Annotated in this window: 208 protein-coding genes, 2 tRNA genes and 1 other annotated feature (1 of these 211 cut by a window edge); of the genes, 105 read left to right on the forward strand and 105 right to left on the reverse strand. The window is 44.5% G+C overall.

The annotated features are described in order from the left end of the window. The coding region (locus R7Q46_RS30790; RefSeq protein ID WP_411978762.1) for a sigma factor-like helix-turn-helix DNA-binding protein at window positions 1-2114 on the forward strand (2114 nt) is incomplete at its 5' end. A gap of 184 nt (window positions 2115-2298) precedes the next feature. On the opposite strand, the gene R7Q46_RS04945 is transcribed toward R7Q46_RS30790, so the two are convergent. The 9 genes from R7Q46_RS04945 to R7Q46_RS04985 form a co-directional block, all read right to left on the reverse strand. Next, window positions 2299-2706, reverse strand: coding sequence for an antiterminator Q family protein (locus tag R7Q46_RS04945; RefSeq protein WP_065766466.1), 408 nt, complete (start codon window positions 2704-2706; stop codon window positions 2299-2301). A 36-nt stretch (window positions 2707-2742) separates the two neighbouring features. Then, window positions 2743-3144 (reverse strand): recombination protein NinG, encoded by a 402-nt coding sequence (locus R7Q46_RS04950; RefSeq protein WP_005495404.1) that lies wholly within the window; start codon window positions 3142-3144, stop codon window positions 2743-2745. Then, window positions 3134-3316 carry a hypothetical protein gene (locus tag R7Q46_RS04955; protein ID WP_031855938.1) on the reverse strand — a complete coding sequence of 61 codons (183 nt, stop codon included), beginning with the start codon at window positions 3314-3316 and terminating at the stop codon, window positions 3134-3136. The genes R7Q46_RS04950 and R7Q46_RS04955 overlap by 11 nt, the downstream gene beginning before the upstream one ends. Continuing rightward, window positions 3313-3963 carry a DUF1367 family protein gene (locus R7Q46_RS04960; protein ID WP_318077348.1) on the reverse strand — a complete coding sequence of 217 codons (651 nt, stop codon included), beginning with the start codon at window positions 3961-3963 and terminating at the stop codon, window positions 3313-3315. Before R7Q46_RS04960 ends, R7Q46_RS04955 begins: the two co-directional genes overlap by 4 nt. Then, window positions 3956-4336 (reverse strand): hypothetical protein, encoded by a 381-nt coding sequence (locus tag R7Q46_RS04965; RefSeq protein ID WP_065766470.1) that lies wholly within the window; start codon window positions 4334-4336, stop codon window positions 3956-3958. Before R7Q46_RS04965 ends, R7Q46_RS04960 begins: the two co-directional genes overlap by 8 nt. Further along, a complete protein-coding gene (locus R7Q46_RS04970) occupies window positions 4333-5286 on the reverse strand; it encodes a helix-turn-helix domain-containing protein (protein ID WP_203515863.1) in 954 nt (317 codons plus the stop codon). Before R7Q46_RS04970 ends, R7Q46_RS04965 begins: the two co-directional genes overlap by 4 nt. Window positions 5287-5351: 65 nt before the next feature. Further along, window positions 5352-5570 (reverse strand): hypothetical protein, encoded by a 219-nt coding sequence (locus tag R7Q46_RS04975; RefSeq protein WP_005495414.1) that lies wholly within the window; start codon window positions 5568-5570, stop codon window positions 5352-5354. Next, window positions 5567-6031, reverse strand: a complete 465-nt coding sequence (locus tag R7Q46_RS04980; RefSeq protein ID WP_025526421.1) for a YmfL family putative regulatory protein — start codon at window positions 6029-6031, stop codon at window positions 5567-5569. Before R7Q46_RS04980 ends, R7Q46_RS04975 begins: the two co-directional genes overlap by 4 nt. Window positions 6032-6050: 19 nt before the next feature. Further along, window positions 6051-6272 (reverse strand): helix-turn-helix transcriptional regulator, encoded by a 222-nt coding sequence (locus R7Q46_RS04985; protein ID WP_021486590.1) that lies wholly within the window; start codon window positions 6270-6272, stop codon window positions 6051-6053. A 144-nt stretch (window positions 6273-6416) separates the two neighbouring features. On the opposite strand from R7Q46_RS04985, the gene R7Q46_RS04990 reads away from it, so the two are divergent. The 6 genes from R7Q46_RS04990 (at window position 6417) to R7Q46_RS05015 (ending at window position 13594) form a co-directional block, all read left to right on the forward strand. Further along, window positions 6417-7049: a LexA family protein gene (locus tag R7Q46_RS04990; protein WP_140138929.1), complete on the forward strand. Its 633-nt coding sequence runs from the start codon at window positions 6417-6419 to the stop codon at window positions 7047-7049. Window positions 7050-7760: 711 nt separating this feature from the next. Further along, the gene (locus R7Q46_RS04995) at window positions 7761-7940 is read left to right on the forward strand and encodes a hypothetical protein (protein ID WP_127463331.1); all 180 of its coding nucleotides are present in this window, start codon (window positions 7761-7763) and stop codon (window positions 7938-7940) included. 12 nt (window positions 7941-7952) lie between these two features. After that, complete coding sequence (locus R7Q46_RS05000; RefSeq protein WP_318077350.1) at window positions 7953-11117, forward strand: hypothetical protein; 3165 nt, start codon at window positions 7953-7955, stop codon at window positions 11115-11117. Next, window positions 11110-11637, forward strand: a complete 528-nt coding sequence (locus R7Q46_RS05005) for a siphovirus Gp157 family protein (RefSeq protein WP_005495427.1) — start codon at window positions 11110-11112, stop codon at window positions 11635-11637. The genes R7Q46_RS05000 and R7Q46_RS05005 overlap by 8 nt, the downstream gene beginning before the upstream one ends. Window positions 11638-11961: 324 nt before the next feature. Beyond that, a complete protein-coding gene (locus tag R7Q46_RS05010; protein ID WP_318077351.1) occupies window positions 11962-12150 on the forward strand; it encodes a hypothetical protein in 189 nt (62 codons plus the stop codon). 238 nt (window positions 12151-12388) lie between these two features. Then, a complete protein-coding gene (locus R7Q46_RS05015) occupies window positions 12389-13594 on the forward strand; it encodes a tyrosine-type recombinase/integrase (protein ID WP_025542383.1) in 1206 nt (401 codons plus the stop codon). A gap of 197 nt (window positions 13595-13791) precedes the next feature. Here the strand turns inward: R7Q46_RS05015 and R7Q46_RS05020 are convergent. From R7Q46_RS05020 to hppD, 8 genes are all read right to left on the reverse strand, one after another. Further along, window positions 13792-13868 (reverse strand) — tRNA-Val (locus R7Q46_RS05020). A 33-nt stretch (window positions 13869-13901) separates the two neighbouring features. Next, window positions 13902-13978 (reverse strand) — tRNA-Val (locus tag R7Q46_RS05025). A gap of 179 nt (window positions 13979-14157) precedes the next feature. Continuing rightward, window positions 14158-14496: a hypothetical protein gene (locus R7Q46_RS05030; RefSeq protein ID WP_005377830.1), complete on the reverse strand. Its 339-nt coding sequence runs from the start codon at window positions 14494-14496 to the stop codon at window positions 14158-14160. 119 nt (window positions 14497-14615) lie between these two features. Beyond that, window positions 14616-15275, reverse strand: coding sequence for a DUF2726 domain-containing protein (locus R7Q46_RS05035; RefSeq protein WP_005377831.1), 660 nt, complete (start codon window positions 15273-15275; stop codon window positions 14616-14618). A gap of 195 nt (window positions 15276-15470) precedes the next feature. Further along, window positions 15471-16139, reverse strand: a complete 669-nt coding sequence (gene maiA, locus R7Q46_RS05040) for a maleylacetoacetate isomerase (protein ID WP_005377832.1) — start codon at window positions 16137-16139, stop codon at window positions 15471-15473. A 21-nt stretch (window positions 16140-16160) separates the two neighbouring features. Then, window positions 16161-17198 (reverse strand): fumarylacetoacetate hydrolase family protein, encoded by a 1038-nt coding sequence (locus R7Q46_RS05045; protein ID WP_025766743.1) that lies wholly within the window; start codon window positions 17196-17198, stop codon window positions 16161-16163. Between the two features lie 9 nt (window positions 17199-17207). Beyond that, the gene (locus R7Q46_RS05050) at window positions 17208-18338 is read right to left on the reverse strand and encodes a homogentisate 1,2-dioxygenase (protein WP_005388948.1); all 1131 of its coding nucleotides are present in this window, start codon (window positions 18336-18338) and stop codon (window positions 17208-17210) included. Continuing rightward, window positions 18331-19404 (reverse strand): 4-hydroxyphenylpyruvate dioxygenase, encoded by a 1074-nt coding sequence (gene hppD / locus R7Q46_RS05055; protein WP_262680518.1) that lies wholly within the window; start codon window positions 19402-19404, stop codon window positions 18331-18333. Before hppD ends, R7Q46_RS05050 begins: the two co-directional genes overlap by 8 nt. A gap of 60 nt (window positions 19405-19464) precedes the next feature. On the opposite strand from hppD, the gene R7Q46_RS05060 reads away from it, so the two are divergent. The 8 genes from R7Q46_RS05060 (at window position 19465) to R7Q46_RS05095 (ending at window position 28724) form a co-directional block, all read left to right on the forward strand. Continuing rightward, window positions 19465-19767 (forward strand): hypothetical protein, encoded by a 303-nt coding sequence (locus R7Q46_RS05060; protein ID WP_318077352.1) that lies wholly within the window; start codon window positions 19465-19467, stop codon window positions 19765-19767. Window positions 19768-19942: 175 nt separating this feature from the next. Next, a complete protein-coding gene (locus tag R7Q46_RS05065) occupies window positions 19943-21049 on the forward strand; it encodes a M20/M25/M40 family metallo-hydrolase (protein ID WP_206959176.1) in 1107 nt (368 codons plus the stop codon). 264 nt (window positions 21050-21313) lie between these two features. Then, window positions 21314-22924 (forward strand): peptide ABC transporter substrate-binding protein, encoded by a 1611-nt coding sequence (locus R7Q46_RS05070; protein WP_318077354.1) that lies wholly within the window; start codon window positions 21314-21316, stop codon window positions 22922-22924. A 145-nt stretch (window positions 22925-23069) separates the two neighbouring features. Beyond that, window positions 23070-23990: an oligopeptide ABC transporter permease OppB gene (oppB, locus tag R7Q46_RS05075; protein WP_005377838.1), complete on the forward strand. Its 921-nt coding sequence runs from the start codon at window positions 23070-23072 to the stop codon at window positions 23988-23990. Window positions 23991-23999: 9 nt separating this feature from the next. Beyond that, entirely contained in the window at window positions 24000-24932 is a 933-nt protein-coding gene (locus R7Q46_RS05080) for an ABC transporter permease subunit (protein WP_317396243.1), read from the forward strand. 10 nt (window positions 24933-24942) lie between these two features. Next, window positions 24943-25926 carry an ABC transporter ATP-binding protein gene (locus tag R7Q46_RS05085; RefSeq protein ID WP_017820901.1) on the forward strand — a complete coding sequence of 328 codons (984 nt, stop codon included), beginning with the start codon at window positions 24943-24945 and terminating at the stop codon, window positions 25924-25926. Window positions 25927-25935: 9 nt separating this feature from the next. Continuing rightward, window positions 25936-26928 (forward strand): ABC transporter ATP-binding protein, encoded by a 993-nt coding sequence (locus R7Q46_RS05090; protein WP_017633963.1) that lies wholly within the window; start codon window positions 25936-25938, stop codon window positions 26926-26928. Then, complete coding sequence (locus R7Q46_RS05095; RefSeq protein ID WP_318077356.1) at window positions 26928-28724, forward strand: aminopeptidase P family protein; 1797 nt, start codon at window positions 26928-26930, stop codon at window positions 28722-28724. Before R7Q46_RS05090 ends, R7Q46_RS05095 begins: the two co-directional genes overlap by 1 nt. Window positions 28725-28884: 160 nt before the next feature. Here R7Q46_RS05095 and R7Q46_RS05100 read toward each other — a convergent pair whose 3' ends face one another. Further along, window positions 28885-31329 carry a collagenase gene (locus tag R7Q46_RS05100; RefSeq protein ID WP_213871603.1) on the reverse strand — a complete coding sequence of 815 codons (2445 nt, stop codon included), beginning with the start codon at window positions 31327-31329 and terminating at the stop codon, window positions 28885-28887. Between the two features lie 302 nt (window positions 31330-31631). On the opposite strand from R7Q46_RS05100, the gene R7Q46_RS05105 reads away from it, so the two are divergent. Next, window positions 31632-32066: a hypothetical protein gene (locus tag R7Q46_RS05105; protein WP_213871602.1), complete on the forward strand. Its 435-nt coding sequence runs from the start codon at window positions 31632-31634 to the stop codon at window positions 32064-32066. Between the two features lie 120 nt (window positions 32067-32186). On the opposite strand, the gene R7Q46_RS05110 is transcribed toward R7Q46_RS05105, so the two are convergent. From R7Q46_RS05110 to R7Q46_RS05140, 7 genes are all read right to left on the reverse strand, one after another. Then, window positions 32187-33035 (reverse strand): ABC transporter permease, encoded by an 849-nt coding sequence (locus R7Q46_RS05110; RefSeq protein WP_213871601.1) that lies wholly within the window; start codon window positions 33033-33035, stop codon window positions 32187-32189. 2 nt (window positions 33036-33037) lie between these two features. After that, entirely contained in the window at window positions 33038-34318 is a 1281-nt protein-coding gene (locus R7Q46_RS05115; protein WP_047100695.1) for an ABC transporter permease, read from the reverse strand. After that, window positions 34315-35436: an ABC transporter ATP-binding protein gene (locus R7Q46_RS05120; RefSeq protein ID WP_005377849.1), complete on the reverse strand. Its 1122-nt coding sequence runs from the start codon at window positions 35434-35436 to the stop codon at window positions 34315-34317. Before R7Q46_RS05120 ends, R7Q46_RS05115 begins: the two co-directional genes overlap by 4 nt. A 73-nt stretch (window positions 35437-35509) precedes the next feature. Further along, entirely contained in the window at window positions 35510-36424 is a 915-nt protein-coding gene (locus R7Q46_RS05125) for a dihydrodipicolinate synthase family protein (protein WP_005377851.1), read from the reverse strand. A gap of 56 nt (window positions 36425-36480) precedes the next feature. After that, a complete protein-coding gene (locus R7Q46_RS05130) occupies window positions 36481-37455 on the reverse strand; it encodes an ornithine cyclodeaminase family protein (RefSeq protein ID WP_318077408.1) in 975 nt (324 codons plus the stop codon). An 85-nt stretch (window positions 37456-37540) separates the two neighbouring features. Continuing rightward, a complete protein-coding gene (locus R7Q46_RS05135) occupies window positions 37541-38614 on the reverse strand; it encodes a polyamine ABC transporter substrate-binding protein (protein WP_318077357.1) in 1074 nt (357 codons plus the stop codon). A gap of 125 nt (window positions 38615-38739) precedes the next feature. Beyond that, on the reverse strand, window positions 38740-39996 hold the full coding sequence (locus R7Q46_RS05140; RefSeq protein ID WP_213871600.1) for an NAD(P)/FAD-dependent oxidoreductase: 1257 nt from the start codon (window positions 39994-39996) through the stop codon (window positions 38740-38742). 109 nt (window positions 39997-40105) lie between these two features. Between R7Q46_RS05140 and R7Q46_RS05145 the strand changes: the two genes are divergently transcribed. From R7Q46_RS05145 to R7Q46_RS05170, 6 genes are all read left to right on the forward strand, one after another. Next, window positions 40106-41107: a 4-hydroxyproline epimerase gene (locus R7Q46_RS05145; RefSeq protein ID WP_318077358.1), complete on the forward strand. Its 1002-nt coding sequence runs from the start codon at window positions 40106-40108 to the stop codon at window positions 41105-41107. A 21-nt stretch (window positions 41108-41128) separates the two neighbouring features. Next, window positions 41129-42661: an aldehyde dehydrogenase (NADP(+)) gene (locus tag R7Q46_RS05150; RefSeq protein ID WP_213874526.1), complete on the forward strand. Its 1533-nt coding sequence runs from the start codon at window positions 41129-41131 to the stop codon at window positions 42659-42661. Between the two features lie 152 nt (window positions 42662-42813). Further along, complete coding sequence (locus R7Q46_RS05155) at window positions 42814-43488, forward strand: GntR family transcriptional regulator (protein WP_005377862.1); 675 nt, start codon at window positions 42814-42816, stop codon at window positions 43486-43488. Window positions 43489-43518: 30 nt separating this feature from the next. Beyond that, window positions 43519-44283, forward strand: coding sequence for a transcriptional regulator (locus R7Q46_RS05160; protein WP_167415160.1), 765 nt, complete (start codon window positions 43519-43521; stop codon window positions 44281-44283). A 364-nt stretch (window positions 44284-44647) separates the two neighbouring features. Further along, the gene (locus R7Q46_RS05165; protein WP_318077359.1) at window positions 44648-46243 is read left to right on the forward strand and encodes a S41 family peptidase; all 1596 of its coding nucleotides are present in this window, start codon (window positions 44648-44650) and stop codon (window positions 46241-46243) included. Between the two features lie 70 nt (window positions 46244-46313). Then, entirely contained in the window at window positions 46314-46634 is a 321-nt protein-coding gene (locus R7Q46_RS05170; protein ID WP_137281910.1) for a hypothetical protein, read from the forward strand. Window positions 46635-46705: 71 nt separating this feature from the next. Here the strand turns inward: R7Q46_RS05170 and rlmF are convergent, their stop codons facing one another. Both rlmF and R7Q46_RS05180 read right to left on the reverse strand, forming a co-directional pair. Continuing rightward, window positions 46706-47833, reverse strand: a complete 1128-nt coding sequence (rlmF, locus tag R7Q46_RS05175; RefSeq protein WP_115385898.1) for a 23S rRNA (adenine(1618)-N(6))-methyltransferase RlmF — start codon at window positions 47831-47833, stop codon at window positions 46706-46708. Further along, the gene (locus R7Q46_RS05180; RefSeq protein WP_005377870.1) at window positions 47820-48335 is read right to left on the reverse strand and encodes a M48 family metallopeptidase; all 516 of its coding nucleotides are present in this window, start codon (window positions 48333-48335) and stop codon (window positions 47820-47822) included. The genes rlmF and R7Q46_RS05180 overlap by 14 nt, the downstream gene beginning before the upstream one ends. Before the next feature lie 138 nt (window positions 48336-48473). Between R7Q46_RS05180 and R7Q46_RS05185 the strand changes: the two genes are divergently transcribed. Continuing rightward, entirely contained in the window at window positions 48474-48704 is a 231-nt protein-coding gene (locus R7Q46_RS05185; RefSeq protein WP_005377871.1) for a glutaredoxin family protein, read from the forward strand. A gap of 27 nt (window positions 48705-48731) precedes the next feature. Here the strand turns inward: R7Q46_RS05185 and R7Q46_RS05190 are convergent, their stop codons facing one another. After that, a complete protein-coding gene (locus tag R7Q46_RS05190; RefSeq protein ID WP_137281907.1) occupies window positions 48732-49601 on the reverse strand; it encodes a LysR family transcriptional regulator in 870 nt (289 codons plus the stop codon). A gap of 106 nt (window positions 49602-49707) precedes the next feature. On the opposite strand from R7Q46_RS05190, the gene R7Q46_RS05195 reads away from it, so the two are divergent. From R7Q46_RS05195 to R7Q46_RS05205, 3 genes are all read left to right on the forward strand, one after another. Continuing rightward, window positions 49708-50931 (forward strand): MFS transporter, encoded by a 1224-nt coding sequence (locus R7Q46_RS05195; protein ID WP_213866584.1) that lies wholly within the window; start codon window positions 49708-49710, stop codon window positions 50929-50931. 89 nt (window positions 50932-51020) lie between these two features. Further along, window positions 51021-51593: a DUF1415 domain-containing protein gene (locus R7Q46_RS05200; RefSeq protein ID WP_213866585.1), complete on the forward strand. Its 573-nt coding sequence runs from the start codon at window positions 51021-51023 to the stop codon at window positions 51591-51593. A 110-nt stretch (window positions 51594-51703) separates the two neighbouring features. Next, window positions 51704-52279, forward strand: a complete 576-nt coding sequence (locus R7Q46_RS05205; protein ID WP_005377875.1) for a nucleoside triphosphate pyrophosphohydrolase family protein — start codon at window positions 51704-51706, stop codon at window positions 52277-52279. Between the two features lie 70 nt (window positions 52280-52349). Here R7Q46_RS05205 and btuD read toward each other — a convergent pair whose 3' ends face one another. From btuD to cobT, 8 genes are all read right to left on the reverse strand, one after another. Then, the gene (gene btuD / locus R7Q46_RS05210) at window positions 52350-53117 is read right to left on the reverse strand and encodes a vitamin B12 ABC transporter ATP-binding protein BtuD (protein WP_080960060.1); all 768 of its coding nucleotides are present in this window, start codon (window positions 53115-53117) and stop codon (window positions 52350-52352) included. After that, the gene (btuC, locus tag R7Q46_RS05215; protein ID WP_005389797.1) at window positions 53104-54099 is read right to left on the reverse strand and encodes a vitamin B12 ABC transporter permease BtuC; all 996 of its coding nucleotides are present in this window, start codon (window positions 54097-54099) and stop codon (window positions 53104-53106) included. The genes btuD and btuC overlap by 14 nt, the downstream gene beginning before the upstream one ends. A gap of 82 nt (window positions 54100-54181) precedes the next feature. Then, window positions 54182-55210 (reverse strand): succinylglutamate desuccinylase, encoded by a 1029-nt coding sequence (locus R7Q46_RS05220; RefSeq protein ID WP_318077360.1) that lies wholly within the window; start codon window positions 55208-55210, stop codon window positions 54182-54184. A gap of 274 nt (window positions 55211-55484) precedes the next feature. Then, a complete protein-coding gene (locus R7Q46_RS05225) occupies window positions 55485-57281 on the reverse strand; it encodes a M3 family oligoendopeptidase (protein ID WP_213871596.1) in 1797 nt (598 codons plus the stop codon). A gap of 128 nt (window positions 57282-57409) precedes the next feature. After that, window positions 57410-58024 (reverse strand): alpha-ribazole phosphatase, encoded by a 615-nt coding sequence (cobC, locus tag R7Q46_RS05230; protein WP_053306936.1) that lies wholly within the window; start codon window positions 58022-58024, stop codon window positions 57410-57412. 11 nt (window positions 58025-58035) lie between these two features. Continuing rightward, window positions 58036-58569, reverse strand: coding sequence for a bifunctional adenosylcobinamide kinase/adenosylcobinamide-phosphate guanylyltransferase (cobU, locus tag R7Q46_RS05235; RefSeq protein WP_213871595.1), 534 nt, complete (start codon window positions 58567-58569; stop codon window positions 58036-58038). After that, the gene (locus R7Q46_RS05240; RefSeq protein ID WP_213871594.1) at window positions 58566-59372 is read right to left on the reverse strand and encodes an adenosylcobinamide-GDP ribazoletransferase; all 807 of its coding nucleotides are present in this window, start codon (window positions 59370-59372) and stop codon (window positions 58566-58568) included. Before R7Q46_RS05240 ends, cobU begins: the two co-directional genes overlap by 4 nt. Then, entirely contained in the window at window positions 59372-60415 is a 1044-nt protein-coding gene (gene cobT / locus R7Q46_RS05245) for a nicotinate-nucleotide--dimethylbenzimidazole phosphoribosyltransferase (RefSeq protein WP_213871593.1), read from the reverse strand. The genes R7Q46_RS05240 and cobT overlap by 1 nt, the downstream gene beginning before the upstream one ends. Window positions 60416-60663: 248 nt before the next feature. On the opposite strand from cobT, the gene R7Q46_RS05250 reads away from it, so the two are divergent. The 7 genes from R7Q46_RS05250 to purT all read left to right on the forward strand — a co-directional run bounded on the left by R7Q46_RS05250 (window position 60664) and on the right by purT (window position 68253). After that, window positions 60664-61353, forward strand: coding sequence for an NAD(P)H-binding protein (locus tag R7Q46_RS05250; protein WP_213871592.1), 690 nt, complete (start codon window positions 60664-60666; stop codon window positions 61351-61353). Between the two features lie 200 nt (window positions 61354-61553). After that, on the forward strand, window positions 61554-62927 hold the full coding sequence (locus R7Q46_RS05255; protein ID WP_169628426.1) for an L-cystine transporter: 1374 nt from the start codon (window positions 61554-61556) through the stop codon (window positions 62925-62927). Window positions 62928-63084: 157 nt separating this feature from the next. Next, complete coding sequence (gene sbcB / locus R7Q46_RS05260) at window positions 63085-64506, forward strand: exodeoxyribonuclease I (protein WP_167415153.1); 1422 nt, start codon at window positions 63085-63087, stop codon at window positions 64504-64506. A 55-nt stretch (window positions 64507-64561) separates the two neighbouring features. Beyond that, window positions 64562-64936 (forward strand): CidA/LrgA family protein, encoded by a 375-nt coding sequence (locus R7Q46_RS05265; protein ID WP_005377887.1) that lies wholly within the window; start codon window positions 64562-64564, stop codon window positions 64934-64936. A 1-nt stretch (window position 64937) separates the two neighbouring features. After that, window positions 64938-65615 carry an LrgB family protein gene (locus tag R7Q46_RS05270; protein WP_318077361.1) on the forward strand — a complete coding sequence of 226 codons (678 nt, stop codon included), beginning with the start codon at window positions 64938-64940 and terminating at the stop codon, window positions 65613-65615. Window positions 65616-66046: 431 nt separating this feature from the next. After that, window positions 66047-66934, forward strand: a complete 888-nt coding sequence (gene cdd, locus R7Q46_RS05275; protein ID WP_213871591.1) for a cytidine deaminase — start codon at window positions 66047-66049, stop codon at window positions 66932-66934. A 143-nt stretch (window positions 66935-67077) separates the two neighbouring features. Then, window positions 67078-68253, forward strand: a complete 1176-nt coding sequence (gene purT, locus R7Q46_RS05280; protein WP_017633939.1) for a formate-dependent phosphoribosylglycinamide formyltransferase — start codon at window positions 67078-67080, stop codon at window positions 68251-68253. A gap of 72 nt (window positions 68254-68325) precedes the next feature. Here purT and R7Q46_RS05285 read toward each other — a convergent pair whose 3' ends face one another. Then, window positions 68326-68976, reverse strand: a complete 651-nt coding sequence (locus R7Q46_RS05285; protein ID WP_021707633.1) for a thiopurine S-methyltransferase — start codon at window positions 68974-68976, stop codon at window positions 68326-68328. Window positions 68977-69291: 315 nt separating this feature from the next. Here R7Q46_RS05285 and R7Q46_RS05290 point away from each other — a divergent pair, with 315 nt between their 5' ends. Further along, window positions 69292-70071, forward strand: a complete 780-nt coding sequence (locus tag R7Q46_RS05290; protein ID WP_025766820.1) for a phosphoribosylglycinamide formyltransferase — start codon at window positions 69292-69294, stop codon at window positions 70069-70071. A gap of 121 nt (window positions 70072-70192) precedes the next feature. Here the strand turns inward: R7Q46_RS05290 and ihfA are convergent, their stop codons facing one another. Further along, on the reverse strand, window positions 70193-70489 hold the full coding sequence (gene ihfA, locus R7Q46_RS05295) for an integration host factor subunit alpha (RefSeq protein WP_005377899.1): 297 nt from the start codon (window positions 70487-70489) through the stop codon (window positions 70193-70195). A gap of 534 nt (window positions 70490-71023) precedes the next feature. On the opposite strand from ihfA, the gene R7Q46_RS05300 reads away from it, so the two are divergent. After that, window positions 71024-71905 (forward strand): AEC family transporter, encoded by an 882-nt coding sequence (locus R7Q46_RS05300; RefSeq protein ID WP_005377901.1) that lies wholly within the window; start codon window positions 71024-71026, stop codon window positions 71903-71905. 214 nt (window positions 71906-72119) lie between these two features. Here the strand turns inward: R7Q46_RS05300 and pheT are convergent, their stop codons facing one another. From pheT to R7Q46_RS05330, 6 genes are all read right to left on the reverse strand, one after another. Next, window positions 72120-74525, reverse strand: coding sequence for a phenylalanine--tRNA ligase subunit beta (pheT, locus tag R7Q46_RS05305; RefSeq protein ID WP_053303165.1), 2406 nt, complete (start codon window positions 74523-74525; stop codon window positions 72120-72122). A gap of 18 nt (window positions 74526-74543) precedes the next feature. Then, complete coding sequence (pheS, locus tag R7Q46_RS05310; RefSeq protein WP_005385470.1) at window positions 74544-75527, reverse strand: phenylalanine--tRNA ligase subunit alpha; 984 nt, start codon at window positions 75525-75527, stop codon at window positions 74544-74546. A 191-nt stretch (window positions 75528-75718) separates the two neighbouring features. After that, window positions 75719-76894 carry a hypothetical protein gene (locus tag R7Q46_RS05315; protein WP_213898280.1) on the reverse strand — a complete coding sequence of 392 codons (1176 nt, stop codon included), beginning with the start codon at window positions 76892-76894 and terminating at the stop codon, window positions 75719-75721. Between the two features lie 10 nt (window positions 76895-76904). Continuing rightward, window positions 76905-77696: an outer membrane lipoprotein-sorting protein gene (locus R7Q46_RS05320; RefSeq protein WP_064353838.1), complete on the reverse strand. Its 792-nt coding sequence runs from the start codon at window positions 77694-77696 to the stop codon at window positions 76905-76907. Between the two features lie 18 nt (window positions 77697-77714). Then, the gene (locus R7Q46_RS05325; RefSeq protein WP_318077363.1) at window positions 77715-80093 is read right to left on the reverse strand and encodes an efflux RND transporter permease subunit; all 2379 of its coding nucleotides are present in this window, start codon (window positions 80091-80093) and stop codon (window positions 77715-77717) included. A gap of 249 nt (window positions 80094-80342) precedes the next feature. Further along, the gene (locus tag R7Q46_RS05330; RefSeq protein ID WP_005377913.1) at window positions 80343-81131 is read right to left on the reverse strand and encodes a TetR/AcrR family transcriptional regulator; all 789 of its coding nucleotides are present in this window, start codon (window positions 81129-81131) and stop codon (window positions 80343-80345) included. A gap of 270 nt (window positions 81132-81401) precedes the next feature. Here R7Q46_RS05330 and R7Q46_RS05335 point away from each other — a divergent pair, with 270 nt between their 5' ends. Beyond that, a complete protein-coding gene (locus tag R7Q46_RS05335) occupies window positions 81402-81587 on the forward strand; it encodes a hypothetical protein (RefSeq protein WP_031780965.1) in 186 nt (61 codons plus the stop codon). Here R7Q46_RS05335 and R7Q46_RS05340 read toward each other — a convergent pair. The 6 genes from R7Q46_RS05340 to thrS form a co-directional block, all read right to left on the reverse strand. Further along, window positions 81580-82389 (reverse strand): helix-turn-helix domain-containing protein, encoded by an 810-nt coding sequence (locus R7Q46_RS05340; protein ID WP_005385480.1) that lies wholly within the window; start codon window positions 82387-82389, stop codon window positions 81580-81582. The two genes, R7Q46_RS05335 and R7Q46_RS05340, sit on opposite strands and share 8 nt — an antisense overlap. A 366-nt stretch (window positions 82390-82755) precedes the next feature. Next, window positions 82756-83073: a heavy metal-binding domain-containing protein gene (locus R7Q46_RS05345; protein WP_005377919.1), complete on the reverse strand. Its 318-nt coding sequence runs from the start codon at window positions 83071-83073 to the stop codon at window positions 82756-82758. 191 nt (window positions 83074-83264) lie between these two features. Then, the gene (gene rplT, locus R7Q46_RS05350) at window positions 83265-83618 is read right to left on the reverse strand and encodes a 50S ribosomal protein L20 (protein WP_004727974.1); all 354 of its coding nucleotides are present in this window, start codon (window positions 83616-83618) and stop codon (window positions 83265-83267) included. 40 nt (window positions 83619-83658) lie between these two features. Then, window positions 83659-83853 (reverse strand): 50S ribosomal protein L35, encoded by a 195-nt coding sequence (gene rpmI, locus R7Q46_RS05355; protein ID WP_005377932.1) that lies wholly within the window; start codon window positions 83851-83853, stop codon window positions 83659-83661. A gap of 120 nt (window positions 83854-83973) precedes the next feature. Then, entirely contained in the window at window positions 83974-84525 is a 552-nt protein-coding gene (gene infC, locus R7Q46_RS05360) for a translation initiation factor IF-3 (protein WP_080276913.1), read from the reverse strand. 3 nt (window positions 84526-84528) lie between these two features. Beyond that, window positions 84529-86457 carry a threonine--tRNA ligase gene (thrS, locus tag R7Q46_RS05365; RefSeq protein WP_005395892.1) on the reverse strand — a complete coding sequence of 643 codons (1929 nt, stop codon included), beginning with the start codon at window positions 86455-86457 and terminating at the stop codon, window positions 84529-84531. Window positions 86458-86859: 402 nt separating this feature from the next. On the opposite strand from thrS, the gene R7Q46_RS05370 reads away from it, so the two are divergent. Further along, window positions 86860-87837: a DUF3187 family protein gene (locus tag R7Q46_RS05370; protein WP_213874418.1), complete on the forward strand. Its 978-nt coding sequence runs from the start codon at window positions 86860-86862 to the stop codon at window positions 87835-87837. Window positions 87838-87843: 6 nt separating this feature from the next. On the opposite strand, the gene R7Q46_RS05375 is transcribed toward R7Q46_RS05370, so the two are convergent. After that, window positions 87844-88587, reverse strand: coding sequence for a sporulation protein (locus R7Q46_RS05375; protein WP_017821818.1), 744 nt, complete (start codon window positions 88585-88587; stop codon window positions 87844-87846). A 248-nt stretch (window positions 88588-88835) separates the two neighbouring features. Here R7Q46_RS05375 and hutC point away from each other — a divergent pair, with 248 nt between their 5' ends. The 6 genes from hutC (at window position 88836) to R7Q46_RS05405 (ending at window position 96314) form a co-directional block, all read left to right on the forward strand. Then, a complete protein-coding gene (gene hutC / locus R7Q46_RS05380; RefSeq protein ID WP_318077364.1) occupies window positions 88836-89543 on the forward strand; it encodes a histidine utilization repressor in 708 nt (235 codons plus the stop codon). Between the two features lie 129 nt (window positions 89544-89672). Beyond that, on the forward strand, window positions 89673-90923 hold the full coding sequence (gene hutI / locus R7Q46_RS05385; RefSeq protein ID WP_054576441.1) for an imidazolonepropionase: 1251 nt from the start codon (window positions 89673-89675) through the stop codon (window positions 90921-90923). A gap of 1 nt (window position 90924) precedes the next feature. Further along, window positions 90925-91935, forward strand: a complete 1011-nt coding sequence (hutG, locus tag R7Q46_RS05390) for a formimidoylglutamase (protein WP_005377946.1) — start codon at window positions 90925-90927, stop codon at window positions 91933-91935. Between the two features lie 73 nt (window positions 91936-92008). After that, window positions 92009-93706: a urocanate hydratase gene (gene hutU / locus R7Q46_RS05395; protein WP_318077365.1), complete on the forward strand. Its 1698-nt coding sequence runs from the start codon at window positions 92009-92011 to the stop codon at window positions 93704-93706. An 11-nt stretch (window positions 93707-93717) separates the two neighbouring features. Continuing rightward, window positions 93718-95253: a histidine ammonia-lyase gene (gene hutH / locus R7Q46_RS05400; protein WP_017821814.1), complete on the forward strand. Its 1536-nt coding sequence runs from the start codon at window positions 93718-93720 to the stop codon at window positions 95251-95253. 335 nt (window positions 95254-95588) lie between these two features. Then, window positions 95589-96314: a DUF3581 domain-containing protein gene (locus tag R7Q46_RS05405; protein WP_017821813.1), complete on the forward strand. Its 726-nt coding sequence runs from the start codon at window positions 95589-95591 to the stop codon at window positions 96312-96314. Between the two features lie 110 nt (window positions 96315-96424). Here R7Q46_RS05405 and R7Q46_RS05410 read toward each other — a convergent pair whose 3' ends face one another. Continuing rightward, a complete protein-coding gene (locus R7Q46_RS05410; protein WP_033905135.1) occupies window positions 96425-96886 on the reverse strand; it encodes a methyltransferase family protein in 462 nt (153 codons plus the stop codon). 73 nt (window positions 96887-96959) lie between these two features. Then, entirely contained in the window at window positions 96960-99995 is a 3036-nt protein-coding gene (locus tag R7Q46_RS05415) for an FAD-binding and (Fe-S)-binding domain-containing protein (protein WP_047100719.1), read from the reverse strand. 263 nt (window positions 99996-100258) lie between these two features. Here R7Q46_RS05415 and R7Q46_RS05420 point away from each other — a divergent pair, with 263 nt between their 5' ends. The 7 genes from R7Q46_RS05420 to R7Q46_RS05450 all read left to right on the forward strand — a co-directional run bounded on the left by R7Q46_RS05420 (window position 100259) and on the right by R7Q46_RS05450 (window position 106244). Continuing rightward, complete coding sequence (locus R7Q46_RS05420) at window positions 100259-100939, forward strand: DUF3334 family protein (RefSeq protein ID WP_005388843.1); 681 nt, start codon at window positions 100259-100261, stop codon at window positions 100937-100939. 208 nt (window positions 100940-101147) lie between these two features. Further along, complete coding sequence (locus R7Q46_RS05425) at window positions 101148-101843, forward strand: DUF2786 domain-containing protein (RefSeq protein WP_005377954.1); 696 nt, start codon at window positions 101148-101150, stop codon at window positions 101841-101843. A 217-nt stretch (window positions 101844-102060) separates the two neighbouring features. Further along, entirely contained in the window at window positions 102061-102720 is a 660-nt protein-coding gene (locus R7Q46_RS05430; RefSeq protein ID WP_005377956.1) for an OmpA family protein, read from the forward strand. A gap of 76 nt (window positions 102721-102796) precedes the next feature. Next, complete coding sequence (locus R7Q46_RS05435) at window positions 102797-103771, forward strand: J domain-containing protein (RefSeq protein ID WP_213871587.1); 975 nt, start codon at window positions 102797-102799, stop codon at window positions 103769-103771. 177 nt (window positions 103772-103948) lie between these two features. Beyond that, the gene (locus tag R7Q46_RS05440) at window positions 103949-104131 is read left to right on the forward strand and encodes a hypothetical protein (RefSeq protein WP_005377960.1); all 183 of its coding nucleotides are present in this window, start codon (window positions 103949-103951) and stop codon (window positions 104129-104131) included. 412 nt (window positions 104132-104543) lie between these two features. Next, window positions 104544-104936 (forward strand): SulA-like leucine-rich domain-containing protein, encoded by a 393-nt coding sequence (locus tag R7Q46_RS05445; RefSeq protein WP_005377962.1) that lies wholly within the window; start codon window positions 104544-104546, stop codon window positions 104934-104936. Window positions 104937-105140: 204 nt separating this feature from the next. Further along, window positions 105141-106244, forward strand: a complete 1104-nt coding sequence (locus R7Q46_RS05450; protein ID WP_064376418.1) for a phosphoribosylaminoimidazolesuccinocarboxamide synthase — start codon at window positions 105141-105143, stop codon at window positions 106242-106244. Window positions 106245-106322: 78 nt separating this feature from the next. Here R7Q46_RS05450 and R7Q46_RS05455 read toward each other — a convergent pair whose 3' ends face one another. From R7Q46_RS05455 to R7Q46_RS05465, 3 genes are all read right to left on the reverse strand, one after another. Further along, a complete protein-coding gene (locus R7Q46_RS05455; protein ID WP_158173811.1) occupies window positions 106323-107996 on the reverse strand; it encodes an alkaline phosphatase D family protein in 1674 nt (557 codons plus the stop codon). A 330-nt stretch (window positions 107997-108326) separates the two neighbouring features. Continuing rightward, complete coding sequence (locus tag R7Q46_RS05460) at window positions 108327-108704, reverse strand: hypothetical protein (protein WP_005388859.1); 378 nt, start codon at window positions 108702-108704, stop codon at window positions 108327-108329. Between the two features lie 287 nt (window positions 108705-108991). After that, window positions 108992-111346, reverse strand: coding sequence for a helicase-related protein (locus R7Q46_RS05465; protein WP_213871586.1), 2355 nt, complete (start codon window positions 111344-111346; stop codon window positions 108992-108994). A gap of 213 nt (window positions 111347-111559) precedes the next feature. On the opposite strand from R7Q46_RS05465, the gene R7Q46_RS05470 reads away from it, so the two are divergent. From R7Q46_RS05470 to R7Q46_RS05480, 3 genes are all read left to right on the forward strand, one after another. Next, window positions 111560-113248: an NAD-dependent malic enzyme gene (locus R7Q46_RS05470; RefSeq protein ID WP_005377977.1), complete on the forward strand. Its 1689-nt coding sequence runs from the start codon at window positions 111560-111562 to the stop codon at window positions 113246-113248. Between the two features lie 154 nt (window positions 113249-113402). After that, window positions 113403-114137: a vancomycin high temperature exclusion protein gene (locus R7Q46_RS05475; protein ID WP_005388862.1), complete on the forward strand. Its 735-nt coding sequence runs from the start codon at window positions 113403-113405 to the stop codon at window positions 114135-114137. Window positions 114138-114356: 219 nt separating this feature from the next. After that, window positions 114357-115727: an SLC13 family permease gene (locus R7Q46_RS05480; RefSeq protein ID WP_017634863.1), complete on the forward strand. Its 1371-nt coding sequence runs from the start codon at window positions 114357-114359 to the stop codon at window positions 115725-115727. 141 nt (window positions 115728-115868) lie between these two features. Here the strand turns inward: R7Q46_RS05480 and R7Q46_RS05485 are convergent, their stop codons facing one another. After that, entirely contained in the window at window positions 115869-117206 is a 1338-nt protein-coding gene (locus R7Q46_RS05485; RefSeq protein WP_213871585.1) for a GGDEF domain-containing protein, read from the reverse strand. 334 nt (window positions 117207-117540) lie between these two features. On the opposite strand from R7Q46_RS05485, the gene R7Q46_RS05490 reads away from it, so the two are divergent. After that, entirely contained in the window at window positions 117541-118365 is an 825-nt protein-coding gene (locus tag R7Q46_RS05490) for a DUF2797 domain-containing protein (protein ID WP_149191896.1), read from the forward strand. A gap of 90 nt (window positions 118366-118455) precedes the next feature. On the opposite strand, the gene R7Q46_RS05495 is transcribed toward R7Q46_RS05490, so the two are convergent. Together R7Q46_RS05495 and R7Q46_RS05500 are read right to left on the reverse strand one after the other, a co-directional pair. Continuing rightward, window positions 118456-119691, reverse strand: coding sequence for a cysteine desulfurase-like protein (locus R7Q46_RS05495; protein ID WP_213871584.1), 1236 nt, complete (start codon window positions 119689-119691; stop codon window positions 118456-118458). Further along, a complete protein-coding gene (locus R7Q46_RS05500) occupies window positions 119675-120331 on the reverse strand; it encodes a 2OG-Fe dioxygenase family protein (RefSeq protein WP_005377989.1) in 657 nt (218 codons plus the stop codon). Before R7Q46_RS05500 ends, R7Q46_RS05495 begins: the two co-directional genes overlap by 17 nt. 359 nt (window positions 120332-120690) lie before the next feature. Here R7Q46_RS05500 and trxB point away from each other — a divergent pair, with 359 nt between their 5' ends. The 3 genes from trxB to cydC all read left to right on the forward strand — a co-directional run bounded on the left by trxB (window position 120691) and on the right by cydC (window position 125255). Continuing rightward, complete coding sequence (gene trxB, locus R7Q46_RS05505; protein WP_005377991.1) at window positions 120691-121650, forward strand: thioredoxin-disulfide reductase; 960 nt, start codon at window positions 120691-120693, stop codon at window positions 121648-121650. Between the two features lie 103 nt (window positions 121651-121753). After that, window positions 121754-123541 (forward strand): heme ABC transporter permease/ATP-binding protein CydD, encoded by a 1788-nt coding sequence (cydD, locus tag R7Q46_RS05510; RefSeq protein ID WP_005388878.1) that lies wholly within the window; start codon window positions 121754-121756, stop codon window positions 123539-123541. After that, window positions 123534-125255: a heme ABC transporter ATP-binding protein/permease CydC gene (cydC, locus tag R7Q46_RS05515; protein ID WP_213871583.1), complete on the forward strand. Its 1722-nt coding sequence runs from the start codon at window positions 123534-123536 to the stop codon at window positions 125253-125255. The genes cydD and cydC overlap by 8 nt, the downstream gene beginning before the upstream one ends. Window positions 125256-125352: 97 nt before the next feature. Here the strand turns inward: cydC and R7Q46_RS05520 are convergent, their stop codons facing one another. The 3 genes from R7Q46_RS05520 to R7Q46_RS05530 all read right to left on the reverse strand — a co-directional run bounded on the left by R7Q46_RS05520 (window position 125353) and on the right by R7Q46_RS05530 (window position 129268). Continuing rightward, on the reverse strand, window positions 125353-126684 hold the full coding sequence (locus tag R7Q46_RS05520) for a D-serine ammonia-lyase (protein WP_318077367.1): 1332 nt from the start codon (window positions 126682-126684) through the stop codon (window positions 125353-125355). Window positions 126685-126767: 83 nt separating this feature from the next. Beyond that, entirely contained in the window at window positions 126768-127862 is a 1095-nt protein-coding gene (gene serC, locus R7Q46_RS05525; protein ID WP_213871581.1) for a 3-phosphoserine/phosphohydroxythreonine transaminase, read from the reverse strand. Window positions 127863-127999: 137 nt separating this feature from the next. After that, entirely contained in the window at window positions 128000-129268 is a 1269-nt protein-coding gene (locus R7Q46_RS05530; RefSeq protein WP_318077368.1) for a DUF945 family protein, read from the reverse strand. A gap of 186 nt (window positions 129269-129454) precedes the next feature. Here R7Q46_RS05530 and R7Q46_RS05535 point away from each other — a divergent pair, with 186 nt between their 5' ends. From R7Q46_RS05535 to R7Q46_RS05545, 3 genes are all read left to right on the forward strand, one after another. Further along, on the forward strand, window positions 129455-131395 hold the full coding sequence (locus tag R7Q46_RS05535) for an ATP-binding protein (RefSeq protein ID WP_171344756.1): 1941 nt from the start codon (window positions 129455-129457) through the stop codon (window positions 131393-131395). Further along, window positions 131392-131889 carry a response regulator gene (locus R7Q46_RS05540; protein ID WP_017820839.1) on the forward strand — a complete coding sequence of 166 codons (498 nt, stop codon included), beginning with the start codon at window positions 131392-131394 and terminating at the stop codon, window positions 131887-131889. Before R7Q46_RS05535 ends, R7Q46_RS05540 begins: the two co-directional genes overlap by 4 nt. 291 nt (window positions 131890-132180) lie before the next feature. Then, window positions 132181-132729, forward strand: coding sequence for a hypothetical protein (locus R7Q46_RS05545; RefSeq protein WP_005378006.1), 549 nt, complete (start codon window positions 132181-132183; stop codon window positions 132727-132729). A 192-nt stretch (window positions 132730-132921) separates the two neighbouring features. Here R7Q46_RS05545 and R7Q46_RS05550 read toward each other — a convergent pair whose 3' ends face one another. Continuing rightward, entirely contained in the window at window positions 132922-133509 is a 588-nt protein-coding gene (locus R7Q46_RS05550) for a TfoX/Sxy family DNA transformation protein (protein WP_005378007.1), read from the reverse strand. A gap of 369 nt (window positions 133510-133878) precedes the next feature. On the opposite strand from R7Q46_RS05550, the gene R7Q46_RS05555 reads away from it, so the two are divergent. The 5 genes from R7Q46_RS05555 to R7Q46_RS05575 all read left to right on the forward strand — a co-directional run bounded on the left by R7Q46_RS05555 (window position 133879) and on the right by R7Q46_RS05575 (window position 139596). After that, on the forward strand, window positions 133879-134799 hold the full coding sequence (locus tag R7Q46_RS05555; RefSeq protein WP_213966543.1) for an HDOD domain-containing protein: 921 nt from the start codon (window positions 133879-133881) through the stop codon (window positions 134797-134799). 146 nt (window positions 134800-134945) lie between these two features. Beyond that, window positions 134946-135851, forward strand: a complete 906-nt coding sequence (locus R7Q46_RS05560; RefSeq protein WP_005378011.1) for a lysine exporter LysO family protein — start codon at window positions 134946-134948, stop codon at window positions 135849-135851. 208 nt (window positions 135852-136059) lie between these two features. Further along, the gene (locus tag R7Q46_RS05565) at window positions 136060-136572 is read left to right on the forward strand and encodes a hypothetical protein (protein ID WP_017634875.1); all 513 of its coding nucleotides are present in this window, start codon (window positions 136060-136062) and stop codon (window positions 136570-136572) included. A gap of 211 nt (window positions 136573-136783) precedes the next feature. Further along, window positions 136784-138430, forward strand: coding sequence for a pyridoxal-dependent aspartate 1-decarboxylase PanP (gene panP / locus R7Q46_RS05570; protein WP_025766849.1), 1647 nt, complete (start codon window positions 136784-136786; stop codon window positions 138428-138430). A 311-nt stretch (window positions 138431-138741) separates the two neighbouring features. Continuing rightward, window positions 138742-139596 (forward strand): MurR/RpiR family transcriptional regulator, encoded by an 855-nt coding sequence (locus R7Q46_RS05575; RefSeq protein WP_005378021.1) that lies wholly within the window; start codon window positions 138742-138744, stop codon window positions 139594-139596. Window positions 139597-139672: 76 nt separating this feature from the next. Here R7Q46_RS05575 and R7Q46_RS05580 read toward each other — a convergent pair whose 3' ends face one another. After that, window positions 139673-140917, reverse strand: a complete 1245-nt coding sequence (locus R7Q46_RS05580) for an iron-containing alcohol dehydrogenase (protein ID WP_017820842.1) — start codon at window positions 140915-140917, stop codon at window positions 139673-139675. Window positions 140918-141294: 377 nt separating this feature from the next. On the opposite strand from R7Q46_RS05580, the gene R7Q46_RS05585 reads away from it, so the two are divergent. Together R7Q46_RS05585 and R7Q46_RS05590 are read left to right on the forward strand one after the other, a co-directional pair. Beyond that, a complete protein-coding gene (locus tag R7Q46_RS05585; RefSeq protein WP_005378026.1) occupies window positions 141295-141561 on the forward strand; it encodes a GrxA family glutaredoxin in 267 nt (88 codons plus the stop codon). 175 nt (window positions 141562-141736) lie between these two features. Next, window positions 141737-143419, forward strand: a complete 1683-nt coding sequence (locus R7Q46_RS05590; protein ID WP_005378028.1) for an aspartate:alanine antiporter — start codon at window positions 141737-141739, stop codon at window positions 143417-143419. A 78-nt stretch (window positions 143420-143497) separates the two neighbouring features. Here the strand turns inward: R7Q46_RS05590 and fabV are convergent, their stop codons facing one another. From fabV to R7Q46_RS05630, 8 genes are all read right to left on the reverse strand, one after another. Next, complete coding sequence (gene fabV, locus R7Q46_RS05595) at window positions 143498-144700, reverse strand: enoyl-ACP reductase FabV (RefSeq protein WP_005388648.1); 1203 nt, start codon at window positions 144698-144700, stop codon at window positions 143498-143500. Between the two features lie 174 nt (window positions 144701-144874). Next, a complete protein-coding gene (locus R7Q46_RS05600) occupies window positions 144875-147157 on the reverse strand; it encodes an acyl-CoA dehydrogenase (RefSeq protein WP_017634878.1) in 2283 nt (760 codons plus the stop codon). A gap of 71 nt (window positions 147158-147228) precedes the next feature. Then, window positions 147229-147864: a TetR/AcrR family transcriptional regulator gene (locus R7Q46_RS05605; RefSeq protein ID WP_005378033.1), complete on the reverse strand. Its 636-nt coding sequence runs from the start codon at window positions 147862-147864 to the stop codon at window positions 147229-147231. A gap of 717 nt (window positions 147865-148581) precedes the next feature. Further along, window positions 148582-149733: a Na+/H+ antiporter NhaA gene (nhaA, locus tag R7Q46_RS05610; RefSeq protein ID WP_005378034.1), complete on the reverse strand. Its 1152-nt coding sequence runs from the start codon at window positions 149731-149733 to the stop codon at window positions 148582-148584. 330 nt (window positions 149734-150063) lie between these two features. Beyond that, entirely contained in the window at window positions 150064-151188 is a 1125-nt protein-coding gene (locus R7Q46_RS05615; RefSeq protein WP_042521997.1) for a lipocalin-like domain-containing protein, read from the reverse strand. Continuing rightward, on the reverse strand, window positions 151188-153641 hold the full coding sequence (locus tag R7Q46_RS05620; protein ID WP_005378038.1) for an ABC transporter permease: 2454 nt from the start codon (window positions 153639-153641) through the stop codon (window positions 151188-151190). The genes R7Q46_RS05615 and R7Q46_RS05620 overlap by 1 nt, the downstream gene beginning before the upstream one ends. Then, a complete protein-coding gene (locus R7Q46_RS05625; RefSeq protein ID WP_005378040.1) occupies window positions 153622-154293 on the reverse strand; it encodes an ABC transporter ATP-binding protein in 672 nt (223 codons plus the stop codon). Before R7Q46_RS05625 ends, R7Q46_RS05620 begins: the two co-directional genes overlap by 20 nt. Before the next feature lie 187 nt (window positions 154294-154480). Further along, entirely contained in the window at window positions 154481-155857 is a 1377-nt protein-coding gene (locus tag R7Q46_RS05630) for an MATE family efflux transporter (protein ID WP_262592458.1), read from the reverse strand. 94 nt (window positions 155858-155951) lie between these two features. Between R7Q46_RS05630 and R7Q46_RS05635 the strand changes: the two genes are divergently transcribed. Further along, window positions 155952-157403 (forward strand): DUF2867 domain-containing protein, encoded by a 1452-nt coding sequence (locus R7Q46_RS05635; protein ID WP_213876563.1) that lies wholly within the window; start codon window positions 155952-155954, stop codon window positions 157401-157403. 30 nt (window positions 157404-157433) lie between these two features. On the opposite strand, the gene R7Q46_RS05640 is transcribed toward R7Q46_RS05635, so the two are convergent. The 3 genes from R7Q46_RS05640 to rsuA all read right to left on the reverse strand — a co-directional run bounded on the left by R7Q46_RS05640 (window position 157434) and on the right by rsuA (window position 160436). Beyond that, window positions 157434-158096 carry a DUF2913 family protein gene (locus R7Q46_RS05640; protein WP_005378053.1) on the reverse strand — a complete coding sequence of 221 codons (663 nt, stop codon included), beginning with the start codon at window positions 158094-158096 and terminating at the stop codon, window positions 157434-157436. Beyond that, window positions 158096-159298 (reverse strand): Bcr/CflA family multidrug efflux MFS transporter, encoded by a 1203-nt coding sequence (locus R7Q46_RS05645; RefSeq protein WP_017820848.1) that lies wholly within the window; start codon window positions 159296-159298, stop codon window positions 158096-158098. Before R7Q46_RS05645 ends, R7Q46_RS05640 begins: the two co-directional genes overlap by 1 nt. Window positions 159299-159734: 436 nt before the next feature. Then, entirely contained in the window at window positions 159735-160436 is a 702-nt protein-coding gene (gene rsuA / locus R7Q46_RS05650; protein WP_005388670.1) for a 16S rRNA pseudouridine(516) synthase RsuA, read from the reverse strand. A gap of 121 nt (window positions 160437-160557) precedes the next feature. Between rsuA and R7Q46_RS05655 the strand changes: the two genes are divergently transcribed. The 5 genes from R7Q46_RS05655 (at window position 160558) to rplY (ending at window position 165468) form a co-directional block, all read left to right on the forward strand. Further along, entirely contained in the window at window positions 160558-162309 is a 1752-nt protein-coding gene (locus tag R7Q46_RS05655; RefSeq protein WP_065274390.1) for a DEAD/DEAH box helicase, read from the forward strand. A 155-nt stretch (window positions 162310-162464) separates the two neighbouring features. Further along, the gene (locus tag R7Q46_RS05660) at window positions 162465-162830 is read left to right on the forward strand and encodes a PepSY domain-containing protein (protein WP_372036143.1); all 366 of its coding nucleotides are present in this window, start codon (window positions 162465-162467) and stop codon (window positions 162828-162830) included. A 76-nt stretch (window positions 162831-162906) separates the two neighbouring features. Next, window positions 162907-163566, forward strand: coding sequence for a response regulator transcription factor (locus tag R7Q46_RS05665; protein ID WP_005378073.1), 660 nt, complete (start codon window positions 162907-162909; stop codon window positions 163564-163566). Continuing rightward, on the forward strand, window positions 163556-164905 hold the full coding sequence (locus R7Q46_RS05670; protein WP_005378071.1) for an ATP-binding protein: 1350 nt from the start codon (window positions 163556-163558) through the stop codon (window positions 164903-164905). The genes R7Q46_RS05665 and R7Q46_RS05670 overlap by 11 nt, the downstream gene beginning before the upstream one ends. Before the next feature lie 284 nt (window positions 164906-165189). Next, window positions 165190-165468: a 50S ribosomal protein L25 gene (rplY, locus tag R7Q46_RS05675; RefSeq protein ID WP_005378066.1), complete on the forward strand. Its 279-nt coding sequence runs from the start codon at window positions 165190-165192 to the stop codon at window positions 165466-165468. 147 nt (window positions 165469-165615) lie between these two features. On the opposite strand, the gene R7Q46_RS05680 is transcribed toward rplY, so the two are convergent. Next, complete coding sequence (locus R7Q46_RS05680; protein ID WP_213871579.1) at window positions 165616-166038, reverse strand: GNAT family N-acetyltransferase; 423 nt, start codon at window positions 166036-166038, stop codon at window positions 165616-165618. Window positions 166039-166875: 837 nt separating this feature from the next. Between R7Q46_RS05680 and ushA the strand changes: the two genes are divergently transcribed. Continuing rightward, window positions 166876-168564 (forward strand): bifunctional UDP-sugar hydrolase/5'-nucleotidase UshA, encoded by a 1689-nt coding sequence (ushA, locus tag R7Q46_RS05685; RefSeq protein WP_017634888.1) that lies wholly within the window; start codon window positions 166876-166878, stop codon window positions 168562-168564. 415 nt (window positions 168565-168979) lie between these two features. Then, a complete protein-coding gene (locus R7Q46_RS05690) occupies window positions 168980-169201 on the forward strand; it encodes a hypothetical protein (protein ID WP_005386686.1) in 222 nt (73 codons plus the stop codon). A 135-nt stretch (window positions 169202-169336) separates the two neighbouring features. On the opposite strand, the gene R7Q46_RS05695 is transcribed toward R7Q46_RS05690, so the two are convergent. Next, window positions 169337-169585, reverse strand: a complete 249-nt coding sequence (locus tag R7Q46_RS05695) for a DUF1289 domain-containing protein (protein WP_005378062.1) — start codon at window positions 169583-169585, stop codon at window positions 169337-169339. A 184-nt stretch (window positions 169586-169769) separates the two neighbouring features. Here R7Q46_RS05695 and R7Q46_RS05700 point away from each other — a divergent pair, with 184 nt between their 5' ends. From R7Q46_RS05700 to R7Q46_RS05740, 9 genes are all read left to right on the forward strand, one after another. Further along, window positions 169770-170216, forward strand: a complete 447-nt coding sequence (locus R7Q46_RS05700; RefSeq protein ID WP_017634889.1) for an META domain-containing protein — start codon at window positions 169770-169772, stop codon at window positions 170214-170216. Window positions 170217-170651: 435 nt separating this feature from the next. After that, window positions 170652-171812: an ABC transporter substrate-binding protein gene (locus tag R7Q46_RS05705; protein ID WP_213871578.1), complete on the forward strand. Its 1161-nt coding sequence runs from the start codon at window positions 170652-170654 to the stop codon at window positions 171810-171812. A gap of 9 nt (window positions 171813-171821) precedes the next feature. Further along, complete coding sequence (locus R7Q46_RS05710; protein WP_318077369.1) at window positions 171822-173531, forward strand: thiamine ABC transporter permease; 1710 nt, start codon at window positions 171822-171824, stop codon at window positions 173529-173531. Further along, window positions 173497-174144: an ATP-binding cassette domain-containing protein gene (locus R7Q46_RS05715; protein WP_149191908.1), complete on the forward strand. Its 648-nt coding sequence runs from the start codon at window positions 173497-173499 to the stop codon at window positions 174142-174144. The genes R7Q46_RS05710 and R7Q46_RS05715 overlap by 35 nt, the downstream gene beginning before the upstream one ends. Then, a complete protein-coding gene (locus R7Q46_RS05720) occupies window positions 174137-174748 on the forward strand; it encodes a CDP-alcohol phosphatidyltransferase family protein (protein ID WP_005386693.1) in 612 nt (203 codons plus the stop codon). The genes R7Q46_RS05715 and R7Q46_RS05720 overlap by 8 nt, the downstream gene beginning before the upstream one ends. A 123-nt stretch (window positions 174749-174871) precedes the next feature. Continuing rightward, window positions 174872-175351, forward strand: a complete 480-nt coding sequence (locus R7Q46_RS05725) for a glycine zipper 2TM domain-containing protein (RefSeq protein WP_005386695.1) — start codon at window positions 174872-174874, stop codon at window positions 175349-175351. A gap of 202 nt (window positions 175352-175553) precedes the next feature. After that, window positions 175554-177083, forward strand: a complete 1530-nt coding sequence (gene norR / locus R7Q46_RS05730) for a nitric oxide reductase transcriptional regulator NorR (protein ID WP_213915070.1) — start codon at window positions 175554-175556, stop codon at window positions 177081-177083. A 174-nt stretch (window positions 177084-177257) separates the two neighbouring features. Beyond that, window positions 177258-178919, forward strand: coding sequence for a hydroxylamine reductase (gene hcp, locus R7Q46_RS05735; protein WP_262652498.1), 1662 nt, complete (start codon window positions 177258-177260; stop codon window positions 178917-178919). Between the two features lie 81 nt (window positions 178920-179000). After that, the gene (locus R7Q46_RS05740) at window positions 179001-180056 is read left to right on the forward strand and encodes a hybrid-cluster NAD(P)-dependent oxidoreductase (RefSeq protein ID WP_005386701.1); all 1056 of its coding nucleotides are present in this window, start codon (window positions 179001-179003) and stop codon (window positions 180054-180056) included. A gap of 93 nt (window positions 180057-180149) precedes the next feature. Here R7Q46_RS05740 and R7Q46_RS05745 read toward each other — a convergent pair whose 3' ends face one another. The 3 genes from R7Q46_RS05745 to R7Q46_RS05755 all read right to left on the reverse strand — a co-directional run bounded on the left by R7Q46_RS05745 (window position 180150) and on the right by R7Q46_RS05755 (window position 183259). After that, window positions 180150-181082, reverse strand: a complete 933-nt coding sequence (locus tag R7Q46_RS05745) for a class I SAM-dependent methyltransferase (protein ID WP_005386703.1) — start codon at window positions 181080-181082, stop codon at window positions 180150-180152. 31 nt (window positions 181083-181113) lie between these two features. Continuing rightward, on the reverse strand, window positions 181114-181806 hold the full coding sequence (locus tag R7Q46_RS05750; protein ID WP_213871572.1) for a TIGR01621 family pseudouridine synthase: 693 nt from the start codon (window positions 181804-181806) through the stop codon (window positions 181114-181116). 82 nt (window positions 181807-181888) lie between these two features. After that, on the reverse strand, window positions 181889-183259 hold the full coding sequence (locus R7Q46_RS05755) for a sodium-dependent transporter (protein ID WP_042522154.1): 1371 nt from the start codon (window positions 183257-183259) through the stop codon (window positions 181889-181891). A gap of 430 nt (window positions 183260-183689) precedes the next feature. On the opposite strand from R7Q46_RS05755, the gene cls reads away from it, so the two are divergent. From cls to R7Q46_RS05775, 4 genes are all read left to right on the forward strand, one after another. After that, a complete protein-coding gene (gene cls / locus R7Q46_RS05760) occupies window positions 183690-185144 on the forward strand; it encodes a cardiolipin synthase (protein WP_005378105.1) in 1455 nt (484 codons plus the stop codon). 211 nt (window positions 185145-185355) lie between these two features. Then, window positions 185356-186561 carry a cystathionine beta-lyase gene (locus R7Q46_RS05765; RefSeq protein ID WP_042522027.1) on the forward strand — a complete coding sequence of 402 codons (1206 nt, stop codon included), beginning with the start codon at window positions 185356-185358 and terminating at the stop codon, window positions 186559-186561. Between the two features lie 248 nt (window positions 186562-186809). After that, on the forward strand, window positions 186810-187715 hold the full coding sequence (locus R7Q46_RS05770) for an esterase/lipase family protein (protein WP_017820863.1): 906 nt from the start codon (window positions 186810-186812) through the stop codon (window positions 187713-187715). A 12-nt stretch (window positions 187716-187727) separates the two neighbouring features. Continuing rightward, window positions 187728-188588 carry a lipase secretion chaperone gene (locus R7Q46_RS05775; RefSeq protein ID WP_225495554.1) on the forward strand — a complete coding sequence of 287 codons (861 nt, stop codon included), beginning with the start codon at window positions 187728-187730 and terminating at the stop codon, window positions 188586-188588. Between the two features lie 24 nt (window positions 188589-188612). On the opposite strand, the gene R7Q46_RS05780 is transcribed toward R7Q46_RS05775, so the two are convergent. The 7 genes from R7Q46_RS05780 to pspA all read right to left on the reverse strand — a co-directional run bounded on the left by R7Q46_RS05780 (window position 188613) and on the right by pspA (window position 195952). Further along, window positions 188613-189179, reverse strand: coding sequence for a DNA-3-methyladenine glycosylase I (locus R7Q46_RS05780; protein WP_213871570.1), 567 nt, complete (start codon window positions 189177-189179; stop codon window positions 188613-188615). A gap of 72 nt (window positions 189180-189251) precedes the next feature. Continuing rightward, window positions 189252-192362, reverse strand: coding sequence for an efflux RND transporter permease subunit VmeI (gene vmeI / locus R7Q46_RS05785; protein WP_005387638.1), 3111 nt, complete (start codon window positions 192360-192362; stop codon window positions 189252-189254). Beyond that, window positions 192359-193456: an efflux RND transporter periplasmic adaptor subunit gene (locus tag R7Q46_RS05790; RefSeq protein ID WP_205460897.1), complete on the reverse strand. Its 1098-nt coding sequence runs from the start codon at window positions 193454-193456 to the stop codon at window positions 192359-192361. The genes vmeI and R7Q46_RS05790 overlap by 4 nt, the downstream gene beginning before the upstream one ends. 1 nt (window position 193457) lies before the next feature. Next, a complete protein-coding gene (locus tag R7Q46_RS05795; protein ID WP_054577943.1) occupies window positions 193458-194489 on the reverse strand; it encodes an efflux RND transporter periplasmic adaptor subunit in 1032 nt (343 codons plus the stop codon). A gap of 161 nt (window positions 194490-194650) precedes the next feature. Further along, window positions 194651-195040 (reverse strand): envelope stress response membrane protein PspC, encoded by a 390-nt coding sequence (gene pspC, locus R7Q46_RS05800; RefSeq protein WP_025766867.1) that lies wholly within the window; start codon window positions 195038-195040, stop codon window positions 194651-194653. Next, a complete protein-coding gene (pspB, locus tag R7Q46_RS05805; protein ID WP_005378117.1) occupies window positions 195033-195266 on the reverse strand; it encodes an envelope stress response membrane protein PspB in 234 nt (77 codons plus the stop codon). Before pspB ends, pspC begins: the two co-directional genes overlap by 8 nt. A gap of 14 nt (window positions 195267-195280) precedes the next feature. Beyond that, the gene (pspA, locus tag R7Q46_RS05810) at window positions 195281-195952 is read right to left on the reverse strand and encodes a phage shock protein PspA (RefSeq protein ID WP_005378119.1); all 672 of its coding nucleotides are present in this window, start codon (window positions 195950-195952) and stop codon (window positions 195281-195283) included. Window positions 195953-196184: 232 nt separating this feature from the next. Between pspA and pspF the strand changes: the two genes are divergently transcribed. From pspF to R7Q46_RS05840, 6 genes are all read left to right on the forward strand, one after another. Continuing rightward, window positions 196185-197189 (forward strand): phage shock protein operon transcriptional activator, encoded by a 1005-nt coding sequence (pspF, locus tag R7Q46_RS05815; protein WP_005378120.1) that lies wholly within the window; start codon window positions 196185-196187, stop codon window positions 197187-197189. Between the two features lie 205 nt (window positions 197190-197394). Next, window positions 197395-199014 (forward strand): ABC transporter substrate-binding protein SapA, encoded by a 1620-nt coding sequence (sapA, locus tag R7Q46_RS05820; protein WP_005378121.1) that lies wholly within the window; start codon window positions 197395-197397, stop codon window positions 199012-199014. Beyond that, window positions 199014-199976 carry an ABC transporter permease gene (locus R7Q46_RS05825; protein WP_005378122.1) on the forward strand — a complete coding sequence of 321 codons (963 nt, stop codon included), beginning with the start codon at window positions 199014-199016 and terminating at the stop codon, window positions 199974-199976. Before sapA ends, R7Q46_RS05825 begins: the two co-directional genes overlap by 1 nt. Beyond that, window positions 199963-200850 (forward strand): ABC transporter permease subunit, encoded by an 888-nt coding sequence (locus R7Q46_RS05830; protein WP_167415128.1) that lies wholly within the window; start codon window positions 199963-199965, stop codon window positions 200848-200850. Before R7Q46_RS05825 ends, R7Q46_RS05830 begins: the two co-directional genes overlap by 14 nt. Beyond that, window positions 200850-201845, forward strand: coding sequence for an oligopeptide/dipeptide ABC transporter ATP-binding protein (locus R7Q46_RS05835; protein ID WP_005378126.1), 996 nt, complete (start codon window positions 200850-200852; stop codon window positions 201843-201845). The genes R7Q46_RS05830 and R7Q46_RS05835 overlap by 1 nt, the downstream gene beginning before the upstream one ends. Then, complete coding sequence (locus R7Q46_RS05840) at window positions 201842-202633, forward strand: ATP-binding cassette domain-containing protein (protein ID WP_005393308.1); 792 nt, start codon at window positions 201842-201844, stop codon at window positions 202631-202633. The genes R7Q46_RS05835 and R7Q46_RS05840 overlap by 4 nt, the downstream gene beginning before the upstream one ends. Window positions 202634-202715: 82 nt before the next feature. Here the strand turns inward: R7Q46_RS05840 and R7Q46_RS05845 are convergent, their stop codons facing one another. Together R7Q46_RS05845 and R7Q46_RS05850 are read right to left on the reverse strand one after the other, a co-directional pair. Further along, window positions 202716-203105, reverse strand: coding sequence for a DUF2750 domain-containing protein (locus tag R7Q46_RS05845; RefSeq protein WP_005378129.1), 390 nt, complete (start codon window positions 203103-203105; stop codon window positions 202716-202718). 68 nt (window positions 203106-203173) lie between these two features. After that, complete coding sequence (locus R7Q46_RS05850) at window positions 203174-204079, reverse strand: manganese-dependent inorganic pyrophosphatase (protein WP_005378131.1); 906 nt, start codon at window positions 204077-204079, stop codon at window positions 203174-203176. Between the two features lie 186 nt (window positions 204080-204265). Between R7Q46_RS05850 and R7Q46_RS05855 the strand changes: the two genes are divergently transcribed. Next, window positions 204266-205480 (forward strand): putative manganese transporter, encoded by a 1215-nt coding sequence (locus tag R7Q46_RS05855; protein ID WP_005378133.1) that lies wholly within the window; start codon window positions 204266-204268, stop codon window positions 205478-205480. Between the two features lie 76 nt (window positions 205481-205556). On the opposite strand, the gene R7Q46_RS05860 is transcribed toward R7Q46_RS05855, so the two are convergent. From R7Q46_RS05860 to torE, 4 genes are all read right to left on the reverse strand, one after another. After that, window positions 205557-207296 (reverse strand): glycoside hydrolase family 36 protein, encoded by a 1740-nt coding sequence (locus tag R7Q46_RS05860; RefSeq protein ID WP_213899661.1) that lies wholly within the window; start codon window positions 207294-207296, stop codon window positions 205557-205559. A 198-nt stretch (window positions 207297-207494) separates the two neighbouring features. After that, entirely contained in the window at window positions 207495-209957 is a 2463-nt protein-coding gene (gene torA, locus R7Q46_RS05865; RefSeq protein ID WP_005378138.1) for a trimethylamine-N-oxide reductase TorA, read from the reverse strand. A gap of 26 nt (window positions 209958-209983) precedes the next feature. Continuing rightward, window positions 209984-211168: a pentaheme c-type cytochrome TorC gene (gene torC, locus R7Q46_RS05870; RefSeq protein ID WP_005378139.1), complete on the reverse strand. Its 1185-nt coding sequence runs from the start codon at window positions 211166-211168 to the stop codon at window positions 209984-209986. A gap of 50 nt (window positions 211169-211218) precedes the next feature. Next, window positions 211219-211398, reverse strand: a complete 180-nt coding sequence (gene torE, locus R7Q46_RS05875; RefSeq protein ID WP_005378141.1) for a trimethylamine N-oxide reductase system protein TorE — start codon at window positions 211396-211398, stop codon at window positions 211219-211221. A gap of 462 nt (window positions 211399-211860) precedes the next feature. On the opposite strand from torE, the gene R7Q46_RS05880 reads away from it, so the two are divergent. After that, complete coding sequence (locus R7Q46_RS05880; protein WP_318077371.1) at window positions 211861-212673, forward strand: ABC transporter permease; 813 nt, start codon at window positions 211861-211863, stop codon at window positions 212671-212673. A gap of 354 nt (window positions 212674-213027) precedes the next feature. After that, window positions 213028-213165: a hypothetical protein gene (locus R7Q46_RS05885; protein ID WP_005378145.1), complete on the forward strand. Its 138-nt coding sequence runs from the start codon at window positions 213028-213030 to the stop codon at window positions 213163-213165. An 85-nt stretch (window positions 213166-213250) separates the two neighbouring features. On the opposite strand, the gene focA is transcribed toward R7Q46_RS05885, so the two are convergent. Beyond that, window positions 213251-214111: a formate transporter FocA gene (focA, locus tag R7Q46_RS05890; protein WP_005378146.1), complete on the reverse strand. Its 861-nt coding sequence runs from the start codon at window positions 214109-214111 to the stop codon at window positions 213251-213253. A 299-nt stretch (window positions 214112-214410) separates the two neighbouring features. On the opposite strand from focA, the gene R7Q46_RS05895 reads away from it, so the two are divergent. Continuing rightward, the gene (locus R7Q46_RS05895; protein WP_005387662.1) at window positions 214411-214644 is read left to right on the forward strand and encodes a TIGR02647 family protein; all 234 of its coding nucleotides are present in this window, start codon (window positions 214411-214413) and stop codon (window positions 214642-214644) included. Window positions 214645-214687: 43 nt separating this feature from the next. Here R7Q46_RS05895 and R7Q46_RS05900 read toward each other — a convergent pair whose 3' ends face one another. Next, entirely contained in the window at window positions 214688-215134 is a 447-nt protein-coding gene (locus R7Q46_RS05900) for a PACE efflux transporter (protein ID WP_154204695.1), read from the reverse strand. 89 nt (window positions 215135-215223) lie between these two features. Between R7Q46_RS05900 and R7Q46_RS05905 the strand changes: the two genes are divergently transcribed. The 3 genes from R7Q46_RS05905 to R7Q46_RS05915 are packed head-to-tail and all read left to right on the forward strand — an operon-like array spanning window position 215224 to window position 217583. Then, the gene (locus R7Q46_RS05905) at window positions 215224-216102 is read left to right on the forward strand and encodes a LysR family transcriptional regulator (protein ID WP_318077374.1); all 879 of its coding nucleotides are present in this window, start codon (window positions 215224-215226) and stop codon (window positions 216100-216102) included. An 18-nt stretch (window positions 216103-216120) separates the two neighbouring features. Further along, window positions 216121-216948 (forward strand): NAD-dependent epimerase/dehydratase family protein, encoded by an 828-nt coding sequence (locus tag R7Q46_RS05910; protein WP_005389813.1) that lies wholly within the window; start codon window positions 216121-216123, stop codon window positions 216946-216948. Continuing rightward, window positions 216945-217583 (forward strand): YdcF family protein, encoded by a 639-nt coding sequence (locus R7Q46_RS05915; RefSeq protein WP_005389814.1) that lies wholly within the window; start codon window positions 216945-216947, stop codon window positions 217581-217583. Before R7Q46_RS05910 ends, R7Q46_RS05915 begins: the two co-directional genes overlap by 4 nt. Before the next feature lie 60 nt (window positions 217584-217643). On the opposite strand, the gene R7Q46_RS05920 is transcribed toward R7Q46_RS05915, so the two are convergent. Both R7Q46_RS05920 and cysS read right to left on the reverse strand, forming a co-directional pair. Continuing rightward, a complete protein-coding gene (locus R7Q46_RS05920; RefSeq protein ID WP_005378154.1) occupies window positions 217644-218222 on the reverse strand; it encodes a thymidine kinase in 579 nt (192 codons plus the stop codon). A gap of 87 nt (window positions 218223-218309) precedes the next feature. Beyond that, window positions 218310-219692, reverse strand: a complete 1383-nt coding sequence (gene cysS, locus R7Q46_RS05925) for a cysteine--tRNA ligase (RefSeq protein ID WP_005378155.1) — start codon at window positions 219690-219692, stop codon at window positions 218310-218312. A 202-nt stretch (window positions 219693-219894) separates the two neighbouring features. On the opposite strand from cysS, the gene R7Q46_RS05930 reads away from it, so the two are divergent. The 4 genes from R7Q46_RS05930 (at window position 219895) to R7Q46_RS05945 (ending at window position 223096) form a co-directional block, all read left to right on the forward strand. Continuing rightward, window positions 219895-220389: a peptidylprolyl isomerase gene (locus R7Q46_RS05930; RefSeq protein ID WP_005378156.1), complete on the forward strand. Its 495-nt coding sequence runs from the start codon at window positions 219895-219897 to the stop codon at window positions 220387-220389. Window positions 220390-220449: 60 nt separating this feature from the next. Beyond that, window positions 220450-221187: a UDP-2,3-diacylglucosamine diphosphatase gene (lpxH, locus tag R7Q46_RS05935; RefSeq protein WP_005389817.1), complete on the forward strand. Its 738-nt coding sequence runs from the start codon at window positions 220450-220452 to the stop codon at window positions 221185-221187. Between the two features lie 98 nt (window positions 221188-221285). Then, window positions 221286-222500 (forward strand): EAL and HDOD domain-containing protein, encoded by a 1215-nt coding sequence (locus R7Q46_RS05940; RefSeq protein WP_005378158.1) that lies wholly within the window; start codon window positions 221286-221288, stop codon window positions 222498-222500. Between the two features lie 80 nt (window positions 222501-222580). Further along, window positions 222581-223096, forward strand: a complete 516-nt coding sequence (locus R7Q46_RS05945) for a YchJ family protein (protein ID WP_262647240.1) — start codon at window positions 222581-222583, stop codon at window positions 223094-223096. A gap of 280 nt (window positions 223097-223376) precedes the next feature. Here the strand turns inward: R7Q46_RS05945 and hisIE are convergent, their stop codons facing one another. From hisIE to hisG, 8 genes are all read right to left on the reverse strand, one after another. Next, on the reverse strand, window positions 223377-224012 hold the full coding sequence (gene hisIE, locus R7Q46_RS05950) for a bifunctional phosphoribosyl-AMP cyclohydrolase/phosphoribosyl-ATP diphosphatase HisIE (protein ID WP_262647241.1): 636 nt from the start codon (window positions 224010-224012) through the stop codon (window positions 223377-223379). Continuing rightward, a complete protein-coding gene (hisF, locus tag R7Q46_RS05955) occupies window positions 224009-224782 on the reverse strand; it encodes an imidazole glycerol phosphate synthase subunit HisF (RefSeq protein WP_213962617.1) in 774 nt (257 codons plus the stop codon). The genes hisIE and hisF overlap by 4 nt, the downstream gene beginning before the upstream one ends. Further along, window positions 224764-225501, reverse strand: coding sequence for a 1-(5-phosphoribosyl)-5-[(5-phosphoribosylamino)methylideneamino]imidazole-4-carboxamide isomerase (hisA, locus tag R7Q46_RS05960; RefSeq protein WP_025766876.1), 738 nt, complete (start codon window positions 225499-225501; stop codon window positions 224764-224766). Before hisA ends, hisF begins: the two co-directional genes overlap by 19 nt. A gap of 12 nt (window positions 225502-225513) precedes the next feature. Beyond that, the gene (gene hisH, locus R7Q46_RS05965; protein ID WP_213896740.1) at window positions 225514-226128 is read right to left on the reverse strand and encodes an imidazole glycerol phosphate synthase subunit HisH; all 615 of its coding nucleotides are present in this window, start codon (window positions 226126-226128) and stop codon (window positions 225514-225516) included. A 26-nt stretch (window positions 226129-226154) separates the two neighbouring features. Continuing rightward, complete coding sequence (gene hisB / locus R7Q46_RS05970; RefSeq protein ID WP_318077385.1) at window positions 226155-227228, reverse strand: bifunctional histidinol-phosphatase/imidazoleglycerol-phosphate dehydratase HisB; 1074 nt, start codon at window positions 227226-227228, stop codon at window positions 226155-226157. A gap of 69 nt (window positions 227229-227297) precedes the next feature. After that, window positions 227298-228338, reverse strand: a complete 1041-nt coding sequence (gene hisC / locus R7Q46_RS05975; RefSeq protein WP_042522058.1) for a histidinol-phosphate transaminase — start codon at window positions 228336-228338, stop codon at window positions 227298-227300. Window positions 228339-228356: 18 nt separating this feature from the next. After that, window positions 228357-229649 (reverse strand): histidinol dehydrogenase, encoded by a 1293-nt coding sequence (gene hisD / locus R7Q46_RS05980; protein WP_033905089.1) that lies wholly within the window; start codon window positions 229647-229649, stop codon window positions 228357-228359. A 5-nt stretch (window positions 229650-229654) separates the two neighbouring features. After that, a complete protein-coding gene (hisG, locus tag R7Q46_RS05985; protein WP_005378180.1) occupies window positions 229655-230551 on the reverse strand; it encodes an ATP phosphoribosyltransferase in 897 nt (298 codons plus the stop codon). Between the two features lie 53 nt (window positions 230552-230604). Further along, window positions 230605-230686 (reverse strand) — a sequence feature (His leader region); it runs 56 nt beyond the window's last position.

A 230686-nucleotide genomic window follows, 5' to 3' on the forward strand; every position in this document is an offset into this window, starting at 1 on the left:
CAGAACCAGAACCAGAACCAGAACCAGAACCAGAACCAGAACCAGAACCAGAACCAGAACCAGAACCAGAACCAGAAATTATATCTGTTCAGGATAAAGTACTGTCAAGTACTCCATCCGAAAAAACTGGAGTAAAACAAAAGTCACTAACTGATTTTGTAACAATCCGTCCAGCGGATAAAATAATAGTCCCTGAAAAAAGCATCTGGCCTAGTAAAGAAATATTGGCAGATATCTATCTCAACTTTTCTTTGTTGTCTGAGGGCGAAAGAAAACTTATGAATCGGGCGGCAAAAGAACTAGCAATAAAAAAGCTTGACCAACTATCACTAGCTAATGTTGTTTATGATTGGAAGCCGGCCAGACCTAATGCCGTAATACTTGGTCGCAAATTATTCGAAGTTTATGAAGAATTCAAAGATAAAGTGTATCCATACTTAGAAACAGTTGTAGATAAATCTGACGAAGAACTATCCGAGTCATTAACTGAGCCATCATTGCTACGTGTAGATCGATTATTCGTTTTACCGTCAATTGTTGTAGATAAAATACTAAGTAACGACCTTACATCATTCGTTGATAGTTGTGATGATAGAACAAAAGAAATCGTTCTATCTCGCTTTGGTATAGATGGCAATCCAGCAGTTACTCTTGAAGAAATCGGTCAACGGTTTGGGATAACTAGAGAACGAATTCGTCAACTAGAAGCAAAAGCTATTGCTTTGTTAAAGCTGTCATTAAGCTTAACTTCTACTGTTATTCGCCAAAACGTTAAACAGAACCTTACACATGAGTTTCAAGAGCTTTACCCAAGCTTAGCTGGTCGTTTTGAGCGAGAGAAAGATCTTTTCCTCTTCATGGAACACATTACTGACGCTAACAAAAATGAACTGAGAGATGTCGTATACCCTAACTTCAAAGTAGATGTTATAGAAGAGTGGTTTGCGTATAATCTAGCTCCTATGAGCACTGAAACAGCAGTAGAGCTATTGATGGAGCAATACGGCTGCAACGCTAGACAGGCTCTAAACGCTATCTATCAATTATCTAATGAAGAAAAAATTAATTTTCAATCGGGAAATATTACACCGAAGGGCTTAGGGAAGATTGCCGCAGCGGCACAAGCTGCGTTAGCTTTCCCTGACGGGGTTAACTTTAGAGACATCCACAAATTAGCAAATGAACAAGGTTTTTGTAATACACAATTTCCTCTTGACCGCCAAGAACATGGTATTCAAGGCGGTGTAGAACAAGGCTTATTGTACTTATCTGGTCATGGTTCATACCGCCATACGAACTTCTTCCCACTCGACGAAAAACAAGTAGAACACATAGTAAAACAAGTGAAAGAGATACTTGCAGTTCAAACACAAGGTACTGATTCATTGCATCTAAAGATGAATGTCTATGAGCAATCACCTGCATTAAGAGAATTTGATTACTTTGATGTTCGACACGTAGCGCGTGAGTTTGGTGAGCAGTTTGGTGTTTACTTCGCAGGGAAAAGTGGTGCAGACACCGTGAGTCTGAAGAGTGACGTTACACCTACAGGTCAACAACAAGCTATTCTAAAGTGGTTTACCACAGACAAAACTCCGCGAACTCGTGATGAAGTTGCAAAAATCATCCGTAGCGGATCGGTTAACCACGCGTCTTTCTACATCAATGAGCTAGTGACTGAAGGCAAACTTGTTCGTATCGACTTAACGCATTACACAACACCAGAATATGCATTTGAGGGAGCTCCTATTAAAGAAATAATGGATATTAGTGTTAGATACATCAAATACTCTGATCGCCCGATTGAAATAGGCATGATTGCTAATAAATGTAACGCCCTACTCCACTTAGAGAAGCCAAAAGTTTGGTACTTATCGATGTTACGTCAGTTTGCTAAGAACTTTGGTTTAGAGCTGTATACATACCACAACCTGATTTCTAACAAACCTCTAGATGGGTTGTCGATCCACAGCATATTAAAACCTGCAATGCAGATAACCGATGAACGCTCTGAACTCGTTGATATCGTGAAGAAGAAGATTGATGTAGAAGAGTCTGCAATACACGCAGCTATCCATCACTTGCGCACTACGCAACGTACACATAGCTATTAATTTCGTACATGGACTAAGTAAATATGGATGAACGTTACTATCCAATATCATTCTAACATTCGTCTGACATTAGAAAACGTATGGAAACCTGTGACGCCATCTCTATCTATCAGTTTCAGATTGAGCCAACTCATAAAGCCTCTTAAGTTAAAGAGGCTTTCTACTTTGCCGTAATACGACAGCGCTATTTATCATACGCTAGCCTAAATCCCATTTGTTCACGCTGAATGAGCATTCCACAAACCATTGATTCCATTAAAAGTAACAGTGAGCGAACCTTGCCTTCCGTGCATTGCTTTTTGTCTTCTCTTGTCGCCCTTCTCGCAATCTCACTTTTATTGAGTCCATAGACATAGTGAAGAATAAAAAATGTCATTGGCCTTGGATTTTCCTCATCCATCATACAAGCAACCAACTTATCAATGACTAGAGCATCATCATCACATAGCTTATATCTTAAGTCTGGAGTCACAGGCAGGACATTCGATAACCCACACATCTGTGTATACCAATGACAACCAGTATTGTTGTGTGACCAGTTCCCCCACCCTCTTAACAGTACTCGTGTACGTTCTAAATCTTGATCTTTCATATTGATACCATTACTTCAATTACATGTTGGTGTGAACTAAGCTGACTCGTAGAAATACTCAAAATTAGTACTCATCACGTCAGCCTTGGCCTTGTAGACTTTCTCAATGTCGTATAGGTCATACACCGTCCAGTTCTGCGGAGAGTGATAACTTTCTAACGTTTCTAAGCGAGATAGTCCGATACGTTCGATAAGTCCACGTCGGTACTCTTTCGAATTCCCCGATTTGTTCCCGTTGCATTCGTAGCACTGGCCATGGGCATTGTCTTCATTGAATCTAAGTTCAGGGGCTGCGCCTACAGAACGAAAGTGGCCGCAACACAGAGGCAAGTAGCGTCCACAGCTAGCACACGGTTTTCCGCTATCGCGTAACACGATAAAACGGTTAAATTGTTCTTGAGCTTTTTGAACTCGATACCCGTATTTCTTAATTTTCATTTGTCAGCCACAGCCCCATAAATCCAGTAAAAAGAGCCGTTAGGTAGATGAGAAACACACTATCGAAATGGAAGCCACGCCCAGCGAAGAGAAAGCAGAATTGCAAGAATGCTGACGATACCACTGCTATCGCACTAACCACCGTAAATAAGGCAAATAACAGACGTATCATGCGAACTCCATAAAGCGATATACGGCGTTTTGCATCTCTTGCTCGTCGTTAAATACTTGAAAAAGTGATTGGTTCCATATGACGTTAAAACAACCTTTGTAAATTTTTTCGAATTGTTCTTGGTCTGCGTTCTCAAAAGCGATAGACCAAGGCCGCTTTACTGTTCCACCATTGGGGAGCATTTCTAAATCAAAATAACCAGCTTCGATCATCACTTGGTATCGGTAGTGCTCAATACACTTGTAAGCCTCTGGGTCGCAGTGACTTTCTCGCTGTTTTTTTATTTTCGATAAGACGATGTTGGCAATCTCAATACCATGTGTTTCATACATGTCTTCTCGTCCAGCCAACTGACAGAATTGCTTCGCAGTTTCATGTGCTATGTAATACTCTGGTTCGCTGATTAGGCTTACGTCGGGAGACCAATACTCGAATCCTAGGTGTATCAACGCAAAAAACTTACGGTGGTGATCCAAAACACGGGCTTTCGCTTTAGACTTAGGCTTAATAGCCACAACGCGTCCACGCATCGTAGCAGCCTTTTCGCGCATTTCAGGTGTTGCGTACTGAATATAACCACCAGTACCAATTGCACCGATGATCTCTGTCGTTTCTTTTTTCGCCTTCACAGTTAAACAACTACGCACGTTTCAACTCCTTAAAGTGAATTCTTGGTTTCGCCAACTTTTGAGCTTTTTTGGCTTTCTCTATCATCAAGTCGACACGAAACTGAGTGTTTTCAGAGTCATCATCGTTAGCCGCGGTCATCTGCTCATAATCTTTGAGAGTAATGCCATAATCATTCGCTATGTCGTTTAACATCTGATTCGCTAACTCACGCGCTTTGCGCCACTCTCCACAATTGTGAAAGTGCTTGTAGATATCCTCATATTGTTCACTAGCAACTTTTTGATTTGCCATATTCAGGCGTTGCAACTTACCCTCGATAAACGGCAGATCAGATGGAATGCCCCACTTTTTAGAACCGGCATACCAAAACTTCGGTAGGTAGTAGATCATCTCTCCCCCTGCAATCGCTCTCGGATTTGTCGTTGTTGCTGGATGAATTTCTTTAACTTTTCAATATCCGCTTGGAAACTGACAATAGCTTTATCGCCACCAGGAATGTTCCATTGTTGATGCTGCATAATGTTCTGCTGCAAACCTGCTACTTTAGATTCAGCTAGACGTATCTCGTTCTCAATTTGGGCTGTACAGTCAAGCTGAACTGGTGACTCTAGGTTTTTATTGCATCGTCCCTTGTTCTGCTCTTTGGCTAACCAAGAATTGATAAATCTAGGGATTCCACTTTTGGTCTTGCGTCTGGTGGGATTAGATTTCAACCAACCAAGCATGTTTCGAAATTCCTGATAAACATCTACAGACGGATACAGCTTTCTGAACTCGAATATGTCCTCCATGTACACGGAATAAATCTCACCACGACGATTCGTTGGAAATTCAAATTCAGATTCAGGTTTTCTGGTTTCAAGCAATTCATCATTGCTTGGAATAAGATCTTTTAAAGGATCAATGGTTGGTTCTATGACTGGTTCTGTTACCCAATTTTGGGTACCTTTCAAATCCGTTTTTGGGTACCTTTCAAGTCCAATTTTGGGTACCTTCGGAAGGTGTCCATTTTCGGGTACCTTCTTTTCAGGGCTCGTGGTTCTTGATGATTTTGGGACTTGATGCTTCACATCGTCTTCTATGCCTAACAATTCCCATACAACAACCTGATTCGTTGACCCCTTTCTTTTCCCAGAATCTCGAATGATCCCAAGCTCTTGCATTACCTTTAGGTTCGAACGAATTGTTTTGATGTTTAAGCGAGTATCGAGCTCTATACGCTCCGCACTCGGATATGCTCTATGATACTCATCAGCTCGATCGGCAAGAGATAGAAGAATTAACTTCATCGTGGCCTTGATATCTTGTCGCCACGCCCAATCTGTAGCTCGTCTACTCATATTCTTGACTTCCAGCGCTACGCTGCGCTTTTCTTATACGCCTAGAGGTAAAACCAACAACCCTCTCACCAATCGTTAAGCGTTTGACTTTTATGGCGGTCAAACTCGCGCTGCTTTTCCAGCAATATATTCGTAAGCCCCTGATAACAATCAACGGTCTTTCCTGCCACGACTAACTCTTTAACCGTAAACTCTCCATCTCTGATGACGACTTGAACTGGAGCAGTGATTGTTACGATTTCAGAAACGGGAATTAATGATTTATCAATTACGCCTTTTTTCATTTGTCCATCCCATAAACTCGAATCGCAGCTAACTTGCTCGCGATAACTCGTGCAGCTGCTTCAATAGCAGCTGACTTAATAGCTTTCGCTTCTTTGTTGTCGATCATTTGGTCATCTGCGAGTGCTCGGCAAATCTCGACATTCGCTTCACCAAGTGCAGCCATCTCTTTGATCTGGATTTCGCTAAGCTCTTCCGCGTCAAGTTCGAGTTCCGCCATAGGAACAAACAAACCACCGCGTTGGCCTGCGCGATATTGAGCCAGAAAGTAGGTACCAGCGTGGATTTCCATTGCTTCTAGATCTTCATCATCGAAAAAACGGCAACCGTTTCGTTCATAGAGCTTGTTGTTGAAGGTGGTTTCAGACATACCAATTGCGCCAGCTAAAGCACCTCGACCGCCCTTGGTCTTCTTGATAATTTCTTTGACCACTTCTTTTTTCGAGTCAAATTTCACTAACATAATCAATAACTCCTTGTAGTTATGCAGTTTTCTTTGGTGCTGTATTATCTGGAAATACATCTTGGAACTTGCATTTAGCACCCAAAGAGCAGAGAGCATTAATTATCTGCCAGCATGTTTTTAGATTCGGGCTACGCCCTTTTTCATATCGATTAACTGTTGCTTGATAAACACCTAGCTCATCAGCAAGTTGCTGCTGAGTTATTCCTAAATTGGTACGGTAATCTTTAATTCGGTTCATATGTCCTCCGTCACATGAGGACATTTATACCAATTTGGAATTCTACATGCAATCGATATATTCCATAACGGTTGTTTTTAAAAAATACCGCAGTGGCATAATTAGCGAATGAAAACAAATTGGAATGAACTGGTTAAATCCAGGATGAAGACCTCAGGCATAACCCAATCAGATCTTGCTGAATTAATGGGAGTGGCTCAGGGAACTATTGCTCGCTACTTAAACGAGAAGCGAGAACCAAGCCTTGATACGATTGCCGAAATGATGAAGCACGTCGGACTTAGTCAAATGACTTTGCTTTCTGACGGCTCTGTTACACCTGATGGTTTTGCTAATGTAAAATCAATAGATGACCAACCTGAAACCAAAGGGCTATTCCCTTTAATCAGTTCGGTGCAAGCGGGACAATGGAGAGAAGCTTGCGAACCGTATAACGTTAAAGACGCACAAATGCTGGCAACAACTGAGAAAGCGAGTTCAAGTTCATTTTGGCTAACAGTTGAAGGCGATTCGATGACAGCACCGCCCGGTTCACCACTTAGTTTCCCTACGGGTGTTCGCGTTCTAGTCGATCCTGAGGTTGAAGCGGTTAATAAGTCACTGGTTGTTGCCAAGCTTGATGATGTTAACGAAGCCACATTCAAACAACTCATCATTGACGCTGGACAGAAGTTTCTCAGTCCGTTAAACCCATCATTCCCCAAACTGCCAATTAATGGTAACTGTAAGATTGTAGGTGTAGTGGTTGATGCTAAGATTAACGTCAAACTTACCTGAGCATAGAATCTACACAGAGTAATCCCCCCACCAATTTGATGATAACCGCCCTAGTGGCGGTTTTTTATTGTCTAAAATCTGCCCCCCCATATTTCAGAATTCATCCTACCATAAAAAATAATTCCATTTTGGCATTTACATTCAAATGCCATTATGGAATATTAATTATACCAAGGCGATGCCTTGAGGCTCTTTAAAACTGTTGGAAACCCAAAATAAACTGATACGCCCCGCTTTCGATGGCGTGAAACACTTAAACGGATGAGCGAGACCACTAGGTGGTACAAAACGTTTGAGAGCACCTATCAGCAAAGGGCTGATAGATGAGTAACGAAAGTAAATCTACGGTCACCCGACATAGTGAGGTGACTAGACCTATCCCATAGGTACTCTAGTAGTAACGGGCTTTGGCTTTCTTATGAGAGCCATTTTGAAATGCTCTTAACGGTCGGTCGATTTTGATAGTGACAACCGACTGAGCCTTGATAAATCGCGTTAGGGGCATTTCAAAATTGCGGTATCGGACCGGTCTTTAAGATCTGTGTATTAATTTTTATCCGGTACCGCAATTTACCCTAGTACACACACGTCCCAACAAGCACAAGACTTTCTTTAGAGGTATTAAAGAGCGCACCCATTGCAACCTCTCTCCCACCTAGCCAGCTCTGGCTTATGCGTGCTCTGTTTAATGTCTCTACTGAGGAATTGACTGTGGACAGACCTTCCCAAGAATCCGTTGAGCAGTTCTGGCTCTCGGTAAAAAAACTACCGCACGATCGAAAAATTATGACCGATTACTGCCGGAAGCATGGTTTCCGTAGTCCTGACTCGGTTGAAGAAAATTTTGAAACTGCATCTTCCCTCAAAATTCAAGGCAGCTTAGCTGTATAAGGACACCTTAAAATGGCTGATAAGTATTTCAAATTAACCTGTAATAAAAAGGTATCGCACAAAGCGGTAAAAGAATCTGGCGATTTGGAACCTGTAATTCACTACATTAAAGCCGCAACCCAAGAACTAGCCAAATCGGAAGCTGTTTGCAAGGTTGAAGCAACTCATCCACTATGCACCGAAAATGAAAATTCCGGATACAGTGATTTCTTCAAAGGCGTTAAGGCCGAAAAAATATCAGAAGAAGACTACAACGCAGCAATTATAGAATTAGAAGCCAAGGGGGTTGACGAAGGCGAGTTCATTCACTCAGATGAACAACAAATAAATGTTCCGGATACCCCGTACCCTACCCTAGGCCAAGATGGATACTACGACACAAAAGATCCTCAAGTTGAAGATTCCTCTTTCATTTACAGTAGCGAAACCGACAGTATGAAAGCTGCTAAGGTCTTCATTCTGAGAGTTGGCCATAGCCAATATGCTTACGGCTTCCGATTTAAGTTTGGTGACTTCGATAAGCACGAAAAAATGAACTTAGATCGAACCGAAGAAAAACGTTGCGACGCGATTGATAAAGCGGTGGAACGCCTTGAAAAATTCCTAGATTACCAAGATGAGTTTGGCCCCGAAGACCAAAAAACCTTTATCTCCGCAACGATGAAACATGATTTTTATCATGCATTCCTAGAACCTAGTGAACTGTTTATAACAGCACTATCACAGCACCCAGACGCAAAGAACGCATTAGAAGCCCACAGCGATTATTTAGAAGTTGTTGAAGGTCATTTTGCGGACATCTGGCCTTTAGATAAATCCCCAAATCAAGCAATTGAGCATGTGAACTCAATGGTAACGATTGGTGTTCTATACGATTTAGAAGCTTTCACCGAGAGCTTGAAACCTTACCTTCCTGCCGTACTAACCGAGAAAACGAAAGAGTCGATGAAACATATTGAAGATGTTATCGACAAGCCAGCAGCCAATGAATACATCATTGAACCTAACTGCTGGAAAGCCGCTCTCCCTGTAACCGATGAATTACACGTCGTTATTGCAATCCGAGATTGTGGTGACGAGGGGTGGCAATATGCTGTCGGAGGCAATCAGAAAGCAGAACGCGCATTCGGTGACGCTAACGACTTTGGCTGTGAGTTTGCCACCACCCGAAAAGAAGCGATCAAGATGGCTGGTCAGGCAATTATTGACGCTCTGTACAAGTACGATAGCTCATTAAGTCTAGCTAAGATTTTTATGAAATCTCCATACATTCAGGAGTTCGAAGAAAATTGCATTGAGGTGATGGATAGCGAAGACTTACCACCTAACGAATGTTCACCAATAGAAAATGCAGTACGTGAACGCCTAGCTCGTCGCCCTACAGCAAGAATGACAGAGGGCGAAGTAAAACTCGCTATGGATGCACTACAACCTCACATCACAGCTCAAACCGACATCGAAGAACTAGTGGAGACTATTAACGGCTTGGAAAGATGTGGGGTTTTATTTAATGAAAGTGAGGCTGAGTATCTAGTGGCCAGATGTACGGTTACTAAAAATAACATTCAACACAAACCAGCACATAATTTAGAAAATGAGTATGAATGCTTTATTGCTGAAATATTTTCTCGCATTAGTGATGGTAGCCCATATCTAACAACAGAGCAGTATGAAGAGGCAGGAGAGAAGCTTGCTGCCGTAGTAGATGAACTCACTAATTGGCACAACGGAGAACGGGAACACAACGGTAAATACTTAACTTTCGTTAAAGACAAAACACTAGAAAACATACGCAACATTGATTTTGATGATGCAAGCGAGGTGTCAAAATCATTTCTAAACATCCGAACTCTTCGCGCTGTCTTTCGAGAAAATATCGAACTTATTGAAAGTATGGAGCCAGCATCCAACACTCTGATATCAGAAGTAGAGCATCCATCTCTCTTGCTCGCCATAGCTGAACGCTTGGCACATGAAAATCACGCAGTAACACCTGAGCGTGCCTATACCCACTTATTAAAAATCATTACCAAAGACACCGACATTAACGCTTTAGCTGATTACATCAAACAGCTTAAAAATCCGGTGATCATTTGGCATTCAACTGAGTCGGTTAACCTAGTAATGAAGTTTACCGGCCAACCCAAAGCCGATGGTAATAATGAGCTTTCAAGTGGCAATAATGAACAAAAAGAAGCCCAAAAGTTACCAGAACAAGGCAAAAAAGAACCAACCGATGGTAATGGAAAGCCTAAGGTTACCAAAAACGCACCTTTACCCGAATCTGCTAATGATGAGCATCTTGCCGATTCTGATAACAACATTAGCGGCACTGACGTTCCTCAAAATATTGTAGAGCAAGAGCCAGCTAACGATCCTGAAATTCCAGATGTCGATTTAGACGAAAGCAATTCAAATATGGGTATTTGGAATCAGTCATTTAAAACCGATTTGAATTTCACTAAGCAAGACCCATCGACAGGTCGATTATCCATCAATGCTCAATACCGCCAAATGAAAGCAACCGAAATATTTGGTCCTCGTGGCAAAGGTTGGGGTGTCGATGTTAAGCGGGAGTGGATTGAGGACGGTTTGCCAATTTTCGCTAACGGTACGTATACCGGAGTGAATGAGTCCGTCCACAACATGGAAGTTGAGCTTTGGTACATCCACCCTAACAGTGGCGAACGATGCACATTAACAGCTTTTGGTGAGACTGAGCGTTTCTATTGGTCACACAATTACAGTCGCATGATCAAAAACGGAGAGTGCCGTAAAAAGTCACTTACCGACGCGACAGGTAAAGCGCTTTCAATGTTAGGCATTTGTGGTGACGTATACATGGGTGAATACGACGATGAAAACATCATCAACCGTTCGCAAATGACGAAGACAACCGACAATGCGCTTAAACAGCTTGAGTTTGATGCGAAAGCAACACAACAGGCGCTAGATAAGGCTAAGTCATACACTGACAAGTTCTCTACTGCTCCTTCTCTGGCAGAAATCAAGCGACTTCAAAAGCTAGCTGAAACAGCTCTGGATGCAATCCCTACCGACGACAAGGCAAGCAAAGCCAAGAAAGACAAAGCGCTTTCTCGAATCGCGGAGCAAGCAGAATCGGCAATAAAAGACTTCAACGCTGACATTAAAGATAAGGATCAGGCAAATGGCTGATAAGACAGAAAGCATGAACAATATTAACCAGCAGGTCTTTGACCTGTTGGAGCTGGCCAAACAAGAAGAATGGGACGAGCAAACCATTGCGGATAATTTGGCAGGTATCGAGTGTTCTATTGATGACAAACTCATGGCCTACCGTCGATACATGGATAAGTTAGAAACAGCAGCGAAGCTGGCAGATGCGGAGAAAAAAGTATATGCCGAGCAAGCAAAACCATACGGTGACCGCGCCAAGTCTTTAAAAGACGAACGCAGTCGAATGACCTACCCGCTTCTGAATTTATTCCAAATGTTAAATGTCGAAAAAATGAAAGGTGCATACGGTACTTTTTACATCAAAAACAATCCAGCCAAACTTCGATACGAGGAAGCCCACCTTCCTGAGAAATATCTAATACGCGAAGTTCGTTTTGTCCCTGATGAGGACGCAATAAGAAAAGCGCTAGATGATGGTGAAGAGCTAGATTTTGCTTGGTATGAGTCTCAGCCTCAACAAGTCGTACTGAGAAAATAAAAATGAGTATATTCACCCTACAAATTGAGCCTCACTTAGCTGAGGCATTTTTTCACTACTTAAAACAACGGGGCTATTCAATCTACCCACCAGTGAGCCCTTCTTCACCACAAGTAGCGAGGCGTGGCTCGAGCCGACACACTCTATCGACTAAGCCTACGGGTACACTCGTTGTCTCTATAGGGCTGCATCTTGAAGCAATGAAATTTCTCACTACTATAAAATAAGAAACCTATTGCATTGCATGAGCTAAATATAAACAACCAGTCTCATCGAGACGCTATTACCGTCGCTCGTCAATCTGCAAAAAACAGAGGTAATGCTATGAGTAACTCATACAAAGAAGAACTAAATGAACGTTTGATAAATGTCGTGAACACTAAATGCAACATTTTAGGGTGTGATAACTGTGACCTAAAATGGGATGGTGGTTGTAGCACTACAAACTTGGAAGCAAAAATCATCGAAATTGAAATCAAAGAAATGAACTCTGACACAAGTTCAAATGATTAGGTAATCGGAGACTTCTAAAATGCGTGAAATGACCATTCCCCAATACAAACGCAATTATTATCCTGCTCTTTGCAGCCAAACTATTCGAAATTGGATCAGACAAGGAATCCTTCAGGCTCGTAAAACACCTACCGGCCGCTGGCTCATTTACATACCTGACGCAGCGAATGACCCAGAGTTAACTACTACACCCAAAGCAGCACAGCTTCTAAAGTTGATGAACGGAGGCAGTTAACCTATGAATGCTCGCAAGCGAACTACTGGTCGTGAGCGCATTCCCAAACACTTGTATGTAGAAAAACGAAAAGGCCAAACAAGGTATCGCTTTACTCTTATCGATGGTACCAAAATGCTAATGCCAGCTGAGTTTTCTTTAGATGACATTATTGCAGCAGCTAACGCATACAATGACGAGCACAGACCAGCACAACACTTCCAAATTTCCCCTAGATCTAGAAAAGACAAATTCAACCGCCCGATGAATGAGTGGCTTGAGCATGTAATGGTTAGAATTAAAAACGAAGAAGAACTGTCAGCAGAAATCCTTAGACAAGTATCGAGTGATATAGCTCGACTTAATGAGTTTTTAGGAGACAAGTTTTCCAAGTCAATTAACTTAGAAACCATGAACGACTTTCTAAATACATATTATGGTGATAAATCCAAAGAGGTTTATAACAAGAAACTTTCTCGATTAAAGAAGATCTTTAGCTATCTAGCAGATGAATCCGCAATTGGTGAAAACTTCATGTTGAACAAAAAACCGAAACGGCTAAATGCTTCGGATAATAAGAAAGAACGCTTGGATTTAGATATAGAGGCATTCAAAGCAATTGAAAAAGAGGCCCCACTATTTTTAAAAGTAGCTATGGGGTTATCGATTCAATCGACTCACGCAGTAGCTGAACTACATAGAATAAAATACCGTATACCAAAACCAAAACCGGATACATGTGGAATTGTCTGGTTTGATACTCCAAAACCAGAGAACGGAGAAATGGTATTTGGTACCTTGTACATACACCGAGCAAAGGTTAAGAATGCTAAAACGTCTTATGTTGCTATTCCGGTGACAAGCGCTATCAAAGAAGTTGTAGAGCTATCTAAAACAGATAAGCTACATTGCCCTTACGTAGTGCATCGTAGACCTGCAAGAAACAATAATATCGCTAAGCAGTGTGACCACCGTTACCAAGTAACCAGTCGCATGATCAGCGAAACATTTTCCAAAGTACGCGACGAACTCGGTTTGTACTCTAACGTAGAAAAAGCTAAGCGCCCTACTTTCCATGAAATCCGGAGACTATCGGCAAAACTCATCGATGAAATGGGTGTAAACCCTCGCCAACGCATGGCACATGCCAGTGATAGAACCACTCAGATTTACACTGATAGTCACGACGTAGAATGGCATGAAGTACCAGCCATAAGCGTCGCAATATAGCCCATTTCAAGCGCTGTACAAACTACTGTATTTTACCACCTTTTTACCACCCTTTTACCACCCCCTCGAACTTTACTCAGTACTAACGCAGAGTAATAACAAGGGGAGAAAAAAGGACAAAAGAAGGAATTTCACTTGAATATCAATAAGTTACAGATACAAAAAAGCCCACCGTTTGGTGGGCTTTTTCTAAAATTTGGTGGGTCCGGGCGAACTCGAATCGCCGACCCCTACCATGTCAAGGTAGTACTCTAACCAACTGAGCTACGGACCCAAATTTTTATGTTCCTAACCATTCAATTCAGAATGGTGCGTCCGAGTGGACTCGAACCACCGACCCCCGCCATGTCAAGGCGATACTCTAACCAGCTGAGCTACGGACGCATTTCTCTGGAACGACGAGGATATTAGCTATAAGCGAACGACGGTGCAAGCACAAATTTACCAACTTTGAACCGTTTGGCGAAAATGTAAACTCAACACGCGTTTTCAGATGATTTTATCGACAAGGACTGAGCCTGCAGGGTTTAAAAGTGTGATCTATATAACTTTTATTATCTCACTTAATTGTCGTAAGGCACTTCACTGAGCATCCAAATCTGTAAGGTTTGCGATACCTTAGGGCAAGTGCCGAACAAAATCTGATATTTAGGTTTAAATGGTTCGCCGATATAGGTTGTACGAATCAACTCTCCTGTTTTGACGTCCACTTGAGTGCTCACCCTGCCTTTGAAGTTTTGAAATATGACAAACTGCTCACTGTGGTAAACCATTTGCTCTCGGTAAAACAAGAAATGATCTTGGGGTGTCTCTGTCAATTCACACTCCAGTGGTTTCAAATTAGGTATCGCACTAACATTAGATGCGATGAACAATGCTGACAAAATCCATCCGTATCGCATATGGCTGCCCTATTCTGCACTCTTTTTCAAAGTATAGGTCTTGCCTTGAGGACAGATACAAAAAAGGCTTTGATCATCTCTAATCAAAGCCCCTTATTTCTGCAGGTTAATTGTCGTGTTTAGTCGTCCGCCTCAAACACAACGTTATAATTTTCGGTGTATGTACAATTCGGCTGACGGCTACAAGTAAAGAAACGTCTCCCTTTGAACTCACCTTGGCTTGCGGTTTTAATGATCATCGGACTGCCGCATTTTTTGCAAAAGCGCACTTCTTTATCGGGCTCAATCAAATCAATGTGTGCCGCAAGCAAACGACGTAATCGCCCAACTTGATAACTGTGCTTTATCGAAGCGCCGATTAAAGGCAGGTTGGCCGTCTTACAAACATGAATCAATAACTTTTGTCTTTCTATCTTACCCTTGTTTAGCTCCTGCCCATTATCCAATTCAACGATAACGCGCGGCTCTAGTGTCCTTGGGTCACAAATAACGTAATCAAAATAGCTTCGAGATATACGATTGTTCGCGACAAAAAACTGCTTCTTATTTTTGATTTCTTTTGGCGTAACCAAACTGGACATGTTTACTTTCGCGAATACTACGGCATGCTCCCCGACCGCCGCTCTTAACGCATTATAGAACGCACCCTCTTGACCTCTGAGCAGAGGGCCTTTCGAGCGATAAGGATAATCACGCGTGTCATCGTGCTTAATCACGTACTTTTGAATAACAAAGAAGAATAAAACCAGAAGAACAACAATGATAAAAATGTTGGTCATAAATAAAGTGCATCCAAAACAACTCGTTGCTCAAAGCGTAAATGGAAATGTTATGCAGAGCAACAAAACCTCGCAATTTTGAGGCGCCACGACGATAGCGAGAAACAGAAAATTTTGCTCACCAATAAAAACAAGCCAATCACACACTTGGATTGGCTCGTTTAAATTTTGTTAATACATTATGTATGCTAAGAATCAACTATTAGCGTCTGGCTGATTCTCTGGCATCGCATCAATAAAAGCTGGCAGTTGATTGCATGACTGCACAACAGCGTTAATGGTTGGATAAAGAGAAGTATCTACACCAAAGCGTTGTGCGTTATAAAATTGTGGTACCAGACAAATATCGACAATAGATGGCGAGCTTGTCAGGCTAAACTTGCAATCACCATTTAGTTTACGATGCTTCTGAAGTTTCTCTTCTAATGCTGTAAAACCTTTGTGGATCCAGTGATGAATCCAAGCGACTTTGCGCTCTGGTTCGCAAGCTAACTCCCCCTCTAAATACTGTAGAACTCTTAAGTTATTCAGGGGATGAATCTCCATTGCAATATCCTGAGCCAAAGCTAGCGCTTGGTATCGAAGCGGCGTTTGCTCGGGGATCACAGTGACATCCGGGTAGTGTTCTTCTAAGTATTGAATGATCGCCAGTGACTGGGTTAACTGAACCTCCCCATCCACCAGCAAAGGAACCAGTTCAGAAGCGTTTAACTCATGGTACTCGTCACTGTGTTGTTCGCCACCATTGCGCACTAAGTGTACCGATTTTGAATCATACGATAACTCTTTAAGATTCAAGCAAATACGCACACGATACGCCGCCGATGATCGCCAGTATCCGTATAAAATCATGCTATCGCTCATATCGTCTCCCAACCAGCATTGTTAGTGCTTGAGATATTGGCTAACTTGTTGGTCAATCGAGCCGAATATGTTGTTGCCATCCGCATCGAACATTTCCAATCTGATTGAATCTCCAAACGACATGAAGTTAGTCGACGGCTTACCATCACGAATGGTTTCAATCATGCGAACTTCCGCGATACATGAATAGCCAACGCCACCTTCTTCAATAGAAGTGCCATGTTCCGTTCCCTGCTTGTTGGATACCGTACCTGAGCCTATAATCGCCCCAGCAGATAGCGGGCGCGTTTTAGTCGCGTGAACAATTAAGTCTGCGAAATCAAACGTCATATCGATACCTGCATTCGGGCGACCAAACGGCTTGTGGTTGTAGGTCGAGACCAATGGTAAATGCACTTTGTTTTCGTACCACGCATCGCCTAGTTCGTCAGGTGTTACTGCCACAGGAGAAAACGCAGAAGAAGGTTTAGATTGGAAAAAACCAAACCCTTTAGCTAATTCTGCGGGAATTAGCCCACGCAGTGAGACATCATTCACCAGCATGATCAAACGAATCGACTCCTGAGCCTCTGCAACACTCGCGCCCATTGGTACGTCACCAGTTACCACAGCCACTTCACCTTCGAAATCAATACCCCATTCATCACTCGCAAACTCGATGTTGTCACAAGGACCAATAAAGGCATCAGAGCCTCCTTGGTACATCAACGGATCCGTCCAAAAACTCTCTGGCATTTCAGCGCCGCGAGCTTTTCGAACCAACTCAACGTGGTTTACGTAAGCACTGCCATCAGCCCACTGATAAGCGCGAGGAAGCGGCGACTCGCAGTAGTGCGCTTCAAACTCTTCATACCCTGCAACCGTGCCATTGTTCAGTGCAACGTATAGCTCTTCCAGTTGCGGTGCTAGCGTATCCCAGTTATCAAGTGCCACCTGCATCGTCGGTGCTAAGTTCATGGGGTGGAAAATTTCTGTCGCTGGTACGCAGCGCGTTAAGTCTTTGCTCACGACCATCAACAAACCGTCACGAGTGCCATTTTTCTTGGTTGCTAATTTCATCCTTGCCTCTTACTTCTCTTGCCAGCTATAGACGTATTCTTTGTTTTCTACTTTTTCCAGCTCATCCGAAAACTGAAGTGCGTGACGCGTATCAATCATGACCGCAACTTCGTCGGTGAAAGTCTTCTTATGCTCTCGCCCTGCTTTGAATGCTTTCGGGTGAGGACCATGTGTAAATCCTGCTGGATGGAATGTCACCATGCCTGCTTCAATGTTGTCACGGCTGAAAAAATCACCTGCATGGTAGAACAAGACTTCGTCATAATCGTCATTGTTGTGGTAGAACGGTACTTTGAGCGCTCCAGGATCACTTTCAATTGGACGAGGAACGAAGGTACACACCACAAATCCTGCTCCTACAAATGTAGTATGTGCAGAAGGCGGTAAATGGTAACGATGTGACATAAGTGGACGAATATCACGCCAGTTCACTTTTACTACCGCCAAATCACCATGCCACCCAATCGCATCCAACGGGTTGAATGGGTAAGTGATAACACTGACTTTATCGTGGCGTTTCACCTGAACCTGTGTTTGATTCTCAGAATATTGAGCACGGAACTGATCGTTGATCGACGGCGTTTCTAGAACCGCCGGATCAAACACCGCGTGGTTTCCAACCATGCCTTTTTCGGGCAATGTATAAGCCGCATCGGTGTTTTCGATCATCAGAATGAACATCGGTTCGCTTGGCTCTAAACGCCAGCTCGTTGAGCGCGGGATCATGACATAATCCCCTTCGCTCACTTTCAAATGACCATAATCACAGTAGAGATCTGCCGTACCTTGGTGGATGAATAGCAGTTCGTCTCCATCTGCATTTCTCACCAAGAAGTCCATTTTTTCATCCATACGCCAAACACGAACTTTACAATTCGCGTTGTGTAATAGATGCGGGACTGCCCACGGGGTAATATGGCTGGCTTTCTCAACTAGATTAAAATCGAACGCTCGTGGACGTAGCTCGCCCTCCCACTCAGACCACCCCGTTGGGGCATGTTGATGATGAAAATGTGTTGCGGGGCCGAAGAAGCCACTTCGACCTGCCTCACGTTCATAAATTGCCTCTTCCGGGAAGTCAGCATGCGCTTGTTTAGAGCACACTCCCTCCCGGTGAGGGAATGTGATCCATTTATGCATCGCTCAATACTCCTCGGCGAATTTGGTCTTCTTCTATCGATTCAAACAACGCTTTGAAGTTACCCTCGCCAAAGCCTTCATTGCCTTTACGTTGGATGATTTCGAAGAACACAGGGCCGATAACGGTTTGAGTAAAGATTTGTAGCAAGATGCCATCTTTCGTTGGCGCACCATCAATAAGAATCTGCAAATCACGAAGCTTGCTTACATCTTCACCATGGCCTTCAACACGCTGATCGACTTTCTCGTAGTAAGTATCTGGCGTTGGCATAAAGTCCATGCCGCGCTCACGCAAGGTTTTGACCGTTTCGTAGATGTCGTCTGTGGTCAATGCGATGTGTTGAATACCTTCGCCATTGTATTCACGGATAAACTCTTCAATCTGCGATTTATCATCTGACGACTCATTGATAGGAATTCGGATTTTGCCGCAAGGTGCGGTCATCGCACGGCTGACAAGACCAGTCAGCTTACCTTCGATATCGAAATAACGAATTTCGCGGAAGTTACCAATGCGCTCATAGAAACCTGACCAGACATCCATGTTGCCCTGCTTAACGTTGTGCGTTAAGTGGTCGATTTCGTAAAGACCAACATTCGCTTTTGATAAACGCTCATCAGCATCATCATAAAAACGAAAATCGACATCATAAATACTCTGCTTTCCATAACGGTCGACAAAATAAAGCAAGCTTTCACCGATGCCATAAATAGCAGGAATGCTAAGCTCCATCGGCCCAATTTCCGTTTTATATTCTTTACCGCCATTCTCTAACGCATGCGCCAGAGCAACGGTGGCGTCTTTCACCCGAAATGCCATGCCACAAACCGACGGACCGTGAACTTTGGCGAATCCCTCAGCTTGGCTATGCGGCTGCGCATTCACAATAAAGCTAATGTCACCTTGTCGATATAACCACGCTTCTTTTGAGCGATGCTTTGCGATTTCCGCAAAACCTAACGATATAAACAGATCTTTAAGCTGTTGAATGCCTTTGCTGTCTGCAGCGGTATATTCAACAAACTCAAATCCGTCTGTTCCTAGTGGGTTATATGCATCAACCATGACTTTCTCCTTGTCTCAATAGCTTTTGTTTGGACTTATTTTTCTAACTTGGCGCAGGTCTTGAGAAATTGGAATAGGTGGGGAGAAATCTTTATCTTGGCGATTTTTACGCATGATTGTAAAATATATGTTACACAAAGGGGGCGCGTCGAATCCACTTTCGCAAAAATCAAACAAACTGCTTATTTTCAATATATTAGATTGATATTTTCGGCTTTACGCCAACACATAAAATGTAAAAAAGTTGTTACTTTGGCATTTTATCTTGGCAACGTAGGTCAAAAAGCAAAAGGGGATGGAAAGTCTATTGCACCCTATCTCTATCCGATTTATTCATTTGATCCTGCAAAACATCAAAAGTAATGTTTCGTGACGCTTCATACAGTGCGAAAGGCTCATCGGTCAGAATCGTGTCATGGATACCCCTTTATTGATTCACCTCAGTTTTATTCAAAAGTAACTGTGCCATAAGTGGTGCTCTGTTCCCTATCGAGCCGAGCCACAAGGCTTCACGCTCGATCAGAAAAAGAGACATCTAATGACACACATCAATCAAGAACGCTTAGTTGAACACTTTTGCCAACTAGTACGTATCGACAGCGAATCAAAAAACGAAAAACAAATTGCAGAAACACTGGCAGAACAGCTAGGCGAGCTAGGCTTTACCGTACGCAAACTTCCAGTACCTGAGCACATTTCTAACGGTTTTAACGTGTACGCCCGTTTAGACGGCAAAAAAGACGGCTCTATTCTAATGAGCTGTCATATGGATACGGTCACTCCAGGTATTGGCATTGAGCCACTCATCGAAGACGGCGTTATCCGTTCAAAAGGCAATACGATTCTTGGTGGCGATGATAAATCTGGTATTGCTGCCATCATGGAAGCCGTTCGTTGTATTCAAGCGGAAAACCGTGAGCACAAAACGTTAGAACTTGCTTTCACCGTGTATGAAGAAGGCGGTTTATTCGGTTCACAATACTTCGATATGTCACACGTCACTTCAACGGAAGCAATCGTGTTAGATACGGGTGGCCCTATTGGCACCATTGTGACCGCAGCCCCAGGCCAGCAAAAGATCATGGCAAAAATCAAAGGTCGACCAGCACACGCAGGGCTTGCGCCAGAAGAAGGCATCAGTGCGATCATGGTGGCGGCTGATGCTATCAACCAAATGAAGCTACTTCGCATCGACGAAGAAACGACAGCCAACATCGGTATGGTTAACGGCGGTCAGGCCACAAACATTGTTATGCCTGAATTAAAAATCGTGGCAGAAGCACGCTCCCTGAATGGCGATAAACTAGATGCTCAGGTCAATCATATGATCTCAACATTAGAGTCTGTCTGTAAAAAACACGGTGCAGAAGTCGAAATTGAATCTAGCCGAGCCTACGACGCTTTTGTTATTGAAGAAAACCACCCACACGTAAACGCTATAAAAACAGCGTTTTCAGAGTTGGGAATTGACGCCTTCACAAAAGGCACTGGCGGCGGTAGCGATGCCAATAACTTTAACAAGAAAGGTCTCACAACGGTCAACCTTTCAACTGGCATGGCAAAAGTACACACGACAGAAGAGTTTATCGCGGTAAGTGATATGGTCAAAATCACTGAGTTCGTGAAACATTTCCTAGTCAGTTAACGTCGTGCCTTTTGAAGAGCAGACTGACTATCTTCCCCTTCTAGCCTGTGCTTGAAGGGGATTTTAATTTGTATCGAAGCAAAATTACTTCCCATCATGCCAACTTGATATCAGATCTTCAAAGAAATTCCCCTAGCTCACTTTTTGAGACCAGACAGCTCAACACCTGACACCCTGTTACAGTAATGTTAAAACTCGATTGTGTAGACAATTTATACAATATACATTTTTGGCATCTTTCAGGATGAAAAGAGTGAGACAAGGATGAAATTACCTAAGTTGCTTTTATTAGCGTCGATGATGAGTCCAATACTGGCAACAACAAGCTATGCCGCGCCGTATCCCGTAGGTGTGACCCTCGATGAGACACAAGAAATTACGCTAAACAATGGGGCTGAAGTTACTTCTATTGACCCAGCCAAGCAAGCCGCAGAGCCCGCTTTCAATCTCGGTCGAGACCTGTTTGAAGGTCTGGTCATTCAAGATAAGCAAGGTAAAACCATTCCTGGTGTTGCTGAATCTTGGTCAGTCAATGACAACAATACGGTTTATACCTTCCACTTACGTGATGCAAAATGGTCAAATGGCGAAACGGTCACTGCACAAGATTTTGTCTACAGCTGGCAACGCTTACTGAATCCAAGCACTGCTTCACCGTACGCTTGGTTTGCGGCCATTCCAAATATCGAAAACTCGCAAGCGATTATGAAGGGCGACGCCGCACCCGAGTCTTTGGGCGTGAAGGCACTGGATGAAAAAACGTTCCAGGTAACACTAGAAGAGCCTATTCCCTTCTTTACGAAACTATTAAGTCATCCAGTGCTTGCCCCCGTTCATAAAGCGACCATTGAAAAACATGGCAACCGTTGGACCCAGCCAGAACATATAGTTACAAATGGTGCGTTTACTGTCTCTGAATGGAAAGTTAACGAAAAACTGGTGATGGTTAAAAATCCACATTATTGGGACGCAAGCAATGTAGTGCTGGAAAAAGTCACCTGGCTACCAATTGGTGATGCAAACGTAGTGCTAAACCGCTACCTAGCTGGTGAGATAGACCAAGCGGTTTCCATTCCTGCCGCTCAGAAGAAAAAGTTAATTCAACAACGCCCACAAGAAGTGGCAAGCACCAGTGCGTCTCTTGGCTCCACATTCTATTACCTCAACACTCAACAAGGGCCAACAAAAGACGTGCGGGTTCGTAAAGCCCTCTCATATGCCATTGACCGTCAACTGTTAACAAGTGCTATTTTGAGAAACGGTGGGGTTCCAATGTATACCCTTGTGCCACCTCAAACAGATGGTTTTAAATCTCACACTCCTGAGTTCGCAACTTGGAACCGCCATAAACGTATCGAAAAAGCGCAGCAATTACTGTCAGAAGCTGGATACGATAAAAGCAATCCGCTTAAGTTAACGTTTACCGTACCAACTTTCTCGATGGACGTAAAAATGGCAACCACCATGGCAGGCATGTGGAAAAGCCGATTGGGTGCGCAAGTCACGATAAAACAGCTAGAACCGAAAGTGTTCTACGCACTTAAAGAGCCGACCGACATTACTCGCGGCGGCTGGACGGCCGACTACAATGAAGCCTCTACATGGTTGGATATCTTCGTTTCTAGTGGCGAGTACAACGATTCTCGTTATAACAACCCGCAATACGACGAGTTAATGGCTCGCTCAAAGACCATGAGCAACCCATCAGAACTGTATTTACAAGCAGAAAGCATGCTGATTGAAGACATGGCCATTATTCCTATTTATCGTCCGGGTAACGATCAATACCTCATCAAGCCTTATGTGGGCGGCTACGAACTGACAAACCCTGAGTCGTCGTACTACCGCAAGAATGTCTATGTGAAAGCCCACTAAAAGCATGTTTTCGGTCTGAGTCGGCAAGTTCAATGTTTACTTGTCGTTCCTCATATCTCTCGGTGGAGAAGGCAACCTGAGCTCAGGCCATTTTTTTATTCATAACCGTTCGAAGTGATTTCGGACGACCAAAGGATGATGGATCATGATTTGGTACATTGTTAAGCGATTAGCTATCGCTATCCCCACGCTTCTATTCATCGCACTCGTATCATTTTGGCTGATGCACATTGCACCAGGGGGGCCATTTGATATGGAACGGCCTATGCCAGAGGTGGTACGTGCGAATATCGAAGCAAAATTCCATTTGGACCAGCCCTTCCTTACTCAGTTTTGGATTTACATTGGTAATTTCATACAAGGAGATCTAGGTCCGAGCTTCGTTTATCAAGACTTCAGTGTTACACAGCTCGTCGCACAATCATGGCCAGTTTCAGCAGTATTAGGCGTACTCTCCTTTTGTATTTCCGTTCCACTTGGCATGTTGCTTGGCACCATTGCGGCATTGAACCGAAATAGCCGCCTAGATTACGGCCTGATGACACTTTCGATGACTGGAGTTGTGGTTCCGGCTTTCGTGCTTGCTCCAGTTTTAGTCATGATCTTCGCCATTCAGCTCGGCTGGTTCCCTGCTGGTGGTTGGGAAGGAGGAAAGCTGGCTTTTCTTGTTCTTCCCGTGCTCAGCCTGGCGATTGGCTCCATTGCGAGTATTGCACGCGTCATGCGTGGCGCAATGATTGAAACGCTCAACCAACCATACATTCGAACGGCAAAAGCCAAAGGTTTGTCCACAACCTACATTTTATTCCATCACGCTTTGCGACCATCCCTGATTCCCGTCGTTGCGATGCTCGGCCCTGCGTTTGTGTCTGTCGTGACAGGCTCGGTGATTATCGACATTTTCTTTGGTACAGGTGGCATGGGACAACACTTTGTGTCTGGGGCTCTCAACCGCGACTACGGCCTAGTAATGGGCATTACTCTGATTGTCGCTTCACTCACTATCTTCTTTAACCTTGTGGTCGACTTGCTATATACGATTATCGACCCTCGTATACGCGTTTAGGAGTCCGGCATGTTAACGATCAAAAAACTGGATACACAAGCTCTTCAAGATCAAGTCGTCGACAATATTGAAGCCGTCGAAGGTCGCAGTCTTTGGCAGGATGCATGGACTCGATTTCGTAAAAACAGAGCCGCGATGACATCAGTGTATGTTTTGGCTTTCATTACCTTATGCATCACCTTCGGCCCCTCTCTTGCCGCTTTTGGCCATGATGAAATTGACTGGGAAGTGCTAATCGAACCATACGAGCTAGGGAAACCTTCACTGAGCAGTGGCCATTACTTTGGTACCGATGATCTCGGGCAAGATGTCTTTGCTCGCACGATGCAAGGCGGCAGGCTCTCTATTTTGGTAGGTTTTGTTGGCGCCTTAGTCGCCGTTGTTATTGGTACGATTTGGGGAAGTATTTCCGGCTATCTTGGCGGCGTTGTCGATAGCGTAATGATGCGCATTATTGAGGTGCTCGATTCGGTGCCATTTATGTTTATGGTTATCCTGTTTGTTACCCTTTTTGGCAACAACATCTACCTGATTTTTATCGTGATCGGAATGGTATCTTGGCTGGGCATTGCCCGTGTTGTACGTGGTGTCACCTTCGGTCTAAAAAAGCGAGAGTTCATCGAAGCCGCACACTCTATTGGGGTTTCTAAATTGACAATTGTCCGACGCCATGTTCTGCCTAATGTGCTTGGGATCGTGATGGTTTATTCCTCCTTAATGGTACCAGGATTCATTATGTTCGAATCGTTTTTGAGCTTCTTAGGGCTTGGTGTTCAACCACCAGACACGAGCTGGGGAATCCTAATTTCCGAAGGCGCAAAAACGATTGACGTTGCATTGTGGATGCTGCTTTTTCCCTCTCTGTTTTTAGTTGCCACCCTCTTTTGTTTTAACTTCATCGGCGATGGCTTGCGTGATGCTCTTGACCCGAAAGACCGATAAGGACAAACCCATGCTATCTATTGAAAACATGAACGTGCGCTTCGATACGCCAGATGGGCAAGTGCAAGCGGTCAGTAATCTCTCCTACTCGATTAAAGCGGGCGAAACTCTTGGGATTGTTGGGGAATCAGGTTCGGGAAAAAGCCAGTCTGTTTTCGCATTAATGGGGTTAACCGCGGATAACGGCGCCGTGTCTGGAAGCGCAATGTTCCACGGTGATGATTTACTCGCGATGTCTAAAAAGCAGCTCAACCGCATCCGTGCAGAGAAAATCGGAATGATCTTTCAAGATCCGATGACGTCACTCAACCCATTTATGAAAATTGGCAAACAGCTTTGTGAAGTTCTCATGATTCATAAAGGAATGACCCGAAAACAAGCAAAAATTGAATCGATTCACATGTTGGATGCGGTGCGTATTCCCTCTCCCGAAACTAGGATGAATCAATACCCTCACGAATTATCTGGCGGAATGCGTCAGCGAATCATGATAGCGATGGCCTTGTTGTGTAAGCCCGAGTTGTTAATTGCAGACGAACCAACCACCGCGTTAGATGTAACCGTTCAAGCTCAAATTTTGACGCTATTACGAGACTTACAACAAGAGTTCAATACGGCTATTTTACTGATCACTCACGATATGGGCGTCGTCGCCGAGATGTGTGATCGCGTATTGGTCATGTATGGTGGTCAAAAAATGGAGCAATCAGATACCGAGACATTGTTCGCTCAACCTGCGCACCCCTACACTCAAGGCCTGCTAAAGGCGATTCCTTCCATCACTGAAGATATGCCGCGTTTACCAACCATCCCAGGTAACCCACCAAGTGCGTTGATTAACCATCAAGGGTGTCCGTTTAAAGAGCGGTGCGAGCATCGAGAGACGCGTTGCCAATACGAAACCCCACGGTTTTCTCCATTAAACACGAGCCAGTCCATTGCCTGTCACGTTAAAGCACCCAGTGTTATCACTCCCATTCAAATAAAAGCTTAAGGAGGCGTTATGAATAAAAAAGAAGTCCTCATGTCTGCTCGTGATTTAAACGTCCACTTTCCTGTTTCACGTCATCTTATTCCAAGTCGACGTAAAATCGTGAAAGCGGTCAATGGTATCGACTTAGATGTTTACCGAGGTGAGACACTTGGCATTGTGGGGGAATCAGGCTGCGGAAAATCAACACTTGCTCGCGCCTTACTTCGCTTAATTGAACCTACACATGGCGAGTTGACTTGGAAAGGTCAAGACATGCTCGGGTTTAGTAAAAAAGAGCTTTCCTCTCGACGCAGAGAATTTCAGATGGTGTTTCAAGACCCATCCGCTTGTTTGAATCCGAGGTTAACCATCTCAGAATGCATCGCCGAACCACTGCTCACCCACGAGCCAAAGCTTAAACGGGCAGAGGTAGAAAAGCGTGTCATCGCTATGATGGATAAAGTGGGTCTCTTGGCGAGCCAGCGAAACCGCTATCCACATGAATTTTCCGGAGGTCAATGCCAGCGTGTGGGCATTGCCAGAGCATTAATTCTCAATCCAGATTTGGTCGTGTGTGATGAACCCGTTAGTGCACTAGATGTCTCCATACAAGCTCAGGTCATCAATCTTCTAGATGATCTTAAACAAGAAATGGGGTTAACACTGGTGATGATTGCGCATGACTTAAGCGTGGTGCGCCATATCAGCGACCGCGTTATGGTGATGTATCTTGGTAAACCTATGGAAGTAGGACGTTACGATCAAGTATTTGATGATGCTCAACACCCCTACACCAAAGCACTGTTATCTGCTGTCCCGATAGCTAATCCGCAATTAGCACGTGACCGTGAAATACAACTATTGCCCGGCGATCTTCCTTCTCCACTTAACCCACCGAGCGGTTGCGTTTTTCGTACTCGATGCCCAGAAGCAACAGAAGTATGCGGGCAACAGAACCCAATAAAAACAGGCTCGGAGCAGCATCATATCTATTGCTCAAATATGACTTTAGGAACCATTTAATGAACAATACTAACTCAGTAAACCAACGCCTTACGTTATTGCGTGAGGCAATGTCCTTTCACAACGTGTCTGCATATATCGTGACCAACAATGACCCACATAACAGTGAATACTCAGCGGATCATTGGTTAGCGCGAAGCTGGATTTCAGGTTTTACCGGCTCAGCAGGCGATGTCGTCATTACCCAACAAGGTGGTGGCCTGTGGACTGATGGTCGTTACTATATTCAAGCTGAAGAACAGTTACACGGCACAGGACTTGAATTGTTTAAAGCCAAACAACCAGAAACGCCGACAGTTGCCAAATGGCTGGCTACCACGCTACCAGAAAACAGTATTATAGCGGTTGACGGGCGCGCCATCAGTTACGCTTTTTATCAAGGCCTCAAACAAGCCTTTGAAGCGAAAAACATTAAGATCATTCTCGACCTGGATTTACTCACACCGATTTGGCTTGAAAGACCACCTCGCCCAAGTGCACCCGTATTCGAGCACCCCATCGCTTTTGCTGGCGTTGACACTGAAAATAAGTTAGCGAGAATCCGTTCTTGGTTAACCGAGAACCAAGTAGATAGCTTATTAGTGTCAACGCTAGATGATGTCATGTGGACAATGAATATTCGAGGTGGTGATACGAATTACTGCCCAGTTTCTGAAGCCTATCTAGTCGTAGAGCAATCACTTGCGACACTGTTTATTGATAAAGCCAAACTGCCTCAAGACGTTGAAAGAGCGCTGACCGAGCAGAGTGTACACATTCGCCATTACAACTACGTAAGTCAGTATTTGAATCAGCAATGTGAGGGATTATCGCTCGCTTTTAACCCGACCCACACAGACAGCTTATTGGTGAGTTCGATTGAAGGGAATGTGAATCTAAAGCCAATGGCTTGCCCTGTAACGGCAATGAAGGCCATAAAAAATGCGACCGAGCTAACTAGCCTAGAACAGGCATTAACAGATGATGGTGTGGCAATCGTAAAGTTTATGAACTGGCTCGAAGAGCAAGTTCCAAGCGGACTCGTTACAGAATTGTCTGCTGAGGCACAACTGAATCACTATCGCCGTCAAACCCGACATTATGTGAGTGACAGTTTCCGCACTATCGCAGGCTTCGCGGCTCACGGGGCAAAAATGCATTATGCCGCCGATGAAGAAAGCAATGCGGCAGTCAATGAAAGCAACTTCTTTCTCGTCGATTCTGGTGGCCAATACCTTGGCGGGACAACAGACATCACCCGTACTTTCCACTTCGGGTCACCGACCATTAAGCAGCGCAAAGATTATACCTTGGTGCTCAAAGCGGTCATCCGACTGACTCAGACTCGATTCATGAAAGGCTCTACGGGTGCCAATCTTGATATCATGGCGCGTGGCGTCTTATGGCAACATGGTATTGATTACAAGTGCGGCACTGGACACGGCGTGGGCATTTGCTTGAATGTTCACGAAGGCCCACAAAATTTCTCGCAAAGCCACCACGAGGTTGAACTAAAACCGGGTATGGTCATTACTAATGAACCAGGCGTTTATCGCGAAGGTGAGTACGGGGTAAGAATAGAGAACATTCTTAAAGTTGTAGAAGTAGAACAAAATGAGTTCGGCACGTTTTACGGTTTTGAGACCATCACTCTTGCTCCAATTGCGACCAACGCCCTTGATTTATCAATGCTAGATCAAGCAGAGCTAGACTGGCTCAATCATTACCATTCACGAGTCTATCAAGCGCTTAGCCCTTTTCTTGATGCGCAAGATAAAAACTGGCTTCAACGCACAACCCAACTTATTGAGAAATAGGGTATCAGCAAGTTTTATAACGTTTTCATTTTCATCTCAAACTCCTTGTTTGCCAGCCTTCGGGCTGGTTTTTTTATAGAGATAACGGCGTAAAAAACAAAAACGCCCCGCAATGTTAGCGAGGCGATCAATTAAATTAAAATGATGCAGTTAAAATGCCCTACTGACGACACTTCTGAGCATCAAAATCAACGACGATGGCGGCATTCTCAAAGTCACCAGAGACTTTAACGTAGCCCCAGTAGTTACTCTGATTTGACAACGTAATACACTCTCCATTACCAATATTATCTGACCACCCGTGAAGATTAGCACCATCCGGCCAACCAGAGTTACTGTATTCAAGCTTTAGGTTGCCCGTACCATTCCCCGTCGTTATCGCCAGATTTGAGCTCTCATTCACCGCTGGCACGCTTAGCCAAATGGTTTGTTGATTTGCCAAGCAAACGGGCTCTCCTGCTGTTAGGCGCCCACCGCTTACTTTACTTTGCACCGCGCAGTCTTGTGGCAATGTGTCATTACCGCCCAACGTTGAGATAACAACACTATGAGTGGCGGTTGCCGTCAAGCCTTCACTGTCTGTCACACTTAGACTGACCGAATACTCCCCTTCACTCCCATATTGGTGCGTCGGCTTGGTTTGTGTACTTGTCGAGCCATCACCGAAGTCCCATAAGACGCTGACGATCTTCCCGTTTGGGTCTGTACTGTTTTCACTGCTAAATGTAATGCTTTCACCGACTTTCCCCTTGTTGTTTGCGGTTATGACTGCATTAGGTGCACCATTTGAGACAAGGGCTTGCTGCCACTGCTCAAACTCACTTTGATACAAATTCGCCCATTGGGTGATCGTTGCTTTGTAATTGCTCCAATTCCCCTGGCGTGTTTCCACCAGCATTTGGTTTACGTCATCTTTATGATTTTCAAACATAAAACGTACAGCTAAGTACCCCCAACGATAAATTCGATCGACATCAAACCCATCATAAGTAGTCTCGAAAATCTCACTTAAGGTATATGTCGAGCCGTCTAGAATCGTCTCAAGTGCTGCTTGGTTGTCATTTTCTTGAGCGACATACTCTGCAATGCCTTCACTCCACCACACTATTTTTTCAGTTGGATGACTAAACCCTCCATAGAGATCAAATCGACCATCTAAGTAATGCACGTATTCGTGCTCTAAGTTCCAGACAAAGTGATCCGCGTTCGCATAAGAGGCTTCATAAGCAATAAAGTTGGGAATATTCCCCGGCTGGGAAGGATCGCCCTCCAAGTACATACCGCCATTGTCAGTACTAATATCGAAAATTGGCCCTGCGTACTTACCATAATCGGTGCTTGAATCGAAGATATTGACTTGGAGCTGAGTATTGTGGTCATTTTTTACTGGCTGTTCACCAGTTTCTAAAGACTGATGAAAGTAACCCTCTTCGTAACCCATTTTAGAACATGCGGCCGCGTGTTGCTCTTGCGTCATATTCTGGGACAATATTCGAATTGTCGGACTACAGGTATAAGTTTGCGATAGCACCAAGCCTTTTAGCTCAGTTTCGAAATTACAAATTCCGAACTCACTACAATCTGCGTAATATGAGGCGGTGTCCGCCGCCGCAAGCCAAACCGAGTCACCCCGACCATACATTTCATACTGTTCAAAGATTCGACTCAGCTGACTCTTCACCACAGAACTCGCGTTACCCGCATACTTGGTCAAACGCCCGAGCTCTCGCCCCGCATTCGCGGCCATAAACTCATCTTCAGCACCGATTGATGACGCCCTTAGAGCGAAATCGCCTAAAGCTTTGGCAAGGTCCGTTTGGTTGCCAATTATTTGCACAAATTGCTCGTTCCACTGCCCACCAAACAAAATAGTAAAAACACCGTTAACCGCATTGCGCATATACCAGTGCTGGGCGTATTGATCATTCCAACGAGTAAGCCACTGGGTCACTTGTGGTAAGTACGCGTGCTGCAAGCCCGCACTATCCATAGTGATGATGACTTCACTAAGCACTTTGCCGTGACGATCGCTGTTCTCGTAGAAGTTTGCGTTGTTCACAAACGCATCCACTGATTCTTTCACCGCTGGGGTAACCCATTCAATAAATGAGATGTTGTCATTGTAAAACTCGGCGTAATAACCCGCGCGCAAGTATAAGAACAACGTTTCGAGTTCATCGCTCCCGCCACCCGTATACCCCTTCGCCAACGTCGTAGTGTGCTTAGCGATGTTGTACATATGATCGGAGCTAAATACCGAGTCCTGAACCCGACTTTCAGCAGAGAATAACTGGTTCACGCACGTCGCGCCCTGACTTAAAATTTCGCCGATCAATTGGTTACTGCTTTCGGTAACCAATGCTTCCAAATCACAAGCAGTGCTCGACTCATCAAGGCTTTCAAGTGACTGTACTCGAGTTGCCTTGGAGGGCTGAACAGGGAGAGTTGCGGTTGGTTGGTATTCAACTCGATTGGATTCAACACCGTGTGTATGAGCCGAATGTGCATGTTGCTCTGTAACTTGAGAAACTGGCTCGCTTAACGCAAATACGCCAGTGCTGGTTAATGTTGTCGCAATCGCGACACTCAAAGTCTTCAGTTCCATCTAATTTCTTCTATATTGAGTTTTCCTTAAATGCATTACGTCTTTTGCATCGCCACTGCCCTTATTACTGCAAGAGCATCTCCATATAATCTACTCGCAAGACAAGATGAAACATTTTGTTAACAACTGAACGTGACGGTGTCAGTTTTTGGTACTCGAGTTGCCGTTGCACGAGCTTGCCAGAAATCGATTTGCTTTAGTAATATTGATCAACTAGTTGTTTATCTTTCCATTCAAATATCTTTTATTGCTCCTCACAAAAGCGATAAAATGGTTTCTTTTCTTTTTGCTAAACAACTCCTATGACCGACGCTGATATTGAGCTACAACATCTTTGGTTAGAAGTCCAAGCCGAACGCTGGCAAAACCTGCCACGCTTTTTATTCAGTTACTACTGCTACAAGCACAACCTTGTCAGTAAAACCAACAAAGTTTGTTGGGAGACGGCACGTGCAAGACTGCCCGCTTCAACCTCAATAAAAGAGCGAAAAAAGGCGGTGGTTGAACCGTTAGTCTCTGAGGAAACCGTCGTTGGGTTATTGAAATCCATCAGCAAAGATGGGGAAATGACGTTTAACGTGATGGTAACCACACTTAATGCGTTTTTGCATTATGTTGTGATTAGCAAGGAAGAAAAAGCGCGACTTAAATCAAACATGCCAGCTAGTTGGTATCAGCGATCAAACAAGTCGCCTTTGGCACGTTTCGAGCAAGCTGGCATTAAGCTACCAGAGTGATATGTCAGTCATCGCTGATGATAAACACAAAAGACAAGCGCCTACAATGAGGCGCAGTTGGTCAAAAATTGAGGTGCCCCTAAACAAAAGTGCATAGTGAGCAACAAAGAAAAAGTTTGGCTATTCTTGAATGCCTCGAATGCGTACATTACGCCTACGTAGAACTTCTAAAGTCACGAGCAAACACACCGACATAAAAATCAGCAACGTAGCGACCGCCAATATAGTCGGACTGATTTGCTCTCGAATTCCTGACCACATCTGCCTAGGAACGGTTTTTTGTTCTGCCCCAGTCAGGAATAACGCCACCACAACCTCGTCGAACGAAGTGCCAAAAGCAAACAAGCCGCCAGAAATCATCCCCGGACGAATCAGAGGAAAGATAATGTGTCTGAAAGTATAAACAGGGTTTGCTCCTAAGCTAGCCGCCGCTTTTACCAAGCTATGGTCAAAGCCGCTTAACGTCGCAGTAACGGTAATGACGACAAAAGGCGTACCTAACGCAGCGTGTGCCAAAATGACGCCTAAATAAGTTTGTGATAAGCCAAGGCGTGTGTAGAAAAAGTACATCGCAGCAGCAGAGATAATGACTGGTACGATCATGGGTGAGATCAACAGCGCCATAATCGTATTGCGAAAAGGCAAATTACTACTTGCTAAACCCAACGCCGCCAGAGTTCCTAGCCCTGTTGCAACGAGTGTCGCCATAAAAGCAATAAACGTGCTGTTTTTCAGCGCCAACAGCCACTGATCACTAGTAAACATTTCTTGATACCAGCGAGTAGAATACGCTGCCGAGTCAAGGTTTAACATCCCCTCGGTAAAAGTAAAGTAAGGCGTTGCATTAAACGATAACGGGATGATGGTCAGAATTGGAGCGATTAAAAAGAACAGCACCACCCCACAAAAAGCTAAGTAACCTGCGTAAGCAACTCGCTCTACTTTTGATGCATAGTTTGGTAATGCCATGGTTATCCCCCTACCTTAAGGTTGTTAATGCCAACCACACGGTTGAACATATAAAACAGAACCAGTACAACGAACAAAAGCAGTCCACCCAATGCGCCAGCCATCCCCCAGTTCAGTGATGTCTGCATATGATAGGCAATCATATTGGAGATCATCTGTCCGCTTCTTCCACCAACCAAAGCGGGTGTAATGTAGAAACCAATAGAAAGAATGAAAGTAAGCAAAGCCCCCGCACCTATCCCCGGTAACGTAAGCGGCATATAAACTTTGATGAACGCAATGAAAGGCGTCGCGCCTAGAGAACGAGCGGCACGGAAATAAGTTGGGCTAATTCCTTTCATTACGCTATACAGAGGCAGGATCATAAAAGGCAACAGAATGTGCACCATAGACACCACCGTTCCGAAGGTATTGTGAATCATCTGAATTCGCTCAGAAGTAAAACCCGACCAAATAAGGAGATCATTAATGACCCCTTGGTTTTGCAGCAGAACAATCCAAGACGTGGTTCTGACTAACAATGATGTCCAAAATGGCAGCAGCACAATAATTAAAAGTAAGTTCGCGCGCTTATCAGGTAAATTGGCAAGCAGGTAAGCAACGGGGTACGCCATCACCAAACAAATTAAGGTGATTGAAATAGACATCCAAAAAGTTTTAAAGAAAAGGTCGACGTATATTTGGCGTTTTTCTGGTTGGGGCTCAATGTCTCCAAACTCATTCACTTGCAAGTCTAGCGCTGCAAGATAGTGACTGAATGTTAATGCGCCACTAAGATTCTTAAACGCCGCCCAATATTTAGGATTAGTCCATCGCTTATCCAGCTTAGCCAACTGTGTCACCGAGCTCGGCAGCGACGTCAAACGAGACAACTTTCTGCCGGTTTTCATGAGTAAACTGCGCATACCAGACTCTTCAATATTCATCCGGTTGGCTATTTTCGGCAGCTCTTTGCTTTGATAAAGCGCAAGTACTTCAACAGAGAATGCCTCAATGACTTCTTGATGAGGCTGACCTTGATAATCCCAACTTTCTAAGGCTTGAATAGTTTGTGGTAGTGACAGGGATATTTCTCGGTTATCCACGCTTCGATAAAGCATGTCGAGGATAGGAAAAGCAAACGTAAGCAGAATAAAACACACCAATGGCGTTGTGAGCATAATGGAGCGAAGCTTTTTTCGGCGCTCGGCCTTTTGCAACTGCGCTTTCAAATTGGTTTCTTGCTCATGAACTTGGCGTTCGATTTCCAATACAGAATCTAATGCGGTTAGCTCTCGACTCATGCTGCTACCTCGCTACTTTGAGTTTGTGTCCCATCAAGAGCATGGCAATCGTCACTTTGCCAACCAATACGACAAATTGAGCCAGGCGTTAACTGCAAGTGTTTACGATTATCGTTAGGTACTTTAACGATGAAGTGACCAACGCTCTCTACTTCGACGACCAGACGATAATGATCACCGTGATAAATCAATTCTCGTAGGACGCCCGAGACTTGGTTCTCACAAGACGCTTTCTCTGGTTGAATAACAATCTTTTCTGGTCGAATGGAAAGTGTTGTTCTCTGCCCTTGCTCAGAGACTCTGACAGGTTTCGCAGTAAATAACTCTTTCCCAACGAGCACTTGGCAATACTTTCCGTTCCACTCTTTGACTAAACCTGAGAGTTGGTTGTTTTCTCCGATAAACTGCGCAACAAACGTATTACTCGGAGATTCATAAAGCTCGGTTGGTGTCGCGAGTTGTTGCACTTCGCCGTGATTAAAAACCGCAATACGGTCGGACATAGTGAGAGCTTCGTCTTGATCGTGCGTCACATACAAAATGGTAATGCCAAGCTTTTCATGCAAATGTTTAATTTCCATCTGCATTTGCTCACGCAGCTGCTTATCTAACGCGCCTAGTGGTTCATCCATCAATACGAGTTTAGGCTCAAACACTAATGCTCGCGCTAACGCAACACGCTGTTGTTGACCACCTGATAACTGCTTCGGGTATCGAGTCGCAACATGCTCAAGCTCGACCATTTCTAATACACTCTGAACTTTGCTTTGAATCGTGTCACTGTCGAGTTTTCGCACCTTTAAAGGAAACGCAAGATTCTCAGCAATGGTCATATGTGGAAACAACGCATAGTTTTGAAACACCATACCAATATCGCGCTTGTGCGGCGCGAGATGATTGACAGGAACGCCATCGATATAAATGTCTCCACCGGTCGCAGTTTCAAAGCCTGCTAGCATCATCAAGCAAGTAGTCTTGCCCGATCCTGACGGCCCCAACATAGTAACGAACTCTCCAGGAGTAATATCTAAGTTGAAGTCTTTCACCACCAAATTCGTGCCATCGTAGGTTTTCTTAACGTGTTGAAAGCTGACATAGTCCTTGTTTTCCGTGCTCATGACTTCCCTCTTCTCATTTTTTGAATATTACGAATGAGTAGAGCGTCAGTTAACGCTCTACTAAACAGCACAATTACAGATTGTATTTGGATAGGTCTAAGCGGGTTTCTAACGCATGTTCAACCATTTGAATGACTTGTTGACGCTCTTCACCTTGTAAGAGTTGGCGTGGCGCACGAACTTGTTCAGAGCCACGTCCGCAGACTTGCTCGGCCAATTTTATGCACTGAACCAGCGTAGGAATGGTGTCTAAACGCAGTAGGGGTAAGAACCAACGGTAGATCTCTAACGCTTCAGCATAACGACCTTGGCTTGCCAGTTTATAAATCGCAACGGACTCTTCTGGGAATGCGTTGGTTAAACCAGAAATCCAGCCGGTCGCACCTAGCATCAATGATTCAAGAGCGATGTCATCAACACCACTGAACACGGTAAAGCGGTCATCAAATTTATTGTAAAGCTCGGTGATACGACGAGTATCAGTGGTCGACTCTTTGATAGCTACAATACTTTCAAACTCAGCCAGTTTCGCCATGATATCGAGGTTTACATCGACACCATAAGCAACCGGGTTGTTGTAAATCATGATTGGCATTTCTGGCGTTGCTTCTGCTAGCGTGCGGTAATATTCGAACGTTTCGCTCTCAGACGTGCGGTAAACCATGGCAGGCATCACCATACAACCATCGATACCAATTTTGTACGCATCCTGCATGTAATCAACAGCTGCTGTGGTAATAGACTCTGCTGTACCAGCAATCAAAGGCACACGGCCATTTACGACTTCTTTTGCCGCTTGCAAAACCTGGCGTTTCTCCTCCGGGTACAACGCGCAGTTCTCACCGACAGTACCCAAGCAGATAATGCCATTCACACCATCTTTAATCTGGTTGTCTATAACGGTTTGCGTTGCGTCTAAGTCAATTGACTGATCTTGACGAAATTGCGTACTGACCGCCGGATAAACACCTTTCCAATCAATTTTCATGAACTACTTTCCTTATATGTATATTGTATGCAATTTAAATGAACGAGCGAAAATGCTCAGACATGGCTATCTATGCCATTTTCTAACAACACCGCCTTTACAGCGGCCAAATCAGCCAAAGCACTGCCAACTGATTTGTATAAAGTAATGACCTCATCGTTTTGACGTCCTGAGATTTGTTGGGCGCAAAGCTGTGGTAATTCCCCTTTGATATCGTCTGACGTGAATACGCCCTCTTGAATTGGAATGAGAAGATCGCCCGCTTCGGCTAATACATTAATACGGCTATCAACATACACCTGTGCTCGTTGCACTGCTTCGGAGTCGCATTCACGCTTGTCCAAGTCATGATTACCGACCAAATCAATATGGGTGCCCGGCTGCACGTCTGCGCCATTAAACAAAGGCTCTGCTGATGCAGTAATACAGCTGATGATGTCAACGTGTTTGATAACGTGGTCCACTTTTTCTAAGACTGAAACGCGAAACCGACGCTCATCAGGAAGCGACTGATACTCTGAAGATGACACAATGGCATCTACCGTCGCCTCGGCTTTATCTGAGTTACGCCCCCAAATATAAACCTGCTTAAGTGGGCGAACCGCAGCGTATGCCCACGCAAAATAAGGCGCAAGATTGCCCGTTCCGCAGATCAACAGACGATCAGCATCGGGACGCGCCAAATAGTCCGCTGCCAACGCAGAAGCTGCGGCGGTGCGCCAAAACGTTAAAACTTTACCGTCCACGAGTGCGAGCGGCTCACCATCGTTTCGTCTAAAAACAAGCAGCTTAGATGCAAGCGTATCTTTGCCTTGCTCAGGGTTATGCGGGAAATACGTAAAGGCTTTCACCGCAATCAACTCCTGGTTCCAAGCTGGAAGTAGCGCAAACGCCTCGTATTCTCCCTCTTCTAAGGGCATGACTCGGCGTTGAGGTATTGTTGCTGGCCGCGAGTACATTTCACGCATCGTTTCAATAAGAGACTTCATTGTTAAACATTGCGCGACTTGCTGTGCTTCGATGACTTTCATCATTTCTCCGAAAACATAAATACAGTTGAGGAAAGTACGGAACCTCGCTTATGGATGAAACTCGACCCCATACACAAATTAACGCCTAGTTAAGCAGCCAGGTATTGAACTCTTCATTTAGTTCATCCGCGTAGTCTGACCACCATTCATCGTTAATCAGGAAGGCGGTTTGGAAGTTTTGAGGTGCGGTAGGAAGGTTCGCTAAAATGTCTGGGTTCACCTCCGCCGAAGACGACTTACGCGTAGGCCCATAGGCAACGTACTTAGCTTGATCAGCTAATGGTTTTGTTCCTGAAGAAAAAGCAATGAAGTCCAATGCAAGCTTTGTGTTCTCACTCCCTTTAGGTATCGCCCATCCATTCATGTAACCCATTTGACGGTCCCATATAATCCGAAATGGTTGACCTTCATCCTTACGGGCATTGTGGATTCGGCCGTTAAACGCCGAGGCGATCACCACTTCTTTGTCTGCAAGCATTTGAGGTGGCTGGGCACCTGTTGTCCACCACAGCACTTCTGATTTGATCGTATCCAACTTAGCAAAAGCACGCTCACGCCCCGCTTCGGTTTCGAGCAGGCTGTAGACCTCTTCTGGCTTTACACCATCAGCCAATAGTGCCCACTCAAGATTACCCTGAGGCTGTTTTTGCAATGCACGTCGACCTGGAAAAGTTTTTAGGTCAAAGAGATCGGTCAACTTGCTAGGCAAAGCCTTACCTTTAAACGCGTCTTCGTTCACCGCTAATACAGTGGACACTACGATGGTATTGATTGCGCACTCGTGAATCGCACCATCAATAAAATCCTCTTGTGCTGGTGTTCCATCTGCGCCCGGAGGCAAAATACTTGGGCTCACTGGTTCTAGTAACCCTTCGGCGCAACCACGAACAATGTCTGGCTTGTCGAGAGAAACCAAATCCCAGCGCACATTGTTCGCTTCCACCTGCGCTTTAATTTCAGCTAATCCGCCGCTGAAATCCTCGGATACGATCTCGACACCTGTTTTTTTAATGAAAGGCTTGTGATATGCCTCCACTTGGCTCTTGGTGAATGCACCACCCCAAGATACGACCGTCAATTTGTCTTCAGCATAAGCAGAGGTCCCCAACAGCATTCCTGAAATCAACAGCGCCAATGGTGATTTGGTCATTCGTGACATGTTTTACTCCTTTTGGTTGTTTTTCTGGAGGCATCCGAGTACGGCTGTTGGATACCAGTTTTTGTTAAAATTAAGTTAACATTAGTATTTAATATATTTTATACAATATTTAATATTAAATTTTTTCAGGCGAATCGTTGTAATGAAAAAGGTGAAAGATCAATCGATGTCGGCTTTCCTTCGATAAGCTCTAAAAGGAGATCTGCCGTAATCGCCGCTTGAGTTAATCCAAGGTGTTGGTGGCCAAATGCCAGTAATACATTTCCATCCCAAATGCTATCAATAACCGGTAACGAGTCGACTGTTGAAGGCCGATTCCCCATCCACTTTTCTCCTTGCCTGAGTGGATGTAACCCCGATTCAAACATCTCATCACCTAACTGAAAAAGCATTTCTGAACGTTTCATATTGGGTGGTGATTCTACATCGGCATACTCAACAGTGCCTGCCAAGCGTAGCCCACCAGACATCGGAGTCATGATGAATTTTCTATCGGCAGAGCTAATAGGAAATGGCAGTACATCACGCTTGTCATCCACCATTAGGTGATAACCTCGCTCGGCTTGAATAGGCACTTTGACTCCGGTTAGTTGCCGTATCAAAGGCTTAGAATGTACACCAGCGGCAACAATGATTCGGTCAAATGAATACGTTTGAGACTCAACCAGCACCTCGCCATTTTTCGCCAACGCAGATACACCGTTTTGTAAAACCTTACCGCCAAGAACTTCAAAAGCTTCACTTAGCTCAACACAGAGCTGATAAGGGTCTAGCGTATGACCTGTATCGGGAAAAAAGACGCCGACACGAACCTTATGACTGAGATCAGGTATCCGCTCTCGAATCGCCTCTTGTGTCCAAACTTGATACGCCACACCGTTTTTAGCCAGTGAGTTAAGCGTGCTTTGATAATTCTGAAACAGTTTCTCGTTTTCAAAAGTGAGCAATGAACCATTCATTTTTATTAGATGTGCTTTTCCGATTGAATCAAGCACGCCACGCCAACTTGCCACTGACCGCTCGTTAAGACTCTTAATCGCGTTTTTTGCCCGCTCCGCGGCTGATGGCTTTGTTTGTAATAGAAAACGAATCATCCACCCGATTGTGTTTGGAATATCTTGCCAACGGATCGAAACCGGACTTTTGGAATCTAGCAGCATTTTAGGTAATTGTGGAAGCAGCGCTGGCGTTGCAAGAGGGAAGATTTGCTCAGTCGCGATATGACCTGCGTTTCCCTTAGAGCATCCATTCCCCACGCCATTGGGATCAAAAATCGTGACTTGATAACCTTGTTGCTGCAACTTCAATCCAATTGATAAGCCAATAATCCCCGCACCTATCACGGCGATCCTTTCCTTTTTGGTTTCATCCTTGACCAACATAAATATGCTCCGAGTCACACTTGAAAACGTAGATTGTATACAATATATTTTACATTACGTTAACATCACTATTGTTTAATTCAACCATTTTTTCAGCAAGGAGCGAAAAATGAGACAAGGAACTTTTTTCTGTATTGATGCCCACACCTGCGGCAACCCAGTTAGGCTGGTAGCAGGCGGTGTGCCTCCACTCGAAGGCAATACCATGAGCGAAAAGCGCCAATACTTTCTTGAGCATTATGATTGGATTCGTCAGGCACTCATGTTTGAGCCTCGCGGACACTCAATGATGTCGGGGTCCGTTGTCTTGCCTCCTTGCAGCGATAACGCAGACGCTTCAATTCTGTTTATTGAAACCAGTGGCTGCTTACCAATGTGTGGCCACGGCACCATTGGAACCGTCACTACCGCTATCGAGAATCGCCTTATCACTCCCAAAAAAGAAGGCCGTTTGATACTTGATGTCCCAGCAGGACAAATCGAAGTGCACTACCAAACAAAAGGTGACAAGGTCACGTCGGTGAAGATATTTAACGTACCAGCTTACCTTGCCCACCAAGACGTAACCGTGGACATAGAGGGCTTAGGTGAGCTCACTGTCGATGTTGCTTATGGCGGAAACTATTACGTAATCGTCGATCCTCAAGAAAACTACGCCGGACTTGAACACTACTCTCCAGATGAAATTTTGATGCTTTCACCAAAAGTTCGCGAAGCGGTATCTCGAGCGGTTGAGTGCGTACATCCAGAAGATCCAACAGTGTGCGGTGTTTCTCACGTGCTATGGACCGGAGAGTCCACTCAAGAAAACGCCACCGCTCGAAATGCTGTGTTTTACGGCGACAAAGCGTTGGATCGTTCGCCATGTGGTACGGGAACAAGTGCACGTATGGCGCAATGGCATGCAAGAGGCAAGCTCAATCAAGGGGAAAACTTTGTTCACGAAAGTATCATCGGCAGCCTATTTCAAGGACGTATAGAAGGCATTACCGAAGTGAATGGCAAAGCCGCTATTTTGCCAAGCATTGAAGGATGGGCACAAGTATACGGTCACAACACGATATGGGTAGACGATGAAGACCCATATGCGTACGGATTTGAAGTGAAGTAATAAGGATAGTAAGGAAGAATGATGAACCCACAAGAACCAACCACTTTTTACGCAGTCAACGCCTTTACTGGTGAGCCTCTACCTATAGCGTTTCCGGTACATGGAGAGCAAGAAGTTAATCAAGCCGCCTCAGCCGCCCAAAGCGTTGCGCGTGAGTTTCGCCAACTAAGCAATGCAAAGCGAGCGAGCTTACTTTGCTCTATCGCCTCTGAATTGGAAGTGAAGAGTGAAGAAATCGTTGCTCGTGCTCATTTGGAAACTGCCCTTCCCGAAGCACGTTTAAGCGGTGAAATAGGACGTACAGCGAGCCAATTAAGACTATTTGCCGAGGTTGTGAGATCGGGTAATCACCATCAAGCAATTTTCGATACGCCAAACCCAAACCGTCAACCACTGCCAAAACCAGATATTCGCCGTCAACAAATCGCAATTGGCCCTGTCGCCGTGTTTGGTGCGTCTAATTTTCCGCTCGCATTTTCTACGGCAGGTGGTGATACGGCTTCGGCACTGGCAGCTGGCTGTCCTGTGATTGTAAAAGGCCATACCGCCCACCCTGGCACCAGTCAACTTGTTGCAGAGTGTATTGAGGCTGCACTGGAGAAAGAGTGCTTACCGCAAGCCATCTTCACGCTATTGCAAGGTAACAAACGTGCACTTGGCCAAGCACTCGTTACCCATCCAAAAATTAAAGGGGTTGGGTTTACAGGTTCAGTCGGTGGTGGCCGTGCGCTGTTCAATCTAGCCCAGCAAAGACCAGAGCCAATCCCCTTCTATGGCGAACTAGGGGCGATTAATCCAACATTTATTCTCCCTTCAGCCATACGGGCAAACGCATCATTGGCTGAAGAATTTGTGGCTTCTATGACTTTGGGCTGTGGACAATTTTGTACAAAACCAGGCGTTGTATTTGTCTTGAATAGCCCAGAAACGCAAGCCTTTATCGAAATCGCTCAAGGGTTAATTCGACAACAATCAACGGCCACTTTGCTAACGCAAGGAATCCGAGAAACGTATGAATCCGAAGTGGATAAGCGAGCTTCCGAAACAGGCATTAACGTCACTCGTTCTGAACAAGCAGAAGCGACCAATGTCTCACCAGCACTGTTCGTGACGGACAGTAAAAACTGGCGTGAAAACCCGCAATGGGAGGAAGAAATATTTGGTCCTCAATCGTTAATCGTAATCTGTGAAGATTTCGATGACATGTTGAAACTGAGTGATTCACTGACTGGATCGCTCACCGCAACCCTTCACGCTACCGCTGAAGACGAAGAACAAGCCAAGCAACTGCTTCCAAGTTTGGAAGAAATCGCCGGACGCCTTGTATTCAACGGTTGGCCAACTGGCGTCGAGGTTGGTTACGCTATGGTTCATGGTGGACCATATCCGGCTTCAACCAATTCTGCCTCAACATCTGTCGGTGCGGAGGCTATTCATCGTTGGTTGCGTCCGGTCTCTTATCAAGCTTTGCCAGAATCTTTATTGCCGGATTCATTAAAAGCGTCGAACCCACTGGGTATCCAACGCGCCATAGATGGCAGTGTGTCCCAATAAGCCCACCAAATGGCTCAAAAAGGCATCAACTGATGCCTTTTATTTCACTCTACTTCTCAAAACCTTCTTTCCTAGTTGGTTTGTGCCAGAAAAACAATAAACTACTAAAGTAAAATGGATTGGATACAATATTAATTTCACGGGAGACTTCAATGTCACAGAAACCTGTTTTTAAAACGCGCACTCAGCTCGTTGAGGAAGCAATTCGAACTCAGATCTTGAAGGGCGAGTTAAAAACTGGTCAACCTTTACGTCAAGATGCGTTAGCAAAAGAGTTTAATGTTAGCCGAATTCCTGTGCGTGAAGCGTTAGTTCAATTGGAAGCACAAGGACTCGTTAGCTTTGAACCTCACAAAGGTGCGACGGTCACTGAGCTATCTCCAGAGAAAATCAATGAGCTATTTGAACTGCGCGCTGTCGTGGAATGCCACATTTTAGAGCGCGCGATTCAAAATATGACAGACGCTGACCTTGAACGCGCGCGCGAAGTTCGCGAACGTTTCGAGTCAGTAGTGAACAGTGGCGACGAAGTAGAAGAATGGAGCAACTACAACTACGAGTTCCACAAAGCCCTATATGCGCCAGCCAACATGCCTGAAACTATGGACGTCATTTACAACCTGAACACAAAGTGTGACCGATACATACGCATGCAGCTATTGTTTACTACAGGCATTAAAAAGGCAGAAGAAGAGCACTTAAGCTTGTTTGAAATGTGCCAAAATCGCGATATCGAAGGCGCCAAGTACCTACTGAAAAAGCACATTCTAGAAGCAGGCACAGCGATTCGAAACCTGCTGCTTGAAAGGCAAAATATCAGCCAGTAAACGGAATAACGAATAAGGTGATATTCAAGGATGAATGTTGGACCAAAGTTTTTACTTGCAGCGCTACGACAAAAGATTAAAGAAGAAGGGCTTTGCTACAATTCCTTGTCAGAGAAAAGTGGCATCCCTTTATCTAGTATTAAACGCCACCTACATAATCCAGCTTTAGGTTTGGATAAAGTACTTATTTATCTGAACTACCTGAATACCGATCTCATCGAACTCGCAACCTTAGCCAACGAGCTTCAGCACCAAAACGAGCAAATGCTAACAGATGAAGAGAGCGCCCTTTTCGTTGAGCATCCTTATTTACTTGATTTTATTTATATGCTGACTTCTCGTGATATTAAACCGCAAGAGATAGCCCAAACTTACGGACTTTCTGATACAAGCTTACGATTCTATTTGCGTATCGCGGAAATTCTAGGATATGTCGAAAACTTCGGAGACGGCTTGTTTTACCGTTCTGGTCGTCGATTTATTATGGAAGAAGGTACGGCATTAGACACCTTATTCAAAGAGCGATTTCAACAAGATTCGCTTTCTCATGATATCAACCCAGGCGTATGTATAGGTCGTATTAGGCTCACCGAAGAGCAGAAAGTGCAAATAGAGAACGAGCTTTGTAATAAATTAGCGAAACTTAACGCAGTTAACACTTCCAACAATGAAGGTGAACTAACAAATATATTAATGCGCTGCACTCCCGGTGCTCAGATATTTTTCGCTGATGATTTACCTAACATTGACGGAAGCCTATTAAAGCACGTCGCTCAACTCACTAAATTAAGTTAAAGCATCAGACAAATAAATCAAACAAATCCCAGATAACATCATATACTCCTACCAAACTATTGATTCAAAGCGTTTCCTGAATCTAATTCTGATTTTTATTTAGCAAGCATCGCTTAGTCAACTAAGAACTTGTCTTAATTTCACACTTATTAATTGTCTTGTTAGCTCTTTTGAAATAGACAGAAAACTTAAGTAATGACTAATTTAGCTTAAGTATAAAAGACAACTTTTTTACGTTATTTACCTCACACTATTTAACTATAAATTTGCAGACGAACAAATTAAATTAATACATTCACCTAGCTAATAAAAACAAAAGCAAAACACATAATTATAATTCTATTATTTATAAGGACATAGAAAAGTGAAATTTAAGTATTCTTTAGCAACGGCAGTCACTCTCGTATTATTACAAGGCTGTGGCGGTGGCGGCGGTGATGGTTCATCACCTACTCAGTCCACTAGCAGTGCAAACGGTCCAACATGGAAAGCCGGTGATTTTAGCCAACCGTCGAAAACGTTTATCAACCAATGTGAAACGCCCCGCGTCGGACTGGACCCATATGACAACTATGCCGCCTATCCAGATAAATTGGGCTCTGCATTACACGAAAAACTCTTTTTAAGAGCTTTTACTAACGAAACGTATCTATGGTATGACGAGGTTCCTGATAATAATCCAGCAAACTACAAAACTGTTACTGATTACTTCAATACGCTGGTCACCTCTGCTACTACCGCGACGGGTAAACCAAAAGATCGCTTCCATTTTACCGTCCCTTATGAAGATGATATGAAATCATCGCAATCCGGTTTAGTTGCTGGATTTGGTTTTAACTGGGCATTCCTACGTGGCGTACAACCTCGAGACGTTCGTATTTCCTACACTGAAGAAGCCTCGCCAGCTGATAGAAGCGGCATTGCTCGTGGTGATAAGCTTCTGAAAATCAATAATATTGATGTGGTTAACACCGGTAGTCAGTCCGACATTGATTTTATTAACAAAACGCTCTTTAACCCTGACATCAATCAAGATTACACCTTCACATTTGAGAGTGTTGACGGTCTAGAGAAAACCGTGACGCTTACCGCCTCTGATGTCATGACCTCTCCAGTTAAAAATGCCAAAGTGATTACACACAATGGTATGCGGATCGGCTATCTGCAATACAACTCCTTTGAACCAAGCGCTCAAGCCCCGCTTATTGAGGCGTTCAGTACGCTCTCAGCAGAGAATGTTGACGAGATCGTCGTTGATTTACGTTACAACGGCGGTGGCTTAGTCCTTCAGTCCTCGCAAGTAGGCTACATGCTAAGCGGTGCTGGTCAGAACCGAGTCTTCAGTGAGTTGATTCACAATGACAAAGTGATGCGTACCATTAAAGATGGGGATAACATCTATCGCTTTACAAATCTAGCAATAGACTGGGCAGCACAGAAATATTCGGATCAAGTGCTTCCGACACTGAACAAAAAGCGCGTATATGTGCTGACTTCAGGAGGCACGGCTTCCTCAAGTGAACTGTTAATCAACGCTTTGCGCGGCATTGATGTGGAGGTTATCCAAATAGGTTCAACAACCACAGGTAAACCGTATGGGTTCTCACCAGAACAAAACTGCGGCACTATGTACTACACTATTCAGTTCAAGTCGGCGAACGAGAAAAAATTTGGCGACTTCGCTGATGGTTTTATTCCTACTCCAAAGAGCCAAATCAATACCGAGCTAGGCTTAAACAATAGAGTGGAAGGTTGCTGGGTCAATGACGACCTAACAAAACCATTGGGCGATCCGTCTGAAGGTATGCTTTCTGCGGCACTAAACTACATGGAAACTGGAACCTGTCCGCCAGTATCCCCTTCAAGTTTCAACGCCATGCCGCGTAACATTTCATCTCCGGAGTTAAGCGATCTTCGCTCTCCGCTACGAACAGAGGCAATTCATGTTGAGATCAACTAACTTTTTACGAATGCTGATTCGGGTTGCGCTTTTCTTAGGCACTTCGATTTCTTTGATAGGATGCCAAGCTATGTCACAAGAACCCGTTGAAGCATTGAGTAAAAAGAACTCTCCGGAAACAGTCATAGAGATTCAAAACGCGATCGCAGAAATCCAAGGGACACCAGCACCTAGAGTCGCAAATAACGTATTTGAATCCTCACCGCATTTGTTGATTGAAAAAGGACGAGTAAAAGGGAACAACAATCAACTGTTGGATGGCAGCTATACGGATCTTCCAGACCAATATACGTTGCAGATAAGAGGTGAAACCTGTGGCTTGTACTATGCCAAAACAGATACTTTTGTCTCTCTCAGTTCACTAGATTGTGAGCCCATCATTAAGTTTTAGATCTCCCAAAATAGAAGCCCGCTGATATCAGCGGGCTTCCTACTTTATTGTTCAGTGTGAAACGGTCAACGTTACTTTAGTTCAATCCATGCTTTGCGCTGTTGCTTATCCATGTATGACCAAGCTACAAAGCGGCTCACTTTCTGCCCTTGACTCATTTCAACCACACGAATGGCTTTCACACCCAATTTTTCAAGCTGCTTGCGCATCGGGCGAACGTTGTCTTTTTTGGATATAAGTGTTGTAAACCACAAGACCTGTGCGGCAAAAGCTTGGCTTTCATTCGCCATTTTTCGGATAAACGCCGCTTCTCCGCCTTCACACCACAATTCAGCGTTTTGACCGCCAAAATTCAACGCAGGCTTACTTGTCTTTACTGGTGCGGTTTGAGGTTTTAGCCCTTTCTTGCGCTGGTTTGCTTTTAGATTATCGATTTTACGCTGGCTGCCCATAGCGGCATCTTCCGCCGAACGGTGGAATGGCGGATTACATGTCGTCACATCATAACGATCATTCGGTTGAATGATACCTCGATAAATATTGGCATCATTGTATTGCTGTACCAGTGCAATTTTTCCCTTCAAAACACGATTGTGCTCTACGATCGTTTGAGCCGATTGGATGGATTTTGGATCGACATCGCTGCCCGTATAGTGCCAACCGTATTTTGTTACACCAACAATCGGATAAATACAGTTTGCTCCCACGCCAATGTCCAACGCTTTCACTTTTTGGTGCGCGTACTGACCTTTTACTTCACCATCAAGAAGTTCTGCCACTCGGTGAATGTAATCAGCGCGGCCCGGAATCGGTGGGCAAAGGTAGGTGTCGGGAATGCCCCAGAACTCGATACCATAATACGCAGCAAGCAATGCTTTATTGAGAATTTTAACAGCGTTAGGATCAGAGAAGTTTATGGAGTCTTCCCCTTTCGGATTTTTGATAACGAATGGCTTTAACTGTGGTTCACTTTCCACGAGTTTTTTAAAATCGTAACGACCTCGATGAACATTACGCTCATGCAAACCATTCTTCGCTATTTTTATGAACTCGACTTCGCTCTTTCCTGCAGGCTGCGAGGATTTGCGCGCAACTTTGTCTTTAACACGCTTCGGCTTGGCTTTATTCGCGTCTTTATTCTGAGCCGCCTTTGAAGTCTTTGGCTTTGCTTGCTTCGCGTTGTGATTATTGTTCTTCATTCAAATTCGCTTTTAAATCGAGGTAAATCATAAACAAACGAGCATCAAATTCGAGTTGGTGATACTCAGGCTCCATATAGCAACATAGCTGATAGAACGCCTTGTCGTGGTTTTTCTCACGAGTATGCGCCAACTCATGTACCACCAGCATTCTTAATAGTGGCTCGGGCGCATCCTTAAATACATTGGCAATGCGAATCTCGTTTTTCGACTTCAGCTTACCGCCATGGTTTCTACTGATTACACTGTGCAAACCAAGCGCGTTGTTTACCGCGTGAATTTTCTTATCGTAGACGACTTTACTGATTGGCGCGGCTTTCTTCATGTAGCGGTTTTTGATTGCCATGGCGTACTCATAGAGTGCCCTTTCGCTTTTGATTTGGTGCCTGTCGGGATAACGCTTCTCGAACCAAGGAACAAACTTGCCACTCGCTATCAACGAGCTCACCTGCTCTACGATGTTTTGTGGGTAGCCTTGAATGTATCGAAGTGACGGATGCATAGAATTAACGTCTGTTATGACAAAATAAAGGCGCTCAATATACCTGAGATAAAGGACAGTTTCACCTTAGCTTTCGCCTTTCATTTATTGTGAAAGGCCGTTAAACTTCGCCTCCCAATGATAATGGAGAGAAACTCAATGAAACGTGTCGTCCTTTACGTCAAAGACAAATGCCCTCACTGCAAAGATGCTCAACGTTATCTGGATTCGAAAAATATTAACTATCGTTTGTGCAATGCTAAGATGCAACGCGGTCGCAAAGAACTTGATGCGCTTGGTGCTCGTTCAGTGCCAGTTTTAAAAATTGGTGATCGGGTAATGATTGGCTGGAACCCAAAGAACTTCGAGAAGATGTACAAAGGCGACTAGTGCTCGGACGATGAATCTGCGCTGCGTTTAAACGTAGCGCTTGATAAAGTCGATAAACGTTCGATCTGCTATTGATAAATACCCCTGCTTGCGCCAAGCAAGTGCCAGATCCAGCGTCACTGGTGGTTCAAACGGCACGCCAACAACGCCTGACTCATGTTGAGTCACCAATTCCAGTAACGCGGTAATCGCAAACTCTTGTTTTACAATACTCAAAATCAAAGGCAGTAAGTTGGTCTCGAATGATGACTTCATGGTAAACCCATGCTCCTCACTCACCTGATCCAAAAATTCGCGGTGAAAATAGCCATGCTGAAACATAACCAAATCGTGTTCAAAGAACTCATCAAAAGTAAGAGCGTGTCGCTGGGCTAACTCATGCTCAGGTGAAACAACTGCTACCATTTGGCTAGTAAACAAATGGTCAGTTTCTAGGTCATCAGGCACGTTATCACAACTGATCACACCGATATCGAGTTGACCATTGAGCAGCATACGACGAATCGATTGAGTCCCAGCTTCGACCAAGGTCAATTTTAACTCCGGGAACTGGCTTTTAAACGCCATCACAATTCGTGGAAAGAAATAACTGCCCATCATTGATGGCGTTCCGAGCCTTACTTCGCCTTTCGCTAAACCTTTCAACTCATCAATCGCGAGCTGCGCGTCGTGCAACTGTTGAATCACCCGCTTGGCATGTACAAGTAGCGTTTCGCCCTCTTTCGTTAAGCTGATTTTTTTATCATCACGGCGAAATAGGGTAACACCCAAAGACTGCTCAAACTTTTTGATAGAAATGCTTAATGCGGGCTGGGCAATATGCAGGGCTTTCGCCGCATGGGTAATATTTCCATGTTCAGCGACCGCCAGAAAATGTTTAAGTTGTTTCGATTCCATTAGATCAAAAATATATGGTGTCCATATTTTTAATATATTTTTTTAATTTATAACGAACTGATAGATTGATCACAGTCTCTCCATTTGCTCACATTAGGCAGGATTCATGGTCAGTTTTGGCACACCGGAATACAAACGCATTACGCTCTCGCTAGCGCTTGGTTCCTTCTTGGTTTTTTCAAATTTATACCTACTACAGCCAATGCTGCCCACTTTTGCTCAAATTTTCACGATCTCAGAAACGCAAGTGAACTGGTTATTTGCGGCCTCAACACTCGCTCTCTCTTTTAGCCTCGTCCCGATGGCTGTGTTGTCAGAATCAGTGGGACGAAAGCCAGTCATGATGGCTGGTCTGTTTTCGATTCCTACCCTTTCCGCTTTGATGCTGTTTGGTGACTCATTTCTGTTTTTGGTGGTATGTCGAGCACTGATCGGTGTCGCGCTCGCCGCTTTTGCTGCGGTCGCCGTGGCTTACATGGCAGAAGAGCTCGACAAGCACGCCTTCTCGATGGCAATTGGAACGTACATTGCGGCTAACTCATTAGGCGGCATTGCAGGGCGTATTAGCGGCGGCTTATTGGCGGACAATTTCAGTGTTGATGTCGCCATTGAAGTTATGATGGTGTTCACTCTTCTTGGTGTCATTGGCGTTCACTATTTATTGCCAACACAGCGCAACTTCACCCCGTCATCAAGCAGCTTACGCCATCAAAATCGTGCGCTTATTGGTCATTTTAAAAACCAACGCGTGTGGTTTGCGATGCTGATAGGAGGACTCAACTTTGCTTTGTTCGTCAACCTTTATTCCGTAATGGGTTTCCGTCTGGTGAGTGAACCTCACAATGTGCCCGTCGGGTTGGCCTCACTGATCTTTATTTGTTACTTGGGAGGGACTTTCTCCTCTCGTTGCGCAGGCCACTGGAGTAAACGTTATTCATCAATCCGCGGTATGTTCTTAGGCGCGATAGTGAGCATGACGGGGATGTGGATTGCGGCGGTTGAAAGCTTGACTGCAATGCTATTTGGGTTGTTGCTGATAAGTTTTGGTGCCTTCTTTACTCATACCCTCGCCTACGGTTGGGTCGGTCAGAACGCCACTCGCGCCAAAGCCACCGCGACAGCGCTCTACTTAGTACACTACTACGTAGGCGGTAGCTTAGGAGGATTCTTACTTCTTTATTGTTGGCAACATGGTGGTTGGTCGAGTGTTCTTATGGGAGGAAGCGCAGTCTACCTAGCGATGTTTGCTGCAATTGCGTATTTGAAACACATTGCCGAAAGAAAGCATACTGACCAAACACCTGACGCTGCGAGTTTAAAGAGTAGCTAAGGTACGCTCATTTGCGTAATACCTCTCTGGTTACTTGGATAACCAACTCTGCTATGCTTGCGCTACTTTAATAAAAACCAGAAAGTCGTATGTCAACGCGTTCAACACAAAACACAGATATCGAAGCGATCACTCAACAGGTCGATCAATGGCTCAACGATGTAGTAATCGGTCTCAACCTTTGTCCGTTTGCTGCCAAGCCGCAACGTAATAAACAAATCAAAATCTTTGTTAGTGAAGCGACTCAAGAAGAAGCGCTTCTAGAAGATATTTTATTGCAGCTGATTGAGCTGAGTAACACAGAACCCGAACAACTTGAGACCACGTTGGTTGTGGTTCCCGCCATGCTACAAGATTTCTGGGACTACAACTTTTGCATAGATTGGGTTGAAGGATTAATTAAGCAGCAAAACTGGGAAGGTGTTTTCCAAGTAGCGACTTTCCATCCTGATTACTGTTTTGGCGGCGCAAGGCCTGAAGACGACGAAAACCTAACCAATCGTTCTCCTTACCCGATCTTCCATTTGATTCGCGAAGAGAGTATGGAAAAGGTACTAAAACACTATCCTGATCCTGAATCCATTCCCGATACGAACATCGCTCGTGTTTCCGCCCTTTCAGAGGAAGAACGTAAAAAGCTGTTCCCTTACCTATTTCGTTAAGCCCCACCATTCCCCAAAGGCAGATTTATCACCAGTTAGATGCAATGCCCTTGGGGTTCAAAGTGCGGTTTGGTATCATTGCCGCTTCAATCGATTCAATGGAAATTAGAATGCAACTGTCAAAGCTAACCCAAGAGATTTTTGATCACTTATACCGTGATATCACCGAGTTCCGTAGTACGTTCGACTTACCAGTCGCAGACGCTGCAAGCCTTGATACGCAAGCAGACACACTACACACCTCTTTGGCGATCGAAGAGCTAACAGAGCTAGCAGAAGCAGATTGTAAAACTGAGCAAGCAGATGCCATCGTAGACAGCGTGTATGTATTAATGGGCCGTCTCGTTCATCTTGGCCACAGCAAAGTAGAAGACAATCTGGCGATCAGCTACTTAATTGATCTTCTATTAAACGTTGCGGTAAACCGTGGTATCGAGTTTATTCCTTGCTGGGATGAAGTACATTCAAGCAACATGAGCAAAGTATGCCGTAACGAGCAAGAGTACTCAGAAACAGAAGCATTCTACGCAGAACAAGGCATCAAGTTGATGGCGGTGCAGAAAGGTGAATACATCATCGCGAAATGCGCCGAAGATTTCGTATCGGAAGGTAAAACCATTCGTAAAGGCAAAGTACTCAAATCTGTTTACTACCGCCCAGCAGATCTAAAACCGTTAACTCAATAAGCGTTGAGTTTGGCTATCTCGATTAAAAAAAACGACCTCAAGTAGGTCGTTTTTTTATTGTCCCTAAATACTAATCAAAGATTAAATAAGGTTGCTCATCTACGATGACCTTTTTGACTTGAGTATTGAACACTTCCCCGAGAGCTTCTTCCGTTAGCACAGTATCGGCATTTCCTGATGAGTGCAGCACACCGTTGTTAAGCAGCAATACTTTATCTGCGTGCTTTAATGTGCGATTGAGATCGTGATTAGCAACTAATACTCCAATTCCCTGCGCCGCCATAGCGTTAATCAATTGATAGAGCAGACCCTCTTGCGCAATATCTAACGGTGCTGCTGGCTCATCCAAAATTAAAAACTGCGAAAAAGGATTAATGGTACGCCACACCTGCAAACATACACCTGCTAATCGGACACGCTGCCACTCACCACCGGATAATGTTTGAATACTGCGATGAAGCTTATCTTGCAGTTGTACCAGCTCCACCACCATATTGACGGCATCACGCACTTTGATATCCGCAATCTCAGCACCACTTGGCAGAGATAAAGCGAGATACTGAAACACATCAACATTAAACGCTGGGCGCGATTGCTGACACAAATAACCTCGAACATGAGCTTGCTCTGACAACGGTAAAGTAAGCAAGTTTTTGTTGCCAACGTACACTTCACCACTCATACCGTCTCGGTGACTTAACGTACCAGATATCGCAGCCAATAAAGTACTCTTACCGGAACCATTAGGCCCAACGATATGTACGATTTCGCCAGCTTTGCATTCAAAAGAAAGAGGCAATAATCGACTACCAACCGACATATGTTTAACGTGCATCATGACTCTTCACCAGCATCCAGATGAAAATAGGTGCGCCAATCGATGTTGTCATGACACCTAGAGGTAACTCTGCGGAGTCCAATAACAGTCTTGCGCCGATGTCAGCAAATACAAGCAACGCAGCACCAGATATTGCAGAAAGTGGCAATAAATAACGGTTTTCCGTACCAAAAGCCAAACGCAACAAGTGCGGCACCACCAAACCAACAAAACTGATGATGCCACCCAAAGCGACTGAGCTACCCACCAAAACAGAAATGGCGAGGATCAATTTCCAACGCATTTGATGCACATCGACACCCAATTGGGTCGCATGAATCTCACCTAGCATCAATTTATCAAGCGACTTGCCTTTACAACATAACCAGATAAGCACCGGTAACATCACTAAAGTAACGGTATGTTGATACCAACTTGCACCGCCAATACTGCCCATTAACCAATACATCAGTTGGCGTAAACTTAGATCATCACTAAAGTAAAATGCCCACGTCACAATCGCGCTCGATAAAATACCCAATGCAACCCCAACCAAAAGCAATCGAGCGGTCGTCAGGTGCATTGCCCTTGCTATCGCCACCAAAACAAACGTGAATACCATCGAGCCGGCAATCGCTGCCAACATAAAAACAATCGGGGTAGGAAGAACAGGTGACGCGAACATGATTAAGACCATTGCTAAGCTTGCACCACCAGATATACCAAGCACGCCAGGTTCAGCCAACACGTTCCCAAGCAACACTTGTAACGTCGCGCCAGATACCGCTAACGCAGCACCAATAATTGCCGCAGACACTAACCTCGGTAAACGCAAGTCCAGCAATAACTTCTGTTCAAATGCAGATAAGGATTGAAAAGGAGAAAAGAAAATTTCTCCGACCATCAAGTGAATGGCAGAGAGTACAGCGAGCACGATCGACATAACCATCAGGTTACGTTGCCAGCGTCGTTCCTTGTTCAGGATAAGTTGTTGAAAATCCATAGCGGCCGATAAAAACAAACGAGGCTTAACCTTACAGTTAAGCCTCGGTAAATTGCAATTAACTTCTCAAAGCAATGTTGGATTAATCGTAAACCAACTCACCCTCTTCAAAACGGGTTTTCACTTCACAAACCATCAGAGCTGCACGTTGACCTATTGCGACGTGGCGGTTCGGGAAGACAATCGCTTCGTTTTCATTCTTCGCCATTAATGGTTTGTCGCCATCATGACCAAACACTTCGCCGTGAACAAATGAGGTGAAGTTTTCAACATTGTCGTCGAACATAAAGTCAAAGTCTTCGTTCAAACGAACGATTGTGCGACTTACGCGATACTTAATGCATGGTTTTGGTAAGTGTTCTGGCTTCGTTTCCGCAATCAAATTACGTAAAGACAAATCAAACGCGGTCAGTTTATCGAGGTCATTTTCACCGATACGAGCCACACGGCCAAGCTCCATTGTGAGAGCCTGCGCACCAAAATTCTCGGCACTGTACCAGCTAAACGTGCTCGATGGTGAGTTTGACAGGAGCACTGCTTCAATGTGTGCACTGTCCAAGAAATCGATCAATGCCTTGCTGCGCACAGGATGACGAGTCTTAGGACTTACTGCAAACGTATAGTGCTTCGAGCCTCTAATCGCGCAGTGTAAATCAAGGTGCCAGCGTGTTGTCGGGTCGGTATCCTGATAAAAATCTCGAACAAGCAGCTTAAGCGTATCGGCGATAACAAGCTCTTTTGTCTGTTTGTGTTCTTTTTCGTCAAACAGACGGTTGAGATTTTCTTCGAGGAATCGCGTGTGCGCCAGAGTGGATTCTGGGTGAGCGATAATGAACAGACAACGGGTATCGACCGTCTGGAACCCAGATTCTATGTCTTGAATAATGGAATCCACCAGCTCCATAGGTGCGGTTTCATTTCCGTGAACCCCACAAGAGATGATGATGTTCTTCGTATCCTGAGTATAATTCGCAGGGATTACTTCTAATACACCACGCTGATAGAGTTTAAGTTTTACACCGTTAGAAAGCACCTGCTCCGCTGGTGCAACATCAATATGAACATCTAACGTGTCAGTTAAAAACGATTGGCGAAAGAGAGACTTCGTCATGCGTTACTCCTTAATAGCACGGCGGATATGTTAATAAATTGTACAAAGGATTTTTGTTGCTGCGATCTCACTTATGAGTAGAAATCACTATTTCCCTCGAAAATCCGATGCCTTTTCGCGCCAGGCACTCAAATCAAGCATTGAGGCGTTTAATTTTCAAACAATTACAAAGTGTTAGGGCTGTGAACTTTACCACAGCCCTGATTAAGATCATTATGATTTGATCAAATTTTTGTAGCTATAAAGCAGATTACGCATCAACACTGCGAAAAACTTAGCCGCGCTGTGCGAGCAAACGCTCAAACTCATCGACTTTTTCACGCACTAGCTCAACACTCTGCTGCCAAAACGTTGGCTGGGTTAAATCCATCGACAGATGCTTTTCGACGACATCTTCCGCCATCATGCAGCCTGTATCGCGCAGCAAATTGATGTAATCGGTGTAAAACGCTTCGCCTTTGGTTTCTCGCTGTGCATAGATACCCTTGCTAAACAAGAAACCAAATAGGTATGGGTAGTTATAAAAGCTCACGCTATCAATAGAAAAGTGCAGCTTGCTTGCCCAGAAGTACGGATCCGGTTCGCTCATTACGTCGCCATACCATTCTTTCCAAGTTTCTGACATCAACTCACAGAATTCATCTGCGGTTAACTCTCCATCCTGGCGGCGTTCATAGAACGATTTTTCAAACTCGTAGCGAACCGGAATGTTGATCATTAAAGCTAGCGCAGATGACAACTCTTCCCACAACATTTCGAGCTTTTCATCAACGCTCTCCGCTTTCGAAATCAAATGATCACGAACGATGTTTTCTGCAAAGATAGAGGCGGTTTCTGCTAACGTCATTGGGTAGTAAGTTTGGCAAAGTGGCAAATCACGAATAACCCAGTTATGGAACGCATGGCCAAGTTCATGTGCCAGAGTCATAAGGTCTGAACGGCTGCCACTCCAAGTCATAAACACAAGTGGTGTTCGCGTTGCTGGCAGTTTGGTGCAGTATGCGCCAAGACGCTTGTTAGCATTTGGCGCGGCATCAATCCAACCATTTTGTACCATCAAACGGACAAACTCCGACATCTCAGGGTTTACTGTTTCAAATGCTTCACAAATAACATCAATCGCTTCATCAAAGTCGTAAACCTTCGCTTCACCGCTCAAAGCAGGCATAGCCGCCAGATGATTCCAAGGCTTCATCTCATCCAGACCATGTACTTGCGCCATCAATAAACCTGCTTTCTGACCAATAGTTCGACTGTCTTTGGCTACTGTCATCATCGCATTTAAAGTTTCAGCTTGGATTCGGCTACCATGCAAACTCGGCTCTAGGAAGTGAACTTCACGCTTCGTAGAACGCTTTTTGTTTTCAGTTAAGCGCCATCCTGCTAACGCATTCAAAATCGCAGCGAATGATTCTTGGTGCGTTTGCATTGCATCTTGTACGCCACGCCACGCGGCTTCTTGACGCTCGAATTCAGAACCATAAAGAATGCTTGCCGCTTGAGAAAATCCAAGCTCTTCACTATTACCATCTGTGTACTCAAGCTTCACTTTCAATGAGCCAGTCAGGTTATCGTATAGGTTACCCCAAGCCGATTTGCCATCCACACTCATCGCAGCCAGTAACTGTTCTTCTGCGTTGCTAAGACGAGTATCCGCCAACTTTCTAGAATTCAAGATAGAAAAAGCTTGCCCACTGATATCAGGATTTTCATGGTCTAACACGCGCAAGATAAACTCTTCGTCGGCATGAGTTAATGTCAAATCAAAGGGACTGAACGCTTGGGAAAGCTCCGAAAAGATGCGGGTCATTTTACCAAGTAACGATTTCGCTTCGGCGTTTGTTGCATCAACAGAAGCATAACAACTCGCAAAATTTGCAACTGTACCCGCTAAACGACTCGCAGCTTCATTGGTCAAAATCGCATTTTGCATGATCTCTACGTTGCCACAATCTACTGATTGTTTATTCAAAAGATCAATACATTGTTCCACAAGAGCAATATCGTCTTGAATTCGTGGGTCAGAAAGGTCGTTATAAACGATGGACAAATCCCAACTCGGCGTTGTCATTTCTATATTTCCTTTTTATGTAACTGAGTCAATTTTCGCTTCCTGCACCTAGCAGATGGGCTTCCACTGACATCTTCCGTGACTATGCCCGTAAGCAATATCGTTCTGGGCATTTTAATATTTATAAATTAACGAGTTAAAAGAGGTACGCCAATCGAACGCACCGAGGCGTAAATTTGCTCATCTATAGTAATTGTTATATGCGTGACAGAAGCGTTTCCTATCGACAACGTCGAATACCACTTTGGGTTACGCCAATCTAACTCCAATACATGAGCAAGAATCATACGAATGACGCCACCATGCGTGACGATAAGTAGATTGTCATTGATATCGTTGATGATTTGAGACCAAACGCGACATATGCGCTCAGAAAATGTGCTTAAGCTCTCAGCATTCGGCAACGTATGTTGTGCTGGCGATTGCCAAAAAGCATCTAGCTTTTTCCACTGCTCAGTGAGCATATCAAAAGGCATACCATCAAAATCACCAAATGCCATCTCTTGTAAAGACTCATCCGTCATTACTGGTAATAATTGCTGTTCAGCAATGATGTTTGCCAGTTCTTGACAGCGTGAAAGCGGAGAAGAAATTATTCCACCCACACCTCGTCCACTCTCGGCCCAAGCCCTAGCAATACTCTCTTGATCAGCAGGCGTAACTTTTACATCTGTTTGGCCATGGAGTCCTGGTGGAGCGTCTACTTTTCCATGACGCACAAGATAGATATTGAGTGTTTTCATTTTGTTCCATCCTACTCTTTAAGAACCAACGGCAAACCAGCAGCAACAAAGGTAACGCGATGGCAAACACTGGCTAGTTTTTGATTCATCCGTCCTGCATTATCCACAAAATAACGACTAACCGCCCCCAAAGGTACAATGCCCATTCCAACCTCGTTAGAGACGAATATTAACGTCGCATCTGAGCCACGCACCACCTGTATAAGCTTTTCAATTTCTGCTTCTAGCTTCTCATTGGAACATTCATCACCTAACTCAAATATCCAATTGTTGAGCCACAAGGTTAAACAATCGACCAATACAACATCGGTGGTAGCGAAATTTGTCAGTAACTCAGATAAATGAAGGTGGCATTCATGCTCTTGCCACTCGCCCCCGCGTTGCTTTTGATGATGCGCTATTCGCTCTCGCATTTCTTGGTCAAATGGCAGCGCGGTTGCAACATAGTGTAATGATCGATGAGAAGCGACCGATAATTGCTTAGCTGTTTTTTCTGCCAAATGCGACTTCCCAGAGCGCGCGCCACCGATTATCAATTGCTTCATGAGGAGTGATACAACCCAATCATAGTGAGATAAATAAGCAGTTCCGACAACTGTTGCGCTGCGCCAAGGCAATCCCCCGAAAAGCCGCCAATTCTCTTGGTTAACCAACGTTTGAACATCAAACGAAATACCACGAGAACAAGCGATATCAAGATCGCATCCGCGATACCAAGCACAAGCAATGTTACGCCACCAGTAAACAACAAAATGGAGACTTCTAGAGAAGACTGGCGACTTGCTAGCGGTTTACTTTTCGACGTATCACTGTCACTGACATAAGGCATGTCATAAATAAGCGTCGCTGCTAGTGCTCGGCTTGCGGTGTAAGCGACGACAATGACCAACCAAAAGTGCGGCAAGTTAGCCAGTTCACTCCAAAAAACATACTTAGCCAATAACGCCATAATGAGAGTGGCGGCACCATAAGTGCCAATACGACTGTCTTTCATAATAGAGAGGCGTCGCTCTACGGTCATGCCACCGCCAATGCCATCCGCCATATCGGTCAAGCCGTCTTCGTGAAAAGCCCCAGTTAACAATAAGCTAAACACCATCGTTAATACTATGGCAACCGACTCTGGGAAAAAAATTGAGGTGAGCGAGAATACCAAAGCGCAAAGTGCTCCAAGCACGAGACCAACTAACGCAAAGTAACGGCCTGCCTGATTCATGCGTCCTTCACTGTAAGGCAACGCTTGGGGCACGGGTAAGCGGCTAAAAAAACTGGTAGCTAATAGAAATAACTCCCACTGGTATCTTAACGATGACGGCGTGACTTTCTCAGAATTATCAGGGACTGACACTATACTGTAACTCCTGCACTCTCGAAGCTCGCCATTTTGTTGTAAAACTGAGCGGCAGCTTTTAACAAGGGTAAGGCAAGAGCGGCTCCTGTTCCCTCCCCTAGCCGTAAACCAAGGTCGAGCAGAGGTTCTGCTTTAAGATGTTCCAATACAAATTTATGTCCATTTTCTTCAGAGCGATGGGCAAACAACATGTATTCACGCGTTTCTTCATCTAGCAACGTCGCAATATAAGCCGCTACCGATACGATAAACCCATCCACTAAAACTGGAGTTTTAAGCCGCTTGGCTTCTAAAAAAGCGCCCACCATTTGTACGATTTCAAAACCTCCAACCTGTGCAAGAATCGCTTTAGTATCAAGACCTCGACATCGGTTTACCCCCTGTGCTACCAGTTTATATTTGCGGCTCAACTGCTGTTGATTGATTCCAGTGCCAACGCCAACACAATAATCAATATCTAATGAGCTCAGCGCCGATAACAGTGCTGAGGCCGAACTGGTATTACCGATGCCCATCTCACCGAACATCAAGAGGTTTGAACCATGCAAAATGGTTTGCTCAGCAATCTTCGCACCATATTCTAAACCTAGCGCCACTTGTTCTGGGGACATCGCGGATTGTTTAGAAAAATTAGCCGTACCGTTACCCAACCGTTGTTCAACCAAGTTGGGATGGGATTTAAATTCTGGAACAAGCACATCAATAGGAGCCAACATGCCGCAATCTATTACTTTGAGTTGAATGCCATTAATATCGCAAAAACAGTTGATGGCTGCGCCGCCAGCGAGAAAGTTAGCCACCATTTGCTGAGTGACTTCGCTTGGCGCAATGCTCACGCCCTCCTCTGCAACGCCGTGATCTCCAGCAAATACCAGCATGCTTGGTTTGCAGATAGCGATGGAATCAACTGGCTGAGGTTTATTCTGACTTTGAATAAGAGCTAACTGCAGTGCAACCTTTTCCAATAAGCCTAAAGAACCGACGGGTTTGGTTTTGTTATCTATGCGTGCTTGTATCTCCGCAGCAAAAGAGCCATCCATTTTTTACGTTCCTTTGATGTTGTCTGGGTGAGAGGTGTTCTGTTGTTCAAGAGGTCTTGTTCAGCGACAGTTTTTGCGCGCCCACTATTGTATACACTTGCATCCAATTGGGGCAGCGCTAATCAATTTTATCTCAGGATAGTCTGCCGAGTTCGCAGAGCGTCTCACCTTTCTTGCACGAGATTATAAGTAACTCGTTGAAATCCGCTACAATAGCTTAGACTATGTTCCCATATAGGAGAAAAGATATGGATAACAACACCTGCGCAATCATCGCCGGTGCAACTGGCTTAGTAGGCTCAAAAGTCATTGCAAACCTCATAAATCAATCAGGTGTTGGAACCCTATATTATCTTTCTCGCCGCCCACTCGATGGCGTCCTAGATGTGGAAAACAAGCTTATTCCTCTCATTGATGCAGACCTTTCTATCCACCAATGGGATGAGAACCAACCAACACCAACCATCGGCTTTATCTGTTTAGGCACGACCCTTAAGCAAGCAGGCAGTAAGGATAATTTGCGTAGAGTAGATGTTGATCTGGTGTGTAAAGTCGCCCAGCAGATGAAAACAATCGGAGTTAAACGCCTTGCGGTTGTTTCTAGCCTCGGTGCAAATAGTAAATCGCCATCCCATTACTTAGCTTGTAAAGGACAAATGGAACAACGAATCGAAGCTATGGATTTTGAGGAAATCGTATTTGTTCGCCCAGGCCCGCTTGTTGGTCAACGTCAAAGCCCAAGAATGGACGAGAAGTTAGTACAAACTCTGTTTAAGGTAATTCGCCCATTCATGCTTGGCAAACTGTCCAACTTTTTACCGATTCGAGCAGAAGATGTCGCCAAAGCGATGATTTATCAACTTTTCAGTTATCAAGAAGACTCGGTGGTTTACTTACAAAGGAAAGAAATGCGTAACTTACTGCATCACTACGAATAACCATTTTGTACAATTAACGTGCTAATTCACGCTCTCACGCGACTTAGATCTCGTTTTTATATTCATTTTAGATCTAGCTAATACCCGTTTGTCATTTTTAAAGTTATATCACGAGCGTTATCTTACGCTCCATAAATACATCCGTATAAAACCCCGTATAAAAAACAACCGCCACTTCGGTTGGTTGATAAGGTCAAATTATGAATTTTGCAGTGATAGCCTCTCTAGCCGTCTTTGTTGGCATATTGTTCTTTCTATTTAATCAGCAACAAAAGAAACATACTCTTTCACGTCTCGTTTTGATCGGTCTTGTTACCGGTTCTCTTTTTGGTCTTGCTTTGCAACTCATTCACGGTGAAGGCAACAGCGCAATTGCTCAAACACTTGAATGGGTAGGCATTGTAGGCAGTGGCTACGTTGGTCTACTGAAAATGGTCATCATGCCACTGGTGTTGGTATCGATGATCTCTGCAGTTGTTAAGTTGGAGAAAGGTGGATCTTTAGGTAAAATTTCTGGCCTGACCATCTCTGTTCTTCTTGTAACGACTGCAATTGCTGCACTTATCGGTATTTTGGTGACAACGACATTTGGCCTGTCAGCAGAAGGGTTAACTGAAGGTGCGCGTGAAACCGCTCGTATCGCCGTTTTAGAAAGCCGTGCCGGTACAGTAAGTGACTTAACTATTCCTCAAATGCTAGTTAGCTTCATTCCAACCAACCCATTTGCTGATCTAACAGGTGCTCGCTCGACATCAATTATCGCTGTTGTGATTTTCGGCGTGTTAACTGGTATCGCCGCTCGTAAAGTGATGATGGAAAAAGCAGAGTTGGAATCACCGATTCGTACTTTCGTAGAAGCTGCTCAATCTATCGTTATGCGACTAGTGAAGATGATCATGGCCCTAACGCCATACGGCATCGCAGCACTGATGGCAAAAGTGGTAGCGACATCAAGCGCAGGCGACATCCTAAACCTACTTGGCTTTATTGTGGCGTCTTATGTTGCTATCGCACTGATGTTTGTTGTTCATGGCGTATTGGTCTCTTTTGTTGGCGTTAGCCCTGCGGAATACTTTAAGAAAATCTGGCCTGTACTGACCTTCGCGTTTACATCTCGTAGCTCAGCAGCAACAATTCCACTAAACGTAGAAGCGCAAATCACGAAGCTTAACGTACCACCAGCGATTGCAAACCTATCAGCATCGTTTGGTGCCACTATCGGCCAAAACGGCTGTGCGGGTATCTATCCTGCAATGCTTGCAGTGATGGTAGCTCCGACAATGGGCATCAACCCACTTGATCTACACTTTATCCTGTCATTGATTGCGATTATCACCATCAGCTCATTTGGTATTGCAGGTGTCGGCGGCGGTGCGACGTTTGCAGCCTTGATTGTTCTTCCTGCAATGGGCTTGCCTGTAACCATCGCGGCACTGCTTATCTCTATTGAACCACTGATTGACATGGCACGTACCGCACTAAACGTTTCAGGTTCAATGACTGCGGGTACAATTGCTAGCCGAGTGCTGAAGTCACCAGGAAGTGAAGCAACATTGGAAGAAACACGAGCATAGAACTCAAATTCCTTCCAAAGCGATAAAACGTAAAATATCAAGCCGATGGTTCGCCATCGGCTTTTTTCATTTTCAAAAATTCAACTTGCATCTTTCGTTGCTAGTCAAGGCGTTGAATGGTCTAATACTGTCATCGGTTTTGTAAACGGTAAGCAGAATGCACCAAGATAATCAGCCCACTTTTTTCTTCTTTGATTATGAGACATGGGGAACCAACCCCGCGAAAGATCGCCCAAGCCAGTTTGCTGGTGTTCGTACAGATGAAAACTTTAATATCATCGGCGAGCCTTTAGTCATGTACTGTCAACCACCGGCTGATTATCTTCCGTCTCCTGAAGCTGCACTTATTACTGGTATTACTCCGCAAAAAACGGTTCAAGAAGGCCTTTCTGAGCCAGAGTTTATCGCTAAGATTCACGCTGAACTCGCGAGACCAAATACCACCAGTTTAGGCTACAACAGCATTCGCTTTGATGACGAAGTGACCCGTTATACTTGTTATCGCAACTTTATCGATCCATACGCATGGAGTTGGCAAAACGGTAACTCACGTTGGGATTTACTCGATGTACTACGCGCGTGCCATGCCCTTCGCCCAGAAGGCGTAGAATGGCCAGAAAACGAAGATGGCTTCACTAGCTTTAAATTAGAACATTTGTCCGTGGCTAACGGCATAGAACATAGTAACGCGCACGATGCCATGGCAGATGTGGTTGCGACTATCGAAATGGCAAAGAAAGTAAAAGCAGCGCAACCAAAATTGTTTGATTACTTTTTTTCTATGCGCCAAAAGCGCAAGCTCAATGATTTAGTCGACATCGTCAACATGACACCGTTGATGCACGTTTCAGGCATGCTAGGGCGCGAATGCCAGTACACTAGCTGGATTGTGCCTGTTGCTTGGCATCCAACCAATAATAACGCCGTTATCACCATCGATTTAGCGAAAGACCCTCAACCTATTCTTGAGCTATCCGCAGAAGAGCTGCACGAAAGACTCTACACGAAGCGCGAAGATCTTGGTGAATTGCTACCAGTGCCAGTTAAACTAGTTCATTTGAACAAATGCCCTATTCTCGCCCCTGCAAAAACGTTAACGGCTGAAAATGCAGAGTCTATTGGCATTGATCGCCAACAATGTCTCGCCAATCTCGCTTTGTTGCGCCAACATCCTGAAATTAGAGAAAAGCTGATTAGCCTCTTTTCAGTCGAGCGCAAATTCGATAAAAGTGATGACGTCGATACACAACTTTACGACGGGTTCTTTTCTCCAGCCGATCGCGCAGCTATGGATATCATTCGCGAAACCGATCCGAATAATCTTGCTGCATTAGACATTGAATTTGATGACAAGCGCATTAAACCTCTATTGTTCCGCTATCGTGCGCGTAACTTCCCAGGCACATTAGACGAGCAAGAACAAAGACGCTGGGCACTACACTGTCGAGAAGTGTTTGAAAGCCAAATTGAAGAGTACATGCTGAATTTAGAAAACTTAGTTCACGAACATGAAAGTGACGAAAAGAAGATTGCGATATTAAAATCCGTGTACCGTTATGTAGAGAGCTTAGCTTCCTAACTCCTCCTAATACAAGCGCACCTTATGGTGTGCTTGTTGTTTATATACTGTCAAAATGATTAAAGAACGATTCTTACAACTGATCCAACTGCTCATTTCAATCTTCCTCATCATGGGAGCACTTGGCATCGGAATTACCATTCAAAAGTTCACTGGCGTTTCCGTTCCAGGAAGTGTCATCGGTATGCTCGTACTGTTTTTCTCCATGACTCTTGGGCTTGTAAAAGTCGACTGGGTCAAACCGGGCGCCACGCTATTTATACGCTATATGATCTTATTGTTCGTTCCTATCAGCGTCGGATTAATGCAGCATTTCGATTTACTACTCGCCAATGCGCTCCCTATCATCGCTAGCGCGGTTGGCGGTTCACTCATTGTATTGGTCAGCCTCGCTTGGCTGCTGGATTACTTGCTACAGGAGAAACACTGATATGTGGTTAGTTGTTACCATTGCGGTTTTTCTTATCGCTCGCCAAATCGCAATCAAAGTGAACAATCCTCTAGCAAACCCTTTGCTGATCAGTATCGCAGTGCTCATTCCTTTGCTTACTTACTTAAATGTGCCATTTGAAAAGTATTATGCGGATAACGAAGGAATTAGCTTTTTGCTTCAACCTGCTGTAGTTGCTCTGGCTTATCCACTATATGAACAACTACCGCAAATTAAAGCAAACTGGCGAATCATCACTTTCGCTTGCACAGTAGGCAGTGTGATGTCGATGATGACAACCACCTTGATCGCAGTCGCTTTCAAAGCGGATATCAGTTTAATCGCGAGTCTAGTGGGTAAATCCGTCACGACACCAATAGCGATGGAAATATCGAGTCACCTTGGTGGTGAAGCCGCCGTTGCAGCGCTCTTGGTTCTGATTGTCGGTTTATTGGGCGCAATTTTGGCATACCCAATTTACAATTTGATTGGAATTAAACACCCGATTGCACGTGGTCTGACAATGGGTACAGTCTCTCATGCCTTAGGCACCGCTACTTGTGCAGAGAAACAGCCCATAGATGCCGCGTTCTCATCACTCGCATTGGTTTTATGTGGGATCATAACTTCTATTTTGGCTCCAAGTTTTTTTGCTTTGGCGGTCTGGCTATATCAATAGTTAAGCGCTCTCGGTCTGCCCTCCTTCCGGCAGGCCGTAGCCTTTCCGTTTCTTACTTATCCCTTTTCAAAACCCTATCTTATCTATCAAACTCACCCAGTAATATCGTGAAGGGACTTGACTGAGATATACATTCATAGCATTAGCATTCTAGCTGCTACCACTCGCTCTAGATTACGTAAGTATAAAGTAGCATAGCGGTAAAAGTCGCGTTGGTAACATACTCCTGCTCCTTGGTCATATGAATATATACTGATATGGTTAATTGTGAGACGGAGATAACGCTTCACACCTGTGCAATCGAATACATGTGTGAGCTCACTCTAATTATGTAACAGAATTATCAATTGCATTATTTATCGTGATCTAACGCACGGAACATTTCTATCTTTCACATAGAATAACTGTCCATGCAATAACAAGGATTCAACATGAAAAGTCGCATTGAACAGGCGCTAGCAGGCGCTCCAGAAGCACTTTCCAAACAACTTGCTCCTATCATCCAAGCTGATGATTTTGATGCTACGCTTTCAGTTCAACAATTTGAGCAGTTGCTTTCAGCTACCGGTCTATCAGACAAAGAGCTTCGTGTTGCGCTACTTCCTTTTGCCGCAGCGTACTCCTATGCTCCCCTTTCTGGCTTTTATGTCGGCGCTATCGTTCGTGGTCTTTCAGGTCGCCTTTACTTCGGTGCCAACATGGAATTCTTTGGTGTACAGTTGGGTCAAACGGTTCACGCAGAGCAGTCTGCGATTAGCCATGCTTGGATGAAAGGCGAACGTGGTGTTAAGGATATCACTATCAACTTCAGCCCATGTGGTCACTGCCGCCAGTTCATGAATGAGTTATCTACCGCAAACGAGCTTAAAATCCAGCTCCCAGAACGTGAAGAAAAGTCACTTCATGAATACCTGCCTGAAGCCTTTGGACCAAACGATCTCGGTATCGAGTCCGGCTTAATGGCAGAAGTTAAACACCAATTCTCATGTGATGATGAAGACGCACTCATCCAAAGTGCAGTTGAAGCGATGAACATGAGCCACTCTCCATACACCAACAACTTGAGTGGTTTAGCATTAGAGATGACTAGCGGCCGTGTATTCCAAGGCGCTTATGCAGAAAATGCAGCGTTTAATCCTAGCTTGCCACCGCTACAAGTTGCGCTAATCCAAGTTTTACTTGCGGGTGAAACCTTTGACAGCATCAAAGCCGCTGCATTGGTAGAAAACTCTGAAGGTAAGATCAGTCACTTAGCCGATACGCAATCAACGTTGGAAGCGTTGAATCCAGATATTCCGCTTAGTTTTGTCAACGTATAAACGACAAATTCAACAAAAAGCTCTACAACATGTAGAGCTTTTTTATTACCTAAAAACCAAAAGCAAACGTTTGCTTTGTCATAAAACTTCAGTATGATCTCCTGCAATTTCTGTCTCATCACTCTATTTTGTAAGGGAACACTATGTTTGGCACTGCAACTAGCGCAAATGCTACCCGTGTATTACTTTTAGGCTCTGGCGAACTCGGTAAAGAAGTCGCCATTGAATGCCAGAGACTTGGTTTAGAAGTGATTGCTTGTGATCGCTATGCCAATGCTCCAGCGATGCAAGTCGCTCACCGTAGTTATGTTATCGACATGTTAGATGGGAACGCCTTAGAAGAAGTTATTACGAAGGAACAACCTACTTACGTCGTACCAGAAATTGAAGCCATCGCAACCGGCAAACTGGTAGAGCTTGAAGAAAAAGGACTGAATGTTGTTCCAACCGCTAAGGCAACCAGGCTAACAATGAATCGTGAAGGTATCCGACGTTTGGCAGCAGAAGAACTGGAATTGACGACTTCACCTTATCGTTTTGCAGATAACTTTGAAGACTTCAAAGCCGCGGTTGAGCATGTGGGTATTCCGTGCGTGGTGAAGCCTGTGATGAGCTCTTCAGGTAAAGGGCAAAGTGTTATCAAGACCGAAGACGACGTTACAAAAGCATGGGATTACGCTCAGGAAGGCGGGCGTACGGGTGCAGGTCGCGTTATCGTGGAAGGTTTTATCGACTTCGATTACGAAATCACTTTATTGACCATCAGAGCCGTTGACGGTGTGCATTTCTGTGCTCCAATTGGTCATCGTCAGGAAGATGGCGACTACCGCGAATCATGGCAACCGCAAACTATGTCAGAAAACGCAGTAAAAGCAGCTGAATACACGGCTGAGAAAGTGGTAAACGCGCTCGGTGGCTACGGCATCTTTGGTGTAGAGCTGTTTGTTAAAGGCGATAAAGTCATTTTCAATGAGGTCTCTCCTCGCCCTCACGATACGGGTATGGTTACAATGATTTCGCAGGAAATGTCTGAGTTTGCTCTCCACGTGCGCGCGTTTACCGGAATGCCAATTAATAATATTGTGCAATATGGCCCATCTGCGTCTGCTGTTATTCTTGGACAAGGGACTTCCACAAACATTCGCTTTGAAAACCTAAGCAAAGCTTTAGCTCAACCTCAAACACAAGTTCGTCTATTCGGTAAGCCAGAAATCGATGGTCGCCGCCGTTTAGGTGTTGTCCTTACGCGACGAAAAACCACCGAAGAAGCCGTTCAAGATGCTGTTGAAAGTGCTTCAAAAGTGAATATCATTTATTAAATACGAACCACTCATACAAAAATAGCGCAGCTCAAATTGCTGCGCTATTTCGTGTTCCAAACCGAAGAGAGCCTATTCACTCTCGATTAAGTACACTTCTTCAGAGAAGCGACTTAAGCCTTTTTTCGCAATTTTAGGATGATTCTCGTCAGCTTCATCTACGTTCAAACAAGTAACTTTGTAACCTGAAAATAACTGCTCTATCTCTTCGACCGGCACGCTAAATGGAGGCCCCGCCATCTCTTCTTGAGGATAGTTGAGTGTGACAAGCAAAATACGACCGCCTGGGTTCAGCAGTTGCTTGAGACGCTCTACATACTCCTCTCGCATATCTTGCGGTAAAGCAACCAACGCGGCGCGATCATAAATGATATCGGCTTGAGATACTGGTGCAGTGAAAAAGTCCCCAGTATAAATAGAGAGCTCATCAAATTGATAAAGCTCGTGCATGCCATTAAGAGGCGTTACCGTTGGCGTGTAAAAATGTTCAGCAAAAAAGGCACGCACAGCAATATGGCTTAGCTCAACACCTTCAACCGAATCATGCTTCATCGCTAGCCAAATCAAGTCTTCTGACTTTCCACATAAAGGAACTAACACTTTATCTTCACGCTTTGGATTAGTGTGTTTCCAATATACTGGTAATAGCGGGTTTACATCTTCCAAGTGAAATCCGATTTGATTGCTGGCCCATTTGTTATGCCAAAATTCTTGGTCTCTCATTTTACTTTCTACTTGTCGGCTGTCTTCATTTTGAGAGGTAAGACTAACGTTTTTTTTCAATTTGTCTATGCCGTTCATCTTTGGTTAATACTGCGGTGATAGGATGTAATCGGTCTCATAGGAGACGCGCCTTTATCTGATAATCAGAATAAAGAAAAGAGAAATGGTGATCTAACGCACGATTCTACTTCAAGATAAAACTGAAACCTTGGAATCTTTCGTAATGGCCCCATTTATAAGTTAGTACCTGATTTGCCGAACTTAGCGACCTTTATGTTCCCTATTTTCTAAGTACAAGCAAGTTAAGGAGAGTGAATGAGCTTATTTCTTCGTACTACAGCATTGATGCTTTTGGTACTTAGCCGTGCACCGGCATTTGCCGCACTTCCAATTACCCCTGCACCTAGTGGCGAACAAAATCGTTCAACCAGCCAAAACGAAGTTTGTTCGAAACTTTTTAAACACAGCCTTAGCGGTTTATATGGCATTCAGTCAATCGACACCACACCAACTCAGCCATATTCTGACTTCGACATCCTTTACAGCAAAGCTCACCAAGCACAATTTGAACTTGAAACTATCTGTAAGAGTACCGCACTTCTTAATGACGCTCAGCCATACTTCGCAGGCGTGAAATCCAAACAACGAGCAGAAGAAAAGATAGCTTTAGAGTTAGATGGGAAAGTTGAACGTATTACTGACCTAGCACGTGCAACGATTGTAGCTGAAGACGTCGCGAGCTTAGTCTCCATTTATGAAACGTTAGAGCGTGAAACAACTATTGTGAAAGTAAAAAATCGATTCAAAAAACCTGGCCCTTCAGGATATAGAGACTTGAACTTGCTCGTTCGTTTACCAAAAACAAACCTAGTAGCCGAAGTTCAACTGCACTTGAAAGCAATCGCAGATGTAAAAAGCGGTCCCGAACACGACCTATACGAAAAAATCCAGAAACTAGAACGTCAAGCGATGTTGGAAAAACGTGAGCTAAGCGAAATAGAGCTTGCCTCTATTCGCAACATGCGTACACAGTCTAAGAACTTGTACCAACAAGCATGGCAACCATACTTAACAACGCATCTAGAAGCGGCGTAACCGATATCATTAAGCGTCTCTCATAAACAGAAAAACCACCGCATTGCGGTGGTTTTCATTTGTATGCACACGAATTTTACGCAAAAAAAGACCACGCCTTAGCGTGATCCATTTATTCGGCTTACTGTACTTTCTTCAGGTTTTCTACACGAGCTTTTAACTTCTGACCCGGGCGAAAAGTCACTACACGTCGAGCAGTAATTGGAATATCTTCACCAGTTTTCGGGTTACGACCAGGTCGTTCATTCTTGTCACGAAGATCAAAGTTACCAAAACCTGACAGTTTTACCTGTTCGCCACTTTCCAGTGCCTTACGAATCTCTTCAAAGAACACTTCCACCGTTTCCTTGGCGTCCCGCTTACTAAATCCTAATTTATCAAACAGGTTTTCTGCCAGTTCGGCTTTTGTGAGCGCCATAAAACTTTCCTCAAAGCTATGTTAAACAATGCTACGTTAGTGTAGCGCCAGAGCAGTTTTACCCTACCAATTCAACAACATATCGGGGTTACATCAGGAAGTGTATGACAAGCTTATGATTTTCGCCAACTTTTTTCTTGGCGAACAAAAGGAATAGCACTACGTAAATTATTGTTAAACGCCAGAAATTTGATATTTTTGTTTTTGTTTCATCTTTATCAGGAAAAACATCCAGATTATAAAACTAAAAGTAGTTTAAATATCAACATTAAACACTATTTAATAAAAATATCAGATATTGGTTATTTAACAGACACTTGACATAGAACTTGTCGTAAATTCAGTGATTTGTATGTAACTCGATACGTAACAATTAGATTAAAAGGTATGACCACCTGTACTTTGCAACTGTGCTTTGAAAGCTTGATTAAACCCACGCTTCTCGCTGTTTAACGATGACGCCATATATAAAGATTGATAATGTGGAAGTTCGTGTATTTCCTCATTAGCTTCTTACACTGCTTCTAGGCGACCATGATTAATCAAATCATAAATATTCTTTTCCCTGTTTTTGCTCTTGTCGGAGTTGGCTATTTGGTCGGTCGTTACATCAAGCCTGACTTTCGCCCAATAAACCGCATTAATATTGAGGTTTTTACGCCAGCACTGGTATTTTCGTCACTCGTTAGCATGCCGCTCGATTCAAATCAGGGGCCGCTTCTTTTGGCGGCAATTGTTGCGGTTTTAATTCCCGCACTACTCATGATCCCGGTATGTCGATGGACGTCACTCTCGTTTAAAACCTGGGCGCCACCACATATGTTTCGGAATAGCGGAAATCTAGCTATTCCTTTGTTTACCTATACGTTTGGAGAAATTGCGCTGTCGTCAGCAGTGCTTTTATTTGTCGTGTCAGCATGCTTGCATATCAGCTTAGGCGTAATGCTGCTTAGTCATGGCAACCCTTTTAAGCAAATAGTCAAGATGCCAATCTTTTTAGCAGCGTCGTTGGCTCTGTTTCTCAACGTGTCAAATGTGGGTGCATGGGCGCCTTTATACGAAGCCACTGCTCTACTTGGGCAAGCGGCCGTACCCGTGATGCTTTTATCTCTGGGGGCACAAATGTGTCATTTACGGTTGGACGGTTTAAAGATTGGTGTGTTGTGTACCGTGCAGTCACTGGCAACTGGTGCTGTCGCTTTTGCACTTATTTATTGGTTAATTCCCCTTCCAACGATGCAATTGCAAATGATGGTGCTCTTCACAATGCTGCCGCCAGCCGTCATGAATTACCTATTTGCGGAAAGACTGAATATAGAACCCATGAAGGTGGCGTCAATGGTACTATTTGGCAACTTTTTCAGCATTCTTACGCTGCCTCTTCTGCTTAGCTATACCCTCTCACTCGCTGCCTAACCGCCAATAAGCTATCGTTAGCGTGTATTAGCTGAAAAACAATACGTTCCTAATCTCGGGTAAGGGCCATCCCTAGTTTGGTCTAGTATTTTAAAATAATGAGGGGTGGTGCGAGCAGTAAGGAACTTGAACAACGATAAGGTAATCCTAAAAATAAAAAAACCCTGCCAAACTGGCAGGGTTTTCATTTCTTAAGAAGATACGTTACGCGAGATTAGTCACGTAGAGACGCACCAAACTTCTCAGAAACGTGAGCAACGATAGCGTCAACCGCACCAGCGATATCTGCATCTTCAAGCGTACGCTCAAGTGACTGTAGAGTCAGAGCGATTGCTAGGCTCTTCTTACCTTCTTCAACGCCTTTACCTACGTAAACGTCGAACAGTTTTGCATCTTTAAGGAACTCGCCACCTTGCTCTAGACAAGCGTTAACAATGTCACCAGATGCAACAGCTTCATCCACTACTACCGCGATATCACGACGGTTTGAAGGGAATTTAGAAAGTGCTACCGCTTCTGGGATCACTTTGCTGTTAATTGCAGACCATTCGATTTCGAATACGATAGTACGACCATTTAGACCGAACTTACGCTCAAGCTCAGGGTGAACGGTACCGATCACGCCCACTTCTTTGCCATCTACGATGATTGCCGCAGATTGACCTGGGTGAAGTGCTGGGTTAGCTTTTTTGCTTTCAGGTGACAGTGCAGCGAAAGAGTACGCTTTTTCGTTCGCAGATAGCTCTAGAATCGCTTCTAGATCGCCTTTAAGGTCGAAGAAATCAACCGTGTTAGTTTCGATATCCCAATGTTCTTCACCGCGAGTACCAGCGATAACACCCGCTAGCATAGGCTCTTGGCGCATGCCGTTTTCTGCAGATTCACATGGGATGAAACGTAGGCCGTATTCGAATAGACGAACGCGTGGCTGTTGACGCTTCTGGTTGTGAACAACCGTGTTCAGCAGACCTTGGATAAGACCAAGACGCATTGCTGACATGTCTGCAGAAATTGGGTTTGGAAGTACTAGAGGCTCAACACCAGGTACAACTAGCTTTTGCTGCTCAGGCTCAACGAAGCTGTATGTGATTGCTTCGTGGTAACCACGGTCAACAAGAAGATCACGAACGCGTTTCAGTGGAAGATCCGCTTCAACGTGGTTGTGCATCTTAAGTGCTGCTGCTGGGTTTTGGTTAGGAATGTTGTCGTAACCGTAGATACGGCCAACTTCTTCAATCAGATCTTGCTCGATAGCGATATCGAAACGCCATGTTGGCGCTACTGCCACCCAACCTTCTTCTGAAGCTTCAACAGTCAAACCTAGGCGCTCTAGGATTTCTACTACATCAGCATCAGCGATATGGTGACCTAGTAGGTTGTCTAGTTTCGTGCGACGTAGTGCAACTTTGTTTGGCTTAGGTAGGTCTGCTTCAGATTCTACAGCTACAACAGGTGCTACTTCACCACCACAAATTTCAACAAGAAGCTGTGTTGCACGCTCCATTGCGCTCACTTGTAGTGCGTAATCCACACCACGCTCGAAACGCATTGAAGAATCAGTGTGAAGACCGTAGCTACGTGCGCGGCCACGGATGTGGTCAGGTGCAAAGAATGCACACTCTAGTAGAACGTCTTTAGTCTCAGTTGTTACACCAGACTCTTCACCACCAAAGATACCTGCGATTGCAAGTGCTTTGTTGTGGTCAGCAACTACTAGTGTATCTGCGTTTAGTTCTGCTTCGTTGCCGTCAAGAAGCGTTAGCTTCTCACCTTGCTCAGCCATACGAACTACGATGCCACCTTCGATCTTCGCTAGATCGAATGCGTGCATTGGTTGGCCTTGCTCTAGAAGAACGTAGTTAGTGATGTCTACTACAGGGTCGATAGAGCGAATACCACAACGACGCAGTTTCTCTTGCATCCATAGTGGTGTTTCAGCTTGAACGTTTACGTTCTTAATAACACGACCTAGGTAACGAGGACACGCAGCAGGAGCTTTCACTTCGATAGACACTTTATCGTCGATTGAAGGGGCAACTGCTTCTACTAATGGCTCTGTCACGTCAGCACGGTTTAGTACGCCAACTTCACGAGCTAGACCACGAATGCTGAAACAGTCAGCGCGGTTTGCCGTTAGGTCTACGTCTACTGTTACGTCGTCTAGACCTAGGAATTCACGGAAATCGGTACCGACTACTGCGTCTTCTGCTAGTTCCATGATACCGTCTGACTCAACGTCGATACCTAGTTCAGTGAATGAACAAAGCATGCCGTGAGATGGCTGGCCACGTAGTTTCGCTTTTTTGATTTTGAAATCACCTGGAAGAACAGCACCAACTGTTGCTACTGCTACTTTCAGACCTTGGCGACAGTTAGGTGCGCCACAAACAATGTCTAGAAGCTCTTCTTCACCCACGTCAACTTTAGTTACGCGCAGTTTGTCTGCATCTGGGTGTTGACCACATTCAACAACGTGACCGACTTTAACGCCAGTAAAAGAACCTGCAACAGGAAGAACGTCGTCTACCTCTAGACCGGCCATTGTAATTTGGTGAGTTAGCTCGTCAGTAGTAACCGCAGGGTTTACCCACTCACGAAGCCATGATTCGCTGAATTTCATGTTGATGAACCCTCTGGATTACTTGAACTGTTTTAGGAAACGAAGATCGTTCTCGAAGAACGCACGTAGGTCGTTCACGCCGTAACGAAGCATTGTTAGACGCTCAACACCCATACCGAATGCGAAACCAGAGTATTTTTCAGGATCGATACCTACGCTACGTAGCACGTTCGGGTGAACCATACCGCAGCCTAGTACTTCTAACCATTTACCGTTTTTGCCTTTCACGTCTACTTCAGCTGAAGGCTCAGTGAATGGGAAGTAAGATGGACGGAAACGTACTTCTACTTCTTCTTCGAAGAAGTTACATAGGAAATCGTGCAGGATGCCTTTCAGCTGAGCAAAGTTTACGTTCTCATCAACCAGCATGCCTTCCACTTGGTGGAACATTGGCGTGTGCGTTTGGTCGTAGTCGTTACGGTATACACGGCCTGGTGCGATGAAACGGAATGGTGGTTTACCATTTTCCATCGTACGGATCTGTACTCCTGACGTATGAGTACGAAGCATCAAGTCTGGGTTGAAGAAGAAAGTATCGTGGTCAGTACGCGCTGGGTGATCAGCTGCGATGTTTAGCGCATCGAAGTTGTGGAATGCATCTTCGATCTCTGGGCCTGCCTCGGTGTTAAAACCGAGTTCGCCAAAGAACTTCTCAATACGCTCTACAGTACGAGTTACTGGGTGTAAACCACCGTTTTCAATACGACGACCTGGTAGTGTTACGTCGATTGTTTCTGCTGCTAGTTTCGCTTCAAGCTCAGCACGTTGTAGTGCATCTTTACGAGCTGCGATAGCTTGCTGAACTACGCCTTTCGCTTTGTTGATCTCTTGACCAGCTTCACGGCGTTCTTCTGGTGGTAGTTTGCCTAGGCTTTGAAGTTGAGCAGTTAGCTCACCTTTTTTACCCAGATACTGAACACGCACTTCATCAAGTGCGACTAGCGATTCGGCAGCTTCAATTGCAGTGCTCGCGCTAGCAATGATCTCTTCTAGATGTTGCATCGTTTCCTCATCTACCTGTAGGTAGTGTCCATAAGGGAGTGATTGGTTTTTTGATAGCTGTACATAGTAGCCAAACCGGGCACCAATGCCAAATTGAATTACGAAAAGAAGAGGTTATTGAATAAAAAGAGCACAAAAACGTCAAAAATGTCATCTTTAGTTAATCTGCCGTTTAGTTGTGCCCTTTTGTTTTAGAAATAGTATTGAATAGATAGCTCGATAAAATCGTCATCTCTAGCAAAGTAGAGCAAATCATTTGGTGTTTCATTTTTAAACAACCAAGCATCAATTTGCCACTTAACGTGATTCGATATTCGGCTCGACGCCTCTAACTTAGCATTGTAAACATCAGCGTTATCTAAATCCTTCGTGATTCCCGTCAATACTTCCGTTCCGTCCTCATCATTGAGCGCCCAACGAATACCTGCAAACACATCATTTTGACCGATAGTTTGTGCGTTGTTCCCTCGACTGTCATAGAGGTACTCACCAATAACTCCCACATCCCAAACCGTGTCAAATGCACCGACGAAGGTATACTCAAAACCCGTCACAAGACCGACATGATTATCAGCGCTATCTCGATAAACACTTTCTAGTTTCCATAACCAATCGCCAACAATTCCTTGCACATCGAGACCGACATGACTCATCAGAGCGTAGTAAGGCTTTAATTCTCCGTACTCAAAACGAAAGTAGGGATCCCGGTTTGTTCCATATAAATAGCTTAGGCCTACGTCCCAATCGCCAAGCATTTTCGAATATCGAAAAGCCACATCTACGTGCTTCTCTTCTCTGCTTGATTCATAGATAGCATCATCAGAGACAACGGGTTCGGTTCGCAAGCGGCCATCTGTACCCGCAAACGTTCGTTCCCTAAAGTAAGGTAACAACATTGCGTGGACGGTGCCCCAGTCTTTGAAAGAGGTAAAATGTAACATCGGCTGACCGAGTTTATCTTCACCATCGACAGCTTCAATGGCATCTGTTTGGTTTACTACATCAACTAAATGGGCTGATTCAGTCACTCCCCAAAAGACCTTACTAATCCCAACTCGAAGCTCATAATCATCCCAATAAGTCAGATAAAGTGCCTCTCGTATGTCACCATGACTTCGCTCATCGTCTAGACCATCCAGACGATAGAAAGGTGTGAAAGTAAAGTTTGCATCACCATTTTGCATCTCCCAGTAAAATTCTGGCTGCAAAACCAATGACGTTTGCGCTTTGCTCTGACCCTGAGAGCCCGTTTTAAAAAACTGACGATGCTCAATATTGACTTGTCCTGCGAGCTCGACGGCAGTCAGAGGCATCGAGTAAAAAAAGGCTGCTGCACTAAGCAACAACCCAGCATTTAATCGCTTCATTTTTCCTCCACTACCTCACTCGCTTCAACACATTCTTATGAAAGTCATTGTCTTGTAATCCAGTGTTAAAACGCATTTCGCTAGTCGTTAGCTCAGTACTTTTTCCTGTTTGATGGTTTGTCATCGCCATAGTGTGCGCTCGCCAATATTGGTTGAGATATTGCTTGTAATCGGAAAAAGAAAGCGTTTTTAACAAAGAGCCTTTGCGGTCGTAAAACTCAACTTTAAGTGGACGATAATGCGCTTTATCTAACCACACCGTTTGCTTGGTATAACCTGAGTTCTTATCGGTCGGAATTTGCTCTACGACGAAAACATCTTGCCCGTTTATGCTGTCATCTTTTAGGTAGTTGAAACGGTATTTTTCAATCTCAAAGGAACTGAGATCCTCATACGCGAATTCACTGCCCATAAAAGGACCTGATTTGTTACGCGAGGAAATACGTTTCACACGTTTCAGTGCAGGAAGGTAAAGCCATTGGTCATCGGCACCCACCGTATGAGAATGGTTGAGAAACGCCGTGCCTTTTACATCTCTCGGTTCATCAAATATCGTGAGCCCTTTGTCACCATCGCCATCAACTTCAAGTGATTGTAAGCGCATTAAACGTGTGCTGCTTTCTCCTTGCGCGTTTCGCAGAATCATTTGCATCGTAGCAACAGAATCCCCCCACCCTCCATCACGGGCTTTGCGCTCTTGGGCAATTTCTAGTCCTTTGGCTTCATCCGCCAACACCGCATGACTCATAATAAGCGAGACAGAAAGTACTGATACTTTTAAGGCATTTTTTACTAAATTCATGTTCAATCCTTTAATTCGTTATGACTGAGTAACAGTCTTGGTTTGAGAGTCAGTTGATTTAAGCTTATTTCGGCGCTCTACCTCGTCGTAAACGCCTTTGTCAAACAACATCAGTAGAGTCGGTAGAAAGATGAAATCCACAACAAGAGCAATGAAGATAACAATGGCACTCAACTGTCCCATATCGGCATTTAAGCGGAAGCTCGACATCGCCAGAACAGAGAAACCAGCAACAAGCACGACCGTCGTAATCCAAAGCGCGCGCCCCACGGTGCGAAAGGCGTAGCGAACCGCTTGCTCCGCACTGTGGCCATCTTTACGAGCGTGTTGATATTTAGAAAGAAAGTGAACGGCGTCATCGACAACAACACCAAGCGTTAATGTCACAACGACAGACAATCCCAAGTTAATCTCGCCAGAAACCAGCGCCCAAATACCAAAACCAATAAGCGCAGGAGCAATATTCGGGACAAGACTAATTAAGCCAAGCTTGAACGAACGCAAGGCAAAGATCAGTAATGCAGAGATTAAGACAAGAGTAATGGGCAAGGTTGACAGCATGCTGGCCATATTCGTTTCACCAATATGCGCAAACATCAATGAAGGACTAGACGCAACAACATCATATTGAGGCGCGTTTTCGTTAAACCATTGGTAAATGCGATTTTCCAAATCAACAAGCTCGACGCTGCCCAAGTTCTCCACGGTGAGAACCATCTTGATCGACGACTTATCTACATTGATTTGGTTGTTCAAATCTAAACCATACGGTAGTGACATTTCATAAAGCAGCAGATATTGAGCCGCTAATTCTCTGTCTTGAGGGAGCGAGTAATAAGCCTGATCATCTCCATGCATGTTCTTGTTTAGGCGCTTATAAACATCGCTCAAGGTCGCAACATGGTCCGTTTCTGGCTGCAACCTTAGCCAGTCAGTAAATTTACCCACGGAATTGAGAAAATTAGGATCGGCAATGCCCTGCGATTCGTTAGTTTTTATCGCGATACTGATGTTCGCCATGCCACTGATTCGCTCTTCCATAAAATCAGCCGCTCGGCGAAATTCATTGCTATGGCCAAAGTACTCGACGGATTCATCATTGACTTTGTTCAGCGGAATCAAGCTCGCACTCGCGACAATAACAAGCACCGACAACGGCAATAACGCATGTCGCTTTGACACCACGAAATCTCCTAAATGATCCATAAAGTGCTTTCTTTCATCAGAAGTATCCGACTTCACCGTAACCGGAAGGATATTAAGCAAGGCGGGAAGTAACGTGATGGAAAGGAAACAAGCAACCATGACGCCAAGGGCTGATAGGTTGCCGAAATCTCTCAGGATTGGAGAATCCGACATATTCATCATTAAAAAGCCGATCGCGGTGGTAATGGAGGTAATCAAGATAGGTATGAAATTGAGCGCAATACTTCGCTCAATAGAGTGGGCTTTACTAAAGCCGTTTTGCATAGACTGACGCATTGTCGCGATGATGTGTACACAGTCTGCGACGGCAAGCGTCATCACCAAGGTAGGCACATTAACGGTCGCCGTGCTTAAGAACATACCAGCCCATCCTGACAAGCCCATTGTCACCATAACCGAGCCGATAATAACGATGAGCGTCGCGATGACGCTAAGCAATGAGCGCAACATGATGGTCAGAAACACCAATATCACTAGTAACATAGTAGGCACTAATGTTGCGCTATCATCTTGGGCTGCGGTCATAAATGCGTAGTTCATTGCAATAATACCAGCCTTGTGGAATTCCGTGTCTGGGTACACTTGCTGATAACGTTCAATCATTCCGTTTATGTAAGCAACCACCTCTTGTACTTCAGCAGTTTTATCTATTTCAGGGAGTTGGACCGTAACGTTTACGACCGTGACATCTCCTTTTTCAGAAATCAGTGAACTTTTCAAAACCGGCTCACTCAACGCAATACTTTTGACTTTCTCTATTCGTTGAGGTGTCAATTCATATTCGCTATACAGTAAGTCTTCGACAAGAAGATCATCTTCAAACGCTTCGGTATGCTGGTAGTTGGCGAGGGAATCAACGCGGGTGGAGTATGGAACTTGCCACGCCTCGTCAGTGATCTGCTGAATAAGAGATAATGTACTAGGAGTAAAAACAGTGCCGCTCTTTGGCGCTATAACCAAAGCAAGACTGTCAGATTTTGCAAAGGTGGTTTGAATTTCATCAAACGCAAGTAACTGCTCATTTGTTCCATCAAAGAAGATGTCGTAATCTCCTCTAAAGTAAAGATTTTTTCCTCCAATAGTTGCTATGACAATCAATAAAACGGTAGCAAGCATCACCAATACACTGTAATTCGTTGGTAGCTTACCACACCCTGAACGGGCGTATTGTTGAACGTTGTGATGTGGCATCACACTCTCCTTTTGTGACGTTTCGTCAAATTTAAAAACTAAAAAAACAGCAAATGCTGTAAATAACCAGACAAACTCGACATGCAAACTTTAGATCGAATGAATTTGGCTACATAAGTTAGTTTTTAGTAACTTCCTATGCTTCTCGTGATCATTGGCTGAACGCCAACCTTCGAGATTTAATGACGATTCGTCACAATAGTGCGATAAAAAAGCCAACCATAACGTCAGATTGACCTTTCCAGTTTATTAGCGATTCACTGACTCTAAATAAGCAAGCTCTTCACTAAATAACTCCTGCTCCACTCGACGCCAGGTTTTACGGTAGTCCCATTCTGTAGATAAAGGCGACCAACCTAAACCATCAAGTAACATATTCGCGTTGTGCAGCACTGAGAATGGGTCTTGAATTCGCTGAATACATCGACTGTTCGATGCATTTTGCGCCAAAGCGTTTGAACCGAAGGCAATAGACCAGTTGGCGAATACAATAGCATCAGAACCAATTGCGGGAGAAAACTTAAGATCACCACATTCTACCGCATTGTTCACCAGCGCATCAGCACCATCTATTACTTGTTCTTCCAAGTTATTCAGTTCATTCACACGTTTAGGTGAAGCCTTCTCTAGAACCCAAGGCGTCTTTGCAACAATCGCACAGGTTGATAGTACTGGCTCCATACGAGCGTAAATACGATAACCTACATGCATCGCAATAATTTTTTCTCTGGTATTGCCATTAAATTTGGCGGTACGTTCGAAAAATATTGCTTCGCTTTTCAGCGAATGAATACAAAGCGCAAGAATCACATCTTCTTTGCTGCAAAAATGATTGTAGATCGTCCCTTTAGAATAAGGGCTTGACGCTGTAAGCTTGTCCATCGTTAAGTTGGCAAAGCCTTGCTCTTGAACTAAAGACTTAGCCAATTGAATAAGCTCTATCTCACGATCAGCAATCGCCTGTTGCTTTTTTGTTAGCCCTGAAGACACACGACATCCGTCTTGCTTGCTATATTTTTTACAGCGAAAGTTAAACATAATCCTTTGATCCGTATACCAACACACTCCCAATAATTGTAACACGATTCTTTAATACAGGAACGCAACTAAAGTTGACGAGCCGTCATAAATGACACTTCGTCATAATAGATCAAAAAACAAACATTTCAAGTATGAATTTATAATTAGAAGATAAATAGCTACCAATTATGCATACCCAAGTAGCTACAGGATGCTTGGTTCAACGAGAATGGTTTCTTTGTAGAGGAAGCGAGAGAGGCTTTGGGAGGAACAACGAAGGAAATCAGCATGTTAAAAATAACGAAAGTAGATGCTGAACAGGTATTATTCGAAATAAGCCCAACACACTTTAAGTCTGAATTAAGAGCAAACACCGCTGAATGCCCTACTTACAAAGTATTTGCTGTCTTAGGCTTTTTCTTTTGCAACGCCCTTTCAGAAACTCTCTTCAAAAAAGGCTCAAAATCTATATAGATAGGCTTGGCTTATCACCTGCAGCTGCGATGGCATAACGAATATCATCAATAAATCGCCCCTCTGTCTCAATAATGCCGTCAGAGAATGTGACTGGCTGATGTGGCCCAGCAAGTAGAACAATATTAGTAAAATCAGAGACATTAAAGTTCTCTGCTACAACATTTTTGGAATGAAAATCGATGACGGTCTTTGCGACTTGATCTTCCAGTAACAAAAGCTGTTCTTCGGTAATTTTCATACGCGCCAAAGCAACGCGAACACACTTATCGTGGGTAGTCGTCTGCTCTTTTATGATTTCGGTATATTTGTCGTTGAGCTTGGAGTTCTCTGCATAGCTATAATATAAAGGTCCGTGCAGCGTTATATTTTTATCTTCATCAACGTAAACGAGATCCAACAACTCTAATGCTTTTAAGTAATCGGACATGCTCTGCTCAGACAAGTCATACTTTTTCTTTAAAATAGAATAGCCGTCTTTACCTCGTAACATTCTCAATTCACGATAAAAGTCGTAAAGGTGAGGGAATTGAAAGAATACCTCATCCTGCGTACGACTAAAGTAATCCTCGTCTTCACCTTGCAATTGATTTGCGAGCTTTTGTAGTTCATCTAACGTGCAATCAACCGCTCTACAATATTCCAGCAACTTATCTAAAGCGAGATTCGTGCTTGTAAGATGTCTCTTAAAGGTAGACAGTGGCATACCCATTTTCTCAGATAGCTCTCGATATGTTAGCCCTTTTGTTTTAATCGCTTGGCGTAATGCGGCTAGCAAGTATTCGGGAGTCAGATCTCTCATCTACAATTCCTTTTGGCAATGTTACAGCTGTATAGTATTTGTAACAATTTAGAACCGCTTGGCAAGGTATAAGTTCATATTTTTATAAGAAAAACATGAATTAATATACTGAAAGGAGAATTCACACAACAAATAAAAAATTCAATATGAATTCAATTTCATTATAGATATAAAATAATATGCAAAATAAAGGTAAAGCAATCACTCTAAATTGTCGTGATTAATTTTAATAGTAACGTAAAGTTGAGAATATAAATCCATTCGCTCTACAAAAATCTAGAATAATTAACCTAAAAGGAACAGAACGGTAAATGCATAATAATTCACCGCTCTCTATTGGCATTTTTGCAATGTTATTCAAGTAGACTAGTCCGCTAATTTCACCGCAGTACCAAATGCCAAAATTTCCGAAGAACCATCTACGATTGAGCTTGTGGTAAATCGAATCCCTACAATTGCATCGGCACCTTTAGACTCAGCGTCCGCCACCATGCGCTGTATAGCAATATCACGCGCGTCGGTCATCATTTCCGTGTAACCACGAATTTCGCCGCCAACAATGCTCTTGATACCCGCCATGAGGTCACGGCCAATATGTTTTGATTGAACAACATTACCAGTTACAACCCCTCTGATTTCAGAGATCTGCTTGCCAGGAATGCTTTCGGTCGTTGTGTAGATCATTTTTAATCCCTTATAAACGTAAAAATTTATACCCAAGCTACCTTATAACTAACATAAGATGCTAACCAATAAATTTTGAGGAGACTGATAAACAATACTCTAAATAGCCAAGCTAAAAGTCATTTGGGTATAAATTTTAGCAATAAAAAAGGAGAGCTAATGCTCTCCTTCTCTTAATCCTAAACTGCTAATTAAAGAGCAGCTTTCGCTTTTTCAACTAGAACTGCAAATGCAGCTTTGTCGAATACTGCGATGTCCGCAAGGATCTTACGGTCGATCTCGATAGATGCTTTCTTAAGACCGTTGATGAAACGGCTGTAAGATAGACCATTTTGACGAGATGCCGCATTGATACGTGCAATCCATAGTTGACGGAATTGACGTTTCTTAGCGCGACGGTCACGGTAAGCGTATTGACCAGCTTTAGTAACTGCTTGGAAAGCTACGCGGTAAACACGTGAACGCGCACCGTAGTAACCTTTAGCTTGTTTTAGAACTTTCTTATGACGTGCACGAGCTTGTACACCACGTTTTACGCGAGGCATTATGCTTCTCCTAAACTAAACGATTGATAACTAAAAAGAATTAAGCGTATGGCAACATACGGATTACTGCAGCCACTTCACATTTTGGAAGGATTGCATTCGGACGTAGTTGACGCTTGTTCTTAGTAGTACGCTTAGTCAGGATGTGACGTTTTGTAGCGTGCTTGTACTTAATACCACCAGCAGTTTTCTTAAAACGCTTAGCAGCACCTTTGTTGGTTTTCATCTTAGGCATGATGAATAACTCCGCATTGAGTAGGTTTAATAAACAACGTAATTAGGGCGAACAAAACCCAGCCATATGCCTTTATATAAAGGAAAGCGGCTAGGTTTTAATTACTTGATGAGCCGTTAATTACTTCTTTTTAGGGGCTAGCACCATGATCATCTGGCGACCTTCAATCTTCTTAGGGAAAGATTCAACTACAGCGATTTCTGCAGTATCTTCCTTAAGACGATTTAGAACGTCAACACCGATGTCTTGGTGTGCCATCTCTCGGCCACGGAAGCGAATTGTTACTTTCACTTTGTTGCCTTCTTCAAGGAAACGCGTCAGGTTGCGTAGTTTTACCTGATAGTCTCCAATATCAGTTCCAGGACGGAATTTTACTTCCTTGATCTGGACCTGCTTTTGCTTCTTCTTCTGCTCTTTAGCAGTTTTGCTCTTCTCGAAGAGGAACTTACCATAGTCCATCACACGACAAACAGGTGGCTCGGCGTTAGGACTGATCTCAACGAGATCCATACCAGCTTCTTCAGCAGCTGCAATGGCTTCTTGAATCGATACAACACCAACTGATTCACCGTCAGCGCCTGTTAGTCGAACTTCACGAATACCACGAATTTCACCGTTGATACGGTGCGGGTTTTGTTTTACCGGCTGTTGGCCACGTCTTCCGCCTTTAATAGCTTATTCCTCCAGATTGAGCTTACGGCTAGAGATCTCGTCTTGGATGTATGCAATAAAATCATCCACTTTAAATTTACCAAGATCTTTACCTTTACGAGTACGCACTGCAATTTCGCCAGCTTCCATTTCTTGGTCACCAACAACAAGCATATACGGTACACGCTTCAAAGTATGTTCGCGGATTTTAAAGCCAATCTTCTCATTTCTCAAGTCCGCTTTAGCTCTAATTCCACTTTTTTGTAGTTTTTGTACTATTTCTTGAACATAACCTGACTGTTTATCAGTAATGTTCATAAGAACTGCTTGTTCTGGCGCCAACCAAGTTGGGAAGAAACCAGCATATTCTTCGATAAGGATACCGATGAAGCGCTCTAGTGAACCTAGAATCGCACGGTGAATCATTACCGGTACAAGACGTTCATTGTTTTCACCTACATAAGTTGCACCTAAGCGACCTGGTAGGTTGAAGTCTAGCTGGACAGTACCACACTGCCACGCACGGTCTAGACAATCGTATAGTGTGAATTCAATCTTAGGACCGTAGAACGCACCCTCGCCTTCTTGAATTTCGTATGGGATATCCATCGATTCAAGAGACTGCTTCAATGCTTCTTCAGATTGATCCCAGATTTCATCTGAACCTACACGTTTCTCTGGACGAGTAGACAGTTTCACTACGATGTTGTCGAAACCAAATGTTTGGTACGTATCGTACACCATCTTGATACAGTTTGTTACTTCTTCTTGAATTTGGCTCTCAGTACAGAAAATGTGAGCGTCATCCTGAGTAAAGCCACGTACACGCATAATACCGTGTAGTGCACCAGATGGTTCGTTACGGTGACATGAGCCAAACTCAGCCATACGTAGCGGTAGGTCGCGGTACGATTTTAGACCTTGGTTGAAGATCTGTACGTGACCTGGACAGTTCATTGGCTTAATCGCGTATTCACGGTTCTCAGAAGAAGTTGTGAACATTGCATCAGCGTATTTGTCCCAGTGCCCAGAGCGTTCCCAAAGAACACGGTCCATCATAAGTGGACCTTTCACTTCTTGGTAACCGTACTCATCTAGCTTAGCGCGGATGAATACTTCTAGATCACGGAAGATAGACCAACCATTGTGATGCCAGAACACCATACCCGGTGCTTCTTGCTGCATGTGGAATAGGTCTAGTTGCTTACCAATCTTACGGTGATCACGCTTCGCCGCTTCTTCTAGGCGAGTTAGGTGCGCTTTCAGTGCTTTCTTGTCGTGGAAAGCCGTACCGTAGATACGTTGAAGCATTTTGTTGTCGCTGTTACCACGCCAGTAAGCACCTGCAACATTCAGCAAAGTGAAGTGTTGACAGAAGCTCATGTTAGGAACGTGAGGACCACGACACATGTCGATGTATTCTTCATGGTGGTAAAGGCCTGGACGATCATCACGAGATACGTTTTCGTCTAGGATTTCCACTTTGTATGGTTCGCCACGTGATTCAAACGTATCACGCGCTTCCTGCCAGCTTACTTTTTTCTTAACCACTTCGTACTTGGTTTTCGCTAGCTCTTTCATACGCTTTTCAATCTTTTCAAGATCTTCTTGCGTTAGAGATTCGTCTAGGTCGATATCGTAGTAGAAGCCATTGTCGATGGTTGGACCGATCGCCATTTTAGCTTGAGGGTAAAGCTGCTTAAGAGCGTGACCAAGAAGGTGAGCACAAGAGTGACGAACGATTTCTAGACCGTCTACTTCATCTTTAACTGTGATGATTTCAAGGCTTGCGTCTTCTTCAATTAGATCACACGCATCAACGCGGTTACCGTTTACACGACCAGCGATAGTTGCTTTTGCAAGACCAGGACCGATCGATTGCGCAACTTCCATAGTAGAAACTGGGTTGTCAAATTGACGCTGACTGCCGTCAGGAAGAGTAATAATAGGCATGCTATGTCCTTTACAGTGGTGTTGCACACCAAGCAACACATGTTATTCAAATTAGAAGCTATTTGTTGAAAATAGTTGAGAGTCAATAAAGGCCTCTCGGTAACACGAATACCGGACCGTTATCGAAAATGGGATTGTACCTAGCTCACATTTAGAATGCAAAGCGCGATTTTGTTTTGTCATAAGAACTTAACCGCAGACCCATCACGACAATCTGATCATGCTTTTTAAGAGACCGCATAACTTGTAAACGGAATTGCCCCTCAATGAACTTACACAACAAATTACAATATCGCCTATTACGTGTGAACCGATACAAAGCCTAACACGCTGGGCGAGAGCTCAACGTGCGATTTAGGTATATAGTTGTTTTATAGAGTAGTTTGTATGTAGGTATTCATCATGGTCTATTTCAAATCGCGCTTTATGGTGCTTCTAAGCACCTCGATATGTTCTTTACAAGCCTTCGCATCAAATGACTTATATGGCCCGCTGCGTTCTTACGCACAATCCCCAATGCAAGTGGTTAGTCACACTAACATACTGCGCTCAGGACATAGTCTGCCCTCTGGTTTTGTCGAAGCCTATGGTTCAGGAACCGTGGCAAGTGTTTGGGCTCATACTGATGAATACGCACTGGATTATTACCACAATCAAATCGAATTAGGCAACAAATGGCAAGTCAGCGATCGTTGGCAGTGGGAGCTCAACTATCGATGGGTCTTTGCCGCTGACAACCATTTAGATGGACTGACGAAAAGCTTCCATAAACTTTTCGGTATCGGACAAAATGGGCGGGATAAAGTAGACAGAGATCGTTTTTACATTTCAATGCCGCAATATGATGTGCTTGAAGATGATTTCGAAGGACAAACACTGGCCAATAACCTATCTACTTACTTACAGTATCAAGTGTTCCAAAATGAACATCACGGCCTATCGATTGGCGGCAGTTTGTATTTTAACGATGTGGCTCACGGCACTTTTCAAGGTAGCAGTTTCGAGCAAGGCTTCCAATTAAACTACAGCTACTTAAGTGATGCTCATGCATTTTATTCGATGATTGGCATGACTTTTCGATCGGATGACCGTGCCTTGCTCGATCTGCCCTATCGACATAATACGATTGCCATTGCGGGTGGGTACCGTTATGCCTTAGAAGATAACCATCACCTGATGTTGGAATATCATTGGTATCAAGGCTCAACAGAAGGGCCCACAGAGTTTGCTGATGCCTCTAATGAACTGGTGTTAGGCTATCGATATCTAATGGAAAATTCAGCGCTTGAGTTTTTAGCCGTAGAGAACGCAAGAAACATGGATAACAGTACCGATATCGCTTTCACAATAGGATATCGGTACATATTTTCATCAAGTTGATGAGAGCTATAGATTTAGCGTTGGTGCAACTGCGGCAGCGACTTGAGCATCGGTTGCATTGATCGGCAACGTAAACGAGCGATATTGGTCACCAGCCAAGCTGAGCGAACGGTCAATCTCTGCCAAACAATGCATGACCTGCCCTTCCAGAATAAAAGAGAGCTCAATTTCTTTTGATGAGATAAAGCCGCTGTTACGGAACTCTAGCTCTTGATAAATACCAGAGCGAGAGGCAAACGAGCCACCGCGCAAAAAGCCTTTTTCAACATCGGCTTTAACCATAGTGAAGCCAGCTTGCTCGATCGCTTGAATAACCCGAGATGCTACTGGTAGTGGTTTCACTTCAATATAGTCACGGTCACGCGGGTCAATCGCAAAATCAATATCTAACGTCGTCTCGACCCAAACATGACATTGATTCTTAAGTGCGCTAACCGCAGTAATTGGCGTTTCATCATGCAGTTTTAGCTCAAACGGAACCTGCTTTTCTTCATTAGGTTGAATCACAAAAGGGTCAACTGCTTTCAATTGATCAATAGTGAAGGTTTGGTAACTTACGCTATCATCCACTTCGACTTTCATTTCCGTGTTCAATTTAATCGTAATAGCATCAATTTGTTGTTCGACGTCTCCGCCTTTGATATGAACATGCCCTTTCAGCGTCGCTCCTTGAAACACGCTCATTTCGTCCAAAATGGTATCTACTTTTGCAGAGCCGATCCCCAGTGATGCTTTCAATTTTTTAAACATACTTTTCCTTTTTTAGCGATTTTTCTTCTAATAATCGTTTGTTTACACAATTGTTTTCTGCTGTGCAAGCAATAGACCACAAGAAAATGTTTGAATTCAATCATCAATCCAAATAATGCTCAGCAGCAAGAGTCATTCGGCCCTTCAATAGGATTGCTCGGTCACTAAGCGGTACATTCGTCGAGAAATGTTTGCAATTTGTACCTAAATTAAGCAGTATTTGTATAGTCAAATAAAGGGAGATCATTATGTCTGCACCACTCTACATTCAAATTAAACAATTTATCCTGGATAAAATTGATGCTGGAGAGTGGGTAGTTGGTCATCGCATCGCCACCGAGCTTGAGCTTACCGAGCAATTTGGTGTCAGTAGAATGACAGTGAACAAAGCAATTCGGGATTTAGTAAATGAGGGCCGATTACAACGTCGCCCACGCTTAGGCACGTTCGTGTGTGATCCTGGTGAAAAGTCAGAATCTCCCCTGCTAGACATTCGAAACATTGCCGAAGAAGTCAGCGATAGAGGGCGAAAGTATGGCAGTAAAGTGCTCAAACAGATTGCCATAAAAGCAGATGACAACATTGCGACAAAACTCGGCGTTATGCTAGGTACGACAGTGTTTTACAGTGAAATTATTCACTATGAAGACCAAACGCCGATTCAATTGGAGCTCCGCTGGGTGAATAGCCAATATGCCCCGAGTTATTTAAATCAAGACTTCACACAAATCACTCCAAATCAATACCTGTCAGATAATTGCCCACTCAGCGCAATAGAACATACTGTAGAGGCAATTGTGCCTGAAAGCCGTATTAAGCAAGACTTAAAAATGCAAGCCAATGAACCTTGCCTTCTCTTGAATCGCAGAACGTGGAGCCAAGATAAGTTAGTCAGTACCGCCCTACTTTATCACCCTGGTAACAAATATAAGCTGAGCTCAAAAGTGCTCATTTAAGGACAAGATTTATCCTCTATATCTACGTTTTGATCACATTTTAGCAACATCAATCTTGTCAGTGTTCTTATTTTGCTCTATTTATTTGTATATACATTTAATGATACAAATAAACACAGGGACACAAACATGGATTTGCTGATTGAAAACGCACGTCTAGTTACCATGCAATCGGGAGAGTGCGGATACCTTCCAACGCCTCCAGCGCGCATTGGTATTAAATCTGGAAAAATCGTTGCGATCAGTACTTGTGCCATTGGTGAAGACGCACCGCAAACCGAGTCTCTGCTGTCTGCCCAACATTACGCTCAGAGTATCGACCTTCAAGGCAAGTTAGTTCTGCCAGGTTTGATCGACTGCCACACTCATCTTATTTACGCGGGCAATCGTGCCAACGAATTTGAAATGCGCTTAAACGGCGTGCCATATCAAGAAATTTCCAAACAAGGCGGTGGGATACTTTCAACGGTGCATGCGACGCGTTCAGCAACCGAAGCGCAATTAGTTGAGTTAGCGTTGCCACGTTTAGACGGGCTACTCGCGAGCGGTGTCACTTCTGTCGAAGTGAAATCAGGCTACGGATTGACACTGAATGATGAAATAAAAATGCTACGTGCAGCCAAAATGCTTGAACAAGAGCGCAAAGTTAAAATCACCACTACACTTCTCGCCGCTCACGCCATTCCGCCAGAGTTCCAAGGTCGTGCAGATGATTATATTGAGCACATTTGTCAGGACATAATCCCTGTTGTCGCAAAGGAAGAATTAGCTACGAGTGTCGATGTTTTTTGTGAATCGATTGGTTTCAATCTTGAACAAACAGAAAAAGTGTTTGTAGCTGCAAAACGCCACGGCTTAAAGGTTAAAGGGCATACTGAGCAACTTTCTAATCTCGGTGGTACAGCCCTCACTGCGCAATACAACGGTCTGTCAGCGGATCACATCGAGTTTTTAGATGAGCAAGGTGTTAAAGCACTTGCTCGATCAAACACCGTCGCCACTCTATTGCCTGGCGCTTTTTATTTTCTAAGAGAAACTCAGTTACCACCGATTGAGTTGTTGAGAGAGCATAACGTGCCGATGGCAATTGCTACGGACGTCAACCCAGGTACATCACCATTTTCTGATCTCACACTCATGCTGAATATGGCGTGCACGCTATTTCGCCTTACACCGCAAGAAGCACTGCGTGGTGTAACGCAACATGCAGCCAAAGCTCTGGGTTATCAAAACTCACGTGGCGAAATCAAAGTAGGGTTTGATGCGGACTTCTCTATCTGGGATATCGAAAGCCCTGCGGATTTAAGCTATCAAGTCGGAGCAAAACGTCTGGTAGGTCGTATAGTAAATGGTGAATACATTTCACACGGAGGCCAATAATATGTCTCAATTCGACCTACACTCTCCCCTATTTCATTGGCAAGGCCGTCATGATGCCGAGGACGGCAAGCTTGGTCAGCGAATTCATCACGTTGTTCAACGCCAAAAAGCAGATGAGTTGAGTGCCGTTGCGCATGGCGTATCATTACTCGGTTTTGCTACCGACGCTGGCGTTGCGAGAAACAAAGGACGCATTGGCGCGAAAAAAGCGCCAGACTTAATCCGACGAGCACTCGCTAATTTAGCATGGCACCAAGACGCCCCACTATATGACTTAGGTACTGTGGTGTGTGAAGACGACTTACTGGAAGAGAGCCAAGCTCTATGTGCAGCAACCATTTCAAGCGCACTGCCCCACACGCCAGTCATCGTGCTGGGTGGTGGGCATGAGATTGCGTGGGCCTCCTTTTCCGGCTTAGCGGGGTATTTTAAAGAGCACTATCCAGAGAAGAAACCTAAAATCGGCATTATCAATTTCGATGCGCATTTCGATTTGCGCGCATTTGAGAGTAACCTCGCCGACATAAGACCAAGCTCTGGTACACCCTTCAACCAAATTCATCATTTTTGTCAACGTAACGATTGGGACTTTCATTACGCTTGTATTGGTGTAAGCCGTAGTAGCAACACTAAAGCACTATTTGAAAAAGCAGATGCGTTAAATGTTTGGTATGTAGAGGACAATCAGCTCTGCTACTTAAACCACAGTTATCACTTAACTCAGCTTCAGCATTTTATTGACGACTGTGACTACCTCTATTTGACCATTGATCTAGATGTATTTCCTGCCGCAACCGCACCTGGAGTCAGCGCACCAGCAGCTCGGGGAGTGAGTTACGACACTATTGCACCCTTTTTAGAGCGAATTCTTCATTACAAAAATAAGCTAATGCTGGCTGATATCGCCGAATACAACCCAAATTATGACGTCGATAGTCAAACAGCACGATTAGCTGCCCGTTTGTGTTGGGATATCGCCAACGCAATGGCGGAAAAACAGCACAAACCATAATGCATCCCAGATGCCACTGATTATTACGACCAAGCAAGTACTTGGTCATCACGAGAAACTAAAGGAGTCTGAAATGACACAGCGCCAGGGACAAGATCCACGACTTGATACAAGCAGAACAATTCGTGCACCTCACGGAGATAAACTGCGCGCAAAATCTTGGCTAACCGAAGCCCCTCTTCGTATGCTGATGAACAACCTTGATCCTGATGTTGCAGAACATCCACATTCACTGGTTGTATATGGCGGCATTGGCCGAGCAGCGCGAAACTGGGAATGTTACGACAAGATTGTTGAAGTACTTGAAAGGCTCGAAGATGACCAAACGCTTTTAGTTCAATCAGGCAAGCCTGTTGGTGTTTTCCCTACTCATAAAAATGCCCCACGCGTGCTTATCGCAAACTCAAACCTTGTTCCGCATTGGGCAAACTGGGAACACTTCAACGAGCTAGATAAACAAGGCTTGATGATGTACGGCCAAATGACCGCTGGCAGCTGGATATACATTGGCTCGCAAGGTATCGTACAAGGCACATACGAAACGTTCGTATCTGTTGCAAAAAAACACTTTGACGGTGACGCAAATGGCCGTTGGATTCTAACGGGTGGTCTTGGTGGCATGGGTGGTGCTCAACCTCTCGCTGGTACAATGGCGGGCTTCTCCATGATTGCAGTAGAGTGTGATGAATCACGTATCGATTACCGCCTACGTACAGGCTATGTCGATAAGAAAGCGACTTCTTTAGATGAAGCGCTAGCTATCATTAAAGAGTCAGACACACCAGTATCGGTTGGTCTACTAGGTAATGCAGCAGACGTTTTCTCTGAGCTGGTAGAACGTAATATCACGCCTGATGTCGTAACAGACCAAACGTCTGCACACGACCCGCTCAATGGCTATTTACCACAAGGCTGGAGCATGTCTCACGCAGCAGAAATGCGTTTGCAAGATGAAGCAATGGTCGTAAAAGCAGCGAAAAAATCCATGGCTGTGCAAGTTCAAGCGATGTTAGAGCTGCAAAATCGCGGCGCCGCAACACTCGACTACGGTAACAACATCCGCCAGATGGCCTTGGAAGAAGGCGTAGAAAACGCATTTAATTTCCCTGGCTTCGTTCCAGCCTACATTCGTCCTCTATTCTGTGAAGGTATCGGTCCTTTCCGTTGGGCTGCTCTCTCTGGCGATCCTGAGGACATTTATAAAACCGACCAAAAAGTAAAAGAGCTAATTCCAGATAATCCGCACTTACATAACTGGCTAGATATGGCTCGCGAACGCATCCAGTTCCAAGGTTTACCTGCGCGTATTTGCTGGGTTGGTCTTAAAGATCGTGAGCGTCTTGGTCAAGCATTCAACGAAATGGTGAAAAATGGCGAACTTAAAGCGCCCGTTGTCATTGGTCGAGATCACTTAGACTCTGGCTCTGTAGCAAGCCCGAACCGTGAAACCGAAGGTATGATGGACGGTTCTGACGCCGTATCAGACTGGCCATTATTAAACGCGCTACTCAACACGGCGGGCGGCGCAACTTGGGTTTCACTGCACCACGGTGGTGGCGTAGGTATGGGCTTCTCGCAACACTCAGGTATGGTTATCTGCTGTGACGGCAGCGAAGATACCTCACAACGTATTGCCCGCGTGCTGCATAACGACCCAGCAACAGGCGTGATGCGTCATGCTGATGCGGGATACGATATCGCTAAACAATGTGCAGCAGAGCAAGGGCTAGATTTGCCAATGCTCAACGAAGAACTGAAGAAGCTCAAGTAAGGATGAAAGAGATGTTAAATTTAACGCTAAAGCCAGGTCATATTAGCTTAAACGAACTACGCCAAGTGAGCCGTTCACCAGTCAACCTTACTTTGGATCCTGAAGCCATTCCGGCCATTGAAGAAAGCACACAGGTCGTAGACCGAGTCATCGCGGAAGATAGAACGGTTTACGGAATTAACACTGGTTTTGGGCTATTGGCTAACACACGAATAGCACCAGAAGATTTAGAAACACTGCAACGCAGTATCGTTCTTTCTCATGCGGCAGGTATCGGTGAGTTTATGTCAGATGAAACGGTTCGTCTGATGATGGTATTAAAAATCAATAGTCTGTCTCGTGGCTTTTCTGGGATTCGCCTAAAAGTCATTAATATGCTGACCGACCTAGTCAACGCACAAGTTTACCCTTGTGTACCTAAAAAGGGCTCTGTTGGCGCATCAGGTGACTTAGCTCCTCTAGCCCATATGAGCACTGTATTACTGGGAGAAGGACAAGCTCGCCACAACGGTAAAATCATTTCCGGGCAAGAAGCATTAAAAATCGCAGGTCTAGAGCCTATCACTCTGGCGCCAAAAGAAGGCTTAGCGCTACTAAATGGGACTCAGGCATCCACAGCGTTCGCATTGGAAGGCCTGTTTATCGCGGAAGACCTTTTCGCGTCAGCAACCGTTTGTGGTGCAATGTCTGTTGAAGCCGCTCTCGGCAGCCGACGTCCATTCGATCCGCGCATTCACCGTGTACGTGGTCATCGCAGCCAAATGGACGCAGCACTCGCATACCGTCATTTGTTGGACACATCGAGTGAAATAGGTGATTCGCACACTAACTGTGAAAAAGTACAAGACCCGTATTCTTTGCGCTGTCAGCCTCAAGTGATGGGTGCGTGTTTACAGCAAATCCGCAATGCGGCGGAAGTATTGCAAGTAGAAGCGAACTCCGTATCAGATAATCCGTTGGTGTTTGCTGAAGATGGTGACATCATCTCTGGCGGTAACTTCCACGCGGAGCCTGTTGCAATGGCAGCCGACAACCTAGCACTTGCGATTGCCGAGATCGGCAGCTTGTCTGAGCGTCGTATGGCATTACTTATCGATAGCGCGCTATCAAAACTACCACCGTTCTTAGTCGACAATGGTGGTGTGAACTCTGGTTTCATGATTGCTCAGGTGACCTCTGCTGCGTTAGCAAGTGAAAACAAAACACTCGCTCACCCAGCGTCAGTAGACAGCTTGCCAACATCTGCAAACCAAGAAGATCACGTGTCAATGGCAACATTCGCGGCTCGCAGATTGAAAGAAATGGGCGAAAACACTCGCGGTATTCTGGCGGTAGAATACCTCTCAGCAGCACAAGGCCTAGACTTTAGAGCACCAAACAAGTCCTCTGAGCGTATTGAGATTGCGAAACAAATGTTGCGTGAAAAAGTATCGTTCTACGATAAAGATCGCTACTTTGCTCCAGACATTGAACAGGCAAATACTCTGCTTAAGCTGGCTATCCACAACACGCTCATGCCAGAGAGCTTGTTACCAAGTGTTCAATAACCAAGCATAACTGGCATTTCATCGAATAAACAGATAATGACTTGAAGGCTCTACGTTCAGCGTGGAGCCTTTTTACATACGATTAAACATGTTGATGGCACTATTTATGAACGCCAGTCTACTTTGATGGCTATACTTTAAAAGATAGGCGAGCGAAAAGGTCGTTGTTTATTGTTTTCACAAATAAAAGCGTTGCTAAAGTATGCGTTTTTAACGGTTTATCCGCCGAAATAGTGTCTTATTGTTAGGATACGGTGAAGTTTTCACTGGATGGACCATTGCTACGCAGATATTCGCATATAATCCCACACAGTTTTGGTTACTACGTAAAAATTATGTTTCTAACACCTTATTTTTCAAACACTAATCACCAGTTTCAGTTCACTCGCGAACAAGCAAGCCACTTTGCAAAACGTGTCGCAGGTGACTACAACCCAATTCATGATGAAGACAACAAACGCTTTTGTGTCCCTGGGGATTTACTTTTCGCAGTGCTCCTTAGTAAAGAAGGCGTTAGCCAAAAGATGCGTTTTAACTTCTCTGGCATGGTAAACGATGGTGTAGCACTTCATATTGAAAATAAGTGTGACAAAGAAAGCGCTGTTGTTGACGAGGCAGGTAAAGAATACTTACACATGTCCCGTGAAGGTGAAACTAACCACGATCCGGCATTTATTGAGCATGTAGTGACAAATTACGTGCAATTTTCTGGTATGAACTTCCCTCACATCATGGTTCCTCTTATGGAAGAGAAGCAAATGATGATCAACTGCCAGCGTCCATTAGTTATTTATGAAAGTATGGAAGTCGAATTTTCACGCTTAGACCTTACGCATCCAGAGGTGGATTTCACTGGCGCAACATTCGACGTAGAAGGAAAACGAGGTGTAGTCACCTTAAACTTTGCGTTCAAAGAAGACGGTGAAGTCGTTGGCAAAGGTATTAAGCGCATGGTTGCAAGTGGCTTGAAGCCATATGACCAAGAAGCGGTTGACGACCTTGTACGCCGCTTTAATGAACGTAAGGATGCATTCCTAGCAAAGTTCGTTAAGGCAGCCTAGTCGACTACCCTATCAGAAGCGCACAAAAAACGTGTTTACTAAAAGAAAGCCCAACGTCGACCGTTGGGCTTTCTTTTTATGTCTCATCCAAACAAAACTAAACGCAATGCTTAGAGCCAACGACGAACATGGTTTTTATAATCCACATACTCTTCACCAAACAATCGCTCTAAAACGCGTTCCTCAGGCTTGATTTGAAACCGATTCATATAACTGACAAATATCACGCCACAAAGCACCACACTCAAGTGCTGCCACCACAAACCAGTTGCTATGATTAGAAGCAATAATGCCGTGTACATAGGGTTGCGTGAAAAGGCAAACACACCAGTTCTTACAACAGAAGATGCCGCTTCAGGTTTTACTGGGTTCACTGTGGTTTTTACTTTGCGAAATTCATACACGCCAGCAATGCCCATGTAGCCAGACAACAAAGTTAATACACCTACTACAAATTCAACAAAGGGTACTCGAATGTTCATGCTCGGCGTCAAAACTTTAAGTCCGTACATCAAAAGTATGACTAACAAAAACACCGCAACAGGTGGGACTTTGAGTTCAAGTTTTCTCAAGATTCATATCCTTTGAAAGGGTCTAAGTACGGTTTCTAAAAAGCCCAGTAAAACTGGGCTTGATTTAGTCCGATTACAACAAAGTTAACAATGCCTGAACGGGATGCTTGGGCTTCGTTCCTTCAAAGCGTTTCACTTGGCTGCGGCAAGAATAGCCTGTAATCAAACATCTCTCGCTATCCAACTTATCTAAGCTTGGCTTCCAGCTTAAATTGTAAATATCTTTCGACATCGACAACTTATCAACCTCATGACCAAACGTACCCGCCATACCACAACAGCCAACAGGTACCGTATTCAAAACTGCACCAAAGTGAGCAAAAATAGCGCCCCACTCTTTTTCCGCATTTGGCATTTTGGTTTTTTCAGTACAGTGCGCAAACAGATACCAAGGTTCCTGCGCCTTATGCTCTCCGCTTTCAAACGCTTCTAGTCTTGGGTAAAGCCATTCGTGGGCTGTTAGTACATCGAAATTACCTCGCTTACTGCCAAGTACTTCAGCGTATTCATCTCGATAACACAGCACCAAAGCAGGATCGACGCCAACTAATGGGATATCCAAATCCGCGACCATCGCCAAGAACTTCGCTGTGTCGGCTGCTGTGTCCTTAAACTGACGTAAAAACCCTTTAATGTGTTGTGCTTTACCATTCGGCTTAAACGGCAGAAGCACCGGATTCATGCCCAGCTTTTTCAATAACTTAACGAAGTCTTCAACGACATCAGCGTCGTAGTAGCTAGTGAATGGGTCTTGAACAATTAAAACATGCTTGCTCTTTTCAGACGAAGACAAACCACTGAGCGCTTGCAGATCATAAGGCGTTGTCAGCGACTCTACTCGTTGTTTCAAGGTGGGTACTGATAACAACGGCGCATCGACATACCCGACCGTAGATGCCGTTAAACTTTTCACCCACGACTGCTTCAAAACACCATTTACGACACCTGGCGCTTTTGCCATCATCGGCAGCATAGTCTCAATGTTCGCAACCAGATAGTCTTTTGCAGGACGTTGATAACGAGAGTGATAGATGTTTAAAAAACGTGAGCGAAAGCTCGGAACATCGACTTTAATCGGACACTGACTCGCACACGCTTTACACGCCAAACAACCATTCATCGCTTCATACACTTCGTGAGAGAAGTCATACTCGTGACGACGATTGATAGAATGACGTACGCGGTCAATCATGGTTTTGATTGATGTTTTGTTTTCTAGTGTTTGCTTTTCTAAGTCAAGAATATCAATGCCTTGCTCAGTAAGCTGACGCAACCACTCGCGAACCAAACCCGCACGACCTTTCGGTGAATGACGACGATCGGCTGTTACTTTCATCGATGGACACATTGGCGAGCTGGTATCATAGTTAAAACACAAACCGTTACCGTTACATTCCATCGCTTGTTTAAAGCTGTCACGTACTTGAACGTCAATCTGACGGTCATAGTAACCACGTTTGGTATCGGTAACTTTGACAAGCTCTGCATCACTATCCAGCGGTGTACAGATTTTGCCCGGGTTCATTTTGTTGTGTGGATCGAATGCCGCTTTCACACGTCTCAGTTCAGTAAACAACTCGTCGCCGAAAAACTCAGGGCCATATTCTGAACGGAAACCTTTGCCGTGTTCACCCCACATCAAACCGCCGTATTTCGCCACCAGCTTGACCACTTCATCAGAAACTTCGTGCATCAATGCTTCTTGGTGCGGGTCACACAAATCCAACGCAGGACGTACGTGAAGCACCCCAGCATCGACGTGACCAAACATGCCGTAATTCAGAGACTTGCTGTCTAACAGTTCTCGAAACTCTACAATGAAGTCCGCCAGGTTTTCTGGTGGCACACAGGTATCTTCAGCGAATGCGACCGGTTTAGCACGACCTTTTGCTGCGCCTAACAAACCCACCGCTTTTTTACGCATGTTGTAAATACGCCCAATGCTCGCTACATCGTTACAAACTTGGTAGCCGATAATGCCCGCTTCTTCTGTTTCCAACATGGTATCGAGCTTGGCGGTCAATGCTGCAACCTGAGCAGCAACTTCCTCTTCGTCCTGACCTGCGTATTCCACCATATTGATGCCAAGCATCTCTTTATTTGGAACATCGGTAAGTAAATCGCTCACGGTGTGCCAAACGATATCTTGCTTCGCGAGATTAAGCACTTTCGAGTCAACGGTTTCTACAGATAGCGCTTTCGCTTCGACCATCAACGGTGCATTACGCAGCGCAGAGTCAAAGCTGTTGTATTTAACGTTAACCAAAGTACGTGCTTTCGGAATTGGCGTTAGATTTAGCTTCGCTTCGGTAATAAATGCCAATGAACCTTCCGCGCCGCAAAGTACTCGTGTGATATCGAAACGGTCACCGTCTTCATTCAAGGCATTTTTTAAATCGTAGCCCGTTAAAAATCGGTTAAGAGGAGGAAACTTATCTACGATCTGCTGGCGTTTTTCACGACATACGGATTCCGTTACACGTAGCGCCTTGGCAGCAAACTCGCCTTCTTTTGGGTAACCGTGAGACAAGTCCGACTCTAAAATTGAACCATCAGCAAACACCGCTTGTAGCGACAAAACATGATCGGATGTTTTTCCGTATTTCAGAGAACCTTGACCAGAAGCATCGGTGTTGACCATGCCGCCAATCGTTGCACGGTTACTGGTAGATAAGTCTGGAGAGAAGAAGTAGCCATAAGGACGAACAGCGTCATTTAACTGGTCTTTCACTACACCAGTTTGTACACGAACCCAGCCTTCTTTCTCATTAATCTCAAGCACTTTGTTCATGTGACGAGACATATCCACCACAATACCTTTGGTTAGCGACTGACCATTGGTCCCTGTGCCACCACCACGAGGTGAAAAGGTAATTCGTTCGTACTTTTCTTTATTGCTCAGTTTCCCGAGGAGAGAAACATCTTCTGTCGTTTTGGGATGAACGACAGACTGAGGAAGTTGCTGGTAAACACTGTTGTCAGTGGCAACCGCTAGTCGGCTTGAATATTGGCTTTCGATATCACCAGTGAATCCGGCGTGCTCAAGCTCTTTCAGAAAACTAAGAACAAGAGGATCGACATCAGTTTGCGAGTGTAATCTTGGTAACATTTGCTTCCTGCCCCTACGACGCTGATCCGATCAGCTGCGGGTTGTGTAATTATTTGCTCACTTCTCATACAAATTGGCGCTAAGCGAAAAAAAACACCACAAAAGAGTTAGTGAAGTAATATTCTTTGAATTTCGTCACTTTACAACATTTAAAAAGACGAGCAAATCAGAATCTCGATACAATAATTAAACTTATGCTTTATTTTTTCACGCTTGATGCCTTACATTGGGGAACGAATCGCGTTTCTAGATGAGTTTTCAGAATGAAAAAAAATAAAATTGTGACCACTGAAGATATCCTTCTCAAACTTTGCCAGTCTGTTTCTGGCGTACTTACTTCGGCGACATCTTCTCAAGTAAATTATTCAGCAATGGTGCAAAAAATCCACAAGACTAGCCTCAAACCAGATTTTGGCTGTTTTGTTCTGTTTGATGGCGGATTTACCGGGCTAGTTGTGATTAATTTTACGGCAAAAGCCGCACTGGAGATCTACACCAACTACATGCGTAATATGGGCATGCCAGAAGAAGAACTGGCAATATCTCATACTTCTGACGAGGTAGGCGATGTTCTGGGTGAACTCATGAATCAACTGGTCGGAGACTTCACTAATAAAATTCGTAAAGACCTGCAAACGAACATCACACAAAACCAACCAAAAATGCTGGCGCTGAATAAGCAAGTTATCTTACAAGTTGATACCAACCTTGACCGCCCTCAAGCGCGCAGAGTGACGTTCTCCACCGAAAACAACAATATTTTCTATCTCGAACTAGCAATGGATAAAACTGAGTTCATCCAACTGGAAGAGTTTGAAGTTGCTGAAGACGAAAACCCAGACGACATTTTAGAGGCCACACGTAAACAGTTGGCTGAGAAAGAATCTAAATCGTCGGGATCAAACGATGATGCCGATGACTTGCTCAACCAGCTCGGGTTGTAATTCTAACGAATCTTAATGAAGAATGGCTTCTTAGACACAAGTACGACTTCATACTGATTACGACGAACTAAAACGCCAGCCTCGCTTAATGCGAGGCTTCTTTTTATGTGCTGAAATTATCTTCAGTCCCACCTTGTATTTCGTTTTTATGTCAAAAAAGGTAATATGTCTGACTTCATAAATTTTCTGCTTTCGTTATTGGTTGTCGATGGATAAACAAAAAGCTCTGAAAAAAATCGCCAAGTGCTTAGAACTGGGCAATTCCGCTAATGTTAATGAGGCTGCCAATGCTATCAAAATGGCACATCGCCTCATGCTTAAATATGGTCTCGATAAAGACGATATTGAGTTCATCAGAATGGGAAAAACACAATCTTCTCATCTGCTACCAGCGAACATCAGTTCTACCATATTGCGAGTGATTCGCGGCATTAACACAAAATTCGGTGTCGAAGCAGTATTGTTGAATCACAAAGGGCTCAAACGTGTCGAATTTATCGGTGAAGCAGATCGCGCTATTTTTGCTGCATTTGCTTTCGATATTGTTTATCGCGAGATGAACGAAAGTACCGGACAATTCCGAAACAGCTTTGCTGGCACCGGCACCTCTTCTCAGGAAGTGACTCGCCGTGTGAACTCATTTGTATCTGGCTGGGTGGAAGGCGCGATTGAAAAATTGCCAATTATTTCTCCAGATGAAGAGTCGGCCAATAAAATTAATGACTATATTGATAAAGAATTCCAAAACATTGACCGCGAAACGTTCAAGAAGCAATTGAAAGAAGCAATGAAAAACCTAACTGAAGACTACGAAGTGGGCTTAAAGAAAGGTAGAAAGGTTTCAGTTAACCGTGGAGTGGGCGGCGAACAAGCACGCAAAATGTTGGGCGATTCATCGAAATAGCCAGAATAGTAAAGGATTCACATAAGCAGCAATGACTTCGATGTCGATGGGGCTTACTTTGAGAGCTTTGGCAGTATTGGTAGGAATTTTCTTACAGAAACTCTTATCAATCTTACTTTCTCATAACAAATATTAATGCTTGTTTATTCATAATTCGCATCCCATTATGAGGCATGGTTTCGCCTCAGTTTTATACGGAGATTTTCCCTTGAAAAAGATGCCTATTGCACTAGCTCTAGTGCTAGCTCTTACTGGCTGTCAAGCCACTCAACGCCAAAATGCAACAACGGGTGAATACGAAACTAACTCCACCACGCAAGGCGCGCTTATTGGTGCGATCGCTGGCGCAGCAATCGGCCTAGCAACGGGTGATGATGCTAAAGAACGTCGTCAGCATGCACTCATTGGTGCAGCCGCAGGCGGAGCGACTGGCGCTGGCGTTGGTTACTACTTTGACCAACAAGAAGCGGAATTACGTCGCGCTTTGCTAAACTCTGGCGTACAAGTTCAGCGTGTTGGTGAAAATCAGCTTTTACTGCGTATGGAAAACGGTATCGGCTTCTCTTCAAGCTCTTACCAACTTGATGCTAGTATCCATAACACTCTACGCGGTGTTGCTCGCATCCTAGTTGAGTACCCAGATACCAGTCTCGTTATTGATGGTTACACGGATAGCACAGGCAGTGAGTCATACAACCAAACGTTGTCAGAGCGCCGTGCAGAGTCCGTACGTCAATTCCTAGTATCTCAAAACGTTGCACCTGGTCGTGCAATTGCACGCGGCTACGGCGAACGTAACCCAATTTGCTCAAACCAAACTTCTGAAGGTCGTGCGTGCAACCGTCGTGTTGAAATCCAGATCTTGCCACTGAAGTAATTTGGTTGCACCATAACGGTAATAATAAAAAATTACCGGAGCAGGCCTAACCATTATCGTTAGGCCTGACATATTAATGTCTGTCAAAACGTCTGCCCTACTCTGCTTATTTAGCCTTAGCTTTTCTGGCTACTCACTTGCCTCTCAAGCTCCAAATGACCCCATCGAACAATACGAGTACGCACAACAATTATTGGCATCAAACGAAGCTGAAGCCTCACCAGAAACGCGCTACTGGCTAGAGCAATCCGCCAACCAAGGTTACCTCCCTGCACAAAAACAGCTCGCGAACGACTTTGCTAAAGGGATAAATGGCGAAAAAAATGAAACACAAGCGTTATATTGGCTAACCTCTATCGCACTCAATGACCCAACCGATCGTGGCTTTCTTCTCGCCGATTTTATTCAGCGCAATCCAGATAAGGTCACAACTTCTCAATTGACTGAAGCCTTGTATCAAATGGCTTCTCAGCATAATCCAGCAGCAGAACAAGCTTATAATCAACTGTTAGAGCTGCGCTTCAACCAACTGCGAGCTAAACAAGTCTCGCAAATAAAGTCGCTCGATAAAAAGGCGGAGCAAACACAAGAAGAGAAAAGCACAGTTGCAACCCCCAAAGTAGAACACTCGCAGTTTCTATGGCTGATTTGGCTAGCGGCGATACTCATCATCAGCGGCTTAAGTTTCCTCGTGATCAAAAAACTCAAGCAGAATAGAAAAGCGCGTGAAGCCAAAGGGGAAAGCCAAAATCAACGAATGGCGGAAAAAATAAAAGAGCTAGAGTTTACGAACAAGCAACTGAAGCGTCAGTTAGAGAAAGTATTCAGAGAATTTAAGAAATCCAAAACTCAGGCAGAAAACCATAAGCTAAGCGTCGCGTGTGCTATGTTTGGCTACACACCACAAACCATCCCTGATTTACAGGCAATCAAGCTACGCTATAGACAGTTATCAAAGCTTTATCATCCTGACACAAGGGGCAGTGAAGAAGAAATGAAGCGACTCAATCATGCCTTTAAGCTCGTCTCACAAAATGTTACAAAACAGTAAAAATAGGTCAGGATACTTTGGCTACCATGCTTTTATTCCCATATAATCAAACACCGCAATCGATCTCCCTCTCAAAGAAATTAACAGACATTTAACTTAAGTCGCGCTTTTATGCCATAATGCCCGGCGCAAAATAACACCTAACGACTCAAATTAATCTAGGTGGGGAGAAAATCAATGTTCACTGAAGAAGGCACCTGTGATTGGTGTAAAAAACCTAGTCTTGTAACTCGTCACGATTATTTAGATGGCAAGCACCACTACTCATGTAAAGCTTGTTACGATATGGCAAAAATCGACGTGCGCCTATTTAACCAAGGCGAATTGCAAATGCGCGAACGTTTGCAACGAGCGAGCTAAGCAAGACGGAATCAATGGAACTGATTTTCAAAAGCGCCTTTTATAAGGCGCTTTTTTGATCTCCCAAGCCTATTTCCAATCTCTATCTCGTATTCCCTCCTATCCTACATAGCATGTCGCATCGGTTATCAGCCCTCTTCCACTGTATACAAACCACTGTCCGTGAAAAACACCTGTATATACAGTAGTAAACCCCTGTATGTCTCTCGTCCAACTTTCTACTCACCTCACATTTTTAAATTGATGTTAGACATATCAGAAATAAAAAATAAACAAATAAATTCAATTACTTAAAGTAAAATTCTTTTATTTCCTTTTCAAAAAACCGCAAATAACTTTTGAGAAACTTGTTGATCAGGTCGCCAAAACAAACTACTGTATAGGCATACAGCATGTATAAAGGAACAGTAAGATGCAGTTACAAAGTCAATCTCATACATACTCTCGTTACAACGTATTGGCACAAGCAACTAAGCCCATGGCCGTTTCGGATCAGCTTCTATCTAAGCTGGCTGTTTTATCGCAGCAGAAACAATGGATTTTGTTTACAGCAGACTGCCCTCGTCCAGACTTTGAACAACTCACTGCTTCTAATATTTGCTGTAAAAACGTTATTCAAATGAAGCCCTCTCAACAGCTTTCAGAAGTCGAGATCGTGATAAAAGCCATCCGATCAGGCAATGCCAGTGCTGTTGTCGCATCCAATAAAATTGCACTTATGAATCAATCTATGTTGCGCGACATGGCGCAGCGCTATCAGTGTGAAGTCTTTTTCGTCGAAGGCAGAGTTAATAAGTACCACTAATAAGTTCGACGTTATCCATCCTGCATCTCGCCTCCTTTTTAAGGGGGCTTTTTTTTGTATTAAAGAAAATAGGCAAACGTTTGCTTTTTCTCTGGCGAGTTAAAATAGTTCTGGTATGATGCCCACATTCGATTTATTCAGCGCCCACATTTTGCTGAATATCTTCTCTTTCTGACGTTTGATTAAGATGATAGGAATGTCGCAATGAGCCTTGCTAATCAAGTACTTGCCGTCAATGACGACCTGCCAATTCGCACCCATAAACCCGTTCATAGTGGAAAAGTTCGTTCAGTTTACTGGTTAACTGATGAAGACAGCGCCCGACTGATCAAAGAAAAAGGATACAATGTCGCGCCAGATGCGCCTTTGGCTATCATGGTGATTAGCGACCGAATCTCTGCGTTCGATTGTATTTGGCATGCTGAAGGTGGTCTTAATGGTGTCCCGGGTAAAGGGGCTGCGCTTAATGCGATTTCTAATCACTGGTTCAAACTGTTCAAAGAAAATGGCTTAGCAGATAGCCATATTCTAGACATTCCTCACCCTTTTGTTTGGATTGTACAAAAAGCCAAACCGGTAAAAATCGAAGCCATCTGCCGCAAATACATCACGGGTTCGATGTGGCGCGCTTACGCAAATGGCGAGCGCGAGTTTTGTGGAATCCAACTTCCTGAAGGGTTAGAAAAAGACAAAGCACTGCCAGAGTTGCTAATGACCCCATCCACAAAAGGCATTCTAAAAGGCATTCCCGGTGTGCCAGAAGCGGATGACGTTAATATTACTCGTCAAAATATCGTAGACAACTACGAAGCATTTAACTTCTCAAGTGCGGACGATATCGCACTCTACGAAAAACTGCTGAAAGAAGGCTTTAACGTTATCAGCCAAGCATTAGAAGCAATTGACCAAATCTTTGTCGATACCAAATTCGAATTTGGTTATGTTCATGATGCTGCTGGCAATGAAAAGCTGATTTACATGGATGAAGTGGGTACACCAGACTCGTCTCGTATATGGGATGCTAAAGAGTACCAAGCAGGTCACATCGTAGAGAACTCAAAAGAAGGTTTCCGCCAGTTCCTACTTAACCACTTCCCTGACCCAGATATCTTGCTAAATAAAGAACGTATGCCAGAGCGTGAAGCACTCGCTCGTGATAATGCTTTACCCGTCGAATCTTTGATGGCGATTTCGAGCACCTACATTGGTATTGCCGAGAAGATTACAGGCAAGCCGATTCATTTGAGTGAGAATCCGAAAGCGGAAATCATCGAAGTTCTGAGCAAAGAATACGGATTGATTGACTAGCACTGTCGCTAGATTGCTAAATGCTTTCCAATAAAAAGTCCGCACTAGCTTGCGGACTTTTTTCGTATTAGGCTCAGTTTAGCCGATATTTAACGTAGTGCCATCTGTTGTAGAGGCTGACTTGGTCGTCACCTGATATGTTTTGTCTTTAATCGTTGATACGAAATACCAGGTCGACTCTGCCTTGTCGGGCGTAAAAGTAACGCGCATAAAGCCACGCTGTTTGATGTCTGCCCACTGTAATTCTGACACTAAGTGCGGCAGCGTGTATTCCATTTGAGCGATCGCAACAGGGTCTAACGCGAGGTAGGCCTCTAACCCAGGGGAACTCACAGAGCTAGTCGCAAACTCTACCCCGATAGGATGCTTAGATACGTCTTTAAGCTCACTTGCCCATGCGTTGTGCGTATCTCCTGCCAAACAGACAAAGTTACCACTGCTGGCTTTGGCCAGTTGATAAACGTTCTCTCGCTCAACGTAGTAACCATCCCATGCATCTAGGTTATATGGCAAAGCAATGGTATCTAAACTTGGGTCAGAGAGATAACCCGTAATCGCAGAGTTTACCGCTAATAACGCCTCTGTTTTTTGTTCTTCAGTGGCAGTAAACAATTGAAACATCGCGGTCATAACCGAACTTGGCAACTCCATACGAGACATTAACACTTGTTGCCCTAGCACATTCCAAGTTGCGTCGTGCGTACTGAACGCATCCATCAGCCAAGCGAGTTGGTCAGCGCCTAACAGCTCTCGGTCTTGACTGCGCGACTGGGCAACTAAACCGCCAATAGCTTCCATCGTTGGTGAGCTGAGCGAGAAATAATCCAACGGTTTATCACGCCCCACAAGTCGCGTGTCGAGCATCATCAAATTGACTAAACTTCCAAACGAAAACTGACGGTAAATCAGCATGTTTGAGAAAGTGTTTTCACGAACGGGCAACCATTCTGTCCACGCGGCAGCCGCAGATGCACGACGATCATTAAAACTGCCTTCCTCTTCTTGATGGTTTTCCGCACCATTTTTCCAAGTATCATTTGCAAGCTCATGGTCATCCCAGACAGCAATCATTGGTAGGCTCGCATGTAACGCTTGCAGATCAGCATCTTGGCGATATTGCGCATACCGTTTTCGGTAATCATCTAAGGTAATACATTCAGTGCCTTTGCTTGGCTCTCGCCCTAGTGCCTCAGCATCTTCACTAGCGTAGCCACCAGCACCATACTCATAAATGTAATCACCGAGATGAAGCACCACATCAAACGGGTCTTGCTCATGTTGATTTAAAATCTCTCGATACACATGGAAATAGCCAGCAGGATAGTTTGCACAAGAAACAACCGCCATGGATGCCTTTTCTACACCATCCTCTGGTAATGTTTGAGTTTGCCCGACTTCGCTAGTGACATCTCCAACCATGAATCGATAGTAGTAGCGAGAATTTGCGTTGAGATTTTGAACATCGACTTTTACCGTGAAATCTCGGCTCGTGTCTGTGGCAAAAGTGCCACTTTGCACGATATCAGTAAAATTTTCGTTAGATGAAACTTGCCAGCTTACATCTGCGTAGCTTGCTGAGGTCGTAACACGAGTCCAAATGATTACTTGTGTTTGAGTAGGATCTCCACTCGCCACTCCGTGCTCAAAGGTAACCGCAACAGATTCACTAGCATCGCTACCACAGCCCACCAGCCCGGTAACAATCGCCGTTGAAGAGGCAGCTTTCATAAAGTCTCGACGAGACAAAGACATATTGACTTCCTTTCTTATTGTGTTTGTTTTTATGCCCAAATGACGTGGTGACTCAATCATCCTTGTATGCCAATAAGGGACGTTAATTCGAACTTACAGTACCAACCACTTAGTCGGTAATTTGTCCTAAAAACACAAAGTTAGAAGCTAGTTATGACAATTGCATTTCCAAACGTTACATTTTTGTTAATTTAAGTGCAAATACTCTATATTCATCACACTTCCTAAGACCTGTGACAAAAACCTCAAAATAAAAAAGCGACCTACTTTGAGGTCGCTTTTCATTGCACTATTGTTAAGTAGTACATCGATGAAGTGGAAATACTCAGCCTAAAACTTGATGTTAAGAACATCTTGTTCTGACGTGTCCACCTTCAACTGACTGCGAGATTCTATGTACTCGATTTGCTGAACATCGAGCGAATATGGCATAACGACTCGCAATTCATTGATCCCTTCATGTTTAGCTAGCTGGGTTAAGCGGACCAAATTGGATTCATCACTTTTACGAGAAGACATCGATTTTAATGCGGCATCCCACAACCGATCTTCAGGCTTGCGCAATTCCGCAATGTTCTGTTTCCACATCAAACCGAAAATAGGCGCGATGGTGGCAAATGCCTCTAAAAAGGTCCATTTTTTACTACCTGTCGCTCCTAAAAAGCTAGTGTAGTCGAATTCAATGCACGTCTTTCCTTGTTGATCCATTCTATGCCCCCGACACTCGAAAATGAGATATACCAAATATCGTTCAACTGTTTTGATATAGCAATGGGATATAAAACATTCGTCTTTTATGCCCTAATTTACATACAAAAGGAAATATTAAAACCAGCTTTGTAACAACTGATGTACAGCTTCGCCATATATAAGCATTCAATTGATTAATATTTCAATAAGAAACTAAAAACAACACGCAAGTAACGCTATCAATATGAAATCATTATAGATTCACCAAGAAAATATCAATTCTTGTCACAACGTCATCCGCCGACCTACTTTACATCAATCACTCGACTGGCCTTTTTATACTGTATCTTCCAACCAGCCCAACGTGGCAGCTCCCAACGCTTCGGGTCTCCCTTACGGTTTCCCTCTCGATAAACGACCTGTACTAGCTTGCGAGACGCGTAATACTCAACATCCAGTTGGAGTTCTGGCAGCGAAAGTTCTAAAGGGTACTGCTCCGTGAAATCGTCGTATTCCCATTCTGGAACACCGTTAAATGTTAAGTCTTCCGGTTCAAACAACGCCATATCATCGACATTTTCAACGCCTAATGTTTCCAACTGATCCTTTAACCAGCTAGAAAATGTCAAGGAGGCCAAGTCGTTAACCTCTTCTCCTTCGACATTAAGGCCCAATGCGTTGTAGAGTTTCCAGTGTTGGATTTGTTGTTTTCTTTGAGAAGCAAATCCTGGTAACAGTGTCTCGTCTTCTATCATTTCGACAATAGACTGAACAGCAACATCACCTTTTAACGCTTGATGTTCAGTACAGATTGTTCGTCCGGCGTAGACCAAATGCATCGTTGCTCTTGGGGTCTCCTCTTCATAATTCGTCTCACCTTGTTGCCACTCCCCTAGCTCAAGTTCGCGTAATAATGTCAGCGGGATAGGCATCATAACCGATGCGAGGTTCAGTGTTTGCTTAACGCCTCGTCCTGGCACGCTATGGCTATCTAGCACGATGGCCGCTTCTTCTTTATCAGGAAAGCGGCTGTTACGCCCAACCAGCATCTCGACTACGCCATTTCCTAGAGCATCCCTTCGACGAGCTCGTCGGACAAACACAAGCTCAGGGTGCAATGAGGCGATGGAGAAAAAGAGCGCTTCACGTTTATATCGAGAGGCAACGTCAAGTTCCGGTAATTCAAATACTTCTCGCATTTGTTTCGCTAAACCTTGTGCCTCTTCGAGTGCGCTGGCATCAATGACAATGCCCGGAAGTCGCTCCCCCCGAACCAAACGGATCAACAAAGAGACATCACATCCGTATGGCTCCTCTTGAGATAGAAGCTCAGCAACTTCACCACTTTGTCGCTGATAGAGCTGCGCAGGCACAGATAAGGCGGCAGCCAAATCAATCATTGCTTCCTTCTCTGGCTTCGCTTGAATTCTGGTAACGAGATCGGCAAACAGTGCATCAATGGGTAGTGGATATACTTTTCTCCCATGCTGCGTGACATTGCCATCCTCATCAATCGCTTCCATAGATAACAACGTCGAATGAGATGCCTCTAGCGACTTTGGAGGAATTGAGTCGAGAAAATCGAGTGTTGAAAGACGGTATCCACAACAAGCCGCTGCCAGCATGGGTTCGACGAGCTCTTCTCTGTCTAATTCTGGAGGTGTCACCAACTCTAAAGGCGCGTGCTCACCATATAGACGAATACAAGCCCCTTCGGTAACGCGACCTGCTCGCCCCATTCGCTGCGCGGCACTGGCCTTAGAAATGTTGGTTAATGTCAGTGCTGTACGTCCATTTCGTTGTACAGTTCTGCGCTCTAAACCACTATCGATTACCACACGGATATTAGGAATGGTCAGAGAGGTTTCCGCGACGTTGGTTGCCAATACGACTTTCCGTTGCTTTTGTACCGTCAGCGCACGATGTCGTTCTTCATCACTGACCGAGGCATGAAGTTTAACCACCATGACATCACTGCTGCTTTGTAGCATCTGCGCGCATTGGGCGATCTCTTTACGTCCTGGGAGAAAAACAAGAATATCGCCATCTTCATCTTCCAGTGCTTCTTTTACCGCTCCGACAACCTCCTGTTCACATCCCTTTTTGTTCGGTAAATAGCGGCTGTCTGTAGAACGATGTGTCACCGTGACTGGAAAGCAACGTCCCTCCGAACTCAGGCGCTTAGCATTCAGGTAACGAGCAAGCTTTTCGCCTTCTAAGGTAGCGGAAGTGACGATCAATCGATGTTGATTTCCTTGCTTCAAAATGGCGGTTAATAGATCAATATCCCAGCGTCGCTCGTGAAATTCGTCCACTATCACGACATCAAAGTCTGCTAGCTTGTTTTCCGAAAACCAACGCAGTGCAACCCCCGGAGTCACAAATACAACTTCGGTTTTTTCATCAAAGTAGGCATGAAGCTTGACCGCGTAACCGACTTTGCGACCTATTGGCTCTCCAGATTGCTCCGCAAGAAATTCAGCCAGCGAGGTACAAGCAATTCGACGTGGTTCAATAACCAGAACGCGTCCGTGTTTTGCCGCCCACATGGGCAAGCGGGTAGATTTACCCGACCCGGTTTCGGCTTCCACCACAAGATGGTTAAGGTTTACATGATGGTCAAACTCGGCTTGCAGGCTGTCGATAGGTAGTTGAAACATAGAAATTGGATTTGATTTGATGATGCAAAACATTATACCCAAGTAAAAAAATCCTGCTTTAGGTATCTCTAAACAACCAATATTGCCGATATTTTCGTCGGTATCTGAATTTTTTTGCGACATTACATTGATGTGCATCAACGCATGTTTACAACTAAATAGTGAACCCGTTAAAATTTGGTGCGCATCCTTCAACCCTACATAAGGCACCCAATGAACAACGATAAACGCCCACTATATATTCCATATGCGGGTCCGGCTCTTTTAGCAACCCCTCTTTTGAACAAAGGCAGTGCATTCTCTGCTGAAGAACGTAGTTCATTCAACTTAGAAGGTCTGCTTCCAGAGTCGACCGAAACTATCCAAGAGCAGGTGGAACGTGCCTACCAGCAATACAAAAGTTTCGAAAGCGATATGGATAAGCACATTTATCTGCGTAACATCCAAGACACCAACGAAACATTGTATTACCGCCTAGTGCAAAATCACATTTCTGAGATGATGCCTATCATCTACACGCCGACTGTTGGCGCAGCATGTGAAAACTTCTCTAACATTTACCGTCGTGGTCGTGGTCTGTTCATTTCATACCCGAACCGTGACCGTATTGACGACTTGCTGAACAACGCAGCAAACCACAACGTTAAAGTGATTGTTGTGACAGATGGCGAACGTATCCTTGGCTTGGGTGACCAAGGTATCGGCGGCATGGGTATTCCTATCGGTAAACTGTCACTATATACCGCGTGTGGTGGTATCAGCCCTGCTTACACGCTACCAATCGTGCTTGATGTGGGTACCAATAACCCGCAACGCTTAGCTGATCCGATGTACATGGGTTGGCGTCATCCTCGTATTACGGGTGCAGAATACGATGCATTTGTAGAAGAGTTTATCCAAGCGGTGCAGCGCCGTTGGCCTGATGCTTTGATCCAGTTCGAAGACTTTGCTCAGAAAAATGCGATGCCTCTTCTTGAGCGTTACAAAGACCGCGTGTGTTGCTTCAATGATGATATTCAGGGTACTGCTGCTGTTACTGTTGGCTCTCTACTTGCAGCTTGTAAAGCAGCAGGAACTCAGCTTTCTAAACAACGTATTACCTTCCTAGGCGCAGGGTCTGCTGGTTGTGGTATCGCAGAAGCGATCATCGCACAAATGGTATCGGAAGGAATTTCTGACGAGCAAGCTCGCTCGCAAGTTTACATGGTTGACCGTTGGGGTCTGTTACAAGAAGGCATGCCTAACCTTCTTGATTTCCAACAACGCTTGGTGCAAAAGCATACCAATACGAAAGAGTGGGAAAATGAAGGAAATGGCTTCTCACTACTCGATGTAATGCGTAACGCGAAGCCAACGGTACTAATTGGTGTTTCTGGTGCTCCTGGCCTATTTAGCCAAGAAGTCATCGAAGAAATGCATAAACACTGTAAGCGTCCGATTGTCTTCCCACTGTCGAACCCAACAAGCCGCGTGGAAGCGACACCGAACGACATCATTCGTTGGACAAATGGTGAAGCACTGGTTGCAACAGGTAGCCCATTTGAGCCAGTGGTTCATGAAGGTCGCACTTACCCTATTGCACAATGTAACAACAGCTACATCTTCCCAGGCATTGGCCTTGGTGTACTTGCTGTCAATGCAAAACGTGTCACTGACGAGATGCTAATGGAATCAAGTCGCGCGCTAGCAACATGTTCTCCTCTAGCAATCAATGGTCGTGGTGCTCTACTTCCACCACTAGAAGAGATCCACTTAGTATCGAAAAAAATCGCATTTGCCGTTGGTAAAAAGGCAATTGAACAAGGTGTCGCATTAGAAATTACTGATGAAGCATTGAACGTGGCGATTGAACAGTCGTTCTGGCAACCTGTTTACCGCCGCTACAAACGCACTGCGTTCTAAGCTTGAGACAATTCGTTTAATAATTAGCCCCTACCATGTAGGGGCTTTTATTTTTTTATCATCCTAACCAGATTTTGGCATAAATGGGCTTCTCTCTTTTTGTTTCTATCAGATATGATGAGAACTACATTTTTAGTTAAGGATATAAAACGTTTTGTTGTTTTCTCGCATAAGATCAAAGTGGAAGCTGAAATTTTCCTGGAAGCGATTTGCTTTGATTTTGTCGATCTCTGCACTTAGTCTGCTTGTTTCTGTTATTGCCATCGACCGGTGGGTGGTTTTACAAGCCAAAGAGAGCATTTTCACTGAATACGAGCAAATCCCTCAACATGAGGTTGCCGTAGTTCTTGGTACCAGTAAATACATCGGAAAGATCCTCAACACTTACTACACTCATCGCATTAATGCGGCGATTGAGCTTTACAACCAAGGCAAAGTAAAACAGTTTTTATTGAGTGGTGATAACGCCCACCGTTCATACAACGAACCGTGGACAATGAAACGCGACTTACTTAAAGCAGGCGTGCCTGAAGAAGTGATTCACCTTGATTATGCTGGCTTTCGTACCTTAGATTCGATTGTACGAGCAAAAAAAATTTTTGCTTCGGAGCGATTTCTGATTGTGACTCAACGCTTTCACTGCGAACGCGCACTGTTCATCGCTGATGCTTACAGCATTGATGCACAGTGTCTCGCGGTAGCAGGGCCGACGGCCAACAAGCAAAAAACATCGATGCGTGTTCGAGAACTGCTAGCCCGTGTGAAAGCGTTTTTAGACCTGTATATTATCAATACGCAGCCTAAGTTTCTTGGCCCTCAAGAACCTATCGTCGCAGTAAAAGAGCCAAATAAAGCAGCTAACGAGCCTCTTCAAGTCCCCGTCGAATAGAGGAATAACGTGGCTCACAAGCCTAGTAACATTTCTATAAAACAAATGGGTAGTTTTCTACCCATTTCCAATTCTCAACATCACACTTTCTAATTTGCTCTACGATTCAGGCAAAACTCTTTTTCGCATTCAAAGTAACATTTCATCAATAAATAACTACAAGTCAGTTACTTTGCCATAAAAAAACCGACAAAAGGCAATGCAAAAGGAGCACTACCCATGACCGCACTCGCTGTGACATTGAAGAATTGGTTCTTCACTCGCAACAGCATGATTTTGAACGCGAATATCCTATTGTTCATTATCTTGTTTAATACCTTACCCTTTGAACCACAAGTAGTAACCGGCCTGAGCATCTTAGTTTTTGTTGCTATTTTGTGGCTAACCGAAGCGATTCACGTCAGCATTACTGCGCTGCTCATACCACTACTTGCGGTATTTTTGGGTGTGTTCAACACTCAAGCCGCACTGAATAACTTTTCCAACTCCATCATTTTTCTATTTTTGGGTGGTTTTGCACTAGCTGCGGCTCTACATAAACAAAAGTTAGATCAAGCTATTGCAGATAAAGTACTATTGCTGGCAAGAGGAAAAATGTCTGTCGCTGTATTCATGCTATTTGGTGTGAGTGCTGGCCTGTCAATGTGGATTTCAAACACCGCCACCGCCGCGATGATGTTACCGCTTGTGCTGGGTGTGATGACAAAGCTAGACGCCAAGAAAAACCACAACACCTTTTTGTTTGTTCTACTCGGTATAGCTTACAGTGCTTCAATTGGTGGTATTGCAACACTGGTTGGTAGCCCACCAAACGCAATTGCAGCAGCTGAAGTTGGCCTTAGCTTCACTGAATGGATGAAGTTTGGTGTACCTATTTCCCTAGTATTAATGCCAATCGCTATCCTCGTATTGTACACGATGACTAAGCCTGACCTTAGCCACAAGTTTGACCTTGACCATCAACCAGTCGAATGGACAAACGGCAAAATGATTACGTTGGCGATTTTCTTACTGACCGTGACGTTGTGGATATTCAGTAAGCCTATTAACGCTATGCTGGGTGGCTTCGCGAAGTTCGATACTCTTGTAGCTATTGGCGCCATCCTTCTACTTGGTGCTTCTCGCGCCGTCGAGTGGAAAGATATTGAGAAAACAACCGACTGGGGTGTGTTAATCCTATTTGGTGGTGGTATCTGTCTGAGTAACGTCCTAAAAGCAACCGGAACAAGCGTATTTTTAGCTCATAGCTTGTCAGGCTTCCTTGAGCAAGCCGGTATTCTCTTAACGATTCTTGCAGTGGTTGCTTTTGTTGTCTTCTTAACTGAGTTTGCGAGTAACACCGCCAGTGCTGCGCTACTTGTCCCTGTATTTGCGACCATTGCAGAAGCCTTGGGCATGTCTCCGGTTATTCTTTCTGCACTGATTGCCGTCGCTGCATCTTGTGCATTTATGTTACCAGTTGCAACACCTCCAAACGCGATTGTGTTCGGTACGGGTCATATCAAGCAAAAAGAAATGATGCGAATTGGTTTCGTATTAAACATTGCCTGTATTGCTGCACTAACGCTTTTCGCTTGGTTGTTCTGGTAAAAATAGCAAGTTCGATTAGCACTACACTGCTGCTCACGGTAATCGTATCGATAACCCAAACTTCCCCCCTAAGTGGTGTTCAGCAGTTTCCCTCTTGGTGGCCAGTTGGCCACCTTTTTTTTTCCTTTCAGTGAACGGCTATCAGGCTTGCTTCTTTTCGCAAGCAAGTAAACCATAATGAGCTTCCACTCGGTTGCGACCATTGCGCTTCGCCTGATACAACACTTCGTCAGCTCTCGCCATGGTTTCTGAGACGCGTTCATTCTGCATTTGGGCAATGCCAATACTGCAAGTTAATGATTCACCGTGCACCCACAAATGATCCTCCACATTTTTGCGAATCATTTCTGCCTTCTCTAACGCTTGTTCAATATTGGTATCAGGGCAAAATACGACAAACTCTTCGCCGCCCCAACGAACGAGTCGATCGTCTGAGTAAATAGAAGTCGCTACCACCATGACAAATTCGCGCAATATGTCATCCCCCATTTGGTGCCCAAATTTGTCGTTCACCTTTTTAAACTTATCCAAGTCCAAATAGAGAATACTGAAGGTGTTATGCCCCCAGCGAACCTGACGAGATTGTTGTTCCAGCCAGTGTTGCACAGCATATCGGTTCATCGCGCCCGTCAAAGCATCTCGATGCGCTAACTCTGCAAACTCATAGTTTTGAGCTCGCAAAGTATCATTCACCTTCTCCAAATGACGGTGACGCTTTTGTGCTTTTTCATAAGCCACTCTATTTTTTCGTAACTCATTCAGTGAAAACGCCAGTCCAAGCGCCATCCAAGAGAGTAATAATGCATACAACAATGTTTCTTGCGCAAGGTAAGCGCCTTCAAACTCAATTTTATCAATCACAATTCTATGTTTACCAAGTGCCGCACCAGACCCAGTTGCAATATCAATACGTGTGATGTTTGAAAATTCAGGTGCAGAGTGTTCAATCGCGACTCCGTTATCTACTAACCACCAGGTCATCACCTGAAGATTTTTAATCGGAATTTCGACAATATCGCTCGAACCCGATGGAGAAAACTGCATGCCATTATATTTAATGGTGTACTCGTCGTCCGGCTTGGAATACTCAGAATTATAATTGCGAAGATACAAACGTAGGTCGTGGCTAGGGTTAGCCCCTATTCCTGCCTCTTCATATCGCACCTTCAATCGAATCGTATGGTAGTTGGAAAGGTCAATACCCTGTGTTGGCGTTGCTGAATCGGTATAAACCGAGATTCCGCAATAAGGCCAAGCATACGAGCTCTGCTTTAGTTCACAGCTAAGAACTAGGCTTTGCCGATCGTATGTGATATCTGCCTCACTCACACCTCCTTCACTGGCATCTTTAGTTGCATAGATATTGAAATGCTCAGGTGTAATGGTCAGCTTTCGCGTATCGCCAAGCACACTATAAAGGGCAACCAAACTGATAGTGCAAATAGAAAGAGCAAAGATAAAGTTATGGATCCACTTCATGGGCAAGTGACCTGCTGAGATTATACAATACGTGGGGTTCAATAATTTCAAAAAATGAAATCAAGGTGATTTATCAAGAAATAAAATCGCTTTTTCATTCAATTCTTATTTTCGACACATAGTAACGGATTTTGAACCGTCATCACGTTTTAAAATTTCTAAAAAGTGCAGCCCAACTTCTATTTGCGAAGCATTTCACAGCCATAATTTTTAGAAAATAAAACACGATGCATAATAATTTAGTGCAAGACATTTACTTTAAAGCTCCTGTCAACCCTGCATCTCTTCTCCACTTCAGTATATACTGTGCAAAAACACAATAATGAGTAATGTCATGTCATTAATTGCAACTGGCACGCTAAACAAAATGCGTGCTTCTCTGGACGGTGCCGTCAACTACCGTCTTCCTGTCGGTGAGGAAGAGATCGACTTAACTCCGTTTCTGGGTAAAACGCTCACACTGACTCACACTGGCAATATTTTTTGTTGCTCATGTGGAAAGAAAACGAAAAAGAGTTATTCGCAAGGCCACTGTTTTGTATGCATGAAAAAGCTAGCAAGCTGCGACATGTGTATCATGAAGCCAGAGACCTGCCACTACGATCAAGGGACTTGTCGCGAACCACAATGGGGTGAAGAGAATTGCATGGTGGATCACTTTGTCTACCTGTCCAACACATCCAGCTTAAAAGTTGGTATTACTCGTCATACTCAAATCCCGACTCGTTGGATTGACCAAGGCGCGACTCAGGGCTTGCCAATTTTTAAAGTAAAAACTCGCCATATCTCCGGTTTAATTGAAGTTGAACTGGCGAAACATATCGCAGACAAGACCAATTGGCGCGCACTGCTTAAAGGTGACGGTGAACCTATGGCATTGCAGGACCGTTTTGCTGAGCTATTGCCTTTAGTCGAAGAGAAAATTGCCGAGATAAAACAGCAATTCGGCGAAGATGCCATTGAAGTATTAAACGAAAGCATTACCGACCTTAGCTACCCGGTACAACAGCACCCAACGAAGATCACTTCGCATAACTTCGATAAAAACCCGGTTGTTACTGGCACTTTGCAAGGCATTAAAGGTCAATACCTCATCTTTGATACTGGCGTTATTAATGTAAGAAAATTCACTTCCTATGAAGTTGAAGTTAGTGAGTAATCGCTTGCAGAACGCGTTGATTCAAATAAAAATGAAAAAAGCTCGAGTTTGACTCGAGCTTTTGTTTTTCTATTAGGAAGAAATCGTTAGTTATGCGTCAAGGATGCTTTCTAGCACATCGAATAACATATCGACTTCTTCTATTGTGTTGTAATGCATACAACCAATTCGCACTACACCACCCGATTCTTCTAAACCAAGTTGACGAACTAAGCCCAACGCATAAAAGTGACCATTCCATACACAAATGTTATGTTCACCCAGTGTTTTCGCGATGAACTCTGGAGAATATCGGTCAAACGTTAGCGCAAAAGTTGGCGTGCGGAGTTGGCTATCTTCCTTTGCGATACCGAATAGATTGACACCATCTAATGCATTCAAACGCTGTAAGAAACGCTCACTCAAGCGCTGCTCATGTTGTTCATACAGTTGGTAGCTTTGCTCCAACCGTTGGCGAAGAGGTAAACCGACTTCACCAAATTGAGCCAGATACTCAACCGCAGAAACGACACCAGCAAGACCTTCAAAACTTTGCGTTCCTGTTTCAAATCGACCAGGGCCTATATTAGTGGCAGGCTCGACTTTGTATGGGCGAATACTGTGGAGCCACTGATCGGCTATGTAAGCAATACCAACGTGCGGTCCGAAAAACTTGTAAGCTGAGCAAGCTAAAAAGTCACAACCTAACGCTTGAACATCAACCAAATGATGAGGCGCATAATGGACGGCATCCACATAAACTTGTGCCCCAACATTGTGCGCCATGCTGACTACATGCTGTACATCCACAATAGAGCCCGTCGTGTTCGATGCATAAGTCACAGCGACAAGGCGCGTTTTATCAGAAAGAAGGCGGCTTAAATGCTCCATATCCAGCGTACAATCTTCTTCGTTGATACGAACTTGATGAACCGTAACGCCTTTATCTTCTGCCGCTTGCTGCCAGCTGGATACATTTGAATAGTGATCCAAAGCGGAAACAATGATCTCATCTCCTGCTTGCCAATCTCGACTAATCGCGCGACTAAGCTGAAAGGTTAGTGAGGTCATATTGGCACCGAAGACAATATTGCCAGATGAAGGGGCATTAAGTAGAGCCTGAGCCGACTCACGCGCATTTTGCATTACGTCAACGGTCACTTGGCTAGAAAAATAATGCCCGCCTAAGTTAGCGTTGAAACGACCTAAATACCCTACCATGCTGTCTAGTACTAATTGAGGCACTTGTGAGCCACCTGGACCATCAAAAAACGTCACGGGCTTGTCGTTGTGGTATTGAGCCAACGCCGGAAATTGCTCTCTGATCTGATTAAGATTGAAGTTCATTACGCTTATCCGTAGCCGTGAGTACAAATACATCCATATGGCCCGCTTCGTCATCAATAACAGAGCGGATTGGGCACGCGTTATGCCACAGCTTGCTATCAGCCAAGATTGCGACCTCTCCGGTTTCTAGCACTTTACGGAAAAATGGTGCTTGGTTATGGCTGCTGTACAGCATGATGTCGCCACCGATGATGTTATGGCGTCCCACACCAACCATTGCAATGTGATCAAAACCGTCTTGGTGCACACCTTCAGGTGCTACTTGGGTTTCTTCTTCCAGTGCCCTGATACGGATTTGGTGAATTTCTATTTCTTGACCGTTTGGCAGATGATTCGCATTGACAAACAATTCACACATTTCTCGAAATCCATCGCTGGTAAGAATATCCTTCTCAATTGGCTCGAATTGTCTTACAACATCACCTTGAAATCGGTTGATATCAGAGGATTGAACAAAGCTATTTTTATTTAAGTCGATGACTTTGCCGTTATCAAAACCAACCACAGAATAACGTCGTAGTCGATACTGACCATCTGCATGCTCGGTACGAGGCAGTTCTTCAAACGATGGGGAAAGCTGCTCAATTGCTGCCATGCTGAGCTGTGTTAAATGTAGAGTATTCTCACGTGAATGTAACATCATTTGCTCCTTTAATGAGGCACATTAATTAACATTTAATTTACACACTAGGTTACGCAAATATTCTGCAATTACCAGCTTTTAACGTCGATAGCTTCAACAAAACGACGAAAACAACATAACAAACCAAATCAAACCACAAAAACAGAGCCATGTTTCAGTTTTACGCTTTGACAATATTTGAAACTAGACTTCTCTACTACGAATAGAATTTTATGCTAGAAGTCAACGTTCTCTATCAATATTTAGTGGGTTCTAATCTATAACCAATTATTCGATCACAATCGTTGTTTATGCTTTTAAAGCACTAAGAATTTCCATACAATCGAGGGAAATGTTACGCCCTTTTTGGAGCCATAATGAGCGACGTAAAACACTGTAAATTATTAATTCTTGGTTCTGGTCCTGCAGGATACACAGCTGCCGTCTACGCAGCGCGTGCAAACTTAAACCCTGTGCTTGTGACGGGAATGCAACAAGGTGGTCAGCTAACCACCACAACTGAAGTTGAAAACTGGCCAGGCGATGCTGAGGGACTGACAGGTCCAGCATTGATGGATCGCATGAAAGAACACGCCGAGCGTTTTGAAACTGAAATCGTATTTGATCACATCAATGAAGTAGAGCTATCACAACGCCCATTTCGTTTAAAAGGCGACTCAGGTGAGTACACTTGTGATGCCTTAATCATATCTACCGGCGCTTCAGCAAAATACCTTGGCCTTGAGTCTGAAGAAGCATTTAAAGGTCGCGGCGTTTCTGCTTGTGCAACCTGTGACGGTTTCTTCTACCGTAATCAGAAAGTTGCAGTTGTGGGCGGTGGTAACACGGCTGTTGAAGAAGCGCTATACCTATCTAACATTGCGTCAGAAGTTCACCTGATCCACCGCCGCGATTCATTCCGCGCAGAGAAGATCCTTGTGAAACGTCTGATGGATAAAGTTGAAAGCGGTAATATCGTTCTTCATACCGATCGCACTCTCGATGAAGTACTGGGTGACGATATGGGCGTAACGGGCGTCCGCATTAAAGACGTGAACAGCGGTGCGACAGAAGATATCGATGTAATGGGTGCATTCATCGCAATTGGTCACCAGCCAAACACACAAATCTTTGAAGGCCAAGTAGACATGAAAGATGGCTACATCATCGTTCAATCAGGTCTTGAAGGCAACGCAACACAAACTAGTATCGAAGGTGTATTTGCAGCTGGCGACGTAATGGACCACAACTACCGTCAAGCGATCACCTCTGCAGGTACAGGTTGTATGGCTGCATTAGATGCTGAACGTTTCTTAGACTCACTTGGTGACAAATAACTTTTCACATTTGTGTCATATCCTTAAAGCCCAGCGGTATTCCCGCTGGGTTTTCTTTTGTATACTACCGCCTCATTAAAACAATTATCATTAAGCCTTCACGATGGATAAGAAAAAGCAAAGCAGCTTGAATAAGTGGCTGAAGCAACAAAGTAAGTTAGCCAAGCGCTGGCTTATGATTGCGATAGGCCTAGGCGTACTTTCAAGCGTGTTTTTATTGGCTCAAGCAGCCCTGCTCGCCTCCATTCTGCACCAGTTAATCATTGACCAAGTCGACAAAGCCGAGCTCATTTGGCATTTTGTTGGGCTCGGTGGCACGGTTATCGGTCGAGCTGCTTGTACCTGGGGTCGAGAGCTTGCCGGTTACCGTTGCGGGGAGCAAATTCGAGTTTATATTCGCCAACTCATTTTAGATAAAGTTCATAAGCTTGGGCCAGCTTACATCAAAGGCAAACCTGCTGGCAGTTGGGCAACGCTCATCTTAGAGCAGGTAGAAGATATGCAAGATTTCTTCTCACGCTACTTGCCTCAAATGTCATTATCGGTACTAGTGCCTTTCATCATTTTGGTTGTCGTATTCCCAGTAAACTGGGCAGCAGGCTTGATCTTCCTGGTCACTGCACCACTAGTGCCTATTTTCATGGCACTGGTTGGGATGAAAGCCGCAGAAGCAAACCGTAAAAACTTTAAAGCGATGCAGCGTTTGTCGGGTCACTTTTATGACCGCTTGCAAGCAATGACAACCATTCGCTTATTCGATAGAACAAAATCTGAAACTGAGACGCTAAAGGGTGCTTCAGAAGTCTTTCGTACTCGTACCATGGACGTTCTGAAAATCGCGTTTCTGTCTTCTGCGGTGTTAGAGTTTTTCACTTCCATTTCTATCGCAATTACCGCTGTCTACTTTGGCTTTAGTTATATCGGGGAGCTGGACTTCGGCTACTACGGCACAGGTGTTACGCTCTTTGCTGGTTTGTTCATTCTGATTCTTGCTCCAGAGTTTTATCAGCCATTACGTGATTTGGGCACGTTCTATCATGCGAAACAGCAAGCGGTTGGGGCAGCAGAAAGCATTGTCGAGTTTCTGGATTTGGAAGTCGATCAAATCAAAGATGGTACCCAAGCGTTAGATAAAAACAGCCCTATCCATATTGAAGCGAACCAGTTAACCATTTTTAGTCCGGAAGGTAAGCAGCTCGCAGGTCCCCTATCCTTCTCTCTTGAAGCCAACAAAAGTACGGCTTTAGTTGGACCAAGTGGCGCAGGTAAAACAAGCTTGGTAAACACCATCCTCGGTTTCATGCCTTATCAAGGTAGCTTGAAGATTAATGGTTGTGAATTGTCGCAACTGGATCTAGCCACATGGCGAGAGGCAGTAAGCTGGATTGGTCAAAACCCGATGCTATTACACGGTAGCATTCGAGATAACATCACACTAGGTAAGCACAATATTCAGGATGCAGACGTACATTCTGTGTTGAATGACTCTCACGCTGCTGAATTTGTTGAAATGCATGGGTTGGATTATCCGATATCTGATCGTTCTGGTGGTTTATCTGTCGGCCAAGCGCAGCGTTTAGCACTGGCTCGCGCCATGCTACAAAATGGTCGTTTTTGGTTATTAGATGAACCAACCGCAAGCTTAGATGCTCGCAGTGAAAAACTCGTGATGGAAGGCATTAACAAGTATGCGCATGCCACAACAAATTTGATGATTACTCACCAACTTGCGCCTTTACAAAACGTATCGCAAATTCTTGTTATGCAGGACGGCCAGATTGTTCAACGTGGTGATTACGCCACACTGTCGACAGAAGATGGCTTATTTAAAGACATGTTGGAAGCGAACCTCGCACAACGTGAAACAGACAAGGGGAACTTAGATGCGTGATTTACTCCCTTATCTAAAACTCTATAAGAAACACTGGTTTGGTCTTTCGCTAGGTATGCTACTGGCATTTCTGACCTTAGCGGCATCTATTGGCTTATTAACGCTATCAGGTTGGTTTATTTCAGCTGCAGCGGTGGCAGGCTTGACGGTTGCTCGTGAGACCTTCAACTACATGTTACCAGGTGCCGGGGTACGCGGCGCTGCAATGGCTCGAACCGCAGGTCGATGGGGAGAACGTGTCGTTAGCCACAATGCAACGTTCAAGCTGCTTACCGATCTACGTATCTTCTTCTTTAAGAAACTTGCACCACTGATTCCGGGTCGTGTTTCTACGATGCGTGATGCCGATCTGCTCAACCGCCTAGTAGCGGACGTAGATGCGATGGATCACGTTTACCTTCGACTTATCAGCCCTGTCGTGATTGGTATTTTTGGCATATTGAGTTTAACGGCTGTCCTGGCTTTCTTTGATTGGCATCTCGCCCTGCTGCTTGGCTCGATTCTTACCGTCATGTTGTTTGTATGGCCAGTGCTGTTCTATAAACTGGGTAAAAACAATGGCGAGAATCTCACTCATCATAAAGCGCAATTGCGAGTGGCGACACTGGACTGGCTTCAAGGCTACAGCGAACTGAGTATCTTTGGAGCAGAAGAACGTTATCGTAATCTCATTCTAGAGAAGCAGAAGCAGCTGCTGTCTAACCAATTTGTGAACGCGAATTTAACGGGCATGGCTTCAGGCCTGCTTATGCTGGTGAACGGCATTACACTGGTTGTGATGCTTTGGTTTGCTGCAGACGGCGTAGGAGGTCGTACTCCTGATCCTTGGATTGCGTTGTTTGCATTTGCAACGATGGCAAGTTTTGAAATTTTGATGCCTATTGCGAGCGCGTTCCAGTACCTGGGTCAAACGTTGACTTCTGCTCGTCGTTTAAATGAAGTAATTTTGGCTGAACCTGACGTTGTCTTCCCTGAGCAATCGAAACATAAAGGCACAACGTTAGACATTGAATTCGACAACATTGACTTCACTTACCCTGACGGTCAGCAAAAGGTGCTGAAAGACTTGTCACTCTCACTACCGTTGGGCACTAAAACAGCGATTGTAGGTCAAACAGGTTCAGGTAAATCAACACTGATTCAGCTTCTTTGTCGCTACTGGGATGTAAACCAAGGTGAAGTTCGAATCGGTGGTGCAAAACTGCAAGATTGGAGCGAGTCTGACCTGCGAACAGCAATGACTGTGGTCAGTCAACGCGTAGATGTACTAAACGGGACACTACGTGACAACTTACTCATGGCCGCTCCGGATGCAAGTGATGAGCAACTGTCTACTATTTTACAAAAAGTCGAGCTTGGCGGACTTCTTGAAGAGCCGGGTTTAGACGCTTGGTTAGGCGACGGCGGTCGTCAGTTATCTGGTGGTGAGAAACGTCGAATCGGTATTGCTCGAGCATTGCTACGTGATGCCCCAATCCTACTCTTAGATGAACCGACTGAAGGCCTCGATAAGCGTACGGAACAAAAAGTGATGGCGCTTTTCAATGAACACTTTGCTAATAAGACAGTAGTATTCATTACACACCGACTGATAGAGCTAGAAAGTATGGATAGCATCTGTTTGATGGAACAAGGTGAGATCATCGAACAAGGCGACCATCCAACGCTACTCGCTCAAAAAGGTCGTTACTACCAGCTATTACAATCTCTATAATTCGATTTTCAGTGACGAGAAGGGCTCATCAAACGATGAGCCCTTTTGTTATTCTTGTATTATTAGTTACCTAATTAAGCACGTATACAGTGCTGATTTACCGACCAGATTTTTTGAGATAAGCCGCCATTTCATCTTCCGGAACCATGCCCCCACCTGTTGCCCAAACAAGATGTGTTGCGTTTTTGAGTTTTTCTTCGTCAAATTTCATTCGAGACTGATAAGCATGGTTATTCGAGACGTGCACTGCCCCAATCATACCGGCTAATGCAGAAGGCTCTAGATTAATACCTTCCAGTTCACTTAACTCACCCAAGTGGTGATACATACGAGCGTCATCAATGGTGTAAAAACCATCAAGTAGCCTTTCCATCGCTCTTCCGACAAATCCCGAGGCACGCCCGACTGCCAAACCATCAGCGGCGGTGATGTTATCGATACCCAGATCTTGCACCGAAATATCGTCATGCAAGCCTGTATGTACGCCCAACAGCATGCACGGTGAGTGCGTTGGCTCTGCGAAAATACAGTGGACATGCTCGCCAAATGCTACCTTCAAGCCAAATGCCACGCCACCAGGCCCGCCGCCAACACCACAAGGAAGATAAACAAACAATGGATGATGCTCATCAACCACGATTCCCAAGTCATCAAATTGCTGCTTAAGACGCTCACCCGCAACAGAGTAACCTAGAAACAGCGTCCGTGAGTTTTCATCATCGATAAAGAAACAGTTGGGATCTTTTTCTGCCTCTTTACGACCTTGCTCGACAGCAATACCATAATCTTCTTGGTGCTCTACGACATTAACACCATGCGGCCGGAGCTTATTTTTCTTCCATTCCCGCGCATCCGCAGACATGTGGACTGAAACTGAAAAACCCAGCTTCGCACTCATGATGCCGATGGACATACCAAGATTGCCGGTTGAGCCAACCGCAATACTGTACTGCTTAAAAAACTGCCGAAACTCATTGCTGAACAATTTTCTGTAATCATCGTTTTCACAGAGCAAGCCGGCTTCAAACGCCAACTTTTCTGCATGAGTGAGCACTTCATAAATACCACCTCTCGCTTTGATCGAACCAGAAATTGGCAAATGACTGTCTTTTTTGAGCATTAAATGGCCCAATATTGGTGTGTCGTATTGCTGCTCCAAACGCACTTTCATATTGGGAATATCCACCACTGGGGACTCAATAATGCCACGCGACGTTTCCGTTTCGGGAAACGCCTTCATCAAATAAGGCGCAAATCGTGTTAGCCGTTCACTCGCAACTTGAATATCTTGTTCACCTAACCCGACATGAGGTAAGCCTTCCTCCAAGGAAGTGATATGGGGGTTAAACCAACAAACCTCTTCAAGATCAATAAGTGCTGCCAAGAGTGGGAACTGCTTAGTCAGCGCTTCAATATTTGCCTTGGTCATTTTACCTTCCTGGAATGATGTGAGTTGAGATAAACAAAAGCGCCGCAATAGCGACGCTTTGGAGAACAACTATCAGTTTGAGCTTACGCGTAGTTTTTCTCAAACTCTTGCATGAAGTCTACTAACGCTTGAACACCTTCTAGCGGCATTGCGTTATAAATGGATGCTCGCATACCACCAACTGCTCGGTGACCTTTTAGCGCTTTCAGCCCTTTAGAGTCTGCTAGCTCAAGGAAGGTTGCATCTAGTTCAGGCTTAGCAAGTTGAAATGGCACGTTCATCAAAGAACGGTTTGCTGAGTGCACGCCATTACGGTAGAAATCAGACTGATCGATGTAATCATACAGTAGCGCGGCTTTAGCGCGGTTCACTTGCTCAATTGCTTTTACTCCACCCTGTGCCTTCAGCCATTTGAAAACAAGACCAGACAAGTACCATGCAAAGGTTGGTGGCGTGTTGAACATTGATTCTTTTTCTGCCAAAACAGTGTAATCCAAAATACTTGGTAGTACCTGCTTCGCCATACCTAATAAATCATCGCGCACGATAGCAATAGCAATGCCGGAAGGACCAATATTTTTCTGAGCGCCCGCGTAAATCACACCGTATTTCGACACATCAATTTCACGAGAAAGAATTGTCGAAGACATGTCAGCAACAATCGGTTTGTCGGTGATAGGAAGATCGTTAATCTCAATACCATCAATGGTCTCATTTGGACAGAAGTGAACGTAAGCCGCTTCTGGAGCAATTTTCCATTCACTTGCAGGTAGAACCGCGACTTTCCCGTTGATTTCTGTTCTTGCATCAAACACGTCTGGTTCGCAGTATTTTTTCGCTTCAGCTACCGCGCTTTCAGCCCAATAACCACCATCGATGTAAGTTGCCGTATCGGCATCACCAAGTAAGTTTAGAGGAACAGCAGCAAACTGAGCACGAGCACCACCTTGGCAGAACAGCACTTTATAGTTGTCCGGAATATTCAGAAGATCACGTAAATCCTGCTCGGCTTCTTCTGCAACTTTGATGAACTCTTTGCTTCGGTGGCTGATTTCCATGACCGAAGTACCAAGGCCTTGCCAATCGATTAGTTCCTGTTGTGCTTGCTGCATAACTGCTTTAGGCAGACCTGCTGGCCCTGCACTGAAGTTAAATACGTTGTCCGTATTTTGTTCCATGATGCTCATTGCTCCTGCTATGTAAATATTACGAAATTAATATCACGTTTTCGCAGTGATAAAAACAAGAAAAGAGGTCTTACGACCTCTTTTTAAAGACTAAGCGTTGAATTGGAACAAATTCGCAACAACACGAATTACTGTTGTTGCATCAAAGCAGGCATAAGTAGAGCCACCAATGGGAACTCATGCCCATTTTCGAACTTCAATTTGCCTTCACCAATTTCTGCTTTTAATTGATAACCGCCCTCTACTTTTTCGATCAACTCCATAATAAGGAGCTCATCAATCCCTTCTTGAATAAATGGGTAATGCGTTACTAATTCATCAGAGAAGTAAGTGCTAAGTTCACCAGTAGTGGCCGTCACCAACTTCATTGGATCTTGAGTAATATGCTCAGTACCTTCAGGGATGGATAGTTGCCACTCATTGTGGAACTTGCCGTCACCGAACGCGAGTGAAAGCTCGTTCACGGATAAATCAAAACCTTTGCTAAACAGCGTATCGACATGCGGCAATAAATTCGCAATTTCCTGCTCATCTAGCATAGGAGAGCTTTGATAGATAGACATAATTTGATCAAAAGACTGGCTATCCACATCTGCAATTGAGAAATCCAACTTAAAGTTATCGACATCCGTCCCATCAGTTAAACGCAGTTTCTTAGCATCTAGGTTTAATTGACTGTTCAGCTTATCACCAGACTCACTCATCGTAGTGTTACCACGGTAGCTCGCATTTTCAATCAAAAAGACAGGCGTTAAGTTCGCATCAACCACATCTAGCTTCTCTAGAGAGAAAGATTGCTCGCCTAACCAGTAGCCTTTTGCTTGCTTTCCTTTACCTTGCCCTGTCAATGCATTCAGATGAAGCTCTTCACCGTTTTCAAAATCCACTTGAACAGAAGGAACGGAAACTTGGTAATTGAGATCACCCAATACCGTCACATCACCTGTTACTTTTGCAGGGCTTGTAGAAACAGAAACACCTTGCGCTTCGTTACGATAATGCCAACTGTCTAGGTCGAGGATAAATGCTGTATTGCCATTTAGTTGAGTCTGGCTATGCATCGTGAGAGGCAAAAAGTCATTGTCCACCAATTTTGAATCTGCTGTTAGGCTTGTTAGACCGTGGCTAACATCACTGGTTACGTCAAACGTCGTTGGCATACCATCACGCTCTAGCTGAGTTTTAAGCTCAGGATCAACAACTGAATAACGAGTCAGCACGACTGAAGACAAGTAGCCACGCTGATACTCGACCACTTCACCTTTAATCATTTTATCATTCATATTGGTAATACCATCTTCAATGATGGACTGACCAATTTGTCCGACAGCCAATGGCCAACACAGTGCTAATGAGATAGCACCACCAATGGCGCCGATTTTTTTAAGATTTTGCATAACGTCACTTATTAGATATTTTCGGTCAGTCTACCCCAAACCACCTGCGGAGAAAACATTGAGACAAATCAGACTATTGATGCTTATTCTAGTCCATTAATCAGGAATCATACTTGGCTCCCACTCATCATGTCCTTTTATTGTTAAAGTTTGCGTGGCGAAGTTTTAACCGGAGCTAAAACATCTGTGAATCGTTATGCTGTGTTGTGTCTCGACAACAACCCAATCAGTGCTGAACAGTTTCGATTGGAGCTGTCTGCCTTCTCAAGTAAGTTTGATATTTTTTCTGTCGAATCGATAGAAGAGGCTCAAAGCGCTTTAGAGTATCTAGAAGAAAGAGAACAGACTGTTGCTTTAGTTATAGCGAGCCATCACGCTCATTTTAACGGCGTGGATTTTCTTATTGGTTTAGACCGGATGCCACATACCGAGCAAGCAAGAAAAATTCTTATTAGCTGCTCGTCTGATATAGAGGCAATTCTCACTGCCGTTAATGAGGGCAGGCTCGACCACTGCCTCACTAAACCTTTGCCAGATCACGTCTTATTTAACACAGTGCAAAAAGAGCTGACCCAATTTATCTTGCGAAATGGCAAAGAAGACCTGCTAAGTTACAGTCAGATATTGGATCATCACAGCTTGTTGCGAGCGCACATCAATAACCAGATGAGCCATTATCAAGCCGGATTCTTACACGACTACCACTCGATGTCTGATGCCGAGTTAGCCGAGCAAGTGATCTCCGCTCTCCAGCAATTTTTCAAAGATAATGACGAAACAAGAGCGTGCCGTACATACTCACCTGAACACTTATTAACCGTGGAAGGCGAGCCAAATTGCTTTTTGTGGTTTATCACCGAAGGTGAAGTGGCTCTGTACAAGCGCGATGAGCAAGGCATGCAGCGAGAGGTTGTACGCCATAACAAAGGGAATATTGTCGGAGGCATGTCGTTTGTTACTGGGGAATGTTCTTTCTCGACAGCTCTAACACTAACCAAAACAGAAGTTATCAAACTCGATCGCAACGTATTCAATAAAGTGATGCAAAGCGACTCAAACTTACTGCCTCTTTTTACAAACTTGCTTTTACGCCACTTCAACCGCCGATTGCAAAGAAGCATCAACACCAAACTGCAACTTCAAAAAACGCTCGAATCTTTAGAATCAGCCCACCAGCAGCTCATTGAAAGAGAAAAAATGGCGATGCTTGGTCAATTGGTTGCGGGAGTGGCCCACGAACTAAACAATCCAGTAGCCGCGATATTGAGGGGCGTAGAGAATTTAACGCATACGCTAGAACGATTACTTAACGATGCGCCAAGTTCCGATATACAAACCAAAGGCATTGAATTACTGAGCAAAGCGCAAACCTCAAAACCCGCTTCAACCGCCGAGCTCAGATCACGCGTAAAAGCGCTTAGCCATACTCTTCCAGACCGAGCATTGGCAAAAAAAGTGGTGAGCCTTGGATTAGAGTCCGATCAAGAGCTACTTACCCAACTAACGAGAAAGCAGCAAGCGTCTTATCATGCTCTCAATACACTAGAGCAATACCACAAAGCAGGTTCTACACTTCGCTCAATTAATGTCTGTGCAGCACGAATTGCTGATATGGTAAAAAGCCTGAAAGGATATGCTCGGTCAGATGATGAGACCCTGCACTATGCCGATATTCATGAGGGCATTGAAGACACCTTGGTGATTTTCGAGAACAAATTAAAAATGCACCAAATTTCAACCGACTATGCAAACTTGCCTTCTATCCTTTGTCAACCGATCGCACTCCAACAGGTGTGGACGAATTTGGTCTCTAACGCCATTGACGCATTTCCAGAAAAAGGGGTGTTAAACATACAAACACGCCTTGTAGAAAAAGAGCACACAAATTATGCCGTTATCTCATTTGAAGATAATGGATGTGGCATTCCTGAGTCGCAAAGAGACGCCATTTTCGAGCTAAACTTCACCACAAAAAAAGAAGGTAATTTTGGCTTAGGCATCGGGCTGTCCATCTGCCAGCAAATCGTAACAGCACACAGAGGGTGGATTGACGTCGAATCAGAGATCGGCCAGTTCACACGAATGACCGTCTGGTTACCAGTCATCGAAGAAGGAGATGAAACATGACCAAGTATCTAATTTTATGTGTCGATGACGAACGAGAAGTCTTGGATAGCGTGCTCCAAGATCTTGCTCCCTTCGAGGAGAACTTTGTTGTCGAAGGAGCGGAATCAGTGACTGAAGCACGACAAGTGATTGAGGAGATGGCGGAAGAAGAAGTTCAGCTTGCTCTCATTTTATGTGACCACATTATGCCGGAACAAACTGGGATCAGCTTCTTAATCGAACTCAGTCAAAATGGTGACACAAAAGCAGCGCGGAAAGTTTTACTCACAGGACAAGCTGGTTTGGAAGACACCGTAGAAGCCGTAAATAACGCGAGTCTCGATTATTACATTGCCAAACCTTGGAAAGGCGAAGCATTGAGAAAAGCAATCGTGTCTCAGCTTACCGCGTTTGTGATTGAGAATGATGATAACCTGCTATCCTGGACTCAAATCCTTGATTCTGAGGCAATCCTCAACGCCATGGCAGATAGAAGAGCAAGCTTTGGCGAGTAATAAAGTGTTTGGTTCTAACTTGAACTCAACGATGCTCATTGCACCACCTAACCTCGCATAGTCGAATGAGGTTAGAAAAACATCGTTACTTGTCCGAGTGAAATTCTCGGACACTACGTATATGGCGTAGTTTTTGCTTAAACCAAGGAACTATTAAGTTAATTGACAAAACATCGACACATTTTTGTTGGTCGTGGACCTTCCTTTTTATTATGATGTCGGACAAATCAGATTACGGTTCAAGTGGTTGCTTGAATCCATGGAAATAATGAACAAGGTTTATCGTTAGTTATGCGTAAAACACTATTAGCCGCTGCCTTACTAGTGGCATCAAGCCATGCCCTAGCTGCAAACGATCGCAATGCGCCAGCAACTATGAGCAACTTTAGCTACGACTATTTCGAAGCACGTATTGGCGCAAGTCCTGTGACATTTGGTGCTGGATTCAGCAAATCAATTCACCCGAACGCGCATGTTATTGCTCGTATTGACTCTGAGTTTGAAAGTGATTTTGATTCAGCTGCAGGCTTTGGCTTCCATTCTCCGCTAAACAACTGGGCAGATCTTACTGGTGAAATGCTAATGCGCGTTGTGCAACCTTCGAATGAGAGCAGCACAGATGTTGGTATGGAGCTTAACTTAGGTGTTCGCCAATGGTTGGGCCCTCAATTAGAAGTAGGCGGCAAAGTCGGCTACGTTTCTATCGATAACGATGACGATTGGACTGGCTCTGCCTACGCTCGATTCCACTCAACAGAGCTTTTCTCTTTGGGTGCTGAAGCACGTATCAACGATTTTTACGGTGATCAGGTAATGTTCACTACGCGTTTTAAGTTTTAAGATTTGTGCTGTAAGAAAAGAGCAAATTAAAAAAACAAAAACCGAGGTCTCTGCCTCGGTTTTTTGTCTAATTTAATGACTAACTCAATGAAGTGGTAAAAAACTTCAACGTCCTTTTTCCGCTTTTCACACTTGCCTTTACGACCCGCTAACTCCATCGAAACGAGTCAATCATTGTGCGATCAGCTTCGCTTAGTCACACAGTGCCAATAACTGTTTTTTACGCGGCTCTTGGATCAGTTTCCAATGTACGCCATCAGTTGCACCAGCAAATTTCCACAGTAGCTTTACATCAACGTCATTACCGTAAGCCGTTTTAACTTTGTTGAAGACTTTTACAGGTCCAAGTTCTAAAAAAGTTTCTACGTCATCAACACCGGCTTTCTTGACCATACGTTCAAGGGTTAGTTGCATGTTGGGTAAGTCTCTTAAGCGTCTACTGGCAGAGGACTTTTGATATTTCCGTTCCTTAATTGAGTATTCAATTGATTTCTGTACCAGTTCATCAAGCCCTACATATCCGGATTCGAATAAATCGGTTACATCATAATAATTTACGGTTGCCGTCGTCTGTTTTTTGACGTGCTTATACTTCTCACAGCTCAGTTGAGTAAACACTTCATCTAGTCCATTACCACCACGTAAGTAGCAGCAATCATTGCTGACAAGCGCAAACATAGCATCATCGGTGAATAAACCAATACCACCGAACATAGAACGTTTTTGGTACTCACTGAAGGTGCGTACATATTTAAAAAAAGCTTGGTCTGTCATGTCCATTGACCTCTTTAATCTGAATAAATTACCCCGATTAGCGATGTCACCAGATAAACAGCAGCTTATAGCGAATTATAAATGTCGATTTGTTGGCGATATTTTTGTGAGTTGTGCTCACCAACTTGCTTAATCATACTTAACGTTGAAAAATAAGTTAGGACATAGGTCACATATAAAAAAGTATAAATTCTGCATACGTGATTAGTTTCACACTTATTGTTTGTGTGGTGATATTTTTTTGACGCATAGCATGCCTAAAACGCGCCATCATTATGATCTCGCTGGCAATTACGGGCACATAATACGCATTTAATTGATAAAGAATACGCTGTAAGGGTACACTGTACGAAAGATCTCAAGTACAGCGTCACAATGGAACATTTATCATTTTTTTGGCTGCCAAATAATAAAGATAAGCTTATAAACGCACTGGAATCCGAGTTTGCTCAGCTGGTAGAACAGTCCATCGCCACGGGTAAGATTTCGTTACCTCCTATTCCTGATGTCGTGCTTAAAATTCAGCAGTTATGTGTCGAAGAACACACCACGATTGCCGATGTTGCTACCTGTTTATTGGAAGATCCCGGATTAGCAGCGGTCGTTTTACGAGTCGCTAACTCGGTGATTTTCAATCGCAGAAATATCACCTGCAACGACTTAACTACAGCGGTATCTCGTCTCGGAATACTTCGTGTACGTGATATTGTTACCGCACAAGCGATCGAGCAACTTAAACACTCAGTTAATCTCACTAAAGAATGCAATGCCATCTTGGTGAAGAGTGCAGCGATATCTCGTGAGCTCGGTGCCGTCATGGTGATGTTGGTTCAATCGTTTCGTAGCCACGAGCCAGGCACTTATGGTCATCTAGAGCAAGAAAAGGCGTTATTGGTCGGTCTATTAGCCGATATAGGGTTATTTTGCCTAATTAATGAGTACCACTTGTACTTAGATAGGGGCAATTACTTAGACCCAGATATTGCATTGCAGATCTTCCAAACACGTTGTTCTGCCACAAGTAAACTGGTACTTGAGCGTTGGGGGTTTGACAACGACTTCAGAGAAGTATCCTCAAATGAAAAATACGAGTTAACGCGACCAGAAGTGAGTTATCTCGACATCGCTAGAATTGCGCATCATTTATTGATGTTCCGCAATCACGATGAACGCATTGACGAACATGAAGTTGAATTCAACGTAACTGGTGCAGAAGTCTTGTATGAACTTAGTAACATGAGTGATACTGACTTCAATGATCAAATCCGTGCTGTACTCAATGCTAGCGGTTTGTAATTTATCGCTTTCTGATAATACTTTATCCGCGATAAAACGATTCGCTCAAGGCTGAGCTGTGGGTGGTGAAATGTCTTTAATTTCAACCGATAGATAATTTGATTTATGCGTGTTGATGTTATCTCAAAAAGGAATCATTGAGCTTTATGTTTTCAGGGATGCTATTTATTTTCGCTCCGCTTGTGGTGGGGTATCTAATTCCTATATCTCGATCTTCGTTATTGGAGAAGATCAATCAGTCAACGTCCTACCTTATTTACGTCATTTTGTCGTTGATGGGTCTTAGCTTAGCGGCGCTCGATAATTTAAGCAGCAACTTACAAAGTATTCTCCTCTATGCGAGTACGTTTTTTTTGTGTCTAAGTGCCTGCAACCTGTTGGCTCTGCCTATTATTGATAAAATTATCCCACTCCAGACCAATCAAAATCAAAAGAAGCTACCGTTATCTTCGATGGCTTTAGAGTCTGTTAAGCTTATCGTGGTCGTTGGCGGCGGGTTAGTGGTTGGCCTGCTGTTACCCATTGATTTGAGTTGGGTAGATACAGCAAGCGAATGGATACTCTTTCTACTTCTATTTTTTATTGGTATTCAGCTGCGCAATAGTGGACTTACTCTGCGTCAAATCCTATTAAATAAACAAGGAATGGCCATTGCGGCTGTTGTCATCGCAACATGTATGCTTGGTGGCGTTCTTGCAGCGGTGCTTTTGGATCTTCCTCTTTATCAAGCACTCGCAATGGCTTCAGGTTTTGGCTGGTATTCACTCGCAGGTATTTTAATGGGTGACGCTTTTGGTCCGGTATTTGGTGGCGCGTCGTTCTTGATTGAATTGATGAGAGAGCTAGTCGCACTGGTTGCCATTCCTCTCTTTATTCGTAGCTATCCGTGCACCGCAATTGGTTATGCCGGTGCAACAGCAATGGACTTCACCCTACCCGTTATTCAAACCACCGGTGGTGTGCGTTGTGTTCCTGTTGCTATCGTTAGCGGCTTTATTTTGAGTTTATTGGTACCAGTTATGATGCTTTTCTTTGTATCACTTGCTAGCTAGATCTCAGGTTTTCGCTTTAACATCCATTACAATACGGCAAAAATTTAAATACCCAGTTAACGTCAAAGTGGTCAATATTTTTTGGCAAGACCCCTCTTTCTTTTCGTCATTCAGCCCAACGATTTGTCACGACCAAATAGAAAGAAGGGAGAAACATCAACTGATGTGCATTGCGTTAATAAAGGGATAACAACCAGAAGGAAGAAGAATGAAACGCTTTGTCGTTGCAGCGCTCCTCGCTACAAGCTCAACTTTTACGCTTGCCGCAGATCAACAATGTCTTGCTAGCAAATATGATGGCTACGTCGATGCCTCACTACAGTGGTATCAAGATCTTGTTGATTTGACGGTTACCCAATATCCAGATCTGAAAGAAGTTAGCCAATGGTTCTTGGATGGACGTAAACATCACTTTGAATTAAACCGCGAAGCGGTTCACTACTTTCTAGAGAACGACCCTAGCCGCGTTGCGACGGAACAGCCAATCGAAGCATGGTTAAAACTAGAGCAACATGACGTTAAGCAGTTAGCGACCCGAAGCGATAAGTTAGGTGAAGTTGCAAAACAGACATTTAGCGACCGTCAATCAACTAACCATCCAAAAAACTACGAGCTTCGTTCAGCATTCGCTGATCTGCTTAGTCATCCCCAACAAATTGATACCGCACTTAATAAGTACAATCAGTCAATAGAAAAGATTGAAAAGCAGAAATGTGACTAAGATTGCTCGCATTAGTCGTTGATTAGCATTCGATAACATCAGAGTGTTTTAACGTACTCAATCTAGAATTTTTTAATGTGAATATCGTAACCTTCACCTAAAATTTTCATTTCTACAACTTGGGTTTCAACAATTAAAACGGGACTTTGCGCCCGTTTTAGTTTAGATTGTGCCGCTCGCATTACCAAAATAACTACAAAGATTCTTTGCTATGGTTAAGGAACAAAAAACCGCTGATGTTAGCTTTGAGAGCTTGCTAAAGATCTTCACTGTCCCAGAAGGTCCGGACTCAACGTTAACTAAAATTGACGAGAGCCTCTCGCGAAATCTAAATCAATTTCTTCGTGAACACATCGTGGCAGAAGAAAAGCCTTTACGCGAAATCGAAAAAGACTTTTCTTCTGCTCAGATTCCTGAGCAGCCAGAGTTCGTGTCAGATCATACAGAGCACTTACTCGACACTTTGGTGTCGCACTCAGTTCACACATCTTCACCAAGCTTCATTGGTCATATGACATCGGCACTGCCTTATTTCTTGATGCCACTGTCAAAGATCATGATCGCCTTAAACCAAAACCTGGTAAAAATAGAGACTTCCAAAGCCTTTACGCCACTTGAGCGTCAAGTTTTGGGTATGCTGCATCGCTTGATATATGGTCAGAATGATACGTTTTACAATCAGTGGATGCACAGTGCAAACCACTCATTAGGCGCATTTTGTTCCGGCGGCACCATTGCCAATATCACTGCGCTTTGGGTAGCACGTAACAAAGCGTTAAGAGCCAATGGCTCATTTAAAGGCGTTGAAAAGGAAGGCCTTTTTAAAGCCATGAAGCACTATGGCTATGATGGCTTAGCGGTGCTAGTGTCTGAGCGTGGTCACTACTCCCTTAAGAAAGCAGCCGATGTATTAGGGCTAGGCCAAGAGGGCTTGGTTGCGGTTAAAACCGATGCCAACAACCGTATTATTGTCAACGACCTGAAAGCGAAAATTGTTGAGCTCGAAAAACAAAATATCAAGCCTATTGCTGTTATTGGTGTGGCTGGGACAACAGAGACAGGTAATGTTGATCCATTGCCTGAAATCGCTGAAGTCTGCCAAGCTCACAGCTGTCACTTCCATGTGGATGCCGCATGGGGTGGCGCAACACTTATGTCTAACCATCACCGTCACCTTCTTAAAGGTGTGGAAATGGCAGACTCAGTAACTATTGATGCGCACAAGCAGCTCTACATCCCGATGGGCGCTGGTATGGTTCTGTTCAAAGACCCTGACGCAATGAAATCCATAGAGCATCACGCTCAATATATATTGCGCAAAGGTTCAAAAGACCTAGGCAGCCATACATTAGAAGGTTCACGTTCGGGGATGGCGATGTTGGTCTACGCCGCAATGCACATCATAAGTCGCCCAGGTTACGAGCTTCTGATTGACCAAAGCATTGAAAAAGCTCGATACTTTGCGGATTTAATCAAACAGCAAGATGATTTCGAGTTAGTTTCTGAACCAGAGCTTTGTCTGCTCACATACCGTTATTTGCCGCCATTCATCCGTGAAGCATTAGCACAAGCAGAAGGCTCACAAAAAGAACAACTGAATGAACTGATCAATGAGTTAACACAGTTTATTCAAAAGCGTCAGCGCGAAACGGGCAAATCGTTCGTTTCACGTACAAGACTGAACCCAGACCAATGGCAACGCATGAATACGATAGTGTTTCGAGTGGTTTTGGCAAATCCACTGACCACAAAAGAAATTTTGAGCTCAGTGCTTGATGAACAACGCGAAATCGCCAAGCAAGCACCAAATTTGATGAAAAGAATTCAACAGCTGGTTGTTGATATTCAATCGTCTTAACAGCAAGATCGAGTTACATCAATTTGAAATTTTTTTTCGTTTTGATGTAACTCAAACATCATTATCGCGCGACTAGCGCAACAAAACTTCGTTTACACATCCAATTCTGTAGTTTTTACAACATTTTGTTTGAGGCCTGTCAAATTCTCACTAAATAGTACCCGTTATTGGTTTAGACTGATTGAAGATCAGGTTTATACTGATTCTATGGCGCTGGTTGTTTTCGTTAACGCCCCACTCTACTCCGGAATCTTCGTGTTTCCTTTCGTTAGCAGAGCCAGCGAGTTGTTCTCTATACCCTCGTGAACACTATGAATACATTAGAAAAAATTCAAAAAAACCTGGAGAATTTCAGTAAGTCAGAGCGCAAAGTTGCGGAAGTAATTATGGCGTCTCCACAAACTGCAATTCATTCAAGCATTGCAACGCTGGCTAAAATGGCCGACGTTAGTGAGCCCACTGTAAACCGCTTCTGTCGTCGTCTGGACACCAAGGGCTTTCCAGATTTTAAGCTTCACTTGGCACAGAGCCTAGCCAACGGCACCCCTTACGTTAACCGTAATGTGGAAGAAGACGATGGCCCAGACGCGTACACCCATAAGATTTTCGAATCGACGATGGCGTGTTTAGATGTCGCGAAAAATAGCCTAGATCCAATGCAAGTGAACCGTGCGGTCGATTTGCTAACGCAAGCGAAGCGCATTTCATTCTTTGGCCTTGGTGCATCATCTTCTGTTGCCCGAGACGCACAAAACAAGTTTATTCGCTTTAATATTCCAATTACTTGTTTTGAAGATATTGTTATGCAGCGCATGAGTTGTATCAACTGCAGTGATAATGATGTTGTGGTTCTTATTTCTCATACCGGTCGAACAAAGAGTCAGGTAGAAATAGCGAACCTTGCTCGTGAAAATGGCGCAACGGTTATTGCGATTACAGCGAAGGATTCTCCTCTAGAAAAGGCAAGCTCGCTGGCCATCACGCTCGATATTCCAGAAGATACCGACGTTTACATGCCAATGGCAAGCCGAGTTGTACAAATGACAGTGATTGATGTGCTAGCAACTGGCTTCACTCTTCGCCGTGGTACAGGTTTCCGTGAGAACCTAAAACGCGTAAAAGATGCGTTGAAAGACAGTCGCTATGACAAACTAAGCCAGTACTAAGCACTAAAGCTTAGTCAATACTTTATCTAGGGGAGCTCAAGGCTCCCCTTTTGTTTTAATGCTGCTAAGGGAGCAATCACCCTAAGTCGTTGACACTCGATAAGTCCGTTCTTGATTCCAGTACTTCAACAGAACTGACATGTTGTGCACTCTCAGCTGCGCACTCTCCGCTACAATCACAGACTTGCTGCAATATGTGTATCAAACGTTCCTGATTAAGAGGTAAAGGATTCCCTTTGATTGCCATTGATTTAAGCGCATCATTCGCCACTTGCTCAAAAGAGGTTTGGCATACTCCAAATTGAGCCAGTAGCGGTAACGCTAACTTATCTAGCACCATATTTACCCAAAGAATTCCATCGTGTTCGTTAGCATTTACTCGCTCAGTAACTAATTGGGCCAGCTTGCGATAACGACTTATCACATCATTCCTACCCGCGAGTTTAGCGGCGTTAATGTTCTCCTGCATCACGTGCGGAGCTAGGCGAGCCGTAATAACGCTATGGGGGGCGTCTAACTTGCCTCCTAACGCCGATGCTAACCCATGAGCGGCACCTAATTTGGCATTAGTAATCGCCATACCACCAAGCAATGCAGCGAACGATAAATCAGAGCGCGCCTTATGATTATCTTGCTTACAAGCGGCAATCACTGAACGGCTTAAACGGCGTAGCCCCTCTTCGCAGACCATATCAGTAAGAGGGTTTGGCTCACCACACACATACGCTTCCATTAAATGAGTGAACGCATCCATTGCGCCACGTCCAGATGTGTATTGGTCGGTCCCGTAAGTAAGTGTCGGGTCTACAATGGCAACGTCTGCGAGCATATCAGGGCTTCGAAGACTCACTTTCACTTTATCTTGTCCAGATTTCAGCACAGCATTTCTGGTCACTTCTGAACCGGTGCTTGCTGTCGTAGGAATTGCAATAAAATGAAGAGGCTTTGCTTTTAAAGGGACGCTTCTTCCTACCACTTCTACGTAATCGTAAACATTGCCTTGATTGGGAATAATGGCAGCTAAGGCTTTGCCCATATCGATGACGCTGCCACCACCTATCGCAACCACCATATCAGGTTGGAATTTTCTACCGAGCACTGCGGTCTCTTCTACCATCGTGATGTATGGTTCACCAACGATAGCTACGTGCTGGTAACGCATATTTTGAGCTTTAAGATATTGGATAATGGGGGCGGCTCGTTGGGTATCCTGCCCAGTGACCAGCAAAACACTGTAGCCAAATTGGTTAATAACGGATAATGAAGATTGAAGTGCACCTTCACCAAATATAATCCTTGTTGCAGTCATAAACTGAAACATGCACACCCTCCCAAAAGAATATCCCCAAATAACCTCTCGCCCTCTGATTTAACACTTATGTTAGAGTTGAAGTTATTTGCGTATAGCCAAAATAGATTGCTATTTTTTTAAACAAAAAAAATTGACCAATTCCACCTTGCCATCATTAACCCTTTAGAATGTATGTTTTTTATGCGTCACTTCACATACTTCAGAGCCGTAAAATAAGAACACGCGTTTAGTTTTTATTCGATAGATTTCACCTATAGAACCAAGAGGTAATTGCCGCTTTATTTCCGTATCTGGATCGGGCATAGTTACTCCAACAAAAGAAAGCGCACTCAGCCGCTATGTTTTGTACGCTTTCAAAAAAGAATAGATTTAGGAGAAATAAGATTATGTTCGTTGTTATCTTTGGTCGCCCTGCATGTCCTTTCTGTGTTCGTGCAAAAGAGCACGCAGAAACGCTAAAAGCAAAACGTGATGACTTCAACTACCGTTACGTTGATATTCACGCTGAAGGTATTTCTAAAGCAGATCTTGAGAAAACAGTTGGTAAACCAGTTGAAACCGTTCCTCAGATCTTTATCGACCAAGAGCACATCGGTGGCTGCGACGAGTTCGAAGCATACGCGAAAGAGCACCTAGGTCTATTTGACGAGTAATAAAGACTGTTTTCAAAAAAGCCGCTTCATGCGGCTTTTTTATTATTTTTCAGCTGGTTATTACGTTAAGTCAACTAATGGTAAAACCTAAAAAAATTCACTTATCTTTTTGCTATATTTAGTTACAATTCACAGTTCTTAATCTTTTTTGGCACACACTCTACCGAGCCACACAGTGAACATAGACGTCGTATACCTTCTCGAGCAAAACCCTATCCTTCTAATCTTCGTCGTATTAGCCATTGGCCTTGCCATCGGAAAAATTCGATTTGGCAAATTACAACTAGGCAACTCTATTGGCGTTCTTATTACCTCTTTGGTAATGGGCCACCTTGGTTTCTCATTTAATGCAGAAGCTTTAACCATTGGCTTTATGCTGTTTATCTACTGCGTTGGCATTGAAGCTGGACCAAACTTTTTTGGTATATTCTTCAGAGATGGTAAGCATTATTTTATTTTAAGCATGACCGTTCTCGTGTCTGCGGTCAGCTTAACGTATGGCTTGAGTCACTATTTCGGCCTCGATTTTGGCTTATCCGCCGGTATGATGGCAGGCGCATTGACCGCAACGCCAGTACTGGTTGGTGCACAAGATGCTCTTAACTCTGGCCTTGCGACTATACCGCGGAATATGGAATTTTCTCTGGTATTAGAAAATCTATCCGTAGGCTACGCGATGGCTTATCTGGTCGGCTTAATTAGCATGATCATGTTTGCTAAATTGTTGCCAAAACTGCAAAAACAAAACCTTTCTGATTCCGCGCAGCAAATCGCACAAGAACGTGGCCTTGGAAATTCAAGCCAGAGAAAAGTGTATTTACCCATTATTCGAGCTTACCGAGTGGGCCCAGAGCTAATTGACTGGACTGATGGTAAAAACTTGCGAGAACTGGGTATTTATCGTCAAACTGGCTGTTACATTGAACGAATCCGTCGCAATGGTATTCTCGCCCACCCAGATGGTGATGCTATCTTGCAAGAGGGAGATGAAATTGCACTGGTTGGCTTCCCTGACAGCCATGCTCGCTTAGACCCTAGCTTCCGTAATGGTAAAGAAGTATTCGACCGTAACTTGCTTGATTTGCGCATCGTTGAAGAAGAAATCGTCGTAAAAAGTGACGCTATCGCTGGTAAGCGTTTATCGGATTTGAATTTGTCTGAGTTTGGCTGTTTCTTAAACCGCGTAGTTCGCGCTCAGATTGAAATGCCTATGGACTTAGACATTGTGCTCGCTAAAGGTGACGTCCTTCAAGTGAGCGGCGAGAAAAGCCGAGTACATGGACTGGCGGAAAAAATCGGCTTCATCTCGATCCACAGTCAAATGGCCGATTTGCTCGCTTTTTGTAGCTTCTTTATTTTGGGTATTCTGTTTGGCCTCATCACAATGACGTTCGGTCAGGTGTCTTTCAGTTTGGGTAATGCGGTGGGTCTTCTGTTGTCCGGTATTACGCTTGGTTTCTTACGAGCAAATCACCCTACTTTCGGTTATGTCCCACAAGGGGCGCTGAATATGGTCAAAGATCTAGGGTTAATGTTCTTTATGGTGGGAATTGGTCTAAGTGCAGGTGGAAAGATGTTCGAGCACCTAACGCAAGTAGGACCAAAAGTCATTGGTTTGGCATTTATTGTCAGTGTTGTGCCTGTGGTTCTGGCTTACTTAGTTGGCGCACACGTACTCAAGATGAACCGTGCCCTGCTCTTCGGTGCCATTATTGGCGCCCGTACTTGCGCTCCAGCTATGGATGTCGTTAACGACTACGCTAAGTCCACCATCCCAGCCCTTGGTTATGCGGGTACCTATGCGATTGCGAATATTTTAATGACGCTAGCTGGTACGATACTGATAATACTAAGTTAATACTCACTTTGACTATGAAATACAAAAAGGCGCTCAATGAGCGCCTTTTGTTTATTGGTTATCTAGTCTGTGATTCGATTAGATTTGAATGAAGTCGGCTTCAACTGCTGGATTCACATCCGCTTCGTAATCTACGCCTTCAACGCCGAAACCAAATAGTTTCAAGAACTCTTCTTTGTACTCAACGTAGTCAGTCAGCTCTTTTAGGTTCTCAGTCGTAATTTGAGGCCATAGCTCACGACAGTGCTGCTGAATGTCGTCACGAAGTTCCCAGTCATCCAGACGTAGGCGGTTCATCTCATCAACTTCTGCCGCGCTACCGTCTTCTTTGTATAAACGTTGGCTGAACATACGGTAAATTTGTTCCATACAGCCTTCGTGTACACCTTCTTCGCGCATTTTCTTGAATACCATTGCGATATACAGTGGCATAACAGGAATTGCAGAACTCGCCTGAGTTACAACAGATTTAAGTACCGCAACATTGGCACTGCCGCCTGTTGCTGCTAACTTGTCGTTTAGCGCTTTCGCTGCACGGTCTAGGTCCATTTTTGCTTTACCTAGTGCACCATCCCAATAAATTGGCCAAGTTAGCTCAGTACCAATGTAGCTGTACGCGACGGTCTTACAACCTTCAGCAAGAACACCAGCATCAGACAACGCATTGATCCAAAGTTCCCAATCTTCACCGCCCATTACAGTGACAGTGTCTTTGATTTCTTCTTCTGTTGCAGGCTCAACGCTAGCTTCGATGATCACATCTTTGTTGGTATCAACAGCCGTTGATGTGTAAGTTTCACCGATAGGTTTAAGAGATGAACGAACTAATTCACCAGTTTCTGGCATTTTACGTACTGGAGATGCCAGTGAGTAAACCACCATATCGATTTGACCTAAGTCTTCTTTGATCAGCTCGATAGTTTTCTGTTTCGCTTCATTTGAGAAAGCGTCGCCGTTTAAGCTTTTTGCGTACAGACCTTCTTCACGCGCTAGCTTTTCAAAAGCAGCGGCATTGTAAAAACCTGCTGTACCTGGTTTCTTCTCAGTACCTTCTTTTTCGAAGAAAACACCGATAGTTGATGCACCGCCACCAAATGCCGCAGCGATACGAGAAGATAGACCGTAGCCACTTGATGCACCAACAACAAGAACACGCTTAGGTGCGTTTTTGATTGGACCTTGCGCTTTGGTGTACGCAATTTGTTCTTTTACGTTAGCTTCACAACCAACAGGGTGCGTTGTAGTACAGATAAATCCACGAATTCTAGGTTTGATGATCATATTCAACTTCCTTTAAAAAACCTTGTTAGGATAAAAGTTTCGTTGGGATTTCGCATCTAATTTCTGTAAAAATGCTCTTAAAAGGCAAGTGGTTGGAGCACTATCCCACCATCCACTCCCCAAGAATACAAAAAAGCACCTCATTGAGGTGCTTTTCTTAACATTAGTTGTCTATTATGCCGCCGGATTCAACTGCGACTTTTTTGGGCTATGAGTTCGCACTTCAGAAAAGTCATGACTAAAGTGGTCAACTTGAATCGCCTTGTAGCGCAATTTATCTGCAGCCATGATTTGATCAATCTCTTGTTCAGTTAACACGCCTGCTTCAAATGCTTGCTGCAAACGATCATGTAGCAGACCTTTACGAGCTACTTTACCATCCTTCGCTGCCTTCATAAGTTTACGCTCCAAAGGTTTAATGTCGTACATTGCAAGGAATGCATTCTCCATTAAGCCTACGCTGTCATCCTCTGATTTTCCGATGTAGCACAGATGCGTGAGGCGATCACGTTGCGCGCCTGGCGTCATCATCGCTTCAGCCAAATTCACACACAGCTCATCACTTGGCTTATTGAAATGATTACCAAGCGGGAACAATAGCCCCTTAAGCACACCGCCAACGTATTTCACAGGGAAGTTGGTGTAAGCCTCATTTAATGACTTAGAAGCGTTATACAAACAGTGTTGAACAGCGTAATGAACGAAGTCTAGATCGCCTTGTTGACGGCCTTCATCTTCATACTTTTTCAAGGCAGCAGATGCCATATATAGATAGCTTAATCCATCACCCAAACGTGCGGAGATCATTTCTTTACGCTTCAAGTCTCCACCTAAGGTTAACATCGCAAAGTCTGCACTTACTGCAAGTGCACGACTGAGACGAGTAATGTCTTTGTAGTATTGCTGGGTTGGGCCACTCATGTGCGCGTTAACAAATCGAGAACCAGTTAGTGCTGCACCAAATGCACCGAATGTATTACCGAGCGCGTGCTTGATGTGTTTAAAGAGTAAGTTGTCAAATTCTTTCGCACCTTGTTCAGAATCTGGATTCGCCGCGGCTTCCATTTCTTTTAGAACATATGGGTGACATCGAGTCGCACCTTGACCAAAAATCATCAGGTTACGAGTCAGAATATTCGCGCCTTCAACGGTAATAGCAACCGGGATACCAAGGTAATGTTTAGCAAGATAATTCATTGGGCCATCTTGAATCGCACGACCCGCATGGATATCAAACGAATCATTTAGAATGGTACGCGCGATTTCCGTCATGTGGTACTTGGCAATCGCGGTTACAATCCCAGGTTTCTCTTTCATATCGAGAGAAGTCGTCGTTAGCGTACGCGTCGCTTCTAGTAGGTAAGTAAGACCACCAATGCGCCCCATCGCTTCTGCGACGCCTTCAAACTTACCGATCGACATTCCAAACTGTTTACGCACGTAAGCATAAGCACCTGTTGTACGTGTAGTAAGGTGACCAATCGCTGTGCCAAGCGCTGGAAGAGAGATACCACGACCAGCAGAAAGACACTCAACCAGCATACGCCAACCTTTACCTGCGTAATCAGCGCCACCGATCAACCAGTCCATAGGGATGAAGACATCTTCACCACGAGTTGGGCCATTCATGAACGCAGACCCCAGAGGATCATGGCGCTCGCCTATCTCGACACCTTCATGGTCAGCGGGAATCAACGCACATGTAATGCCAACCTCTTTCTTGTCACCAAGTAGCCCTTCAGGATCCTGCAGTTTAAACGCTAACCCGAGCACTGTCGCAACTGGCGCAAGCGTGATGTAGCGTTTATTCCAACTAACTCGCACGCCAAGCACTTCTTTGCCTTCATGGGTGCCGTAACAAACCACGCCTTGATCAGGTATGCCACCTGCATCAGAACCCGCTTCAGGGCCAGTTAGGGCGAAACAAGGGATGTCTGTACCATCAGCTAAACGAGGCAACCAGTAATCTTTTTGCTCTTGCGTACCATAGTGCGATAGCAGCTCACCAGGGCCAAGAGAGTTCGGTACCATTACCGATACCGCGGTACTGATACTTCGAGTCGCAATACGAGAAACAATGGTTGAGTTCGCCAAAGCGGAAAATTCACGACCACCATATGCTTTCGAGATGATCAAAGAGAAAAATCGCTCTTTACGTAGGTACTCCCATACTTCAGGCGGTAAATCCCTGTCTTCTTTGACAATCTTCTGGTCATCAAGCATTTCTAGCAGGGTTTCAAGCTCATTATCCATAAATGACTGCTCTTCTGCCGTCAGTGTAGGCGTTGGATAATGATGCAATGTTGTGAAGTTTGGCTTGCCTGAGAATAGTTCGGCATCCCACCATACACTACCCGCTTCCATCGCCTCTTTCTCGGTGCTAGACAGAGGTGGCAATACTTTTTTGAACACTTTAAAAGCCGGGTCACTAATCCATTTTCTTCGTAGAGAGCTCATAGTTCAGATCCTTTTGTTCACGTAACCGCTCGGGGTATAATCTTGTTATTGGTTTAACTTTCTTATTTGTCTTATGCCAACTGCTTTGCTGACATTCCTGCTGACAAATATGGAATCAGTAAATCGACGACAGATTTGACATCGACTTCCTTTTCAAACTTACTTTCTGCCAGCTCCGAAAGAGCCTGGCTTGAAGCCATCGTAAATACACAGGTTCCTAACGTGAAGTGCAATCGCCAAAACAACTGTTCTTCACATAGTTCCGGGTTCGCCTTCATTATCGAGAAAGTGAAAAGGTTCAGTACCTCTTCGTATCTGGTGGTAATGAACCAACGTAGATGACCTTGAACGTCTGTATAACCGCGGCCAATTAACAACATAAATAGCGCAGTACCATTTGGGCGTACATCATTTAATGTACGTAAAGGTAATCGCAATGACTCAAAGACATCGTCCATGTTGTAGCTATCGCGCGTGTTTAACTCAATTAATGAAGTCTTAATGCTCGGCATTAGTGCTTCTAAATACCTATCTAAAACCGCTCTAACCAGCGTTTTTTTATCGCCAAAGTGATAGTTTACCGATGCTAAGTTAACGTTAGCTTTACCTGTTATCGTTCTTAGCGAAGTATCATTAAAGCCATGTTCAGCAAAGAGTCCTTCTGCGACATCGAGTATTTTTTCTTTTGTTGATGTTCTCGGGGCCATTTTAATCACTCGTATTAAACAACTGTTTGAAAATATACTCCCGAAACTTCAGACTAACAAATGATTAACATCACACTTTAACCAACTGGTCTGACCAGACAATAAAAGGTGTGATCTAATCTTTTGAAATTCAATCGAATACTCCAGTGAAGCTTGTCAGAAGAAAACGATCAAATTTCTCAGTCCAGCGCAATTGAAACGCTAACAATAGCCTTGGCGGCTCGGAGTGAGCGACGAGAGAATGAAATACATCTTCGGTTCTAGGGGAGATAAAATGAGAAACACAGAAGTTAGTAACTTCGCCAAGTTGGTAATCCATCTCGATTTTTCTATTACTTTCGGGTGTGTAAGAAGCTAGAAAGCATTAAGTAGAAATTTTTTGAAAAAAAATGGAACTGTTTGGAAAAGGCTCGGTCTGAATATACGTAACAGTTAGGGCATTTGAAGTTTCACTGGCCGTCAAACTTGTTTCCATCTAATTGTTACGTTGCTGCTTTTTTCTTATTAACTCCTATGTTTGTATCCGCCCAGTCAAATTTTCGGCTGGGCTTTTTTTCGCCTGTAGATTTACCAAGCGCCTCTTTCGATGATTTGCCCCAACTCCATAAGCTAGACCTTAGTTGGTCACAAAAGTAACCACCCTGAAGTGGTTGATGTGCCAATCTGCAGACATAAAAAAGCCTCCCGAATGGGAGGCTTTACTAAACAGTGTGTATCTTACGCTTGCGCTTTCTTAGGCAAAGAAAAGTGCAGTAACGCGTAGCCAAGTAACGCGGCTGTCGTCGAGCCCATTAAGATACCTAGTCGAGCATAGGTATCAAACTCAGGGCTTACATTTCCAAACGCTAAAGAGGAAATGAATATAGACATTGTAAAACCGATACCACACAACACAGAGACCGCAAAGATATGCTTGAAGTTAATGCCTTCCGGTAGCTTAGCTACACCCATTTTCACAGCTGCCCAACTAAAGGTGAAGATACCTAGAGGCTTACCAACCAGTAGCCCCAAAGCAATACCTAATGGCAGCATTGAAGTTAGGCCTGACATCGATACGCCTTCTAGCGAAATCCCCGCATTTGCAAATGCGAATAGAGGTAAGATACCAAATGCCACGTATGGATGAAGTGCGTGCTCCATGTGCTTAAGTGGGGAATGTTCGCCCTGTTTACCCTTAAGAGGAATAGCAAAGCCGATCACTACGCCTGCAAGTGTTGCGTGAACACCAGATTTAAGTACCGCAAACCATAAGATCGCGCCGACTATCATGTATGGTGTCAGTTTCGTTACTTCCTTCGCATTCAACATGAACAGGACACCAGTCATGATGAAGCCAACAAGCAGCGCCATGCTAGAAAGATCACCTGTGTAAAACAGTGCAATAATAACAACCACGCCTAAATCGTCGATGATAGCGAGAGCTAACAAAAACACTTTAAGGCTTACTGGTACGCGCTTACCTAGTAGCGCCATGATACCTAGAGCAAATGCAATATCCGTCGCAGCTGGAATGGCCCAGCCAGAAACCGCCTCTGGGTCGTTAGCATTAAACGCAACGTAAATAAGAGCAGGGGCTAACATACCACCAACCGCTGCAATCGCAGGGAAAATTGCGGTTTCTTTTGATTTTAGCGCTCCTTCAAGTAGCTCTCGCTTCACTTCAAGACCAATAAGTAAGAAGAAAACAGCCATTAGGCCGTCATTAATCCAGTGAGAAACTGACATACCGAATACATAAGTATGCAATACAGATTGATAAGTTTCGCCCAGCGGTGAGTTAGCAATGGTCATCGCAATTGCCGCTGCAATTACGAGAAGAATACCACCTGCTGATTCCATTTTGAAAAAGTCACGAATGACATCGTTCATGGTTTCGTCCTTATATTTATTATCTTAATAAACGATTAACAAAGAGTGATAAGAGTGTATAGCTGTCGAAAACTTTAGAATAATCGCTTCTTCAGAGTATAAACTTCGGTTTTTTCGATGTTAAGTTTACTATACATCGTATTTTCCAACATGACACTCAATTTTGATCGGAGATCGTATTTGTTTTTGTCGCACCAAATATTTATCAAGATGATGAGAAAATCAGCATAACACGGCTTGTACCATCATGATAACCCCGTACTTTTGAGAAAAAGCTAGGAAGCTTCGCGCACTAAAAAACCACCCGTAGGGGGTGGTTTTCTTCACAACTCAATAGCCTGTCAGCTGCATAAAGCCCCAAGCCTCATTGGAGCCGGAAGCTAAAGTAGGCCCTTCCCAGTAAGGTATTACAAAGGGTAGCCACATATCTGACTTGATAATGCGGGTAGTCAAATTAATTTGATGCTTCGGAATATTGATAATCCACTGCAAAGGTAACCTTCTTCCATTGGATAAACTGGTCACTTGCATTGGTTTAATACTGATATCATCGTCTGAGAGGTTGATGACTTTACCTGAGCGTGTCGACAACGTGCCAAATACGTGCGGTGTTTGCCCATGGTGACGATAACGGCTAACAGTTAATGCTCGACCATCATCTAAATTGAAAACAAACCAATCCCAGCCTTGTTGCCCCTCACCAATTAAGCCGCTGCCCCATTCTTTTTGCGCCCATGCAGAACCCGTCACTGAGAATCGCTTACCATTTAAGCTTAAGCTGCCTTTTACTTTTAAAAATGGAGCACTGAAGCTAAAAGAAGCAACAGATTGCAACGCATGTTTAACTTGGAAGCCTTTGTCTCCATTCACCACAAAGGGGCCGCTTGTCATGGTATTGAGCTCAAGTCCAAACGTATCAGTATTCACATTCAAGTTGCCCGGGAAAGGCGTCGCACCGAGTGATCGCCAAGTCCAATTATCAATCCATAACCTGAAAGGACGATTGATCATACCAGCTTGGCCTATCCCACCTCTAGCTACCCGTTGCTCTTTCCATACATGCGAGCCATGACTGACGACAACATGTGAAATGTACAATTGAGGGTTCTGCCAACCGCTGGTTTCTCGCTCGTCCGTCGCAACCCTGAAATAGCTCCATTGAACATTGTAGATCTTGCCTTGCTCATCTTTTAGCTTCGCAAAGTAGTGCCACCATTCATGCTGATACTCGGGATGAAAGCGAAAGTCTGAGGGTAAAGAGACATGCTCATTAGGTAGTACAGGCTCGAAAATCGTTTGATTTTCACGCGTTAAGATAGAATCAAGTTCGCTTTCTCGTGTTGCTGTCGCCTCTAACCAAAAAGTTGAGTAAAAAGCAGCCCCAGTCAGAAAAGCGAACGTAACAACAATGAGCGTTGAAACCAACAAGCGTTTTTTAGAGCCCATTTTTTTCATTACAACGCGTCCCTTAATGACTTCATCGGTGTACTTTTGATCATTCTAATAACTGGCAAAGCGCCAGCAACCATGATGGCAAGCATCGCCCAAGCAATGGTTTGAGCATACTCCCATGGAATCGTTTGAAGCTCTAGAGACCAGCCAAATGATTGCTTAATGATAATATCAACGATCAAATGTGCGAGCGCCAAGCCGAGCGGCACTGCAATAATCGCAGAAATGGCTCCGAAGACGAATAGCTGCAAACCACCTAATACGACAAGTTCTTTTCCGGACACACCCATGCACCTTAATAAGGAAAAATGCCGCTGCCGTGAAAGTTCTCCTGCCAACGTCGCAAAGAATAAACCAAACACTGCAATAATCAGCGTGATATTGCCCAAGGTTCCTGCTATCGCAAAGGTATGATCAAACACTCTCATTGCTTGGCTATAAATATTACCGTTATCAAACACACGATCTTGCGGGAGACGGAATACATTCTCTAAGCGATTTTTCAGCCCTTCTCCATTGACGTTATCTTTTAATACTACGCCAAGACCAACATTACCCGTACCTGCAAATGCATACAGCCAATTCCGGTGCGACATCATCACCTGGTTATATGGGTTTCCATAATCGTAGTAAACGCCTACGACTTGCCAGTCACCACCAAGCGGTTCTTGCAAGTTAATGAAATCGCCAGGGCGGATATCCAGCTTCAAGGCCATCGACTCACTGACCATTAAGCTCTTGGTAGCGTGCAGTTGATACCAGTAATTTGGGACACCTAACTTGACGGTAAGTGAGTCTAACTCACCTTCAGAAGAGCCCGTACTCACAACTTGCAGAGCACCATGCTCGGTCGGCATATCTTTTTCCCAGCGCCACCAAACCGAGTTCACCTCTGGCTGATTCTGGAGCCATGCGCTCATCCTAGCGGCTGAATTGTTGGTCGGATAGATGTACACATCAGCCGCTAATCGCTGATTTAGCCACTTATCGGTTGTATCTCGAAAGCTTCCGACCATCGTTTCTACACCAATGTTTGCCGCCAGCGCTAACATAAACGCCATCGTAGCCACACCGCGATAGCTCATGCTCGCTGCTGCATCAGCAAAAAACCAACGGACACGAACCCATCGCATGGTATAAGAAAAACTTTGGAACATATGCCACATAATAAATGGCATAAACAACGCCACACTAACCAACATCAGCGCAATAATAGCAAAGCCGGTTTCTTGTGTTTTCGGCGCCTGATATACCGCTATTGCAGCGACACAAAACGCACATGCCGCAAGCGCCTGCCAAGAGAACTCTCTTCCAGCAAATCGCATTAGCGACAGTCGAGAAGAAAGGCGGATTGGTTGTGACTTCAACAAACGGATTAATGGCCACAGACACGATATCAACGCACCCATCGCTGCCATGATTAGACTGTATAAGCTAGATTGCCATGACCATCCTATGGTTAAGCCTACGTTGGCATCATACAAATCACTCAGGCTCGAAGACACTGCTGGGATAAGTTCATTTGCTAAGATCAAGCCAAAAAAGTTACCACACGCCCACGCAATAAAGACGAGCAAAGACAACTCTAGTAATAAAGCTTGCGCTAACTGTGTTCCGTTAACACCAGTCTGTCTCAAAATACCTACCAAACGTTGTCGCTGGATGAAAGACAGAGACATCGCTTGATAAAAAATAAACAACCCGACCAAAAACGACAGCATTCCCATCGCGGTGAGATTCATATGGAATGCGTTAGTTAGCGACTCAAGCTCAGTACGCGTATTCCTAACAAGCGTCATTCCGTTTGGCAGCATGTTTTTCAGTGCTATTAGCTTTTCCTCTGGCATTTCGCCACAAGAAATCGCAGACAAACCTGAGCTCCGCTTGAGCATACGCAACAACGATATATCAGTAACCAGCCGAGTACCTGAAAGCATCTTGTCCTTATCTACTTGAATAGGCCCAAGACGGCTTCCATCATTCATCTCAATGAAATCCCCATCCTGCCAACTCATGTAAGCGGCCAAATCTTGACTAACAAGAATAGGATAAGGAGGCTTCATTAGTGATAAAACAGGCATCTCACCTAGCGATTTTCCTTGTTGTAGTGGGATCATCGCGACAGGATCTATCCCCACCAACATCAGGCTCATATCGGTCTTGGCATCTAGATGAAGCACGTCAAACGGTGCACATTGGTTGAACCCAGCTCGACGTAACTGAATATAGAAACCTTGAGGAATTTTATTGGCAGAGTGCTTCGTTCGGATTCGGTATGGCAAAGGATTGGAGAAAAGCTTTTCCCCAGTAGCATAACTTTGTTTTGCATGCTGGTTGATAGAAGTAACACCAACAAGGAGGGACACGCCTAAAGTTAATCCCAGCCAGACAAGAATAATTTGTAGAGGGTAACGACGGTAATGACCGAGTAGTGCCTTAACTACGGGCCATAACATGTAGCTGCCCTCCTTGAAGTCGAATCTTTCCTTCCATATGGGCGGCCACTTTTTCACTGTGCGTCACTAACAGCAAAGTACACTCCAGTTGGCGAGCGAGACTCGTTAGTAAGCGCATTACTGCTTCTGCGTTTCGCTCATCTAGGCTACCAGTTGGCTCATCAGCAAGCAGGATTTTGGGTTCCATATAGAGTGCACGAGCAATCGCCGCACGTTGTTGCTGACCACCAGACGCCTCTTCCGGATAACGTCCTAGCAATGGCATTAAGTCCAAAGCAGAAAGAATTTGACGCCACAACTCTTTATCTTCCGGCAGACCTTTTAACTGACGACAAAAACGAATATTGTCGGCAATATTAAGTGTAGGAAGCAGGTTGAATTGTTGGAAGATATTCCCAATATTGTTGCGGCGATAAAGGGTTCTTAAATGCTCCGGTGCTTCATGCATAGCAAAATTTGGAAACTGCACTTCACCAGAGTCAGCAGTATCTAATCCGGCGATTAAATTCAGCAGAGTACTTTTACCCGAACCACTTTCTCCCATCAGAGCGACTTGGTCACCTTGCTGCAATGTTAATTCTGCCCCTTGTAATACAGGGTGAAACTCTCCCCCGTCTACATAGCCTTTACATAGGTCTGACAGTTTTAACATTGATTATGCCGCTCGGATGGTGTTTAAAAATTGGGATCAGAATCTACACTAAAATCCTGTTAGTAGAAAGTATTTTGAATGCTTGATCACACTATGGAAGTACAAATGCAACTCGATTCACTTTCTGTTGCTAATTTTGTTGACGTTTTGAGCAGATTTTTGCAGCCAAAATAAACTCTGTTCCTCTTTACTGGCCAATCAGGTTTCTCATCCATTTTCGGCTAACCATTCTTGGCAAGCAAATCGCCCACTTCACAACTTCTTCCGTCAAAAAGAGTAAGTAAACCCATTGTGGATCCCAATTGAGATAAATCGCTGCAAATGCTGCGAGTGGAATCCCGATCACCCACTGCGCCAAGATGTCTTGATACAAACAAAACTTAACATCACCGCCCGCACGTAATACACCAACAATCGCCATCATCGGCACCGAGCGTAGCACGACACCCAACGCTAGAATCACCATAAACTGTTCAGCTAACTCGCGAGTGTCTGTCGTCAGCGCACTAAACGCATTAAGGATCCATTGATTTGACACTATCAACAAGACGGCGACCACAAATGCGATAAGCACATTCAAAATGACCGTAGCCCATGCTTGATAATAAACGGGTTCAAAATTACGAGCGCCGAGCTGGTTCCCGACTAGAACTGCAGCCGCATTCGATAAACCAATCATCATCGCCAATGCGATCGACTCTACAGGTGTCATTACGGAAAGTGCCGCCAAACCTTGTACACCTGCTTGCCCCATGATGGCATGATAAGCAAACAGCCCACCAGCCCACGCCAAGAAGTTAAATGTGGTTGGCAAAGAGAGGCTCAAGAAACGCGTAATTTTATCTAAGACCAATCCTGCGCGTATATCATCCCAACCAAATGCGATTATGTGTTTTTTCAACCATAGATAACCAAACAAGCAACCTACTTCGATCGCGCCACTGATTACCGTTGCGATCGCTGCTCCCGTAATACCCAGAGCAGGAAAGCCTAATTGACCAAAAATTAAAACCCAGTTAAGAAACACATTAGATAAAATGCCTATACCACTAAAAAAAGTGCTTAGGCCTGGTTGGTGCATCGCCCTTAGGCCCACCGACATACTGGCCACACATGCAACAGCAAACATGCTAACCGACGAAATAATGAGATAGCTGGCCCCTAATTCAATCACTTCTTGTGAATCGGTAGTCAAGCTCATGATGAGTTGTGGAAAAACAACAAACAAAGCAACAGCAATCGCAGCAAACATCATTGCGATCATCCATGTTAAAGCGGTACTGCGACGCACCCCAACTTTATCGCCAGCCCCCCAATATTGAGCAGTTAACAACGCACCGCCCGTTGTCACCCCAACTAACATGATGGTGGTGACGAAAGTCGCGCGCGCAGCAACTCCAACTGCGGCAATTTCTGCTTCGCCAAGTTGACCAAGCATAAGAACATCGACGAGGCTTCGGCTTGAAAACATCATGCTTTGCAGTGTAATTGGTAACGCGATTGCAAATAAACGACGTAAGAATGCTTTATCTGCGTGTATTGAGAGTTGAGAAAGAAAAGTCACAAGCGCTCCAACGACAACTTATTGATAGAATGGGGAAAGTGTCTCATGATTATACTCTGTGGTGTTTATTCCACCAACGATAAAAGGACAGATAATGAAAAAGGTGTTGGTGCTAGGCGCCTCGGGTTACATTGGCTCTCAACTTCTTCCGTTACTTTTAGATAAAGGTTACGCCGTCACAGCAGCGGCGCGACATATTGATTATTTAGAGTCAAGAACTCAGCCTCACCCTAATTTAACGTTAAGGTATCTCGACTTGGCTGACGCAGAGACCACGAAGGCTGTAGTGAACGATTTTGATTTAGTCTTTTTTCTCGTGCACGGGATGGCTCAAGGTGATGACTTTGTTGAGTACGAACTAAACCTTGCTTTGAACTTCAAATATGCGTTGGAACAAAGCTCCGTCGAGCATGTTATCTATTTGAGTGCCATTCAACCTCAAACCGGAAACTCTCGCCATTTAGCCGCTCGTAAAGCCACGGGAAAAATAATTCGACAGTCTGGTATTCCAGTAACTGAATTGCGTGCAGGCGTTATCATCGGCCCCGGCTCTGCTGCTTTCGAAATCATGCGTGACTTTGTCTACAACTTACCTATTTTGATCGCGCCTAAATGGGTCGACTCAAAAGCGAACCCTATTGCCTTGCCCAATCTCAACCACTATTTGTTGAAGTTAGCAGAAGCCCCCTCTCCAGAAGAAAGTCAAATTTATGAAGTTGGTGGGCCAGATACACTTAGCTACCGCGAACAGTTCAAAGTCATTTGCCTAATCACCAACAAGCCGTATCGACTGTGGTCGACCCCGCTACTTACTCCGAAAATGGCATCGTACTGGCTAGGTTTAGTTACCTCAGTGCCAACTAGTATCGGTAAAGCATTACTTGCGGGCTTAGAACACGACTACATTGCAAACTCCAAAGCGATTGAAGAACGATTTCCTCAAACGCTGATCAGCTACGAGCAAGCGGTAACTGATACCATTCAAGATGAAGGCACATTTGTACGCAGTAATGTCTGGGGGTTTGAACCCGCAGCGCTTCGTCGATGGCAACCAGGATATGGCTATTACCCAAAACAAGCTGGAGCGAGCATTAAAACTCATGCCTCCGCTGCGGCATTATGGAAAGTGGCGCAAAAGATCGGGAGTCGCGAAAAAGGCTATTACTTTGCCAACATCTTGTGGCGTACACGTGAATGGCTCGATATCTTTTTTGGTGGCGGAAAACCGATTCGCGTTTCTCCTCCTGGACCAGAGCTTAAAGTCGGTGATTTTATTGACTCTTGGAAAGTGATTCGCTGCGATAATAATCAGTTTCTTTCACTGTTTTTTGGTATGAAAGGCCCAGGCCTTGGGCGTTTAGAAATTACCATCAAAGATCTCGGTGACGAACGAGAGCTGGATATTACCGCCTGGTGGCACCCGCAAGGGTTTCTTGGGCTGCTTTATTGGTTTGCAATGATGCCAGCCCATCTTTTCATATTTAAAGGCATGGTCAAAGCCATCGCGAAAGAAGCAAACCGTTTAGAAAACAAAAAGCCCCAATAACAGGGGCTTCTAAACACTCACAATGTCACTTTAGTCAGCTTTGAACGAGAGTGGAATTTCGGCTAACTGGTTGCCTTCGTTTGCTGGAAAAATAAGGTACTCGCCATGGTATTTCACCATCGATTTGTAGTCTGTTACCTTATGAACCATAAAGCCCGCTTGCGCTGCTTTCTCAACAAACTCAGCATGATTGCCGCGTACAAACCAACTCATTGGCTTTACGAGCAACTCGCCATCAAAACAGCTTTCGCATTGGTCTGCACATAACGCTAAAGAGTTTTGACCTTCAGTGAAGATTTGTACTTTGCCGCACCCAATCAGTTGCTCAGATGTTGAGACTTCCCAGCCTGCTTGCTCCATCAAATCAAGAAAAGACTCAATATCTGAATCTTTGAACACTTTGGAGTCTTCACCTTCAGGGAAGAATTGCGCATAAAAAGCAGAAATACGCTTGAAGATAAACAACAAACCAGCATCGTTCCCCTTTGAGCGACCTGCTTTTTGCCAACGCGTTAAGTCATCGCCCACTGTACGTCCGAAGCGTTGTGATTTTAGCGCCTTTGTTACCCAACGCACTAAATAATGGTTATTCGCAACAGGGGCATTGGCTAACTTACCTGAGCGATGCTCTTGATCTAACTCTTCAAGTGCTGAGTTAACCAAGTTTTGAATTTCTTTGGTGTAATTCGACATTACGCCTTTCTTCCTAAAGTCCAATAAAACAGTGCTGAAAGCACAGAACAAGCAAACATCACGATGATCATCGGCCAAGCAACATTCCCGGGCAGTGATGCCACCAGCGCACCAACCAATGAACCGATACCGAATCTTAATGTCCCCGCTAGAGACGACGCCGTACCCGCCATTGATGGGTAACCACTTAAAAGCAGCGCCATCGCGTTACTACCTATCGTCGACAATGTACCGATAAACAGCACAACAAAAGGCACAATGCCCCATAATCCGAAGTCCATTAACCAACTTACGAATAAACCAATCCCCGCCAAAAGTTGCACGAACAACCCAAAACGAAGCATGGCATGGGAACCAACTTTCTTCACCAAGCGACCATTAATACTGGTCATGATGATCATCGCCACAATGTTCAAACCAAATAGGTAACCAAAGTGGTCTGGTCGAACACCATATAAATCAATATAAACAAACGAACCCGCCGTCAAAAATGCAAACATTCCGGAAAATGAAAACGCACCTGAGAGCATCAAACCGATCGCTTCAGGATTGGAGCATAATCTGGCGTAGTTTCTCAGCGTCGTGCGGAAACGAAGAGGCTGACGATTTTCAGGCTGTAACGTTTCAGGGATTTTCCAAAGTACGAGAAAAATCACAACTACAGCGAAAATAGCTAATACCCAAAAAATGGAACGCCAACCAAACCAAATCGCGAGATGACCACCGATCATCGGTGCCACCAACGGCGCAATAGTAATGACCAGAGTAACGAAGGACATTGCGCGTGCAAAGTCTTCACGGTCAAACATGTCACGCACGACAGCTTGGATAATGACCGCCGCTGCCGCGCCAGCAAAACCTTGTGCCGTACGTACATAGGTCAGCGCATCAATGCCATTTGTTGTCGCACTCACAACAGCAGCCAAGCCGAAGAAAAGTACGCCTAAAATCAACACAGGTCTGCGACCAAAGCTATCGGCAAGCGGCCCGTGAATTAACTGGCCGATCGCAAAACCCGCGGTATAAGCCGTCAACGTAATCTGAACCGCGCCAGGCGCGACCCCCAAATCTTTCGCAATTGTCGGCATCGCAGGCAAATACATATCGATCGCCAAAGGCGTCAAAGCACCAATCGCTCCTAGTACCAGAAACAATAGAAAACTGATTTGGGATTGCGGAGCACTTTGAGCTTTTTCTGTCATTCTTTTACCTCTTGTTGGAGCCCTACCGTCAATACTTGCAGAACAAAGTGAAAATAACGGAAGTTCTCATATCGCTGAATGTAGAAGCCAAAAACCTGTTCTATCCAACGTTCGAGAATCATAAGGGCAAATATGTACCAAGGTGTGACCTTGACGAACTCGACATAGAAAAGCATGTGAAAGCGAAATGTGTTTATGGGAAACAAACACAATGCAGTAAAAATGATGGCGTTGACACCATCATTCCATTCACCGTAGCCGAAGGCTTTGCAATAAGAGTATGCATGCATCAGCTAAATGCAAAGGCATATCACTGAGATGAGTAAGCACACCGGAATTGTCTAGGCACTAATTTTGGTAGGAAAATTTATTTTGAGCCAATTCCTACCAAAAGACTAGTTCCTATTAGGAACTAAAGAATTTCCCATGCCGATAATTAATTCCAAATAGAATCAATTTCTTCTTGCGTGAGGTAGCGATAATCACCTGGTTCTAGTGCCTCATCAAGTTCGATAGAACCAATACGCTCACGATGTAAGTACTCAACTTTATTTCCTAACGCCGCGAACATACGTTTCACTTGGTGATACTTACCTTCCACGATAGTTAACAATACTTCATTCTCGGCCTCGTTCACGATTTCCAAACGAGCGGGCAATGTTGCTTCTGATTCATTGCGCAAAATGATGCCTTGTTCGAGCTTTTCCGCGTAATCTGGCTGAATAGCATCGACGAGCCAAACACGGTACGTTTTCTCACACTTATGCTTAGGTGAGGTAATACGGTGAGACCACTTACCATCATCCGTAATCAACACTAAACCAGTTGTGTCGACATCTAATCGGCCCGCAAAGTGAAGGTTTTCAATTTTAGGCTCATCAAGCAATGCGAATGCAGTTTGGTTGTAGCCATCTTCATGTGAACAAACAAAGTCAGCAGGCTTATACAACATAATGTAACGAGGACCAGGAGCACCAATAACACGGTCTTCCCACATCACTTCCGCACCTTTAGGTACTTTAAATGCACCACTTTTTTGAACCTCACCGTCAACGGTGATGTCTCCACTTTTGATGATCTTTGTTGCCTGTTTGCGTGTTGCACCCAGAGCGTCACACAAATATTTATCTAAACGCATGAATACCTCATTGAATTATACCCAAGTGATCTCTAAATCTTGGTTTAAAGGTCACTTGGGTATAAAAGTCAGGTATTATAGCGTTCCTCGTTCGAATAGTTGAGCAATTTCACATATTTTCATGTACACACTTCGTCCTTATCAAGCCGACTCGGTTAAAGCCGTTATTCATTACTTTCGTAAACACTCGACACCAGCAGTGATCGTGCTGCCAACCGGTGCAGGAAAAAGCTTGGTGATCGCAGAACTTGCTCGCCTTGCGAAAGGACGAGTGTTAGTCCTCGCCCACGTAAAAGAACTGGTCGAGCAAAACCACGCAAAGTATGAAGGTTATGGTTTAAAAGGTTCCATCTTCTCAGCAGGATTGGGACGAAAAGAAACTGACCAGCAAGTCGTGTTTGCTTCGGTTCAATCGGTCGTACGTAACTTAGATTCGTTCAAAAACCAGTTTTCTCTGCTCGTTATTGATGAGTGCCATCGTGTGCCAGATGACAAAAACAGCAGCTACCAAAAAGTTATTACTCACTTACGAGAACTGAACCCTGGCATTAAGGTGCTGGGACTAACTGCAACGCCCTATCGTTTAGGAATGGGCTGGATTTATCAGTATCACACCCGAGGTCAAGTGCGAACCGAAGAGCCTCGATTCTTCCGCGATTGTATTTTCGAACTGCCGATCCGTTACTTGCTCGACGAAAACTTCCTCACTCCAGCCCGCATGATGGATGCGCCCGTTTTGTCTTACGACTTCTCTCAGCTGAAGCCCGCTAACACCGGACGCTACAAAGAAGCAGAAATGGACATGGTGATCGATAAAGCCAAACGTGCGACTCCACAAATTGTTGAGCAAATCATGCAATATGCGAAAGAGCGTCAAGGTGTCATGATCTTCGCTGCAACTGTTCGACACGCACAGGAGATACACGGTTTATTGCCAGAAGGCGAAACTGAAATCGTCATTGGTGATACACCTACGCCGGAGCGCGATGCGATCATCCAAGCGTTCAAGAATCGTCAAATAAAATACTTAGTCAATGTTTCGGTACTGACAACCGGGTTTGATGCGCCGCATGTCGATTTAATCGCGATTTTGCGACCAACAGAGTCAGTCAGTCTGTACCAACAGATAGTAGGACGAGGATTACGCTTATCAGACGGAAAATCAGAATGTTTAGTGCTTGATTACGCAGGCAACAGCTACGATTTATACCAACCTGAAGTCGGTGATCCCAAACCAGACTCTGACAGTGAAATTATCACGATTCCTTGCCCGGCTTGCGGATTCAATAACAACTTCTGGGGTAAGTTGGATAGTAACGGTTTCTTGGTTGAACATTTTGGCAGACGTTGCCAAGGTTACTTTGAAGATGAAGACACAGGCGAACGTGAACACTGTGGCTACCGTTTTCGTGCCAAATACTGCGGTGAATGTGGTGCGGACAACGATATCGCTGCACGAATTTGTCATGAGTGTGATGCGACGCTCGTAGACCCAGATAAAAAGCTAAAAGAAGCCCTTAATCTCAAAGATGCATTAATCTTTGAATGCACAGAAATGGACCTATCTGTATTTAAGTCCAGTGATGGTAAATCTCAGCTAAAGGTGACGTATTCTGGTGAACCATACCAAGGCGAAGGCAATGCGTTAGTTCATGAGTTTTGGTCATTGAGTACCAAAAAACAAAAACAAACGTTTAAAGATCAGTTCGTACGCCCCCACTTAGCAGACAAGCATCGTCCTTTTGAAGAGGCTTCACCGACACGCGTTGTCGCTAATCAACATCGTTTCCGTTTGCCTCAGTTTGTTATTGCTAGAAAATCTGGTCGCTTTTGGAAGCTGCGAGATAAGATTTTTGAAGATGAGTTGAAATAACATCCACAACACATGGCAAAACTTAATTAGCTGATTCACTCTCTGTTCATCTATATCCGATATACTGCGGCTAACGCTCCAGAAAAGGTTTGACTATGTATAAAGCAACGACTTCTCTACATTCTGCGTTACTTTTCGGCCTTATTGCGACATTCATGTGTGCACCAAGTTTTGCCAAGCATGACAACGAGTACACATCACAAAATGGCCACGCCATCGTGCAAGATGTCGAAAAGCCAGGAACACGCATCGAATTCGATGAAGATCAAGATGAGGTCTACCGCGCGGTTCAACAAGGATATATACGACCATTTTCGGAACTTTACGCCGCAGTAGAAAACGACTTATACGGCCGCATCATCAAGGTCGAGCTTGAAGAAGATGATGATGCTTGGGTGTATGAATTGAAAATTCTGTACAACAATAGCGTCCTGAAAGTTGAGTACGACGCCGCCACGCTGGAAATGCTTGAGATCAAAGGTCGCAGCTTTAACAAAGCGTTAAAGCCGCAAAACAACTAAACTTGTCTAATGCGTAATCCAGACACGATGCGTAACTTACTTCGATAAAAATCCAAACATAATAAGAATCATCAATATGAAAATACTTGTTGTTGAAGATGATCCTCGTTTAGGCGAGCAAATCATCGAAACATTAGAAAGTACCGGCTGGGTACCAGAATTGTCCCAAGATGGCATAGACGCTCTGTATCGCGCGACTTCGGAAGAATGGGACGCCATTGTTCTCGACCTCGGCTTGCCAAAACTGGATGGTCTTACCGTCCTAAAAGGCATCAGAGATGAAAACATTAATACTCCTGTCGTGATTCTAAGCGCTCGCGACACCCTAACGCAGCGAGTTGAAGGCTTAAACGCAGGTGCAGACGATTACCTAACTAAACCATTTGAAATGGTTGAGCTTATCGCTCGTATTCGTGCACAGCTGCGAAGAGCCTCTGGTAATGCCTCTCCTGTGATGCAAATTGGCGACTTGAGCTTGGATACACGCACTTCTAAAGTCATGTGGCAAGGGCAAGCGGTAAGCTTGACGGCGCTAGAGTATAAAGTGGTCGCTTACTTTATGCATAACCCGGAAAAAGTGATTTCTCGAACCGAACTCGTCGAGCACATTTACAAACAAGACTTTGATCGTGACTCCAACACAATCGAAGTTTTTATCGGCCGAATTCGCAAAAAAATCGCCCCAAAGATCATCAAAACTGTCCGAGGGTTGGGATACCAATTAAATGCCGAATAGAAACAGGCTACCGTTGAACGCAATAAAACGACTGAGTATCAAAAGTCGCCTCGTTTTAGCGGCGATCGTTTGGTTAACGGCAATGATCCTCGCCGCTGGTGTGACGATACCGACGCAGGTCTACAACTATATGGTTGATGACACTCGCTCACAGCTCAGCATTTTTATGGATGAAGTCGCCGCACAGTTAGAAGTCGATAACACCGGGCATCTTTCACTCGCAGCTCAGCTATCAGACCCTCGATTTAACCGACCTTACAGTGGTTTGTATTGGAGTGCCTCTACAGAGGCAAGCCTCGAACGTTCTCGTTCTTTGTGGGACAAAAAAATCGAATACAAAGGTTTGGATAAAGATGCGTATGGAGCAAGAGGCGAAAAACTAATTACGCTAGAAAAAGCGCTGTATCTTCCTGATTACGATGGCCCTATTCACATTATTATTGGTATTGACGAAGAGCCCATTAAAAATACCCTTCAGACGTTAATCGGCCAACTTTGGCTTATTTTGGGTTTATTATTCGCGGGCGTGCTTACCGTCATTTTACTGCAAATTGCTTGGTCATTGAGTCCGCTTACAAAGCTACAAAAAGAATTAGCCGAGCTGAAGTCTGGTAATAAAAAGAGTCTAGAAGAAACCTACCCAAAAGAGATTTCTCCTCTAATCTTCGACCTCAACGCTCTGCTGTTCCATTACCAAGAATTACTAGAGAGAGCTCGCAATCATGCAGGTAACCTATCTCATGCACTTAAAACGCCACTTTCTGTTCTAAAAAATGAAGTTCAGACGTTAGAACCTGAGGCACAATCCCGTCTCCGAGCTCCAATCAATCAAATACAAGACCATATCGATTACCATTTGGGTCGTGCCCGTATGGCCGGATCGATGAACATATTATCAGTGAAGTCGAACCCAGCAGATCGTGTGGATGCTATCTCAATGGCGTTTGATAAAGTGTATGCGAGCCGAAGCATTACCTTAATTAATGAACTTGATTCAGAGCTGAATGTAGCAGTAGAGCAGACCGATCTCGATGAAATGCTAGGTAACTTGCTAGAAAATGGCTATAAGTGGGCCAACAGCATGATTCGTGTGCACTCCTCTCAGGATAAGGAAAATATACACATCATTATTGAAGATGATGGGCCAGGCATCCCTAAAGAGAAACTGAGTCAAGTAATCAAGAGAGGAGTTAGATTGGATGAAACAACCCCTGGCTCAGGTCTTGGTCTAAACATAGTCAGTGAAATGGCACACAGTTACCGAGGTCAATTAACATTGGATACAAGCGCTTTAGGTGGATTAAAAGCATCTTTAGTCTTACATCTCAGCCGAACATAAAGCATATAACACTTAAACTTTGTTTTTCGGACCATGATCAGTAAACCGATGAAAATGAAGTCGATGTGAACAAAATCCAAGCAAAGCGTTAAAAGGGATAACCTTCCACCCCGCTAAATCATACCTTTTTGTTGATTTGGATACGATTTGGGTTGCCCATTTATAAGTGGAATGATAGTATCCGCGCTCGCTTGAACAGTTCCTGTTTCAAGCTTTACCACGAACAACAAGGTCGCATTGTTGATTGTGAACATTTGATTTTTACTAATTTGAGAGTAAATACTATGAAATTCGAAGCAGTAGTACGTACTGAACTAGGTAAAGGTGCGAGCCGCCGCCTACGTCACGCTGGCAAATTCCCTGCAGTTGTATACGGCGGTGAAGAAGCAGCAGTAGCTATCGTTCTTAACCACGACGACATCGTAAACCAAATGGACAAGCCTGAATTCTACGAAGGCATCGTTCTAGTTATCGATGGCAAAGAAGTTAAAGTTAAGCCACAAGACGTTCAACGTCACGCGTTCAAGCCAAAAGTTGAACACATGGACTTCATCCGTATCTAATTCCCTACCAAGGAATTAATCGGATTAAATCCAAACCTTTTGCATAAAAGATAATCGGACTTACCAACCGAGACATCTACAAAATTTCAAAACCCCGGAGTCTTACCACCTCCGGGGTTTTACTATATTTGGCATATAGCATTTGATTTATGAACGGGCAATATACTTCACTAAAGTGAGATCGGTCAGCGTCATACTCTCAATCACTTCCGACTCTTCCTCTCCAGTACGCACAAAACCACACTTCTTGTAAAAGTTAAGCCCCTGTTGATTAGTATCCAGTGCTTTCAAACTGATCTGCATAACTGACGTAGAGAGCAAACGTGTCTCTAACTCATCTAACAGTGCACTTCCTGCTCCTTGCCCATAATGTAGCGGCGTAACGTAGCAACATGTCACTAATGCCGTTTTATCTTCGCTGGTGTGGTTAGGTAACTCGTAACTTAAAAAGCCAACAATTTCTCTTTGCCTCTCAACTACGATCAATTGGGCCAGTTGCTCCGTCATCACTCGTGCCCACATCCTTTCTCGACGCTCAATCGTAAACTGCTCTATGTAGCTCTTTGGCATTAATCCTTTATACGCCACCTGCCAAGAGTCAACGTGTATCTTGGCGATTTGGGCTGCTGAGTGCGTCCCTTACTGTGTATCTCATAAGCATCCTTTATTAGCGTTCACCACTTACAAATTCTTTTAACCCTACCCTTTAAACCAAAGCTCAAAGATAACAGCTACAGTCGCAACGCTTTACATTAATCCATTTCATTTTCATTAATTAAATGATAGTTCACATCATAATATTCGAAGAAGAACGATCCATTATTTACTTTTCATTTTGACTCATTAGGTTGAATCTATTTGTTTAAACATTCGAGTGTCAAATGCGGAATAAGCACGATAAGGTATCGGATGAGGATAAATAAACGATGCTTAAAGCATAAGATTTCTAAACGATCGCAATTATAGTAAAGTGATAAATACAATTTTTGATAGAGTTAGGCAGAATAAAGCCATGATCAAATGAGTTTAAGTTCTGTGCTGTTCATTATGCATACAAACCGCCACCCCTCATCATTAGAGCGAAAATTTATAACGATTTGTGTCATACCTATTAGGAAAAACATAAACTTGGCAAAATAATCACCAAAATCAGCGTAATACTTCGCAAAAAGGCGCATTGATTCACATAAACAACACACATTCAATTAACTACCTCACAAAAAATAGAAGTAGCTATATAAAATAAATACTAAATACCAATTCTGTTTATTTATAGACGTAGTTTGCAGGCTTATTAATTCATTTCTCCGATAGAAGTATAAATAAGAGATAGATCACTAAAGTTTCACATTAATTCCGTATATTTCACGCCGTAACAATAACAAAATCACAAAGAAAGGATCCCTTATGAAGTTTTCCAAATCTCTTTTGGTAGTGGCAGTAGGCGCTGCGCTAGCAGGATGCGGCTCAGACAGCGACAATTCTCCAGTAACCTGCGAGACTGCAGATTCTTGTACTAAGTTCACCGTTCTCCACACTAACGATAACCATGGTCGCTTTTGGCATAACAGCGACGGCGAATACGGCATGGCTGCGCGTCACACTTTAATCGAATCTATCCGCGCAGAAGTCGAAGCAAAAGGCGGTGAAACCATTCTGCTATCTGGCGGTGATATTAATACCGGCGTACCAGAATCAGACATGCAAGATGCGGTTCCAGACTTCGTAGGGATGAACCTACTTGGTTACGATGCAATGGCTGTCGGTAACCACGAATTTGATAACTCACTAGATATTCTCGATATGCAAGCCGAGCTAGCTGACTTCCCTATGCTGGCTGCGAATATCTATAAAAAAGATACAAACGAGCGTTACTTCGACCCTTACAAAGTATTTACTATCAACGGCCTTAAGATCGCTGTTATTGGTCTAACAACGCAAGACACTGCGAAGCTAGTCAATCCAGACAACGTATCAAACATCCACTTCGAAGACCCTCAAGTAGAAATCAAAAAGGTACTGAAAGAAATCGAAGAGAACGAAAAGGTAGACCTAGTATTTGCAACGACGCACATGGGTCACTACGAAGATGGCAAAAACGGTAGTGAAGCACCAGGTGACGTTAAACTCGCTCGCTCTCTTGAAGAAGGACAGCTAAACGCTATCATCGGTGGTCACTCACAAAACCCTGTATGTATGGAACCAGGTACCAATGAGTATGCTGATTTCAAACCTGGGGATGATTGTGCCCCAGACCAACAAAAAGGCACTTGGATTATGCAAGCGCATGAGTGGGGTAAATATGTGGGTCGTGCAGACTTCGAATACTACGACGGCAAGCTTCACTTAGCGAACTACGCACTGATTCCTGTAAACCTTCTAGACGAAAACGATGAAGTTATCGGTGAACGAATTCAACAAGATGCAACGGTAAAAGCGTTACTACTGCCATACCAACAACAAGGTCAAGAGTTATTAGATGAGAAGATTTCTAATACGACGGGTAAGTTAGAAGGTGATCGTAACGTAGTTCGCTCTCAACAAACTAACCTAGGTCACCTACTCGGCGAGGCATACCGTACTTACAAAACGGTAAATGCTGACTTTGGTGTGATGAACTCTGGCGGCGTGCGTGATTCAATCCAAGATGGTGATATCACTTACCGTGACGTACTAACGGTTCAGCCATTTGGTAACTTCGTGACTAAAGCAACTATGACAGGTAAAGAAGTTAAAGAATACTTAGATGTGGTTGCGACGAAATCTGCAGGCTCTGGTGCTTACGCTCAACTAGATAACATCACTTTAGATGTAAATTGTGATGCTGGCTCAGTAACCATTACCGATATTAACAATAAAGGCTTCGATCTAGACGCAACGTACACATTCTCTGTAATCAGCTTCAGTGCTGCTGGTGGCGATAACTATCCAATCATCGATGTTCAATCTACACAGCTAACCGATGCATACGTTTTGCGCGAGTTCTTCGTAAACAACCCACAAATCTCTGCGGATAACTACAACAAGAACTTAGAGAACATCAAGTACTTCAGTAATGGCCAACCAGTAAAAGGCTGTCCTGCATCTGGTAGCTAATACTCAACACCTTCCCCCTGGCACTAAGAGCTTTTACAAGCAATTTCGTCAGGGCTTTCCTCAAAACCGAAGCTTTGTGCTTCGGTTTTTTATTTTCGATAAATTACTGAAAACTCTCCACCTTCACAATATGTTCAAAAATTGTTCATTTGTGTTATTGACGCCCCTGTGTTGGGCTTCTATGTTTGATAAGGTCTTTTAAATATGCAGGTTCATCGGCTAAATTTCGCGAAACATTTTTAATCGCATAGTCAATGATTCTGAGAAAGATGTGAATGGCGTTACAAACACTGCTCTCAAACAATTTGTCTTTGGACTTCAAACGATGGTGATGTGCCTCCACGCGCACACTAATGAGCAGCGATCTGGACGTCAATGTGTTCAAACTGCTGCCATCGAGTTCTGGAGGTCAAAAATGAAACGAGCCAGCAATAGCTACAGACTCCAAATGATCAAAGAAGTAGTTACCCGTAGAGAGCGTGAAGCTTGTACGGATCCTATGGCGAGATACATTCATCAACTCATGGATGAACGCCCAACAAGTAAATTAGATGTTGAATTCAATCATCGATTTTCAGGAAATCACTTCGACGAACAAGCGGGAGGCTGGGTTAGCGACCGTTGGTCGATGAAATAACGCCAATTACCGCTTTATAGGGAAAATGGATAGGAGATTCCCGGTTCTTAAAGGACACCTTGCCGGACCGGGAATATGTAAAAGCCTAATCAGAACCGAAAGCGAAGGCGTAACCCCACAGACTGAACAAGAGTTCTAGAATAAGTCTTGTTGAGGCGATGACTCATCTTGAAGCTGTTCTGGCTTCGTCTTCCCTGCCAACATCTTTCTTCTGTACCTTTGACGACACAACTTAATAACGTGCAACTGCTGAGCGGGGGTTAAGTTAAGCCAATTAAACCTTTCCTCTCTCTTTCTCATACACCCCTTGCAATACCCTTTTTCATCGGAGGTACATACTCCAACACAAGGGCTTGGGACAGTAAAAAACTCCAGTTGCTCCATACTAAAACCGCTCTTTCCATATTAGGGCGTATTGGCCTAGTTTAAATAATGAGAAGATTAGTCAGCAACAAAACCTGCTATATACTTCGTTATGTCAAAAACATACGAAACCATAACCTTATGCTGACAAAAACAGTGTTTTATTACTTATACTTACCGCGTTTATAAAAACGGAGTCTATAAAATGAAGCTTAGCCTAAAAACGTTAGTTACAGCAATCTCTCTCCCTGTTCTTATGACTGCTTGTGCTAGCAACGGTGATAATGTGAAAGAAATAACGGCTCAAGATTTGCAGCACCACAACTGGGAACTTGTTCAAGTTGATGGCAAAAATATCGTTCTAGACGAACACCAAAAAGCGGCTCGCCTAGAAATCGGTGAAAATCTAACCGCAAACGGCAACGCAGGTTGTAACAACTTCTTCGGTCAAGCCGAGCTGAAAAACAACCAACTACGCATCGAAAAAATGGGCATGACCATGAAGATGTGTATGGAAGATCAAATGAAGATCGAAAACGCAATGACACAAACACTATCTAACTGGAGCGATATCACGCTAACTACAGATGGTCTTGTTCTGAAAAGTGCCGATCACGAATTGACGTTTACACTACGTGACTGGGTAAACTAATCCCAACTAAGTAAACCAGATAGTATCTTAAAGCAGCCAAACGGCTGCTTTTTTTATATCGATGAATCGTTAGTCATGCATGCCAAAGTCATTTAAATGGCCAACTTTCTTTCTCTTTTCGCCCTCAATTCCATGCTTTAAACATCAATTTTGCTCTGTAAAACAACCTATTCATATCTCTGGGGACAATAATTTTCAATTACTTGAAAGAATATCCTCAAACAAACGGTCTGCTCCTAAAATGACACCAAATTTGTCCTTTCTTCGTTTTGCTTCACATTGAGAGTAATTCTTTGAATCAATGAGTGATTCCGTTTGGGATTGGCATTGATAATAGAGAGAGATGAATTACTATCCTTGTAACAGAGCGGAACGACTTGCGAAAACGTCAATAGAAACGAAAGCAAGCACCAAAAGACATAACACGGAATAGATATGAAAAAGCTACTCAGCAGCATTGGCATTTTAGCCACGACTTTTGCGACACCTTCTTTTGCCGATTCATCAGTGAATAGCGAATGGCAAAAAATCGAACAACAAGCCGACGGGCAATCCGTCTACTTTCATGCTTGGGGCGGAAGCCAAGAAATTAATCGCTACATACAGTGGGCGAGTAGAGAGCTAAAATCACGTTATAACGTGACGCTAAACCACGTTAAAGTAACTGATATTTCTGAGACCACTACTCGACTTATCGCAGAAAAAGCGGCAGGCAAAAACAGCGGTGGCAGTGTTGATATGGTTTGGATCAATGGCGAAAACTTCAAATCAATGAAGGATAACCAATTGCTATTTGGTCCTTTTGTCGAAGGTTTGCCAAGCTGGCAATATGTGGATAAATCTCTACCAATTGATGTGGACTTCTCCGAGCCAACAGAAGGTCTAGAAGCACCTTGGGGAGTAGGACAATTAGTGTTTATCCATGACGAGCAAACCCTCCATAACCCTCCAAAATCATTCGCAGAAATGCTGAGCTATGCAAAAGCGTTCCCGAATCGCCTGACTTACCCTCGACCACCAGAGTTTCATGGCACAAGCTTTATCAAAGCATTACTCATTGAACTGTCTAACAACGCCCCTGAGCTGCAACAACCAGTTACCGATGACACGTTTGAGCAAGTCACTCAACCGCTGTGGTCTTATCTAGATGAGTTCCATAAAGTCGCTTGGCGCGGTGGTAAGCAGTTTCCAGGCGGTACAGCAGAAACCCTTCAGCTACTAGATGATGGTCAGACTGACCTGGCGATTACCTTTAACCCGAACGCGGTTTTCTCTGCGCAGTCGAGCGGTAATCTTGCAGAGAGCACCAAAGCGTACGCAATGGACGCAGGAGCACTCTCAAATATCCACTTTTTAGCGATTCCTTGGAACGCAAATGCCAGTGCTGGTGCACAAGTTGCGATAAACTTTTTATTGAGCCCTGAAGCACAGTCTCGCAAAGGTAACCTAAACATCTGGGGCGACCCTTCGGTACTAAGCAACCAATACCTAACTGGTTCGGCCAAAAACACCCAACAATTCAAATCTATCGCTGAGCTACATCCAAGTTGGCAAGCTGCGTTGGAAAAAGAATGGTTGAAACGCTACGGGAATTAGTAAGAATCCATGTTAAGAGCGCTGTATTTAGTCATTATCGCAGTTTGTATTTTGCCTACCATTCCGGGACTACTTGGAGTGGCGGTTTCTGCGCTCGGTTATGTACCTCCTATCGGTCTACACCACTTTTCTTTTGATGGCTTCAATGCCGTCTTTGATTGGGAAGGTGTTTGGACATCCATCGGGCTTACTTTCTACTCCGCCATTTTCAGTAGCTACTTGGCTTGCTTCATCACGTTTACCATTCTACATGCGTCTTGGGGCAGCAAGTTTTGGCGAAAAATTGAAGTTAGCCTTTCCCCACTTCTCGCGATGCCGCACGTCGCGTTTGCAATTGGCTTTGCGTTCTTGTTTGCCCCAACTGGTATGGGCGTTCGTGTTCTCAACCAACTGTTTGGTTACGACCCGAATGCACAAACGGTGAATGACTTAGCATTGTTGATTAAAGACCCACATGCACTCGGTTTGGTCATCATGCTTGCGATTAAAGAAGTGCCGTTTTTATTGTTGATGAGCATTCCGATCCTTCAGCAATTGAAAGTCGATAAGGTTGAAAAAGTCAGTCACTCGATGGGCTACAGTTCCGCGCAAACGTGGTGGAAATGCGTATTTCCGCAATGGTTAGCAAAACTTCGTTTCCCAATGCTGGCGGTATTGGCTTACAGTTTGTCCGTTGTCGATGTCGCCCTGATTATTGGCCCTACCAACCCACCGACGTTTGCGGTTTTGGTATGGCAATGGTTTAACGATCCAGATTTATCGCTCCTACCAAGAGCTGCCGCTGGCGCAGTAATACTGTTTGCGATCGCTAGCCTTTTGATTGGATTTGCACGCTTAATGGAATGGTGTATTACCAAATGCTTCAAACGCTGGCAGTACTCTGGTCGAAACGGGTTTCGTTTACCCGGTAAAACCCTATTTTCACTGATTGCGCTACTTGCACTTCTAATGATTCCACTCATGGTGGTGTGGAGCTTTGCTCAACGTTGGCGCTTTCCAGATTTGCTCCCAAGCCGTTACAGCCTGCGTTTTTGGGAATACGAATGGCACAGCATTCTTGGCACGCTAGAACAGAGCATGCTGATTGCCGTTATCAGCGCGACTGTCACGCTAGTTCTTGCTTTAATAGCACATGAGTATCGTCTCCGTTATCGCTGGCAGGTGCCCGGTTACATCATCGCCATCCCGATGCTGATTCCTCAATTATCGGTGCTATTCGGTATGCAAGTAGTGACGCTGTACTTAAACAGTAATGCGTATTTCTTTTGGGTATGCTGGGCGCATGTATTCTTTGCGTTCCCATTTATTTACCTCTCGCTAGACGGTCCGTGGCGCAGCTTCGACAGCGGCTTAACTCGCGTCGCACTCAGCTTGGGTAAATCACCGATGCAAGCTTGGTTAAAAGTGAAACTGCCAATCCTCCTGCCTGCAATTGCATTCGCGTGGGCTGTCGGTATTAGTGTCAGCCTGGCGCAATACCTACCGACATTGGTGCTAGGGGCTGGGCGCATTAGCACCATCACAACCGAAGCCGTTGCACTATCCAGTGGTTTTGACCGACGTGTCACCGCGATTTACGCTATTTGGCAAGCTCTGCTTCCATTCTTGTTCTTCTCTTTTGCGATACTGCTTAGCCACTTGCACAGGAAGTATCGCCGCTTGTCTATAAAAGGTTTACTACTGAATGAGTCTTTGTCTCGAAAACCTCGCCATCCGTAAAACCAATGGTGACGCGCTTTTTTCAGCGTTCAACATGACCGTAGAGAAAGGTGAAATTGTTACTCTGATGGGACCAAGTGGTTGTGGTAAATCCACTTTGTTGGATGCCATTGCCGGGCACCTATCCGCCGAGTTCAACTACTCTGGATCCATTACGCTTGATAACGAAAAGTTGGATGCCCTCCCTGCCCATAAGCGTCAGGTCGGTATTCTATTCCAAGAAGATTTGCTCTTCCCTCATTTAACGGTGTGGGAGAACCTTGCCTTCGCGCTACCAAACTCAATCAAAGGTGAAGAGCGTAAAGCTCACGCTATGCAAGCGCTGAAGAACATTTCATTGACCAAACTAGCAGAGTCCTTTCCTGACCAAATTTCGGGAGGGCAACGCGCCCGTATTTCATTGACTCGTATGCTGCTAGCAAAGCCGAAAGTTGCGCTACTTGATGAGCCCTATAGCAAGTTGGATAAAGACCTGCGTGTACAATTTCGCAATTGGGTGGTCGAACAATTGCAGCAAGCGAACATTCCTACTTTGATGGTAACGCACGATGAAGATGATATCCCTGATGGCAGCCGCTGCCTAAACTGGCCGTGGGAGACAAGTCATGCTTGATAGCCTGAGTATAAAGCTCATCCGCAAACCGCTGGCACTCAGTGCGACATATATCGATAAATGTGGCATCACCGCAAATCAGACGACAGTATTTGGTTTTGTGCTTGGCTGTTTTGCCCTGCCGGCTTTGATCGCCGAACAGTACTTGTTGGCGTTGCTGTTTATTTTGCTGAACAGAATCTGTGATGGGTTAGACGGTGCACTGGCGAGGATTCAAGGCATTACCGATGCGGGTGGCTTTCTTGATATCAGCTTAGATTTTTTGTTCTATTCGTTGATTCCTTTTGGCTTTGTGCTTGCCAACCCAGAACACAATGCCGTTGCAGGCGCATTTTTGATTTTTTCCTTCATCGGCACTGGTAGTAGCTTTTTGGCTTTTGCCATCATGGCAGGAAAACAAGGCATCGATAATCCGGTATATAAAAACAAATCGCTTTACTACATGAGCGGCTTAACCGAAGGTACAGAAACCATTGGCTGCTTGGTTTTATTTTGTTTGCTACCGCAACACTTTGCCGTCATCGCGTATATCTTTGGCGCGGCATGCTGGTTTACTACTTTTACACGTATTTATTCAGGGTTTCATACGCTTAACGATCATTAATACTGCTTAGACAATCGCGTTTCCTTAAGGGACAGGCCGCTAAGCCACTGTTTTATAAAGCACCAAAACGCAGGTTAAATTGGGGTATATACTCTTTGAATGAAGAAACCATTCGGAGGCTATATGAAAAAACAGATCAATTTAGGCATGTTGCTCACCATTACTTGTGCGCTCGTGCTTGGCGGCTGTAGCTCACCTAACCCGTACGGAGATGCATACGGCTCATCCGACACTCGCAAAGTTCAGCAGGTTTACTACGGCACAGTAGAAAAAGTAGAACCCGTAACCATTGATGCCTCTACCCAATCCAATGCCATTGGCACCATCGCTGGTGCTGCCGTGGGCGGGATCTTAGGCTCAAAAGTTGGGGGCGGTTCTGGCTCGGATATCGCTGCCATTGGTGGTGGTCTATTGGGTGGCTATGCAGGCAGCAAAGCGGCTGAAGCAACCGCGAAAAGAAATGGCGTGAATCTGACCATTCGTTTAGAGGACGGAAAGATTATCTCTATTGTTCAAGAAGCAAATCCAAACATGATTTTCCAACCAGGCCAAGCGGTCCAAATCAATGTTTCTGGTAATGACGCCAGAGTCGTTCCTCGTTAATTCGGACGAACCAAACCTTTGGCCTGCTTTAATTCAAACACCTAACCCGCGCAAGCTTACATCACTGGCTTGTTAACTTGCGCGTTTCTTTTCGTATCAAACTTGATCGTCGTCAATGGAACATCAATCTCCCATACCTTTCGATGTTCAAATGACATCAAGTTGCTAGCATGAGCCCATTCCAGATAACTTTGGGCTTGTTATGACTCCGACTGTTGACCACGTACTCCTTAATATCGCGCTAAACCTCAGCTCAAATCGCTCTCACGAGCAGCAATATCAAAATCTCATTGATGGGGTCGCGCAAGTATTCCCATGTGATGCGAGCTGCCTGTTTATCTTCGATGAGGATGGGTTTCTAACTCCTGTCGCGGTAAAAGGCTTATCCAGCTCGGTCTTAGGTCGTCGCTATTTCCCCAAAGCGCACCCTCGCTTAGATGCCATTATTCATAGCCGAGAACCTGTACGTTTCGATGCCGATTGTGCGCTTCCGGATCCTTTTGACGGCACACTATTAACCGAAGACCAGTGCATTGATGTTCATGATTGCATGGGCTTTAGCTTGTATGTGGAAGGACAACTTGTTGGCGCACTAACTATGGATGCTCTAACGGTGGGCGCGTTTGATGACATTGACCCTGTCGCTATTGAAACCTTTGCGGCTTTGACCGCTGCGACATTGCGTAACATTGCGCAATTAAAAGCACTCAAAGCACAAAACCAGAAGCAAAAAAGCGTCACTCAAACCCTTATCCAGCAAGCCCGTTCTCAACATGGCGAAATGGTGGGTTTGAGTCCGCAGATCAACCAGTTACGAAACAACATTGCGACCGTTTCTCAATCAGATTACGCGGTACTTATCACAGGAGAGACCGGTACTGGTAAAGAACTGGTCGCGCACTCGGTGCACGCGCAATCTCATCGTAGCGATAAGCCGATGATTTACGTAAACTGTGCGGCCCTGCCTGAAGGTCTGGCTGAAAGTGAACTGTTTGGCCATGTCAAAGGCGCATTTACAGGTGCTAATAGCCACCGTGCCGGTAAGTTTGAACTGGCAGACGGTGGAACGATTTTCCTTGATGAAGTGGGCGAACTGCCTTTGATTTTGCAAGCAAAATTGCTGCGCGTAATTCAGCAAGGCGAGCTGCAACGTGTAGGTAGCGATCAGCATTTGATGGTCAATGTGCGCATCATCGCAGCGACCAATCGACAACTAGAAAAAGAGGTCGAAGCTGGCACGTTTCGAGCAGACCTTTTCCACCGTTTGAACGTGTTCCCAATCCAAGTCCCCCCACTGCGTGCCCGTGACGGGGATATTCCCGTTTTAGCAGGATATTTGTTGGAAAAAGTACGCCAACAATTCAATGCACCCAATCTGCACGTTCACCCTAAAGTGTTGACTCAATTGGAATCTTTACCTTGGTACGGAAACGTGCGCGAGCTCGAACACACTTTAACTCGCGCGGCTTTACACGCCATTCAACAAGGCGCAAGCACGATCATGCTTAACCATTTCGACACCTCATTGGCTCTCGATGATGTAAAAAACACATCGCATTATCTGCCTAAAGAAAGCCAACCAATGCGAGAGCTAATAGAAAGCTATCAACGTGATTTAATTGAACATGCTTTGAGCCAAACTGGTGGCGTTTGGGCAAAAGCAGCGGAGTTTTTACAAATAGATCGAGGGAACTTATATCGGATGGGTAAAAAGCTCGGGATCAATAAATAACCGACCACAAGAAGCCGATGTGATTAAGACATCAGCTGCGTTGTCTTAATCACATCAACCACTCTCCTAAATCTGATAAAATTCAATACAAATCAACAAGATAATAATTGGCACGCATTCTGCTCTCTAGTGGTCAACATCACGACTATTAAAACAATCACTGGAGAACCCAATATGTTCTGTATTCAATGTGAACAGACAATTCAAACCCCTGCTGTTAAAGGTTGTTCTTTTGCACAAGGTATGTGTGGTAAAACTTCTGAAGTATCTGACCTTCAAGACGTGTTGGTTTACACACTGCAAGGGGTTTCTTTTTGGGCATCAAAAGCACTTGAATTCAACATCATTAACGATGAAATCAACCAATGGGCACCAAAGGCATTTTTCTCTACATTGACGAACGTAAACTTTGACCCTGAACGTGTCCTAGAGCTAACTTCTCAAGCGGCAACGTACAAAGCATTGCTAAAAGAGCAAGTAATGTCTGCTGCAACACTCGCCGATACCGAAGTTGCTGACATCCCTGTTGTTTCTCACTTTGAGCTACCAAATAGCGCAGAAGCGATCTTAGCTTTTGCTCCTCAAGTTGCCGTTAACCGTGGTAAAGACCAAGTACATGAAGATGTGATTGGCCTGCGTCTACTTTGCCTATACGGCCTTAAAGGTGCAGCCGCGTACATGGAGCACGCACGTGTTCTTGAGCAAACCAACAACGATATCTATGCCGAATACCATGAAATCATGGCGTGGTTGGGCACAGACCCTGAAGATCTCGGCGAACTACTTGATTGCTCAATGCGCATCGGCCTGATGAACTACAAAGTGATGGAAATGCTCGACCAAGGTGAAACAATGACCTTCGGCCATCCAGAACCAACCACGGTGAACGTCAAGCCAGTAAAAGGCAAATGTATTCTTGTTTCTGGCCATGATTTGCATGACCTAGAAAAAATCCTGCAACAGACTGAAGGCAAAGGCATTAACGTTTATACCAACGGTGAAATGCTGCCTGCACACGGCTACCCTGAGCTGAAGAAATATCCTCATCTTGTCGGCAACTACGGCAGCGCATGGCAAAACCAACAGAAAGAATTCGCAAACTTCCCTGGCGCAATCGTAATGACGTCAAACTGCTTGTTGAATCCAAATGTGGGTCAATACGCAGACCGTTTATTCACTCGTAGTATTGTTGGCTGGCCTGGTGTGGCTCACATCGAAGGCGATGATTTTAGCCAAGTGATTGAATGTGCTCTAGCGCAAGATGGTTTCCAACACGATGAAATCGAACACCACATCACGGTTGGTTTTGGTCGAAATGCACTGATGAACGCCGCCCCTGCGGTTATCGACCAAGTGAAGCAAGGCAACATCAAGCACTTCTTCCTAGTCGGCGGTTGTGACGGCGATAAAGCGGAACGTAGCTACTACACCGATTTTACGGCTGAAGCACCAGAAGACACGCTAATCCTGACCTTGGCGTGTGGTAAGTTCCGCTTCAACAAGAATACGTTTGGCGATATCAACGGCATTCCTCGCCTATTGGATGTGGGCCAATGTAACGATGCTTACTCTGCAATCCAGCTTGCACTTGCACTGGCGAAAGAGTTTGACTGTGACATCAATGAACTGCCACTCACGCTTGTGCTTTCTTGGTTCGAGCAAAAAGCGATCGTTATCTTGCTAACGCTATTTGCATTGGGCGTGAAAGGCATTTACACAGGCCCTACTGCACCAGCATTCCTAACGCCAAACCTAATCGCCATCATCCAAGAGAAGTTCGATATGCGCAGTATTGGCAATGTTCAGGATGATCTAAAAGCCATCCTAGCAGCTTAATAAACTTGCTTGTTACGCGCCTCCTTACGCGGAGGCGCTATCTATTTCGAACCAAAAATAGCCACAACCAAAGAGATTGTTATGTTTTTTGAATGGCAAGGTAACCAACCCGTCACACTCCGTTGCATCGACAAATACTTCGAAACACACGACACCGTCAGCATAAAATTGGCCGAACTAACCGAATCACTTCTGTTTCAGTTTAAGCCTGGCCAGTTTATTAACTTGGGCGTCGAAATTGATGGAAAAATGGAGTTTCGTGCCTATTCAATCAGCTCGATCAATGAAGACGATCACCTTCAACTCACAATCAAACGAGTATCTGGCGGTAAAGTATCGAACTACATCGTTGACTCGCTGCTGCTCGGTGATACTGTTCAAGCATTACCACCAGCAGGCGAATTTAACTGCATCGACCATCCACCCGTGTTACGTGATGGCGAAACAAAAGCCTTGCTTATCAGTGCAGGTTGCGGCGTCACGCCCGTATTTTCGATGGCAAAGCACTGGCTGAGTAATCAAGATGAAAACGACAACGATGTGGACATCGCATTTCTTCATATTGCACGCAGCCCAGAAGAGACGATTTACTACGATCAGCTAGAAACGTTAGACGCCGTATATCCCAACTTCAATTTAAAGTTGTTGCTGAAAAACCGCGAAGGAACATCGCATCCACAAGGTCGTTTGAATGCCGACTGGCTTAAAGAGCTTGTTCCTGATTTCAAACAGCGCACCGTTTACCTGTGTGGTCCAAGCCAGTTTATGCAAGATGTTCACGGCTATTTGAATGACCTTGGTTTTGACATGACGAACTTCTACCAAGAGAGTTTTACGCCAGCGACTGGCGCAGAAACATCGGTCTCCGATGAAGTTGTTCGTGTTTCTGTTCCTGACTTTGCTCAAACCATCGATGCGCAAAAAGGTCAGGTACTGGCCGATGTGCTTGAAGGCGCAGGTTTACCATTAATCGTCGCTTGTCGTAGCGGCATTTGTGGCTCGTGCAAATGCAAGGTTCGTCAAGGCAGCATCTCTTCCACCAGCCTAGAAACATTAACGCCAGAAGAAATTGAACAAGGCTATGTGCTCGCCTGCTCATCAACCATCGAAGCGGATCTTGAAGTGCAGATTGGTTAGTTTTCCAAATACAAAAAAGCGCCGCGATACGTCTGTTTAGATGTTTCGCGGCGCTTTTTGTTTAATTTTTCTTCTATTGCGACAGAGAGTTTTTTAGCTGAATAGCAACACTTTCAATGCCGCTTCACTGTCCACGTCCGTAAACTCTGGTGGGTTATCCAGACGCTCACGGAATGTCAACTCTGGCGCTTCTTCTTTCATGCTTTCAATCAAGAAGTCGCTTGTCACAGATGGCGAGTTCACACATGCCATCACTTGACCGCCGTCTGCCAACAAATCCGGCAATCGACGTAGAATCTTTTTGTAATCTTTAGTCAGCGCAAAGCTGCCTTTCTGGAATGAAGGCGGATCGATGATAATCAAGTCATACTGACCAGATTTCTTAATCTTACCCCATGATTTAAAGATATCATGCCCCATAAAGCTTACCTGGTTGATGTTATGACCATTTAGCTTGTGGTTCTCACGGCCTTTAGACAACGACGCTTTCGCCATGTCGACGTTAATCACTTTATCTGCACCACCCGCAATGGCAGCGACAGAAAAGCCACACGTGTAAGCAAACAAGTTGAGCACATTTTTATGCTTCGCATTTTCGCGAACCCAATCACGACCGTAGCGCATGTCCAAAAACAGACCGAAGTTTTGGTTGCGGCCAATATCCAATTGGTATTTCAAACCGCTTTCTTCAACGACAGGGCGAGCGTCTAATTCACCGACAAGCACTTCTGAAGGCGCACCATCGGCATAACGGTGCTGAAGAACCATAGTGCGACCTTGCTTGTCTGCCCACAGTGGTGATAGTGCCAACGCATTGAGGCCGCTTTTCAGCTCAGCGAGAAACACGTCATCGACTTCTTTAAACAAGTTGATGATCAACTGACCTTGTAACCAGTCACAGGTGATTTGCTCTAGGCCCTCAAAACGACGACCACGACCATGAAACAGTCGACGAATTTCATTCGGAGCTTGCGCGAGCTCGGTTTCTAGATGCTGAAAAAACAGCGAAAGTTGTGATGCTTGCATCGAGTTCTCTTATTAGTTTTCTTTGTGACGGTTATTTGATCGTAGGCCAGTTCAGTTCCCAGGGGGAAAGCCAAGTATCCAAACCCTGAGAGACGATTTCACTGTGCCATTTGTTACCAAGCACTTTGTATTCTCGTGGATCGCAAACAAAGCGATATTGCTCATCTCGGTATTGGAAGCAAAGTGAAAATGCATGCAGGTAACCGCGATCAGCCTCATTGCCTGCATTGTAAATCGGGTCGCCAACAATACCTGAGCCAACCGATTTTAATGCCACGCGGATTTGATGCGTTTTACCAGTGTGTGGCTTACATAAAAATAGGCGCTCTCCGGACTCTGCCGCAAGAGAGAAAAACTGGGTGACGGCTGGGTTATTTTTGCTGTTGACCAGCTTCCATGATGAACGGCGCGAACGCTCCATATCACCAACGACCAAACCTTGTTTCTTTTTCGGCTTTTTAGAGCCAATCGCCAGATAGAACTTTTCCACTTGGCGGTCAGCAAAAGCTTGCGATAATGCACTGGCCGCTTTGGCGTTGCGTCCGAGGAGCAGAATACCCGATGTCATTTTATCCAAGCGATGGATAAGATAGAGCTGCTGATCACCACTCTGCTTAGCCACTTCTTGCAGCAGCATTGTGTCGCCATCGTCTTTATGAACAGAGACGTTGGGATGCTTATTGATGATCAGAAAATCGGGATGGGTATGTAGAATATCGAACATAAAAAACTGGCTCCACGTTTGGAGCCAGCAGTATACATAAGTTACCGGACAAAGCTATCGAGGCTTGCCCCCAAGGTCTTTGCTAAAGCTTCTTCGAGAAAATGCCAGCAAGACCAATGATTGCGATACCCAGCAGCATGATTTCACCTTTGCCACTATCAAAGCCAGACTTAATCCCCATGAAGGCAACAATAGCAATCGCAACAGGAATCAGGTATTTAACTAGGTTGTACCACAATCCAAATAACGGGAAGGATACTTCGCCGTCATTAGTGATCTCTTTTTCTAGCTCAGCACGGCTTAGGCGCCATCCAGCAAAGATACAAACCAACATACCACCAACCGCTAGGAAGATTTTGTCCGTTAGCAAGTCGAAGATATCAAAGGCACCTGTACCAAACAGCGTTGGCCCCATTCCACCTAACGATAGTGACGCAAAAATACATAATGCCGCCATAACTGCACTTGCAGACAGAACCGCGTTAGAGCGCTTCATGCCTTTCTCATCGATTAGGTAAGACACGACAACTTCCAATAGTGATACTGAAGAAGTTAATGCCGCCACCGTCAAGCCGATGAAAAATAGCAACGCGAATAGCAACCCAATCACACCGCCCATTTCAGCAAATAGTTGAGGAACGACAACGAATACAAGACCAGGGCCTGCCGCAGGCTCCATGCCAAAGGCAAACATTGCTGGGAACATAGCAACACCAGCAAGAATCGCTACACCAGTATCCATCGCTGTAACCATACCGGTTGTTTGAACTAGGTTCTCTTTCTTCTTCAGGTAAGAACCGTACGTCATCATACAACCCATACCTAAGCTAAGTGAGAAGAACGCCTGCCCTAGTGCAGCAAGAACTACGTTGCTGTCGACTTTAGAAAAGTCCGGCATGAATAAGAACTCAAGGCCAGCCATTGCACCTGGCAGCATCAAGCCTTTAACAGAAACAACGATTAGGATTAAGAACAGAAGCGGCATCAGAACCTTACCGGCTTTCTCAATACCACCCGAAATCCCTTTCATCACGATCATGACGTTAAGGAACAGGTAAACACCCATCCACATTAAAGGTTGAATCGGATCTGAGATGAAACCGCCAAAACTGTCGCCAATTGCTTCTGGCGCGCTGAGTAGACCACCGCCCACTTTAAAGATGTAGGCCAATGCCCAACCACCAACCACTGGGTAGAAGCCCATGATCAAAAGACCACTGAAGACTCCCATAACGCCAGTGAACGTCCAGCGTCGGTCAGTTGTTTTGAATGCACCTACGGCAGAAAGACCTGTCTTACGACCAATAGCGAACTCTGTCAGCATCACGCTAAAGCCGATAAAAATTACAAAGATAAGATAGATAGCAACGAATGCACCGCCGCCACTCTCACCTGCTGTGTAAGGGAATTTCCATATATTGCCTAAACCGACAGCGGAACCCGCTGCTGCCATTACGAAGCCTAGTTTAGACCCCCACGTATCACGTGGTGCTGCTGTATTAGTTGTAGCCACGCTTTTTCTCCAGAATTAGTTTGTTGTGTATGCATAGAGATAGGCGTCTAAAAAGTTTATGTAAAAATTATTGTACACTTATAAAATAAGCGTTCGACGCACTATGTCTAGAAAGTAAAGCAGCTCCCCTTTAAAATTGGAACCCCAAAAAAGTACATTTATCGCACAAGTGTCGAGTTACGCAGGTTAAATGCTGCTTTTTTGTTCAAAAGTTAAAGAATGACCTTATTTTTCACATTAAAATAACAGAATCAGCTGTTATGAAATTCGTTCCTCATATAAGGTCAATCCCACGTCTAAATGGGAAATCTATTCCCCCAACCCACTTTTATGCTTAATATCCTAGAAGGGCATATTACTCTGAGCGTATATGGACAAGTTTTATCACTTTCTTACTTTAGCTGGCATCGGGCTATATTGGTTACTGGTCGCAGGTGTGACCATTCGTGTCGTTTTAAAGCGCCGTGCAGTGAGCGTGTCTTTAGCTTGGCTAATGATCATTTATATCCTTCCCGTTCTGGGTGTCGCATGTTATTTCCTCTTCGGTGAACTGAACTTAGGCAGAAAGCGAGCCGAACGTGCGAAAGAGATGTTTACACCATTCGAGAAGTGGTTCAGTCAGCTTAACGACTGTAACGCGCACAACCCAGAAACGATGGGAAGGCACATCTACCGAATTGATGAACTTTGTAACAACCGCCTTGGTCTTCCCGCATTGAGCGGTAATACATTGTCGCTGCAACAGTCACCTAATGAGATTTTGCATTCCATTATTGAAGACATCGAAAACGCGCAGAGCAGTATTCGAATGGTATTCTACATTTGGCATCCAGGTGGTTTGGCTGACTCTGTGGCTTCTGCGCTTATTCAAGCGGCTAAACGCGGCGTAGATGTCAAACTATTGCTCGATTCAGCAGGTAGCCCGCGTTTTTTCAGAAGTCCTTGGTATCGAATGATGCAGGATGCTGGAATTGAAGTTATTCAAGCGTTAGAAGTGAAGATGTGGCGTATTTTCTTACGTCGTCTTGATCTTCGCCAACATCGCAAGATCATCGTAATTGATGATGAAATTGCTTATACAGGTTCAATGAACTTGGTTGACCCGGCTTACTTCAAGCAAAATAGTGGCGTTGGGCATTGGGTGGACATCATGGTTCGCATTACGGGACCAACGGTAAACGTATTGAGTGCCATCCACTGTTGGGATTGGGAAGTCGAAACTGGCGAACGTCATTTACCAAGACTACCTGAATGCAAGATCGATGAGAGTGAATTCCAACACCCTATTCAGGTTGTGCCTTCTGGCCCAGGTATGCCGGAATATCTGATCTATCAAGTATTAACATTGGCAATAAACCAAGCCAATCGCTCGGTACGAATCACAACACCATATTTCGTGCCCAATGCTGATTTACTCGAAACGTTAAAGATGACAGCACAACGAGGCATTGACGTTGAACTCATTATTCCACATAAAAATGACTCTATGATGGTGCAATGGGCGTCACGCGCTTTTTATAGTGAACTCTTGAGTGCAGGGGTCAAGATTTATGAGTTTTATGGTGGTTTGCTGCATACAAAATCTGTCGTAATTGACGACCAATTCTGTTTAGTTGGCACCGTAAACATGGATATGCGCAGCTTGTGGCTGAACTTCGAAGTGACCCTCGCCGTTGATGACGAAGAGTTCACCAAGCAAATGTCTTGGTTACAAGATAGCTATATTAAGCAATCTCACACTGTTGTATTGGAAGAATGGGAGAAAAGGAGCCTATTTTCTCGGTTCTTAGAGCGAGTGTTCTATCTCTTCAACCCACTCCTCTAATACCTCAAATACACCGACTAAAAAACCTCCAGCGCTACATGCATCCTGCTGGAGGTTTGTTCTTTTAGCTCCTTATCTACACGATACCTCTCGACATCATTACCTGTTCATCTTGGCTGTTATTGGCTGATAGTCGACTTTTCCCTTGCATAACCTACGTCGTCCATGTTTTAAATATTCAAAACCGCAATATTTAAGACAGGGAACTTTTATGTCAGAGGGAAAAAAAACCAAACTCATTACCGCTGGCCGCGATAAAAAGTGGACAAATGGTGTTGTAAACCCACCCGTTCAACGCGCTTCAACCGTGGTATTCAATACCGTTGCAGAAAAGAACCAAGCCACCATTAATCGTGCAAACAAAACATTGTTTTATGGTCGCCGAGGCACCAACACGCACTTTGCTTTCCAAGACGCAATGGTTGAGATTGAAGGTGGAGCTGGTTGCGCGCTTTACCCTTGTGGAACGGCAGCAATTTCAAACGCCATCCTCTCTTTCGTTGAAACTGGCGATCACATTCTAATGGTGGACACTTGTTACGAACCAACTCGTGACTTTTGTAACACCATCATGAAGAAGATGGGTATCGAAACCACCTATTATGACCCAATGATCGGTGAAGGTATCCGAGACTTGATTCAGCCGAATACCAAAGTCCTTTTCTTGGAATCTCCTGGTTCAATAACCATGGAAGTCCAAGATGTACCTACATTAGCGCGCATTGCCCACGAGCAAGATATCATCGTGATGCTTGACAACACATGGGGAGCTGGCGTGAACTTCTCTCCTTTCGAGCATGGCGTAGACATTTCCATTCAAGCGGCGACTAAGTATATCGTTGGACATTCAGATGTCATGCTAGGTACTGCTGTGGCTTCTGAAAAGTATTGGGATCAGCTTCGTGAACAAAGCTACCTGATGGGTCAGTGCGTTTCTCCTGACGACGCATACCTAGGTCTTCGAGGTATTCGCACGTTGGATGTTCGCCTAAGACAGCACGCAGAAAGCAGTTTAAAAGTCGCTCAGTGGCTCGCTTCTCGCCCAGAAGTTGATCATGTCCGCCATCCAGCTTTAGAAACAAGCCCTGGCCATGAGTTTTTCAAACGAGACTTCACAGGTGGAAACGGCTTGTTTTCATTTGTTCTCAAAACGTCTTATCCAAAAGCGACGACGGCTCTGCTTGATGGTATGAAACACTTCAGTATGGGTTACTCTTGGGGCGGTTATGAAAGCCTCATTCTAGCTAACGAACCTAAGAGCTTTAACAGCCTGAGAACCGTAGCTCACCCACACTTTGAAGGTACTTTGGTTCGTATTCATATTGGCTTAGAAGACGTAAATGACTTGATCGCTGATTTAGAGGCTGGTTTTGCGCGTTATAATGCCTTAATGCTTGAAAAAGAAGCCTCCCTATAACAATGATTGAATCGCCCTGCATTGCGGGGCGTTTTTATAAGCCCCTGACTTAATTAGAATTAACTAACATTCACCCGAACCATTAATTAATGTTAATCATTTGTGTTGTTTTTCAATTGAGCAGTCACAGAATGAAATAATGTGCCACAAATAGGCTTTCCAAATTTAGAGTTTCTCTCCTACTTTTTATCATTCATAAGAGGTCATACCACAAGGAGATAGTTTTGAAACTCAAATTTATAGCGCTAATGCTTTTTACCTTAGTTACCGTCCCAATAACCTCCGTATACGCTGCAACAGGTTATACCCAAACCAAGTATCCGATTGTTCTGGTTCACGGTTTGTTTGGTTTTGATACCCTGGCAGGCGTTGATTACTTTTTCGGAATACCACATTCCTTAACAAAAGATGGCGCTACGGTTTATGTTGCACAGGTATCCGCGACCAATAGCAGCGAAGTTCGAGGGGAGCAACTGCTTGCTCAAGTCGAAACCTTACTTGCAGCAACAGGCGCAGAGAAAGTCAATCTCATTGGTCACAGTCATGGTGGTCCAACAACGCGCTATGTTGCCTCTGTCCGTCCTGACCTAGTCGCATCAGTTACGAGTATAGGAGGCGTTAATAAAGGGTCTAAAGTGGCAGATTTAGTTCGTGGCACCGTATCTGAGGGTTCGGGTAGTGAGCAGCTCGCGGTAAAACTGGCGCAAGGCTTAACTACTCTTATTAATCTTCTATCAGGTGGTTCTGATCTCGACCAAGACCCTTTAGCCTCACTAGCAGCATTAACCACGGAAGGATCATTAGCGTTTAACCAACACTACCCGGAGGGAGTCCCTACCAGTGAATGTGGTAATGGTGACTTGCTGGCTTCAAATGGCGTTTATTACTACTCATGGACCGGATCATCCACTTTTACAAACGTTTTCGATCCGACCGATGCTGCCATGATGGTACTTGGCTTAGCCTTTGATGGGCCAAATGATGGCTTAGTTGGTGCGTGCAGCACACATTTGGGCAAAGTCATACGTGATGATTATCAAATGAACCATTTGGATGAAATTAACGGCCTACTCGGTATTCATCATCTTTTTGAAACCGATCCAGTCACGCTTTATCGCCAACATGCAAATCGTCTCAAACTTCAAGGTTTATAAGAGGTAATCACAATGAAGAAAGTCGCTCTCACCACTTTTATCCTGCTCTCGATATTTGGCGTGGGAGCGCTTTCTCTGTTGCAAAGCGACAAACAACAAGAGATAACCTCTAACCATTCGCCATCTCAGCAAGATATAGCCGCCGATGTCTCTTCCCCAAAAGACTTCTTCGAATATTCTCTTAGCCGGCTGGGCGAAGAAGATCTCGATACGATCAAAGCGGAAGTCAATGATGACACTTTAGCAAAACAAACTCTGAATATTGATGCCAAACTTTTTCAAACCTACCTTTCCTACAAGCGAGCACTCTCTGCACTAGAGCCTTTTGAGCACAACCACCTAACGCTTGAACAGTTAACCATGCTGAATGAGGCAATACTGAACTTACAGCTTCAATACTTTAACGAGGTGCAGATAACCCGATTGTTTGACGAAGAAAACCGACTTCGCCAGCTTGCATTAGAAAAGCTGACGATCAAAAAACAGGCATCGGATATCGAGAGTCAGACCCACCTTCTCAATCAAGCGTTATCAGAACAACCGGATTACATACGAGAAAGTGAACGCAATAACGCATTAGCAGAGCAGCTCGAGCAAGCTTCTCAGCTTGATTCACAAGATAAGTACATCGCCCGTGTTGCTCTGGTAGGAGATGCCGGAGCGCAGAGGCTGCAAAAGCTTGATGAGCAAAGAGCATCATTTGAGACTCAACTCGCCACTTACTTAAAGCAGCGTCAAAATATTCTGAATAGGGATTTTCTAGGGCAAGACGAAAAACAGGCAGAAATCATTGCTTTAAGAAAACAAAGCTTCGATGCCACTCAATGGCGTCGAATCGAAGCTTTGGAACGTATTCATGATAGCCAGAACTAACAACATTAGCTTAATAGCCAAACGTTACTTATTCTGCTTTTTAGGACATCCAACGATATGGTCATCCACCATGCCGACGGCTTGCATGAAAGCATAACAGATGGTTTCACCGACAAACTTGAAGCCTTTCTTTTTTAGGAATTTACTCATGGCTTTGGATTGCTCTGTCGAAACTGGCACGTCACTCATATGTTGCCATTGATTAATGATTGGTTCGCCGTCCACGAACTGCCACAACGCGTCTGATAAACTTCCGTATTCAGCAATTAACGCTTTGGCCGCTTTGGCATTACTGAAAACCGAGTTAATCTTTCCGCGATGCCTCACAACATCGAAGTTTTCCATGATGTATTCAGCGCGTTCTTCATTTCTTTGTTCCAACGCATCTAGGTCGTAGTTCTCGAACGCTTCTCTGTAACCTTCGCGCTTTTTAAGGATGGTGATCCAACTAAGACCAGCTTGCGCACCTTCCAAAGTAATAAATTCAAACAGGACTTGGTCGTCATATACTGGCACGCCCCATTCGGAATCATGATATTCGCGCTCTAATGGGTGATTCATCGCCCACGCACACGTTTTTTGTTCTGTCATTATTCTTCCTTAAAAAGCGCCTCTAACTGATGAGCTAGAGGCGCGATATTTTTCATCGTTATATCAGTAGCACTAAGCCTGTTTCGGTACTGCCACTTTATGGAACAAACGATACAACACTGGCACGACAATCAGTGTCAGGACTGTCGCAAAACCCAAACCAAACATAATCGTAACCGCCATTGGTTTGAAGAAAATATCTGGCAACAGTGGGATCATACCAAGGATCGTCGTGATAGCAGCCATACAAACGGGACGGACGCGACTTACCGCAGCATCAACGACCGCGTCATAAGCCTCTTTACCGGACTTCATTTCAATTTCAATTTGGTCCAGTAATACGATGCCATTTTTGAGCACCATTCCCGATAAGCTTAAGAAGCCGAGCAATGCCATAAAACCAAACGGCGTGTTGAGCGCCAACAAACCGGTAGTGACACCAATTAACGCCAGCGGCACGGTAAGCCAAACAATGAGTGGCTCTTTGATAGAGTTAAATAGGAATACAGTGATCAAGAACATGAACAAGTACCCCATTGGCATGGTAGTAAACAGCGACTCTTGAGCATCACCAGAAGATTCGTATTCACCACCCCACTCTAGTGAATAGCCAGGAGGCATTTGAATCGCTTCGATTTGGGGCTGTAAACGTTTTTGCAACGTCGATGCGGTTTCTTCACCTAGAATATCAGGGTCTGCCATCACAGTGAGCATACGCTTACGGTTCTTACGTACGATGATAGGATCCTCCCAACGCATGTCGTAACCCATTGTGACTTGTTGAAGTGGGATAAACTCACTCTGTGCTGGACTCCATATTTTCATGCCTTCGATGTTACGAATATCAATGCGCTCATCTTCTGGTAAACGAGCCACGATAGGCATGAGCGTCGTGCCGTCTCGGTATAAGCCTATCGTCATTCCAGAGAATGACATGGACAAGAAATCATCGACGTCCGATTTGGTAATGCCATAGCGACGTGCCTGACTCTCATTAAACTGAGGCTCAAGAACTTGGGTTCGTTCACGCCAATCATGCCTGATATTTGTTGCCTGAGGATCGGCGTACATGATGTCCTTGACCTGAGCGGCTATCGTACGAAGGACGGTTGGATCAGAGCCAATAATGCGCGCTTCAATTTTTGCACCACCACCAGGGCCTAACTCAATCTGTTTGAGCTTGTAATTGATTTCTGGGTAGTTGGCTTTTAAATACTCTCGAAACTTCGCCATTAATGGTTTTAACGCTTCGTAGTTTTCCATACGAGTGGTTATCTCACCATAAGCCGCATAACTTTTCTCTGGCGCGTACGTTAACATGAAGCGCTGTAAGCCTTTACCCGCGGTCGTCGTGATATGGTCAACATGCTCTTGCTTAGCTAACCAACTTTCTAACTCTTTAAGCGTTGTGTTAGTTGCTCGAATATCAGTTCCTTCTGGCATCCATACATCTAACTGAAAAATCGGCGTTGTCGAAGATGGGAAAAACGCTTGCTTCACAAAGGTGAACCCGTAAACACTTGCCGCTAATCCCGCAATCAGCACCACAACGGTAAACCAAGCACGACGCATACAAAACTGAAGAAACTTTTTATAAATAACGAAAATAACCCCGTTATATGGATCATTTTCTTCCCCTTCACCTTGTTTAATCTTCTGGCCTTTAAAGAAGATATCAGCAAAGAATGGTGTCAACGAGATAGCGGTAAACCAGCTCAACATTAAAGAGATCAGCAGAACCGTAAATAAAGTGCCACAGTATTCGCCCGTCGAGTCTTCAGACAGTCCAATTGGCGCAAATGCAGTTACCGCAATCACAGTTGCCCCAAGTAATGGCCACTTTGTTTGGGTAACAATGTCGGTCGCTGCTTGGAGTCGAGTTCGCCCTTTTTGAGTACCAATCAAAATCCCCTCAACCACGACGATTGCATTGTCCACCAGCATACCCAATGCGATAACCAAGGCACCTAATGAAATCCGCTGTAAATCTATCGCGAGATACTTCATGAAAATGAACGTACCCAGCACCGTCAGCAGCAAGATTAAACCGATAAGTAGCCCAGAACGTAGCCCCATAAAGAACAGAAGTACGATAATGACGATACCGACAGCTTGAGCCAAGCTGACAACAAAACCGCTAACCGATTTATCCACCTCTTTAGGCTGACTGTAAATTTCCGAGATTTCGATACCGACAGGTTGTTGGTACTTTAGCTCGGCAAGGCGATGATCAAATGCTTTTCCGACTTCAACGACGTTGACGCCTTCAGCAAAAGAAACGCCGACGTTTAGTGCAAGACTTCCGTTAAAATTAATAATATTACTCGGTACTTCTACATACCCGCGTTTTATTTCCGCCACATCTTTCAAGAAAATGAGCCCCTGAGCGCCCGACTCAGTAATCAACAAATCACCCAGCTCCTCCACACTCTGGAACTCGCCAGTCGGCTGAATTCTGATGTACTCGTCACCAATTCTGATCGCCCCTGCGTCAGAAACCACGTTTTGCGTCGAAAGAAGATTAAACACGGTATCCGGAGCAAGACCTATACTGCTCAGCTTTTTCATCGATACTTCGATGAAAACTTGTTCTTGCTGTTGCCCGGATACCGAAACTTTACTCACGCCATCAACCAGTTCGAGCTCTCGGCGTAAGTAATCGACGTAATCCAGTAGCTCTTTATAGCTATAACCGTCGCCAGTCACCGCTAACAAAATCCCGTAAACATCACCAAAATCATCGATCACTTGAGGTTCATTCACACCTGGAGGCAACGTCCCTTTAAGGTCGTTCACTTTACGGCGTAACTCATCCCAGATTTGTGGCAGATCATCAGGGCCATAATTGTTCTTCATCGTGACCGTGATTTGAGATAAGCCTCGGCTAGAAATCGAATTCACTTCATCAACATAAGTAAGCTGCTGAATCGCTTTTTCGATTGGATACGTCACTTCTTCTTCGACTTGTTGCGGTGTCGCACCAGAGTAAGAGGTCACTACCATCGCATCTTTAATAGTAAAAGCAGGGTCCTCAAGACGCCCTAAACCAAAGAATGCGGCGATACCACCAATCAAAAATATCAATGCAACCATCCAACTGATGACGCGATTTCGGATGAAGTACGCAGCAATACCGGTCACATCATCATCACTTTGAGGCACTGATTTATTAAGATCGCTCATAGACCGGCCTCCTGCGTAGCCATTTCCTGTATCACTTCCACTTTCATGCCATCCCTTAATCGAGAAACACCGGCAATCACAACTTTGTCTTTGAGCATGAGACCATCAAGGATTTGAATGGACGTTTTAGATGCCTTACCTGCTCGCACCTGTTTGCGCGATACCGTATTGTCGTCATTCAGTACCCAAACAAATTTGTTTTCGCGCCCCAGCTCGTCACCATCCGCATTAAAAATGGCTTCGATAGGGACATTAATTCCTAGGTTGAGATCAAGCCCAACATTCTCGTCTTTAGACGTTACTTCAACAGCCATCCCATCTAGGATGTACTCTTCTTCCGGCATAGGAAGCGACAGTGTGACAGTAAACGTACCTGTTGTTGGGTCGGGTTCGGTTGTAAATTCTTTTACCGTCGCGTTATATTCGTTACCACTGGGCACGCGCACTAATGCTTTGATCGCGGTAAGCCTTTCTTCCGTTGGCGGTTGGTTCACATAGAGTCGGTCAGGAAGCTGAATCAACACTTCGACTCGCTCCAAGCTGTGAATATTAACGATATGCTGTCCGACTTGAACATTTTCGAATTGGTCGATATTAACTCGCGAAATAATCCCATCCACGGGCGCTTTTAAGGCAGTAAATGATAGACGAAGTTTGGCTAACTGAAGCTCAGCTAAGGCGATTTGTCGTTGTGCTGCAATTTCATCAAACTGAGACTTAGCTAATAGGCCTTTATCGACCAAAGGGCGTGAGCGGCGATACTGACTGTCGACAACAGAAAAACGCGCACTCGCATTATCTACATCCAACTCATAGTCAGTGGGATCTAGTGTTGCAATAACATCACCCTTCGTGACTTTGTCGCCCTCTTTTACCATGATGCTGCTGACTTCTCCTGCCACTCTGAAGCTCAAATGAGAGCGATCCGCTGCATTCGCAACCGCAGGGAAGTACAAGTTGTCATCCACCTTGCTTCCCGCTAATGACGTAACTCTAACTCGTGGCGTTTCGAGCTCTTTTTCTGGCGCCTTATCCCCACAGCCAACGAGAAAAAGCGTTGAAAGTAAAGTCGCTAGAGAGATGATTCCTTTCATATTACAACCCTCTTTCCTTAATCCACGCTCTTACCTTAATTCCGGGTTCAATTACACTGACACCCGAGATAATGATTTGGTCGCCATCGTTAAGCCCGGCTAACACTTGATTTTTGTCATTCATCTCAATTGCGGCTTTAGACACAATGCCTTGCTCATCGACACGCCAAACGTATGTTTTGCCGTTCTCTACTAGCAGCGCAGAGTTAGGAATCTTTGTCGCTCCTGCACTTTTGGACAGGAGGTAAGCATTGCCAGACATTCCCGGCAAAAGGCCTATTTCTGCTGGCCGTTCCATGACCATCGTGACTTTGTAACTGCCCGTTTTAGGATCGGCTTCTGTATCGATTTCCTGAAAGGTTAAATCAAAGGCTCGCTCGGGGAACGCATCAAATATCATTCTGGCAGAGACATCGCTCCCCTGCGTGTAACGATTTAGAAGATAGTCTGGGATTTGGAATATCACTTTGAGGAGTTGGTTGGACTGAATATTCATCACCCCTTCTTTCGCGGCAACATATTCATGGTTTTCTGCTGGAATGTACGAAATGGTGCCATCATATGGCGCGACAAGTTTGGTATACCTTAAGTTTGCCTTTGCTTGATTCCATTGAGCTTTTGCCGAGTTGTGATTCGCTTTTGCCTCATCAAAATCTTGCTCAGATACTACTTGGTCTTTACGTAGCTTTTGGTATCGCTTGTATTGCACATCTGCGAGCAAAAAATTTGCCCGAGCTTGCTGTTCGAGCAGAGAATATTCATCTGGGTTTAATGACGCCAAAACATCACCTTTACTGACGACTTGACCTTCATTCACTTCTATCGTTTGAAGAAGCCCAGGAACTCGAAATGTCAGTACTGCTCTATCGCCAGCTTCCGTCGTGGCAGGAAAATGTCGCTCAAACTGGGCATTGCCAACAGATACTGTAAATAGCTTCGCAGGGCGCGATTCAGGTTCAGGAACAGGAGGAAGTTCTTTACCGCACCCCGACAAGACAGCCGAGATGGCAATAGGAATGAGCAATTTTCTCATTACATTCATCCATAAAAATTGGGGGATTATTTTTAAAGTAGATGAATTTTGAACGAACTTCCAGAGCAGAAAAGATTAATAGTGCTTTAAAATTAGTAATTTGTGATAAAAAAGCAGGCTTTATGCCTGCTTCAGTTAAATCTTCTTTGGATACAAAATGCCTAGAGCTTACTGAATTCTCTGTTCACCCTATATGTATCAGACGTAACATAAGCTTCCATGTTACGAATTTTGCCATCAAGACGGTCAAAATCCCTTTCCAACACACTGAGCAGTTGATCAGGGCTTTGCCCTTTCTGCCAAGGCTTACTTTTGAGCGTATGCTCTTGCTGAGCTCTGATATTTTCAGAATACGTTACTGGTTGCTTTTCTAACATAAACGCCATCGCGATGTACGCTAACAATACCAAAAACGTACCACCTAACAGCGCTGCAGAAATCACTACAATACGAATCAACCAAACTTCTGCACCAAAGTAGTTGGCAATTCCGGCGCAAACACCGGAGATTTTGCCATTTACTGGATCACGATACAGTTCTCGATTATTCATACTTTCGTCTCCATGTTGGTGACTCAGCATCCAAGATGCGCTCCAATGTATCAACTCGGGACTGCATCGCTTCCGCTTTTTCAGATAGTACCTGAAGGCGCTCTAAATCTTGGCTCGACAGTGCACTATCTGTTTTGCGTTTGCTGCGATAGTGTAAGAAGAGCCATAGTGGAGCGACAAAGATTAAAAAGACAATCACTGGTCCTGCTATAAAAAATGCCGACATAAATGGCTCCTTTCTTATTTATCTTTCGATGACATCTGTTCTTTCAGTTTTGCCAACTCTTTTTCAATTTCGTCTTGTGCCTGCAACTCTGCAAACTCTTGTTCTAGCGATTTAGCATTACCAGTTTGAGCATACAAGTCTGCTTCCGCTTCCATTTCATCCACTTTACGTGAGTACTGCTCAAATTTCGCCATCGCTTCATTAGTACGGCTAGTGTGCAGGTGTTTTTGCACATCACGACGGTTAGATGCAGTTTGGTTACGAATTGCTAGTGCTTGCTGTTTTGCGCGCGTTTCAGCAATTTTGCTTTCCAACTTACCAATCTCGCCAGTAAGCTTATCGATCGTTTCTTCCACTAAGGTTTGCTCAGTGTGGAGGCCCTTAATCACTTGCTCTAGCTTTTGCTTTTCAATTAACGCTGCACGAGCTAGATCTTCACGCTCTTTAACTAATGCTAAGCTCGCTTTTTGGCCCCATTCGCCAATTTGCTCTTCTAACGTTTCAACCTTACGAGCCAACTCTTTCTTGTCTGCAATCGCTTTAGCCGAGTTAGTACGCACTTCAACAAGTGTGTCTTCCATTTCTTGAATGATAAGACGGATCATTTTTTCAGGATCTTCCGCCTTGTCCAGTAATGCACTGATGTTTGAGTTAACGATATCTGCAAATCGAGAAAAAATACCCATAACGGAACTCCTCTTTTTTCCTATTAAAACTCGACAAGGTGGTGATTAACCTTGTGTCTCCCTGAATATATAACAAGTAACGTGCCAACTTATAATTTTCTTTTAAATCAGAGTGTTATTCATTTTGTTGTCGTTACACACTATTGTGCTATGATGTTTTTCACCAACTGTTGGTGAAATTTACCAACTCTATCCCTGAATCATGGCTCGGCTGTTAAATAAGAAGGACTTTATGAAGCAAAACCTGATTGGTGAATCACCTGCTTTTCTCGCTGTACTAGATAAAGTATCACAACTTGCACCCATTGAGCGCCCTGTCCTCATCATTGGTGAACGAGGTACGGGTAAAGAGCTCATCGCTCAGCGTTTGCATTATTTATCAAGGCGTTGGGATAAACCACTACTATCACTCAACTGTGCGACATTAAGCGAAGGGCTAATAGATTCCGAATTGTTTGGACATGAATCCGGCTCCTTCACGGGCTCTAAAGGTAAGCATAAAGGGCGTTTCGAGCGTGCCGAGGGCGGCACTTTGTTTCTTGACGAACTGGCAACCGCACCACTTTTAGTTCAAGAAAAGCTATTACGTGTCATTGAATATGGTGAATATGAGCGAGTTGGCGGTCATACCGCTCTCAATGCGGATGTTCGACTTGTTTGTGCAACCAATGCCGACCTACCAAAATTGGCAGAGCAAGGTGATTTTCGTGCAGATCTGCTCGACAGGCTAGCCTTCGATGTCATTATGTTACCGCCTCTTCGCGAGCGCAAAGAAGACATTCTCTCTTTAGCAGAGCACTACGCGATGAAAATGTGTCGTGAACTGCAACTGGAATACTTTGTCGGTTTTACCCCAAAAGCGCAGCAGTCGCTTATTGAATATGAATGGCCCGGTAACGTCCGCGAACTAAAAAACGTGATTGAACGTGCGATTTACCAACATGGTCTGAATGCTCACCCAATTGATGAGCTGATTTTCAATCCTTTTGAAACGGTTTGGCACAGCGCGCTTGGCCATAGTGCAACACAAGCAGAACAAGAAGAGGAAGCATCAAGCAACACCATCCAATTCCCTCTAGACTATAAACAATGGCAAGAGGAACAAGATATCCATTTACTCAATCGTGCATTGGAAGAAGCCAAGTTTAATCAACGACAAGCAGCCGAGCTACTTGGCTTGAGCTATCACCAATTACGAGGGATGGTTAGAAAATATGGCTTGGTCGGACAAAGCTAACTTGACCGAGAGTACTCAATCAATACACGAGCTAGTGACTGCGCTCTAATTCGCATGCATTTATGGCATAACACCTTACAGTGTATGGATTTTATGTTTGGAGCGAGTTCACAAAGGTGATAAATTAGCGAGATCATTTTCGCTTGTTAGCTTTGAAAGAGTAAGATCAAACGAAACGAGCAAGATCCAATGAACATTTCATATTATGAATGCTTTTATAAGATTATCGCTGAGCCTTATTGGGATTAGCCTACTGACCGCTTGTGGCGATGAAATTGACCACAATGATATTCGCAAAGCTGGCTTTGTGTTTTGCGGGCAAGGTAAGCCGACCACGTTTAACCCTCAGCTTATTGATAGCGGTATTACCGCAGAGGCTCTGAGCCCGCAGCTGTACGATACGCTGCTCACGCTCGATCCTAAATCACATCAGCCCGTGGCAAGCATCGCCGAGAGTTGGTCAGTAAATGAATCAGGGACGGAATACACGTTTAAGCTTAAACGTGGTGTTCAATTCCAAACCACGCCTTGGTTCGCACCCACTCGCCCATTGAATGCAAAAGATGTGGTATTTAGCTTCAAGCGAATCATCGATGTAGACCATCCTTTTCACCAAGTAGGTGGTGGTTTTTATCCATGGTTTGCAGGGTTAGATTTTCAAAACCTACTCCAAGACGTGGTTGCAATAGATGAGCATACGGTAAGGTTTACGTTATCTCAGCCAAACTTTTCTTTCTTGGCCAATATTGCCACCAGCCATGCGGTTATCTTGTCTGCGGAGTATGGACAGCAATTGGCTGCAAAAGATCATAAAGAAGAAATCGACCAACTTCCTATCGGTACTGGCCCTTATCAATTAAAAGAATACCAAGTGAACGACTTGATTCGATTAGAGCGTCATTCTAATTACTGGAAGTCACCAGCAAAAATGGAACAAGTTGTATTCGATATATCTCACAGAGGCACGGGTACATTAGCTAAACTTTTAAGAAACGAGTGTGACGTACTCTCTTCACCTATTTCGAGCCAAATACCTGTCATTCAAGAAAATGACAACCTTGAGCTGACGGCTACACCAGCTAACAACGTTTCCTTTATTGCGATAAACACAGAAACCACCGCGCTGAGTGATGCTCGAGTTCGCCAAGCTCTTAACTTAGCGATCAACCGTCAAAATATTTTAGATTCGGTTTACTACGGAACTGGCTCCCAAGCTTATACCTTGCTACCACCTAATTCATGGGCTTATCAAAAAGACAGCGTAAAAATTCGTTATGACCGGAATTATGCATTGGCACTACTTCGAGATGCAGGCTACGAAGACGGCCTAGAATTGACCATGTGGGTACCACTTGAACCACGTGCTTTTAACCCAAGCCCTCGCAAGACCGCAGAGCTAATCCAAGCGAATTTTGCCGATATTGGGGTTAAATTAACGCTACTTACCGATGATAGGTTTGAACGTGTGGATTTGGAGAACATCAACGATATCGATTTACTTTTAACTGGTTGGATTGGTGATACCGGGGATCCTGACAACTTTTTCCGCCCTTTATTATCTTGCGAGTCTGACCGCGTTGGCCTTAACGTGTCCATGTGGTGTAACGATGACTTCGATTTCTTGCTCGATTTGGCTTTAGAAACTCAAGAACCGCGTTACCGTTTGAACCTATATCGCCAAGCACAGAACATTTTGAATCAAGAGTTCCCGGTTATTCCTCTGGCGCATGGCGTGCAGTTCCGTGTGCACGACAAATCGCTGACAGGCTTCAAATCAAGCCCTTTCAATGCCCAACCGTTTGATAGAGTTGAGAGAATTCACTGATGTTTTGGTATACCGTTCGACGCTTTAACCTATTTATCATCACTTTGATGATCCTTACATTAGTGGGTTTTTCTCTGCTGCGCCTTGACCCTCTCTCGCACTGGGCAAACGTTGATTTTTGGTCTGGTTGGCAAACTTACTTAATCAACCTTTCTCAGCTTGATTTTGGCATAAGTAAAAACGGCAACGCGATTTATGACGAGCTCGCCGTTGTATTCCCAGCCACTTTGGAATTGTGTTTCTTTGCCTTTTTGGTGTCCCTTTTGATCGGTATTCCACTTGGAACCGTGGCTGGGATGAAGCAAGGTAAATGGCTCGATACCAGCATTTCATTCATGTCAATGTCTGGTTATTCCGCCCCAATCTTTTGGGTAGCTCTGCTACTTATCATGGTCTTTTCATTGGAATACCAACTATTTCCCGTTGCGGGACGGTATGATTTACTTTACGAAATTGATCATGTAACCGGGTTTGCCATTATCGACGCATTCATGGCGAAAGGCGAATACCGCGCTCACGCACTGCAAAGCGTTATTGAGCATATGGTGCTGCCATGTTTGGTGCTTGCTTTGGCTCCAACCACCCAGGTTGTCGGACTAATGCGCTCCTCGGTAGCGGAAGTGATGAGCCAAAACTACATCCGTGCAGCGAGAATCAAAGGTCTTTCTAACCGCGAAATCGTAACTCAACATGTATTGCGGAATGCGATACCGCCTATCATTCCCAAGGTTGGTGTTCAACTTTCGAGTATGATTACCTTAGCTATCATCACGGAGTCTATTTTTAACTGGCCAGGTATTGGTCGTTGGCTTTTAGATGCGCTAGCAAGCCAAGACTATGCATCTATCCAAGCTGGCGTGATGGTACTTGCGACTTTGGTTCTTACCGCTAACATACTCTCGGATTTGATTGGCGCGATGATTAACCCTTTAGTTCGAAAGGAATGGTATGCTAACAAATAACGTTTATCAGGAAGAGCGCATTCCAACACAGTTTGAGCGTTTTTGGCGAAGCTACCGCGCCAACGGACTAGCCATGTTTGGCTTGTGGTGCTTGGTGTTTATCGTCCTTATTACCATTTTTGCCCCCCTACTTGCACCATTTGACGCCCAAGCACAGTCAGGTGAGTTGCTTGTGCCGCCATCATGGGCTCCAGCAGGAACGGTTGATTACTTTTTGGGGACCGATGACTTAGGTAGAGATATTCTTTCGCGCCTGATTATGGGCTCTCAGCTGACATTTGGCGCTGCTGTCGCCATCACCGCAATTGCTGCCGTTGTAGGCTGTTTAATTGGCGTATTGGCAGGTATGACGAAAGGCTTACTGTCGAGTACTCTCAACCACTTGCTCGATACCGTCATGTCGATCCCGTCCCTCTTATTAGCAATCATTTTTGTGGCATTTCTAGGCTTTGGTGGGTTCAATATTTTACTCGCAATCTGCTTGGCTTTGATTCCGCGTTTTATTCGCTCCATTTATATCGCAGTCCACACCGAAGTTGAAAAAGACTACATAATGGCAGCACGCCTTGATGGCGCTAATGATTTCTACTTACTGTGGAGTTCAATTCTTCCTAACATTCTGACGGTCATTGCCGCTGAAATCACACTCGCGCTCTCTGCTGCGATTTTAGATATTACGGCACTGGGTTTTCTTGGCCTAGGCGCACAGGCACCAAGCACCGAGTGGGGAGCAATATTAGGTGACTCTGTCGAGCTTATTTATATTGCACCTTGGACAGTGACCCTACCCGGCCTGACCATCATGTTTACTGTTATTACCCTAAACTTAGTAGGTGAAGGTGTACGTCAAGCGCTTAATGCGGGGATCGAATAATGCCGTTGTTAGATATTCGACATTTGACCATTGAGATCGAAACACCTCAAGGGTTGGTCAAAGCCGTTGACCGAATGAGCCTAACTTTGAACGAAGGCGAAATTCGTGGTCTTGTAGGTGAGTCTGGTTCAGGGAAAAGCTTAGTTGCAAAAGCGATTGTCGGTGTGAGTAAAGATAACTGGCGCATCACCGCTGACCGTATGCGCCTTGGCAATATTGACTTGCTTCAGCTTACGCCAAAAGAGCGTCGGCGCGTCATTGCTCGTGATATTGCGATGATTTTCCAAGAGCCTTCAACTTGTCTTGACCCTTCAGAGGAAGTCGGGCGTCAATTGATTGAATCCATTCCATCTCGCGCATTTGAAGGGAAATGGTGGGAGCGATTTAAATGGCGTAAAAAACAGGCCATCGCGCTTTTGCATAAAGTGGGTATTAAAGATCACAAGCGTTTAATGGGTAGCTACCCTTATGAACTGACTGATGGTGAGTGTCAAAAAGTCATGATTGCCATGGCGATAGCGACCAAACCAAAGTTGCTGATCGCAGATGAGCCAACCAACGACTTAGACCCGATTACCCAATCGCAAATTTTGCGTCTGTTGAGCCGCATGAACCAACTTAATAACACAACCATTCTGCTTATCGGCCACGACTTAGCGACCATAACACAGTGGGCAGGACGTATTACGGTAATGTATTGTGGTCAGTCGGTAGAGTCTGCCGATACCAGTAAAATCATTGCGGCACCCAAGCACCCGTATACAGATGCCTTGCTTAAAGCGATGCCAGACTTTAATGATTGGGTACCACACAAGCAAAAACTCCAATCCCTACCGGGCTCGATTCCGCCATTGCAGCATCTGCCTATCGGTTGTCGCCTCGGACCACGTTGCCCGTATGCGCAGAAACAATGTGTAGAAATTCCACACACCAGACGAATTAAGAATCATAAATTTAACTGTCACTTTCCATTGAACACGGAGAAAAAGTCATGAGTGCGTTACTTGAAGTCGATAATTTATCGAAGCAATTTGTTACGCGCTCCCGTCTGTTCAAACGTCAGGTTAATGAGGCAGTTAAACCGGTAAGCTTTACTTTAGAGCCAGGACAAACTATTGGTTTTATTGGTCAAAACGGGTCAGGAAAATCCACACTAGCTCGTATGCTTGCTGGCGTTGTTGAACCAAGCTCCGGAGAGATCCGTGTGAATGGCGAACGATTGGAGCACAAAGATTACGCGACACGCTGCAAGCTCATCCGCATGATTTTCCAAGATCCAAACACATCGTTAAACCCACGAATCCAGATTGGTCGTATTTTAGAAGGTCCGCTAAAGCGAAATACCAACATGCCGCCAGATGCACGCATGCAGCGTGTAAAGAACACCCTGCTCCGCGTAGGATTGCTGCCTGAGCACGCCTATTTTTATCCACAAATGCTAGCTGCCGGTCAAAAACAGCGCGTGTGTTTGGCTCGTGCACTTATTCTTCAACCTTCCATCATTGTCGCTGATGAGGCGTTAAACGGTTTGGATATGGCAATGCGCTCGCAGATCATTAACTTATTCCTCGAGTTGCAAGAAGAGATGGGATTGTCATTTGTGTACGTGTCTCAGCACATTGGCATTGTTAAGCATATTACTGATAAAGTGATGGTGATGCATGAAGGTGAAGTGGTCGAGTTTGGCGAGACCAACCAAGTACTGACTCATCCCGAGCATCCTATTACTCAAAGACTAGTCGAAAGCCACTTTTATAAAGCGCCAAGCCATCAAACAAAATAGCTTATCAAAAATGTAATCGTGCAAATGTAAAGAAGCCTGCTTTAACGCAGGCTTCTTTATTGCATGGGGACTAATCAAAAAACTAACGGCGGCTCGCTTGTTTGCGTAGTTCAAAATCAAACTCGTCAGGAAACAATACGACCCCTTCTTCATTTTGATTTGGGAATACAACAATCGATAGCTCGTCATCCTCTAGACCAGAGGTCCAACGGCTGTGCCACTTGTTTAAAGAGATCGCTTCTGGCTCGCAATCTTCCCAATCACCATTCGCCCATTGCAAAGCAAACTCTTCGTTTGGCCATACTGGTACACAATCATCATCTTCTGTATTTAACATGACACAGCCATGTTCGTCTTTCAGAATCCAAACCTTACGATTCGCCACAATCTCTTTTACGCAGTACTTTAAACGTTGCTCTTCATTGTAGCGATTAATGGTATCCATCTGCTCTTGGGTCAGTTGCTCAGACATATTCGTCTCCTATTTCCCATAGAAAAATGCCCGCAGCTAGGCGGGCATTTAAAGTATATGCTAGAAAATTAAGCTAGCTCAGTTTGAAGCCAAGGCCAACCTTGCTTCTTACGGCTTAGCGTGTTTTCCATCATTAGCATGCCGTCTTTTTCGTGCTTAACAAGCTTCTCAGCCCACTCACCTTTGTATAGAAGACGAGTTTGAGCAGTCGTGATGTCTGTTAGCATTACAGCAGCGAACGCTAGGTTATCTTTCTCACAACGAGATTCTAGGTCTGCTTCTAGTGCTTCGATCATACCGTCAACTTGCTCAAGAGTTGCAAGTTCAACCTGACCAACCACTACGTCACGACCGTTGAATGGGTAACCTTTAAGGTCTTTCTCAACAAGCTCAGCCGCTGATAGACCTTCGATGTTTGTCTTAGCAATTAGAAGATCTTTAGTGAATGCGTCAACATCTTGTACGTCTGCGATTACCGCTAGCTCAGCAACGGCATCTTTGTCTTTTTGTGTACAAGTTGGAGAAGCAAAGCCTACTGTGTCAGATAGAATTGCTGACATCATTAGCTTAGCGATTTTTGGAGTAATCGCGTGACCTTCAATCTTGAACATGTTGAATAGAACAGTGTTGGTACAACCAACAGGCCAGATCCATGCTTCCATTGGGTTTACTGTCATCACGTCACCTAGGCGGTGGTGGTCAACAATACCCGCAATTTCAGCTTCTGCGATATCGTCTGGTGCTTGTGCTAGATCTGAGTAATCTACTAGCCAAACGGTCTCACCCGCAACTGATGTGCGAAGCTCAGGAACTTCAGCGCCAGCAACTTCTAGGATGTGCTGAGTTTCACGGTTGATTTCGCCTTGGCGAATTGGCATAGCTTCAACGCCACGCGCTTTTAGAAGTTCAGTTGCAACGAGTGCACTACAAATACTGTCACTGTCTGGGTTCTTATGACCTACAACTAGAATCATGTTTCTTCCTATTCAAGTCAATTTTATACGCCGCCTAATACAGTTAATTAGGGCGTGTTTGCTCACAAAGGCCGATACTTTACCTGATTTCAGAGAGTTTGACACGAAGAAAAGTTCACAATGCTATTGCGAATAAATCTCATTTACATATAATGATAATTATTCCTATTTGCATTTGAGTAAACGATGAACGCGACCCAATTATTACACTCTGCACAACAGTTGTTTCAGCCTACTCAGTTTCGTTTAGCTTATAAGCGATTGCTGATCCCTATCGTCATGCTCATTTTGCTAGGCAATGAAAATACACGTGACGTAGCCGTACAGACGCTATCCGACTCATTCTGGGCAGTGTCATGCTATGTTGCTGCCACATTGGCTATTTATCATTATCTTTCAAACTTTATGTCGAAAACCAATCGAATTACCGAGCTATATCATCGCTCGCGTAATCATCAGGTTTTCTTTGCTTCTTTGTTGGGTGCTTTGCCTGGCTGTGGTGGCGCTATTGTTGTGACAACGCAATTTATTAGTGGCCGAGTGGGATTTGGTGCGATTGTCGCGGTACTTACTTCAACAATGGGTGACGCTGCCTTTTTACTTCTGGCCGCCAAACCAAGTGTTGGATTAGGCGTGGTTGGATTAGGCATTATCGTGGGTACTCTTTCAGGGTTAGTCGTTAATGCTTTTCATGCTGATAACTTTCTGCGACCAGAACCAAAAGAAGCACCTCAGACACATGCTTGTTGCCAACACCAGACAGACCGACACACGCCTCTTGAACAACGTGCAATCAATCTACAAGGCGCATTTTGGAAATGGCTTATTGTGCCTGCTAGTGTCGTTGCTGTGTTAATGTCTTTCCAAATAGATATTAATCAGTTGCTATCTTTGAAAGCCAACACCATTGAATGGCTGGGCGCTATCTTCGCGGTGATCACAATGTCATTATGGGCGATGACAAAAGAACTTGGCGATTATCAGTCAACGGTCTCTGAAGATGAAAAAATCGTGGACTCACACCCGATTCAAAAAGCAGCACAAGATACGAATTTCGTCAGTGCTTGGGTGATCGTTGCTTTTCTGGCGTTTGAGCTGACAACCTATTTTTCTGGACTCGACCTTGTAGAAACCTTTTCTCATTGGGGAATTTGGATGCCATTAGCTGGCCTAGCCATTGGTATGTTGCCTGGTTGCGGACCGCAAATTTTAGTCACTAGCCTATACATTTCTGGTGCAGCGCCACTTTCTGCGCAACTGGCCAATGCGATTTCTAACGATGGTGACGCCCTATTCCCCGCCATTGCTATGGCACCAAAAGCCGCTTTGGTCGCGACTATTTATTCGTCCATTCCTGCTTTTATCGTTGGATACGGGTATTACTTTTTATTCGAGTTCTAACGCTCAGAGCATCAAACGAGAAAGGAGCCGCAATAGGCTCCTTTCTTGTTCTTAGTATTGGGCGATTTGCTTCACGTTATGCCGTGACGATCGCTTTCGCATTTAGCCCTTTATCCACGCTCACCATTAATAACTGACAAGGTTCTTGGTTTAGCTTTTCCCCTGTCCAGTAATCATACCAGTCCACCGGTTGATCAGACGTCAGCGTAAATTCCATCGCTCCGTAACTCGCATAATTAAACAAACAATGGAGGTCATTCTTCGTCGTTAGTTTTAAAAACGCGTGATTTAAACTCAAAGCGGTAAACTTTGCAGATTGTTGGTTACGTTGTTGACGTAACATGAGCTTAGACAGTGTCTTCTTAGCAAACGGCGTAATCTCAGGGAGCGGGTCACCAGACAGCAGCAAACCACCACTCGCTAATAACACCGTGCGATGAAATTCATACTCTTCTCTGGATGCGGCTTGGTTAGCTAGTGAAGTGAATGTGGCGCAATCCGGGTCAATTTGCCACAGTTTTCGGTGCTGCCAACTACGGTAAAAGGTTTCTCTGGCTATCTGCTCGAATCGACGACTATGACGCTCTACATCGTCAGAAACACGCATTGCATCCACAAGTCCCAGAGATGGCCACATTGGCGCGTTACAGCCTAACAGCCATGCATCCCCTGCCCCTTTAGCGATCGCTTCCATACCCATGCGGTAGGCTTCTACACCGGTGACACCCGATTGGCTTCGTTTACCTTTTAATGTGCCCCAGTAGTTTGCGTCTAATTTGAATAGCTCAACACCCCACTCTTGACGCATAACAGAGACCACATGAGTTAGGTGCTCTTGCACTTCAGGGTTTGAAGTATCGAGAATGTACCAAGGCGTGCATCGCCAACCACCGTATGTGACATCTTCTGCTTTAAGTAAGCCATCATCCTTGTGGCGAACAAACCAATCTGGATGCTGTTTGAAGATCTCCGACTCAGGTTGAGCAATAAAGGGCGCCATCCAAATCGCCGGCTTTTTGCCTTTTGCACGGATACTATGAATGAGCTCTTTCACACCACCAGAAAACTTATCCGATGGGATTAACCAATCGCCCATAAAGGCTTGATAGCCATCATCCAGAAGTACCCACTCTAGGTCTTCGAGCTTATCTTGCATGCAATCAACGTTCTGCATGATGTTTTGCTCTGTCACGTCTGCGTAGTACGCATACCACGAACACCAACCAACAGGCGCATCTTGTGTCACACCTTGGCGAACAGGATGATGCTCTGCAATCATCTCGCCATAGGTTTGATAAAGCTCGGACAGCGATTGACCACAGAGTACCGCCACGGATTCAAGTTGATTACTTTCCCAATCCGCCACTTGAGTCAACTCACCATCAATTGCGGCTGATAAAACCCAATGCCCATCACGCAGTACAACATCAAAATAGCCAGCAAAGCGATGACATGATGTGAAGCCATACAATGTGTAGCCAGCCGAGCCTTCCACCACTAAATAGTTGTAATAACGCTTAGGGGCATCTTTAGGGTAGATTCGATAAGAAGGATTATTGTCTGGGCAGCGACCAATATCAACGGGGTGATTGATCGTTCCCGCCGTTTGCGCCAACATTTGAAAACCATCCCCAATTACGTTGGCCTCGTGCTCGTACAAAAACGGCATTTCGAGCAACACTTCACGGTCGGTAAAGGTTTTATTGTGAATACCAGCAAAAGAAAAATGTAATTGATTACCCTCGACTTCAACTTGGAAGTCATTGTTATTCACAGTGATCTCAGTGTGATTTGCTAATTGAATGCTCTGAGCCATAATGGGTCTACTCACTTAATTATTATTGTTTAGCTTGGCGCATTATCTCCTGCTTGTCTCACCCAATTCGTTACCATCATCACGAATACCAGTCTCGTTTAACGTTATGAAGTTACTATTGAGACAACGCTCACTGAAATTTTGATAAAAAAATACCAGCCCTGAGGCTGGTATTTCGATTTATGCAAACTGCACTAATTAAGCAACTTCGATCGGACCACCAAATGAAGTGACTGGCGGCACTTTACCTGTGAACTTCTCGAAGTCTACGATACATGTGTTCGCAGAAGTCGCCTGTGCAAGCTCAGAAGAACCGATGTCTTGCGTTAGCGTATTAGGGTCACCGTAAGTACAGATTGCGCCTTCTTTCTCGTTTAGAGGACCGTACCATGCACCTTCTTCGATACGAATAACGCCACGTGGGTAGCTGTCAGTCAAAACAGCACCAGCTAACAGCTGACCACGACCGTTGAATACACGTACCAAATCACCATCTTTGATGCCTTTTGCTTTGGCATCCGCTGGGTTGATGTAAACCGGCTCACGACCTTGTACCGCGTAAGTCGCGCGGAACTCTTCAGACTCACACATTTGAGAGTGAAGACGCTTATCAGGGTGGCAAGACTGCAACCAGAATGGGTATTTATCTGAACCAGGACCACCGTGTGAACGCTCTGATTTTTCGAACCACATTGGGTGCTCTTGACAGTGTTCATAACCGTAACGGCCGATCTTGCGTGATGTAATCTCGATGAAGCCAGACGGTGTACCTAGTGGGTTAAGCTCAGGGTCTTTACGGAAGTCCGCATGACGAACCCAAGGTTTACCTTCACCGAAGTCTAGTACGCTCTTCTCCCAGAACTCGTTGAATTCTGGCATTTCAAACTTACCTTCGTTCGCTTTTTTACAATCGTTGTAAAGGCTTTCGATCCATTCCATCTCGCTCATACCACGAGTGTATTCTTCGCGGCGACCAAAACGCTGAGTTAGTTCACTCATGATTTGGAAGTCAGGCTTAGATTGGAACAATGGATCAACGAGGCGATGCATCGCAATCAGACCTTTGTTCGAGTATGAACCGTATACGTCGATGTCGTTACGTTCCCATTGCGTACACGCCGGTAGAACGATATCTGAGAAACGACATGTTGCAGTCCAAGCAAACTCGATCGTTACAACCGTTTGAAGTTTGCGGAACGCTTTCTTCATGCGGTTACGATCTTGATGGTGGTGCCATGGGTTACAACCCGAGATAACCATCATCTTGAAGTCTGGCAGTTTCACTTTACCGCCGTTGTAGTTGATCTCTTTGCCAGGTTCTAGCAGACAGTCGATCCAACGTGCAACTGGGATAGTACGACTGTAACCGTTAAAGTCGTTGTTGTCCCACTTCGGTTTCATACCTTGGTCAAGGTTACGAGGGAAACCACCAGGGCCCGCGAAACCAGTAGAAGGCACACCGATACTTGAGTAATGGTGACCGTAAGAGATACCACCGCCAGGTAGACCGATTTGACCAACCATTGCAGCAACCACAGCCGCTGCCCAGTATGGCTGCTCACCGTGCTCTTGACGCTGGATACACCAACCCATCAGGATCTGTGTACGACCGCTGACTAGCATGCGTGCGAATTCACGGATCTTGTCCGCTTTCACGCCACAAATCGCTGCTGCCCATTCAGGCGTCTTCTCTACTTTGTCTTTTGTCTTACCTTGAACGTATTGAATGAACTCTTCAAAGCCTAGACAGTAAGTATCAATGAACTTCTTATCGTACAGGTTTTCGTTGTACAACACGTGTGCCACAGCGAGCATGAACGCTACGTCTGTCAGCGGGTTGATGTACAAGTGATCGTTCTCTAAGTAGCGCTGAGTTTTGTTCTTCACTGGGTCTACAGATAGAACGTTGATCTCACCTTTCGCCACTTTTTCTTTTAGTTGTGCAAGGTACTTAAACGACTCATGCGTTTCACAGTTCCAACCTACTTGAAGGTTTTTCACTGGGTCGTTGGCCCAAAGAACGATGTTATCAGAGTTTTCTAGGATCTCAGACCAAGACGTACCTTGTGCGTAAACTTCGGTTGAACCTAGCACGTACGGCATAATGGTTTGGCCTGCACCCGTCGAGTAGTCACCTACTTTAGTGATGAAGTTGCCATGCATGCCTACTGCACGTTGCATGTGCGCAGTACAGTTGTTGAATGAGCCTGTTTGGTTCCAACCTGTTTGACCTGCATGTAGCGCCCATGGGCCGTAGTCTTTTTGAATACGTTCTAGCTCACGGTAGAACAAGTCTAGCGCTTCATCCCAAGTTACTCGGATGAAACGGTTGTTACCACGAGTATCTGCGCTGTATTTGTGTTTCTTCAACCAATCTAGACGAACCATTGGGTAACGAACACGTGAAGGGCTGTAGATAATGCCCTTGATACCGTTCAACATTTCTGTTGGGTTTTTGTCTAGCTCTAGCGGCTTGATCTCTTGAACTTTACCCGCGTAGATGTGGGCGCGGAACGCGCCCCAGTGAGAACCGGTTACTTTCCAAGTACCTGTCGTCTCAACGGCATTTGCAGAGGCGGACGCCAATAAGCTAGGACCAATTACTGACGCTGCACTTGTGGTTGCTACACCTTTAAGAAAACTTCTTCGTGTAATAGCCATTTAAAATTACTCCAATCCGACGCTTATTAGTGGTGACCTTCAGCATAATCTGAAGAGTGTTTCTGTAGATACTTCAAGATCAGTGCTTCACTGTCTGTATCTAGGTTAACGAACGCCAACATACCGTCGAACATACCTGGCCAGGTGTTCGCGTCGAAGTGCGCTTCCGCAGGTTGAGTGTGACATACAGAACAATTGGTCTTGTAGGCTTCACGAGATTTTTCCCAAACAGGATTGATGTCGTTCAGCATAGACTCTTTCTTAATCCATACTTTCGCCGCTACTTTTTCCCAAGGAAGGCCTGTTAACTCATCCACTTTTTTCTCACCAGTCGTCACAATGTTGCTGTCTGTTGCTGCTTCTTTCATCAGAGACGCAGTCGCAATGTTCTTACCGAAGTCTTCTTGAATTACACGACCAAAACCTTTTGCTTTGCGCCAACCGTCAATTTCGATCTCAACAAACTCGCCTTTGTCTTCAAGAACTTTAACGGTCGATGCAGGATTAAGAAGACCAGCTTCTTTACTGCCTTGCGCATCAAAGTAAATTGGTAGGTGACGAACGCTCACGAGTTGCTGACCAACGCCGTAATCCGTGTTAGAAGTCATACCCTCTAGATCACCCACGATACCGCCAATGCTGTCCATGCCTGCTGGTAGGTTGTGCGCAATACCCTTGTGACAGTCAACACAGCTTTGATCTTTCTCAGCGGCTTGCTTCATTTGGATACGAGCGGTTGGAGACATTTGCTCGAAATCCATCGATTCGTAGTTGTGACAGTTTTTACACTCCAGAGATTTGTTTGCCGAGAAACGATCCCATTCGTGTTTAGCAAGTTCGATACGACGCTCTTCGAACACACCCGGTTCGTCGTAGTTGCCAAATACTTGTGCAAATACTTCTTTAGAAGCTTGCATCTTACGAGCGATCTTATCTGTCCAGTTATGTGGAACGTGACAATCAGGACAGGTAGCACGAACACCAGAGTGGTTTTTCCAGTGCACCGTTTCTTGTAGCTCAACGTACACGTTGTCACGCATTGTGTGACAACTAATACAGAATTCTTCTGTGTTGGTTGCTTCTAGAGCGGTGTTAAAGCCACCCCAAAAGATAACACCAGCAATAAAGCCGCCCATAGTCAGCACACCTAGGCTGATATGTACAGCTGGGCGCGTCATGGTACGCCACAGTTTAATGATTAATGATTTCATTATTTGCTCTCTTAAAATCTTTTCAAAAGTGTGGTTATGAGCTCACTGGCTTACATGCCGTGCGCGCCTGGAGGTCCAAAGAAGAAGACTTGCAACATCCAAACGATGAACCCGTAGCCGCCAACAAAGGCCACACTCAGAATTGGGAAGAGAACAACTGCAATGAAGAGGAACGACTTCCACTCCAGGGAGCGTTTTTCACCACTCTCAATTTTATTAACATCACTCATACATTTGCCTATTTTGTATCTAGTGTTATTGAAAAGCCCGCGTAACCAAGCTTAAGTTTTTTACAATCTCTAATGGAAAATGTTAGACCATACTAATAGTAGGGTTCAATCAAATAAGCGACCTCAGACCTTGTAATTCAACACTTTTTTGAGCTCATCCAGAGATATGATGGATTGATGTTATTTATTAAAAAACATGAACAGATGTGACAAAATAAGTCTTTTAAGGAGTTGTTAAATAACCAACATTTAAGAAACATCGATCACATTTAAATCGTAATTACCATGACATAAATCGACTTAAAAACTCCGAAAAAGATAACCACTTGTAAACAGAATGCTGCGTATTAATGTCTAAAATAGCACTCAAGGTTTACTTTAAGAACAGCAAAAAGTGCACGTAGTGGTTCATATAAAGGGGAGGCTTAGATACAATTATTCGCGTATTTTCAAGGAGCGATTATGGATAACGTGGTGGATATAAGCTGGGTCAAACTGGCACTGTTTGGTTTGATTTTATTGGTCCCCTTCTTTATCAATGCCCGCTACAAATTAGGGATAGCAAAAGACACCATAATCAGTGTTATCCGAATGACACTTCAGCTCATATTGATTGGCGTGTATTTAGAATATCTTTTTCAATTGAACAGCTTACTTGTCAATATACTTTGGCTTGCCATCATGCTACTGATTGGTGCCAGCTCAATTGCGGGAAAAGCTCACTTACCTAAAAAGCCACTTATGCTTCCGCTACTAACGGGCCTTACCTGTGGTCTAATACCACTTCTGATAGCAATTACAGTAGGCTTAGTGCAACTATCCCCTATTTACAATGCGCAGTACATGATCCCACTTGCTGGTATGTTATTGGGTAACAGCTTGAGTAGTAATATCATCGCTCTTCAGAATTTGTTTACGGCTTTTGAGCAGAGACAAGCAGAATATGAGGCTGCAATCTCACTTGGAGCCTCTCCTCGCTACGCATCCTTCCCCTTCATTCAGGAGGCTCTTAGAAAGTCCCTTGCCCCGACTTTAGCTTCTATGGCCACTACAGGGCTGGTTACCTTACCGGGTATGATGACCGGTCAAATTCTAGGTGGCGCGAGCCCGATGGTTGCGATCAAATACCAGTTAGTAATTATGCTGGCTATTTTCGTCATGTTGAGTGCCTCCGTAACCATAACGTTAGAAATGACATTGCGCTGGGTACAAACCAAAGAAGGCCGAATCAAGATAAAAATCGAGCAACCCGAATCGACCAAAACTCATGGTTAGCTGGCGCTTGTGGGTAAAGACCGTTAAACAACTCATGTTGCCAAGTCGAACGTACTTATAACTGAATAACTCAACTATTCTTCGAGCACTCATCAAGACGCTTTCAGATGAAAAGTCAGGCAGAATTCTTTTTGATATAAGCCTCTAATTTTATGAAATTTTCTTTGCAAGTTTAGATACGCACGACCTTTGATACAGGTTATCCACAGAAAATGTGGATAAGCCCCCAAAACCCATACGCAACCAGAAACATATCAACATAAGTGATCAATCGAATCGTCATGCATTGATCACGTGACTGACATGTTCTAATTTTAAAGTAAAGGCATTGACCACAAACTTGGAGAGACGTACATGGATGTCTTAATGATCAAAGAAAATTACGATGAACTCCTGTCCGATGCACCTCTGGATTGGCTCGTTCAAGAACCAAAGGAAGTAACTTCTCATTGGCTCCCAACCGATTTTGGCATCAACGAAGAGTTGATTTAGCATGACTCGACTTGTTTGACATTTGCAGAGACAAATAAAAAGAAAGGCGAACCATCTAGTTCGCCTTTCTTGTGATCTTCTAAACTTATCGCAAATGGTTATCTTCATCGCGTAGATAAATCATCCAATACCACATGCCAACAAATACGCCACCACCAATAATGTTTCCTATCGTAACAGGAATTAGGTTGTTTACGATGAACCCCATCATGTTTAAGTCCGCGTAGTTTGCAATATCTGCCCCTGTCATTTGCCAAAACGCTTCTGGCGCAAAGTACTTAATACCAATCGCCATAGGTACTTGGAACATGTTCGCAATACAGTGCTCGAAACCTGCCGACACGAACATAGCTACTGGCAGAATCATGACCGCTATTTTGTCAGTTAATGTACGTCCACTAAACGTCATCCAAACTGCAATACAAACTAATACGTTACACATGATGCCAAGCGCAACAGCAGCAAAGAAACCATGATGTAATTTGTGTTGGGAGATCGCCATCGCGTTAAGACCAACTTGGCCATGATCAAACATATATTGCTTGGTAACTAGCATACAGGCCACGAGCAAAATGGCCCCAACCATATTGCCAAAGTAAACCACCAACCAGTTTTTGATAAGTGCTTGCCAAGAGATTTTTCCACTCGCACGCGCAACTAGTGTCAGCACAGAGCTAGTGAAAAGCTCGCCGCCAGTAACCACCACCAAAATCAAACCAAGGCTAAATGCCAGACCACCAATGAGTCGTGTAATGCCCCAAGGCAGCTCGCCTGCGCCTGTCGTTACTGTGGTATAGAAGATGAAAGCAATACCAATATGAAGCCCCGCAGAAATGGCGAGCAGAAAAGATTTGATTGGAGCTTTCGTTGCTTTGCCTACCCCCACTTCAGCCGCGCGTTCCGCAGCTTGTGGCGGTAATAGTGAGTCAAACTGATTAAAGTTCATTCTGGTGTAACATTTAGAAACATTTAAAGAGGCGCGGATAATCGCTCTATTTCCCTATTTTTTCAAGTGCTATTTGGCGTGTTTACTAAAATCGTTGTTATTGGGAGATCAAGCAATAAATAGCGCCTATCATTCGCTACCGTAAGTATCATTGATACTTAACAAGTATTCGGCCTTTCGAACAAAGATCCTGCGTTATATCAGCCTGATAGCGCCATACTTAACACTTCTTGTCGTTGAATGTTGCCCAACGCTACTTTTCAGACTAGCTTGGTAAAAAAAGCGCAAAGGAATCATTTATGAAATATTCAGCTGAACATATCGCCGAATTGAATCTACTTCTTCAGTTCGACCTAAGTAGTGCTGCAACTGGTATTAAAGTTCATACAGACGCGTCAGAAGAAATGCAGGCAGCCGTTGCTCGTCTATATAAGAAGCAACTTTGTACACAGCCTGACGGTGGTTATCTCACAGACGAAGGCATTGAAGTTGCAGAACATGCAGATAAGATTTTAAGAGTTTTGTCTGTGTAATTTGAACAAAAAACGCCACCGAACTCGGTGGCGTTTTTTAGTCCTATATTTTTCCTGTCGATGCCTGTGGCAATAATCGCTTTTTCATTTTGCTAAATGGTTGAACCTTGTCATACAACCAGTTAAAACCAGTGGCATAAAATAGGAAGAAAACGAGGAAGCCGGCTTCCAGCATTAGAGCTTGAAGAAGCGTAATTTCTAAGAACCAGGCAATCACAGGTAGAGAGATAAAGATCAATCCTCCCTCGAAACCAACAGTGTGTCCAAGCCGCATCGCTAAACTTCGCTCAGCTCGATTGTCACCAAACCACTTATCAAAATACAAGTTGTAGATGTAGTTCCATATCACGGTATACATGCTCAACCCGACCCCAACCAACGCGAGATCACTAGAACCCTTTCCAGTGATCAATGAAGCCGCTGGTACAATAATCGCGAGTGCGATTAACTCAAAAAGTACTGCATGAAAAATTCGTTCGTTACGAGTCATATTTCTCTGTCCAAATAGTTCTACTCAATGCTTAGAATTTTATCTACTATTTAGATAACCAAAAGTTAGATACCATCGGTTTAAGCGATATGTTTACCATCGAACAACTGCAAGCTTTCATTGCTACATCAGAAGCAGGATCATTTTCAGGAGCAGCTAGAAAACTGGGGCGAGCTCAATCTGTAGTGAGCCAGCACATCATGAATATGGAGATCGACTGTGGTGTTGAGCTTTTCGATCGATCAGGCAGGTACCCTAAATTAACTGAGAATGGCCTCGCGCTCGTACCTTATGCACAAGCAACAATCAGCCAACTCGACCGCCTAAACAATAGGGCATCGCAGCTCTTTTCCACGCCAACGAACAAATTAGTCTTAGCTATTGATGAAGGGATTCCTCTGACTCGCTTGCCGGATGTGCTAAAGAAGTTAGAGCAACGCTTTCCACACTTACAAGTTGAATGCTTAACGGCATCAAGCCCTGATATCATTGAATTGGTTAAGTCGGAACGCGCCACGACTGGGATTATTTTGAGTGATTTACAAATACCAAGGCACATCGATTTCACCAATCTTGGCAATATTGCATTTGATGTCTATGTCTCTTCAACACATCCTTTAGCAAAGCAGCAAATCACTCACATTGATCAATTAAAACAACATCGTCAATTGGTCATACGATCCAAAAGTGCAGAGCCATGTGGTCTCAATCAAGCATTTAGCCCAGATATCTGGTACGCTGATAACTACTATATTTTGTTGGAATTGGCGAATAAAGGGTTTGGTTGGTGCTTTCTACCACAGCATTTAGTCGCGTATTCACCTAATACATTAAAAAAAGTTGGGGATGATTTCACAAAACTGGCTTGGCAAGTCAATGTTGACCTTATTCAGCACCAGAAATGGCATTCAGATCCCCTCCATCAACAAGCCAAAGCAGAACTGCTCAACCTATTCGGGCAGACATAAGTAAGTAGGAAGACCCAAATGGCAAATACATTGATCGTAGGTGCAGGCTGGCTCGGAACTCCGCTAGCAGAAACATTGATGAAAGATGGACACTATGTTGTCGTCACTCGTCGTAGCCAAACTCGATTAAAAGAGTTACCCACCTCATTAACTCACTCCGCATTGTTCGATTTCAATCAATTGAACGCCACAGCACGGCTAGATGAACTGCTCAAACAGCATCAAATTACGCACGTTATCGGCGCTTTTCCTCCAGGATTTCGTAAAGGACGCGGTCAAGAATATGCCCAGCAATGGCAAATACTTGCCAACGCAGCTAAGCAAAACAACGTTGAAAAACTTCTCATGATCAGCTCTACCACGGTTTACCCTAACCTTGCTTCCGATATGGAAGAAGCTGACGCGTCACTCTCTTTAGCAGCCAAAAGCCCTTATTTCTCTGACAATGCACGTATTATGCTTCAAGCAGAGCAGCATGTTATCGACTCGAATATTAGCTTTGTTATTCTGCGTTGTAGCGGATTAATCGGGCCAGATAGACACCCATCTCGCTTTGCAGCAAGGCTTCAACAAGTTAGTCGTAAAGCACCAGCTAATATGCTTCATCAAGATGATGCTGTCTCGGCTGCGAAATTTGCCTTAGGCAATTTAAGCAACCAAGTCATTAACGTTACGACACCTCATACTGTCAGCAAGGCTGAGTTCTACCAAGCTGCCATAAACAAAATCGGAAGTGAGATACCTCTTCCACCCGTCACAGAGCAAGCTGACAAGCGTATTCTTGCTGACAAACTACTCTCACTTGGTTATCGATTTCACTTCAATTCAACTTTGGATGCGCTATGAGACTCTATAGACATATAGAAACGCTTTGGGATTACATGCAACTTAAACATGAACTGAAGCCTGCGGACTGTTTGTTTGTGATGTGCAGTAATGATGTGCGTGTAGCGGAGCACGCTGCCAAGCTCTACCACCAAAAGTTGGCACCTTTGATTGTATTTTCAGGGGGTGAAGGTCGCTTCACAGATGGACTGTTTGAAAAAAGCGAGGCAGAAACCTTTGCCGAGATTGCAAAGTTGTCGGGCGTTCCAAGCGAAGCAATTTTGCTCGAGACTAAATCCACAAACAGCGGAGAAAACGTCCGCTTTACTGAGCAACGATTAAAAGAGGAAGGAAAACAATGTTCCTCGTTTATTCTGGTACAAAAACCGTTTATGGAGCGTAGAGCAATCGCGACATTTGAAAAACAGTGGCAGTCACCCTACACTCAGCTCCAAGTAAGCTCTGCGGCTCTTCCATTTTTTGAATACATTAATGAAGACATGCCATTAATGATGGTGCTAGAAGCACTAATGGAAGATTTCTCTCGCGTAAAAAGCTATCCAGAGAAAGGATTTCAAACCGAGCAGAACATCCCTCAGCAAGTCGAATCTTCTTACCAGGTTTTACTCGAGCGGTTTGGTTTTGACTTAGTCTAACTTTTTCTAACCGACAACAAAAAGCCACCAAGTTCGGTGGCTTTTCTGTATCAATACGGCTTATTTACCGAGCGCTTCTTTGTAATGTTGGCGGCATACGGAGACATACTTATCGTTACCGCCGATCGCAACTTGATCGCCTTCTTTAATTGCCACGCCGTGTTCATCGGTACGAATAACCATATTCGCTTTGCGGCCGCAATGGCAGATTGTTTTGAGCTCAACCAGCTTGTCTGCCCAAGATAATAGATACTTACTGCCTTCAAAAAGTTCGCCTAGAAAATCGGTGCGAAGGCCGTAACACAATACTGGAATATGCAACTTATCAACGACTTCAGTAAGTTGATAAACTTGTTCTTTCGACAAGAACTGACACTCATCAACAAGAATACAGTGACGTTTTTCAACCTCATTCAGAGCTGCGATCTCCTGATACAAATTGGTATCCTGACGAAATAAATGTGCGTCAGATTGAAGACCAATACGAGAGCTCACTTTACCGACACCAAAACGATCATCTAGCGCAGCCGTAAAAATAACTGGCGTCATGCCGCGTTCTTGATAGTTGAAAGAGGATTGAAGAAGCGTTGTTGATTTACCCGCATTCATTGCTGAGTAATAGAAATACATCTGAGCCACAGAGCATTACCTAAAGTTAAAGTTTTAATTTATGGAAATGGAAAATAAAAGGGCTGAATTATCAGCCCTTTAAAAATGAAAATTCAATTACTTACGACGCCACGTTGTGCCTTCTGGACCATCTTCCAGAACAATGCCCATTTCGGTCAGCTTGTCACGAGCCATATCTGCATTCGCCCAATCTTTCGCAGCACGAGAGTCGTTACGCAGCTTGATCAGAGCTTCGATTTCAGCCACTTCATCATCGTTACCTGCATCACCTTTTAGGAAGGCTTCTGGATCTTGGTGAAGAATACCGATCACATCTGCTAGTTCACGCATTAGCGCACCTAGCTCGCTCGCTTTCTCTAGGTTTTCTGTCTTCAGACGGTTAACTTCGCGCGCCATGTCGAACAGTACTGAGTAAGCTTCTGGTGTGTTGAAGTCATCGTTCATCGCTGCAGTGAAGCGAGATACGTATTCTTCACCACCAGCAGGCGCCGCGTTTAGGTCTAAACCACGTAGAGATGTGTACAGGCGCTCAAGCGAAGCACGTGCTTGGTTTAGGTTATCTTCGCTGTAGTTTAACTGGCTACGGTAGTGACCAGACATTAGGAAGTAACGCACTGTTTCAGCATCGTAGTGACCAAGAACGTCACGGATAGTAAAGAAGTTACCTAGAGATTTAGACATCTTCTCACGGTCTACCATTACCATGCCGCTGTGCATCCATGTGTTCACGTATTGTGTATCGTGTGCACAGCATGATTGTGCGATTTCATTTTCATGGTGTGGGAACTGAAGATCAGAACCGCCGCCGTGAATGTCGAAGTGGTTACCTAGGATTGAAGAGTTCATTGCTGAACACTCAATGTGCCAACCTGGACGACCAGGACCCCATGGTGACTCCCACGTTGGTTCACCCGGCTTAGACATCTTCCAAAGTACAAAGTCTAGAGGGCTGCGTTTTGCTGTTTCGATATCAACGCGCGCGCCAGCTTGAAGCTGATCAAGGTCTTGCTTAGAAAGCTTGCCGTATTCGTTGAACTTACCCACTTCAAACATTACGTCACCGTTATCTGCAACGTATGCAAAACCGCGCTCGATTAGCTTCTCAACCAATTCGATGATTTCAGCAATAAACTGTGTCGCACGAGGTTCAACGTCCGGGCGTTTCATGTTCAGCGCATCAAAATCAGCGTGCATTTCACCAATCAAACGCTCAGTCAATGAATCGCAAGACTCACCATTTTCTGCGGCACGTTTGATGATCTTATCGTCGATATCTGTGATGTTACGTACAAACGTCAGATCGTAGCCCAAGTAGCGAAGGTAACGTGATACAACGTCAAAAGAGACGAAAGTACGACCGTGACCAATGTGACAGAGATCGTAGATGGTAACTCCACAGACATACATACCGACTTTGCCAGCTGTAATTGGTTTGAATTCCTCTTTCTGTCTTGTGAGTGTGTTATATATCTTTAACATGATCTCTATCTATGATTGTGAATGAATAAAAGAAGATGAGTATATCAACTCCAACCTAGTTAGGTAATAGCAATTAACCGATAAAACGATAATCGGCTAAACTTCAAGCACAAAACGAAGAATTTCCTCTTCCTGAGTTTTTAAAGCACTAGAACTTAGGCTAGAATCTCGGGCTCAACACAACACAGTAAAGGAAAGTAGCATGATCACCCTTCACACTAATTTTGGTGACATCAAGATTCAACTAAACGAAGAGAAAGCGCCAGAGACAAGCGCAAACTTCCTTCAGTACTGCCGCGACGGTTTCTACGACAACACGCTTTTCCACCGTGTTATTGACGGCTTCATGATCCAAGGTGGTGGTATGGAGTCTGGTCTACGTGAAAAAGCGACTCGTGCACCTATCAAGAACGAAGCAAACAACGGTCTTAGCAACAAAGTGGGTACACTTGCTATGGCACGTACTATGGAGCCGCATTCAGCAAGCTCTCAGTTCTTCATCAACGTAAACAACAACACATTCCTAGACTTCCGTAGCGAAAGCCTAGACGGTTGGGGTTACTGTGTGTTCGGTGAAGTAATCGAAGGCATGGACATCGTAAATAAGATCAAAGGCGTTAGCACTGGTTCTTACGGCATGCACCAAGACGTACCTCTAGAAGACGTAGTAATCACTGGTACAACAATTGAAGAGTAATTCTTAGGAATTATTTTTAAAAGATAAGTTAATGGGGAGGCATAGCTTCCCCTTATTTCTATGACGACATTATTTATTTCCGATCTTCACCTTACCCCATCACGTCCTGATATCACGGAATGTTTTGTGACGTTCATGCGAACAGAAGCAACAAAAGCTGATGCACTTTATGTACTCGGCGATCTGTTTGAATTTTGGATTGGTGACGATGACAACACCCCTTTTGCAGACCAAATCCGAGCAGAATTTAAAGCACTGACGGATGCGGGTGTGCCAACTTTTTTCATCCAAGGCAATCGAGATTTTTTACTCGGCAAACGCTTTTGCAAAGAAACCGGTATGACATTACTCGACGATGTCTGCACGATTGATCTTTATGGTCAAAAAGCCGTAATCCTACATGGCGATACGCTCTGCATTGACGATGTGAAGTACCAAGAGTTTAGAAAAACCGTTCACAAGCCATGGCTACAATGGTTGTTTAACCGTATTCCTTGGTTCATTAAGAAGAAAATTGTCTCAAAAGTTCAATCCGATATTCGTGATGATAAAATGAGCAAGTCATTAGATATCATGGACGTCAACCAAAATGAGGTCGAGAAAGTGATGTCTCAGAACTGCGTCAACTTAATGATTCATGGTCACACACATCGCCCGAACACACATTTTTTTGACGTCGATGGCGTTAAAAAGACCCGAATTGTTTTAGGGGATTGGTATACGCAAGGCTCAGTTTTAAAAGTAAATTCTGATAGTTTTGACCTACAAACGAGACCGTTCATACAGAATTTGCGTTAAGCATGTAGAGCGTGTAGAAGATTCACGCTCAAGTCGTAGATATTTTGTAAAAAATCGCTATTATCATAATACTAAGTTAAACAGAACGAAGTACCTAATTGAAGTATTCTTACGTAGCTCGCCAACCGATTCTGGATAGAGAAAAACGAACCATAGGTTACGAACTCCTCTTTCGAGACGGCCCTAAAAATACCTTCCCTGAAGTAGAACCAGAGCTGGCTACTAGTCGACTGCTATCCGATCATTTTTTATCGACGCATTACAACACATTAGGAAACAAACTTGGCTTTGTTAACTTTCCGCATCAAAGCTTGGTGAACTTGGTCCCAACTTTGTTCCCTAAAGAATCTCTCGTCATTGAAGTCCTTGAAGACTGCGAACCGACAGAAGAACTGTTAGAAGCCATCAAGCACCTTCATGAGTGCGGATACAAAATTGCTCTGGATGATTTTGTTCCGACGAAAGCTTGGAAGCGTTTTCTTCCATACGTTTCCATGATCAAGTTTGATATTAGACTTGTGCCGATCAAGAAAGCTGCCATTTTTATTCAGGCGTTGAGCCCATTTAAAATCGACTTTCTAGCGGAAAAGGTAGAGACCTATGAAGAGTTTGAGCAAGCTCTAGAAGCCGGTTTTAACTATTTTCAAGGGTATTTTTTTAGCAAACCTGAGATGATCCAGAAAAAACGGTTGAACCCCGCGTTTCTTACCGTCATCCAGCTTTGTAAAGAGATTGCAGATAAGCCCATCGACTTCAATGAGGTTGAACGTCTGTTTTCAATTGATGTGACGCTGTCATACAAGTTGCTTACTTACGTAAATTCAGGATATACATTAACGACTAAGATAAAATCGTTCAGACAGGCGCTTATTTATCTGGGTGAAGAGCGACTACGACGCTTTATTTCCTTAGTTGCAATTGCGTCCGTTCAAGAAGATAAACCTGACTCTCTTTACTCTTTAGCGATTCAGCGTGCACGAATGTGTGAACTGTTACTTAGTCAAATGAACACTAGGTATGACCCTGGGCAGGCTTTTTTGACAGGCATGTTTTCTTTACTCGGCTCTTTGCTCGATCAACCGCTCTCGGATGTCATTGAAGATATCCCCGTTGACGAAGATATAAAACTCGCATTAACCAGTCGAAAAGGCGTACTTGGTCACTTACTTTCGATGACGATCGCCTATGAACAAGCGGACTGGGAGTTAGCCGAGCGATATTGCACCGTTCTTAAATTAACCGAACCTCAATTAGCGGACGCTTTTAATCAATCTACCGAGTGGGCTCAAGAACTGCTGTCTCAAACGCCCTAAATCGCTATAATGCCTCACCTCCAGCCTCGCAATTGTGAGGTTGTTTGTTTTTACCGCTTAATTAATCGAGATTTCATTTTATGGCTTCTTCTTGCCCTTGCGGATCTAACCGCACCTACCAACAGTGTTGTGAAATTGCCCACAACAACCATGCTGACGTCACCACTCCAGAGCAGTTAATGCGCTCTCGTTACAGTGCGCATGTGTTAGGTCTAGTCGATTACGTGGTCAACACTTATCATCCAAGCTGTAATGCAGAAGAGCAACGTGAAGGCATTGCCCAATCTATCGACAGCGATTGGTGCAAACTTGAAGTTGTAAAAACAGAAGCTGGCAGTAATGACAATGAAGGCTTTGTAGAGTTTAGCGCTTATTTTGATGAAGACGGCAAACGCTACTGCATGACCGAGCGTTCTCGTTTCGTGAAAGAAAATGGGCTTTGGTACTACATTGACGGCACGTTTCCAGAAAAAGAGCTAGAAGAAGAACCAGAACAAGATCCTCGCCTAAACAAACCAGTGAGTAGCCTAAAAGTAGGTCGCAACGACCCGTGTATCTGTGGAAGCGGTAAGAAATTTAAGAAGTGTTGTGGGTAAGATCATCCACTCCTAGCTTATTGAGCTCTCTTTAATGAGATTCCTGAACTCGTCTAGGCTCGTTGGAGTGACGTGAATATATGTACCTGTTTGAAGTAAATAACTCTACTGCAAGCACCATTAGAAAATATACCGTCATTCTGAACAGCGAGGAACGAGTGTGATTCAGAATCTAATCGCTACTAGCACTGTTGCCGGTTTTTACCCCGAATCAAGAACACTAAATTAAAAAAGCCCCTAGGCTCGAGAGCATAGGGGCTTTCACTTATCTATAGCAAGCTTACTTATGACGCTCTTTCAGTTTGTTCACTACGTCATTCATCGATAAGCCTTGGTCTTGAAGCAATACCAGCAAGTGGTAAACCAAGTCTGCTGATTCACACACTAGCTCCGCCTTATCACCCGACGTCGCCGCAAGCGCGACTTCAACGCCTTCTTCGCCCACTTTTTGCGAAATACGCTTGGTGCCACGGGCATAAAGACTGGCAGTATAAGAGGAATCTGGGTCGGCACTCTTGCGGGCAGCCAATAGCTGCTCAAGTTGATGAAGCCACACCATTTGTGACTCCTCTTGAGGGTCCACATCCCAGCAAGTTGTGTTGCCCAAGTGACACGTAGGACCAATGGGATTCACTTTCACCAGTAACGTGTCGTTGTCACAATCGAGCTGAATGTTCACCAATTGCAATACGTTGCCGGAGGTCTCACCTTTCGTCCAAAGACGTTGCTTGGTACGAGAGAAAAACGTCACTTGACCCGTTTCGCCCGTTTTTGCCAACGCATCTTGGTTCATGTAACCCATCATCAGCACTTGGCTTGATTGGAAATCTTGTACGATGGCAGGTACCAGACCATCCACCTTTTCCCAGTTGATTAGCTCAACTAGCGAACTTACTTCGGCGGCTTTCACACTCATAGTCGTACCTCAATGCCTTGTTGTTTCAAATACTGCTTTAGTTCACCAATATTGATGACTTGTTTGTGGAATACCGATGCGGCAAGCGCGCCATCCACATTGGCTTTTTGGTATGCTTCCGCAAAGTGCTCCATAGCACCCGCGCCACCCGATGCAATCAGCGGTACATTACATACTTCGCGCACCATATTAAGTTGTTCAATATCGTAGCCGTTACGCACACCGTCTTGGTTCATCATGTTCAGTACGATTTCACCAGCGCCGCGTTTTTGTACTTCTTGCACCCAATCACGCGTTTCCCATTTGGTCGCTTTGGTGCGTTCTTCATCACCAGTAAACTGGTAAACCTGATACTTGCCCGTCTCTTTGTCGTAGTATGAATCGATACCAACGACGATACATTGCACACCAAACTTATCAGCAAGGTCAGTAATCAACTGAGGGTTCGCCAATGCAGGTGAGTTGATAGACACTTTGTCTGCACCAAACTCAAGAATGCGCGCCGCGTCTTCTGCTGATTTAATGCCACCAGCCACACAGAACGGGATATCAATCACTTCTGCAACGCGAGCGACCCAACTTTTATCGACGACACGACCGTCACTTGAAGCGGTAATATCGTAGAACACAAGCTCGTCAGCGCCCTCTTCCGCATAACGCTGTGCCAGAGGAACTATGTCGCCAATGATCTCGTGATTACGGAACTGAACGCCCTTTACCACTTGTCCATCACGAACATCAAGACATGGAATTATTCGCTTTGCCAACATGCAAACGCCTCCTCTGCTGTGAACTTACCATCTAACAGCGCACGACCAACAATCACACCAGCCACACCGCTGCCTTTTAGCGCTTCGATATCTGCTAATGAGCCAATGCCACCTGAAGATTGAAACTGCACTTGTGGGTACTGCTTGCATAAGTCGATGTAAAGCTCAACGTTTGAGCCTTCTAGCGTACCGTCACGAGAAATGTCCGTACAAAGCACGTGCTGCAAACCTACCGTTAAGTAATCGTTGATCAGAGCTTCGATGGTCACGCCTGAGTCTTCTTGCCAACCAGAGATCGCCACTTTACGCGTACCGTCTTGATCTATGTTGATGTCTAGCGCGAGAACGATTTTCTCTGCGCCGTATTTTTCCATCCAACCTTTCACAAGCTCTGGCTGTTTTACTGCTGTTGAGCCAACGACAACACGCTGAGCCCCCGCTTCTAGCAGATCAATCACGTCTTGCTCTGTGCGCACTCCGCCACCGATTTGGATGTTCGCTGGCGTGCTTGCTAGTAGCTTTGCAATTAAATCAAGTTGACGTGCTGTCGTGTCTTTCGCGCCAGTTAAATCCACCAAGTGCAGCCAGTTAGCACCAGCTTGGTGGTACAAGTTGAACTGCTCTGCTGGGTCGACTTTGTACTCAGTTACTTGGCCGTAATCACCTTGATAAAGGCGAACCACCTGTCCTTCAATTAAATCAAGAGCTGGAATAATCACACTAAATCCCTTTTATAATTCTAAGAAGTTTTGAATAAGCTTCGCGCCCGCTTTTGAAGAACGCTCAGGGTGGAATTGCACGCCGTAGTAGTTACCGCTTTGTACTGCTGCTGTGAACGGGTTGCCGTACTCGCATTGAGCAATCGTGTAATCCCCAACAGGCATTGCAAAGCTGTGCACGAAGTAGAAATGCTCACCTTCTTCAATATCTTTGAAAAGTGGATTACCTGCTTTTGCAGAGACCGTGTTCCACCCCATATGCGGCAACGGCAAATCGCCAGTTTGTAGTAGCTTCACTTCGCCATCACAAAGTCCAAGACACTCAACTAACTCGTCGGCTTTCTGGCCTTTCTCTTGAGACACTTTGCCCAACAGTTGCATGCCTAAACAGATACCTAACAGCGGCTTTTCTACTTGTTTTACCAAGCTGATAAGATCGCGCTCTTCTAGGTTTTTCATCGCTTCGCTGGCGGTTCCCACGCCCGGTAGGAATAACTTATCTGCCGACAACACAACTTGTGGATCTTTTGAAATTGTTACGTCATAGCCTAGGCGTTCAATGGCAAACTTCACCGAAGAGACGTTGGCACAGCCAGTATCGATAATGACAACTTTCTGTTCTGTCACTGTTTTTCTCCTTGCTAAGGTTAGCCTTAAAGCACGCCTTTACTACTTGGTAGCTCAGTGCCTTCTACTTTGATTGCTTGGCGTAACGTACGACCAAACGCTTTAAATAGACTTTCAATGATGTGGTGATCATTGTTGCCCGCAGAAGAAAGGTGCAACGTACATGCTAATGTGTCAGTCAGAGAGCGGAAGAAGTGAACTACCATCTCTGTTGAAAGATCACCCACTTGCTCACGGCTGAATGGCGCGTCGAACTTAAGGTAAGGACGACCTGATAGGTCTAGTGCGCATTGTGCCAAACACTCATCCATTGGAAGGCTAAAGCCAAAGCGACCAATACCACGCTTGTCACCCAGTGCTTCTTTCAACGCTTGACCTAACGCAAGAGCGGTATCTTCCACTGTGTGGTGATCATCAATGTGCAGGTCACCTTCTACTTTGCACACCATCTGGAACCCGCCGTGTGTCGCGATTTGATCCAGCATGTGGTCGAAGAAGCCAAGACCAGTAGAGATGTCATTGCCGCCTTGTTCGTCAAGATTAACGAATACTTTGATGTCCGTTTCTTTTGTGGTGCGAACCACTTCAGCAACGCGTGCCTTCACCGTGAGATCTTTCAGGATCTGTTTCCAACCCATGGTTTCTGGGTTGTATTGAATGCCACGAATTGCCATGTTTTCTGCAAGTTGAAGATCAGTTTGACGATCGCCAATCACAACAGAATTTTGGAAATCCACTTTGCCACCTTGAAGGTACTCTTTTACCAAGCCCAATTTAGGCTTACGGCAAGAGCAGTTATCTTCATCAAAGTGAGGACAAATCAGCACATCATCAAACTTCACACCTTGAGATTCAAAGATCTCCATCATCATGTTGTGTGGTGCATCAAAATCTTCTTGTGGGTAGCTGTCGGTACCCAAACCATCTTGGTTCGTGACCATCACTAGACGGTATCCTGCATCCTGCAACGACAACAGGCTTGGGATAACAAATGGCTCTAGCTTTAGTTTGTCTAAACGGTCTACTTGAAAATCAATCGGCGGCTCGACAATTAAGGTGCCATCACGATCAATAAAAAGGATTTTTTGTTGTTTGCTCACTCGAACTTCCTTATTGCTATTCTTTTGGCGCTCCCGCTATTGAGCGAGAGCGATAAATTCTGTCTCTATTTATGCGTAGTAGTTTCTGATAAATCCAAGCGTTTTTTCGCACTCGTCACGGTTACCCACACTGATACGCACACAATTTTCAATTGGCGAGTTACGCAAAATAATGCCCGTATCCCAAGCCGCTTTGAAAAGGTCATCGCCATCTGGGAATTTCACCAATAGGTAGTTCCCCCACCCTTCAAACACTTCCAAGCCCGGAATCATTGAAAGGCCAACTTGCAAGTAAGCACGGTTTGCATTCAAATCGAGAACTTGAAACTTCGCTCGCGCTAAACCAGCTTCCGAAAGCGCCTGAGTCGCAATTTCTGCCACTGGAACTGGGACTGGGTAAGGTGCGATAACTTTAAGAAGTACATTAATCAGCTCTTCGTTCGCAAGCGTAAATCCACAACGCAGACCTGCAAGCGCAAAAGCTTTCGATAGAGTACGCAGAATCGCAAGATTCGGGTATTGCGCCAGTAGGTCTACCGTTGACGCTTCTGGACAAAAATCGATGTACGCTTCATCCATCACCACGATTGCACGGTCTTTTGTCATCTCAAGCAGAGACACAATGTCCTCACGCTTAACCAAGTTACCCGTTGGGTTGTTTGGCGAACATACAAAAACCAGCTTCACGTTATCCAGATTAGCTTCGATGCCAGCAAGGTCTAGTTGCCAATCTGACGTTAGCGGCACGGTTTTGCGCTCTACACCGATGGTTTCTGCACTGATGGCGTACATACCGTAAGTTGGTGGGCAGTAAAGAATCGCATCTTCACCCGGCTCACAGAATGCACGAATTAATAACTCAATACCTTCGTCTGCGCCGCGAGAAGTCAGTGTTTGTTCTGGTTTCACAGCCGCATACGCTGCGTAAGCGGAAATCAGTTCTTTCGGTTGGCATTCGCTGTAACGATTAAGACGAGCAAAGTCTGTTTTGTATTCATTGTTAAATGGTGATTCGTTGGCATTTAGCCATACGTCACCCGTACCACCGATTCGGCGAGCCGACATATAAGGGGTAAGCTGTTGGACTTGTTTACGCGCTAGCTTTTCCATCTCATTACTCTCTTATTCTTACTTACTTGCTAATTTTTCTACGCGGATAGTAACAGCACGTTTGTGAGCGTCCAGACCTTCTGCTTCAGCCATCGTGACTACCGTTGGTGCAAGGTTCTTTAAACCATCAGCAGAAAGCTCCTGAACCGTCATTCGTTTAGAGAAATCCGCCAAACCTAAGCTTGAATAAGTACGTGTGTAACCGTAAGTAGGAAGGACATGGTTAGTCCCCGATGCGTAATCTCCCGCAGATTCAGGCGACCAATCCCCAAGGAAGATAGAGCCTGCATTATCAAGTAGAGGTAGAAGCTCACGAGGGTTCTTAGTCTGAACAATCAAGTGCTCAGGACCGTAGTAATTGGAAATAGAAACTGACTGCGTCATCGACTCGGAAATAATGATCAAGCTTGATGCCAGAGCCTTTTCTGCGATGTCTGCACGAGATAGCTCCTTAAGCTGACGTTGAACCGCATCCGTCACTTGATCAGCAATCACAGGAGAAGGAGTCACAAGTACCACTTGAGAATCAGGACCGTGTTCTGCTTGGCTCAAAAGATCCGCAGCGATAAAGTCTGCATCTGCGGTTTCATCGGCAATCACAAGAACTTCTGATGGACCTGCTGGCATATCAATCGCCGCACCACGGAAATCATTACTTACCTGACGTTTTGCTTCGGTCACGTAAGCGTTGCCTGGACCAAAGATCTTATCTACTTTCGATACAGTCTCGGTGCCATAAGCCATTGCAGCAACTGCTTGTCCACCACCGACGTTATACACCTCATCAATGCCACACAGTTTCGCGACATAAAGGATCTCATCAGCGATTGGGGGTGGAGAACAAAGAACGACTTTACGACAACCTGCAATTTTTGCAGGAACGCCGAGCATCAAAACAGTCGATGGCAAAGGCGCACTGCCACCAGGAATGTACAAACCCACTTTTTGAATTGGGCGTGTTACTTGTTCACAAAGGACACCTGGCTGGGTTTCCACCTTGATCGGTTGCGGCTTTTGCGCTTTGTGGAACTTAGAAATATTGGCGTAAGCTTGCTCTAGTGCGCTCTTCATTGACTCTGACAAACGCTCTGACGCTGCCTTAATTTCCTGAGAAGAAACACGAATGGATTCAGGCTTAACACGGTCAAACTTTTCGGTCAGCTCAATAAGAGCAGAGTCACCTTCTTCTCGAACTTTAGCAATAACTTCGGCCACAGCAGTGGTGATATTGGCACCTTCTGCAATAGCAGGGCGCTCCAAAATAGAGTCTTGCTGATTCTCACTTAATGATTGCCAAACGACTGTTCTCATGATGCTTACTCCATCATTTTTTCAATTGGTAGAACGAGAATTGAACTTGCGCCCAACTCTTTCAGCTGTTCCATTGTTTCCCAGAACAGGTTTTCAGAACTCACCAAGTGAACAGCCATTTTCTGCTTATCTGCAGAAAGAGGAAGAACAGTTGGGTCTTCAGCACCTGGCAGTAGCGCTTTAATTTGATCTAACTTCTCTGCTGGGGCGTGAAGCATAATGTACTTAGATTCTTTCGCTTGCTGCACGCCTTGCATGCGAGTTAACAGCTTTTCGATTAGCGCCACTTTGTCTGCGTCGAACTCACCTGTGCGTTGAATCAATGTCGCTTTTGATTTGAAGATAATTTCAGCTTCTTTAAGGCCGTTCGCTTCCAGTGTTGCACCTGTAGAAACCAAATCAGCGATAGCATCAGCGAGACCCGCGCGAGGCGCAACTTCTACAGAGCCTGTCAGCATACATGTAGAGAATGGAACGCCGGCTTCATCCATGTACGCTTTTAGAAGTTGAGGATACGTTGTAGCAATACGCTTGCCAGCTAAGTCTTGTGGACCGTTGTACTCTTCGTCCTTGTCGATTGCGATAGATAAACGACAGCCACCAAAATCAAGTCGACGAAGCTGAACAAACTCGCAGGGTTCACCTAATGCTTTGCGGTCAAGGCGAACTTCTTCTAGTTCATTTTCGCCAATAAAGCCAAGGTCAACCACGCCATCCATAATTAAACCTGGGATGTCGTCGTCACGAACCAAGAGTAAATCAATTGGCATATTTTCAGAATGGACAACTAAACGCTCGCCCATCACGTTGAACTTTACGCCGCACTGTTTTAGTAGAGCTTGACTCTCTTTGCTAAGACGACCTTTTTTCTGAATTGCGATTCTTAAACGTTGTGTTTGCATTGCTTTGTCCCTATGCAAGATTTTGATATCTAAGTATTTTTCAAACTAATAAAACTAAAAAACCCTCGGGAGATTGAAGTCTCCCGAGGGTTTAAAATCTGCTTTTACTTTGATTTTACCTCCGGGAGTTTCCTG

This window comes from Vibrio sp. 811 (genome assembly GCF_033339195.1).

Bases quoted from the DNA above. Each gene is read 5' to 3' on its own strand.
- R7Q46_RS04945 (WP_065766466.1), bottom strand. From the start codon at position 2,706: ATGAAAGATCAAGATTTAGAACGTACACGAGTACTGTTAAGAGGGTGG.
- R7Q46_RS04950 (WP_005495404.1), bottom strand. From the start codon at position 3,144: ATGAAAATTAAGAAATACGGGTATCGAGTTCAAAAAGCTCAAGAACAA.
- R7Q46_RS04955 (WP_031855938.1), bottom strand. From the start codon at position 3,316: ATGATACGTCTGTTATTTGCCTTATTTACGGTGGTTAGTGCGATAGCA.
- R7Q46_RS04965 (WP_065766470.1), bottom strand. From the start codon at position 4,336: ATGATCTACTACCTACCGAAGTTTTGGTATGCCGGTTCTAAAAAGTGG.
- R7Q46_RS04970 (WP_203515863.1), bottom strand. From the start codon at position 5,286: ATGAGTAGACGAGCTACAGATTGGGCGTGGCGACAAGATATCAAGGCC.
- R7Q46_RS04975 (WP_005495414.1), bottom strand. From the start codon at position 5,570: ATGAAAAAAGGCGTAATTGATAAATCATTAATTCCCGTTTCTGAAATC.
- R7Q46_RS04980 (WP_025526421.1), bottom strand. From the start codon at position 6,031: ATGTTAGTGAAATTTGACTCGAAAAAAGAAGTGGTCAAAGAAATTATC.
- R7Q46_RS04985 (WP_021486590.1), bottom strand. From the start codon at position 6,272: ATGAACCGAATTAAAGATTACCGTACCAATTTAGGAATAACTCAGCAG.
- R7Q46_RS04990 (WP_140138929.1), top strand. From the start codon at position 6,417: ATGAAGACCTCAGGCATAACCCAATCAGATCTTGCTGAATTAATGGGA.
- R7Q46_RS05000 (WP_318077350.1), top strand. From the start codon at position 7,953: ATGGCTGATAAGTATTTCAAATTAACCTGTAATAAAAAGGTATCGCAC.
- R7Q46_RS05005 (WP_005495427.1), top strand. From the start codon at position 11,110: ATGGCTGATAAGACAGAAAGCATGAACAATATTAACCAGCAGGTCTTT.
- R7Q46_RS05010 (WP_318077351.1), top strand. From the start codon at position 11,962: ATGAGTAACTCATACAAAGAAGAACTAAATGAACGTTTGATAAATGTC.
- R7Q46_RS05015 (WP_025542383.1), top strand. From the start codon at position 12,389: ATGAATGCTCGCAAGCGAACTACTGGTCGTGAGCGCATTCCCAAACAC.
- R7Q46_RS05030 (WP_005377830.1), bottom strand. From the start codon at position 14,496: ATGCGATACGGATGGATTTTGTCAGCATTGTTCATCGCATCTAATGTT.
- R7Q46_RS05035 (WP_005377831.1), bottom strand. From the start codon at position 15,275: ATGACCAACATTTTTATCATTGTTGTTCTTCTGGTTTTATTCTTCTTT.
- maiA (WP_005377832.1), bottom strand. From the start codon at position 16,139: ATGAGCGATAGCATGATTTTATACGGATACTGGCGATCATCGGCGGCG.
- R7Q46_RS05045 (WP_025766743.1), bottom strand. From the start codon at position 17,198: ATGAAATTAGCAACCAAGAAAAATGGCACTCGTGACGGTTTGTTGATG.
- R7Q46_RS05050 (WP_005388948.1), bottom strand. From the start codon at position 18,338: ATGCATAAATGGATCACATTCCCTCACCGGGAGGGAGTGTGCTCTAAA.
- hppD (WP_262680518.1), bottom strand. From the start codon at position 19,404: ATGGTTGATGCATATAACCCACTAGGAACAGACGGATTTGAGTTTGTT.
- R7Q46_RS05065 (WP_206959176.1), top strand. From the start codon at position 19,943: ATGACACACATCAATCAAGAACGCTTAGTTGAACACTTTTGCCAACTA.
- R7Q46_RS05070 (WP_318077354.1), top strand. From the start codon at position 21,314: ATGAAATTACCTAAGTTGCTTTTATTAGCGTCGATGATGAGTCCAATA.
- oppB (WP_005377838.1), top strand. From the start codon at position 23,070: ATGATTTGGTACATTGTTAAGCGATTAGCTATCGCTATCCCCACGCTT.
- R7Q46_RS05080 (WP_317396243.1), top strand. From the start codon at position 24,000: ATGTTAACGATCAAAAAACTGGATACACAAGCTCTTCAAGATCAAGTC.
- R7Q46_RS05085 (WP_017820901.1), top strand. From the start codon at position 24,943: ATGCTATCTATTGAAAACATGAACGTGCGCTTCGATACGCCAGATGGG.
- R7Q46_RS05090 (WP_017633963.1), top strand. From the start codon at position 25,936: ATGAATAAAAAAGAAGTCCTCATGTCTGCTCGTGATTTAAACGTCCAC.
- R7Q46_RS05095 (WP_318077356.1), top strand. From the start codon at position 26,928: ATGAACAATACTAACTCAGTAAACCAACGCCTTACGTTATTGCGTGAG.
- R7Q46_RS05100 (WP_213871603.1), bottom strand. From the start codon at position 31,329: ATGGAACTGAAGACTTTGAGTGTCGCGATTGCGACAACATTAACCAGC.
- R7Q46_RS05105 (WP_213871602.1), top strand. From the start codon at position 31,632: ATGACCGACGCTGATATTGAGCTACAACATCTTTGGTTAGAAGTCCAA.
- R7Q46_RS05110 (WP_213871601.1), bottom strand. From the start codon at position 33,035: ATGGCATTACCAAACTATGCATCAAAAGTAGAGCGAGTTGCTTACGCA.
- R7Q46_RS05115 (WP_047100695.1), bottom strand. From the start codon at position 34,318: ATGAGTCGAGAGCTAACCGCATTAGATTCTGTATTGGAAATCGAACGC.
- R7Q46_RS05120 (WP_005377849.1), bottom strand. From the start codon at position 35,436: ATGAGCACGGAAAACAAGGACTATGTCAGCTTTCAACACGTTAAGAAA.
- R7Q46_RS05125 (WP_005377851.1), bottom strand. From the start codon at position 36,424: ATGAAAATTGATTGGAAAGGTGTTTATCCGGCGGTCAGTACGCAATTT.
- R7Q46_RS05130 (WP_318077408.1), bottom strand. From the start codon at position 37,455: ATGAAAGTCATCGAAGCACAGCAAGTCGCGCAATGTTTAACAATGAAG.
- R7Q46_RS05135 (WP_318077357.1), bottom strand. From the start codon at position 38,614: ATGTCACGAATGACCAAATCACCATTGGCGCTGTTGATTTCAGGAATG.
- R7Q46_RS05140 (WP_213871600.1), bottom strand. From the start codon at position 39,996: ATGTTGGTCAAGGATGAAACCAAAAAGGAAAGGATCGCCGTGATAGGT.
- R7Q46_RS05145 (WP_318077358.1), top strand. From the start codon at position 40,106: ATGAGACAAGGAACTTTTTTCTGTATTGATGCCCACACCTGCGGCAAC.
- R7Q46_RS05150 (WP_213874526.1), top strand. From the start codon at position 41,129: ATGAACCCACAAGAACCAACCACTTTTTACGCAGTCAACGCCTTTACT.
- R7Q46_RS05155 (WP_005377862.1), top strand. From the start codon at position 42,814: ATGTCACAGAAACCTGTTTTTAAAACGCGCACTCAGCTCGTTGAGGAA.
- R7Q46_RS05160 (WP_167415160.1), top strand. From the start codon at position 43,519: ATGAATGTTGGACCAAAGTTTTTACTTGCAGCGCTACGACAAAAGATT.
- R7Q46_RS05170 (WP_137281910.1), top strand. From the start codon at position 46,314: ATGTCACAAGAACCCGTTGAAGCATTGAGTAAAAAGAACTCTCCGGAA.
- rlmF (WP_115385898.1), bottom strand. From the start codon at position 47,833: ATGAAGAACAATAATCACAACGCGAAGCAAGCAAAGCCAAAGACTTCA.
- R7Q46_RS05180 (WP_005377870.1), bottom strand. From the start codon at position 48,335: ATGCATCCGTCACTTCGATACATTCAAGGCTACCCACAAAACATCGTA.
- R7Q46_RS05185 (WP_005377871.1), top strand. From the start codon at position 48,474: ATGAAACGTGTCGTCCTTTACGTCAAAGACAAATGCCCTCACTGCAAA.
- R7Q46_RS05190 (WP_137281907.1), bottom strand. From the start codon at position 49,601: ATGGAATCGAAACAACTTAAACATTTTCTGGCGGTCGCTGAACATGGA.
- R7Q46_RS05195 (WP_213866584.1), top strand. From the start codon at position 49,708: ATGGTCAGTTTTGGCACACCGGAATACAAACGCATTACGCTCTCGCTA.
- R7Q46_RS05200 (WP_213866585.1), top strand. From the start codon at position 51,021: ATGTCAACGCGTTCAACACAAAACACAGATATCGAAGCGATCACTCAA.
- R7Q46_RS05205 (WP_005377875.1), top strand. From the start codon at position 51,704: ATGCAACTGTCAAAGCTAACCCAAGAGATTTTTGATCACTTATACCGT.
- btuD (WP_080960060.1), bottom strand. From the start codon at position 53,117: ATGATGCACGTTAAACATATGTCGGTTGGTAGTCGATTATTGCCTCTT.
- btuC (WP_005389797.1), bottom strand. From the start codon at position 54,099: ATGGATTTTCAACAACTTATCCTGAACAAGGAACGACGCTGGCAACGT.
- R7Q46_RS05220 (WP_318077360.1), bottom strand. From the start codon at position 55,210: ATGACGAAGTCTCTCTTTCGCCAATCGTTTTTAACTGACACGTTAGAT.
- R7Q46_RS05225 (WP_213871596.1), bottom strand. From the start codon at position 57,281: ATGACAACGCCGAGTTGGGATTTGTCCATCGTTTATAACGACCTTTCT.
- cobC (WP_053306936.1), bottom strand. From the start codon at position 58,024: ATGAAAACACTCAATATCTATCTTGTGCGTCATGGAAAAGTAGACGCT.
- cobU (WP_213871595.1), bottom strand. From the start codon at position 58,569: ATGAAGCAATTGATAATCGGTGGCGCGCGCTCTGGGAAGTCGCATTTG.
- cobT (WP_213871593.1), bottom strand. From the start codon at position 60,415: ATGGATGGCTCTTTTGCTGCGGAGATACAAGCACGCATAGATAACAAA.
- R7Q46_RS05250 (WP_213871592.1), top strand. From the start codon at position 60,664: ATGGATAACAACACCTGCGCAATCATCGCCGGTGCAACTGGCTTAGTA.
- R7Q46_RS05255 (WP_169628426.1), top strand. From the start codon at position 61,554: ATGAATTTTGCAGTGATAGCCTCTCTAGCCGTCTTTGTTGGCATATTG.
- sbcB (WP_167415153.1), top strand. From the start codon at position 63,085: ATGCACCAAGATAATCAGCCCACTTTTTTCTTCTTTGATTATGAGACA.
- R7Q46_RS05265 (WP_005377887.1), top strand. From the start codon at position 64,562: ATGATTAAAGAACGATTCTTACAACTGATCCAACTGCTCATTTCAATC.
- R7Q46_RS05270 (WP_318077361.1), top strand. From the start codon at position 64,938: ATGTGGTTAGTTGTTACCATTGCGGTTTTTCTTATCGCTCGCCAAATC.
- cdd (WP_213871591.1), top strand. From the start codon at position 66,047: ATGAAAAGTCGCATTGAACAGGCGCTAGCAGGCGCTCCAGAAGCACTT.
- purT (WP_017633939.1), top strand. From the start codon at position 67,078: ATGTTTGGCACTGCAACTAGCGCAAATGCTACCCGTGTATTACTTTTA.
- R7Q46_RS05285 (WP_021707633.1), bottom strand. From the start codon at position 68,976: ATGAGAGACCAAGAATTTTGGCATAACAAATGGGCCAGCAATCAAATC.
- R7Q46_RS05290 (WP_025766820.1), top strand. From the start codon at position 69,292: ATGAGCTTATTTCTTCGTACTACAGCATTGATGCTTTTGGTACTTAGC.
- ihfA (WP_005377899.1), bottom strand. From the start codon at position 70,489: ATGGCGCTCACAAAAGCCGAACTGGCAGAAAACCTGTTTGATAAATTA.
- R7Q46_RS05300 (WP_005377901.1), top strand. From the start codon at position 71,024: ATGATTAATCAAATCATAAATATTCTTTTCCCTGTTTTTGCTCTTGTC.
- pheT (WP_053303165.1), bottom strand. From the start codon at position 74,525: ATGAAATTCAGCGAATCATGGCTTCGTGAGTGGGTAAACCCTGCGGTT.
- pheS (WP_005385470.1), bottom strand. From the start codon at position 75,527: ATGCAACATCTAGAAGAGATCATTGCTAGCGCGAGCACTGCAATTGAA.
- R7Q46_RS05315 (WP_213898280.1), bottom strand. From the start codon at position 76,894: ATGAAGCGATTAAATGCTGGGTTGTTGCTTAGTGCAGCAGCCTTTTTT.
- R7Q46_RS05320 (WP_064353838.1), bottom strand. From the start codon at position 77,696: ATGAATTTAGTAAAAAATGCCTTAAAAGTATCAGTACTTTCTGTCTCG.
- R7Q46_RS05325 (WP_318077363.1), bottom strand. From the start codon at position 80,093: ATGCCACATCACAACGTTCAACAATACGCCCGTTCAGGGTGTGGTAAG.
- R7Q46_RS05330 (WP_005377913.1), bottom strand. From the start codon at position 81,131: ATGTTTAACTTTCGCTGTAAAAAATATAGCAAGCAAGACGGATGTCGT.
- R7Q46_RS05335 (WP_031780965.1), top strand. From the start codon at position 81,402: ATGTTAAAAATAACGAAAGTAGATGCTGAACAGGTATTATTCGAAATA.
- R7Q46_RS05340 (WP_005385480.1), bottom strand. From the start codon at position 82,389: ATGAGAGATCTGACTCCCGAATACTTGCTAGCCGCATTACGCCAAGCG.
- R7Q46_RS05345 (WP_005377919.1), bottom strand. From the start codon at position 83,073: ATGATCTACACAACGACCGAAAGCATTCCTGGCAAGCAGATCTCTGAA.
- rplT (WP_004727974.1), bottom strand. From the start codon at position 83,618: ATGCCTCGCGTAAAACGTGGTGTACAAGCTCGTGCACGTCATAAGAAA.
- rpmI (WP_005377932.1), bottom strand. From the start codon at position 83,853: ATGCCTAAGATGAAAACCAACAAAGGTGCTGCTAAGCGTTTTAAGAAA.
- thrS (WP_005395892.1), bottom strand. From the start codon at position 86,457: ATGCCTATTATTACTCTTCCTGACGGCAGTCAGCGTCAATTTGACAAC.
- R7Q46_RS05370 (WP_213874418.1), top strand. From the start codon at position 86,860: ATGGTCTATTTCAAATCGCGCTTTATGGTGCTTCTAAGCACCTCGATA.
- R7Q46_RS05375 (WP_017821818.1), bottom strand. From the start codon at position 88,587: ATGTTTAAAAAATTGAAAGCATCACTGGGGATCGGCTCTGCAAAAGTA.
- hutC (WP_318077364.1), top strand. From the start codon at position 88,836: ATGTCTGCACCACTCTACATTCAAATTAAACAATTTATCCTGGATAAA.
- hutI (WP_054576441.1), top strand. From the start codon at position 89,673: ATGGATTTGCTGATTGAAAACGCACGTCTAGTTACCATGCAATCGGGA.
- hutG (WP_005377946.1), top strand. From the start codon at position 90,925: ATGTCTCAATTCGACCTACACTCTCCCCTATTTCATTGGCAAGGCCGT.
- hutU (WP_318077365.1), top strand. From the start codon at position 92,009: ATGACACAGCGCCAGGGACAAGATCCACGACTTGATACAAGCAGAACA.
- hutH (WP_017821814.1), top strand. From the start codon at position 93,718: ATGTTAAATTTAACGCTAAAGCCAGGTCATATTAGCTTAAACGAACTA.
- R7Q46_RS05405 (WP_017821813.1), top strand. From the start codon at position 95,589: ATGTTTCTAACACCTTATTTTTCAAACACTAATCACCAGTTTCAGTTC.
- R7Q46_RS05415 (WP_047100719.1), bottom strand. From the start codon at position 99,995: ATGTTACCAAGATTACACTCGCAAACTGATGTCGATCCTCTTGTTCTT.
- R7Q46_RS05420 (WP_005388843.1), top strand. From the start codon at position 100,259: ATGAAAAAAAATAAAATTGTGACCACTGAAGATATCCTTCTCAAACTT.
- R7Q46_RS05425 (WP_005377954.1), top strand. From the start codon at position 101,148: ATGGATAAACAAAAAGCTCTGAAAAAAATCGCCAAGTGCTTAGAACTG.
- R7Q46_RS05430 (WP_005377956.1), top strand. From the start codon at position 102,061: ATGCCTATTGCACTAGCTCTAGTGCTAGCTCTTACTGGCTGTCAAGCC.
- R7Q46_RS05435 (WP_213871587.1), top strand. From the start codon at position 102,797: ATGTCTGTCAAAACGTCTGCCCTACTCTGCTTATTTAGCCTTAGCTTT.
- R7Q46_RS05440 (WP_005377960.1), top strand. From the start codon at position 103,949: ATGTTCACTGAAGAAGGCACCTGTGATTGGTGTAAAAAACCTAGTCTT.
- R7Q46_RS05445 (WP_005377962.1), top strand. From the start codon at position 104,544: ATGCAGTTACAAAGTCAATCTCATACATACTCTCGTTACAACGTATTG.
- R7Q46_RS05450 (WP_064376418.1), top strand. From the start codon at position 105,141: ATGAGCCTTGCTAATCAAGTACTTGCCGTCAATGACGACCTGCCAATT.
- R7Q46_RS05455 (WP_158173811.1), bottom strand. From the start codon at position 107,996: ATGTCTTTGTCTCGTCGAGACTTTATGAAAGCTGCCTCTTCAACGGCG.
- R7Q46_RS05460 (WP_005388859.1), bottom strand. From the start codon at position 108,704: ATGGATCAACAAGGAAAGACGTGCATTGAATTCGACTACACTAGCTTT.
- R7Q46_RS05465 (WP_213871586.1), bottom strand. From the start codon at position 111,346: ATGTTTCAACTACCTATCGACAGCCTGCAAGCCGAGTTTGACCATCAT.
- R7Q46_RS05470 (WP_005377977.1), top strand. From the start codon at position 111,560: ATGAACAACGATAAACGCCCACTATATATTCCATATGCGGGTCCGGCT.
- R7Q46_RS05480 (WP_017634863.1), top strand. From the start codon at position 114,357: ATGACCGCACTCGCTGTGACATTGAAGAATTGGTTCTTCACTCGCAAC.
- R7Q46_RS05485 (WP_213871585.1), bottom strand. From the start codon at position 117,206: ATGAAGTGGATCCATAACTTTATCTTTGCTCTTTCTATTTGCACTATC.
- R7Q46_RS05490 (WP_149191896.1), top strand. From the start codon at position 117,541: ATGTCATTAATTGCAACTGGCACGCTAAACAAAATGCGTGCTTCTCTG.
- R7Q46_RS05495 (WP_213871584.1), bottom strand. From the start codon at position 119,691: ATGAACTTCAATCTTAATCAGATCAGAGAGCAATTTCCGGCGTTGGCT.
- R7Q46_RS05500 (WP_005377989.1), bottom strand. From the start codon at position 120,331: ATGTTACATTCACGTGAGAATACTCTACATTTAACACAGCTCAGCATG.
- trxB (WP_005377991.1), top strand. From the start codon at position 120,691: ATGAGCGACGTAAAACACTGTAAATTATTAATTCTTGGTTCTGGTCCT.
- cydD (WP_005388878.1), top strand. From the start codon at position 121,754: ATGGATAAGAAAAAGCAAAGCAGCTTGAATAAGTGGCTGAAGCAACAA.
- cydC (WP_213871583.1), top strand. From the start codon at position 123,534: ATGCGTGATTTACTCCCTTATCTAAAACTCTATAAGAAACACTGGTTT.
- R7Q46_RS05520 (WP_318077367.1), bottom strand. From the start codon at position 126,684: ATGACCAAGGCAAATATTGAAGCGCTGACTAAGCAGTTCCCACTCTTG.
- serC (WP_213871581.1), bottom strand. From the start codon at position 127,862: ATGGAACAAAATACGGACAACGTATTTAACTTCAGTGCAGGGCCAGCA.
- R7Q46_RS05530 (WP_318077368.1), bottom strand. From the start codon at position 129,268: ATGCAAAATCTTAAAAAAATCGGCGCCATTGGTGGTGCTATCTCATTA.
- R7Q46_RS05540 (WP_017820839.1), top strand. From the start codon at position 131,392: ATGACCAAGTATCTAATTTTATGTGTCGATGACGAACGAGAAGTCTTG.
- R7Q46_RS05545 (WP_005378006.1), top strand. From the start codon at position 132,181: ATGCGTAAAACACTATTAGCCGCTGCCTTACTAGTGGCATCAAGCCAT.
- R7Q46_RS05550 (WP_005378007.1), bottom strand. From the start codon at position 133,509: ATGGACATGACAGACCAAGCTTTTTTTAAATATGTACGCACCTTCAGT.
- R7Q46_RS05555 (WP_213966543.1), top strand. From the start codon at position 133,879: ATGGAACATTTATCATTTTTTTGGCTGCCAAATAATAAAGATAAGCTT.
- R7Q46_RS05560 (WP_005378011.1), top strand. From the start codon at position 134,946: ATGTTTTCAGGGATGCTATTTATTTTCGCTCCGCTTGTGGTGGGGTAT.
- R7Q46_RS05565 (WP_017634875.1), top strand. From the start codon at position 136,060: ATGAAACGCTTTGTCGTTGCAGCGCTCCTCGCTACAAGCTCAACTTTT.
- panP (WP_025766849.1), top strand. From the start codon at position 136,784: ATGGTTAAGGAACAAAAAACCGCTGATGTTAGCTTTGAGAGCTTGCTA.
- R7Q46_RS05575 (WP_005378021.1), top strand. From the start codon at position 138,742: ATGAATACATTAGAAAAAATTCAAAAAAACCTGGAGAATTTCAGTAAG.
- R7Q46_RS05580 (WP_017820842.1), bottom strand. From the start codon at position 140,917: ATGTTTCAGTTTATGACTGCAACAAGGATTATATTTGGTGAAGGTGCA.
- R7Q46_RS05585 (WP_005378026.1), top strand. From the start codon at position 141,295: ATGTTCGTTGTTATCTTTGGTCGCCCTGCATGTCCTTTCTGTGTTCGT.
- fabV (WP_005388648.1), bottom strand. From the start codon at position 144,700: ATGATCATCAAACCTAGAATTCGTGGATTTATCTGTACTACAACGCAC.
- R7Q46_RS05600 (WP_017634878.1), bottom strand. From the start codon at position 147,157: ATGAGCTCTCTACGAAGAAAATGGATTAGTGACCCGGCTTTTAAAGTG.
- R7Q46_RS05605 (WP_005378033.1), bottom strand. From the start codon at position 147,864: ATGGCCCCGAGAACATCAACAAAAGAAAAAATACTCGATGTCGCAGAA.
- nhaA (WP_005378034.1), bottom strand. From the start codon at position 149,733: ATGAACGATGTCATTCGTGACTTTTTCAAAATGGAATCAGCAGGTGGT.
- R7Q46_RS05615 (WP_042521997.1), bottom strand. From the start codon at position 151,188: ATGAAAAAAATGGGCTCTAAAAAACGCTTGTTGGTTTCAACGCTCATT.
- R7Q46_RS05620 (WP_005378038.1), bottom strand. From the start codon at position 153,641: ATGTTATGGCCCGTAGTTAAGGCACTACTCGGTCATTACCGTCGTTAC.
- R7Q46_RS05625 (WP_005378040.1), bottom strand. From the start codon at position 154,293: ATGTTAAAACTGTCAGACCTATGTAAAGGCTATGTAGACGGGGGAGAG.
- R7Q46_RS05635 (WP_213876563.1), top strand. From the start codon at position 155,952: ATGAAAAAGGTGTTGGTGCTAGGCGCCTCGGGTTACATTGGCTCTCAA.
- R7Q46_RS05640 (WP_005378053.1), bottom strand. From the start codon at position 158,096: ATGTCGAATTACACCAAAGAAATTCAAAACTTGGTTAACTCAGCACTT.
- R7Q46_RS05645 (WP_017820848.1), bottom strand. From the start codon at position 159,298: ATGACAGAAAAAGCTCAAAGTGCTCCGCAATCCCAAATCAGTTTTCTA.
- rsuA (WP_005388670.1), bottom strand. From the start codon at position 160,436: ATGCGTTTAGATAAATATTTGTGTGACGCTCTGGGTGCAACACGCAAA.
- R7Q46_RS05655 (WP_065274390.1), top strand. From the start codon at position 160,558: ATGTACACACTTCGTCCTTATCAAGCCGACTCGGTTAAAGCCGTTATT.
- R7Q46_RS05660 (WP_372036143.1), top strand. From the start codon at position 162,465: ATGTGTGCACCAAGTTTTGCCAAGCATGACAACGAGTACACATCACAA.
- R7Q46_RS05665 (WP_005378073.1), top strand. From the start codon at position 162,907: ATGAAAATACTTGTTGTTGAAGATGATCCTCGTTTAGGCGAGCAAATC.
- R7Q46_RS05670 (WP_005378071.1), top strand. From the start codon at position 163,556: ATGCCGAATAGAAACAGGCTACCGTTGAACGCAATAAAACGACTGAGT.
- rplY (WP_005378066.1), top strand. From the start codon at position 165,190: ATGAAATTCGAAGCAGTAGTACGTACTGAACTAGGTAAAGGTGCGAGC.
- R7Q46_RS05680 (WP_213871579.1), bottom strand. From the start codon at position 166,038: ATGCCAAAGAGCTACATAGAGCAGTTTACGATTGAGCGTCGAGAAAGG.
- ushA (WP_017634888.1), top strand. From the start codon at position 166,876: ATGAAGTTTTCCAAATCTCTTTTGGTAGTGGCAGTAGGCGCTGCGCTA.
- R7Q46_RS05690 (WP_005386686.1), top strand. From the start codon at position 168,980: ATGAAACGAGCCAGCAATAGCTACAGACTCCAAATGATCAAAGAAGTA.
- R7Q46_RS05695 (WP_005378062.1), bottom strand. From the start codon at position 169,585: ATGGAGCAACTGGAGTTTTTTACTGTCCCAAGCCCTTGTGTTGGAGTA.
- R7Q46_RS05700 (WP_017634889.1), top strand. From the start codon at position 169,770: ATGAAGCTTAGCCTAAAAACGTTAGTTACAGCAATCTCTCTCCCTGTT.
- R7Q46_RS05705 (WP_213871578.1), top strand. From the start codon at position 170,652: ATGAAAAAGCTACTCAGCAGCATTGGCATTTTAGCCACGACTTTTGCG.
- R7Q46_RS05710 (WP_318077369.1), top strand. From the start codon at position 171,822: ATGTTAAGAGCGCTGTATTTAGTCATTATCGCAGTTTGTATTTTGCCT.
- R7Q46_RS05715 (WP_149191908.1), top strand. From the start codon at position 173,497: ATGAGTCTTTGTCTCGAAAACCTCGCCATCCGTAAAACCAATGGTGAC.
- R7Q46_RS05720 (WP_005386693.1), top strand. From the start codon at position 174,137: ATGCTTGATAGCCTGAGTATAAAGCTCATCCGCAAACCGCTGGCACTC.
- R7Q46_RS05725 (WP_005386695.1), top strand. From the start codon at position 174,872: ATGAAAAAACAGATCAATTTAGGCATGTTGCTCACCATTACTTGTGCG.
- norR (WP_213915070.1), top strand. From the start codon at position 175,554: ATGACTCCGACTGTTGACCACGTACTCCTTAATATCGCGCTAAACCTC.
- hcp (WP_262652498.1), top strand. From the start codon at position 177,258: ATGTTCTGTATTCAATGTGAACAGACAATTCAAACCCCTGCTGTTAAA.
- R7Q46_RS05740 (WP_005386701.1), top strand. From the start codon at position 179,001: ATGTTTTTTGAATGGCAAGGTAACCAACCCGTCACACTCCGTTGCATC.
- R7Q46_RS05745 (WP_005386703.1), bottom strand. From the start codon at position 181,082: ATGCAAGCATCACAACTTTCGCTGTTTTTTCAGCATCTAGAAACCGAG.
- R7Q46_RS05750 (WP_213871572.1), bottom strand. From the start codon at position 181,806: ATGTTCGATATTCTACATACCCATCCCGATTTTCTGATCATCAATAAG.
- R7Q46_RS05755 (WP_042522154.1), bottom strand. From the start codon at position 183,259: ATGGCAGCAGCGGGTTCCGCTGTCGGTTTAGGCAATATATGGAAATTC.
- cls (WP_005378105.1), top strand. From the start codon at position 183,690: ATGGACAAGTTTTATCACTTTCTTACTTTAGCTGGCATCGGGCTATAT.
- R7Q46_RS05765 (WP_042522027.1), top strand. From the start codon at position 185,356: ATGTCAGAGGGAAAAAAAACCAAACTCATTACCGCTGGCCGCGATAAA.
- R7Q46_RS05770 (WP_017820863.1), top strand. From the start codon at position 186,810: ATGCTTTTTACCTTAGTTACCGTCCCAATAACCTCCGTATACGCTGCA.
- R7Q46_RS05775 (WP_225495554.1), top strand. From the start codon at position 187,728: ATGAAGAAAGTCGCTCTCACCACTTTTATCCTGCTCTCGATATTTGGC.
- R7Q46_RS05780 (WP_213871570.1), bottom strand. From the start codon at position 189,179: ATGACAGAACAAAAAACGTGTGCGTGGGCGATGAATCACCCATTAGAG.
- vmeI (WP_005387638.1), bottom strand. From the start codon at position 192,362: ATGAGCGATCTTAATAAATCAGTGCCTCAAAGTGATGATGATGTGACC.
- R7Q46_RS05790 (WP_205460897.1), bottom strand. From the start codon at position 193,456: ATGAAAGGAATCATCTCTCTAGCGACTTTACTTTCAACGCTTTTTCTC.
- R7Q46_RS05795 (WP_054577943.1), bottom strand. From the start codon at position 194,489: ATGAGAAAATTGCTCATTCCTATTGCCATCTCGGCTGTCTTGTCGGGG.
- pspC (WP_025766867.1), bottom strand. From the start codon at position 195,040: ATGAATAATCGAGAACTGTATCGTGATCCAGTAAATGGCAAAATCTCC.
- pspB (WP_005378117.1), bottom strand. From the start codon at position 195,266: ATGTCGGCATTTTTTATAGCAGGACCAGTGATTGTCTTTTTAATCTTT.
- pspA (WP_005378119.1), bottom strand. From the start codon at position 195,952: ATGGGTATTTTTTCTCGATTTGCAGATATCGTTAACTCAAACATCAGT.
- pspF (WP_005378120.1), top strand. From the start codon at position 196,185: ATGAAGCAAAACCTGATTGGTGAATCACCTGCTTTTCTCGCTGTACTA.
- sapA (WP_005378121.1), top strand. From the start codon at position 197,395: ATGAATGCTTTTATAAGATTATCGCTGAGCCTTATTGGGATTAGCCTA.
- R7Q46_RS05825 (WP_005378122.1), top strand. From the start codon at position 199,014: ATGTTTTGGTATACCGTTCGACGCTTTAACCTATTTATCATCACTTTG.
- R7Q46_RS05830 (WP_167415128.1), top strand. From the start codon at position 199,963: ATGCTAACAAATAACGTTTATCAGGAAGAGCGCATTCCAACACAGTTT.
- R7Q46_RS05835 (WP_005378126.1), top strand. From the start codon at position 200,850: ATGCCGTTGTTAGATATTCGACATTTGACCATTGAGATCGAAACACCT.
- R7Q46_RS05840 (WP_005393308.1), top strand. From the start codon at position 201,842: ATGAGTGCGTTACTTGAAGTCGATAATTTATCGAAGCAATTTGTTACG.
- R7Q46_RS05845 (WP_005378129.1), bottom strand. From the start codon at position 203,105: ATGTCTGAGCAACTGACCCAAGAGCAGATGGATACCATTAATCGCTAC.
- R7Q46_RS05850 (WP_005378131.1), bottom strand. From the start codon at position 204,079: ATGATTCTAGTTGTAGGTCATAAGAACCCAGACAGTGACAGTATTTGT.
- R7Q46_RS05855 (WP_005378133.1), top strand. From the start codon at position 204,266: ATGAACGCGACCCAATTATTACACTCTGCACAACAGTTGTTTCAGCCT.
- R7Q46_RS05860 (WP_213899661.1), bottom strand. From the start codon at position 207,296: ATGGCTCAGAGCATTCAATTAGCAAATCACACTGAGATCACTGTGAAT.
- torA (WP_005378138.1), bottom strand. From the start codon at position 209,957: ATGGCTATTACACGAAGAAGTTTTCTTAAAGGTGTAGCAACCACAAGT.
- torC (WP_005378139.1), bottom strand. From the start codon at position 211,168: ATGAAATCATTAATCATTAAACTGTGGCGTACCATGACGCGCCCAGCT.
- torE (WP_005378141.1), bottom strand. From the start codon at position 211,398: ATGAGTGATGTTAATAAAATTGAGAGTGGTGAAAAACGCTCCCTGGAG.
- R7Q46_RS05880 (WP_318077371.1), top strand. From the start codon at position 211,861: ATGGATAACGTGGTGGATATAAGCTGGGTCAAACTGGCACTGTTTGGT.
- R7Q46_RS05885 (WP_005378145.1), top strand. From the start codon at position 213,028: ATGGATGTCTTAATGATCAAAGAAAATTACGATGAACTCCTGTCCGAT.
- focA (WP_005378146.1), bottom strand. From the start codon at position 214,111: ATGAACTTTAATCAGTTTGACTCACTATTACCGCCACAAGCTGCGGAA.
- R7Q46_RS05895 (WP_005387662.1), top strand. From the start codon at position 214,411: ATGAAATATTCAGCTGAACATATCGCCGAATTGAATCTACTTCTTCAG.
- R7Q46_RS05900 (WP_154204695.1), bottom strand. From the start codon at position 215,134: ATGACTCGTAACGAACGAATTTTTCATGCAGTACTTTTTGAGTTAATC.
- R7Q46_RS05905 (WP_318077374.1), top strand. From the start codon at position 215,224: ATGTTTACCATCGAACAACTGCAAGCTTTCATTGCTACATCAGAAGCA.
- R7Q46_RS05910 (WP_005389813.1), top strand. From the start codon at position 216,121: ATGGCAAATACATTGATCGTAGGTGCAGGCTGGCTCGGAACTCCGCTA.
- R7Q46_RS05915 (WP_005389814.1), top strand. From the start codon at position 216,945: ATGAGACTCTATAGACATATAGAAACGCTTTGGGATTACATGCAACTT.
- cysS (WP_005378155.1), bottom strand. From the start codon at position 219,692: ATGTTAAAGATATATAACACACTCACAAGACAGAAAGAGGAATTCAAA.
- R7Q46_RS05930 (WP_005378156.1), top strand. From the start codon at position 219,895: ATGATCACCCTTCACACTAATTTTGGTGACATCAAGATTCAACTAAAC.
- lpxH (WP_005389817.1), top strand. From the start codon at position 220,450: ATGACGACATTATTTATTTCCGATCTTCACCTTACCCCATCACGTCCT.
- R7Q46_RS05945 (WP_262647240.1), top strand. From the start codon at position 222,581: ATGGCTTCTTCTTGCCCTTGCGGATCTAACCGCACCTACCAACAGTGT.
- hisIE (WP_262647241.1), bottom strand. From the start codon at position 224,012: ATGAGTGTGAAAGCCGCCGAAGTAAGTTCGCTAGTTGAGCTAATCAAC.
- hisF (WP_213962617.1), bottom strand. From the start codon at position 224,782: ATGTTGGCAAAGCGAATAATTCCATGTCTTGATGTTCGTGATGGACAA.
- hisC (WP_042522058.1), bottom strand. From the start codon at position 228,338: ATGGAAAAGCTAGCGCGTAAACAAGTCCAACAGCTTACCCCTTATATG.
- hisD (WP_033905089.1), bottom strand. From the start codon at position 229,649: ATGAGAACAGTCGTTTGGCAATCATTAAGTGAGAATCAGCAAGACTCT.
- hisG (WP_005378180.1), bottom strand. From the start codon at position 230,551: ATGCAAACACAACGTTTAAGAATCGCAATTCAGAAAAAAGGTCGTCTT.